Source organism: Acinetobacter sp. A1-4-2 (assembly GCF_040233925.1).
In the GTDB taxonomy this organism is placed as follows: Bacteria; Pseudomonadota; Gammaproteobacteria; order Pseudomonadales; family Moraxellaceae; genus Acinetobacter.
The window spans coordinates 1-230,686 of sequence record NZ_CP157981.1; the positions used below are offsets into that span (position 1 = coordinate 1).

The window sequence follows — 230,686 nt, forward strand, 5'->3', positions numbered from 1 at the left end:
GGGGTTTCACATGCTTTGGACAGACTGTCTAACTCGTTTGCGACAAGAGCTTTCGGGAAATGTCTTTACCATGTGGATTCGCCCTCTGGTTGCTGAAGAGCTGAACGATACTTTAAGGCTCTATGCACCAAATCCGTATTGGACCCGCTATATTCAGGAACATCATCTGGAACTGATTACGATTTTGGCTGAACAGATGTCCGAAGGCCGGGTACGTAAAGTCGAGATTTTGGTGGATTCACGTCCAGGTGCAATCCTGTCAGCCAATGAACAGCCAGCAACCACCACGGCTGCATTGCAATCTGTTCCGGCAGTTGTTTCCAAACCGAAAAAAGAAAAAGATGAAACGGGTAGTAAAAACAGCCGTAAACGTTTACTCAATCCCTTATTTACTTTTTCACTATTCGTTGAAGGCCGTTCCAACCAGATGGCAGCTGAAACCTGCCGTAAAGTGTTAACCCAGTTGGGGGCTTCACAGCATAACCCGCTATTTTTATACGGACCGACCGGTTTGGGTAAAACCCATCTCATGCAAGCTGTCGGTAATGCCCTGTTACAGGCCAAACCCAATGCACGGGTGATGTATATGACGGCGGAAAGTTTTGTACAAGATTTTGTCAGCTCTTTACAGCAAGGCAAAGTGGAAGAGTTTAAAAAGAATTGCCGCTCGCTTGATCTGTTGTTGGTGGATGATATTCATTTGCTGGCCGGTAAAGAAGCCAGTCTGGTGGAGTTTTTTTATACCTTTAACGCGCTATTGGATGAATCAAAACAGATTATTCTGACTTCCGACCGTTATCCCAAAGAATTGACTGAACTGGATGCACGTTTGGTTTCACGTTTTTCCTGGGGCTTATCGGTCGGGGTGGAACCACCGGATATTGAAACCCGAATTGAAATTTTGTTGAAAAAAGCCGAAAGCAGTGGGGTGGAGTTGCCGCGTAACTGTGCCCTGTTTATTGCCCAGCAAGTGGTGGCCAATGTTCGTGAGCTGGAAGGCGCGCTGAACAAAGTGGTGGCGATTTCCCGTTTTAAAGGCACACCGATCGATCTGGATGTGGTACGCGAATCGTTAAAAGATGTGCTGGCCATTCGTGCCCGTACCATCAGTACTGAAAATATCCAGCGGGTGGTGAGTGAATATTTCCGTATTCCTTTAAAGGAAATAGTCGGTCCCAAACGTACCCGGATTTATGCTCGTCCACGTCAGCTGGCCATGGGCTTGGCACGTGAACTGACCGGAGACAGTTTCCCCGAAATTGGCATGGCGTTTGGTGGTCGTGACCACAGTACCGTGATGCATGCCTGTGAAAAAGTCATCAGTCTGCGTGAACAAGATCCGATCTTTAATGAAGACTATAAAAACCTGCAACGGCTGTTGCAAAGCTGATCTGATTTGATCAAATTCTATTCTTGCAATGCGGCATATTCTGCCGCATAGTACACTGCTAAAAAACACATTTATTTATTTTCATCTTCAGTTGTTAGAGGAATGTACCGTGCGTTTGAAAATCGCGAAAGAAAGCTTACTTAATGTTCTGTCACATGTCGTAGGAGCGGTTGAACGTCGCCATACTTTAAACATTCTGTCTAACGTAAAAATTCAAGTAAACAATGAATCCTTGACCATTACCGGTTCTGATCTGGAAGTGGAACTGGTGGCCAGTACCACACTGGCTGAAGGGGCTTGCTTGCAGGCAGGTGAAACCACTGTACCTGCACGTAAACTGATGGATATCTGTAAATCCTTGCCTGCCGCGGCATTGATTGACCTGCAAATTACTGAAGATCGCTGTATTTTAAAATCAGGGAATAGCCGCTTTGTACTGGGTACTTTGCCAGCTGAAGATTATCCATTGTTAAGTACTGAAAATGCCCAAGGTACGCAAGTCACCGTGACTCAGCGTGAGTTAAAACGCCTGTTTGAAAAAACGGCTTTTGCAATGGCTGTGCAGGATGTCCGTTTCTATTTAACCGGTACATTGCTTGAAATTGACCAAAATCAACTGCGTGCTGTAACGACTGATGGTCACCGCCTTGCGCTGTGTGAAACTGTTGCGCAATCTACTGCAACCCAGCCTATTCAGGCGATTGTGCCTCGTAAAGCGGTAGCTGAGTTGCAACGTCTGCTCAGCATTGAAGATGAGCAATTGTCTTTATTGATTGGCCGTGAATTATTAAATGTGACCATTAGTACCCCAAGTCGTGATAAAGAGCAGGGCGATATTACCGTTCGTTTCACCACGAAACTGATTGATGGAAAATTCCCGGATTACCGTCGCGTGATTCCACGTGGTGGCGATAAAAACGTATTGATCGCGCATGACGTATTCAAGCAATCCTTGCAACGTGTAGCCATTCTCAGTAATGAAAAATTACGTGGCGTGTTCCTGAATTTTGGTGCCGATTCTTTGCAGCTGCGTGCCAATAACCCGGAGCAAGATGAAGCGATTGAAGATTTAGCCATTCAGTATGCAGATGCACCGATGGAAATGTCTTTCAATGCCCAATACCTGCTGGATGTGCTGAGTGTGTTAGATGGCGAGGATGTATCGATGACTATGACTGAAGCGAATCAGTCGGTATTGGTGCATGATCCGGCACAACAGGATCAGACCTATGTTGTGATGCCAATGCGTGTTTAATTTACCGATATTGAATCAGATTTAACCATGCATATTACGCGTTTAAATATAGAACGTGTTCGAAACTTAAAGACGGTTGCACTCCAGGAGTTGCAGCCGTTTAATGTCTTTTACGGGCAAAATGGTTCAGGCAAAACCTCGATTTTGGAAGCCATTCATTTGCTGGCGACCGGGCGTTCTTTTCGTACCCATATCCCGAAAAATTATATTCAGAATGAAACCGGCGATGCGATTGTGTTTGCACAATCGGCAACGGAAAAATTTGGCATGCAAAAGCTGCTCTCTGGTGAACAGCTGATTAAGGTCAATGGCGATCATATTGCGACCCAAGGTCAACTGGCCAAAATATTGCCTTTACAGCATATTGATCCGCAAAGTACCGATATTATCGATTATGGGGCCAAACCGCGCCGGCAATTGCTGGATTGGCTGATGTTCCACGTGGAACCGGATTTTTATCATGCCTGGCAGTACTATGCACGTGCCTTAAAGCAACGTAACAGCTTGCTGAAATCGAGCAGAAATCTCGGTTTGCATGATTTGGAACCGTGGAACAAAATGCTGGCAGAATACGGCGAAATGTTGAATTCGCAGCGTAGCAGTATTGTCGAGCAGTGGAAAGTCTATTTTGAGCAGGATTTGCAGCACTTGCTGCCCAATCTTGCGGTGGAACTGGAATATAGTCCAGGCTTTCATACCGAACAGGGCTTGCTGCATGACCTGATTGTGCATCATCAGAAAGATGTTGATCGTCGTTATACCGAATACGGTCCACATCGTGCCGATTTGCGTTTAAAAACAGCCATGGGCGATGCCGATGTGGTACTTTCACGCGGTCAGAAAAAGCTGCTGATTATGGCCTTAAAACTGTCACAGATTGCAATGCTACATGCCTGTAATAAGGAAACTGTGGTATTATTAGATGATCTGACAGCAGAATTAGATTTAACTGCACAACGACGATTAATTGAGCGATTAAGCCAGCTGGGTAGTCAAGTTTTTATTACCACTTTAGAGCATGAATCGGTCAAAAAACATTTACATGATTTGTCTATTTCATATCAATTATTCAAAGTTGAAAATGGTCAAGTTCAGGTTGTTGTGCAATAACTTTTTAAATTTTACCCATCTTTGGATAGACCTATATTTCACTAGGGAGAAACCATGAGTTCAGAAGATCAAGCTGCTTCTCAAACAGAACCAACCCATGAAAAAGCTTATGATTCCTCTAGTATCAAGGTATTACGTGGCCTCGATGCTGTGCGTAAGCGTCCAGGTATGTATATTGGCGATACAGACGATGGCTCAGGCTTGCATCACATGGTGTTTGAGGTGGTCGATAACGCCATTGATGAAGCATTGGCAGGTCACTGTGATGAAATCCTAGTGACCATCCATGAAGATGAGTCAGTCAGCGTATCTGATAATGGTCGTGGTATTCCAACGGATATTCACCCTGAAGAAGGCGTGTCTGCAGCTGAAGTGATTTTAACCATTCTGCATGCTGGCGGTAAGTTTGACGATAATAGCTATAAAGTCTCTGGCGGTCTGCATGGTGTTGGTGTTTCGGTCGTCAATGCCTTATCCAGCAAACTGGAATTGACCATTTACAGAGCCGGTCATATTCATCAACAAGAATATAAACATGGTGATCCCGTCTATCCACTCAAAGTCGTGGGCGATACCGACAAAACCGGGACTACTGTTCGTTTCTGGCCAAGTGCCGAGACCTTTAGTCAAACTATTTTCAATGTTGATATTTTGGCGCGCCGTTTGCGTGAGCTTTCATTCCTGAATGCCGGTGTGCGTATTGTGCTACGTGATGAACGTATCAATGCAGAACATGTGTTTGATTATGAAGGTGGTTTGTCTGAATTCGTAAAATATATCAACCAGGGCAAAACCCATCTGAATGATATCTTTCATTTTACTGTGCAAGCAGACAATGGCATTGGTGTAGAAGTTGCCTTGCAATGGAATGACACGTATCAAGAAAACGTACGCTGTTTTACCAATAACATTCCACAAAAAGATGGTGGTACACATTTAGCCGGTTTCCGTGCTGCTTTAACCCGTGGCTTAAACAGCTATATGGAAAGCGAAAACTTGCTCAAAAAAGAGAAAGTTGCTGTATCGGGTGATGATGCGCGTGAAGGTTTGACCGCGATTGTTTCGGTAAAAGTGCCTGATCCTAAATTCTCTTCACAAACCAAGGAAAAACTGGTTTCAAGTGAAGTGAAACCTGCTGTAGAGCAGGCGATGAACAAGTCATTCTCAGAATACTTGCTGGAAAATCCGCAAGCAGCAAAATCGATTGCCGGCAAAATTATCGACGCGGCACGTGCGCGGGATGCTGCACGTAAAGCGCGTGAAATGACCCGTCGTAAGAGTGCGCTGGATATTGCCGGTTTGCCAGGTAAACTGGCGGACTGTCAGGAAAAAGATCCGGCATTGTCTGAATTGTACCTGGTCGAAGGTGACTCTGCAGGTGGTTCTGCCAAACAGGGCCGTAACCGTAAGATGCAGGCAATTCTGCCACTGAAAGGTAAAATCCTGAACGTAGAACGTGCACGTTTCGACAAGATGATCTCGAGTCAGGAAGTCGGTACGCTGATTACAGCGTTGGGCTGTGGTATTGGTCGTGAAGAGTACAATCCGGATAAATTGCGTTATCACAAAATCATCATCATGACCGATGCTGACGTTGATGGTTCGCACATCCGTACGCTACTGTTGACCTTCTTCTTCCGTCAAATGCCTGAACTGGTAGAACGCGGTTATATCTATATTGCACAGCCACCGTTATATAAACTGAAAAAAGGCAAGCAAGAGCAGTACATTAAAGATAATGATGCGCTTGAGACTTACCTGATTTCTAACGCAATTGATGAGTTGGAACTGCATGTCAGCGCCGATGCACCTGCGATTCGTGGTGAGTCTTTAGCAAAAGTCATTGCTGACTATCAGACTTCACAAAAGAGCTTGCAGCGTTTAACGCTACGTTATCCAGCAAGCTTGCTGGATGGTTTACTGGGCCTAGATGCGTTCAAGTTAGACCATAGTCATGATGAAGACTATGTGAAACAGTGGTCTGAACAGTTGCGTGCTGCTATTGAAGCGTATCAACCAAGTTTACGTCCTGAAATCACGCTTGAAGTGTTTGAGAAAGAACATGCAGACGGTAGCAAAGTGGTGCATTACTGGCCACGTGTAACGGTGTATGTGCACAACTTGCCGCATCATTATTTACTGGATACCGGATTGCTCGGTTCAAGTGAATACAAGCGTTTACTGCAAAATTCGAAGAGCTGGTTTACCTTGCTTGAAGAAGGCGCTTATTTGCAGAAAGGTGATCGCAAGATTCAGGTGTCGACCTTCCATCAGGTTTGGCAGCACATTTTATCTGACTCACGTCGCGGCATGATGATCCAGCGCTATAAAGGTTTGGGTGAGATGAATGCGGAACAGCTGTGGGAAACGACTATGGATCCTGAAAACCGTAACATGCTGCAGGTGACCATTGACGATGCCATTGAGGCAGACCGCATGTTCTCGTGTTTGATGGGCGATGATGTGGAACCGCGTCGTGCCTTTATTGAGGAAAATGCCTTAAATGCGGATATTGACGCTTGATGCATTGATGAGTGAAATTGTAAAAAAGCATCCTTCGGGATGCTTTTTTTATGCTGTTTTTATTTTAATTCGATTGATTTTTAGCCATCTTTGTTTTTATTAAAATGACGTATTCCTCTGTCATAATGATTCCAAATAAAGAGGAAATCATCATGCAATATGACGAGGTGAGCACTATGGACCAAGAACTGGAACAGATCCGCGATATCTGGACTCAGGCCTTTTTTAGCGGAAATTATGAGGTGCTGGCTCAGTATGAACATGAACAGTTCAAAGTGGTCTACGAGCAGGAGGGTCGCGTGGAAAGCAATTTTATCCGTTATGACCGCATTGCGCATGCTGTGAAAAATGGTGTCTGGAAGCCGCAAAAACTCGCAGTTGAGTTTGAAGAATTTGATTATGATGAAGATTTAAAGCATTGCCAGGTCTGGATTGGTTTGCAGAATCATAAACAAATTCGGGAATTATGGGTCAATGAGGGCGCCTGGAAAATCATCGAACTCAGGTTTTTAAAACGCAAAAAAACAGCTCAGGATAGGTCAAAAACTAATTTAAAACTATCCACATAGTGGAAAGCGCTCTGTGGATAAATTTCGGAATAGCCATTTTGGCTCAGTATAAGAGTAAAAATTCACTTATCCACAAGATAAAATAATATTTTATTTTAAATTTAAAACCAGACTTTGAATTTAAATTTATTTAAAGGTAGTTTTTGAATTTAAAACTCGATCATTTTATTTAAAATAGGTTGCCATAGGAGGCTGGCTAAAATGGCTATGAGAATGGTTGTGTAGAAAAATTAAAAAATCGCAGCACACCTTAAATATTGTACTGCGATCATAAAATAAACGTCACTTTAGCTTTACTTAAGAATGGAAAAATGCCTTATTCAAAAGAACTTTCCAGCTCTTCCAGTTCCATCATTAACTCTAACATCTGTTCTTCCGCCGTTTCCAGCTGGCTTTTTAACTGAGTTTGCTCATTCATCAGCTTGAGTAAATCATCTTTACGACTGGCTTCATATATTGCCGCATCACCCAGTAAGACTTCAATTTCAGCCAAACGGGGTTGCAGCTTGCTAATCTGTGCTTCATTTTTTTCAATATTTTTACGAATCGGGCGGCTCAGTTCACGGCGGCGCGCAGTTTCTTTACGTTGAGCTTCTTTATCGAGTTTTGAAATTGCCGGTTTTACTTCTACTTGTGATTTCACGGGTTCAGCAGGTTTCTGACCATTTTTCATGAGGTCAATCCGTGCCTGACGTAACCAATCTGCATAAGCAACCAAATCACCATCAAATTCACGGCATTGACCATTGTGGACTAGCAATAATTCATCACATACGCTGGCAATCAATTGACGCTCATGCGATACCAACACCACAGCACCTTCAAAGTCCTGTAAGGCCATGGTCAGGGCATGACGCATATCAAGGTCCAGATGGTTGGTCGGTTCATCCAGAATCAACACGTTGGGACGTTGCCATACAATTAAAGCCAAAGCTAGGCGCGCACGTTCACCACCAGAGAAGCCTTCACTTGGGGTGTCCATACGTTCGCCACTAAAACCAAAGCTACCGAGGAATGAACGTAAAGTTGCTTCACTGATTTTTTTGTCTGCGATTCGTGACAATTGCAGCATTGGACTGGCACTACCATCCAGGGCATCCATTTGATGCTGGGCAAAATAACCAATATTCAGCAATTCGGAATCTTTACGTGTTCCTTTGAGCAGTTTCAGGTCACCCACCAAAGATTTGATCAGTGTCGATTTACCGGCGCCATTCATCCCGAGTAAACCAATCCGGCTGCTTGGTGTTATTTGCAAATTGACATTGGTTACAATCAGCTTGTTACCATAACCAATATCCGCATGTTCCAGTTGCAGCAAAGGTGAGCTCATTTTAGTCGGTTCACGGAAACTGAAGGTAAATGGTGTATCTACATGTGCAGCAGAAAGTTCCTGCATACGTTCTAGTTGTTTAATCCGGCTCTGTGCCTGTTTGGCTTTGGTGGCTTTGGCTTTAAAGCGGTCAATAAATTTTTGTAAATGTGCCCGTGTTTCAAGCTGCTTTTCATACGCTTGTTGTTGTTGTGCCAGACGTTCACTACGTGTACGTTCAAAGGTAGAATAATTTCCGGTATAGAGCATCAGTTCCTGATTTTCGATATGTAAAATATGATCGGTAACGGCATCAAGAAAATCACGGTCATGCGAAATTAAAATCAGGGTGCCTTCATAGGCTTTTAGCCAGTCTTCCAGCCATAAAATTGCATCCAAATCGAGATGGTTGGTCGGTTCATCCAGTAACAGCAAGTCGGAACGGCTCATCAGGGTGCGGGCCAGATTTAAACGCATGCGCCAGCCACCCGAGAAACTGGAAACATCCAGTTGTGACTGATGTTCAAAGAAGCCCAAACCGGCCATCAATTGTGATGCTTTTGATGGAGCAGAGTAGCCATTAATTTCGTCAAAGCGGCCATATAAATGCGCTAACTCATCGTTATTGAGATCTTCAGGGTGTTCCAGTTTGTGCTGGATGTCCCAATATTCTTCATCTCCAGACAGGACAAAATCGATGGCCTTCATCTCCAGCGCTTTAATTTCCTGAGCCATATGAGCCACCGTCCAGGCAGCAGGACGGGTCAAAGAACCGCCATCCGATTCCATGCCACCCAATAATGCGGCGAACAGGGTCGATTTTCCTGCGCCATTGACACCGGTTAGGCCAATTTTCCATCCTGGATGTAGCTGCATAGACGCTTTTTGAAATAAAACACGCCCACCGCGACGTATAGAAAGTTGATCTAACTGAATCATTGAAATATCTAAATGAGAAGAATAATGTGCGTATTCTAAAGGAAGCCACTCAGAAAAGAAAAAGGCAGTGCATGATTCTTTTTTATAAAAGCATGATTTTAAGTAGATGAATAAAAATGTGACAAATTGTGCAAAAAAACAGCCTTTCGTCAGAAAGGCTTCAGCAGCTCTATTTTTACTATAAAAACAAAATTATAGTAATTTTCTAAGATAAATAAGCGAAAAAAATAAGGCACATCATGAAAAAAAAGACTTTTATTTTATCTACGCTCACACTTTTGAGTTTTTCCGGCTTAGCGCAAGCCAAACAGAATATCTGTGTATTTGATCTGCTCGGTAAAGCAGGTGAGTCTTATAAATTAATTGAAGAATGGGCCTTAACCAGTAAAAACTGGGGAGCTGAGGTCAATCTAATGCCCTATCAAGACGAAGCAAAAATTGAAAAAGATTTTAAGGCTGGTATCTGTGATGCTTTTTACATGACCTCAATGCGTGCCCGCGCCTATAACAAATTTGCCGGTTCAATTGATGCACTTGGTAGCGTTCCAAGTAATCAGATTGCACAAAAAGCCATTGCTTTTGTGCTGGACAAACGTAATAAAAAGCGGCTGACCAGTAGCATTGCCAATGAAAAATATGAGGTGGCAGGAATTGGGCAAATTGGTACTGCCTATCTTTTTGTACGTGATAAATCAATTAATTCTATAGAGAAGGCACAAGGTAAAAAATTTGCCATTCTGCACTATGATCAGGCGCAAAAAATTGTTGTCCAGCGTATTGGTGCAGTGCCGGTGATGGCTGATATTTCTAATTTTGTGAAGAAATTCAACAATGGTGAAGTCGATATGATTGCGGCACCTGCTTATGCCTTTAAGCCGCTAGAAATTTACAAAGGTTTAGGCTCTAGTGGGGCAATGATTAATTTTCCGGTAGTCAATGTGACTGCCGATCTGGTGATTCGCCCGGAGAAATTTCCTGAAGGTTTTGCAGACCAGTCACGGAGCTGGTTCGTAAAACTTTTACCGAAAAGCTTTGCTATGGTGAAACGCCTGGAAGCGGAAATTCCCGCCAGATATAAAGTCAATTTAACTAAGGAAGATCATGATAAATATCAAAAATTATTACGGGATGGACGTTTAGACCTGACCAGGCAAGGAATTTATGAACCGACCATGATGACGGTGCTGAAAAAAGCCCGTTGTACGGTAGAGCGAACCAACTTTGAGTGTTCATTAAGCGGTGAATAAATCCATCATTATTGTATTCATTTGTAAAATAGCGCAAATTTCATAAATTATACCTAAAAATCGCTGTTACATAAGTTTATGATTTTTATTGCTAACTTAAAAAAATGAAAAACGATTGGCATTTTAAGCCTGATTAATTGGAGTAAATGCTCTATTTTTTTAGAATGAACTTGCTTAATATTTGTGGCGTGAACGGATACTCGTCAAACAACAAGATTCTAAAAGGACCGAAATAATGAAAAAAATGATTTTCACATTAACAACATTTGCTGCTGTAGGCTTAGCGAGTACAGCACAAGCTGCTAAAGTCAATGTCTGTGTATTTGATTTACTGGGTAAATCGGGTGAATCTTTTCAAATGGCTCAGGAATGGGCACTGGCTGCCAAAGGATGGGGCGCAGAAATTAATCTTATTCCACGTCAAGACGAAGCGGTTGCTGATAATGATTTTAAAGCCGGTAAATGTGACGGTGTATTTATGACCGCGATGCGTGCTCGTCAATACAATAAATTCGTAGGCTCTATTGATGCTCTCGGTGGTGCACCAAGTAATGCGATTGCTCAGCGTGCCATCACTTTTGCTTTGGATAAACGTAATGCGCCGAAAATGGTCAGTAATTTAGGCGGCAAAAAATATGAAGTGGCGGGTATTTCACCTTTAGGTTCTGCTTTTATTTTTGTACGCGATAAAAAAATTGACTCGATTGAAAAAGCAGCAGGTAAAAAATTTGCGGTATTAGGTTATGACGATGCACAAAAAATTATGGTGCAACGTGTAGGTGCGCAAGCGGTGATCTCTGATGTATCTAACTTTGTCGCAAAATTCAATAATGGACAGGTCGATATGGTAGGTGCACCTGCCTATGCCTATAAACCTTTAGAAATCTACAAAGGTTTAGGTTCTAATGGTGCGATGTTTAATTTCCCTGTACTTCAGGTGACCGCAGATTTTGTCATCCGTCCAGACCAATTCCCGGCAGGCTTTGGTCAAAAATCACGTGATTGGTTTGTGAAAAACTTACCAAAAAGTTTTGCCCTAATTAATCGTCTGGAAGCCAATATTCCGGCCAAGTTTAAATTGAACCTGACTGCAGAAGATAAAACCAAATATCAAAAATTATTGCGTGAAGGCCGTATGGATATGACCAACCGCGGTATTTATGATCCAGGCATGATGGGGGTTTTGAAAAAGGCTCGCTGCTCTGTCGATAAAGCCAATTTTGAATGTTCACTTGGTGGTGAATAGTATTGATTTTTAAAAAGAAAGCCTAGATTAAATCTAGGCTTTTTTGTCATCTGGATTGTGTCATCTTTGCCATTGTGGTGAGTAAAAAAAGGCGTAATCTTAAAAATAACAGTAAAATTTTATCAGCCCAAAAAACAAGTCTTCAAGACTGGCACTGGCTGATGAATAAAAAAAGCAAAAACGATTCAATTCAAGACTGAATAAAATAATGACACAAGGAAGAAAAAAATCATGATGCCATGCTCTAAAACACTGCTGCTTGGTCTGGGTTTGTGTGCTGTCACCAGTATTACTCAAGCCAAACAGGTGATTTGCGTATTTGATTTAGTAGGTAAAAGTGGTGATGTTTTTGCCCTGATGAAAGATTATCAATTGGCAGCCAAAAATTGGGGCGCCGATATTGAATTACGTGTAGGCCAAAATGAAGCAGTCATCGCTGAAGATTTTAAAGCTGGAAAGTGTGACGGGATCAGTGTGACCGGTATGCGCGGTCGTCAGTTTAACCATTTTACCGGTTCACTGGATGCTATTGGTGCGATTCCCGATTTAAAACTGGCAGTAAAAGTGATGCAGGGTTTAGCCAATCCAACTTTTGCCAAACATATGCTGAATAGCAAATATGAAGTGGTGGGTGTGATTCCAGTCGGCGATGCCTTTTTAATGGTTAATGATCGTAATATCAATACCGTGGCGAAAGCTGCAGGCAAAAAAATTGCCGTGCTTGATTATGATGAAGCGCAAAAAATTATGGTTCAGCAAGTGGGTGCACAGGCGATTAGTGCAGATGTCACCAATTTTGGCGCTAAATTTAACAATGGTCAGGTGGATATTATTGGTGCACCTGCTGCCGTATTTAAACCTTTAGAACTGTATAAGGGTTTAGGCAATAAGGGTGCAATTGTGAATTATCCTATTTTACAAGTCACCGGTAATGTGATTATCCGTCCAGATAAATTTCCTGCAGGATATGGGCAAAAGTCACGTGAATGGGTGAAAAGCCAGTTACCTCGTGCCTTCGGGATTTTAGGCAAAATGAAAGCCGATATTCCGCAAAAATACTGGATGCAAATTCCTGAAGCAGATAAAGTGGGCTATCAAAAATTGATGCGCGAGTCGCGGGTCGATTTAACCAAACGCGGCGTTTATGATAAACGTATGATGAAATTACTGTGGCAATTCCGTTGTAAGCAAGATCCAAAGAATTTTGAATGTAGTCTGGAGGATGAAAATTATAAAAAATCTTGAGAAAAATAGTCTGATTTAACTTTAAATCTGTAAATACTGACCATATATTGGGTATGCTATACTTAATATATGGTCTTTTATATTTCAAGACAGCTGAATTGAACAGAGGAATCCCACATGAATGCCCAAGCTCTGGTGTTGACCGACAATGCTGCGAATAAAGTACGCCAATTGCGTGATAGCGAAGGCAACCAAGAATTAATGTTACGCGTTTATGTTACAGGTGGCGGTTGTTCCGGTTTCTCTTATGGCTTTAACTTTGCTGAAAGCATGAATGAAGATGATGCTGAATTTATTAATGGTGATGTGAAAATGCTGGTCGATTCATTGAGCTATCAATATCTTGTCGGTTCAGAAGTGGATTATGTAGAAGGTCTGGAAGGTTCACGTTTTATCGTGCACAACCCCAATGCAACCACCACCTGTGGTTGTGGTTCATCTTTTTCAATTTAATCGAATAATCAAATATAAAAAGCCCTCCAAAAATGGGGGCTTTTTTATTGCAGTTCAGCTTGCTAAATTGCTGTTGCAAGCTATTTAAATTATTAGGCTTGCAGTTTTGCTGCTTCTAGAATATCAAAAATAACCGTAGTCACATCTTGGCTTAAATCGCGATTGTTAAAAATTTCATAAGCACTAATGGTGATATCAGTATCGCTTGGCAGTAAACGTTGTTCTTCTTCAATCAAATCTTGAATAGGCAATAGGGTCTGTTTGACTTGTAAATGCAGAATATCTTTAAATTCTATATTTTCATCTTCAAGTTCAATCAGTTGCTCATTGAAATACGGCAAAAGAATGGAATGGAGATAAGGTTGAATCTCGATAATATCAAAAATTTCAATATCACGAGTCTGTTCAATCGTACTGATGTGATCATTTACTTCAATAAGAATATGGTAGTAACTCACATGCATCTCCAGAGGTTTCTGTTGTCATTTCTGGCTATTACCATAACACGAAATTTGCCTGATTGCCGATATCTTACTATTCATAGACTTATAAAAAGTAAGGTTTTTTTGCATTGTATCTCAAGTTGAGCCTAACGCGCCTGTAACAGGGCAAGATCAGCAGCGGACAAGTGGAAATTTTGCATGTTTTGCTCTTTCATGAGCGGATACATCAGCGCTTGCGGATCCTGATTATGTTTCAAGCCCAATGCATGGCACAAATTCATGTGCCAGCATCAAGCGTAAATCCTCAATCGATTCAAATTCGTAGATATTAATTTGCTTGCCATTAAATGAACCTTTATCAAATAATCGCGGCTGAAAACGCTGATTAAAGCTTTTTACCGAGCTATCAATCCGTTGATTCAGCTGATTCAGTTCATCAACCTGCAGATTAAGTTGCTGAATTTTCTGGTTATAAAGATTGATCTCCTGCTGCAGTACAAAAATGTGCTGTTGTAACTGGTTTTGCTGCTGCATGAGCTGATTACGTTGTGAAGGAGGGATTCCGCCACTTTGATTAATAATAGCAATATATTGATTATGTTGATTTATTTGTATATTGAGTTGGGCTTTTTTCGCATCGAGTAGAGTATTGGTACGGTCTAGTTCATCTTTAAATTGCTGCAGTTGTTGATTTTTATTGACCCACACTTGCTGGTTGTTTTGAATCTGGCCTAATTGCTGCCGACGTTGCACCGATTCGTCTTGACGTTGATCATAAATTAAATGGATGGTGAGCCGGGCATCGGGATCATAAACAAAATAGTCTTTGCCTGTACCCGCTTTCCAGATGTCAGTGGCTTGCTGGCTAATCTGTTTCAGTTCATTTTCAGTAACACCAAAACGTGAATCAACCTCAGCAATACGGTAATGTAAGCGGGTATCGAAAGGATGTTGAATACGATCCAACAGGGTATTGTGGCGGACTTGGGGATGATTTCAGGTTTGATAGGTCATGCCGAACAGAAATATGACCAACAGGCTGAGGAGCACTAAGCGCATAAAAGCTTAAAATCATTATTTTTCTATACTGTATAACAATTAAGCTGAAATAAAAATAAAAAAACCGCGCTTGCGCGCGGTCTTTTTTCTGTTAATTCGACAAATTATTTTTTGTCATCTTTAACTTCGGTGAATTCAGCATCTACAACGCCGTCATCTGCTTTTTGTTGTTGACCCGCATCACCTTGGAATGCATTTGGATCAAAACCTTGTGCACCGCCTTGAGCACCTTGCGCAGCTTCATAAGCGCGTTGAGTGATCGGCATGATGATGTTTTGCAATGCTTCAGTTTTCGCTTTGATGGCTTCGACGTCATTTTCTTTGGTTGCAGCTTCAAGTTCAGAAACCGCAGTTTCAACCGCAGTTTTTTCGTCAGCAGTCACTTGTTCGCCAAGATCTTTTACTGCTTTTTGCGCGCTAGAAACAAGTGCATCTGCTTCGTTACGTGCTTTAGCCAGTTCTTCGAACTTACGGTCTTCTTCCGCATTCGCTTCTGCATCTTTGATCATCGCTTCAATTTCAGCATCGCTCAAACCAGAGTTTGCTTTAATTTGAATTGATTGTTCTTTACCAGTACTCTTGTCTTTTGCAGACACTTTCAAGATACCGTCAGCATTGATATCGAACGATACTTCAATTTGTGGCACGCCACGTGGAGCAGGTGGGATGTCGCCTAATTGGAAGTTACCCAACAATTTGTTTTGCTGCGCCATTTTACGTTCACCTTGGTAAACCGAAATGTCTACAGCAGGCTGGTTGTCTGCAGCAGTTGAGAACACTTGAGATTTCTTCGCAGGAATCGTGGTGTTTTTCTCGATGATTGCAGTTAACACGCCGCCCATAGTCTCAATACCTAGAGTCAATGGAGTTACGTCAAGAAGCAATACGTCAGTTTTGTCACCAGACAATACCGCACCTTGAATTGCAGCACCAATCGCTACCGCTTCGTCAGGGTTTACGTCTTTACGTGGCTCACGACCAAAGAATTCTTGTACTTTTTGTTGTACCAGTGGCATACGAGACTGACCACCAACCAGAATCACATCAGAGATGTCTGAAGTTGAAAGACCGGCATCTTTAAGTGCAATCTTACATGGTTCAATAGTACGAGCGACCAGATCAGCAACCAAACCTTCAAGTTTTGCACGAGTCACGTTGATCACTAAATGTTTAGGACCAGTCGCATCTGCAGTGATGTATGGAAGGTTAATTTCAGTTGCATTAGAAGAAGAAAGCTCGATTTTTGCTTTTTCAGCGGCTTCTTTCAAACGTTGTAATGCAAGAGGATCTTGTTTCAAGTTCACGCTTTGTTCTTTCTTGAATTCTTCAACCAGGAATTCAATTAAAGCGTTATCGAAGTCTTCACCACCTAGGAAAGTATCACCGTTTGTAGATAATACTTCGATTTGCTGGTCGCCATCCAAGTCAGCAATTTCAATGATGGATACGTCGAAAGTACCACCACCCAAGTCATAAACCGCGATTTTACGGTCGCCTTCTTTCTTGTCCATACCGAACGCAAGAGCTGCAGCAGTTGGTTCGTTGATGATACGTTTAACGTCCAAACCGGCAATTTTACCTGCATCTTTAGTGGCTTGACGTTGTGCATCGTTGAAGTAAGCAGGCACAGTAATTACCGCTTCAGTAACTGTTTCACCTAAATAGTCTTCTGCAGTTTTTTTCATCTTTTTCAAGATTTCAGCAGAGATTTGTTGTGGTGCAAGTTTCTTGTCATTCACATCAACCCAAGCATCGCCATTGTCTGCCTGGATAATTTTGTAAGGCACTAAACCGATGTCTTTTTGCACTGCTTGGTCTTGATACTTACGGCCGATCAAACGCTTGATCGCGAATAATGTATTTTTAGGGTTAGTCACTGCCTGACGTTTCGCAGATTGACCAACCAGAATTTCGCCATCTTTATAGGCAATAATAGATGGAGTTGTACGCGCGCCTTCAGCGTTGTCGATGACTTTAACTTTGTCGCCTTCAAGTACGGCAACACAAGAGTTTGTTGTACCTAAGTCAATACCAATGATTTTAGCCATTTGGATGTTTCCTCAAAATTATTTTTTGCAATGTTTTTGCTTGTTATCCGATATGAGAGCCATTCAAAATTTTTCAAGTTGTTTGCATGAAAAAAATAGAAAAACTCTCGAATTTCTATACCTTATTGACCTACGAGGACCATTGCTGGACGCAGTAAACGGCCTGAAAGGGCATAACCTTTTTGTAATACGGTACCGATTTCACCAGCTTTGACGTCAGGTGCAATACCGACGGCCTGATGTAAATCAGCATTGAAACCATTATTCATGTTGACTTCTACAACGTTAAATTTTTCCAGCGTACTGAGTAATGATTTATGTGTCAGTTGAACGCCTTCAAGTAATGGCGATTCAATATCCCCAGCCGCTTGAATGGCACGCTCTAAATTATCGACAGTGTCGAGCAGCTCTTTAGCAAACTTCTCAATCACGGTCTCTTTATGCTTTTCAGCTTCACGTTGAATACGTTCTACGCTTTTTTGTGCTTCATAAACTGCATTGGCTGTACGGGCTTTTTCTAACTTCAAGTCACCTTCAAGCTGTGCAATCTGCTCTTGTAAAGATTCAACGGTAACTTCTGACTGTTCAGGTTCAGCTTGAGATTCTACTGTTTGTTGCTCAGCTTGCTCTTGCCCTAGATCTTGAGCGTCTTGATTCTGCTCAGTTGCCATAGATTTACTCCGTTTGAATGGGTTTTTAAACATGTCAGTCCTTTTGGCCTCAGTGCTAACTGCGTTAATCCTGAACTGCCATGAGTGATAAAATTCATGATTAATACAGAGTTCGGGGCAGACGCTAAAAATTCAAGCGAGATAAGCGATTAAATCTGTTTAATTTGATTAAAATTATTAAAAAGCATTATTTTTCTAAAATAGAACACAAAATGATGGAAAGATGGCGGGTGAATATCTGAATTTAAGCCAGCTACCAGTTTCACTCTTTTGAATAGCCGATCATGATACAAATACACATTATGATCTATAATGGATTGACTAACTGTAACAGCAGTTATAATAAACTGTTCCTAAGTAAAGCATTGATATCCATGTATCTGAGAAGCTTGATCGCATGCAGAGGAATGAACTTCGCAATGATTTTATTAGACTTAAAAACGATTAATATTAAATAAATTATATATTTCACAAAAATGCTTTATATGCTTATTATTTAACCCAGATTCTATCGCTGTAGTTTCTTCTTGGTATTTAGAAATGTGTTTTCTAGGCTTATCCAACCTCTGGATAAGCTTTTTTTTTGCCTAAAGTTAAGTAAATGCAGAATAAATAAAATTTATGTATCTGTTTAGCAAAAGTTTATCAGGATTCTGAGCGGAACCCCCCCTCTAAATTAGGATCTAAATAATAGGCGAAGGAATCATATTTCCAACGTTGAGGATATTACTCCCCTTTATATTGCTAGTCATAACCTGAATCCTAGGCTTGGTTATAATGACAGTCCTACCAAGTATAAGAGTCATTTTAATAAGTGCCATTTTCAGGAAAGGGGATAATGCAGCTAAAAATCGCCTTGCTAATGATAGCAGAAGGCGTCTTTTAGCCATAACATTCATTCTTTTTGTGGGCTGGAGTGGCAAAAACACGCCGAAATATACATGGAAATTGTCAATGACAAGGTATGAAAAGAAGATTAGCGTATGAATGTTTTTACTGTGTATACCGATAATTAGACTGATATAAACGTATGGTCACGCATTGGCTGATCATGTAGAAAATATCAAGATTAAAATAAAAGGAAGGTGCCATGATGGTTGCTTTTAGCCGAACTTTACAGACCATGTTAGAAAAAGGCCAAGGTACAGCGGCACGTACTTTAGATCGATTGCCCAGTTTTGCACAAAAATCTTTAGTTAAAATTTTAAGATATCCCCACCAGTATCCTGAACTTGATCCCTTGGTGCAATGCATGATGGCAGCCCAGTTAAAACGGGGCAGTAGTGGTTTGGTTAGTGAAGATATTATTCATGCCCGTAAAAGCTTTGATTTGCAAATGCAGTCCATCAAAGCCAAGCCTACACCGGTGAAACAGGTGGAAGATCTACGTTTACCTTTACACAGCGGCACCATCTTTGCACGACATTATCATCCTGCACCCACTAAAAAATTGCCCATGGTAGTGTATTTTCATGGTGGCGGCTTTGTTGTAGGCAGTCTGGATTCGCATGATGAGGTCTGCCGTTTACTGGCAGTGCATGCCAAAGTGCAGGTTTTAAGTATTGACTATCCTTTAGCACCTGAAGCGAGTCCGAATCAACTGATTCAAAGCTGTGAAGATGCCTTGGCATGGGTCTATCAAAACAGAAAACAGCTTAAAATCTTAAAAAATAGAATTTCAGTGGCGGGGGATAGCGCTGGAGGGAATATCAGCACGGTAGTTGCACAACGTACAGCTCATAAAGTGTATGCACCGCAAGCGCAATTACTGCTCTATCCGGCAGTTGATTTTAAAAGCCGTCATCCTTCATTTTATGCCTACAATGAAGGACTGGTTTTAACCGGTAAAGATGTGGATTTTGTCACCCATTATTATGCAGATACGCATCAGGTTGAACTCGATGATCCGCTGATTTCACCGACCTATGGTCAGCATGACAAATTACCACCTACCTTTGTGGTGACTGCAGGTCATGATGTATTACATGATGAAGGGGAAATTTATGCACATAAATTACGTCATCGTGGCGTAAAGGTGCATTATCAGGAATATAGCGATCAAGCGCATGGTTTTGTCAATCTCACACCCGTTTCTTATCGTGCTAAAAAGTATTTTATTGAAATCAGTAAAAACTATAGAAAGTTTTGGGATAAACACGCTTAGTTTTTTGAGCTGGGTATTCATTTATAATAAAGGTGTTTCACGTGAAACACCTTTATTTTTTCTCAATTTTAGCTTTAGGTAAGGTAAGGCTGAATTCTGGCACATAAAAGCTGTGTAAATAGCGGGCTTGAGAAAAATCGGGAAAAATGTCCTGGGTGTTTTTCCAGCTCGCCTGTTTTAATTTACTGAGTTTACCGCGAAATTGTAGTGTGAACTGATAGCGTAAACCTTGCCAGGCTTGATCGATCTTGAGCAGCCGTGCAGGTAAATGATGACTATTCACATAAAAAGTCTGACTATGTTTATATTTCTGCAAACACAAACTCATTTCTTGTTGCTCAAAGCAGATATTGCAATACACCACATCATCATGGATGAGCCACTCAAATTGGGCCAGCTGTTTTGGTATTCCCCAAAAATGTTGACCATTTAGCATAGAGGCTTCTGTAGAAACATAAATTTTCGGAATGGAAGACAAACGTCTTTTACTGATTAAAGGATGATCCAAGATCAGCAATTCATCATATGGGCCTACAGGAGAATCATGATAACGAACCAATATGACCTGTACCACGCGTCCAATTGGAGAAGGAGCAATATAAAAATTCCGATGCTGCGCAATAAATTTGGGCGTTAACCAGTAATTCAAAATAAAAGCATCACCCTGTAAATGCCAAGGTGGGTAAAGGGAAAAAGTAGTTGTATTTAATTCTTCGCTCATTGTAATGCTCATTTTATATCAAAAAGAGAAGCTGTTATATTTATATTGAAAGATTAATATATAGACATTCACAATGACAACTTAACGTAGAAGAGTAAAGAAATGTTAAAAAAGGCCTTATTTGCTATTGGTACTGCATGTATGAGTTTGCAGGTGATGGCTGCAAATACCCTGGTAGAAATGAAAACCTCAATGGGAAATATTGAAATAGAGCTATTTAATGATAAAGCGCCTATTTCAGCAAAAAACTTTGAAAGCTATGTAAAAGATAACTTTTATAACGGCACCATTTTTCACCGGGTGATTCCGGGCTTCATGATTCAGGGGGGAGGAATGGATGCCAACATGGTTGAGAAGCAGACCAAAGCGCCTATTCAAAATGAATCCTATAATGGCTTAAAGAACCTACGTGGCACATTGGCCATGGCACGAACCAATATGCCTAATTCAGCAACCAGCCAATTTTTTATTAATACGGTAGACAATGACTTTTTAAACAGAAGTCAGATGAATGCAGGTTATGCCGTGTTTGGTAAGGTTGTGAAAGGCATGGATGTGGTCGATAAAATCACTCAAGTACCGACTGCAAACTTTGGAATGCATCAAAATGTACCAAAACAAGTGGTGAAAATTATCAGCGTGAACATTAAAGCAGCAGAGGTGAAAAATTAAGAAAAAAATAAAGCAGAAATATTTTATTCATATTTTTGCTTTAAAATTATATGTTTATATTTGAATTAGAATAAAAATGAACCAACTTAGTGCATAAAAATACAACACTCAATAAAACAATCAGTTAAAAGCACTTGCATGGGTAAGAAATTGCCCTATAATGAGCTCATCCCGACGCGATACAGCAAACGAACTTAGCTGAACAGGTTAAGTTGTTAAATGTTTATTGCGTTATATTTTCTACTGACGAGGTAGGGAATAGATCATTAAGAGATTATGAAGAACAACTTGTGTGGATTTTTACTGGTTGATTGATCGAAATTATTTTCATTGATTGAATGGTAGAAATTACTCGAAGTTTATTTGAGAAATATTTGTCAGAAAATTGATGAGCCAAGATTGGTAGCCTTTAAGCTACTACTGATTTTAAACTGAAGAGTTTGATCATGGCTCAGATTGAACGCTGGCGGCAGGCTTAACACATGCAAGTCGAGCGGGGAAGTATAGCTTGCTATACAACCTAGCGGCGGACGGGTGAGTAATGCTTAGGAATCTGCCTATTAGTGGGGGACAACATTTCGAAAGGAATGCTAATACCGCATACGCCCTACGGGGGAAAGCAGGGGATCTTCGGACCTTGCGCTAATAGATGAGCCTAAGTCGGATTAGCTAGTTGGTGGGGTAAAGGCCTACCAAGGCGACGATCTGTAGCGGGTCTGAGAGGATGATCCGCCACACTGGGACTGAGACACGGCCCAGACTCCTACGGGAGGCAGCAGTGGGGAATATTGGACAATGGGGGGAACCCTGATCCAGCCATGCCGCGTGTGTGAAGAAGGCCTTTTGGTTGTAAAGCACTTTAAGCGAGGAGGAGGCTACTCTAGTTAATACCTAGGGATAGTGGACGTTACTCGCAGAATAAGCACCGGCTAACTCTGTGCCAGCAGCCGCGGTAATACAGAGGGTGCGAGCGTTAATCGGATTTACTGGGCGTAAAGCGTGCGTAGGCGGCTTTTTAAGTCGGATGTGAAATCCCTGAGCTTAACTTAGGAATTGCATTCGATACTGGGAAGCTAGAGTATGGGAGAGGATGGTAGAATTCCAGGTGTAGCGGTGAAATGCGTAGAGATCTGGAGGAATACCGATGGCGAAGGCAGCCATCTGGCCTAATACTGACGCTGAGGTACGAAAGCATGGGGAGCAAACAGGATTAGATACCCTGGTAGTCCATGCCGTAAACGATGTCTACTAGCCGTTGGGGCCTTTGAGGCTTTAGTGGCGCAGCTAACGCGATAAGTAGACCGCCTGGGGAGTACGGTCGCAAGACTAAAACTCAAATGAATTGACGGGGGCCCGCACAAGCGGTGGAGCATGTGGTTTAATTCGATGCAACGCGAAGAACCTTACCTGGTCTTGACATAGTAAGAACTTTCCAGAGATGGATTGGTGCCTTCGGGAACTTACATACAGGTGCTGCATGGCTGTCGTCAGCTCGTGTCGTGAGATGTTGGGTTAAGTCCCGCAACGAGCGCAACCCTTTTCCTTATTTGCCAGCGGGTTAAGCCGGGAACTTTAAGGATACTGCCAGTGACAAACTGGAGGAAGGCGGGGACGACGTCAAGTCATCATGGCCCTTACGACCAGGGCTACACACGTGCTACAATGGTCGGTACAAAGGGTTGCTACCTAGCGATAGGATGCTAATCTCAAAAAGCCGATCGTAGTCCGGATTGGAGTCTGCAACTCGACTCCATGAAGTCGGAATCGCTAGTAATCGCGGATCAGAATGCCGCGGTGAATACGTTCCCGGGCCTTGTACACACCGCCCGTCACACCATGGGAGTTTGTTGCACCAGAAGTAGGTAGTCTAACCGTAAGGAGGACGCTTACCACGGTGTGGCCGATGACTGGGGTGAAGTCGTAACAAGGTAGCCGTAGGGGAACCTGCGGCTGGATCACCTCCTTAACGAAAGATTGACGATCGGTAAGAATCCACAACAAGTTGTTCTTCATGACGATGTATCTGAGGGTCTGTAGCTCAGTTGGTTAGAGCACACGCTTGATAAGCGTGGGGTCACAAGTTCAAGTCTTGTCAGACCCACCACTACTGACGAAGTACGGAAAATCAGAAACATTGACTTATTGATAAGCTGGGGACTTAGCTTAGTTGGTAGAGCGCCTGCTTTGCACGCAGGAGGTCAGGAGTTCGACTCTCCTAGTCTCCACCATGTATCTTCGGATGCATAATAAGCAAACGGTTAGATAGCTTATAGAGCTTAGTAAGAAAGCGGCGTATAATGCGCGGCATTGTTATTAACCTCTGTGATTTATCACAGTTTCTCGATCTGACGAAGACGAGAAAAATCATTAACAGAATATATTTGAGTTGAAATAAATTGTTCATACTCGTTTTGAAATCGACATTAGCAGTCATTTATGACTGATTGATGAAGATTAAGAAATGAGTTACTAGCGATTAAACTGAATCAAGCGTTTTGGTATATGAATCTAATTGAAGCTGTACAGTGTTTAAGTGCACAAACGCCAACTGTAAGAGAGTGATGAGAGATCATCATAATCTGTTGCTCATCCTACTTGTAGGGATGAACGACTGTTTGGGGTTGTATAGTCAAGTAATTAAGTGCATGTGGTGGATGCCTTGGCAGTCAGAGGCGATGAAAGACGTAATAGCCTGCGATAAGCTCCGGGGAGGCGGCAAATATCCTGTGATCCGGAGATTTCTGAATGGGGAAACCCACTTACCATAAGGTAGGTATCGTAACATGAATACATAGTGTTACGAGGCGAACGAGGGGAAGTGAAACATCTCAGTACCCTTAGGAAAAGAAATCAATTGAGATTCCCTCAGTAGCGGCGAGCGAACGGGGAAAAGCCCATTAAGTCATATAAGCTTTAGTGGAATGCTCTGGGAAGTGCAACCATAGTAGGTGATAGTCCTGTACACGAAAGGGCTTATATGATGATGTCGAGTAGGGCGAGGCACGTGAAACCTTGTCTGAATATGGGGGGACCATCCTCCAAGGCTAAATACTCCTGACTGACCGATAGTGAACCAGTACCGTGAGGGAAAGGCGAAAAGAACCCCTGTGAGGGGAGTGAAATAGATCCTGAAACCGCATGCATACAAGCAGTGGGAGCCGACTTGTTCGGTGACTGCGTACCTTTTGTATAATGGGTCAGCGACTTATATTCAGTAGCGAGGTTAACCGAATAGGGGAGCCGTAGAGAAATCGAGTCTTAATAGGGCGTTTAGTTGCTGGGTATAGACCCGAAACCGGGTGATCTATCCATGAGCAGGTTGAAGGTTAGGTAACACTGACTGGAGGACCGAACCCACTGTCGTTGAAAAGCCAGGGGATGACTTGTGGATAGGGGTGAAAGGCTAATCAAACTCGGTGATAGCTGGTTCTCCCCGAAAGCTATTTAGGTAGCGCCTCGGACGAATACCATTGGGGGTAGAGCACTGTTTCGGCTAGGGGGTCATCCCGACTTACCAAACCGATGCAAACTCCGAATACCAATGAGTACTATCCGGGAGACAGACTGCGGGTGCTAACGTCCGTAGTCAAGAGGAAAACAATCCAGACCGCCAGCTAAGGCCCCAAAATCATAGTTAAGTGGGAAACGATGTGGGAAGGCATAGACAGCTAGGAGGTTGGCTTAGAAGCAGCCACCCTTTAAAGAAAGCGTAATAGCTCACTAGTCGAGTCGGCCTGCGCGGAAGATGTAACGGGGCTAAAACTATGTGCCGAAGCTGCGGATGTATACTTTGTATACGTGGTAGGGGAGCGTTCTGTAAGCCGATGAAGGTGGATTGAGAAGTCTGCTGGAGGTATCAGAAGTGCGAATGCTGACGTGAGTAACGACAAAGCGGGTGAAAAACCCGCTCGCTGAAAGACCAAGGGTTCCAGTCCAACGTTAATCGGGGCTGGGTGAGTCGACCCCTAAGGCGAGGCCGAAAGGCGTAGTCGATGGGAAATTGGTTAATATTCCAATACTTCAGTGTAATGCGATGAGAGGACGGAGAAGGTTAAGTCAGCCTGGCGTTGGTTGTCCAGGTGGAAGGAAGTAGGCATGCATCTTAGGCAAATCCGGGGTGCTCTATGCTGAGATCTGATAGCAAGCTGTACTTGTACAGTGAAGTGGCTGATACCATACTTCCAGGAAAAGTCTCTAAGCTTCAGTTACACTGGAATCGTACCCGAAACCGACACAGGTGGTCAGGTCGAGTAGACCAAAGCGCTTGAGAGAACTCTGCTGAAGGAACTAGGCAAAATGGTACCGTAACTTCGGGAGAAGGTACGCTGCTTTTGGTGATGGAACTTGCTTCCTGAGCTGAGAGCAGCCACAGAAACCAGGCCCCTGCAACTGTTTATTAAAAACATAGCACTCTGCAAACACGAAAGTGGACGTATAGGGTGTGATGCCTGCCCGGTGCTGGAAGGTTAATTGATGGGGTTAGCGTAAGCGAAGCTCTTGATCGAAGCCCCAGTAAACGGCGGCCGTAACTATAACGGTCCTAAGGTAGCGAAATTCCTTGTCGGGTAAGTTCCGACCTGCACGAATGGCATAATGATGGGGGCGCTGTCTCCAGCAGAGGCTCAGTGAAATCGAAATCGCCGTGAAGATGCGGTGTACCCGCGGCTAGACGGAAAGACCCCGTGAACCTTTACTGCAGCTTGACATTGAACTTTGATCTTACTTGTGTAGGATAGGTGGGAGGCTTTGAAGCTGGGACGCTAGTCCTAGTGGAGCCAATCTTGAAATACCACCCTGGTAATATTGAGGTTCTAACTCTGTCCCGTTATCCGGGACGAGGACCATGTCTGGTGGGTAGTTTGACTGGGGCGGTCTCCTCCTAAAGAGTAACGGAGGAGTACGAAGGTGCGCTCAGCGTGGTCGGAAATCACGCGTAGAGTATAAAGGCAAAAGCGCGCTTAACTGCGAGACCCACAAGTCGAGCAGGTACGAAAGTAGGTCTTAGTGATCCGGTGGTTCTGTATGGAAGGGCCATCGCTCAACGGATAAAAGGTACTCTGGGGATAACAGGCTGATACCGCCCAAGAGTTCATATCGACGGCGGTGTTTGGCACCTCGATGTCGGCTCATCTCATCCTGGGGCTGAAGCAGGTCCCAAGGGTATGGCTGTTCGCCATTTAAAGAGGTACGCGAGCTGGGTTTAGAACGTCGTGAGACAGTTCGGTCCCTATCTACCGTGGGCGTTGGAAATTTGAGAGGATCTGCTCCTAGTACGAGAGGACCAGAGTGGACGAACCTCTGGTGTACCGGTTGTGACGCCAGTCGCATCGCCGGGTAGCTATGTTCGGAAGGGATAACCGCTGAAAGCATCTAAGCGGGAAGCCTACCTCAAGATAAGATTTCCCCGAGACTTTATGTCTCCTAAAGAGCCGTTGAAGACTACGACGTTGATAGGTTGGATGTGGAAGCATAGTGATATGTGAAGCTGACCAATACTAATTGCTCGTGAGGCTTGACTATACAACACCCAAACAGTTGTTGTATAAAGCATCAATTAATTCGATATTCAGCAAAACAGCTTGATTTAGTGAACGCTAAAGAACAAAATACGACAGCTCAGATATACCTGTTAATGAATTCTATTTGACCAAGCATTGGCATCTAAATAAGACCAAACGCAAAGTCATAAACAGTTGTGCTGGCGACCATAGCAAGAGTGAACCACCTGATCCCTTCCCGAACTCAGAAGTGAAACCTCTTAGCGCTGATGGTAGTGTGGGATTACCCATGTGAGAGTAAGTCATCGCCAGCTCATTATTCAAAAGCCCCTGCCAAGTGCAGGGGCTTTTTTTTTGCTGGGAATTCTTATTAAAATGAAGAATATTCAAAAAGAACAATTCAATTTTACTTTTATTGATTCAAATTCAAAATTGTCAATTTAAGAATGGTTAAAAACTAAACCCAAGGGTCTAGGATTTTGGTCATTTTTAATACTTTAGTAGAGTGTTTACTCAAAAATGGCTGTGTTCAACTTAGTCAGTTACGAAAGCATGCTGCTATAAATCATTAAAAATAATAAAAAGATTACAGGTCATGTGTTGTGTCGTAGTAATCACAATGAATTAAAACTCACAGGAGGTGGGGATATGACAATGAATACAGTCAATGTAAATGATGTTATTGATAAAGCTGAATTTAAGACCTTTCATTTTAAGGTCGTGTTTTTGTGTTTGGTAATTATTCTGTTTGATGGTTATGATTTAGCAATTAATGGTGTAACTTTACCACTATTAATGAAGGACTGGGGCTTAAGTGCTGTTCAAGCGGGAATGCTGGCCAGTACAGCTCTTGCAGGCATGATGTTTGGCGCGATGCTATTCGGGACTTTGGCGGATAAAATTGGCCGTAAAAAAGTGATCCTGACCTGCGTGGTGTTATTTAGTGGATTTACTTTTGCGGGTGGATTTGCTTCAAATCCAACAGAGTTTGGTGCTTTACGTTTCCTTGCAGGGTTGGGCATTGGCGGGGTATTACCCAACCTTGTCGCTTTAACTTCAGAATATGCTCCGCAGCGTTTAAGAGCAACACTGGTCACCACCATGTTTAGTGGCTATGCGGTAGGCGGTGTAATGGCAGCACTATTTGGTGCTTGGTTTACTCCGAATTTTGGCTGGCAAATCATGTTCTTTATTGCAGGCGTACCATTATTGCTATTACCGCTGATCTGGAAATTCCTGCCTGAATCGTTAACCTTTTTAGTCAAGGCTCAAAAGGATGAACATGCACGAAATATCTTGCAGCGTCTTAGCGCAAATTTAGTCTTGAATGCACAAACTAAATTTGAACTGAGTGAGGGTAAAATTTCTGAACCTGCTTTTGTCAGCAGCTTGTTTAAGCAGGGGCGTGTAGGTAGTACGCTGTTGTTCTGGCTTGCCTTCTTTATGTGTCTGTTAACGCTATATGCCTTGGGCAGCTGGTTGCCAAAGCTGATGATGGCAGCAGGTTACTCAATGAATAACAGCTTGATGTTCCTGCTTGCGATGAATATTGGTGCGGTGATCGGTACAGTTGGTGGCGGTATTCTTGCAGATAAATTCCATTTAAAACCTGTCATTATTACCTTATGTTTATCGGGTGCTGTGGCTTTATCTTTACTTGGCTTTAAATCTCCACAACCTGTGATTTATTTACTGGTTGCAGTTGCTGGTGCATCCGCGATTGGTTCACAAATTTTGCTCTATAGTTATGTCGCACAGTATTATCCGCTAACCGTACGTTCAACCGGTATTGGCTGGGCTTCTGCAGTGGGACGTACTGGTGCGATTATCGGACCAATCCTGATTGGAATGTTGCTGGGTATGGAATTGCCACATCAATTTAACTTTATGGCAGTCGGTTTACCGGTAATTGTTGTGGCACTTGCGGTAGCATTGATTGTTCGTCAAGACAAAGTGGTAAAAGCTGATCCATTAGCGGTGACAAAACTGAACACTCTAAAAGCCCAATGATCGTATTGTGATCAGAATCTTTAAGCGTTAAATATTTCAAAAATATCTAAACCTCTTCAAATGAAGAGGTTTTTTTATGCTATTTCATAAAAGATTAAACCAATCAAAAAAATAATCGAGCTAGAAGGCCTGAAAAGCCCAATTTACTTATAAAAATGATCATAAATTATTCTAATAATAATGTGATATATCAATCAAATAAATGTTATTTCAGTGATCATAGAAGAATATCAATTAGTCTTATTGTGCGTTAAATCCGGCTTGCGTATATTGCGTCGAATTAAATATTCAGCTGAATATTTAAAGAATGTTACGGACAAGTACTCATGGGAGATGAGAACGATGACAATGGAAACTGTAGATATAAATTCTGTAGTCGACAATGCGAAATTTACGCCTTTTCACTTCAATGTAGTTGCTTGGTGTTTACTGGTAATTTTATTTGATGGTTATGATTTGGCAATTAATGGTGTAACTTTACCACTATTAATGAAGGACTGGGGCCTCAGTGCCGTTCAAGCGGGAATGCTTGCCAGTACAGCTCTTGCAGGCATGATGTTTGGTGCGATGATCTTTGGTTCCCTGGCGGACAAGATTGGTCGTAAGAAAGTCATCATGATCTGTATTGTTTTATTCAGTGGTTTGACCTTTGCTGGTGGTTTTGCCTCGAATCCAACTGAATTTGGTATGTTACGCTTCCTTGCCGGTCTGGGTATTGGTGGTGTGATGCCGAACCTGGTGGCACTGACTTCTGAATATGCTCCACAAAAAATGCGCAGCACACTTGTGACCACCATGTTTAGCGGTTATGCGGTTGGTGGTGTGATGGCGGCATTATTAGGTTCATGGTTTACGCCTGATTTTGGTTGGCAAATCATGTTCTTTATTGCAGGTATTCCTTTATTTTTACTGCCTTTAATCTGGAAATTCTTGCCTGAATCTTTAGCGTTTATGGTAAAGCAAAACAAGCAGGCTGAAGCACGTCGTATTGTGCGTCGCTTGTCGCCAAATACCAAGGTTACGGATCAAACCACATTTACTTTGCCACAGGAAAGTGTACCTGAAGCGGCAAACGTAGTGAGCCTGTTCCGTCGTGGCCGTGCAACCAATACCTTATTGTTCTGGGTTGCGTTCTTCACCTGCTTACTGACCATGTATGCCTTGAGCAGCTGGTTACCAAAGCTGATGATGGCGGCAGGTTACTCAATGGATAACAGCCTGATGTTCATGATGGTGATGAATGTCGGTGCAGTTGTCGGTATTGTGGGTGGCGGTATTCTTGCAGACCGTTTCCACTTGAAACCTGTATTGATGGTCCTTGGTATGATGGGCGCAGTTGTGATGAGCTCAATGGGCTTTGCATCTAACCAATTCCTGCTTTACATCTTGGTGTTCCTGGCGGGTGCAGCATCGATTGGTTCGCAAATGTTGCTGTATAGCTATGTTGCGCAATTCTACCCACTTGCAGTACGTTCAACTGGTATTGGCTGGTCGTCTGCGATTGGTCGTATGGGCGCGATTGTAGGTCCAATCTTGATTGGTGGCTTACTGGGCATGAACCTGCCTGCACATTTCAACTTTATTGCAGTCGGTTTACCGGTGCTAATTACTGCGATTGCTGTTGCATTGATCATGCATGACGATGAATCTGAAAAGATTGGTTCAGCTGAACCCGCAGTGTCTAAAGCTTAAAATTTAAGTTTTAAAAAGAAGCCTCCGAAAGGGGGCTTTTCTTTTGAGTGTTTACAGTTTAATTTTATAAAAAAGACAATGTATTTTTATGACAACATCCATTTTAATTAGTATTTTCTCAGTCATCATTTCCTTACTATCTTTATCATTTGCTGTCTATGCATGGAGAAATGCCAATAGACCTTTGCTTACAGCAAGGGTGACAACACATGATGGGGACAATAATGGAATCGCGTTAAATTTGTTAGTCGAAAATACTGGGAATCGACCTGCAAAAGATATTTCTTTTATTGTAAAAAAAGAAGATGTAATAAATGCTTCTTTGAGTCGAGATATACCTCCTGATGCATTAAGATGTTTTTTTAATGATATTTCAGTACCTGTCTTAGCCAATAACAGAGTCATTACGAATGCCTTTTGGCATTTGGGGCATAATAATTCATGGATACCTAATGCTAGATTTCCTATTCTAATTATTTATCAAGATTTAGATGGACGGAAATATAAGGCAAAAATGGATTTATATTTGGCTGATGATGCAGGTTTTGCACAAACTTATTGGAACTAGTAGTTACTTCTGAACATAAAAAGGCGTATCAAAATGCAATTTAATTCTATCTCTCTAATCCCTGAAGATGATGACGAACTGCATCTTCCTGAACTGGTGTATTGGGCATCTCTTGGTGATATTGATCAGATTGAGCAGGCTTTGCAAGAAGGCCTGGACGTCAACTCTGCGGATGAAGAAGGCTATAGCGCCTTACAGGCAGCAGCTGAAAATGATCATTTAGAAGTCGTTAAACTATTGATCAGTAAAGGTGCAGATATTGATCATCGCAGTACCTATACGGCTTTAGAGCTTGCTGAAATGGCAGGCAATAAAGAAGTCGTAGCTTACCTTAAAAGCTTAAAAGGATTATCTTGATAAAAAAGAAGCCCCATCATCCTGATAGGGCTTCTTTATATGGGTTGCCTAGGTATAACTGCTGTCGTACCTCACATCCTGATGCTCAAACTTTATTATTGTTGTTTTCTGTTTGGGAAACGTCCTGTTTCCTTATGAATTTAGAATAAGACATTTATCTTGAGGCAGATAGAGGCCAATAGAACCATTTTATGTACGTTATCTCTTACACAGCTCACCAGATCAAATGAAAGTTTGTTACCAATAAAAAATAGTGATTTTCAATAATGTACTTAGAATAAAACGGGTGAGCGATTTGAATGGCAGAGGATAATAAGGATGAAAATATTCCGACAGCGTATACTGATCACAACTATATTAATCAGTACAGCAAGTTTAACCGCGTGTAATGCACAAACTGATGCTGTAAGTCCGGCATCCAAGTCAGCAGCAGAAACCACATCTTCCAAACCTTCTTCAGGTTCAGTTAATCAAACGTATAAACTCACCAGCGTCGCAGAATTTAATGAACCCTGGGCCATGACAGGGCTGAAGGATGGTCGTTTACTGGTCACTGAAAAAAAGGGAGAGTTACAGTTATTTGACCCCAAAACCAGAGAAAAAATTGAAGTCAAAGGCATTCCTAAGGTGGCCTATGGCGGGCAAGGAGGCTTGGGTGATATAGCCTTGCATCCGGAATTTGAACAGAATCATATTATTTACTTGAGTTATGCTGAAGCAGGACAGGGAGGTTACGGGGCTGTGGTCGCACGTGGTGAATTAGACTTATCAAATGCTCAAAAACCACACGTTAAAAATTTAAAAACCATCTGGAAACAAGTTCCTAAAGTACCAGGACAGGGACATTATGCCCATCGGCTGTTATTCGGTTCTGATGGAAAGTTATGGATTAGCTCGGGTGAACGCCAGAAGTTTGATCCTGCGCAAAATATGCAATCCAATTTAGGCAAAATATTGCGTTTAAATGAAGATGGCACACCTGCCACAGGTAATCCGTTTAGCGATCAGGGCGAAATTGCAAAACAGGTCTGGTCGTTTGGGCATCGTAATCCATTAGGTATAGCATTTGATGCGCAAGGAAAACTTTGGGTGGTGGAAATGGGACCGAAAGGTGGAGATGAACTGAATCTAATTGCCAAAGGTGAAAATTACGGTTATCCGCTGGTTTCAAATGGAGATCATTATGATGGCAGAGATATTCCTGACCATCATACCCGTCCTGAATTTAAAGCACCTGAAATCAGCTGGACACCTGTCATCTCCCCATCCAGCCTGATTTTTTATAACGGTTCCCAATTTCCGGCATGGAAAAATAAGGCCCTGATAGGTGGCTTGTCTTCCAAATCCATTGTGGTAGTAGATACAGCGATGAAGCCTGTGACTGAAGTACAGCGCGTAGATATGAAGCAACGTATCCGTGATTTGCTGCAAGCCACGGATAGTTCAATTTGGGTGCTGGAAGATGGTAGCAATGCCAGACTGCTGAAAATGACTGCGAAATAAGGTGATTAATAGATATCTTTCATAAATCAAAAATATGTTCAATCTTAATTTTTTTAATTCAGCACAGCCTCATTTGATGGATTTCATTTTGATGCCTTTGCGTAGGCAATATCGCTACTTTTGAAAGGTCAAAATGAGGATCTCAAAATATATTTTGAGTCCGCAAGAAAAACCTTTTGTTTCCCATACACGACTTCCTTGTCGTGATGGGAAACGTGTGGCATCCATGCCACACTCATGAATCCAATACCTGCTAAAAAATCAATTTTTTATTTTCGTATTATGAAATACTTATAGTCATTGAAAATGATTTATGAAATAAATTTAATAAAGTTCAAAAGCTCCTGATGGGGCTTTTAGAATAATTGATATTCATGACTGCATTGAATCAGGCTGCGTAATGTTCATCTGTATTAAACGCATTGGTCTGTATCTGGATCAGTTTACGGTTGCCTTGTTTGCCATTCATGCGCCAATCGGCAATCCTGATATTATCCACAATAGTTACATTATCTTTCTGCCATTGTAGTTACCGAGCATTACGGTAGGTACATGGCATCAAAAAAGATCTGCTTATCTTGATCATTCCATTTTATTATTTTATTGAGGATGGCTGGAATAATTCTGAGGGTTATTCTAGTGACTCCTCATTTTTCTATGCTTGTGATTATAGAGTTTGAAGTTTCAATAGCATGTAAACTTTAATCGTCTAAGTTGAAGGTTTCGCTAAATACTCAGCCCGATCAGCATCATGCATAAAGAAAAAAACCCCGACATCCTGTCGAGGTTTTTTATATTCTTTCTAAGGTATAACTCCTGTCGTACCTTGCAGCATCCTGCTGTTATATCACTTATCTTTTTAGTTGTAAGTTTAGAGACTTCCTGTCTCGGTATGAGTTAAATATATCGTGAAAGATAATGTGTGAAAAGTAGATATATTCTTCAACTCTTGTAAGCTTAAACGTACAACGATTTTCTAGGTATCAATTGCTTACGTATTGAATCAGTTTATCCAGTACGCCCTTTAAAGCTTTTTCATCAAACTCATTCGGTTCAAATTCTTCGGTTTTATTACGTGAAAAAATATCGCGAATTTCAATGACCGCATTACTGTCCACTAAGCCAAGTTGCGTTCCGACCTGGCGAATCTGGTCGATGGAACGGGAGCCATTGGTTGCCCCATAGCCAATATAGGCAGCCGGTTTACCTTGCCATTCCTTGCCGACGTAATCGAGGGCATTTTTAAGCGCCGGGCTATAGCCATGATTATATTCAGGACTGATAAAAATAAAGGCATCGCCCGAAGCAACCTTGTCTGCCCAGTCCTGCTGTTTGGGTTGATCATAAATGCCGGTTAGGGGAGGATGGCTGCCGGCAAAAATTGGCAGATTCCATTCTTTTAAATCAACCAATTCTGCCTGAACCGTACTGAAACTGGCCTGATCAATACTGCGCTTGACCCAACGAGCCACTTTAATGGCAGTTCGACCTTCACGCACGCTACCCACGACAATATATATTTTCATGTATAGATCCTAGATTTTTTGAATTGTCATCTTTAACTTATTATGAATATTATTTATTGAATATTAAGGATTTGTATCTTTAACCATTGCTGTAAGCAGAAAATAAAAAAGCTCCCTCGGGAGCTTTTAAACGAAAAAGGCTGAAACCTTACATAATTTTAACGCCTTGCTGACCCGCCGGGGTCACTTTAAAGATTTCTACTTCAAAGGTAATGTTTTTACCGGCAAGCGGGTGATTAAAATCAATTTCAGTAATATCTTCACCGACCGATTTCACCACACCAAACAGACTTTGCTTGGCTTTATCTTCAAATTCAATCATATGACCCACAACAGGAGGCTGTTCGAATTTAACCGTATCAAATTTCTGTACGTTTTCAGCATTCCATGGACCAAAAGCTTCTTCTGGTGGAAGACTCACGGTACGACGGTCCCCGGCACGTAGACCAAACAGAGCTTTTTCAAAGCCCGGCAATAAACTGCCATCACCCATTACCAGGCTGACAGGCGTTTCACGGCTACGGGTGTTGTCAATTTCCACACCATTTTCAATGGCGACCGAAAAATGCAGCTCGACTTTAGAGCCTTCTGCAATTCGGGTTTCTTCATTTGGATTAATAAAATCAGTCATTTTGTTGCGCTTCCGCACGTTGAATACGGTGTTTTTCCAGGAAAAACGTATCGATCAGGAGCAAGATAGTCCCCACGGTAATGGCACTATCGGCAATATTAAAAGCAGGAAAGTGGCTGTTGTTGTAGTAAACGTGAATAAAATCGACCACATAACCCAAGGTGACCCGGTCAATCAGGTTACCGATGGCGCCACCCAGAATCAGGGCAATCGCCATAGGTAAAATCACAATTTTTTTTGGCATACGCATCAGCCAAAATACAAAAATTACAGACACTAATGCTGCCAGTGAAGAAAAGAAATAGCGTTGCCATCCACCGGCATCGGACAGGAAACTAAAGGCTGCGCCATAGTTATGTAGCAATGTCCAGTTTAAAAAGGGCAGTACAGGGACCGGATCTGCATAATTCAGATGCGTCGTTGCAAACCATTTGGTCCATTGATCCAGAATAATTGCCACAATGGATAATCCGACCCACACAAGATTGTGCGGGTAGAACTGGAATAAGCCCTTTTTATTTTGCGGATTAGGCATACTTTCTCTCTTCGCCTTGACCTGTAGGAAGGTTAATAATACAGCGAGAACAAAGGCCTGGATGTTCATGATGTGTATTCACATCAGGCAGTACATGCCAGCAGCGTGCACATTTCTCACCATCGGCTGCAGAGACTTTGACGCGTAAACCTTCCAGATCAGTGGCTTCACCTTGCGCTGCATCAAAGGCATTTACAGTAACTTGAGAGGTGATCAGGACAAAACGTAATTCGTCACCTAACTGATCCAGTACCGTTTTCAATTCAGCATTCGCCCAAAGTTCAACTTTGGCAGACAGGTTAGAACCAATCAGTTTGGCATTACGTGCCGCTTCAATTTGCTTGTTGACTGCAGATTTAACGCTAATTAAAGTCTGCCAGTCAGCTTCTGAAACCAGGTTGGCTGTTGAAGCGACCGGAATGTCATACCACTCGGCAGTGAATACGTATTTCTCGCTTTGACCCGGAATTAAAGGCCAAGCTTCTTGTGCAGTAAAACTCAAGATCGGTGCCATCCAGCGTACAAAGGCTTGGACCAGATGATACAAGGCAGTTTGTGCAGAATGACGCGCTTGTGAATCCGCTTTGGTGGTGTACTGACGGTCTTTGATGATGTCGAGATAGAAACCACCCAAGTCATTGATACAGAAGTTAGTCAAGGCATTGGTGACGATATGGAAGTTCATATCTTCATACGCTTGCTGAATGGTTTTTTGTACGTCTGCAGCACGTTGCAGGATATATTGATCCAGCGCGATCAATTGATCTACAGGCAAAGCATCGGTTGCAGGCTGGAAACCATTCAGGTTGGCCAGCAAGAAACGCAGGGTATTACGAATACGGCGGTAACCATCAGATGCACGGCTAAAGATTTCTTTACCGGCGGTCATTTCATAACGGTAGTCGGCAGATGCGATCCAGAAACGCAGACCGTCAGCACCCATATCTTTAATGATGTCTTGCGGGGTAATGATGTTACCCAACGATTTAGACATCTTGCGGCCTTTTTCATCGACTACGAAGCCGTGAGTCAACAAGCCTTTATACGGTGCGCGTTCGTTAATCGCAATTGAAGTCAACAATGAAGACTGGAACCAGCCACGGTGCTGGTCTGAACCTTCAAGGTACAAATCAGCTGGGTCTTGCAGTTCTTCACGTTCACGTAATACTGCGTAGTGGGTTGTGCCCGAGTCGAACCAAACGTCCAGCGTATCGCGTACTGCATTGTAGTGTTCAGCATCATCACCAATGAAGTCTTTCGCTTCACGGTTGTACCAACCATCAATGCCTTCCTGTTCGATCAGCTTCGCAACTTCTTCGATCAGTTCAGGGGTACGCGGATGCAATTCGTTGGTGTCTTTATGCACAAAGAACGGGATTGGCACGCCCCAAGTACGTTGACGTGAGATACACCAGTCCGGACGGCCTTCGATCATTGCCTGAATCCGGTTTTTACCCCAATCCGGTACAAAGCTGATTTCATTTTCAATCGCGTTCAATGCACCCTGACGTAAACCTTTGGCATCCATGCTGATGAACCATTGTGGCGTAGCACGGAAGATAATCGGGGTTTTATGACGCCAGCAATGTGGATAGCTGTGCTTGATTGGGTGATGCGCCCAAAGTTTGCCCGCTTCACTTAATGCTTCAATGATTTTTGGATTGGCTTTATAGATGTGTTCACCGGCAAAAATAGGTGAAGTTGGCAGGTAAACACCATTACCACCGACCGGATTATCGACTTTTAGGTTGTATAATAGGCCGACTTTATAGTCGTCCACACCGTGGCCTGGCGCGGTATGTACTGCCCCTGTACCACTGGTTGCAATGACGTGTTCACCCAGGATGACCGGTACTTGACGATCAGCGATTAACGGATGTTGCAGTTGCAGGTTTTCAAGTTTTGCACCGGCAAAATCGGCAATCACTTCAACAGTGTTAAAGCCATAACGTTCAGTCGCAGATTCAACCAGATCTTTCGCCAAGATAAAGTTTTGCGGTTGTTTGTCTTCACCACGTGCTTTGACCAATTGATATTCAATTTCAGCATGCAGGGCAACGGCCTGGTTGGCAGGTAATGTCCAAGGTGTTGTGGTCCAGATCACGATATCAGTTGAGTCTTTAACTTCAATGCCTAAACGTGCAGACAGGTCTGCCAAGTCAACCACGCTGAAACCGACGTCAATCGCATCTGATTTCTTGTCTTCATATTCAACTTCAGCTTCAGCCAATGCCGAACCACAGTCCAGACACCAGTTCACCGGTTTTAAACCCGGTTCGATATGGCCTGCTTTGGCAATGGCACCCAGCGAGCGTACGATGTCGGCTTCTTGTTTGAAGTTCATGGTGAGGTAGGGGTTATCCCAGTCACCGAACACGCCCATACGCACGAAGTCTTTTTTCTGTAATTCAACCTGGGTGTAGGCATACTCACGGCAGTGTTTGCGGAAAGTTGCGGCATCGACTTTCACGCCGACTTTGCCGACTTTTTCTTCAACTTTCAGTTCAATGGGCAGACCGTGACAGTCCCAACCCGGAACATAAGGGGCATCATAGCCATCCATCACGCGGCTTTTGATGATGATGTCTTTCAGGACTTTGTTGACGGCATGACCTAAATGGATTTGACCGTTTGCGTACGGAGGGCCGTCATGAAGCACATATTTTTTCTTGCCAATACGCGATGCACGAATCTGCTGATAAATGTTGTCGGCATACCACTCTTCTAACCATTTTGCTTCACGTACTGCCAGATTTGCTTTCATTGCAAATTCAGTACCTGGGAGGTTTAGCGTGGCTTTATAATCCACTGCATTTTCAGGAGTTTGCTTATCGCTCATGCAAGTTGTCTTCCAATTTAATCAGCCTTGGGCTGACGCGTTTTACAATAAAAATCTGGGATTTAAAAGGGAAAATGGGGCGTGTTTTGTCGAAACTCAAGCAGTTTCTCAACATCGTCATCAATTCCGGCTTTTAATGCTTCAAGCGAAGGGTAGTCCTTTTCGCCATGTAAATAGTTCAAGAATGTCACCCGCATTAACAGGCCATACAGATTAGCAGAAACATCAGGAAAATGTACTTCTAATCGCCATTCCGGATGGACTTGTTTGATGGCCGGTCGGGTACCGACATGTCCGGCACCGAACAGGGCGGTAGGTTCATAGCCTGCAATGCCTGATTTTTCAGGATTGTCGGCTTTCACTTTATCTTTTAACGATAGGGTTTCACACATCACCTCTACGCCGTAAATGCCTTTCAAGCACGGTTTATGACGGTTTAGCGCGACATTAATGGTTGGAAAATCAAGGGTTCGTCCAATTTGGTCACCGTATTGTACCCGACCGGTGATGCTATAGGGACGGCCAAGTAATTTGGCAGCAAGGGCTAAATCGCCTGCTTGCAAGGTCTGGCGAATACGGGTCGAACTGACGCGTTCACCATCCAGTGCAACCGTAGTTAAGTTGGTAACCTGAAAACCATAGGCTGTTAAAAATTCACTATTGCCCTGACGGTTTTTGCCAAAGTGGAAGTCATCGCCCAATACCAGGCTGTGGGCATTCAGTTTGAGTTTTAACAGTTCAGCAAAGCTTTCCGCATTGAGACTGCGGAAATGGTTATCAAATTTTGCAACGGCAATGTAGTCCACGCCCAGTTTAGTCAGATATTCCACTTTTTCACGCAGTGAGGTAATACGTGGAGGGGCATCATAACCCTTAAAAAACTCCAGAGGTTGCGGCTCAAAAATCATCACCAGCGTTTTTAAATTTTGTGCGGCTGCCAGCTGTTTTAACTGGCTAATCATTGCCTGATGGCCCAAATGTACACCGTCAAAATTACCAATGGTTACGGCCGTTTTTGGCAATTGAAAATTGGGCGCTAAAGCATTCAGGCGGAGCAGCTTCATGGGCGAATCAATAAGTGAAAAGTTATCAGGGCTATATATTGCCATAATCTTACGCGTTCGTCTTGTTGTTGTGTTTTCATACAAAAAAATATTAAATTTCTTGCAAAAATAGTATTTGAAAAAATCTGCATCCAGAAGATTCATTGCATGGAATGGTTTCAAAATCGTTCATGATAAGAAAAATAAATTTAAATATTCAAGTGAATCGGGGGATCAAATTCTTGTACGGGAACGTGCTTATGATTTTAAATTTGCACTTAATTGGTAATTCTTTTCTAATGTGCACAATTTTAAATTTGCGCATCGATAAGGTTTTGCTATGTCTGATCTGGCTTTAATTATGGCTTTGCCCAGTGAATCTAAAGGTCTGTTTGAACAGGCAGGCATCGAAGTCCATTACAGCGGTATAGGCAAAGTCAATGCGGCATTTAAAGCCTTCGAGGTGATTCACAAGACTGGTTGCAAGACCCTGCTCAATTTGGGTACCGCCGGAAGTTCGCATTTTAATGCGCATGAACTGGTAGAAGTCAGCACCTTTGTGCAACGGGACATGGATGTATCCCCGCTTGGTTTTGCAGTCGGGGTTACGCCTATGGATGAGGATCATCCGGCAGAAATTCATTTGCAGTCCTATTTTCAGCATTTGCCTCAAGGTATCTGCGGAACAGGGGACAGCTTTGAGACAGGCTTGCCTAAAGTGCCATGTCATCTGGTCGATATGGAAGGCTATGCCATGGCCAAAGTCTGTAAAAAACTGGGGGTAAGATTCGTTTCTGTAAAATATATTACCGATGGGGCCAATGAAACTGCGCATCTGGATTGGGAAGAAAATTTATTGTTGGGTGCGAAAAAACTGTCAGAATTATATCAAACGATAAAATAAGATGGGTAACAGTAGTAATTTGGCGACCATAGAAGGCTATGGTCGTATGCCAAAATTATCCTTGAGGATAATTTAACAGTTATGAACGAGGAATGACGCCATATAACATCATATGTACAGTATGTTGAATACAACGTTGTTGCATACTGCGGTTGCGTAAGGTTTTACCCGTGACCATTTCCATTTGGGTGGCAAAATCTGCATAGTTTTGCGTCAATGCCCAAATATTCAAAATCAGCAGTTCAGGATCAATTTCTTTGGCAATTTTCCCCTGTTCCTGCCATACGCTAATCACTTTAGCCTTGCGCTTAAACAGTTTCTTTAAAGGACCTTTTAGAATTGGCAAAATATGGGGTGCACCTTGGATCACTTCCAGCGCAAACAGGCGGGATGCTTTCGGTTGAGTACGTGACACTTCAATTTTTTGCAATAAATAATTGGTAATCGCTTCTTCAGGTTCCAACTCTGATTCCAGCATTTGCAGCGGCGCAAGCCATTTCTGTAGAACGGTGGTCAGTACTTCTACATATAAAGCTTCTTTATTTTCATAATAGTAGAAAATATTCGATTTATGCATTTCAGCAATCTGAGCAATCTCGTCTAAGCTTGCCCCATTAAAACCGTAAAGGGAAAATACATCGAGTGCAGCATTTAGCAGTTGATGTCTTTTTTGTGTACTCTTTTTTTGTTCCATTGGCAAATTTAAAAAAATTAAAGAGGAAAGGCAAATTGTACGGCAAATCGGCAGATTTGTGCATTACTAAAAATTGCATTTTTATCATAATTGATAGTTTATTCTGTAGGTTAGCTATTTAATGAGTTAAAAATCCTATAGAACCTACCGATAGGCAATGATTACATTTTTTATATAAATGATTAAATGGAATTGATTTTTTTTGTAAATGATGCGACTGGTCTTTTGTGTTTAGATTCGGTGCAGTTTTAAAAAAACTAAAGAGTATGTTTAGGCTGGACTAAAAGATGCATAAACCGAGGAAGGATAACGGATCGTTTAGATTCGTTATCGCCGTGTTGCATGCTCAGGTTGCCAATACCGCATTTAATACTTGCTGTTCCAGCTCGGTAAATGAGTAATCTTTTTTACGTGGTCGAGGCAAATCCACTTTAAACTGCTGGGCAATGTGCCCCTTATCTAACAGGATAATCCGGTCGGCCAGTTGTACGGCTTCACTGACATCATGAGTGACTAAAATGGCGGTAAAGCCCTGTTCAGTCCAGAGTTTTTCAATCAGGTTCTGCATTTCCAAACGGGTGAGTGCATCCAGCGCACCTAAAGGCTCATCAAGCAGCAAAATGCGAGGTTTATGCGATAAGGCTCGGGCCAGTGCAGTACGCTGACGCTGACCGCCTGAAAGTTGTGATGGCCAGAGTCCGGCCTTTTCTTTCAAGCCGACTTTTTCCAGTAGTGCAGAAGCATTGGCTTGCTGTTCTTTGGCTAAACCCAATTGTACATTTTGCTCGATGCTACGCCACGGCAACAGTCGTGGGTCCTGGAACATGACCCGAATGTCATCGCTGGTAATGCCTTCACGAATATGACGTGCTGATTTAAACCTGATTTCGCCATAGCTCGGTTGTTCCAGATTGGCAATCAGACGCAGCAGGGTACTTTTACCGCAGCCACTGCGTCCGACAATGGCCAGGAATTCACCCGGTTGAATGTGCAGGTCCAGATCTTCCAGAACTTTCACTTCGCCATAGAATTTGTGCAGCTGTTCGATCAGAATTTCTGCACCCACCACAGCGTTAGGATTGATATCTGTAGGGTCAGGTTGTTGCGATATTGAGCGTTCTTCAGATACATGACGCCCGATGCTTAAATCAGTCATGTCTTATTCCTTATTTTTGATAGCCAGCGTGCCAACGCAGCAGGTATTTTTCTAAAGCGACGGCCAATACATCCGCCAGTTTGCCCAGCAGGGCATACAGTAAAATCCCTACCAAGACCACGTCAGTTTGTAAAAACTCACGCGCATTCATGGTCATATAACCAATACCGGATTGTGCGGAAATGGTTTCGGCCACAATCAGCAGTACCCAGACCAGACCCAGTGCAAAGCGTAAACCGACCAGAATCGAAGGCATCGCACCCGGTAAAATAATTTCTTTGTATAACTGCCAGCGCGTTAAGCCGTAACTTTTACCCATTTCGATCAGCTGCGGATCGACTGAACGAATGCCGTGATAGGTATTGATATAGAGTGGGAAAAATACCCCTACAGCCACAAGAAACAGCTTGGCAGATTCATCAATCCCGAACCATAAAATCACCAAAGGGATTAAGGCTAAAGCCGGAATATTACGGATCATCTGTAACGTGGTATCCAGCAGAGTCGATGCCGTCTTCGAAGAGCCATTGAGCAGGCCGAGTAATAAACCCAAACCACCACCGACCAATAAACCGAGCAGGGCACGTCCGGCACTCACCTTTACGTGTTGCCAAAGTTCACCACTGATCAGCATCTGCCAGAATGCAGCTACGACCGCCGTCGGTGCAGGTAGAATACGGCTTTCCAACAGCCCGGTACTGGAGGCAATTTGCCAGATGACAATCAGTGCAATCGGGAACAACCAGGGCAGCAAACGCTGCCCAAATTGTGTTCCACGTGAAACCTTGGGTTTCTCCAAGGCTCCCGCAGAAATGCTTTTGCTCATTAAGCCGGCTCCTGATGTTTCACTTCCTTCTTGGCCTCATCAGCAACATAGTTATTTGCCACGATTTCACCAAAAGGACCAGTCAAGTTCGGTTGAGCCAGTTTTTTACGGGTTTCTAAAGGCAACAGTGGGAACACCAGTTCGGCAAAACGAATAGACTCTTCCAGATGCGGGTAGCCTGAGAAAATAAAGGTATCAATACCCAAGTCCGCATATTCCTGAATGCGTGCAGCAACCGTTTCAGGGTCACCCACCAGTGCTGTACCTGCACCGCCACGAACCAGGCCTACACCTGCCCAAAGGTTTGGAGATACTTCAAGTTTAGTACGGTCACCGTTGTGCAGTTCAGCCATACGGCGTTGACCGACGGAATCCATCTGCTTGAATTTTTGTTGTGCAGCGACAATGGTGGCATCATCCACATACTGAATCAGCTCTTCAGCAGCAGCCCATGCCTGTTCATTGGTTTCACGCACAATCACATGTAAACGGATACCGTAACTTAAACTACGGCCTTTGGCAGCAGCTTTGGCTCTGACATTTTCAATTTTTTCTTTCACTGCGGCTGGTGGCTCACCCCAAGTCAGGTAAGTATCGACCTGGTCGGTGGCCAATTCCACGGCTGCATCGGAAGAACCACCAAACCAAAGTGGCGGATAAGGCTGCTGTACTGGTGGATAAAGCAGTTTTGCGTCATCGACACTTAAGTATTCACCATGGAAAGTGAAACTTTCACCAGTATGTGAGTGTTTTAAAATTTCACGCCAGATGGTGGTGTATTCAGCCGCAGTTTTATAGCGCGTCGCATGATCTTCATATACGCCGTCACCTTTAAGCTCTTGCTCATCACCACCGGTGACCAGGTTCAGCCGAACGCGACCGCCAGACAAACGGTCAAAAGTTGCTGCCATACGCGCAGCCAGTGCCGGCGTGGTCACGCCTGGACGTAATGCCACCAGGAATTTCAAATTTTTAGTGGCATCAATCAGGCTGGCAGCGGTAATCCACGGATCTTCACATGAACGGCCGGTTGGAATGAGTACGCCTTCATAACCCAGGTTATCTATCGCGACGGCAATCTGTTTCATATAAGCATGATCGACCTGACGGGCGCCTTTGCTCGTGCCTAAATAACGACTGTCACCATGCGTAGGAATAAACCAGAAAATTTTCATTGCATTGATCCTTAGATTATTTGCCTGCCCAAACGGCTTGCTGAATATTGATAGATTTCGGAATGATCTTGAGTTCGCTAAAACGGTTGGCGAGCTCTTGCTGGTCGGCAATCACTTTTTTGCTGAGCAGAGCTGCACCAGACGGGTTAGGACGGCGCTGGATAAAAGTCTGGCTAACCACCGGTTTCAGACCTGTGCTTTGAGCAAAGAGGCTTGCAGTCGCAGCCTTGTGGCGTTGTACCCATTTGTCGGCAACATTAAGCTGCTTGATAATGCCTTTGAGAGCATGAGGATGATTTTTAACCAAATCATTTGAAGCCAGATAGAAGGTGTAATTTGGACTTAAGCCTTTACCTGTGGTCAGTACCTTGGCCTTATCTTCCAGTTGTGCCGCAGCATAGTACGGGTCCCAAATGGCCCAGGCATCAATCGCACCTTTCTGGAAAGCCGCACGGGCATCAGCCGGACTGAGCCAGATCGGTTGAACATCTGTCCATTGCAAACCGGCCTTACGTACTGCCTGCACCAATAGATAATGTGAGCTTGAACCGCGGTGAACCCCAATACGTTTGCCCTTCAACTGGCGGAGCTGGGTAATTTTGGAGTTGCTTGGCACCAAAATGGCAGAAGCCAAAGGTTTTGCCGTTTCATAAGCAAAATAATGCAGTGGCTTGTTGCCTGCCTGAGCATAGACAGGCGGCGTATCGCCGGTTGAACCGATATCTACAGAACCGACGGCTAGGGCCTCTAAAATTTGTGGACCGCCCGGAAATTCATTCCAGCTGATTTTGGCGTTGGGAAATTCCTGTTCAAATAACTTTTGCTGTTGTGCAATCACCAGATTGACAGAAGATTTTTGATAGCCGACACGAAGCTGTTTCACTGAAGGATCAACAGCCCAGGCGGCACCTGAACCCAACATCGCACAAGCAATTAACATGGCATTCATGCCATGACTGGAGGTCTTGAACCATGTGGCTGCTTTGTTGTGTAGCTGATGCTGAGTCATGTTAAATCCCCTAGGTTTTATTTATGATTTACTTTGCCAAAATCGCGGATTGAATATTGAGTTTGTTTGGAATCAGTTTCTGCTGATAAAAGGCATCGGCAACATATTGCTGCTTTTGCACCACCTCATTAGAAATGGGTTGTACCCCAAAGCCCATGCGGGAAATGGACGTTTTCAGGATATCTTTAGACAGTCCTGTTGGTTTTTCCAGCAGCTTGGCGGCTTCGTCCTGATGCTGGGATACCCATTGTGTGGTGGTGTTGAGTTCATTTACGACCGCTTTCAGCACATCTGGATGCTGCTCGGCAAATTTGCGGTCAGCCAGATAAAACTGATGGTTACTGACCAGGTTTTCGCCGTTTGCGATCACACGAGCACCAATCTGCTTTTCTGCAGCCGCAAAGAACGGGTCCCAAATCACCCAGGCATCAACCGCACCACGTTCAAATGCGGCGCGTGCGTCTGAAGGCGGCAAGTACACCACCTGGATGTCATTCAGAGTCAGCTTGTTGGCTTGTAACACTTTTAACAGTAGATAATGAACATTCGAGCCTTTATTGAGTGCAACACGTTTGCCTTTTAAATCCTGGATGCTGTGAATGGCTGAATCTTTTTGCACAATCAAGGCTTCAGCTTTAGGTGCTTCCGGCTGGTTGGCGATATAAACCAGATTTGAATTGGCAGCCTGTGCGAAAATAGGCGGCGCTTCACCTGCTTCACCTAATACAACACTGCCGACATTTAAGCCTTCCAGCAATTGAGGGCCGGCGGGGAATTCTACCCATTTCACATTGACGCCCTGATCTTTCAACGCCGTTTCTAAAGTGCCGCGTTCTTTAATAATCGGTAACAAGCCATATTTTTGGAAGCCGATATTTAACGTGACTGTTTCAGCTTCTTTTTTTCCGCAACCTGACATCATCATTGCGCCAGCAACTACTGAAGAAAGGACCAGTGATTTCGCCCAGAATTTTGCTTGAATGGCGCTCATGTATGTGTGCTCCGCAATAAGGAAGTGTTGAATATTGAACACATACGCTAAAGCCTTTTCTTTTTCGAAAAAAATAAGAAAAGATAAATTTCTAATGAGGAAAAAAGATAAATAAAATAAAGAAAACCTTATGCAGAAATATGATTTATCAGGACAACTCAATATCCAGTTTTATTTAATTAAATTATTGATATTAAGTAACTTAAATTCTAAATCTTAAGCGTGGATAAGGATATGCAAAAATGCCATAAACAAATCATGATAAATTTCGATGGGTTTATCATAAAGATATAAAAAATAAAGATATAAGCGGCATAAAAAAAGCCACTTTAAAGTGACTTTTTAAAGACCAGAGAATTACGTTGATAGTTATACAGGGCCTGACGTGCATTGGGCAGGTCATCCACACTGGCGGGTTCAAAACCATGTTCGACAAACCAGTGCGCGGTACGTGTGGTCAGTACAAACAGTTGCTGAATGCCCAGACTTTTGGCCTTGGCTTCGAGGTAATACAGAATCTGGCTGCCGCGGTTGGACTTGCGATAGGTCGGATCGACCGCCACACAGGCAATCTCCGCCGATTTAATTTCATTGGCTGAGGTGGGAATTGGATATAGGGCGGCGCAGGCTAAAATCATGCCGTCCCGTTCAATCACGGAAAACTGTTCAATTTCACTTTCTAATCTTTCACGTGAGCGATACACCAGAATGCCTTCGGCCTCCAGTGGACGAAGCAGATTCATCAAGCCGCCGACATCCTGAATCGTAGCCGTACGCACATCTTCATAATGGGCATCGGTCATCATGGTGCCCGCACCATCACGGGTAAACAGTTCTTCCAGCAAGGCCCCATCGTAGGTATAAGAAATCAGATGTACACGATGTACCCCTTGCAGGGAGGCATTTTTGGCACCGCGCAATTGCAGAGCAATATCCGGGTTAGAATCCTGATATTGCAAGATCTGCCGATCCAGCTGATGCGGTGCTATTTCACGCTGTAATTGTCCAAACTCGTTGACCAGACCTTGCTGTTTACCCAAAAAAATCAGCTTGTCGGCTTTCAGCAGAATGGCAGTATTGGTGGCCACTTCTTCTGCTACCAGGTTAAACACCTCACCAGTACTGGAATAGCCGGTTGGACCCAGCAACACAATATTGTGATTTTTCAAATGTCTTTGAATGGCGTCAGTATCGACCGTTCGTACTTCACCCGTCAGCTGAAAATCGATGCCGTCCCGAATGCCGTAGGGTTTGGCGGTGACAAAATTGCCTGAGATCACATCAATGCGTGCGCCATACATGGGGGAATTGACCAGTCCCATGGAAAGCAGCGCTTCAATTTGTAAACGGATCGAACCCACTGCATTCATGACGCAGCTTAAAGATTCGCGTGTGGTAATGCGGCGGTGATTGTGAAAAGGGGTTTGAATACCGCTGGCTTTGAGGTTCTGGTTGATTTGCGAACGTGCACCATGTACCAGAATCAGACGAATGCCTAAAGAATGCAGCAGGGCAATGTCATGAATAATATGCTGGAAATTTTCATGTTGCACCGCCTCACCGTCAAACATGATGACAAAGGTTTTGTTGCGGTGGGCATTGATATAGGGTGCAGAATGTCGAAACCAATGCACATATTGCAAATTTGTGCTTTGTGATGTTTCAGATGAATTCGTTTGCATACCTATCTCAAAATTAAAAAATTTCCTTCCTTGATTCTAATCAAAAAATGACGGGGGGGAAGCTAAAAAATAAAAAACACCTGAATCGAATTCAGGTGTTTTTTAGGGAAGATGAAATTTAGGCCGGTTTTAGTTGATGATGCGCACAATACGATCGGTACGTTCATTCACTAACACATAGTCGCCATTGATTTTATACCACTGTTGATAACGGTTGGTATTCGGTAAGCGGCGTGCTTCACGGTCGCTGACTTTATAGCTGGATGAGCTAAATACACGCGGGAAGTTTTGGCCCGCACGCCAGTCACGGCTTGGGTTTACTCTTTTATTGTCATAACGATTCTGGTTATAGCGATTATTGTGATCCCAACGGTGGTCCTGTTGTGATGCTGTATGATTGTAGTATTGATGATCATCATAACGATGGTCTGGTGCTGCCATCGCTGAAGTTGCCATCAATGCAGATAAAGAAAGCGCAATTGTAGTCAGAATTTTTTTCATTACTTTCACCCTGGATCACTTAGGAAGATGTTTTCGATGATTCAAAATTAGAGGAAAAGTCGAGATAAACGATGTTGGAATCTTAGTTGAATTGTGAAATTGATGGAGAAAAAAAGAAGATTGTAAAAGACTGAAAGTTATACAGATAAAGGGATAGGCTTGACCATAAAAGTGCAAAAATAAAAAAGCCCAAACTGGAGTTTGGGCATGGAGCATTTAAAACGGCGTTTAGAATCCTTGAATGCGTACAATATTATTGCTGTCTGTATCCACTAAAATATAGTCATTATTGATTTTGTACCATTGCTGGTTACGCGACGGTTTGGGCAAGTCATGGTTTTTATAGTCGACCTTGTAGCCATCGCCACGATAATGCTGTGGCATCACATAGCCCGGTTGCCATTTATGCTGTTGTAGACGCTTGAATCCGCGTTCTTCACGCATACGGCGTTTGTCTTGCATGTCATCATCATCTTCACGAAAATCGCGACCGCGACTAAATTTTGGCTGATCGGATTGATCCCAGCCACGATAATTATTGTTTTTTTCATGAGGTCCGGCAAGGCTGACACTACTTGCCATCAATGCACTGAAAGAAATTGCCAAAACAGTCAAAATCTTTTTCATGTTGAACCCTCATAAAAAAAGTATTAATTTCACTGATGTTAATGTACAAAATAATTGCAGAGAAACTGTGAAGATCAATCATGCATTTCTTAAAAAATGCAGAGATAATAAGGATATTATGGGAAAATATCTCATCATTTAAAAATCTTTAGCAATTTTATAGCGCTATTAAATATTAAAAAACTTTTGCTTGAGGAAAACTTTGTATCAAAGTTTTGAGATCACGTTGACTGATTTAACAATGTTCTAAGCAACGGGCTGAACAGCGGGTTGGGTTCGACAGTTCTATATGGTTTTCTTTTAGTTCCATTGTTGCACCAAGCCTTGTAGTGAGCTGACAGCCTCAGCAATGGCTTCTGCCTGTTTGACATCATCCAGACCGATGATCAAAGTATTTGAAAGCTGTAGTTTTTCAATACAACGAATCGTTTCAATTTTACGTTTTTGATCTGCCATGTTGAAATTTCTCATACTGAATGTTTTTGAATGCTGTTCAGCATAGCGGCATTCTTTTAATTTATAAAAACGAATATTTTTGTAAAAATTATCTAAAAATACGATTTAAGCCTTAAATAGCGAAAGTACAGTTCTGAGTTTTTAAAAATTTAAGTCTGCAATAAAAAAGGGAGCATATAGAGCTCCCATTTTTATTTTTAGAGATTAGTCTTGTGCATCAATGCTTTGACCATTCAAATGCAGGCTGTCGTCCCCCATTAAATACAGGTAAGCCGGCATAATGCTTTCCGGTGTCGCCAGGGTTTTTGGATCTTCCTCAGGATAAGCCTTGGCACGCATGGCGGTACGGGTGGCACCCGGATTGATGCAGTTAAAACGCACATTCGGATAGACATTTTCTTTGGCAAAAATCTGGTTCACTGCTTCAATGGCAATTTTGGATACCGAATAGGCGCCCCAACGTTCCCGCGCTTCACGTCCGACACCGGAACTGGCAAATACCACCGAAGCATGCTCGGACTTTGCTAGTAAGGGCAGTAGTTCCTGGGTCAAAATAAAGGGAGCGCGCAGATTCACCGCCATCACATCATCCCAGACATCTACCGGGTAATGCACCAGTTCGGTACGCTCTCCCAGAATCCCGGCATTGTGCAAAATGCCGTCCAGGCGACCGAACTGTTGCGTTAAAGTATCGACCAGTAACTCATAGTCACGAGGAGAGGCACTGGAGAGCTGCAAAGGCAGAATAGCCGGTTGTGGCGCACCCAGGCTTTCAATTTCATCATAGATGACTTCAAGCTTGTTTAGGGTACGTCCATGCAGCACTACAGTGGCACCATGCAGGGCATAGCTTATTGCAGCCGCACGGCCAATACCATCGCCCGCACCTGTAATCAGGATAATGCGATCTTTTAACAGATCGGGGCGAGGCTGATATTCTGAATATTTCATTGCATACCTCCTCGTTTATATTGTTATGTCGTTATGAAATGAGTGAATGATGATCTTGTTTTACGCCGACTAGTTGATTAATCACTTGATGTAATTCTGCAACTGTCTTCACTATACAATCCGCCTGCCATGCTGTTAAGTTATCTTTGTGTTGCAATGGTAAATAGCCATAGCCTGCCAGAATGGTGTACATATTGGCATTGCGGCCCGCATCAATGTCACGCGGATGGTCACCCACATAAATACAATCTTCAGGTCGTACCTGAATTTGCTTGGCCGCCAGATACATCGGTTCCGGATCGGGCTTGGTGTTGCTGACATCTTCCGGGCAAACCAGAACCGCACAGCGTTCGGTCAGATTGAGTGCCTGAAGCAGGGACTCACTGAGCCAGCGTGGCTTGTTGGTGACAATGCCCCAGGGAATATCCTGATTTTCCAGTTGTTCCAGCAAGGGATACATGCCTTCGAACAGATCGGTCTCTACCGCAATATCTTCACCATACAAGTCCAAAAAGCGCTGGCGATGGGCGAGGAATACCGGATCTTCCACTTCCAGTTCCGGATAGACCAGTTTCACCATGGCCCGGGCACCTTCAGAGACCTGTGTACGAATTAAATCCGCCGCCACGATGTCACAGGGTTTGTCGCGGCACATGTCCTGAATAATGCGAATGAAGTCAGCCGCAGTGTCAATTAAGGTGCCATCCAGGTCAAACAGTACAGCTTTCATCAGGCACCTTCTTTTACCGTATAAACCATATAGTTCACATCGACATTTTGTGCCAGCCAGTAACGTTTTGTTAGCGGGTTGTAATGCAGGCCGGTCATGTCTTTCAGTTTCAGATTTGCTGCACGGATATCATGCGCCAGCTCAGAAGGCTTAATAAACTTGCTGTAATCATGGGTGCCTTTGGCCAGCATACGCAGAACGTATTCCGCGCCAATAATGGCAAATAGATAAGACTTTGGATTACGGTTAATGGTCGAGAAGAACACATGGCCTCCCGGTTTGACCAGGGTTTGGCAGGCCTGAATAATTGATGCCGGATTTGGAACATGCTCCAGCATTTCCATACAGGTCACGACATCATATTGTCCGGCCTGTTCCTGGGCCAACTGTTCTACCGGAACCTGGCGATATTGAATATTCTGTACGCCTTCCTGTTCGGCATGAATGCGGGCTACATTTAATGGCGCTTCACCCATGTCGATACCTAAAACATTGGCTCCACGACGCGCCATGCTTTCCGACAGAATACCGCCACCACAACCGACATCGAGCACTTTTTTACCGCTGAGACCGCCAGCATGCTCATCAATCCAGTTTAAACGCAGCGGATTGATCATATGCAAGGGGCGGAACTCAGAATGCTGATCCCACCATATGGCAGCGAATGCTTCAAATTTGGCAATTTCTTGTGGATCAACATTCAATTGCGACATCGGTATCACCTCAATCAAGTCATTATAATTTAAAAAAGTTACAGAAGCTTAGTGTAGCGTTAATTCTAAAAAAAGCGATAAATGCCGTAAAAAAGTTCACAGAATGAAAACGAATTCGGCATAATTGATTTATAGTGATCGCATAAATTAGACATAATGATTTAGAGGACAATAAGGTCAATGAAAAAATTTCTTTTAGGTAGCGTAGCGACAGCTATTTTTGCCTTATCCGGTACTGCAATGGCAGCAAACTTTGTTGCAGGTAAAGATTACACTGTAGTGGCCAATCCGGGTAAGGTTGAAGTTCCTGGAAAAATTGAAGTGCGTGAATTCTTCTGGTATGGCTGCCCACATTGCTATCGCTTAGAGCCGCATATGCAGACCTGGCTGAAAAAATTACCTAAAGATGTGCGTTTCGTGCGTACTCCGGCGGCAATGAATCCTGTCTGGGAGCAGGGCGCGCGTGGCTATTATGTGTCTGAAGCATTAGGCGTTCGTAAGAAAACTCACTTGCCTTTATTCCATGCCATTCATGCAGGTGGCCAGCAGATTTTTGATCAAAAATCCCAAGCCAAGTTCTTTGTAAAATATGGCGTGCCTGAAGCCAAATTCAACAGCATGTTTAATTCATTTGTTATTACTTCAAAAATAGCGCAAGCCAAACAGTTGGCACAGCAATATCAACTCAGTGGTGTGCCTGCGGTTGTGGTCAATGGTAAATATGTGGTGCAAGGTGAAGATGGCAAAGTCACTCAAGTGATCAGCTATCTGGTAGAAAAAGAGCGTAAAGCCAAATAAGTAATAGGTTCTAAAAAAACCGCCATCATGGCGGTTTTTTTACATCTGGTCGTTATTCAATTATGAAGAGACCGAATCTTTGGAAGGGTCCCAGTTGGAGATGCCACGGAAAATCAAATGCACTTGAGTCATGGTTTGCAGCTTAAACTGTTTTTGTTGTTCTAGACGCTCTTCAGCCTGATAGTGACGGTTGATATCCATCCAGGTCATGGCCCAGGTAAAAGATAAGTTAATTAAAATATTAGAAAATACTTGTAGGTCTTGGGTATTACCAATGTGCTGCATGGCCTCAATTTGACCCAAATCATTAGCCAGGTCTTCAATTAAAAAATTAATTTCCCGGGCAATGGCTTGGCGAATGACTTCTGATCCACCCCAGCGTTCGGCAATCATAAATACCCACGGTTCAGGATGATGTTCAACTGCCTGAAAAAACAGGTCCAGGCTGATTTGGGTTTCGGTATCTGGCTGATAGATATAGGCTTGTCCCAGCTGATGAAAAATACCTTTTAAATGCAGGGCAACCTGATCAACCAGTTCCAGTCCCAGCTCATTCATGTCCTGAAAATGACGGTAGAATGCCGTTGGTACCAAACCGACATGGCGTGCAATTTCACGCAAACTGATGCTACTGAAAGAGCGTCCAGACGTGCTTAAAGCCAGCGCGGCATCTAAAAGTGCCTGGCGGCTCTGCTGTTTACGCTCATCCCGTATCGACATGCGACTACCCTAAAAAAATGCTGAATGAAGTCTATCAAAAAAAAACAAATTAAACGACGAATGTCAGTGAACGGATGTTGACTGAATTAAAAAATGATTATAGTGTACATGTGTTCACTATAAGAACACCTGTTCACTCAAATAAATAGCCAGCAATAAAAGAGGAACGTCATATGAGTCATGTTATGCAATATCAGCCGCAATGGATTCGAGAAGATTTCGTCGATTTTATTGCTGAAAAAATCAATCCAGTTTGGGCATGGAAAAAAGTCAAAGCCAGTATTGTCGATGTACAGATGCTGAGTTCAGACTTTTATCAGATCGAGTTGCAGCCGAATCATAATTTTCGTGCTAACGCTTTTCATGCCGGACAAAGTATTTTAGTGACTGTGGTGATTGCAGGTGTGCGTGAGCAACGCAGTTATTCGATTGTCAAAATCACTGCAAACGGTCATGTGGTGATTGCAGTGAAACGTCAGGGCAAAGTTTCCAATGCTTTAACCCATTTGGCCATAGGCAGCGTAGTTGAAATCTCTCAAGTTCAGGGTGATTTCACATTAAGTTCATATCAGCAACCTATTCTGTTGTTAGCTTCAGGCAGTGGTATCACTGCAATTTATTCTTTATTGCAACAGGCCATCCGTCAACAAGTCAGTCAGATTGACCTGATCTATTTCGCGCGTGATGATGCGTTCCATAGCGAATTGCAGCAATTGGCCGAGCAGCATCCGCAGTTTCAATATCATCATTTTAATACTCTGGTACAGAAGCAACATTTAACCGTGGAACTGCTTGAAAGTACCGTGCCAGATTTTCAGCAACGTCAAAGTTATGCCTGCGGTGCCAAGGGCATGATGCAAAGCCTGAACCAGATTTATCAAGATTTGGATATCTCTAAGCAATTGAAACAGGAATATTTTCAGGTCGTTGTAGATGAAAATGCAGTAGTACAACCGGTAATTTTCTTACGCGCTCAACAAGAGTTTGAAGCCAAGACCAATTTGCTGGAAAGTGCCGAACAGGCGGGCTTAAGACCCGCACATGGTTGCCGTATGGGCATTTGTAATACCTGTACTTGCACCAAAGTCAGCGGCTCAACCAAAAACCTGCTGACTGGTGAAATCGACCACGATAGCAATACCCAGATTAAATTGTGTATTAGCCAGGCCGTGAGTCCGGTGGTGATTAACCTTTAAAAACAAAAAATGCTTTGATAGCGCTGCTCAGTGATTGATTGCAATTTTTATAGCAGTGTTTGATTCTCACTCAGGAGAAAAACAATGAATATGTCAGTAAAGTTTCAAGAAAACAGTAAATCAAAATATTTAACTGCTGAACAAATTGCCGAATTTGGTGAAAAGGTCGATACCATTCGCCGCGAAATTATGGACAGCATTGGTGAAAAAGATGCCGAATACATTTATAAAATCCGCGATTTTGTCCGTTATAGCGAAATTGCCTCACGCAGCATGTTGATGTTTGGCGGCTGGATTCCACCAGTCTGGTTATTGGGTACAGGCTTGTTGGGTATTTCCAAAATCGTGGAAAATATGGAACTGGGCCATAATGTGATGCATGGTCAGTTCGACTGGCTGAATGATCCGAATTTAAATGGTGCCAATTATGACTGGGATACCATGGCGACCGGGGATGACTGGAAATATACGCATAATTATATCCACCACACCTATACCAATATTGTCGGTAAAGACCATGATGTGGGCTATGGCCTGATTCGGGTCAGTGAAGCACAAAAATGGGAACCGCGCTTTTTATTCAATATTCCTTTAACTATTCAGCTGATGGTGTTTTTTGAATGGTATGTCGGTGTACAGAATTTACATCTGGAAGATGCGATTGCCTATAAAACCAAAACTTGGAAACAAGTGTGGAAAGAGTCGGCAAAATTCCGTAAAAAAGCCACCCGTCAGATTGCCAAAGATTATGTCTTTTTTCCTCTGATCGCAGGTCCGAATGCACTGCCGGTATTTGCCGGGAATGCAGTGGCGAATGTTATTCGTAGCCTCTGGGCATCCGCAGTGATTTTTAATGGACATTTCACTGAAGATGCCGAAACCTTTGAACCGGACAATACGGCCACTGAAACGCGTGCCGAATGGTATTTACGTCAAATTCGCGGATCGAGTAATTTTAGCGGCACAGAATGGCTGCATATTTTGAGTGGTAATTTGAGTCATCAAATTGAACACCATTTATTCCCTGATATGCCGGCGAATCGCTATGCCGAAGCTGCACCGAAAATCCGTGCCTTATGCGCTGAATATGGCATTCATTATAATGAAGCCAGTTTCATGAAACAGTTTGGGAGCGTCTGGGTACGTTTGGCTAAATGTTCATTGCCAAATTCATGGACTTCAACCCTTGAACAATCCAAACAGAAATTAAAAGGCTTATTGAGCTTTTAAACTTCAATAACAAGCTTAAGGATATGCAGGGTGGGTAGTGAATTTCATGCAAGCTTAAATGGATGCGTCCGGGCTTGATGGTTTTTGCCAATAGAGAATCTCTTGGCAAAACCTGAGAGCATGCTTCTGTTATACTAGGCCGCAATGAATTTTAGCCGAAATTAAGGACTCATTATGCGTATCGACCAACGTACATTAGATCAATTACGTGACGTAAAAATTACCCGTAACTATACACGTTATGCGGAAGGTTCAGTGTTGATTGAATTTGGTCATACAAAAGTTCTTTGTACCGCAAGTATTGATAATTCAGTACCACGTTTTTTAAAAGGTAAGGGACAGGGTTGGGTGACTGCGGAATACGGCATGTTGCCACGTTCTACCCATACCCGTAGTGACCGTGAAGCAGCGCGTGGTAAACAAAGTGGTCGTACTCAGGAAATCCAGCGTCTGATTGGTCGTAGCCTGCGTGCCATGGTCGATTTAAAAAAACTGGGTGAAAATACCATTACCATCGACTGTGATGTGATTCAGGCTGATGGTGGTACACGTACAGCATCTATTACTGGTGCAGCAGTGGCTTTAGTGGATGCCATGAATGTATTGCTGGAAACCAAAAAAATTAAACACGATCCGCTGAAAGGTCTGGTGGCTGCGATTTCTGTCGGCATGTATCAAGACAAAGCCTTGCTCGATTTGTGTTATGAAGAAGATTCAAACTGCCAAACTGATTTAAACGTAGTGATGACTCAAGCAGGCGAGTTTATCGAGCTGCAGGGGACTGCTGAAGACAAGCCATTTACCCGTGCACAATGTAACGAAATGCTTGAATTGGCAGAAAAAGGCATCCAAGAACTCATTAAAAAACAGCAAGAAGCTTTAGGCTGGTAAGTTGTTAATTTAACAATCTAAACAATAAAAAACGCACCCATCGGTGCGTTTTTTATTGACTCAATTTTTATTAAGTTGAGTCGGGGCGATCAAGCATTAAAACGCATGGATAAATCCACTGCTTTCACATCTTTAGTTAACACACCCATTGAAATATAGTCCACACCTGAGCTTGCCACTTCACGTAAGTTTGCGATGGTAATGTTACCCGATGCTTCCAGCTTGCAACGACCGGCAACATGCTTCACCGCATCAATCATTTGCTGCTGGCTGAAGTTATCCAGCATCACGATATCCGCTTTTGCTTCTAAAGCCTGGTTTAGTTCATCCCAGGTTTCCACTTCAACTTCCACCGGTTTACCCGGTGCAATGTTATGTGCCTTGCTAATCGCCTGTGCAATACCGCCCGCTGCCATAATATGATTTTCTTTAATTAAGAAAGCATCAAATAAACCGAGGCGATGGTTCTGACCGCCACCAATCGCCACGGCATATTTTTGTGCAATACGTAAGCCTGGCAAGGTTTTACGGGTATCTAATAATTTGGTATTTAAGCCTTCCAGTTCTTTAACATATAAAGCGGTTTTGGTCGCAACTGCAGAAAGTGTTTGCACAAAGTTGAGGGCAGGGCGTTCCACTGTCAGCAGGCTACGTGCAGAACCGGCCAGTTTTAAAAAGGCTTCATTGGCTTGTACGCGGTCGCCATCATTTTTTAGCCAGGTCACCTGTACCTTTGGATCATAAGCCTGAATCAGTGCATTGACCCAAGGCTGACCGGCCAGCACCATGTCTTCACGGCTAATGATGGTTGCTGTAGCCTGTTCATCTTCAGGGGTTAATAATGCAGTGATATCACCTTCGCCAATATCTTCTTGTAATGCTTGTTGAATGTTGATTTGGATCGATTGTTCAAGCAAGGATTGAGATATGCTCATAAGGATTCCCGTATCTTTTTTAACCCATGAAAATTGCGCGTTATTTTAGCACTGTTCATTTAAAAGAAATGTTTTTTTCCAGCGATTTTAGCTGCGGAATTTGAGATTTTAAGTTTAAAGTTTTAGGATTGCGCTAAAATCATCAGCTTATGCGAACAGGACTCAGGATTGGACTATGCAACAGGCCCCCTTTTTTCAGGTCATCGACGGTCAGTTAATCGGTGCCAGGCAAGTACCTTCCCCCAATTATAATCAACGTCCCGAACATACCGAAATTCAATTACTTGTAGTACATAACATCAGTCTGCCGCCGTCACAGTTTGGTGGGGGATATATTGAACAGTTTTTTCAGAACCAGCTGGACTGGTCAGAGCATCCTTATTTTCAAAGTATTGAAGGCATGCAGGTTTCTGCACATCTGCTGATTTTGCGCAGTGGGGAAGTGCTGCAATTTGTCAATTTCAACGACCGTGCCTGGCATGCCGGACGTTCGACTTATCTGGGCAAAAAAGAATGTAATGACTATTCTATTGGCATTGAACTGGAAGGCAGTGATGATTTGCCTTTTGATGAGGTGCAATATGCAGTGCTGGCACAAGTGACGGCTGCATTGCAAGCGGCTTATCCAAAAATTTTACAACATTTGGCCGGTCACTCCGATATTGCACCTGGACGTAAAACCGATCCGGGCCCATTTTTTGACTGGGTCAAATTCAGAACTTTATTGCAGCAGCATAAAATCCATCAATAATGAATGGGCTTTATGATTAAACAACGAAACTCCATGTGGAGTTTCATTACAATAGCGACTTAATTTTTTCACTGGGTGGTTACGATGGCGCTTTGGCGATCGACCTTTATAGTTAGTACAATGACCATGTTGTCTCGGGTGCTGGGCTTAGTCCGAGATGTGGTGTTGCTGAATGTGTTTGGTGCGGGTAAAGATTTCGATACCTTTGTGGTGGCCTTTCGTATTCCGAACTTTTTCAGGCGCTTATTTGCCGAAGGTGCATTTTCACAGGCTTTTATCCCGGTTTTAACCGAATATAAAACCACGCGCACTCATGCAGAAGTGCAAATCCTGATTAGTCGGGTCTTTGGCTGTCTAGCCACCTTTATGACCACCCTGACCTTTATTGCCATGGTGGCAGCACCTGCGGTGTTATATATCTATGCACCCGGTTTCCATGACGACCCGGAAAAATTTGCCTTGGCGACAGACATGTTCCGTCTGACCATTCCTTATCTGCTGTTTATGTCTTTAACGGCTTTTGCCAGCAGTATCCTGAACAGTTACGGTTCTTTTTCAACCCCGGCATTTTCGCCAGTACTCTTGAATATCACCATGATTGCAGGCGCCTGGTGGCTAACGCCCTATATGGCCGAACCGATTATGGCACTCGGCTGGGCTGTGGTGATTGCCGGTATTTTACAGCTGGTGATTCAGATTCCAGAGCTGTGGCGTAAAAAATTATTAATTCCGCCTAAAGTAGATTTCAAACATGAAGGTGTAGAACGCATCATGAAATTGATGCTTCCTGCACTGTTTGGTGTTTCGGTCACCCAGATTAATCTATTGCTCAACACCATTTGGGCATCGTTCATGCAGGATGGCTCGGTATCGTGGTTATACAGTGCCGAGCGGATGACGGAATTGCCTTTGGGGTTGATCGGTGTGGCGATTGGTACCGTGATTTTACCTTCACTGTCTGCACGTCATGCCGAACAGGATCAGGTTAAGTTCCGTGGCATGATTGACTGGGCTGCCAAAGTAATCATGCTGGTCGGTATCCCTGCCAGCATCGCCTTATTTATGCTGTCTACTCCAATTATTCAGGCCTTGTTCCAGCGTGGGCAATTTACCTTGCAAGATACTGAAATGACTGCGCTGGCCCTGCAATGTATGAGTGCTGGGGTAATCTCCTTCATGCTGATTAAAGTCTTTGCCCCGGGCTTTTATGCCCAGCAAGATACCCGCACACCTGTGCGTGTTGGCTTGATGGCCGTGGCAGCCAATGCCATTTTAAACGTGGTGTTTATTGGTTTCTTTAAACTGATTGATTGGCATGCAGAGCATATGGCTTTGGCCCTGGCTTCTTCAGGTTCGGCCTTGGTCAATGCCGGCATGCTGTATTTTTATCTGCATAAACGCAATATTTTCCGCTTTGCTGGACACTGGAAAAAGCTGTTCCTGCAATATGCAGTGGCGAATGCCGCGATGATTGCTGCACTGTGGTATGGATTGAGTTGGTACAATGGAGATGTATCACAATGGATGCGTATACTGGAAGTGATCGGTTTATGTATCGCTGGTGTGGTGGCTTATGCGATTGGTTTATTGGTCACCGGCTTTAGACCACGTCATTTAAGACCTTAATTTTTATCTTAAAACTCTACACGGCGAGATAAGTTAGATAAAAAGATATTTAATTTTTGATTCGGTTCTTTTGCTAGGTAGATAATAGAAAGCTGAATAAAAAAAATCGGATATGAAAAAAGAGCCTGAATAGGCTCTTTTTTTTGATCAAGTGAGATATTTTTAAGTGGAGTTCATTCAACTAAACTCTTCCCCTGGAGAGGAAGCCGACGATTGCTAAAATAACGGCAACCACGAGTAAAATAACCGCAAAATCTTTAGATAATCCTGCAACGCCAGCAAAACCTAGTAGACTTGCAATCAGTGCAATTACTGCAAAAATAATCGCCCAACGGAACATAAGCTTTCTCCATGTGTTGTTATTTTCAAAGTAGATTCAGTATAGGGGCGGAAAATTTCCAGCAGTGTTATGCTTGTGTTTAAAAAATGTTCAGTTTGACGGCAAATCGATGATTTAAAGTAATAATCACGTTTATGGACTGTAATCATGCACAGGTTATAATATGCTTCATTTGCTAATTTTTGCCTTGCTATGACCGAATCCTTACGTCCACAATTTTGGAAAGAATACGCTTTAACTGAACTTAATCCTGCCGAATGGGAAGCATTATGTGATGGTTGCGGTCTCTGCTGTTTAATCAAATTAGAAGATGAAGAACTGCAAGAAGTCGCTTATACCAAGGTGGCTTGCAAACTTTTAGACTGCAAAACTGCACGTTGTAGTAATTATGAGCAGCGACTTGACCATGTGCCGGATTGTATTCAACTCACACCAGAAAAATTAGCCACTATTCATTGGCTGCCGCCGAGCTGTGCTTATCGCCGTTTAAAAGAAGGCAAGAGTCTACCTGCCTGGCATTATTTAAATACAGGAACACGTGACAGTGTGATCAAGGCGCGCAAATCGGCAGCAGGCCGTTGTATTTCCGAAACAGAAGTCAATGAAGACGATCTTGAGGAATATATTGTGCGCTGGGTTCGTTAATTTCCTGTTCATCATCATATAATTTTAGTTGAAAGTATTTGGAAATCTCATCCTCACCCCGACCTGACACAGCGATTTTTTTGTAAATCAGCTCATTTGAAATGCGCGATATTAAAATTACATAGTAGACTTGTTTTAAGTACAGTAAAGAAATAACAAGATGTCCGAGAGCCATATTCCACTCCCTGAACGACTTCGTCCGCGTGATTTGTCCGAAATTATCGGGCAAGATCATTTATTGGGAGCAGGTGCCCCCTTACGTCAAATAATTGATCAGGGCCATTTACCTTCCATCATTTTTTGGGGGCCACCAGGCGTTGGAAAAACCACCATTGCTTTGCTTTTGGCTCAAGCCGTGGATCGGCCCTTTATCAGTTTATCGGCGCTCAATACTGGAGTAAAAGAACTGCGTGAAGTGATTGCCGAAAGTGGCGATTTATTGACCCCGGTCGTGTTTATTGATGAAATTCACCGTTTTAACAAGTCACAGCAAGATGCCTTATTGAATGCAGTGGAAAAAGGCAAAATTACCTTAATTGGAGCGACCACAGAAAATCCCTCTTTTGAAGTGAACAATGCCTTGTTATCGCGTTGTCAGGTGTATACCTTAAATGCGCTGGATGATGAGTCAATTCGAACTTTATTGAATAATGCCATACAGCAGGATGCCTTTTTAAAAGAGCGTTATATCCAAATTGAAGAATACGAAGCATTACTGCAATTTGCGGCTGGAGATGCACGTAAGGCGCTTAATCTTCTAGATTTAATTGCCAGTACTTTTGAACCGGAACTGGAAAATATCATCACCAATGCCATTGTGGTCAAGGTGGCGCAGCAGAATATTGCCCGTTATGACAAATCGGGTGAGCAGCACTATGACCTGGTCTCTGCCTTTATTAAATCCATCCGCGGCAGTGATCCGGATGCAGCGCTGTACTGGATGGCGCGCATGCTAAAAGGTGGAGAAGATCCGGTGTTTATTGCCCGTCGTATGCTGATTGCCGCTTCGGAAGATATTGGCAATTCCAATCCGAATGCCTTGCTTCTGGCAGGCGAATGTTTCCGTTCGGTACAGGCTGTGGGCATGCCGGAGTGTCGTATTATTCTCGGTCAATGTGCAGTGTATTTGGCGACCAGTGCCAAAAGTAACAGCACTTATCTTGCTATTAATAAGGCACTCGACCTGGCTGAAAAAACTGCAAACTTGCCTGTGCCGCTACATTTACGCAATGCACCAACCAAGCTCATGAAAGAGCAGGGCTATGGTGTGAATTATCTCTATCCGCATAATTATCCAGAGCATTTCGTTCTGCAAGAGTATATGCCACCTGAATTAAAAGGCACCAAGCTATACGAATCTGCACGGAACAAGCGCGAAGTGGAAGGAGAAAAACTGCAACAGCGTCGCTGGATGCAACAGCAACAACAGCAATAACAGTCAAGATGATTCCAGGCGCTGAGGCATTTTCTTTCATGCTAAGTTTTTTCAGATGAAAAAACGTAAAAAAAAGCCCAATCCATAGGACGGATTGGGCTGAAAATAGGATGTCTTAGGGGAGATACATCCTAGAGGGTAAACTAAAAATCTTGGTCGGTCAGCAGGAGCTTATAAAGTCATTGACTTCAACCTCTTGCTGCCCGGTATATAAGAGATATTAATTAAAAAAACCAATATTGTAAAAACGATCATTTTTATTAATTAAATCTGTTTTTTCGATTTTTAGAGATATAAAAAACCGGGCTAAACAGCCCGGTTTTTGAAATTCGATGAACGAATTAGATATCAGAAAGGTCGATACCTAAACGTGCAGCAACTTCTTCATAAGCTTCAACAACACCGCCTAAACCTTGACGGAAACGGTCTTTGTCGAGTTTTTTCTTGGTGTCTTTGTCCCATAGACGGCAACCGTCTGGAGAGAATTCATCACCCAGTACGATACGGTCGTGGAATACACCGAATTCAAGTTTGAAGTCTACAAGTAACATGTTACCTGCATCGAACAAGCCTTTAAGCACTTCGTTCACTTTGTAAGTGAGTTCTTTCATCTGTGCCAACTGTTCAGCAGTTGCCCAACCTAAAGCAATCGCTTGAGATTCGTTCACCATTGGATCGCCAAGCGCATCATCTTTGAAGAACAATTCGAAAGTAGGTGGAACCAGTTCTTTACCTTCTTCTACGCCTAAACGACGGCATAAAGAACCGGCAGCATAGTTACGGATTACACATTCAACTGGAACCATTTTCAATTTTTTCACTAAAACTTCCGTTGGAGAAAGAAGTTTTTCAAAGTGAGTTTCAATGCCAGCAGCAGCCAATTTTTCCATGATGAAGGCGTTAAAACGGTTGTTCACCTTGCCTTTACGATCCAGCTGTTCGATTTTTTCGCCGTTGAATGCAGAAGCATCGTCACGGAAAACTAGGATAAGGTGATCTGCACTATCTGTTTCATAAACAGATTTCGCTTTACCAGTATAGAGCAAGGTTTGTTTCAACATGGGGGAACCTTTTTCAAAAAAAAATGCCTAGTACGACTAGGCTGGCCAATTTTGGTAAATCTGGGTTAACAGTTCTGCAGCTTTTTCTTGGTCTGCAAAGCTGTTATCGGCATTGAATACAGCTAAGTTGTTACTTGTGCCTACAGAGGTCAGTCTTAATACATAAATTTGCTGATCAATCTTAATGGTTACTTCGTAACGATTTTTACTTTGACCAACAATGCTATGGTTGAGGCTACTGAGGGTGGCAAGTGTGTACTGCCAGATTGTAGCAGAATTTCCGTCTATTTTGAGCAGTGGATTTTGGTTTCCATCACGAACCAGCTGTGGACGACCGATATTTGTGCTGTCTTGTTGAGCATCGGCAGCGCTATTGCTTTGCGCCTTGTCGGGACGGGGTAGCACAAAGCGGTTACCGTGCTTGTTTTCAAGCTTGGGTGCATGCTCAATCGCCAGCGGGTCAATGGTTGGGGCTGGATACAATGGCGTTGCCGGTCGAACCATTGAACCTTCCGGATATTTCACAGGTTCAAGGGTTGTTGTATTTTTATAGTCCAGTGAACCATTGCTGATTCCCATGGAACTACAACCCGCTAAACTGAATGCCGAAAGTGCAAGGGTTAAACCGAAACGTAATTGCATAGTGTTGTGCTCTTTATTTAATGACACCCGCAGCGCTGAGTGCTTCACGCAACGGGGTACGATATTGTTCTGCAAGAGGAGTTAATGGTAAGCGAATACCGGTACCAATTAAGCCCATTTCATGGAGTGCCCATTTCACAGGAATTGGGTTAGATTCACAAAATAAAATATTGTGTAAATTTGCAACTTTATTATTTAAAGCTTCAGCACCTTCTGCATCACCTGCGAGTGCTGCAGCACAGATCAGGCTCATTTCCTTCGGTGCGACATTGGCAGTGACAGAAATGTTGCCTTTAGCGCCAAGTCCCATTAATTGGTATGCAGTCGCATCATCGCCAGAATAAACCGTCATGTCTTTGCCGGCTAATCCTTCGATGAGTTCTTTCCCACGCGCTACATCCCCAGTGGCATCTTTAATACCGACAATTTGCGGAATATCGGCCAGACGGATCACGGTTTCGTTAAGCATGTCCACGCCGGTACGTCCTGGGACGTTATACAGAATTTGAGGCAAATCAACAGCTTCAGCAATCGCTTTGTAGTGCTGATATAAACCTTCCTGTGTAGGCTTGTTGTAATAAGGCGTAACCAGTAATGCGGCATCTGCACCGAGCTCTTTTGCTTCTCTGGTGAGCTCAATGGCTTCATGAGTCGAGTTTGCACCGGTACCGGCAATAATAGGAATGCGTTTGTTGGCTACACGGATGATTTCTTTAATCACGCGGGTATGTTCAGCCATGCTTAGAGTCGATGCTTCACCTGTGGTCCCTACAGCCACAATACTGTTGGTGCCTTGTTCTATATGCCACTCAACCAGCTTTTCTAGACCCTTCCAATCTACGCTGCCATCTTCAAACATCGGGGTGACGATTGCGACAATTGAACCTTGAATGATCTGTGCTTGCTGAGTCATTTTAAAAAATTATCCTATTTGGCCATCCAACTGGGGTAGAAAAACAGAGATGTGGATGGTTACGTATTTTGATTTATAGCAAATTCAAGCCAATTGAATAATGCTTATGCAAATTATGAACGAACAAGCGGTGAAGAACAATATGCTTTAGTCAAACCATCTAAAAACTTTATGAAAAGCAAGTGAAAAACAGCACAAATATAACCAGGGTAATTTTTTTAAAAGGATGTGTCCTGAAATTCTAATCTGTTTTTAATCCTTTAAGATCAATTTTTTGACTGTGAAAATACTTACTTTTATTTTAAAAAACTGCGCTGGGCCCAATCAACTCAATAATTCCGGGTAAAAACATCAGAATTTAAGATTTAATAAGAATCAGTATAGACTTTAAAGCTATATGAACCAGACAGTTAATTTATCAAAATGATCATTAAAAACTAGAAGAATAATTAATAAAAACTATTACTCAATTTTAACTTTTTTCGCACAGGATGATTTTTAGAATCGAATTTATCAAGATCATGTGAATTTTTCTTGTACGGATTAAGCGGATTAAGTGTTTTTGCGACTATGTGTATTTGGTACTGAAAAACTTTAAATATCCAGTATTTTTGTTAATAAACTGTAAATTATTCAACTTATTGGTAGTTAATTATGCTGCCAGTCTCATAGATGATTGCGACTTTATTATGAACAACGCTGATTGAAACAAGGATATTCCAATGGAAAAATCAGATAACAAGCACGCGGTCATCACAGTAGCGATCTGTTTTCTGATCGCGGTGATCGAGGGCCTGGATATTCAGGCCGCAGGTATTGCAGCCGCGGGTATTCGTGAGCATTTTGGTCTTGACAGCTCGCAATTGGGTGTGTTTTTTAGTGCAGGGATTTTAGGCTTACTGCCTGGTGCACTGGTCGGCGGTCGATTTGCAGATCGTATTGGTCGTAAGAAAGTCCTGATCTGGTCGACAGCAGTGTTTGCCGCATTTACTTTATGTACAGTTTGGGTAAACAGCTTTAACACGTTGCTGGCTGTGCGTTTCCTGGCGGGTGCCGGTCTGGGTGGTGCCATGCCAATTCTGATCACGCTGGCTTCTGAAGCTGTATCGCCAAAAAACCGTGGTCGTGCCGTGGGCCTGATGTACTGTGGTATGCCGGTCGGTGCTGCGATTCTGTCGTTAATTGCCGCAACTGAATTCGGTGCCAACTGGAAGAATGTATTCTACCTGGGCGGTTTATTACCGATTTTCGTGATTCCACTGATGATGCTGTTCCTGCCTGAGTCGAAAGAATACCTGAAAGCACAGAACAAAACTGCAGCTGAACTTGCCGCTGCTCCACAAGGTTCATTCAAGGATCTGTTTAACTCGAATAACCTGTTACGTACCCTGTGCATCTGGGTCAGCTACTTCTTCACGCTGATGGTGGTTTACATCATGCTGAGCTGGTTACCATCATTGTTTATGGAGCTGGGCTTCACCCGCAAAGACGGTTCAACTGCACAGTTCTACTTTATGGTTACTGCAACGATTGGTACTGTAATTTTGGGTATGTTGACCGACCGCTGGAAAAAAGCCTACGTGATTGTGTTGATGTACGGTGGTATTTTGGCAGGCCTATTGGCATTGAACGGTGCAAGCTCGCTGAGCCAGATGTATATGGCTGCAGCATTGGCAGGTGCCTTCGTGATTGGCTGTCAGGGCGTACTGTATGCTTTCGGTAGTATCGTGTATCCGACCGAAGTACGTGGTACTGGTGTAGGTGTTGCTTCTGCAGTAGGCCGTATCGGTGCAATGCTTGGCCCTGTGATTGCAGGTCAGTTACTGACTGCAGGCTTTGGTGCAGCAGGCGTTATTACCGCAGCGATTCCATGTATCATTATCTCTGCAGTATGTATGCTGATCCTGGTGAACCGCACCAAGGTGTAATACTGAAAAGATTAAAAAAAGCCTGCAAATGCAGGCTTTTTTAATGCTCAGAATTTAAAAAATCATCATGGTATTGATAGGGGGAATTTTCTGTTTTTGCTTATCATTTGCGATGCAATCAAAGCGATTTCCTAATTTATTAGGCATTGCAAAATAATACAGATATGGAACTGATTGCAAGATTAATCCGAATGAACAGTCATTCTATTTTTATCGCTAGCGCTAAAAATCCTCTACTATTTTGCGCTATGCTTGGGCGTAAATTGATATTTCAAGGGATGAAAATAATGCAGAATGCGGCTTTGATTGTGGTGGATGTGCAACGAGGATTTACGCCGGGAGGCAATTTGGCTGTGGCCAATGCTGATCAGATTATTCCGAACATCAACCAGTTGGGGCTGCATTTTGACAATATTGTGATTACCCAGGATTGGCATCCAGAAAATCACATTTCCTTTGCCGAGAATCATTCTGGTAAAACACCTTTTGAGATGATTCAGCTGGATTATGGCTCGCAAGTCCTGTGGCCAAGCCATTGTGTGCAAGGCACTGCTGATGCAGAACTTCATCCAGATCTGCATTTACCGACTGCCCAACTGGTCATCCGCAAGGGCGCGCATGCCCATATCGACAGCTATTCAGCTTTTCTGGAAGCAGATCAAAAAACCACAACCGGTTTGGCTGGCTATTTAAAAGAACGTGGCATTGATACGGTTTTTATTGTCGGCATTGCCACAGATTTTTGTGTGGCTTGGACCGCAATAGATGCCTGTAAACTGGGCTTTAAAAGCTATGTGATTTCCGATGCCACCAAAGGTATCGATTTACACGGGTCATTACAGCATGCCTGGCAAGATATGCTCGCGGCAGGGGTCAAGCGTATTTTGATGAAGGATATTGTTCAACGCCATATCTCCTAAAAAACAGGATCAAGCTGAAAAAGTTGCTGTTTTGCTGAATAGATATGGTACAACCTGCTCTCCAGATCAGAACAGCATAAATATTGGATGTATTGTATGTCTGCTTTTTTGCGCTTTACCCAATGTATTCAGAAAACCTTTGCCCTGTGGGTAGTGCTATTTGCCGCTATTGCTTTAATTTTCCCGGAAGCCTTTGTCTGGCTTAAAGCCTATATTACCTGGATGCTCGGAATTATCATGTTCGGTATGGGCATGATCATGACCGTGGATGATTTTAAAGGGGTAGTGCAAAGTCCCAAAGCTGTGGGGATTGGTGTGGTCGCACAATTTGTGGTGATGCCGGGACTGGCTTATGGCTTATGCCAGCTGTTTCAGTTGCCCCCTGAAATTGCCATCGGGGTAATTCTGGTCGGCTGTTGCCCGGGCGGCACAGCATCCAACGTGATTACCTATATGGCCAAAGGCAATACTGCGTTATCGGTTGCCTGTACTTCGGTTTCGACTCTTTTAGCACCTGTATTAACTCCGGCAATTTTTTATCTTCTGGCCAGCCAGTGGATTGAGATTAATGCCTTGTCGATGCTGGGTTCGATTCTGCAAGTGGTATTGTTTCCGATTATTCTGGGTTTAACGATTCGGGCGGTACTGAAGTCAAAAGTGGACTCTTATATTCAGGTGATGCCCTTGATTTCAGTGCTGGCGATTGTGGCCATTGTGGCAGCAATTATTGCAGGAAGTAAGACACAAATTTTACAATCTGGTTTATTGATTCTAGGGGTTGTGGCTTTGCACAATGGTCTGGGCTATCTGCTGGGTTTCTGGGCAAGCCGTTTGTTTAAATTACCTTATGCAGACTGTAAAGCCGTTGCGGTAGAAGTCGGCATGCAAAACTCGGGTTTAGGCGTGGCTTTAGCAGCAGTGCATTTTGCTGCCTCACCACTAACTGCGATGCCGAGTGCCATTTTTAGTTTATGGCATAATATTTCAGGTCCAGCATTAGCGAGTTATTGGGCAAGCAGGACAGATAAAATAGAAGAATGATCAAGAACTCTCTGTTGAGCACAGTTGTACTTCAGCACAGAATCCTAGAGATAAAAAAACCGAGCAGTTCAGCTCGGTTTTTTATCTCTTAAGTTTAAGAGGCCTTGGATTGTTTGGCTTTTAAAATTTCGGTTCTAAAGGTTTGTGCCAGTTCCGCCACTTCGCTGTCCATCCCGTTCATCATAAAGGCATGACGGGTCAGTACATTGGTTGGATTCGGCAGGCTAACCAGCTGGTAACAATCCGAGATCTGCTTTAGAAACTCATTGGGTAAGTGAATAGCACTTTCCTTGGCAGTCAATTGTTGTACCAGACGTTCTGCTGCCTGGACAGGGCTGAGCTGCATGGCCTCAACGTGGCTGGAAATGGCACTGCGGGTCTGCAACACAAAACGTTTTTCTTCACGATAACGTTTGTACAGCACATCGGACAAGAGCTGGAACACGGTACTGATCATCACCAGGCAAGGCACTGCATTTGGTGTTTCTACCGTCATGCTAATGGTTGCGCCATGTTCATCAAATTTATGCACCGTGGTGATGTCTGAACTGTTTAACTTGTAGTGTTGCACACAGAGTTCAGTGGCTTTATTCAGGAAAATCTGGCATAGATTGAAATAGGGGATGGAAACGGTTTTATTGACCGAATCCATCAGCTGTTTAGGGTCATAAAACTGGATATTTAAGGCAATACACTTGTCATCCAGTACCACAGGTTTCGATTCTTTGATTTTAGCTTTGGCCTGAGCATTGTTCTGTGCCTGGGCAATCGCGACTGCGGCATTGTGCTGTTCTTGTTCCAAAGCCTGAGTCAGGGTTTGGATTTCATGTTTGAGGCGTGATTCATTATTGATACGTGCCAGATATTCGGTACGGCTTGGGCGGGCAATGGCACGGTAGGCCAACCATAACAAGCCATGAATCAGCAGCGATAATAAAATCGCCAGCCATTGGGTACGTAAAATTTCTCCAATACTGGGTTGAATGAGGGTAATTTCAATACTGCCCACTTTCTTTTCATTTTGCAGTGCTTCACGAACAAACACTTCACCTTGGCGTGTTTTGGTTAAACCACCTGTTGCCAGTACCTGATTGTTCGCATCCAAAATACGGATAGAAGCCACACTCGGGTTGGTGGCATAACGGTCGGCCAGTAAAGCCAATGACACCGTATTGACCGGTTCCAGCTCGGACAGGCTGTCTGTGACCAGTTGTGAGGTCATCAGCTGTCCCTGACTGGCGCGGTTAGCATTCAGCTGATGCGTCGTCGCAAGTACCAGTAAAAAGGTGTGAAAAGCAAAACTTACAATCAGTAGGCTAGCAAATAGCCCTTGTCTAGGCGCATTCAACGTAAACTTCCAAGGCATTTATGTTCAAATTCGATTATGATTCTAGCAATAGTTGTAGCTCAGATCCGAGTCAATTCATGCGAGAAATCATTCTTATATCATTTTTGGGACCCGACCAGCCTAATCAATTTACACGATTAATGCAGGTATTGTCCGTACATTCGTTACAAATTTTGGACGTTGGACAAGCCGTCATCCACAACCAACTGACTTTAGGTATTGTTGTTTCGTCAGATGACCAAACTGCTACAGCATTAGCCATGAAGGAGATTCTGATTCTAGCACATGATATTGGCTTAACAGTGCGCTTTAAACCAATCTCTACATCAGAATATGATCAATGGGTGAGTGAAGGTGGGCAGACCCGTTATATCGTGACGGCACTGGCACCTGAATTGACCGCCTCACATTTGCAGGCCGTGACCCAGATCGTCTCTAACCAGGGTTTTAATATTGAAACCGTGACCCGTTTGTCGGGCCGCCCAGAGCGCAATGGCACAGTTGAAGGACCAAAACGCTCTTGCGTACAATTTGGCCTCAAAGGACAAATGCTCGATGCCACTGCCATGCGTGCCGCCTGCTTGCGTTTATCCAGTGAACTGAGTGTTGATGTTGCGGTTCAGGAAGATAATGCTTACCGTCGTAATCGCCGTCTGGTCTGCTTCGATATGGACTCGACCCTGATTGAACAGGAAGTGATTGATGAGTTGGCCATTGAAGCCGGTGTTGGTGAACAAGTGGCTGAAATCACTGAACGTGCCATGCAAGGTGAACTGGACTTCCAGCAAAGTTTCCGCGCCCGTGTCGCTTTGCTCAAAGGTATGGATGCCTCTGTTTTACCCAAAATTGCTGAACGTCTGACCGTGACTGAAGGGGCAGAGCGCCTGATTTCAACCTTGAAAGCGTTGGGCTATAGAACTGCAATTCTTTCCGGTGGTTTCCAGTATTTTGCCGAATATCTGCAAGAAAAATTGGGGATTGATGAAGTCCATGCCAATATTCTGGATGTAGAAGATGGCGTGGTCACAGGTGAAGTCAAGGGTCATATTGTGGATGGCGCTCGCAAAGCCTTGTTGCTACGTGAATTGGCAGACAAAATGGATATTTCACTGGAGCAGGCCATTGCCGTGGGCGATGGTGCCAATGACTTGCCAATGTTGTCGATTGCCGGTTTAGGGGTGGCTTTCCGCGCCAAACCTCTGGTTCGCCAGAATGCCAATCAGGCGATTTCAAGTGTGGGTCTGGATGGGGTGTTATATCTTCTAGGTGTACATGATAAAGACCTGAGTCGTGCCTAATGGTTCAGTCTAACGGTGGATGTTATTGACAAAACGCGACATTGATGTCGCGTTTTTTTGTGGTCAAAATAGTGAAATTACGATGAACGGTTGGCTTAAATTGCCGATCAAAACACCAATCTATCCATTGATAGAAAATATTTTTTTAATGCTTTTAATGCATTATTTTTTTTTGTAATGACACGGCAAGTCCGAGCCCATCTTATTTCCAGAAAAAGTTAAAAATAAAAAAATGTAATGACAAAATAATATTGCGACAAGGTATGTCGCTTGTTGAAAATACAAGACTTTTTTTCTTCAAAAAACTCCGCATAATGCTTGCATAGAAATTGATATAAACATATTTCAGCATTTATTCACGTTATCGGGATTTGATTTAGACCCATTAGACCCATATAAAAAGTGTCAACATCCTTTATAGGACGGAGGTTTTTATGGTTACAGCGAATTTAGCAACCATCATAGGCTTAAGCTTGATTGCTGCTGCTTTGATAGCTGTTTTCTTCTCGCCTTATCGTCGTTTGTTAAGCTTTATGTTTGCAGGTATGCTGTTTTGGGGCTTGATTGAAGTCATTCGCTTTAGTACTCAACTGGCGTTTGATTTACCGATAGGATACAGCTACCTGACAGCGTTAATGTCAGTCATGGGGATTTTAACCCTGCTGTTAATCCGCGAAGATCGTCGTGCAGAACGCGCTTTAGCCAAACGTCGCTATATTGAACATACACCAGTCTATGATGATGAGCAGCAACACTACTCAAGCCGTTAATTTGAAAAACTTATAATCAATAAAAAAAGATGTGCTGCGGCACATCTTTTTTTATTGATTATTGTTATACAAAGCCTTACTTCAAAAAACCCAACTTATGGTAGGATAAGTCGTCAATTTTCCAACAATTACAATAGGCTTAAATGTCATGAAACTATCTTCGATTCCTGTCGTAAAATTACCACTGGTCGATGTAAGCACGGATCCGCTTGATTTGTTAGTTGCGGGCTTAGCTTTGCGTATGAAACAGTTGGCGCGTACCAGTCCAAAATTTATTGAACTGGTTCATGAACGTCAATTCCGTATCCAAATTGGCACTGATCTGGGCTTTGCACGTCAAATTATTGTAAATAATGGGCAAATTGACACAGTAGCAGGCGATGCAGAAAAAGCGGACTTCATTTTGCAGTTCGCAGACAGTGAACAAGGTGTAAAGACTTTAATGAAAGGTGATCCAAGCGCTTTCATGACTGGTATGCAAAATGGCACGATTAAAATGGAAGGCGATTTTGGCCTTTTGGTCTGGTTTAATAAAGTTGCCAAACTGATTCCACCAAAATTACCAAAACCGGTACAAGAAAAAGTGAAACTGGTACGTTCATTCATTCGTGAAAAGACTGGTAAATAAGATTTTATGCTTTTCGTTCTTGTCCTTTTAAAAAGGTGAAAAGCGCTGCTTTGCAATAGGAAAGGATTAAAATAATAAAAGCCCTCAATCGAGGGCTTTTTTGTGATGGCAATATTGTCGCCTTATTCAACTTCCAGATTAAACGTCACCGGGCCATCATTGACCAGATGCACTTTCATATCGGCGGCAAAAATACCCGTTTGCACATTTTCAAATTGAGATTTTGCATAGTCGACCAAGGCTTCATATAAAGCTTTTGCCTCACCCGGTGGCATGGCTGGACCAAAGTCCGGACGTAAACCTTTTTGCGTTTGTGCCATCAAGGTAAATTGCGAAACCAATAATACTCCACCACCGGCCTGAGCCACATTCCAGCCCATTTTGCCCTGTTCATCATCAAAAAAACGGTATTTCAAGATTTTGTCGATCAGCTTTTTGCCTTTTTCCAGATTGTCTTCTTTAGCTAATCCCAGAAAAACCAAAATGCCTTTTTCAATTTCACCGGTGATTTGACCATCGACCACGACTTTGGCTTCTAAAACCCGTTGCAATAATGCACGCATAACTTAACCAATTTAAATCTTCAATTTATCCGCAGCATTGTAGCAAACAGGCAGAAATTTAAGCTTTAAAATACACACAATATCTCAACAGGATCATCATGTTTGGTTAAAGATATTTGCTCTATCTTTGCATGAATAAACCCAAGCAGACTTTAACGAAACTGGATATAAAGATACAAATGTGAGAGTCATGACCCACAAGGCCGCTCACAGGAAATGAAATATGACTCTACGGCTGAATAAGAGTGAGGTTTAGCCCTTACTCTATTGCCTTGACGGGTCCAGCTGTACGCAAAACTAGCAATATCAAGATAAAAAGTGTGTTTTAATGCAGTTAGCACAGCGAAATTTCATTAGATATGGCCCCAATCATTCAATCTTTGCTTGATACCGACTTGTACAAATTCACCATGTTACAGGTGGTATTGCATAAATTTCCTCAAACGCACAGTGTTTATCATTTTCGTTGCCGTAATTTAGAGGATACCGTTTATCCGCTGACGGATATTCTGGGCGATTTGAATCAGCAACTCGACTATTTATGCCAGCTTAAGTTTAAAGAAGATGAGCTGCTTTATCTGCGCAGTTTGCGTTTTATCAAAAGTGACTTCGTCGATTATCTGGAACTGTTCCAGCTGAAACGTCGTTTTATTAAAGCCAGCATTGATGAGCAAGGCCGTCTGGACATCTGGATTGAAGGTCCGATGGTTCAGGCCATGATGTTTGAAATTTTTGTTCTGGCCATTGTCAATGAACTGTATTTCATGCGTATTCGCAGTGATGAAGTTTTGGCAGAAGGTGAACGCCGTTTGCAAGCCAAAGTCGAACTGTTAAAGCATTATGAAAAAGAACTGAAGCCTCATGAACCACCTTTCTTGGTGTCTGACTTTGGTACGCGTCGTCGTTATAGCTTTGTATGGCAAAAGCATGTGATTGAAGTATTTAACCAAGCCTCACCGAATATTTTCCGTGGCACCAGCAATGTGTTGATTGCGAAAGAATTGGGAATTACTCCGATCGGAACCATGGCGCATGAGTTTTTACAGGCTTTTCAGGCTCTGGATGTGCGTTTACGCGATTTTCAGAAAGCGGCACTGGAAACCTGGGTGCAGGAATATCGTGGTGATTTAGGGATTGCCCTGACCGATGTGGTAGGAATGGATGCGTTCTTGCGTGACTTCGATCTGTATTTTGCCAAACTGTTTGACGGTTTGCGTCATGACAGTGGGGATCCCTATGCATGGGGTGATAAAGCCTATGCGCACTATAAGAAATTAAAAATTGACAGCAAAACCAAGATGCTGACCTTTAGTGATGGGCTGAATCTGGAAAAAGCCTGGGGCTTGCATCAATACTTTAAAGACCGTTTTCAGGTCAGCTTCGGTATTGGCACCAATTTAACCAATGACTTGGGACAAACCCCACTCAATATTGTGTTAAAACTGGTGGAATGCAATGGTCAATCGGTAGCAAAAATTTCCGACAGTCCAGGAAAAACCATGACCGATAACGATACCTTCCTGGCCTATTTACGTCAGGTATTTAATCTCAGCGCAACAGAATAATCATGATGGCTATAGCTGATTTTTTGCTAAATGAATGCAAAAAATCAGCATAATAGTGAAAATGACTTATGCTAAGATCGTCCATGTTGATCTAAATAAAACACGAAAAAAGTATGACTGTATCTGCATTTAATTTTGCTCTGCTGATAGAAGCAGAAGAGCTGGTTCCGTTTTTAGGCAATGAAAAATTACGCATTGTCGATTTAAGCCGTCGTTCTGTTTATGATCAATTGCATATTCCGCATGCCATTCATGTGCAACCGAAGCAGCTGGTACGCCAAGAAGAGCAGGCTTCAGGTTTGTTGCCTGATGTAGAGGGCTTAAAAGCCCTGATTGAATATCTGAATATTTCTCCTGAACATCATGTGGTGGCTTATGATGATGAAGGTGGGGCTTGGGCAGGGCGCATGATCTGGAACCTGCATTGTCTGGGTTTTGAAAATACCAGCTTGTTGAATGGTGGCATTCATGCCTGGCTGGCAGCCGGTTTGCCGACTTCTTCAGAAGTGGAAAAATTAGTTCCCGTAGTGCCTCTGGTGGACATTAACCAGACCAATATTGAAAAGTACCGTATTGAATATGCAGAGCTGTTAGAAAAAGTACAAAACAATAGCATTCAATTGTGGGATTGCCGCACCGAAGATGAATATACCGGTCTTCGACTTGCAGCGCGACGCGGCGGTCACATTCCAAATGCCCGACATTTTGAATGGAGTACTGCCCTAAATCGTGAAAATCATTTAAAATTGCATCCTTTACAACGCACTCAACAGCGCTTGGAACAACTGGGTTTCAATTTAAAACAACCTGTGGTGGTCTATTGTCAGTCACATCATCGTTCGGGTTTGGCCTATATTCTGGGCCGATTGCTCGGTTGGAAGATACAGGCTTATGATGGTGCGTGGAGTGAATGGGGCAACCGCCTCGACAGTCCGATTATTACCGGAGAGTTACCATCTTGAGCTTCGCATCACGTTTAAAAAAACAAATTTTTATTCAAGCACAACGTGTTGTGCCACAACACCAATTATCACGTGTCGTGGGTAAACTGGCTGCCAGTGAACATCCGATTATCAAAAATACCGTGATTCAGGCTTTTAAAGCCCAATATGGGATTGATATGTCGATTGCTGAAAAAAGCAATGCATTGAAATTTAAATCATTTAACGAATTTTTTACCCGCTCTTTAAAAGAGGGGGTACGCCAAATCGATACCGATCCGCATAGTATTGTGTCGCCTGCCGACGGTGCCATTTCACAATTGGGTAAAATTGAAGAAGGCGATATTTTTCAGGCCAAAGGGCAAAGCTTTTCGGTGGAAAAACTGATTGCCGATCCGCAATTGGCCGAACCGTTTAAAAATGGTCATTTTGCTACAGTGTATTTATCACCTAAAGATTATCACCGTGTGCATATGCCTTTTGCCGGGACTTTGACTGAAACCTTGTATGTTCCAGGGGAATTGTTCTCGGTCAACCAAACCACTGCGGAAAATATTCCGGGTCTGTTTGCGCGTAATGAACGGATGGTGTGTTTGTTTGATACTGAGCTGGGGCGTATGGCGGTGGTTTTAGTCGGTGCGATGATTGTTGCAGGTATTGAAACTGTGGCAACGGGTAAGGTGAAACCGACAGGGCATTTGGAATTGAACCAACACAACCTGTTTCTGGAAAAAGGAGCAGAGCTGGGCCGTTTCTATTTGGGTTCAACTGCTGTGGTGCTATTTGAAAAAGATAAAATGCAATGGGACCCGATGTTTAAGGCCAATTCTGTTGTAGTAATGGGCGAGGCTTTGGGGCATACGGTTTAAATGCTTTTAGCCTCCCTTTTTTAAAGGTGAGCATCCTCGAAATATATTTCGAGTGCGTAAGGGAGGGATTATTTTACCTCTTGAATTATATCAATCCCCCTCAGTCCCCCTTTGTTAAGGGGGATGTTTCATCAAGGAAAGGATTTAGGACGGTCAAAATAAAAAAGCGCCTCAAATAAGGCGCTTTTTAATGTCTAAAAATTAGCGTTTCACCACAATCGAATCAATACCACTGCGTTGCAAGGTTTGCTGTGCAATCATCGCAGCTTCCTGAGAATCATAGGGCCCAGAAATTACCCGATACCAAGTTTGACCGCCTTCAACCGATTTCACTACATCTGCAGACAGACCATTCAGGATAATTTCGGCACGGCGTGCATCGGCACTATCTGGATCGGGATAGCTACGCACCTGCAAAATATAACTTGGCTGGTGGGCAACAGGTGCTTCAGAACTTTCCAGACCTGGCTCGGCTGTTTCAGCCGGAGCAGCCGTTTCTGTTTCTGGAGCTTCAACAATCACTACAGTTTCTGAATTTTTAGTTTCAGGAACTGCCTGATCTGGAATGGGTGTCACTTGCTGTTGTGGCAATAAATCGTAGAAACGATAGTCCTTGTTGGTATCTTCCTGATAATGTTCAGAACTGATCTGATTTTTCGGTTTAACCGGTGCCCACGGTTTCCACAGCATCAAAGCTACGGCAAAACTCAACACAATTAAAATAACCACCAGCGTTCCCAGCCATGCAGGAATCAATGGCTTTTTCGGCTTATTCGGTCGCTCAGAGACACCGCGCTGCGTTTTTCCAAACACGTGGGATTCCTCGTGTATTATTTTTAATTTAAATCTATTTAAAATAAGGTGTTATTTTTAGATAACACCTTATTTACCCTATTGTCTATAAATCATTAACTAAGTTTAGATGATCACAAACATGACTTTTGCTGCGAATAACAACATTGCTGCACAAGGGAATTAATTATTACATCGCCACTTCAAGCATAGCTTTCGGTCTTGCGGCGATGCAAAACCTTGTTGTGCTTACATCGCCTCAGGAGCAGATACACCTAATAATTCTAAACCATTACGTAAAACCTGTTGTACGTTTACTGAAAGTAATAAACGGGCTTGTGTAAGTTCAGCATCATTATTGAGTACTTTATGCTCATTATACCAACCGTGGAATAATGCTGCCAATTCTTTCAGATAGTTACCTACTTGATGCGGTTCATAACTGTTGGCTGCGCGAATCACGATCTCAGGGTAGGCTGCAAGTTTGGCCAGAATTTCTGTTTCTGCATCCAGCGCAAGTTTCGCCGCAAATTGACGTGCATTCGCAGCATCAAAGTTCACACCTGTTGTAACCGCTTTTTCTAGCATACGGCAGATACGGGCATGTGCATACTGAATGTAATACACGGCATTGTCTTTACTTTGAGAAACAGCAAGGTCCAAGTCGAAATCGATGTGCTGTTCAGACTTACGCATCACATAGTAGAAACGCGCTGCATCGTTGCCGACTTCTTTGCGCAGGTCACGTAAAGTCACGAACTGACCTGAACGGGATGACATTTGCACCATCTCGCCACCACGCCACAAGCTCACGAACTGAACCAAAAGCACGGTCAATTTTTTCGAGTCATAACCCATGGCATCAATGGCTGCTTTAACACGCGCAATATAACCGTGGTGGTCTGAACCCCAGATATCGACGATATCGGTATAGCCACGTTGTAATTTATTCAGGTGGTAAGCAATGTCAGAGGCAAAGTAAGTGGTTTGACCATTACGGCGTTTCACTACGCGGTCTTTTTCATCGCCAAATTCGGTCGATTTAAACCAGATATTGCCATCTTGTTCATAAAGATAGCCACGTTGATCCAGTGTTTGTAGTGCTTCTTCAATTTTTTCAGTTAAAGATGCTTCACTGAACCATTGGTTGAAGGTTACACCAAATTCGCCCAAGTCATCTTTAATGTCATCAAGAATCGCTTTGAGCGCCGCTTGATGGAAGATGCGGTAGCCTTCACCAATCAATGCTTGAGAATTGTGAATCAAGCCATCGATGTGTTTTTCTTTATCGCCCGATAACACCACTTTGTTGCCGTCAGCATCCAGTTCTTCAGCGTATTGAATATCTTCAGGTACATCTTTATATACGTCTGCAACCGGACGTACATAAGCAGTGCCGTCTTGGTCAATAATGCTTTGCGCGATTTCTTTAACGTAGTCGCCTTGGTAGGCATTTTTAGGGAAGACTAAGGTTTGACCCGTAAGCTCTAAATAACGCAGGTATGTAGAGGTCGCCAGAATGTCCATTTGACGGCCAGCATCATTGACATAATATTCACGGTCAACTTTGGCACCGGTTGCTTCCAGCAGATTGGCAACGGTCATGCCATAGGCTGCACCCCGACCATGACCAACGTGCAGGCTTGAAGTCGGGTTTGCTGAAACAAATTCGACTTGAACGCGTTTTTCACCATTGGCTTGAGTACGACCAAATTGATCTTTTTGTGCTTGAATCTGGTCTAAAACAGCAAAGCGCTGGTCGGCATTTAAAAAGAAGTTGATAAAGCCGGGACCCGCAATTTCTGCTTTGCTGATGTCTGCTACTTCAGGCAATGCAGCAAGAATTTTTTCTGCAAGATCACGAGGCTTCATACCCGCAGCTTTAGAACCAATCATGGCAATATTCGAAGCGAAGTCACCGTAGCTTCGGTCTTTGGTTCGCGTTAAATGACCGCTGTTATTCCAGTCGGATGGAAGTACACCTTCAGCTTGAAGAGATTGCACTGCATGATCGAGAGCTGCTTGGATTGCCGTATTCATAATCAGTCGAAAAATAAATGTCGCAGAAAAACAGCAAATATAGCAAATTTCGTGGTCTTTAGGTGAATGCATTTGTATTGAATGAATCTTGTCCGACAACTAACGCAGAATTGAAGCAGGAAAATTCTGCAAAAGATTCAAAAAAGCAGGATTTTCTAGGCTTTTGCTTTTCCCATTGTGCTAACCCTGTTGCCTTTGGTGCGTAAATTAACAGACAAACGGGTTGATCTTTATGCTCCCAATTCACCGAAGTGAATCAGTTCTTAGTCCAGACCAGTTGCTTTGATGAATAGGCTTTATTGATTTTGAACAGGTCTTTAAAGCAATACATCCACCAAGGCACGGATCATCCCCAGCACCAAACCGATAAATGCACCGACTACGACCCCATTGACCCGGATCATGTGCAAATCGCCACCGACTTCATTTTCAATTTTGTCGATCATTTCGCGAGAATCCCATTCATGAATGCGTTCGCTAATAAAACGGATCACTTTTTCACTGTATTGATCACTCAAATTGACGGCAAGCCCACTCATTCGTTCATTCAGCAATTGACGTACTGCCGGATTGGAAATGATATTTTCCCCGACCTGTTGAATCGCAACTCGCAGATTTTGTGCAATGCCTGAATCGGGTTTGAGCAAGTCTGCTTTAATCGCATCACAGAGGATCACTACGGCACCACTGATAAAATTTAGTACCTGAGGACTATCTAGCAGGGCATCTTTGATACTGTTTAGACGATAGCTGGCCTCACTTTCACTGTCTGCCAGTTCCAGCATCAGCTGCTGACCCATCTGTTCAATTTTTTGCCGCCAGGGATGCTGTGGATCGGCCAGCATGGATTCCACTCGTTCAATCAGTGAATCAATGGTGCGTTGCTGCACATCAATCCCAATCCAGCTGGCACCTTTGGCCAGCTTCCACACGCCCAGTTCTTTGAACAGCCGACGGGTAAGTTCATGGGCTTGTTCTGGATGAGAAATCATCCATTCGTGTGCCAAATCGAGTCCACGTTGCAATACATCCTGATGGAAGTCATTTTCTAGTACCGCGCGCAGCATTTCACTGGCCAGGGTGTTAACCTGGGTGTTACGCACCCATTGCACACTGTTGTTTTGAATAAAGTTTCCAATCTGTTCCTGACCAACAAATTCGAAAATCTTCGGTACGGTTTGCTGAATGACCTGAGTGACTTGAGTATTATTTTCCGGTTTTGCCAGCCATTGTCCGACCGCAAGACTCAGATCGGTACTTTGCAGGCTTCTTTCCACCACTTGTGGAGATAAAAAGTTTTCCTGTACAAAACGTCCCATCGATTCGGCAATCCTGGCCTTATTGCGCGGAATGATTTCAGTGTGGTCGAGCAGAAACTTGGGAATTGGCATTTTCCCAAAAGGATTGCGGAACAATACGGTAATGGCATACCAGTCGGCCAGTCCGCCGACCACACCCGCTTCGGCAGAAAGCATGAAAATATGAACCAGCCAGGCATATTCAGGAATCAGCTTGGCAACCAGCATCAGCACTAACCAGATCACGATAGCACTGATGAGGGCAATGGTGGCAAAGCGTTTACTGCGTTGCAAACTTGGTGTGGTGATTGCTTCCGCTGTGGTCATGCAGGATTCCTGTCGGTTACTAAACTGTTGTTATTTTGCTGTTTTCGGCATTGCTGGTGCTAGAATTTGGCCGTTAGAACCCAAGCCATACTTTTGTCCTAGATATTTTAAAATCAAATAGGCATCAAAGGCATCATCGGGTGCTTTTTTCTGATCTTTATAACATTCAATGGTATAGGAAACTTGTACCGGGTCAATAGTCACCACGCGCGGCATATCATAAAACGGGTCAGGCCAGAAGCCAGGATAGCGGCGGTAATAACCATAGGGATAGTACATCGGGGTGGAGTAGACCACGGCCTGACGTGGGGGCTGGTTACGGTTACTCGGATCATCCAGTACTTTAAAATAGCGGAAGCCATTTTGTACCGTGGTCTGGGCGGCTTTCACCAGAGTAATTTCTTCGGCAGTCCCAAAATTCATGTTAGGACGGGCCTGAAAACTGATGCGATAGCTTTGTGCATTCAGGGGCGTATTGCTGAATTGCCCCAGTTGGTCAAAAGTCAGCGGTTTTGAAGGTGTGGTTGCACAGCCTGACAGCGCTATGGCCACGACCATACTCAAACCTATAATGCTGTTCTTCATGTTAAACCTCCATACGATTTACTGTGCGCGGGGAGGAGACACAATAAATGTTTAGAAACGACTATTCGGTTGGGTTAAAAATTCGAGCTCTTCCGCAGTTGAGCTACGTGCCAGGATGGCATTGCGGTGCGGATAGCGCCCGAAACGGTCAATAATGGCTTTATGCTGTTTTTCATAATCCAGATTCAGGGGATTATTTAAGCGTTGAAATAATTTTAACGCGAATTCGTGGATCAGTTTCGATTCACTGTGCATAAAGGGCATATATAAAAACGTACGTTGTTCTGGACTTAATTGTTTATCCAAATCCAGGCTAATGGCTTCTTGCGCCAGAGCCAAGGCTAAGGGGTCCTGGGCAAAGGCCTGAGCTTGATCCCGAAACAGGTTACGTGAGAATTGATCCAGAATAATAATTTCAGCCAGGCGGCCTTCAGCCGTTTTACGCCATGACCACAGTTCGGCTTGTGCCGCCTTTTGGTGAATGTCATAAAACTTTTGCTTGATCAGTGCATCAAAATCATCACTTTTTGCAAACCACAGCGGCTGGGTTTCCGGATTAAACCAAAAGTCCAAAACATCTGGATAATTCATAATATTTACAAATCCTTAGCACTTATTATTCAATACAAACACAAAATTCAGATGTCTTATACAGTATCTTTGTGATAAAAATTTGCCAGAAATAAAATTGACATTTTGATTGAAAACTATACAGGGTGTAATGTAGCAGCCAAAAATCACGTTATACTGATATAAACTGATGATTTTATTTTAGTAGTTTTATTTAGTAGTTATCTTCCGATAAGCGAGATTGTTAATGAGTCAACCCGAATCGACCTCTCAAGTTATGGTACCAACTTGGGTGGATTCTTCGCTGTTTAAGGGCATGTTGCGCGGTATTGAACGTGAAAGCCTGCGTATGCAAAGCAATGGCTTTTTATCCCAGGCAACACATCCTCAGGCACTTGGTTCTGCATTAACACATCCGCATATCACCACTGACTATTCCGAAGCCTTGATGGAATTTATTACTCCTCCACAAGACAGTATTGAAAAAGCACTCGATTATCTGGCCGATATTCATGCCGTTACACACCGTCATCTGGAAAATGGGGAAAAACTCTGGCCCTTGTCGATGCCCTGCATGCTGGATGATGACGAAAAAAGCATTCGTTTAGCCCAATATGGTAGTTCTAATATTGGACGATTCAAGACTTTATATCGCCGTGGTTTAGGGGTGCGTTATGGTCGCCGTATGCAAACCATTTCCGGGGTGCATTATAATTTATCTTTTCCAGATCAACTGTTTGAAGCACTGCAACAGCATGAAAGCAATGAAGATCTAAAAAGTCTCAATTTGCAGGATTATCGCAGTCACCGTTACTTTGGCTTGATCCGTAATTTCATTCGTCTAACGCCCTTGGTGATGTTCCTGTTGGGGGCTAGCCCTTCGGTCTGCCAGTGCTTTATGACCGGACGTGACCATCATCTGTTGCCTTTGTTAAAAGGTACCCTGTTCTTGCCTTATGCAACAGCACTGCGGATGGGCAATTTTGGCTATCAGAATTCTGCCCAGAAGCAATTGGGTATTCACTACAACAACCTGTCGGGTTATCTGGAGGGTTTGCAAAAAGCCGTGAAAACGCCTTATGCACCTTTTAGCCGTTTGGGGCTCAATGATGAACACGGTGAACCGATTCAAATTAATGATCATGTGTTGCAAATTGAAAATGAATACTACAGCTTAATCCGTCCGAAGCAGGTGCCTCAAGCAGGAGAAACACCATCCCAGGCACTGCAAAATCGCGGAGTCGGTTATGTGGAACTGCGTGCAGTCGATGTCAATCCATACAGTCCGATCGGAATTGATGAAAACACGGCAGCATTTCTGGAAGTCTTGGCACTGCATTGCCTGCTACAAGAGAGCCCCGATTTGCTCGATCCGGAACAGGAACAGATTGAGCGTAATCAGGCCGAAGTGGTCAATCGTGGCCGTGCACCGAATGCCGCTATTCTGGATGCGGCTGGGAAACATCCGATTGAGGATTGGGCACGTGCGCAGGTCATCAAAATGCAGCCTTGGGCTGATTTACTGGATGCGACTTATGACACCCAAATGTATTCAGCAGCCCTGGTGGTCATGCTCAATCGTATTGATGAAGTAGATGAAACCCTGTCTGCCCAGGTTATAGCCGATACTTTAGAATATGGTGGGACATGGGGTTTTGGTAGTATGATGGCGCTGCAACATGCAGCAACTTATGAACAGCACCCTTTAAGCCCGGATACGCTGGCTTATTTTGATGGTTTGGCGGGGCAGTCATTGCAACAGCAACAGCAACTGGAACAAGATACGAGCATCAGTTTTGAGCAATATCTTGCCGATTATCGATAAAAATTAAGAGGATTTGCCATGCAATGGAGTTATCGCTTCGTGAGTGGTTTTTTATTTTTAGCTAGTGTCGCGGGGATGGCATTTGCGTTGTATTTAGAGCATGGACAAGGGCTTGAGCCTTGTCCACTCTGCGTTTTTCAGCGTATAGGGCTAATTGGGCTGGGGATCATTTCCCTGATCGCTTTCCTGCATAACCCCATTTCAAATGTGTTTAAGCGTTTTTATGCTTTGTTGGGTACGCTTAGTATCCTCTGGTCCGCAGGGGTGGCTGCACGTCATGTCTGGCTGCAAAATTTGCCACCCGATCAGGTGCCGAGCTGTGGTCCAGGTTTAGATTATTGGTTGGATACTTTGCCGTTAAAGTCGGTATTTGAACAGGTGCTGAAAGGTTCGGGTGAATGTGCCAAGGTTGACTGGACTCTGTTTGGACTATCGCTTCCGGTATGGTCATTGGCCTTCTTTGCCGTACTTGCCTTGATCAGCCTGTGGCAACTATTGCGTCACTATCCAGGGATGACCAATAAAACAGCCAAGAAAAAATAAAGAGGTATATAAAAAAGCCAACCGAATGTTGTAATGCTGATCAGTTAAGGAGTTTAGAAATAAACTCCTTAACTTTTTAGTGATTCATGGCGGAGTCTTACCATTTTAAATCAAACCCTTGCAGCTCATTGGTTACTTTGGTTTCGCCCAAAGTAACCAAAGGCATTTGTCATCCGCAAAACTCGTCAGCCACTATCAACTCGTAAATTTATCGCAGAAACAATCATTTTTTAATGTAGTCCGGCCTCAAACAGTTGTGGATGACTTTCCCACATATCAAATACAGTCATGAATTTAAAAAAGAAAATACCAGTCAATTTCTTAACTGACTGGCATTAAACCGAACGTTGGCTTTTTTATTTTTTTACTTAAGTCAATGCAATACCTGATAAATCTTCCAGCTGCATGCGGTATTCATGCACTTCTTCTTTGACCTGTTCATTTTGCGGCGGATAGAACCATTTCACAATCTGTTCCGCCACACTGGAATGATAGTTAATTTCAAAATGACTTAAGCCATAAAAGATCGCTTTATGGGATTCTGGTACTTTCAGTTGAAAGCGCGGATTTGGATGTTCACCCAAAGCACTGTCTACACTGACCAGATAGTCCCCCAGCACCTTTAAGGTTCGATTCTTTTTGTTTTCATATTCAATGGTGCCGGCAACCAGGTAAGTATTAATATGTTTCGGCAGGGGAGCCGGTTTACGGTTGTCATCCATGCCGCCAATCCGGGCATGATTATGTTCCCAGTCATCATCGCGAACACTGCCATAGCGCAAATCCAGAATGCCATTGCTGCGGATATTGACAATATGTTGGATGATTTTCACAAAGGGAAAATGCCCGAGTTTGTCTTGCAGGATAAACCCGAAACGTTCCAAGACTGCACCATGATGCGGAGAACCCAGGCAGACCAGGTTCTCGGTCAGATGTATCCATTGATACATGTTCTGTTTGCCGTAAAACAGGGCACTGCGTAAGACCAGGCCGCCCATGCTGTGGCCAATTAAATCAATGCTGGTAATGCGCGGATTGCGACGAATCAAATCTTCTAGGGTATGGGAAAGACTACGGCCATTGGCCGAGATACGACGTCCGCTATTGTAGTTCAGGTACAGCATGGTGTTATTGTCACGTTGCGCCAACAATTTTTCGCCTATACCGCCATATTGCGTGTTGCTCCAGTCCAGATGGTTCATGCACAAGCCATGTACAAAAATGACCACGCGACCGGATAAATCCCCTTTTTGCAGTCCACCATAGTGGTCATACAGCACCATCGGCAGTGCCATCGGGTTCTGATATTTTAATAAATAATCACCCAGCACCCCGTTGAGTACCCCGACCAGAAAATGCAGCGTTGGTGTTAGCGGCTTGTCATGTAATTTTGGATATTTTTCAATAATTTGACGTAAACCTGGTGCCAAAAGATACGATCCGTAATTAAGCAGGGTATCGTAGGACAACTGATACAGTTTTTCGATATAAGGAATTTTTTGCAATTTTTTCGAGCGTTGTTCACTCATGCCAAACAGGCTAATTAAAATTTCACGTTGAATCGCCTGGATCAGCTCCTGCATGACGTCGTTTAGACGAGTCGTCACCAATTGTGCGAGACCTTCCAATACATCAGCTTGACTGGGCGGTGTACGGTCCCATCTACAATAGGTTTCATGTAATGGGGTTAAACTCGGCATTTGATCCTGTCCTTTCTGTGACCATGTTTCCCATACTCTTTATTTTTTCTTGGGATCACGGTATAAACTCTTAGCTTTTCATTTTATATCGTTCATCTGGAACAGCTTTTACAATAACGATGATTGAGCTTCAGTATTAATTTTTTTGTCTGACAATTTCGGTTATATCTAGATAAAAACAGATGGGTAGCTAAAACTCAGGTATAAAATAAATCTAGTTTAAATTTGGCAATGATGCAATAAAAAACTATGAACATCATTTATTTACATGGATTTCAAAGCAGTGCTTTATCCATAAAAGGCCAGCAAATTAAAGACTACTGTCAGCAGCAGGGCAATGTTCAGGTGCATCTGCCGGATCTCAACATGCCGCCCGAGCAGACAATGGCGCATCTAGCTGCCATGATTGAGAATCTTGACCAGGTCGTGCTGGTGGGGAGCAGTCTAGGCGGCTTTTATGCGACACAGCTGGTCGCAAAGTATGGCGTGCCGGCTGTTTTAATTAATCCTGCTATGCGACCATGGCAACTATTTCGTGACTTATTTGGCAGTGATCAGATTCCCTATGTGGTGAATGCTGAATGGACGCTGGATCATACCCATCTGGATCAGCTTGAGCAGATGGCGGTGCCATTTGTGCAAGATGCGGACAAAATTTTAGTGTTATTACAACAAGGGGACGAAGTTTTGGATTATCGTGAAGCACAGCGCTATTATAGCAATGCTTCACATCAGTCCATGCTGATTACCGAAGCAAATGGCAACCATGCGATGGAAAATTTCGCAGACAAAATACCGATGGCCTTACAGTTTTTATCGGATTGTATAAATTAAGGAAACAGTACAACGTGTCTCAATATACGGCTCAATCACTTGAAGTTTTATCTGGTTTAGATCCGGTACGCCGTCGTCCGGGTATGTATACCGATACCACTCGTCCAAACCATTTGGCGCAGGAAGTTATTGATAACGCTGTGGATGAGGCACTTGCCGGACATGCCAATAAAATTACTGTCACAGTGTATAAAGACGGTTCGCTGTCGGTTGAAGACAATGGCCGGGGGATGCCGGTGGATATCCATCCGGAATATGGCCAGAGCGGGATTGAAATTATTCTGACCAAGCTGCATGCCGGGGGTAAATTCAGTACCGATAACTACCAGTTTTCCGGTGGTTTGCATGGAGTAGGGATTTCCGTGGTCAATGCCCTATCTGACCGGGTGGAAGTGGAAGTTCAGCGTCAGGGCAACCTGTATAAAATGGCCTTTGAACATGGTGAACCAGTTGCGCCGCTGGAAGTGCTGCAAGGCAAGGCACCGAAACGTGCGACCGGTACCACAGTACATTTCTGGCCGGAAGCCAAATATTTTGATTCGCCCAAGTTTGCCCTCAAGGCTTTAAAACATAATTTAAAAGCCAAAGCCGTTTTAGCGGCAGGTTTGGAAATCAATTATGTAGACCAGATCAATGATGAAAAGATCAGCTGGCAGTTCGAAAATGGTCTGGTTGACTACTTAATGGATGAGCTGGAAGATCGTGAAATCATTCCGAGTCCAGCTTTTGTGGCTAGTGGTGAGGCTGAACGTGCCAGTGCCGAATTTGCGATTTGCTGGAATGCTGAAGGTGGCGAACAAATTCAGGAAAGCTATGTCAACCTGATTCCAACTGCGCAGGGCGGTACCCATGTCAATGGTCTGCGTTCAGGGGTCACCGATGCCATGCGTGAGTTCTGTGAACTGCGTAACCTGTTGCCGCGTAATTTAAAATTGTCTGCCGAAGATGTCTGGGATGGGGTGAACTACATTCTGTCGTTAAAATTTCAGGAACCACAATTTTCCGGTCAAACCAAAGAGCGCCTGTCGAGCCGTGAAGCCTCAGGCATTGTGCTGAATATCGCCAAAGATGCTTTTGCACTGTGGCTCAACCAGAATTCAGACATTGCCATGCAGCTGGCCGAATTGGCGATTGCCAAGGCGGGTCGCCGTTTAAAAGCGGCAAAAAAAGTTGAACGTAAGAAGATTGTTTCCGGACCTGCACTCCCGGGTAAATTGGCCGACTGTGTAGGACATACCCTGGAAGAATCGGAACTGTTTATTGTGGAAGGGGATTCTGCGGGTGGTTCTGCCAAGCAGGCACGTGACAAGAATTTCCAGGCAATCATGCCAATTCGCGGGAAAATCTTAAATACTTGGGAAGTCTCTTCTGATGAAGTTCTGGGTTCTCAGGAGGTGCATGATATTGCCATTGCGATTGGAGTCGATCCGGGCAGTGATGACCTGTCCGAACTTCGCTACGGTAAAATCTGTATTCTGGCCGATGCCGATTCAGATGGTCTGCATATCGCGACCCTGCTCTGTGCCTTGTTTGTGAAACACTTCCCAACCATGGTGGAGGAAGGGCATTTGTTTGTGGCCATGCCGCCCTTATTCCGTATTGATGATGGTAAGGATGTGCACTATGCGCTGGATGAAGACGAGCTGGAAAGCATTCTGAAAAAATGCAAAAGCAAGAATCCGCAAATCACCCGATTCAAAGGTCTGGGTGAAATGAATGCCAGTCAGTTAAGGGAAACCACGATGGATCCGAATACCCGTCGTCTGGTACAGCTAGATCTGGATGATGCACATTTTACCGCCGGTCTGCTGGATAAATTACTTGCAAAAAAACGCTCATCGGACCGTAAACACTGGTTAGAACAGAAAGGTAATCTTGCTGATCTGGTGGTTTAAGTTCGAGTTATTGCCAAATTAAAAAATCCTGCATCTGCGGGCTTTTTTATAGGTTTAAATTGAGTTGCATTAACACCAGATCACGCCATTTCCCAAATTTTTGTCCAACTTCTGGCATATAACCTGTCTGCTTAAAACCTAATTTTTCATGTAACACAATTGATGCTTGATTTTCATGATCAATCGCAGCAACCATCACATGAATATAATTTTGCCGTGCATGTTCAATCAGTTTCAGCATTAAGGCTTTTCCCAAACCTTGTCCGATAAAGTCCGGATGAATAAAGACCGAATGTTCCACTGTATGTTTAAACCCGCTAATTTGGCGGAAAGAAGAATAATCGGCATAGCCGGCGATGTGTTTAGTCTCTGAATGTTCAGCGACAAACAAAGGAAATAGTTGTTCAGTAAGGCTTTTAAACCAGTTCTGAAAATCCTCAATAGACTTTGGTGTGCTATTCCAGGTCGCAGTACCATTTAAAATTTCAGCATTATAAATTTTCAGGATGTGTTCTAGATCTTGTACTTGAGCGGGACGAATCAGAAAACCCATGAGCATATGCCGAACGACTAAATAGACTATGGATTTTAGAAATAAACCTGATTTTCAGCAATAAAAAAAGCAAGACCGAAGCCTTGCTTTTTTAACGTTCAAAACGTGGTGCTTAGAAGTGGTATTTGACCAAAGCACTGACGTCGTTTTGATCAACGCCTTGAATACCAAATTTGTTGTTCCAAACTGAGTGTTCGATACCCACATATAATTTGGTTTTAGGTGAAATATGCTTACCTACATTCCATTTGTACTGGCTGGTCCAGTTCAGCTCGCTTGCTTGAGCGCCTTTTTCAGCTGTTGACCAATCCAGGAAGGCATCTACCAGGAAATCTTCAGAACCCAATTTAAACGGAACTGCATAAGTGATCGTCATTTGATAATCATCTTTAGTTTTGTCGTTATCCGCTTTATAGAAGTTCACATTGGCATACTGGGTGTATGGAATATCTAAAGCGAAACCAATACCGTACAAGAAGTTATTAAACTCTTGGTTTTGGTCATATCCTGCATTGTGTTCCCAAGTTGTCGCAATAAGGACATCTTTAATTGGACCAAAAGAAAGATCTTTTCCAGATACTTCGCCTAAGCTTAAACGTGGCGCTAACTCGAAATATGTATTTTGTTCATCATTGCCATCCAATTGATGGTCAACAAAGAAAAATACATCCGAGTATTTAAGTTTAGCTGCATATTCTGCAGTCACGGTCGTACGGTCTTCAGTACCCACTTCATAGTTTTCACCATAAAGACCAGTTACGCTGAAGTCTTGCCATACCACTGGCGAAGCCTGTGTAAGCGCAGCTGTTGAAGCCAATGCACATGTAGCAAAAAATTGTGTAAGTTTCATTAAAAATATCTCCCCCGAGAAGCAAGCAAAGCATACAGATTCTTTAGCAAAAATAAAGCCAAAATTGATCAATGGTTAAAAAAATAGTCTGCTTTTCTCAGAGTGCTCCTGATTAAAATCAAGACACCACTTTGATACCTAAAAATACATGTTGATAAAAAAAGTAAGGCAGTTTGAAGAAGGCATTTTATCCGCAAAGAAATAATATGATATTTATCAAATTATTTAGAGGGAAAGTCAAATTCCTTATACGTTATAGGGTATTTAAAAAAAATATCAAAATACTACTTGCATAAGCTTCACCTAGACCCTTATATTCAAAGCATAAGGACACGAATCTGCAGAGTTAAAAGTGTTCATCATTCAATGTGGAGGAACTCGTTCCAAACTAGGTTGAAGATGCACAGCGCTGTTGTTAACAGCAAGGTGAAACGTGCCAAGATAAGAAGTTTTGCACAAAAAAAGATTTGATGAATAAAGAGGATGAAATTATATGAACATTGAAATTCGTACCGATAAAAACATCCAAAATAGTGATCGTTTAATTACTTATGTTCGTGCAGAACTGAATGCTGAATTCCAACGTTATAGCGAACGTATTACCCATTTCTCGGTTCATTTTAGCGATGAAAATGGTCCAAAAGGTGGTGCAGATGATATTCACTGCATGATCGAAGCACGCCCGGCAGGTTTGAAACCGGTAGTGGTGAACCATCATGGTCATAATATCGATACTGCCATACATGGAGCCATTGACCGCTTAAAACGCAGTTTGGAACATCTATTTGAGAAAATAGATGACCCTCGTGCCGCAGTGCCGGTACTTGCTGAAACTGCAGAAGCCAGTGATGTGGACGATGTAAATGATTAAGCAACATCTTGCTTAAAGAAAAAAGCTCTTCGGAGCTTTTTTTATGGGCGTTTTAATACGCTATTTGGGACAGGGCAACAGAAATAAAAAATATACTCCTTATACATTTAGCTAAAACAAATGACAGTTTATTCGGCATAATAGTTAAAAAATGATTGAAGAGTATTTTCTCCATGTTAACAGCACAACAACAAGTCTTTGTACAGGCAATAGAAGAGCTGGATCTTGCTCAGGTACAACGTCTTTTGGCAGAAGGTCTCGATCCGAATTTTATTGATCTGGAAAAAGGTCCGGCCATTTCTGTCTGGTCCGATGGTTTGTTCAAATGGTGGGAGCATATTTGCGAAGCTTATGAAGCCGGTTCACCTTTATCTGAACAAGAAAAACAGCAGAATCTGGCAGTTCATCTTGAAATTTTAGAGGCGCTTATTCAAGCCAAAGTCAATTTACATTTATGGGATGCCGAAGAACTGTATGGTCCATTATGGGATGCTGCCAGCTCCGCCTGCGTGCCTGCAGTGCAACGTTTACTGGATGAAAAAGTAGATCCTAATACCAAAGATGAAGATGGTCAGACCATATTATCCTCGATTAGTGATTTATTCTTTGATTGTGACTTTGACGAAATCAACTGGTCAGAAGCATTGGCCGAAGAAAAGCAAACTTTAGAGTTGCTCCGTAGTTATGGGGCTAAAATGACTAAAGAATTAACATAATTAGTGAGACAACCATGTCAGTCGTAAAAACAGTAAGTTTCATTTTTGCAGCGGGTTTCAGTATCAATGCGATGGCTGCCGATTTTTCTTTTGACCGTCCAGGTGCGGGAATCGGCACTGGCATTACGCCCGTCGGTCAGCTGGCATGGGAACAAGGCTTACCTAGCCTCAGCTATTCAGAAAGTAGAGATGAAACCGGAATTAAAGTTAAAAACACCACTTTAAATGCCGACATGTTGTTACGTACCGGTTTAGCTCAAGATCTTGAATTGCAGTTGGGCTGGCAAGGTCCATCCTGGTCAAAAACCAAAGCAGCGGGTCAGTCTGTTGAAGAAGACGGTTTGGGCGATGTCAGCATTGGGGTGAAAAAGGCTATTAATCTGGATGATGAAAAGCTTTCTATGGCCATTTTAGCTGAAGCGATTCTTGCGACCGGCAATGATGCGTTTAGCAATCAAGATGATATCTACAGTCTGACTTCGGCTGTGGCGTATAATTATAGTGATGTAATTCGTACTTCCATCACCATGCGTTATGAAGCACAAAACAGCAATTGGGCTGTGACTGCAATCCCGAACATTGAATATAAAATTACCGATAAATTGTCCGGTTTTTCTGAACTGGTCTATCGTAAAGCTGAAAGTCAAGACTATGAATATGCACTGGGTTCAGGACTCATTTATGCACTGAATGAGCGTGTGCAAATGGATGCCAGTATTGGTGTGGACTTAAATGGTCGAGATAAAAGCTATCAATCAGGTTTGGGTGTTGCATTCCTATTTTAATTAAAAAAAATAAACTGATATGAAAAAGCATCTTCAAGACATGAGTTTGTGGTTTCGGTTCGCTATATGCGGATTGATCGGTAGTGTGATTGTATTGTGCTCCATGACACTGCAGGCGCAAGAGCAATTGCTTGCACCCGAGGATGCTTTTTCTTTTAGTGTTGAATCCAGTAGCACACATGAAGCCCAACTCAACTGGACGATTCCAGATCGCTATTATTTATATCAGCATAAATTTGAAGTCCGGCAAGGGACGCAAAAGCTGGCTTTAAAATTGCCGCCAGCAACCGATTTGCATGATGAAAATTATGGCCATACCCAGGTCTATTTTCACAAGGTCCAATTCACGGTTCCCACCGAAGCCTCAAAAACCTATCAGGTGACGTGGCAGGGCTGTGCCCAGGACCGGATTTGCTATCCACCGCAAACCATTGAGTTTCAGACCGATATTGACGGTTTGGTGCTGTTACAAAATCAGGCCAGAGCAAGCAAGCGTCTGCTGGATCTTTCAACATCTTCAAACAGTTCTGTAACTGGTCAAAACACTTTGAGTGCTGAACAGAATAGCATTCAACCGACAGCAAAGCCCGTCATACGCGATACTGCAAAAGATCAAATGTGGTCGGAAACACTGGCTGAAAGCTCTTTGCTGTATGGCTTATTGCTGTTTTTCGGTTTAGGCATCTTGTTGGCCTTTACGCCATGTTCATTACCGATGCTGCCGATTTTAACTTCGCTGATTGTCCGCGACAGTAAAGGGCTGAAAGCCTGGATGATTGCTCTGGTGTTTGTCTGCAGTATGGCCATGGTCTATGCGGTTTTAGGCTTAATTGCTTCATCTGCTGGTTTGAATTTTCAGCGCTGGTTACAGCAGCCTTCCACCCTGATTGCTTTTAGTGCGTTATTTGTTTTATTTGCACTAAATTTATTCGGTTTATTTGAAATTAAATTGCCCCAAGCTTTGGTCAACCGCCTCGATCAGGCCCAGTCGCTACAAAAAGGTGGCAGCCTGATTGGGGCAGGTGTCATGGGGATGATCTCGGCACTGCTGGTTGGACCCTGCATGACCGCACCTCTAGCCGGGGCACTGTTATTTATTTCCCAGAACCAAAGCCAGTGGCAGGGAGCACTCTTGCTGTTCACCTTGGGTTTTGGCATGGGAACGCCCTTGCTTCTGGCCAGTGTACTGGGTTCCAGGGTGTTGCCTAAAGCAGGGTTGTGGATGCACCAGATTAAGGTGCTGTTTGCCTTTATCATGCTAGCCTTGGCCCTATATTTTATTCGTCCGCTTATTTCTGAGGCCTGGCTGCAATGGGCAGGCTTAGGTTTAGGCATTGCTTTTATTGCGTATATCCTTTTTCGCATTCGGCAACAGACCCCGCTGAGGGCTTTATATGTACTGGTATTACTCGTGGTGATGCCTTATCTGGCTTATACTCAATATCAACACAGCCAGCGGTTTTTTATCGGGCAAAGCACGACCCAGGCCACTTGGCATGTGGCAAAAACAGCGAATGAATTTCAACAGCTCTTAAGTAGTGTGCCCTCCAATCAGCCGATTATTATTGATGTGTATGCAGACTGGTGTGTGGCCTGTCAGCCCATTGAACATCAGGTGCTAAAATCGGCTCAAGTCCAACAAGCACTTGCGCCGTATTTTCTGATTAAACTGGATTTGAGTAACTATGATGCAACGCATCAGGCCTTATTGAATCAATGGGATATTTTAGGGCCGCCCACCTATTTATTCTTGGATGCTAAGCAGCAGGAAATTCGTGGTTTACGTCTAACCGGTGCTTTTAGCGAGGCTGAATTACTGAAACAGCTCGATTTGTTTCAACAGCATATAGGACCATAATGTGATGTATCAGCTCTATATAGCCAATAAAAATTATTCCAGCTGGTCAATGCGCCCGTGGCTGGTGTTACAGGCTTTTCAGTTGCCTTTTCAGGAATTCATGATTCGGTTTCCCGCAGAACGCAACACGGGCACATTCAAGCAGGATGTATTGGCCATTAACCCCAATGGGAAAGTCCCGGTATTGATCGATCATGACTTGATGCTGTGGGATTCGCTGGCGATTTGTGAATATCTGGCCGAACGGAACCCCAATCAGCATTTGTGGCCACAAGATGTCAAGCAGCGTGCACATGCACGTTGTATTGTGGCGGAAATGCATAGCGGATTTCCCGGTTTGCGCAATGCCTGCGGCATGAATATCCGGGCCCATTTAGCCGATGTGGGTAAGCGTTTATGGCAGGACAATGCCGAGCTTAGGCAAGATGTGGCACGGATCGAACAGATCTGGTCAGAACGTCCAGAGGTGAACGGTTTTTTATGTGGTGAATTTTCAATTGCCGATGCATTTTATGCCCCGGTGGTGACGCGGCTTATGACCTATGCCTTACCGGTCAGTGAGTCGACACAGCAGTATATGCACACCATGCTGCAACATCCGGCCATGAAACTGTGGATGGAAGGCGCGTTGCAAGAACAAGCTTGGGTGAATTATTTAGAGTCGTATCAACAGCAGCCACTTTAGCAGGGCTTGGGCTCAGTAAACAACTCTGCCTGATAACACTTGACCTGATTGCGTCCGCAGCCTTTGGCTGCATACAGTGCCTTGTCTGCCTGGCTGAGCAATTGTTGCGAATTGAGTGAGGGACTGGATAGCGCAATGCCAAAACTTGCGGTGATCGGAATAGTTTCTCCCGAATCACTGCATAAATGAAGCTGTTGAATGGCCTGACGACACCGTTCAGCAATAATTTGTGCCTGTTGCAAAGAAGAATGATTTAAAATCAGAAGAAATTCTTCTCCGCCAAAACGGCCCAACATATCCCTATCTCGAATGATTTGGGAGAGTGCTTGACTGACCTGAATCAGGGTTTCATCGCCTTTATCATGCCCGTATTGGTCATTAATGCGCTTGAAATGATCCAGATCAATTAACACCAGTGCATAAGATTCATTGGGCTTGCGTTCCAGTTTTTCCAGACAATTGTTGATGCTGCGCCGGTTAAGAGTATTGGTCAGTGGGTCAACCTGACTTAAATGCTGAATCAGTTTTTCTCGATGCCGCCACTGGCTAAGTAAAATTTCAAATAAAATCAAACAAGTAATAAGAATTGGCACAATGAAATACATCATTGTCAGCACCCAAAACATATTCTGATAGGGTTGGGTGTGAAGATTAAACAACGGACCGTAGCTGATTTGACCTTGCAAGCCTAAATACCCGCAAACCAGTAAAAATAATGTGGCCGGGATGAGCGCGCAATAAACGATTTTACGCTTAAACAGCACCAGGCCCACCGTGAGCAGAGACATGTAAGTGATCATGGTGGCCGGACTGAGTACGCCGATCACATAACCATCACGACATAAAGACATGACCAAAATCCCCACGGATACATAGGGTAGGCATTGCTGTACCCAGGCTTTTTTACGCCATGCTGAACATGGGTAAATCAGCGCAATAAAGACCGTTAAAATCAGGATATTCATTTCCAGCTGTAGTTTGAGCAAGGGTAAATTTACCCAAGGCCAGACTTCAGGAGATAAAAGCACAAAAACTTTCCAGATAATCCAGATCATATGCACTGAACTTCCTAAAATCAGCATCAAAATGCATTTATTCAGGACACTCCAGTTCATTACACCCCCATCTTCTAACAGGTATTTCACAATTTTTTCTTTGAATGAGAAGGCATGATTTGGTGAAAAGATTGGCTTCATTCGATAGATATAATCCTTGGTTGTTTAAATCATAAATTAATGTGAAATAAGTAGATTTATTTTTAATAATTCACAACATAGCACGTTTTTTTAGTAATGGTAATGGTTGTTTTTTGTACTTTTTGGTCTAAAAAGTACTTTTAGCTGAATTATTGTTGTATTAAATATGGAACGTTGTGTTGTATATAAATGTATTATTCTATTTTTAGTGGTCGATTAAAATGCCTACATTGAATAAATAAAGATGAAGGTAACAGCCATGAAAGTTTTACATATCGATTCCAGTATTTTAGGTGATGCTTCTGTTTCACGCCAATTGAGTCAGGCGATTGTCACTCAGTTGCAAGCCAAGCATGCAGATGCGACCGTAGAATATCTGGATTTGGCACAACAGCCCATTCCACATTTAACCGCTGAAATTTTGATGGGGCAAGATGCTGAACAGGCAGCCTTAGGCGAAAAAATTATTCAGCAATATCTGGATGCCGACGTGGTTGTGGTGGGTGCAGCAATGTATAACTTTGGCTTGCCGTCTACGCTAAAAGCCTGGATTGACCGGATCAGTGTGGCCGGTAAAACCTTTAAATATACTGAAAATGGTCCTGTTGGTTTGGCTGGCGAGAAAAAAGCCTATATCGCCAGCAGTCGTGGCGGCGTGTATGGTGAAAATAGCCCGGCAGATTTTCAGGAAGGTTTTTTGAAAACTGTATTTAATTTCACCGGTGTGAACGATGTCGAAATTATTCGTGCAGAAGGCGTCAATATGGGTGCAGAGTCAAAAGATCAGGCAATTGCCAGCGCTTTAGCTCAGGTGCAAAGCCTGTAATGTGAAATCATCCTATCCATGATTCCTCTTGGGTCAGCTTCGGCTGACCTTTTTTATGGAATATGCTTCATCGCTGATTAAATTTAGCTTTGATCCAATCCATGGGCAAATTCAGCCAGATCGGCCAGTGCCTGTTTGGCTTCATCAAACCACGCATGGAACATCTGAAAATTGTGCCACATGCCGGTATAAAGTTTAAAAGTCACTTGAACATTGGCCTGTTCTGCTTTTTCTTTAAAGCGCTGTGCATCATCTAGCAGAATTTCTTTCGATCCTACTTGTACCAGTGTAGGAGGTAATCCGGTTAAATCTGCAAACAGGGGAGAAATTGAGGGATGTGATTTATCCATCGATTTAGGGACGTAATAATCAATTCCGGTTTCTAAGGTTTCAATGGACAATAAGGCATCGTGTTTCTGGTTATAGCGTAAGGATTCGCTGGTGAGGGTTAAATCTAAAAAGGGTGACAACAGCATCAGACCGCTGACCTGAGGTAGCTGTTCATCACGAATTTTAAGTGCCAAGGCCAAAGCCAGATTGGCACCACAGGAATCCCCAGACAAAATAATATCCTTGGCTTGTATGCCTTGGTCGAGCAAAATATTGTAAACATCAAACAGCGCATCCAGAGCTTCAGGAAAAGGCTGTTCAGGCGCGAGAGGATAATCTACGTGCAGCGCTTGCATTTGAGTCCGTGCCACCATGTCGGATACAAATGCCCGATGGGTATTTAAGGATCCTAAAAAGAATGCACCGCCGTGAATATGTAAAATAAGCTGTGTGGCCTCATTGTGCGGTTTGATTTCTTCAGCACGTAAACCGGCAAGACGGATTGGGCGAATACTGACATTTTTATTCTGCGGAAATAGACGGCACATTTGTTCAATGACAAAGCGTGCTGAATTTGGAGGTAAGTTAAACTGGCTCGGCAGACGGATGGTGGTTTTTAAAAAACTTTCTGTAATTAATTGTTTCCATAACGGATTTATCTTCATGTTTTTTCCATCTTGTTATATCTTTTGGGGGATAACTGGTTGTTTACCAATTCAAGTTACAAGATTACACTAAACGGTCACACGGAAGAATTGCAAATATGTTGTGACTTTTTAATACTAAGGCCGTCTACACTAGACTAGGAAACGAAAAAAAATGAAAAGAATTGCTCTTGCATTAGGATTGCTCGGATTAACAGCTTTGGCAAATGCTGCTGATCCTTTAAATGGAACAGTTTGGAAAACGATTGACGATAAAACAAAACAACCCAAAGCAATCGTAAAATTTACTGAACAAAAAAATGGCACATTGTCTGCGAGTATTCAAAAAGTTTTGACACCAGGCGAAGAACAGGCATGTAAAAAATGTGAAGGTCCATATCATAATAAATCTTTAAAAGGTTTAAAGATTGTTCACGGTCTTAAAAATGTCGGTGGTACAAGTTATGAAGAGGGTACTATCCTTGACCCTTCTTCAGGCAAAACCTACAAACTCAAAGGTGAACTGGCAAATGGCGGTAAAACGCTCGAATTACGCGGTTTTATTGGCGTATCTGTTTTAGGCCGTAACCAAACCTGGATTCGCGCGAACTAAGTCTACCGAGCCAAATGGATTAAACGAAAAAGCCTGAAATTGTCAGGCTTTTTTAATATGGATGGTGCAGGCTGCTTACTTTAATGCCCGATAGGCTTCTTCATCAAAGCCGACGATATAACCAGAAGCAGTTTCAAGCACAGGACGTTTGATTAAGCTGTTATGGCGGGTGAGCGCTTCAATGAGATTTTCTTCACTGCTTAAAGCCGTTTGTTGTTCCGCTTCGCTCAGTTTGCGCCAAGTGGTGCCTTTTTTATTCAGGATGACTTCCTGACCTTTGTTATCCAGCCATATTTTTACCGTTTCAGCAGCAATGCCTTGTTTCTTGTAATCGTGAAACTCATAGGCAAGACCGAGTTGATTAAGCAGGTCAAAGGCTTTTTTCATTGAATTACAGTTTTTGATACCATAAATCTTCAGCATAGGTGAATTATTCCATTTTCTATTCTTCAATAGCGTAACGAAAATCCTTCAGAAGCTCTAGAGTGAATTAAATGATTAAAATTAAAAAATTCAGCTGTCATTAAACTGACATTTAGATTTGTAATTATAAAGCTATAAATAAGAACCATATGATTATTCTAAATATATAGAAAAAAAATATAGAAATAGAAAAGAAAAAATAAAGATAACGAATAGAGAAAACCCGCATTCAATCATCCTGATTATGCGGGTCTCATTTCAACGTCCATTGTCACATCCTTGCAAAATAAGCTACCGAAGTGCTTTATTCTGTTTCATCCTACGGCGTCCTATCCCTTTTCAGTCATCCTGACTTGTCCCTGTGCCGTGCGACAATAATGCACTTAAAAGATCTATATAAAAAGCAACAAATTCGACATCTTTTGTAATCTATATGCCTGTATTGAGTGAACAATGGTTCACTCAATACGCATTATGGACTATATTTTATAATCAATAATCACTGGTGCATGGTCGCTAAACCAGGTTTCCTTATACACCCAGGCATTGACAGTGCGGGCTTTCCAGTCTGGTGAGCAGGCTTGGTAGTCAATGCGCCACCCGACGTTTTTAGCACGTGCCTGTCCGCGATTAGACCACCATGAATAAAGTTCGGCTTCCTTGCGCACTTCACGGAAAGTATCGACATAACCCAGATCATCATAAATATGATCGAGCCAGGCGCGTTCATGTGGTAGGCAGCCTGAAGATTTCTGGTTGCCCGACCAGTTTTTAATATCAATGCGTTTATGCACAATGTTGTAGTCACCACAGACAATGACTGATTTATCTTCATCCCGCCATTGTTTTAAGATGTCTTGATACTGATCCAAAAAGTGATCTTTACGGGCCTGAGCTTCTTCGCCAGATGAGCCTGAAGGCAAATACAGCGAACAGATGTATACAGGCTTGTCTAAACCGAGATCAAATTCGGCAGTGATAAAACGCCCTTGAGAGTCGGCCAGTTCAAAGCCTAAACCATCTTTTACGGAGACAAAAGGTAGGCGACTATAAATGGCGGTACCGGCATAGCCTGCACGTTCTGCCGGGAACAGGTGCGTGTACCAGCCTTCAGGTCTAAATTTTTCAGTCCACTGCGCATGGGTGATCCGACTTTCCTGCATACAAATGACATCGGCATCTGACTGTTCCAGCCATTCCAGCAAGCCTTTGGTCACTGCTGAACGCAAGCCATTTACGTTAATTGAAACGACTCTTAGAATTTTTTGATCACTTGGATAGCTACTCTTTGGTATCATGCGCAAGTCTTACCTCTATTTCTGAATTTTGGAGCACCTCATGACGTCGCAAGCGACTTTTAACCCTCAAGCTTTTATCGAACTTGCATTATCACGTGGTGTGCTTAAATTTGGTGAGTTTACTTTAAAATCGGGTCGTGTGAGTCCTTATTTTTTTAATGCAGGTTTGCTCAATGATGGCGAGGCGTTAACGCTACTGGCTTCAGGCTATGCAGACAAATTAACGGCATGTGACAATGTCGAAGTGATTTTTGGCCCGGCTTATAAGGGGATTCCATTTGTTGCTGCGACTGCCGTGGCATTGTCACAAAATCATGGTGTAAGTGTACCTTGGGGCTTTAACCGTAAAGAAGCCAAGGATCACGGTGAAGGCGGGGTGCTGGTTGGCGCATCGGTTGAAGGCAAAAAAGTCTGGATTATTGATGATGTCATTACTGCAGGTACAGCCATTCGTGAAGTGGTCACCATTCTTAAAAATGCTGGTGCGCAAATTGCCGGAGTATTGGTGGCTTTAGACCGTCAGGAAAAAGGACAGGGCGAATTGTCTGCCATTCAGGAAGTTCAAAAAGAACTGGAAATTCCAGTTCATGCCTTGATTACCATGAAAGATTTGATGGATTTCTTGGAAGCTAAAGGCGAAAAAGACGCTTTAGCGAAAATGGAAGCCTATCGTGTGAAATACGGCATCTGATCGGTCAATGGTTAAAAAGGGAAGCCATGTGCCACTGCTGTCCCACAAATATCACAAGAAGAACCTCAATTGAGGTTCTTCTTGTTTTCGCCATTTTTTATCAGGCACAAAGAGTGACCTTAAAAGTTTCCTTTCAAATAAATTGACCTGAATAATTCGCAGTAAACGCTGAACACTCCATTCTTCTTGTGCCATGTGTTTAGCGAAGTTCACCAGCAAATAGGCGATTAATGCAATCCATATTTGCGTTTGTATCGCATTGCGGCTTCGACCTAGAAATGACTTCAGTTTTAAATTCTGCTTGATGGCTTTAAAGAATAACTCAATCTTCCAGCGGTCTTTATAAATTGCAGCAATGGTGGATGCTGCCAGATGAAAGTTGTTGCTCAGAAATTCGAATGTTCTTTTCTTATCTGTATCATAAAACTCTATACGTTTTAATAATTTAGGTGCGCCTCTTTTCTTGGCATGTGCACTGCTCAATTCAATACATTCATCCGCAATAATCCCTTTAGTCGCTAATACGCTGCGGCTTGATTTAACTTGATAAACTGTCTTTGGGCGTAGCCGAGTTACGAAGCTGACTTTATGATGTGTCAACTGAGCAAACCATTGATAATCAACATATCCTTTATCAAAGACGATAATGCTGCCAGCAGGAAATTTAAATGCTCTGCCTTGCACCATATCATTTTCAATACCATCCCCAAGCGCTACAAATTCAGAAATGGTATTGCTGTGATTTAAGCCAACACTGAGTTTAATACTGGCTTTGGATTCATGCACTTTTGCCCATTCGCACAATGACAGTGAAAGATCAATATGACTGGCATCTAGTGAATACAGCGGATTCTTGAATCTAAATTTATGTGCAGTTTTAGAGTTTTCACAGTGCTGAAGCAGCTGCGTGAACAATTGCTGATACAGGCTGGCGGGCTGTTCTTCATTGAGTCTTGCTAAGGTGCTTCGCGCAATTCTTTTCGCGCCAAGATGATAGAGCTTTTCCTGCTGGGATTCGAGATTGGATTGAATGTCTCTTAAGCTTTGCCGACAAGAAAGTTGGGACATCAATATGGCAACAAACTGATCCCAGCGGGTGGCTGATCTTAATTTTTGCCCAGAGTGGGACAGTAGTGAGCCATGTGCTTCCTTTTTTGTCATTCTTAAGAAAATGAGAGATGACTTAAAAAAATCGACTAAAAAAGTACTCAGGCCTTAAACAAAGCTCTCGCCATATTCATCTTTTGTTTGTTTTTAGGCTGAAAGAAGACGCCAATACATGCTATTGAAGTTGAGCACCGTTTTAATCTATAACCCTCTAAACCGGTATTTATTCAGGGCTAAGACTAGAAGATTTAAGAGAGACTTGCCCCTTTTGCTCAGGCTCCGTATACGGATAGCTCTTAAAATTTTGCGACAAAGAAAACCCGATTTTTCAGAGTAAAATTCCACTTTAAATTTATTCTGTATAAAAATATCTAATAAATTCATGATTAGTTAATAAATTATACAAAATGCATATTGTAAGTTAGTAAAAATAGATTATTTTTCATTTTATTTTATAAGGTACTGTGATTTTATACCCTAAAGGTATAAAATTTTTATAGATAAAAATGCTAAATTAAACAGTATTTTATTTTTAATCATAAATATAAAAAGACTATAAATTAAATTATAACTTATTTTTTGAGAATAAAAGTGTAAAAAATGGAGGATTTTTCCAAAATAAATTACTGTAAACTTTGTCACATTTTTACACATTTTCAGAAATAAAATGGTATTTTTTGTGATAGATCATTTAACCATTAAAATGATTTAATCGGCTTGCATAATAACAATAGATAAATATAAAAGGGATTTTCATTTAAACTTTGGCTCTCTAATTCTTTTTATAAAAAAAGAGGCTCACAGAAGCGAAAAAGAATTAGAGAGTTAATATTACTTGAGAGTGAGTAGAAAACCTTAATACCAGATATTGAATTGATAAAAATGTAACCTAAAACTAAAGAAGCTAAAATACAATGCGTCTTTAAAATAATTTTAATGGTCTTAATATATTAAAAAGGTGAGATTATGGCAAAAAAGTACAATAAATTTTTATCTGGATCTGCAGATTTTAATTTAGAAAATTCTCTGTATCACTGGATTACTCAAGTACATGCTCAATATATACAAAATGTTGATCATGCATTAAAGAAATATGGTTTAGATAATTCGCGCCGTCGTATCTTGCTGGCATTACAATCCAAAAATAAGGCTAGCGTATCTGATCTGTCGGAAATGTTGATTTCTAAAATGTCAACCACCACCAAAGTGGTCTATCGCTTAAAAGAAGAAGGATTAGTAAATACTTATTGTTGTGAAGATGATGCTCGAATTACGCGAGTATTATTAACAGATAAAGGACAACAAATGATTCAAAAAATTAATGATCTCAGCCTGGTCGTATTAGAACAATCTTTTGATGGCTTAACACCGCTACAAATTGAAAAAATGCTGGATAACCTGAAACATATTTTTAAAAATCTTGCCCCTTAAAATAAATTAAAGTGCATAGCTATTTAAATAAAATGTTCATGATTTTTTATTGTGAGAATAAAGAGGATTTGTTTTATATTAGAAATAAGTTAATGGTCATAATTTTAATAAAAATTATGAAAGATTATGTTTTTTTAAGGCTAATAAGGTAATTTTTTTGTTAAATAAAAATTAAACTGGTTGGGGTGAATATGATTGATGAAAATTTTATTTTTAAATATTTTGATTTAAATTATCTGTACTTTATTATTTAAGCAGTTTTAATTTTGTATGGTTGAAATAATTTAAAAAAGGGTAAATAGGATATAATATTATATTCTGCATAATTATTTATCCTTTATGAAATCATAATTAAATTGGTTCTTCACATTTCTTACACTCCAATATTATTCCTAGTTTCTCTTTTCGACCTTGTTCAGTTATCACCCACGGGCGGTTTTGCCAAGGCGGATTATGTCGAACATGCTGGGTATGGCCACAGGCAAGGTCTGCAACCCAATGGTTTTCTTCATCTAAATGAAATCCAATAATCGCTTGTTGCATGAGGTGCTCCTTGCCGCTTTCAAATGATTCGATACAAGCTTTATTAAAATTGAGAAAAAAGAAAGATTAAACTCCGCTATACTTTTCTCAAGTTAAAAATACATGAGCAGATCGATATGCGCGTACTTGTTGTGATGGATCCCATCGAAAATGTAAACCTGAAAAAAGATTCCTCTATGGCCATGCTGTGGGCTGCCAGCCGTCGTGGACATGAGTTGGGTTATGCATTACAGCAAGATTTATATATCGATCAAGGTAAAGCCTTCGGTTTAATTTCACCACTAAAAGTGTTTGAAGACTATAACCATTATTATGAATTGGGTGAAAAGAAAAAAGAATCGATTGCAGCTTATGACGTGGTGTTGATGCGTAAAGACCCACCTTTCGACATGAACTTTGTTTATACCACGTATATTCTAGAACAGGCCGAGCGTGAAGGGGCGTGGATTATTAACAAGCCGCAAAGCCTGCGTGACTGCAACGAAAAATTGTTCGCCACCCAGTTCCCTGAACTTCAAGTCCCGACTCTGGTGACCTCAAATGAAGGGCTGATCCGCGAGTTTTTGAAAGAACAGGTGGATGTGATTGTAAAACCACTGGATGGGATGGGGGGTACAGGCATTTTCCGCTTGTATCAAGATGGCATCAATATTGGATCGACTATTGAAATGCTGACCAATAACGGTACTCGGCCGATTATGGCGCAGCGTTATATTCCGGAAATTGTTGAGGGCGATAAGCGCATCCTGATGGTAAATGGTGAGCCTATACCTTACTGTTTAGCCCGTATTCCGCAAAATGGTGAAGTGCGCGGCAATCTGGCAGCCGGTGGTCTAGGTCAAGCCCGTCCCTTAACTGAAAATGATAAAGCGATTGCGGCAAAAGTAGGCCCTTATCTCAGAGAAAAAGGCCTGATTTTTGTGGGATTAGATGTAATTGGCAATTATGTGACAGAAATCAATGTTACCAGTCCAACCTGTATTCGTGAGATTGATGCACAGTTTGGCACATCTATTGCCGACGATTTATTTGCTGTTCTGGAAACAGGTTTAAAAGTAAAAGCATAAGTCTGATATTTATAAAAAAGAGTTCCTAAAATAGGAGCTCTTTTTTATTCTGTTTGATCCGTTCCTTTTCTTGCTTTTTATTTGGGGATACAAAGGGACTGGAATTTATGCATTGTTCAAAAGACAGGTCATAAAATTGCTTAAAAAATATATATTTTGCTCGATTATCAATAAAACTAGTTTAAACTTTAAAATCTGAAGAAAAAAACAATGAAACGCATGTTGAAAAAAAGTAAATAACCTTTCACGGTTATGCGTTTGTGATTACAATTGTTAGCTTAAAATCAAATTTCGTTATTCCTATTTTAGAATTGAAGAATTAGACTGTGACCGAAGCAACGCAAACAAAGCCGAAACATGTGATGATGATGGCTGCCGGAACCGGTGGGCATGTTTTTCCAGCACTTGCTGTTGCCAAAGAATTACAGCAGCAGGGAATTCAAGTGTCCTGGTTGGCAACGCCGACAGGCATGGAAAACCGCTTATTAAAAAATCACAATATTCCAATTTACCAGATTGATATTCAGGGTGTACGTGGTAATGGTGCTGTGCGTAAGTTATTGGCACCGTTTAAAATTTTAAAAGCTACTTTAAGCGCCATGCGCTATATGAAACAGCTGAAAGTCGATGCCGTAGCCGGTTTTGGCGGTTATGTGGCTGGTCCCGGTGGTTTGGCTGCCCGTGCCTTGGGCATTCCCGTGATTATTCACGAGCAAAACGCCATTGCAGGTTTTACCAATACCCAGTTATCACGTATTGCCAAAAAAGTGTGTCAGGCATTTCCCGGTACTTTTGCTGAAAGTGCAAAAATTGTGACCACAGGCAATCCGGTCCGTAAAGAAATTACTGAAATTTTAAGTCCATCCTGGCGTTACCAGGAACGTGAAAAAGCTGGTTTGCCGCTACGTGTACTGATTGTCGGTGGCTCACTTGGTGCGCAGGCATTGAATGAGCGTGTACCGGAAGCGTTAAAGCAGCTAAACGTACCATTGAATGTGTATCATCAATGTGGTCAAAACCATGCCGAGACAACCCGTGCCCGTTATGCTGATAAGCCGGTATCGTTGCAGGTTGAAGTCCAGCCCTTTATTGAAGATATGGCTAAAGCTTATGCTGATGCCGATCTGATTATTTGCCGGGCCGGTGCTTTAACCGTGACAGAAATTACAACGGCAGGTGTGGCAGCTGTTTTTGTGCCGCTACCAAGTGCGGTCGATGATCACCAAACGGCGAATGCCAAATTTTTAGCCAAAACTGGGGCGGCAAAAATTTGCCCGCAAGCCACTTTAACCCCGGACAGTTTAAAAGAACTTTTAGTCCCGTTGATGAATCGCCAATTGTTGTCTGAAATGGCAGTCAAGGCACGTCAACAGGCTCAACCAGATGCAACCCAACACGTGGTTCGTTTAATTCAAGAATTGTAAAATTAGAGTAATATATGTCTCCATCTACTCCTGCTGATCAAGCAAAAAAGTTAATCAAAGTGCCTGAAATGCGCCGTATCAAACACATTCATTTTGTCGGAATCGGTGGTGCAGGGATGTGTGGCATTGCAGAAGTATTGAAAAACCAGGGCTATCGAGTATCTGGTTCTGATATTAAGGCCTCAAAAACTACGGCTCAGCTCGAAGAAAACGGTATCAAGGTTTATATCGGTCATGCGGCTGACAATATTAAAGATGCCAATGTACTGGTGGTTTCAACTGCGATTGATCCGGAAAATCCGGAAATCAAGGCAGCGATTGAGAGTCGTATTCCAGTGGTTCGCCGTGCAGAGATGCTTGGTGAGCTGATGCGTTACCGTCACGGTATTGCTGTTGCTGGTACGCATGGTAAAACCACCACGACAAGTTTGGTGACTTGTATGCTGGCAGAAGAAAATCTTGATCCAACCTATGTGATTGGTGGTTTGCTGAACCGTACCGGTGTCAATGCGGCACTGGGTGCCAGCCGTTATATCGTGGCTGAAGCGGATGAGTCAGATGCATCATTCCTGCACTTGCAGCCTATGGCCACCATTGTGACCAACATTGATGCGGATCATATGGATACCTATGGCGGCAGCTTTGATGTGCTGAAAGATACCTTTGTCCAGTTCCTTCAAAAACTGCCATTCTACGGCCTGGCTGTGGTGTGTGGTGATGATGCCAACATCCGTGAAATCATGCCACGTATTGGTCGTCCAGTGTTGACTTATGGCTTTAATGAAGACAATGACATCCGTGCTGTCGATGTCGATCAGGACGGTATGCGTACTCACTTTACCGTGCTGCGTAAAAATCGTGAACCGCTTCGTGTGACGGTGAACCAGCCTGGTTTGCATAATGTGCTTAATGCCTTGGCAGCAATAGGTATCGCTACGGATGAAGGCGTTTCTGATGGCGCGATCTGCCGTGCATTAGAAGGCTTTAGCGGTGTAGGTCGTCGCTTCCAGGTTCAAGGTGAATTTGAGATTGAAGGTGGCAATGTGAAACTGGTGGATGACTATGGTCACCATCCTAAAGAAGTCGAAGCTACCATTAAGGCTGCGCGTCAAAGTCATCCAGACCGCCGCCTGGTGATGATGTTCCAGCCGCATCGCTTTACCCGTACCCGCGACTGCTTTGATGACTTCGTCGATGTATTGTCACAAGTTGACCAATTGTTATTGCTGGAAGTGTATCCTGCAGGCGAGAAGCCGATTGTCGGGGCAGATAGTCGCAGTCTGGCGCGCAGTATCCGTTTGCGCGGTGAGGTTGAACCGATTTTGATTGATCCTGTAGATGGCAATTTACAAAATGTGATGCAAAAAGTGTTGCAGCCAAATGACTTGTTATTAACGCAAGGCGCAGGTAATGTGGGTGCGATCTCGGTTGAGCTTGCACAAAATAAATTGTATTTAAAATAATCACTTTCTGTGTTTTTGAGTGTGATCTTTCAGTTATAAAGTTTAAGGATATAAACGTGGCAAATGCTTCAAAATTCGGCAAAGTTGCCGTATTGCTTGGTGGTAAATCAGCTGAGCGCGAGGTTTCTCTAGATAGTGGTAAAGCTGTGCTTGAAGCATTGGTGCGTTCGGGCGTGAATGCCGAAGCTTTTGACCCGCAAGAGCGTAGTGTAACTGAACTGGTGAACTATGACCGTGCTTTTATTGTCTTGCATGGTCGCGGTGGTGAAGACGGTCAAATCCAAGGTACATTGGAATGGTTGAATATTCCTTATACCGGTACCGGTGTGCAAGGTTCTGCAATTGGTATGGACAAGGTGAAGACCAAGCAGGTCTGGCAAGGTTCGGAACTGCCAACGGCCCCCTATCGCATTGTGACCAAAGATTCTGATCTGGATGCCATTGTGGACAGCATTGGTCTGCCGTTTATTATCAAACCGGTACATGAAGGTTCAAGTATTGGTATGAGTAAAGTTGAACGTAAGGAAGACTTTGCCGATGCGATTGCCAAAGCTACTGAACACGACGCCGTGGTGATGGCAGAAAAATGGATTACCGGCCGTGAATTTACCATTGTGATTTTAAATGGCCAGGCTTTGCCGATTATTCGCCTGGAACCGCCAAAAGATGTGGCATTCTATGACTATGAAGCCAAGTACAACCGTAATGACGTGCAGTACGGCATTCCGTGTGGTTTAACCGAAGAAGAAGAAAAACGTCTACAAGCTTTGTGTTTACGTGCTTTCCAGGCCGTAGGTGCAAGTGGTTGGGGCCGTATTGATGCCATGCAGGATGAACAGGGCAACTTCTGGTTACTGGAAGTGAATACTGTTCCGGGCATGACCAGTCATTCTCTAGTACCAAAGGCGGCAAAAGCTGTAGGCTATAGTTTTGATGAGTTATGTGTGGCGATTTTAGAACAGACTTTAACGGCTGCGGCTCACTAGATTATGGCTCAACTCCCTGCTTCAATGCGTCGTAAACGAGCAGCAATTACCTCTATTCATGAGAAGCCACCTACACCCAAGGAAAAGCTTGCGAATTTGGGTGGCTGGTTGTTGCTGCTGGTTGCACTTGCCGTATTGGCAGTGGGGATCTATGGTCTGTATGGTGTCATGACGGATGCCCAGGTGGCTAAACTGAGTGTAGTGGGTACCCGCTCAGAGGCTGAAAATCGCCAGGTCATGACCCATGTTGCACCCAAGGTGACAGAAAATTATTTTACCTCTGATCTGGAACAAATCCGTGATCAGGCTTTAGCGTTGTCTTGGGTAGATCGCGTGGTAGTCTCACGTGCATGGCCAAATTCAATTCGTGTGCGCATTATGCCGCGTCATGCCATTGCCCGTTGGGGAACCGGACGGCTATTGAGTGACAGTGGTGATATTTTTGCAGAAGTGGTGCCGCAGAATAACCAGAAATTACCTTTACTGCATGGTCCCGCTTCTCAGTCAAAAATGATGATGCGTCGCTACAATGAAATTAACCAGTTGTTCCTGCCGGTCAACATTCGTTTAAAAGAATTATATTTAACAGAACGTATGACCTGGTTCATGCAGTTTGATTCGGGTTTGCGCATTATTGTCGATCAGGATCAGACCATGGGTAAACTTCAACGCTTGAGTCATCTGGCACAAAGTGATCTAAAACCCGTTTGGGCTAAAATTTCGTCAGTAGACTTGCGTTATAGAAACGGATTGGCCATACAATGGAAGAATGCAGCACCCCCGAATATTGTAAATGGTCATTTTGTTGTAACGATTGATGACACAAGCATTGCAGATACAAGAACGGTAAAGCCATAATTGAGCGGCTTTATATAAAATAGAGGCTTAAGGCCATAAATTAACTAAACACGTAATGGTAGTAGTAGATAATGAATGAAGCTGTTCCCTCGGTTGTTGCGATTGACATTGGGACACACAAAGTTTCAGTTTTGATTGGTAAGGTACATGCGCCAGACAATATCCAAGTGATTGGGATGGCAACCGCTCGTAACCGAGGCATGAATAAAGGAAAAATTGTAAGTCTCGATAAGGTCATCACTGCAATTAAAAATGCCGTACAAGAAGCAGAAGATATGGCTGAATGCCGGGTGCATTCTGCTTGGGTTTCCATTCCAAGTGCAGAATTAAAAAGCTTTTATGCCTCAGGCCGTACTCCGATTGAAAATAGCGACCACACAATTACAACAAGCGAAGTGGTTCGCGCACTCGAGTTGGCCAAAGCCAGTCATTTGACTTCAGACCATTATCTGGTGAGTGCGGTACCTTTAGGTTTTGAACTGGATGATTCTGCTGAATGGGTGCAAAATCCGATTCGCATGTCTGCACATAGCATGATCGGGCATTACCAGCTGATGATGTTACCGATCAGCACCATGCAAAATCTGGATCGTGCCCTTAAAGGGGCCAATATTGGCGTGGAGAAAATGGTGGTTTCCTGTTTGGCGACTGCTGAAGCCAGTTTGCTGAAAGATGAAAAAGAATATGGGGTATGTTTGGTCGATATCGGTGCCGGTACCACCAATATTGCCGTTTATCTGGATGGTCGCCTGGCATTGACGCATACCTTGCAGCGTGGGGGAGAGCATGTCACCCGTGATATTGCTGCGGTATTGCAAACCACCACTGAAGAAGCTGAACGGCTGAAATTGTTGTATGGCTGTGTTGACCTGAAAGTGGTTAAACCTGACCATATGATTCAATTTCAGGGCATTGATGGTCCACAGACCATTAGCCGTATTGAATTGGCAGAAATCATTATTGCGCGTTATGAAGAGATTCTGACCCAGGTTCATCAAGAATTAAAGCAGAATGGGGCCATTCATGGTCTGTATCATGGTGTGGTTCTGACGGGTGATGCCAGTCAAATTGAAGGTATGGTGAATTTGGCACGTCATATGTTGGGGGTGTCAGCGCATTTAGGCAATCCACCAGTACAAGTACATGCTGATGAACAGAATCAGGCGGCTTTGCGCCGTTCACAGTATGCCACTGCTGCCGGCTTGTTGATGTTTAGCCAAAGTGATACGCAAGATACCATTGTAGAAGCGACAGATCCTGAAAAACTGACTCTATTTAAGCGGGTCGGTCGGGCATGGTCAGCGTTAAACAATCAGTTAAAATCGATATTTTAAGTGAAATTTATTGGGAATATTGTAAGGAAGTTGTTCGTCTAACGGCTTGCACTTGACAAGCGTGTGGTTGGACAGCATCCTAAACTCAATTTTTATTAAGATCAAGGCAGTATACGGGCTTAAGTGACTGCCAATTACGAATTAGGAAATCCAAAGGTCATGGCCTCATTTGAATTTTTAGAAGATGATCAAAACGATAGCAACGGTCAAGCCCGTTTCACTGTATTTGGTGTTGGTGGTGCTGGTGGTAATGCCGTGCAACACATGCTTGAATCCGACATTCAAGGGGTAAAATTTGTTTGTGCCAATACCGACAAACAAGCTTTAGACCGTATGAATGCGCAATTCAAAATCCAGTTAGGTGAACAAAGCACGCGTGGTCTGGGTGCCGGTGCAAATCCTCAAGTGGGCCAAACCGCTGCTGAAGAAAGCCGTGAGCTGATTCGCCAGCATCTGGAGGGTACCGACATGGTATTTGTCACTGCCGGTATGGGTGGTGGTACAGGTACGGGTGCTGCGCCAGTTGTTGCTGAAATTGCCAAAGAAATGGGCATTTTAACTGTGGGTGTGGTGACGACTCCGTTTAACTTTGAAGGTAAGCGTCGTCAACAGTCGGCAGAAAAAGGCATTGAAGCTCTGGAAGCACATGTCGATTCATTAATTATTATTCCTAACCAGCGTTTGCTTAAAGTCTTCCGTGACATTTCCATGAAAGATGCTTATAAAAAAGCAGATGATGTATTGCTGAATGCAGTGCGCAGTATATTTGATCTGGTGGTTCGTCCAGGGCATATCAACCTTGACTTCGCCGATTTGAAAACGGCCATGAGCACTCGCGGTTATGCGATGATGGGTGTGGGTTCAGGTCGTGGTGAAACACGTGCCCGTCAGGCGGCTGAACAGGCTATTCGCAGCCCACTACTGGATAACGTGACTATTATGAATGCCAAAGGCATTTTAATTAATGTCACCGGTGGTGATGATGTGACCTTCGGTGAAATTGAAGAAATTACCGATGTCGTCAACCAGATTGTTGATCTGGATGAAGGTCAGGTGTTCTACGGTACGGTCTTTGATCCGGATGCGCGTGATGAAATCAGTGTCACTGTAATTGCAACTGGCTTAACCCGTAATTCAGCGGACTCTGCGGATACGGTAAAACGTCCATCAGTACAGTCTGCAACACGTCCAGTCAATCATACGGCTCAGGCTGTCGTTGAAGATGATGATGTGCCAGCCATTCAACGTCAGCAAAATGAGGCAGGAACGGCACCTGCTCCAGCAGTCGGTTCAGCCCGTCCAACGCCAATGAGTATTCAGGATTACTTGAAAAATCAGCAACGTAAATAAGGGTAAATTTATGCAGAATGCATAAATTCAACAGAAAAGGTAGTCGCAAGACTACCTTTTTATTTTTTATCAATGGCTAAATATGCTAACGTATAGCGGTTTGATGAGCAGATGATAGAAAAACATGTTGAAACAACGTACCCTACAGCGTGTCGTGAAAGCGAGTGGTATTGGTCTTCATAGTGGGCAAAAAGTCTTAATTAACTTTGTGCCGCACCATGTGGATGGGGGTATTGTATTTCGACGTATCGATTTAGATCCGCAGGTGGACATTCCAGCAGATGCCATGCTGATTCAAGAAGCATTCATGTGTTCAAACCTGGTTCAGGAAAATGCCAAAGTCGGGACCATTGAGCATGTCATGAGTGCCATTGCAGGACTGGGGATTGATAACCTGATTATTGAAGTTTCGGCTTCAGAAGTTCCGATTATGGACGGCAGTGCTGGTCCATTTATTTACCTGCTGATGCAAGGCGGATTACAAGAACAGGATGCGCCGAAAAAATTTATAAAAATTTTAAAACATGTTGAAGCATTCATTGATGATAAGCGTGCAGTATTTCATCCGCATGACGGCTTCCAGCTCAACTTTACCATTGATTTTGATCATCCTGCATTTAAAAAAGAATACCAGTCCGCAACCATCGACTTTTCTACCGAAACTTTTGTCTATGAAGTCAGTGGAGCACGTACTTTTGGTTTTATGAAAGATCTGGATTATCTAAAAGCCAATAATCTGGCCTTGGGGGCGAGTCTGGACAATGCCATTGGCGTGGATGAAACCGGTGTAGTCAATGAAGAAGGGCTTCGCTTCTCAGATGAATTTGTCCGTCACAAAATTCTGGATGCAGTCGGGGATTTATATCTCTTAGGCCACCAGATTATTGCCAAATTTGATGGGTATAAGTCCGGACATGCCTTAAATAATCAATTATTACGCAATGTTAAAAGTGATCCAAGTAATTACGAAATTGTAACATTTGATGACATTAATCAATGCCCAATTTCTTATGTAAGTGTGACATAAGTTATTGTCTTTTAATGCACACGTTATAATATAACAAAATGAATTGTTAAGCAGTTCACATGTTTTTTTTCTTAATGCAAAGATATGCCTAGATTGGTTACTTTTTATTTCTTGCCAAACGTAGCATAGCTTGGCTAAGCTTAGGGTCGCTTACAAAGTCGGCAGCACCACGCAGTAAGTCTTGAGTATCTGGACTAAGGGATCGGGACAGAGATTGGGGTTTTAAAGGGGGTTGCGTCTGAATTCTTAATCGTACTTGCAATTTTTGTAAGTCTTTAAATTCAGGTAATTGTAACAATTGTGAGATATATTGCTTTTGAAGATAGGCAAGCTGGCTAATCATGGCTTGATTTGCACCCGTAATCGTCAAAATGCCATATTGATAACAAACAACTTGCCATTGCTCCGGTTGGGGCAATATTGGTTGAATGAGTTTTGTAAGTTTCTGCCATGCAGCAACTTGTGTAGAGAGAAACGTAAAGTTTCCTGTTTTTAAGTGTTTTCTTGTTTGTTGAAAGATGTTAACTGGTTCCGACATACATTGTTCCTACATACTTGTGTCTTAATCTTACGCACTTCTTTTAGTGGATATCAAGGAAGAGATCACGCAAGGACATTGACTAAGAACAGTTAAAAGAGGTTTTTTATGCATACGCGACGTATTTTATTAGCGTTTTCATTGGCAGCTTCTGCCGCATCTGTGGCTTTTGCAGATTTAGTTGAATTAAATCCTAACTCTAATAATGTATCGGAAGATCGCATTGAACAATTGACTCGTACTTTGGCTCAAGGGTCTTATGCAGAGTCAAATGATATTGATCTTCCTGCTGAAACCAGAATGAATGTTCAATTGCGTGAAAAAACAATTGAATTAAACAATGAATCATTGGCTAAAAAATATGGTTCAAAGAATTCACAAACTTATTCTGGCAACGCTTACTCCTGGTTAGTATCTCATCCTCTTCCAGCCATGAAACGTGTGAGCTCAGACTTTGGTGGCCGTACCATGGGTGGCCGCGCTGAAAATCACTCTGGTCTGGATTTGTCCGCACCAAGCGGTACGCCTATTTATGCGACTGGCCCAGGTGTAGTGACCAAATCGGGTTGGGGTACAGGTTATGGCCAATACGTGGAAATTAATCACGGTAATGGCTATTTAACCCGTTATGCGCATGCATCGCGTTTAATTGCTCGTGTTGGTGATCGTGTAGAAGCAGGAGAGCAAATTGCTAATGTAGGTTGTACAGGTCGTTGTACCGGTCCACATTTGCATTATGAAGTAGTGAAAGATGGACAACGCAAAAATCCATCTACTTATTTAGCAATGTTGCCATAAGACAGATGTACATATTCGTTAAAGAGTAACTCTAGGGCATTTAGAGCTTTCGAATATAATAGTATCATTCAAGAGAATAGTTATTGTATAAAAAACCGCCTTTATTGGCGGTTTTTTGTTTTATTGCGTAAAGAATGGTCAAAGAGTATTTATTATCTAAATAATAGTGGTATTCCGTATTCAGTTGTGGCGATAACTGATGCCCTCTAAAGTGTGATACATATAGAAACTATAAATAAGCTTAAGGAATAGGTGAAATATGGCGTTTTATGGTGATACCGACGCGCAAGAAACCCAAGAATGGCAAGATGCATTTGACTCGGTTTTACAGCATATGGGTACAGAGCGTGCTGCATTTTTGTTAGAAAAACTCTATCAGCGCGCGATTGCCAAGCATGTTCCTATTCAGCGTCTAAATACTCCTTATCTTAATACCATTTCAGTTGAAGAAACCCCGGCCATGCCAGGTGACCAGGATATGGAACGCCGTATCCGTGCCCTGATTCGCTGGAATGCCTTGGCAATGGTGTTACGTGCCAATAAAACCGGTGACGACCTGGGGGGTCACCTGGCCAGTTTTGCATCTTCTGCAACCTTGTACGATGTTGGTTTTAACCACTTCTTCCGTGCCAATAGCGACCACTTTGGTGGTGACATGATCTACTATCAAGGTCACTGTGCCCCTGGTATTTATGCGCGTTCATTTCTGGAAGGTCGTTTGACTGAAGATCAGCTCAACAATTTCCGCCGTGAAGTGGGTGGCAATGGTTTACCGAGTTATCCGCATCCTTACTTGATGCCGGATTATTGGCAGTTCCCGACCGTATCGATGGGTCTGGGTCCGATCATGTCGATCTATCAGGCGCATATTCAAAAATACCTGATGAACCGTAGCCTGATTAAAGAAGAAGACCGTAAAGTCTGGGCTTACCTTGGCGATGGTGAGATGGATGAGCCAGAAAGTACTGGTGCGATTTCACTTGCTGGCCGTGAAAAGTTAGACAACCTGGTATGGGTGGTGAACTGTAACTTACAACGTCTGGACGGTCCTGTTCGCGGTAACGGTAAAATCATTCAGGAACTTGAATCTTTATTCCGTGGTGCAGGCTGGCGCGTAATTAAAGTCGTGTGGGGTCGTCATTGGGATCCATTACTTGCCAAAGACGAATCTGGTGCTTTAAAAGCCGTGATGGAAGAAGCGGTGGATGGTGATTATCAGCGTTATCAGGTGAAAGGTGGTGCATATACCCGTGCTCACTTCTTTGGTAAATACCCAGAAGCTGAAGAACTTGTTAAAGGTCTAAGTGATGAAGACATCGATAACTTAAACCGTGGCGGTCATGACCCTTACAAAGTCTACGCTGCCTATGCCGAAGCAATGAAGTCTACAGGTCAGCCAACCGTAATTTTAGCGAAGACCGTCAAAGGCTATGGTCTGTCCGAAGAAATTGAAGCGGTCAATAAAACGCATCAAATCAAGAAAATGCAGCTTGAATCACTCAAGTATGTACGCAACCGTTTCAATCTGCCATTTACCGATGAACAGCTTGAAGAAGTTCCATTTTACCGTCCAAGTGAAAACTCGCCTGAAATTAAATATATGAAGGCGCGTCGTGAAGCTTTGGGAGGGTATTTACCCGCTCGTCGTAAAGAAAGTGAATCATTGCCAATCCCTGACTTGTCTGTCTTTGATGCCGTATTAAAAGGTTCAAATGGCAAACAACAATCAACCACGATGGTCATGGTGCGTTTAATCTCGGCGTTGTTGAAAGAAAAAGCAATTAAAGACCGCGTGGTTCCGATCGTACCGGATGAAGCGCGTACCTTTGGTTTAGAAGGCATGTTCCGTCAGCTCGGTATTTATGCTGCACATGGTCAGAAATATACTCCCGAAGACCAAGAACAGCTGATGAACTATCGTGAAGCCAAAGATGGTCACATGTTACAGGAAGGAATTAACGAGGCCGGTGCGATGAGTGCATGGGCAGCCTTGGCAACCAGTTATTCAACCAATAACCTGCCGATGATTCCAATGTACATGTACTACTCGATGTTCGGTTTCCAGCGTATTGGTGACATTGCCTGGGCAGCCGGTGATGCACAGGCACAAGGTTTCTTGCTGGGTGCAACCGCGGGCCGTACTACATTGAACGGTGAAGGTTTGCAGCATCAGGATGGTCATTCGCACATTCTGGCCAACACCATTCCAAACTGTGTGTCTTATGACCCATGTTTCGGTTATGAACTTGCGGTGATCGTACACGATGGTTTGCAACGTATGTATGTCAATCAGGAACGTGTGTTCTATTACCTGACCGTCATGAACGAAAACTATGAGCATCCGGAAATGCCGCAAGGTGTGGAAGAAGGTATCAAGCGCGGTATGTATCTGTTTGAACAAGATGAAAAAGCGACTGTTCAACTGATGGGTTCCGGTGTGATTCTTCGTGAAGTGATTAAAGCGGCGAAAATCTTGCGTGATGAATACCAGATTCACTCGAACGTGTGGAGTGTGACTAGCTTCAACGAACTGGCACGTGATGGTATGGCTTGTGAGGAATACAACCGCCTGCATCCATTGGCTGAAGAAGCGAAGGAATCTTGGGTGTCTCAACAGTTGCGTGAAACTGACGGTATTGTGGTTTCTGCAACCGATCATATGCGTGCTTATAGCGAACAGATCCGTGCCTATCTTCCAGACAACCGTCCATTCGTAGCCTTGGGCACCGATGGTTACGGTCGTTCCGATACCCGTGGCAATTTACGTAGTTACTTCGGTGTCGATGCCGCGCACATTGTCGTGGCAACCTTGAAGAAACTGGCTGATGAAGGTGAAGTTGATGCGCGTTTGGTGAAAGATGCCATCTCCAGTTTTGAACTTGATACTGATCGTCCAGTCGCTTGGGCACCTCAAGCACACCCTGAAATTCAGGCGGTTGCGGACTATAAAGAACAATCAGGTGAGGAGAACTAAGCATGCAAATCAAAACACCTGATATTGGGGTAGATAAAGCCACCGTTGCTGAAATTTTAGTGAAAGTGGGTGATAGCGTCGAGGTAGATGACAGCCTGGTTTTGCTTGAATCGGATAAAGCCTCTGTTGAAGTGCCAAGTACTTCGGCAGGGATGGTGAAAAGTATTACGGTTGCAGCGGGCGATGTGGTTTCAGAAGGTTCGGTCCTGATTGAACTGGAAGCTGAAGACGGTTCAACCAGTGCGACTGAAGTCCAGGAAGCAGATGCTTCACAGAAGACTTCGGAAAATACTCCGACCTCGCTACCTGATCAGGAAATTAAGCAGGAACGGTCATTTCATCAACCAGCAGCTTCTGCACCGAAGGCTCCGACTGGCAGCTCTTCAATTGTTGAAGTGCAAGTACCTGACATTGGGGTAGAAAAAGCCCTGGTCGGTGAAATTTTGATCCAGGTAGGTGATGAAATCGCTGTCGATCAAAGCATTGTGGTGGTGGAATCTGATAAAGCCACTGTAGAAGTGCCAAGTACTGTTTCAGGTACGGTTGAGAGCGTTGAAGTTCGGGCAGGCGACACAGTCAAAGAAGGTGTGGTTCTGCTCAAAGTGAAAACAGCATCTTCAGCTGTTGAAGCAGCACCAAGTACAGCTTCTACAGAAACATCTTCTGTGAATGCGCCAAAAACAGAAACATCAGTTCAGGCACCTGTAGCCTCTGCACCAAGCGGAGACGTTGAAATTGCTGTGCCTGATCTGGGTGTAGATAAAGCTGTAGTGGCGGAAATTTTAGTTCAAGTCGGTGACACGGTTGAGGCGGATCAAAGCATTATTGTGGTTGAATCTGATAAAGCGACCGTTGAAGTACCAAGCTCATCGGCAGGGGTAATTAAAGCCATTCACGTACAAATGGGGCAAAATGTCTCACAAGGCATGGCTCTGGTAACCATCGAAGTGGAAGGACAGGCAGTTGTAGCTCAGCCAGCTAAAGTTGAAGCTACTCCTGCAGCCAAAGCAGCACCTGCTCCGGCAGCAGTGCCACAAGCGGCTACATCTGTAGAACAAGCACCCGTTCAATCGGCTGATAAGCTGAGCAAAGAGCAGAATGCTGCCAATGCCAAAGTCTATGCCGGTCCTGCGGTGCGTAAGCTGGCGCGTGAGTTGGGCGTGGTCTTGGCTGATGTGAAAGCATCTGGTCCACATGCACGCTTGATGAAAGAAGATGTTTTTGCTTATGTAAAAACACGCTTAACTGCATCTCAAGCTGCACCGTTAGCACAGACTGTAGCACAAGTTCCTGGTTTGCCTGCATTGCCAGACTTCTCGGCATTTGGTGGTGGTGAAGTGAAAGCCATGACCCGTCTGCAACAGGTATCTGTGCCGCAATTGTCATTGAATAACTACATTCCACAGGTGACCCAGTTTGACCTGGCAGATATTACCGAACTTGAAGCATGGCGTGGTGAACTCAAAGCTAAGTTTAAACAAGACGGTATTAGCCTGACGATTCTGGCTTTTATTGCCAAAGCAGTCGCTCATCTGTTGAAGGAAGAGCCGTATTTTGCAGGCCATTTGGCAGACGATCAAAAATCGGTATTGCTGCGTAATGAAATCCATATGGGGATTGCCGTGGCAACACCGGATGGTTTGACTGTACCGGTACTGCGTAATCCAGATCAAAAATCAATCAAGCAAATTGCAGTTGAACTGGGTGAGCTGAGCAAGAAAGCACGTGACAAGAAATTGTCACCGAAAGATTTGCAAGGTGCGAACTTTACGATTACCAGCCTGGGTTCAATTGGCGGTACCGCATTTACCCCATTGGTGAACTGGCCTCAGGTGGCGATTTTAGGTATTTCACCAGCCACCATGCAACCGGTCTGGAATGGTACAAGTTTTGATCCTAAGCTGATGCTTCCATTGTCATTGTCTTATGACCACCGGGTGATTAATGGCGCAGATGCAGCACGCTTTACCCATAAGCTGACCAAATTGTTGGCGGATATCCGTAGTCTGTTGCTCTAATTTCAGTTTAGGCTACACAAAACCCTGCTTCGGCAGGGTTTTGTTATGAAAGCTTTGGTGTTGAGACATACACAGACTCATTCTTATGATAGGGATAAGACGCTGAACACAGCCGTTTAAAATGATCTTTAATGCAATTTTTGTCATGAGTAGCAATGTTTAGCATTATCCTGAAATGATATTTTTAAAGTCATTTGAAAATTTTTATCTTTCAGCTTAAAATGCATGCACTTCATTGGGGAGTAGCCGCTTTTTACGCAATGTAAAAAGGTGATGGTCAACATAATTGTTCCACAGAACATGGTCATCATAGCAAAGAACCAAATGATCTTTTGATCATGATTTTCTTTTTGTTGGCAAGACCTTTGATTTACCACTCTGCTCAATTTGGCTAGCAGGAGGGGTGAGTCACAGGTTTTATTATGCTAGCCAGAGAAATACATCATGCTTTCAGCCTTCCTGATTTCTTTAGCTGTTGTTGCCTTGTCTGAAATGGGTGACAAAACTCAATTGCTGGCTTTACTGCTGGCCGCGCGTTTCCGTAAACCTGTACCAATTCTGATTGCAATTTTTCTGGCGACCGTGGTCAACCATGGTGTTTCCGCTGTACTGGGTCAATGGATTACCACTGTTCTGAGCCCGACCGTATTGTTATGGATTGTTTCTCTTGGATTTATTGGGATGGCGGCCTGGATGCTGATTCCAGATGAACTGGATGATGAAACTGAAAGTATTAATAAATGGCAAAAATATGGCGTCTTTAGTGCCACGTTTGTTTTATTCTTTCTGGCAGAAATTGGTGATAAAACCCAGATTGCTACCGTGGCCCTTGCCGCGCGCTTTGACAGTGTTGGCTGGGTAACATTGGGAACTACACTGGGCATTATGCTGGTCAATGCTCCTGCGGTCTTTATTGGTAACAAACTGGCAGAAAAACTACCGATTTCACTGATTCATAAAATTGGTGCAGTTGTGTTTTTAGTGATAGGTGTGGCGGCACTGGTACAACATTATTTCTTTTAAATTTGAATAGCATTAAAAAAATCCTGGCATTTTTGTCGGGATTTTTTATTGAGAAATACCGCACAATTTACTGATAAATCTACCAGTATTCAGATGTTATTTTGTTGTAAATTTCCATGAATCCCTATATGTTGAGAGGAATTAAAAATTTAGTTTAAAAACGATATTTTGGGGAATGGGTATGGCGTTTGATCGCACCACATCACAGGTACTATTTGATAATGGTACGCATAAATGTATTAGTTTTACCAGTTTAGTGAAAGGTGAAGGTGTACAGGCAAACCAGTTTCTAATCTTGGATCATGAACGTGCTGCAGTGCTTGATCCAGGGGGCGACTTGACCTATGTTCCATTGACTATGGAGCTGAACAAATATACCCGTCTAACCAATCTTGATTATGTCATGGCCTCCCATCAGGACCCCGACATTATTACTTCTATGCCACGCTGGCTGGTCTATACCGAGGCCAAAATAGTAGCATCAAAATTATGGGCACGTTTCTTGCCACATTTGAGCTCGGCTTTCATGAGCGACCGGATGAAAGGGAACTGGCTGGATCGTCTGGTTGAGCTGCCTGACCATGGTCAGGTGATTCCGTTGGGTGAATCGAGCATTGTTGCCGTTCCGGCACATTTTCTGCATTCGGTCGGTAATTTCCAGTTTTATGATCCGATTGCCAAAATTCTGTTTTCTGGTGATATGGGCGCATCCATGGTAGATGATGTCTCTAAACCGCTGGAAAATTTTGCTGCGCATATTCCGAAGATGAAAGGCTTTCATCAACGCTATATGTGTTGCAATAAAGTGATCCGTCTGTGGGTACAAATGGTTCGTAGCATGGATGTGGAAATGATTGTGCCACAGCATGGCACGCCATTTATTGGCAAAGAGCAGATCCATCAATTTTTGGACTGGATTGAAACCTTGGAATGCGGCACCGACCTGATGGACGAAAGCGTATTTACCTGTCCTGAATAGTTCAAGAAAATACAAAATTTTTCTTGAGTCAAAAAACAACATTTTTTATATTTTCTATCCCAAAAAACTTTTTTGATGACGAGAATTTATAAGAAATGTTGTCTCAAGTTCCTGCACAGGATGCATGTTTAAGCTGTGGCGCATGTTGCGCCTATTTTCGGGTTTCATTTTATTGGGCAGAGGGAATTCCAATGCCCGAAAATTATACTGAACCTGTCACAGCAGTCTATTCATGCATGGCAGGAACCAATCAAAAAAATCCACGCTGTATCGCGCTAGAAGGCAGCATAGGTGAACAGGTCAGTTGTGGCATGTACCAGCTGCGCAGTTCCTCGTGTAAAGAAGTGCAAATTGCCGATGAACAATGTAACAAGGCCCGTATGGCCCACAATATGATTCCCTTTATCCAGATTAGGGTAGAGGATGCCGAGAATGATGATAGTTTTGAACGTGTCAGCTAGATCGTGATTCGTCATCTCAGAATAAAAAAGCAGGGCCCTGGCTCTGCTTTTTTATTTAAAAACACACGGTTTTGATGGGTAAAGCCACGATTAGAGCCTTTTGCACTGGTTAGCGGGGCTTGCGGTGTCTAGGTGATATAGCGCGATGTTTTTTGTTGTCCAGTCTGAATGAAATACGGATCAGGAAATTCAGCCCGAATTGCGGTATTTAAATTCAAAAACCCAATAATATTCAGTAATCTAAATTTATTTTACATTGCTGCCTGAAATAAGCATGAATAAAATTGTTTTTTTTGTTTATAATAGCGCACGGAAATTACCAGTGAGACTGTTATGTTGACCATCGTTCAAGAAGCTTTAACCTTCGATGATGTCTTATTACTCCCTGCCTACTCAACTGTTCTCCCAAAAGATGTCTCCTTAAAGACACGCCTTACTCGTGGCATTAACCTGAATATTCCTCTTGTGTCAGCAGCTATGGATACGGTGACTGAATCCCGTATGGCAATTGCAATGGCGCAAAATGGCGGTATTGGTATCTTGCACAAAAACATGGACATTGCTGCGCAAGCTGCAGAAGTACGCCGTGTGAAAAAATTTGAAGCGGGTATGGTGAAAGATCCTATCACCGTAACGCCAGAAACCACGGTTCGTGAACTGATCGCAATCACTCAAGCCAACAACATCAGCGGTGTGCCTGTGGTTAAAGATGGCAAGGTTGTCGGTATTGTGACGGGTCGTGATACACGTTTCGAAACCAATCTGGAACAACCTGTCAGCAATATCATGACCGGTCAGGACCGTCTGGTGACTGTTCGTGAAAACGAATCAAAAGAAAATATCCAGGCACTTCTACAAAAAAATCGCATTGAAAAAGTACTGGTGGTAGGTGATAACAACGAACTGAAAGGTTTGATTACGGTTACTGATTTCCGTAAAGCGGAACTTTATCCAAACAGCTGTAAAGATGACCTCGGTCGTCTACGTGTCGGTGCGGCAGTCGGTACTGGCGCAGAAACACCAAGCCGTGTTGAAGCACTGGTTGAAGCAGGTGTAGATGCCATTGTTGTCGATACAGCCCATGGTCACTCTGCAGGCGTGATTGAACGTGTTCGCTGGGTAAAAGCCAACTATCCGCAAGTTCAGGTGATTGGCGGTAACATTGCCACTGGTGATGCTGCACTTGCGCTTCTTGATGCCGGTGCGGATGCGGTAAAAGTCGGTATCGGTCCTGGTTCGATCTGTACTACACGTATTGTTGCCGGTATTGGTATGCCACAAATTTCTGCGATTGACAGCGTTGCCAATGCATTGAAAGACCAGATTCCTTTGATTGCAGATGGCGGTATCCGCTTCTCTGGCGATATGGCGAAGGCAATTGGCGCGGGTGCAAGCACCATCATGGTGGGCTCATTGATGGCCGGTACTGAAGAAGCACCGGGTGAAGTAGAATTCTTCCAGGGCCGTTATTACAAAGCTTACCGTGGTATGGGTTCATTGGGCGCAATGGCGGGTGCAACAGGTTCTGCTGACCGTTATTTCCAGGATGCTAAAGCCGGTCAGGAAAAACTTGTACCAGAAGGTATTGAAGGTCGCGTACCTTACAAAGGCCCTATGGGTAACATCGTTCATCAAATGATGGGTGGCTTGCGTTCTTCTATGGGTTATACCGGTTCTGCAACCGTGAATGATCTTCGTCAAAATGCCAAGTTTGTGAAAATTACAGCAGCAGGTATGTCTGAATCACACGTACATGATGTGACCATTACCAAAGAAGCACCGAACTACCGTGTTGGTTGATTTTTAGTAATCAACCTCATGAAAAAGCCGTCATTTATATGACGGCTTTTTTGATTTTGGTGTAAAGTATTTGCATGAAAATGGGATGATCAATCTCCCCATAAATGTATAAGAAGTGAGTAGAGAAAGAGAATGAGTTATTTTGGTACAGATGGAATTCGTGGAAAGTTTGGGGAGCTTCCAATTACACCTGAATTTGCCCTGAAGTTGGGTTTTGCTGCAGGTAAAGTTTTAAAACAGTTCAGTAATAAGAAAAAACCGATTGTTGTGTTGGGTAAAGATACGCGTTTATCAGGCTATATTTTAGAATCTGCATTACAGGCAGGTCTCAATGCGGCGGGTGTATATGTGCATTTGCTTGGTCCTTTACCTACCCCTGCGATTGCCCATTTAACCCGTGCTTTACACGCCAGCTTAGGGATTGTGATCTCAGCTTCACACAATCCTTATTTTGATAATGGAATCAAATTCTTCTCTAGCGAAGGTAAAAAACTGCCGGATGAATTACAGGATGCGATCAATAAAGAGCTCGAAAACGAACTCAAAATTGAAGATACCGCAAACCTGGGTAAAAGTGTGCGTGTAAAAGATGCCAATGGCCGTTACATTGAATTCTGTAAATCGACTTTCCCTTACCATTTTGACCTCAATAACCTGAAAATTGTGGTGGACTGCGCCAATGGTGCTGCCTATAACGTGGGACCATCTGTGTTTAAGGAACTGGGTGCCAAAGTCGTAGCACTTTATAATGAACCGGATGGCCTAAACATCAATCAGGACTGTGGTTCGACCCATCCGGAAAACCTGCAAAAAGCCGTGCTTGAACATCAGGCAGATTTGGGTATTGCCTTTGATGGCGATGCAGACCGTGTGATTATGGTGGATAAACATGGTGAGCAAATCACTGGCGATCATATTTTATATATTCTGGCAACACAGGGCTCGAAAAAGCCGGCAGGCATTGTCGGTACGGTCATGAGCAATATGGCACTTGAATTGGCTTTGGAAAAAGCCCAGGTTCCATTTGTCCGTGCCAGCGTGGGTGACCGTTATGTGCTACAAGCCCTGGATGAAAATGGCTGGGCTATTGGTGGTGAACCATCAGGACATATTCTGACGCTGGATAAAAGTACCACAGGCGATGCGATTATAGCTGCCTTGCAGGTATTGACTGTCATGGTCGAACAGAAGAAAGCCTTACATGAACTGGTTGAAGGTTTCCATTTATTGCCAAATGTCTTGGTAAATGTACGTTTGCAACAAATGTTTGACCCGTATGCTGTGCCTGCATTGGTGGCTGAATTTGATCGGGCTGCAGCACAATTAAAAGGCCGTGGTCGTTTACTGATTCGTAAGTCAGGAACGGAACCGGTCATTCGGGTGATGGTTGAAGGGGATGATCTGCAAGAAGTCACGGCTTTGGCCAATCAGCTTGCAGACAGTGTACGTTCTAACGCAGTATAAGGGAACAATATGAGTGATCTGATTAAAGACTTGAGCGAACTGCGCTTAAGTTACCAGAAAGGGGAATTACACGAAACTCATGTGGCTGAAAATCCGCATGAGCAATTCTTGAATTGGTTTAACCATGCTTTAGAAGCACAACTGCATGAACCCTATGCCATGTCGCTAGCAACTGCGAGTGCACAAGGCCGTCCGCATGTGCGTACCCTATTATTACGTGGTGCGACTGAAGCAGGTTATGATTTTTATACCAATTACGACAGTCAAAAAGGCCTGGATTTGGCAGACAATCCCTATGCCGAACTGTTGTTTTATTGGCCTGAGCAAGAACGCCAAATTCGTGTTGGTGGCCGCGTTGAAAAAATCTCTTTAGAGGAATCAACAGATTATTATCATAAACGCCCGCGAGACAGCCAGATTGCAGCGCATATCAGTACGCCACAAAGTGGTGTGATTGCCAGTCGTGAGGAACTGCAGACTCGTTTTCAGATTTTGCAAGATCAGGTGGCGGAAAAAGCAGAATTGGCAAAACCTGAATTCTGGGGCGGCTATCGCTTGCAACCGGATTATTATGAATTTTGGCAAGGTCGTCCTAACCGTTTACATGACCGCTTGTGTTATGAAAGAATCGACGGTAAGTGGAACTTACAACGACTCATGCCTTAATGCCAAAAACACTGATTCAGCAAAGATCATTTATTACACGCCCTGAAAACTTTCAGGGCGTGTCGCCGTTTATTGCGCAAATTTTAGCGCGCCGCGGTGTGCAATCGGAACAAGAACTTGAACTGAAATTGAAGCATCTTTTAGCGCCGACCATGAAAGGTTTGGATGCTGCCATTCAGTTGATGGATCAGGCCATTGATCAGCAAAAGAAAATTGTCATTGTGGGAGATTATGATGCCGATGGTGCCACCAGTACGGCATTGATGATTTTAGCTTTGCGGGATATGGGTGCGAATGTCGCGTATCTGGTGCCGGATCGTTTTAAATATGGTTATGGACTGACGCCTGCAATTGCCGACCTGGCTTTTGCCAATTTCACGCCTGACCTTTTGATTACGGTGGATAATGGTATTTCCAGTCATGCCGGGGTGGAGCAGGCGCAGGCACATGGCATGCAGGTGATTATTACCGACCATCACTTAACTACCAAAGAAACGCCTAAAGCAGAAGCCGTGGTCAATCCGAACCAGTTGGGCTGTGAATTCCCCAGCAAGGCTTTGGCTGGTGTCGGGGTGGCGTTTTACCTGCTCGCCAATTTGTCCAGTTATCGCAGCCAATTAGGAAAATCGACCTCAAAAGTGGCCCAATATCTTGATCTGGTAGCTTTAGGCACGTATGCCGATGTGGCCAGCCTGGATTATAACAACCGTATTTTGGTCGATGCCGGGGTCAAGCGCATACGGCAAAATCAGTGTCGTGCGGGAATTAGCGCATTGCTGGATATTGCCGGACGTGATCCAGCTTCTTTAAAGGCTCAAGATTTGGGTTTTGTATTAGGTCCACGTATCAATGCGGCTGGACGCATGGAAACCATGGACATAGGGATTGAATGTCTGCTGGCTGCCGATCTGCAAACCGCTTATCCCTTGGCACAACAATTAAATCAATTGAACACTGAGCGCCGACAGGTCGAGAGCCAGATGAAACAGGAGGCTTTGTCTGAGCTTACTCAGCTTGAGCTGGATCAAGAGCATTTACCAGCTGCGCTCATTCTGTTTGAGCCACATTGGCATCAGGGCGTGATTGGGATTGTGGCCGGCCGTTTAAAAGAACAGTTTCACCGCCCTAGTATTGTTTTTGCCTCCGATGAAGATGGTATACATATTAAAGGCTCTGCCCGTTCTATAGAGGGCGTACATATACGCGATGCGATTGAAATGATTGCCGAGCAGCATCCCCATTTGGTCAGTCATTTTGGCGGACATGCCGCCGCTGCGGGTTTGACCATTCAGAAACAGCATTTTGATGAATTTAAGCAGGCCTTTGAGGCTTTAATCTCGACTATGGATGAATCACTTTTTCAGGCCACTTTATGGACTGATGGTGAATTACCGACAGAAAATTTTCACATTGAAACCGTAGATTTTCTGCAAAATTTAACCCCGTGGGGACAAAAGTTTCCATCGCCGATTTTTGAAGGGGTCTTTAATGTTCTGGATTATCGCTGGCTAAAAGAAATGCATTTAAAGCTGCGCCTGGCTTTGCAAGATGGTCAAATTGTGGAAGCCATCGCCTTTAATGCACGTAACAAGTTTGAATTTGATGCCATGCAAGACAATGTACGATTAGTCTATGAAATTGATAAAAATGAATTTAATGGCAATGTCAGTTTACAGCTGCGCGTGATCCATCTGGAACAATAAAAAAACCGCTCAATTGAGCGGTTTTTGTTTTTAATCTTAAAGCTTAAAAGCGGAAAGTACCATTGATTCCAAAAGAGTCCGCACCATCAGTTGTCGTGTAATTCATACCGGTAGCAATGACTGGAGTAAAGAATTTCTGCCCACGAATACTGAAAATGGTATCTGAATCTTCAATAGTTGAGTCAGCGAAGGAAATACCAACACTAAGTGTAGGATCGAGGTAAAGGTCTGCACCTAGACGATATGCAGTTTCATCTCCAAAATATGTTGCTCCCTCAAAATTGGTAAAATGATTGCCAATTTGAGTGACGTATTTTGCGCGCAAAGTCACAGCAGTCTCATCTGCTACAGAGGCTAGATTGGTAAAAGTGTCTATGAAACCATTTTTTGAAACATATACCGGATCAATGTTTTCTTTAGAAATACCTGCAGCTAACAGTAAGCCGTTAACTGGTAGGTAACCTGCTTCAATTGCATAACCTGTATTGTCATCAGATGCTTTAACAAATTCACTTTCAACAGTCACTTCAGCACGATTTAAGCTTCCAGAAACATAAAACTGTGAGTTAGGAATAAAAAATTCACCGTTTACCCCAACAGTATCAATTTCTAAGTCTGCAAAATCATCATCAGTACTGGCATTGGCATAGCCAAGACCAATATTACTTGCCTTATCTAAAAAAGCTGCTTCAGCGAGAGGAGCATTTCTAACTTGAACCCCATTTAAATAATATTTCCCACCAATTGCATAAGTATCAATGTCGTTACTGTCATCAATGTCGGTATTTTCATAGCTCCCATTAATTTCAGCTTGGTAAGCGTGAGCAGTTCCCAGACCAGCAAGAAGTGCTGTAGCAAGAGCAAGTTTTTTAAGCATTTAGATTTTTCTCTTTGTTATAAAAGTATGACTGTTTCATGAACAATTGTAACAAAGTGTACAGTTTATATTTGCCCCGTCAATGTGCAAAAACTATCTAAATGCTTTATTACAGAGCAAAAAAATGGCCCATCCGAAGATGGGCCACTTGATGAAAAGGAGTTAAGGCACGCTTAGAAGCGGTATTTAGCAGCTACACCAAATGAGTTGTAGTCGTTGTTGCCGACTTCACCGAAACCAACTCGACCTTCAAGGCTGACTTGTTGGTTAAAGAATTTACGCGCATTAATGCCAAATTCATTTTGATCAGTTAAGTCGTTGTTGTAGTAATCTGCACCAACACTTAATGATTTATCAATGAAGTAATCGGCAGCAAGATTGAACTCGTCTAGATCACCAAATGATGCACCTGCTTCAAGGTTGATATCTTTACCATTACTCAGCTGGGTCACGTATTTGGCACGAAGTGTAGGATCTACACCATCGTCATTGTCGTTGTCATATCCTTTTACACCAGCGGCAATCAATAAGCCTGGTGCTGGAAGATAACCGACTTCAGCTGAATAATAAGTGGTATCGAAGTCATATTTTTGACCCAATACATCACGGTATTCAGTGTTGTTACGGCTTACATCACCACCCAGATAGAAATCTGAGTTTGGAACATAAACTTCAGCACCCACACCATAAGTGTTGTCATCTACATCGCCACGATCGGCAAATGTGGCGTGTGCATTGACGTTGCTGGCACGGTCAAGGAATGCCGCTTCTGCAAGTGGCGCATTACGAGTTTGTACGGGGTTAAAGTAATAAGTACCATCTACACCGAAGGCACTACCTGAACTGCCGTTGTCTGGATCAATATAAGCTGCTGCTGCACCGACTTCGGCCTGGTAGGCATTGGCTGTACCTGTGACTGCTAGAGCAGAAAGAAGTGCTGAAGCAATGGCTAATTTTTTCATGGATACTACCCCTCAAATTTCGGTTAAAAATAATACATTTTTTGTTACAACTTTTAGTCTAGAGCAAAACAAAAACAGGTCAATCCACCCAAGGTTACAGAAATGTTTCTAAGGTAATATTATGTAATTTATATTTATTAAATATTTGAAAATTATCAAAATATTAAAATGTTTTGTTTTATTAAAATTGTGGAGTTTTTATGGATTTAGATGTTTTTTACATAAAAAACCCAGTATTTTTTAACATAAAAATGATTTGAATCTTAAAAGCACCCTCTAGAGTAAGTGCTTTTTTATCCGCTATTTTTATGCAGTATTTGCTCAATTGTTATTGAATTAAAGTGCTTTAAAACTCCCTGTATGCTCTGTGTTATAATTGACGGCTATTTAAGCCTAATATTCTGATTGAGAGTAATTCACGTGGAAATTAATCCTTATCTAAACCAATTAAAAGACTTAAACGACCGTGGTCTGACATTACGGGGGTATCTTTGACTACGATCTGAAAAAGGAACGTTTAGAAGAGGTTCTGCGTGAACTGGAAGATCCTGCGATCTGGAATGACCAAAGCCGTGCCCAAGCCATGGCCAAAGAAAAAGGCGAGCTTGAGAATGTACTGAATGTACTGGATGGTTTAACTACTCAGCTTGAAGATGCCCAAGCCATGCTTGACCTTGCTGTAGAAGCGGACGAAGAAGCCATGCTTGAGGATGTTCAGGCTGAACTTGATGTTGCAGAAGCTGAACTAGCAAAACTTGAATTCCGCCGTATGTTCAGTAATCCGATGGATCCGAATCCATGTTATGTCGAGATTCAGGCCGGTTCGGGTGGTACGGAAGCACAGGACTGGGCTTCAATGCTGCTTCGTATGTACTTGCGCTGGATTGAACGTCATGGCTTTAAAGCTGAAGTGATGGAAGAATCTGACGGTGATGTGGCCGGCATTAAATCGGCGACCATTCGTGTGGAAGGCGAGTATGCCTATGGCTGGTTGCGTACTGAATCCGGTGTGCACCGTTTAGTGCGTAAATCGCCATTTGACTCAGGTAACCGTCGTCATACTTCATTCTCTGCCGTGTTTGTATCGCCAGAAGTGGATGACAACATTGAAATTGATATTAACCCGGCAGACGTGCGTACCGATACTTATCGTGCATCCGGTGCCGGTGGTCAGCACATTAATAAAACCGACTCTGCGGTACGTTTAACCCATGCACCAACCGGTATTGTAGTGGCCTGTCAGAACCAGCGTTCACAACATGCCAACCGTGACCACGCCTGGAAACAGTTACGTGCCAAACTCTATGAATTAGAGATGAGCAAACGTAATGAAGCGGCGCAGGCGCTGGAAGATACCAAATCTGATATCGGCTGGGGCAGCCAGATTCGTTCATACGTACTAGATGACTCGCGTATTAAAGACTTGCGTACCAGTGTAGAAACCTCGAATACTGGTGCAGTACTGGATGGTGATCTGGATAAATTTATTGAAGCCAGCCTGAAACAGGGTCTATAAGTTTATTGCGTGGAAAAGCAGAGGCGGGTCCTCTGCTTTTTTAGCTTTAACATTTGTCGATCAGCAGGATGAATGCCCCCTGACCAGACAATGCTAGAATGATCTGGATTTGGATAAAATGACAGCAATTTACAAAATGACTCATAATATCGATAATTTTCGATATTAATATCGCATAAATTCGATATAATGATTTTTGCGAAAGTGCTGATCATGAACATGAGTGAAATGAGATGGACACAGAAGCGATTTATAAAGCCTTAGCCAACCCGATTCGACGTCAGATTCTGCAATGTTTAAAAGAACCTGAACGTTTCATTTCCACTGAAGAATGTGGCAATGATTTTAGTCGTGGTGTATGTGCAGGGCAGATGGAAAAGATCGCGGATATTTCCCAATCGACCATGTCTAATCACTTATCGGTGTTGCAACAGGCAGGACTGATTCAGGTGACCAAATATGGCCAATGGTCTTATTTCTCTCGTAATGAAGCACTGATTCAGGAATTTTTACAACATTTACAGCATGCGCTTTAGACTTCAATCAGTCCAGGCCAGCTGTAAGAGGATGGCTTGATGACAGATTTTTCTACCCCAATTCAATTTGGTGAACTCAAACTTAAAAACCGTGTGGTGATGGCCCCCCTGACACGTAGCCGTGCTACCGCAGACCGTGTTCCGACAGCCATGATGGCGGAGTACTATGCACAGCGTGCTAGCGCAGGTTTAATCATCTCCGAAGCGACAGTGATTTCAGAAGAAGCCAACGGTTATGAAAAAACCCCGGGTCTGTTTACCGATGAGCAGGTAGAAGGCTGGAAACTGGTTACCAATGCGGTGCATGGTAAAGGCGGTTTGATCGTAGCGCAGTTGTGGCATGTGGGACGTGTCTCCCATCCTGACCTGTTAAAAGGTGAAACACCAGTTTCAGCCAGTAATGTGAAGCAAGCTGGCTATGTCAGCCTGCTGCGTCCGAAACGTGAATATGTGGTGCCACGTGCCCTGGAAATCTCGGAAATCCATGCCATTACCGAACAATATAAACAGGCCGCAATTAAAGCCAAAGCGGCCGGTTTTGACGGGGTAGAACTGCATGCCGCCAACGGTTATTTAATAGACCAGTTCCTGCAAAGCAAAACCAATCTGCGTGAAGATGAATATGGCGGTTCTGCTGAAAACCGTGCCCGCTTCTTATTAGAAGTTGTAGATGCACTGATTGAAGTGTGGGGCGCAGGTCGTGTCGGTGTACATCTGGCACCGCGTGGCGATGAGCACGATATGGGGGATGCCAATCCTAAAGAAACCTTTGGTTATGTCATGCAAGAATTGGGTAAACGTCAAATTGCCTTTTTCTTTACCCGTGAATATCTGGCCGATGACAGCATCAGTCTGGACATGAAAGCACGTTCTAACGGTGTGCCGTATATTGCAAATATGCGTTTAAGCCGTGAAGATGCGCTTGAGCTGCTGGCATCGGGTAAAGCGGAAGCAGTGTCTTTTGGTAAGGCTTATATTGCCAATCCAGACCTGTTTGAGCGTTTGGTGGAAGATGAACCACTGAATGAATTGAAACTGGAAAACATGATTGGAACCGATGTGGCAGAAGGCTATACCGACTATCCATTCCTGAATAAACAGCTTGCTGAAAGTTAAGCAGCTACTTCCATAAAATAGTATAAATGATGTCACAGAGCAGAATTCATTAACATGTGAAGGCTGCTCTGTTATATTTTGCCGATTGAATATGATTTGAGGCAACTTGTTTGGCTACTCCTTTTTGGTACAACGCGGCACTTACTCTAATTAAGCCATTGTATAAATGGCAGATTAAAAAACGTGCGCTGACTACGGAGCAATTGCAACAAGAATGTCTTGAGCGCTTTGGTCCATTTCAACAGCCGAAAAACCTGCATTCGATCTGGTTTCATGTGGTATCGGTTGGAGAAACCAACGCAGCCCAGCCTTTAATTGAACATTATCTCAAACTCGGCCATCCGGTACTGGTCACCAATACCACCAAGACGGGTCAGGCTCGGGCCAAGTCACTATTTCTAAAAGCACCTTATGAACATTTGTTTCAGGCCGTGTATTTACCTGCCGATCAGAAAAAATTAGTCCAGGCGTTTTATCAAAAATATCAGCCGAAGGTCTTAGTTTTGGTGGAAACTGAAATCTGGCCGAATTTAATCGATCAGGCGCAGCAATTTAAGGTGCCATGTTTACTGATTAATGCCCGACTTTCGGAAAAATCGGCCAAAGGCTACAGTAAGGTTCAAGGGCTGACCCAAGGCATGCTGAATGGGCTGAATCGCTTGCTGGCTCAAGACCAGGCGACTTTAGATCGTTACCGTAATTTAGGTATGGCAGTAAATAAAAGTCAGGTATTGGGTAGTATTAAATTTGATATTCATGCACCGGACAGTTTTATTCAACAGGCGCAGCAATTGCAGCAGGACTGGAATTTATCGGCACGGAAAATAATCACCCTTGCCAGTACCCATGCGCCTGAAGAACAAAAACTGTTAACGGCTTTCAAGCCTTATCTGGCACAACATCCAGAACTGCTGGTCATTGTGGTGCCACGTCATCCGGAACGCTTTGATGAAGTGTTTCAGCTTGCGCAAAACCTGAATCTAACAACCAGCCGTCGCAGTGCAGGGGAAGCTATTCAGTCAGATACTCAAGTCTATTTAGCCGATTCGATGGGGGAAATGTGGCTGTGGTATGCACTTAGCCAAGCCTGCTTTGTTGGCGGTTCGTTGAATGAACCGGGTGGCGGACATAATATTCTGGAGCCGATTGCCTTAAATGTGCCGACGGGTTTGGGTAAAAATTATTTTAACTTCCAGACCATTGTGGATGAATTTGTTGCTGTAGACGGTGTGAAAATCGTGGAAGATGCAGAGCAGGCCGCGCAGGTTTTAATTGAATTGTTAAATGATCGCGTAGCTGCAGAGCAACTGAATCAACATGCACAGAAAATTATGTTGCAGAACAAGGGTTCTTTAGCCAAACATATTGCGGTGATTGATCAGTATCTTTAAATAGCCCTATGTTGTGTATCGTTACGCTGAAACTTATTTCGCGGAGGCGGCAGGGATGCCGCCGTTAGGCTATGGTAAAGGGACTTACCATTAGCCTAACAAAGAGTTTTGCCTACTTTTGCTCTATCAAAAGTAGGAATATGCCTACGCAAAGTAAAATAAAGTCATGAGATGATACGTGGCTGTGCACGCGTCTTGCTTTTAATAGTTGAAATTTATAGCTTATGAATATTGTCCTCCTTGACCCACGCCAAACTGAATCTGAATACTGGTCCATTACCAGCAAACGTCAGTTAGAGCATCTACAGCAACATCTAGAGATTACTGTAGGTGATACGCTCAAGGTGGGTATTCGTGAGGGAAAACGCTATCTCACCGAAATTGTAGAAGTGACCGAACACGCTATAAAATTAAAACCGATCAAAGAAGAAAGTGTACCTGTTAAACTTCCCGTGACTTTAATTGTCGCCATGCCACGTCCGAAAGTGCTGCGCCGCCTGATTATGGATAGCGTGACCTTGGGGGTGGAAAAAATGATTTTGCTGCATAGCTATCGCGTAGATAAAAGCTATTGGCAGACTCCATTTCTACAGCAGCTGGATCATTATGTCACACTGGGCCTGGAACAGGCAGGGGATACGGTTGCACCGCAAATTGAAATTCATAAACGCTTTAAACCTTTTGTTGAAGATGTGTTGCCCGGTTTAATTACGGCAGAATGTCCTGCTTATGTGGCCCATCCTTATGTAGAGCAACCTATGCCTGTTGCGATTGATCATCCCTGTACCATTGTGATTGGCCCAGAGGGCGGTTTTATCCCTTATGAAATTGATTTACTCATAAAAAACGGCTGCCAGGCAGTCAGCCTGGGCAACCGTATTATTCGGACCGAAACGGTAATTCCTTACGTATTGGGCCGCTTATTTAGCACGTGCTGATTCAGCGAGTTCTGTCGTATCATTGCCACGATAGATTTTGACTTCCTGTACCGGATAAGGAATCGAAATTTCATGTTCAGCAAAGGCTTTAATCACGCGTTCCTGAACTTCGCTGATTGAACCTGCAGTGGTGGTTTCTGTAGTATCGACCCACCAACGTACATTCAGGTTAATCGAGAAGTCTGCAAGTGCATTGACGTTTACTGCAAATCCAGGCTGGCTCAAAATGGTCGGGTCTTTATCTAAAATGCTTAAGATAATGCTCTTGGCTTTTTGTACATCATCTTCATAACCAATTCCCACTACAAATTCACAACGACGGCGTTGATAGGCCGTGTTTACAATCACGGCACTGGTATACACCGTCGCATTGGGAATCACGATGCGGCGACCATCGGGAGAACGTAAGTAGGTTGCACGAATCTGGATATCCTCAACCGTTCCTTCCATACCCGAAACAATAATGTCATCGCCAATTTTGAACGGTTCGCCCAGCAGGATTAAGATGCCAGAGAGCAGGTTCTGGAAAATGTCCTTGAACGCGAAACCGATGGCAACCGAACCAATTCCCAGAGCACTCATCAGCTGACCTGGGGTAAAACCTGGAATGGCAATCACCATGGCAATTAAAAATCCGATAAAGATAATGGCTGAGCTGCCGACACGGTTCAGCACCAGTACCAGGTTTTGTTTGGTATAACTGCGGTCAGTGAGTGCTTTACGGACAAAGAGCTTAAACAGTTTTGACAGCAACCAGAAAATGCTAAAGACCACCAACGCGATACATAAATAAGGCAGGCGTTCCCAAAAGGCATCAACAAATTTGTCGATGGTGGAATAGGCATCATTGTATTTTGCCGTATGTTCAATGACAGTTTGCGCTGTCTTTTCTGTTGCTTCTTGCAAAAGTTGAGAGGTGTCTTGAGTTACCTCATTCAAGGCGTTTTGTTTTTCAGCCACAAGTTTTCCGGATGATGATCATTGCCGGACATTTTGCCTGAAACTGAACAAAAATTTAACCGACAATATTTAGCATTCATTGACGTTTTGTCAAAAATTGTCAGCCAACTTCAGAAATATTGTGTGCCTTTTTGGATGACTTGTGGGGGAACTTCCAGCTCACCTGTACCAAACTGATAAGATATCATGCTGCCTGAAGCCAGAAAGCTCAGAACTGCGAGGATGATCATCAACCAGGCCAATATTTTTTCCCAGACCAGTGTTTCACGCGGCAGTCCATATTTATTGCTGCCTTTAGTCCCTGAACCCAAAAGCAAATACAGCCCCATAAAAATATTCACCAGTGGCAGCAGAAACAGCAGGGTCAGCCAGCCACTACGGTTCAGATCATGCAAACGGCGTATGCTAATCACGATCAGAAAATAGATATACAGCACCAGAATGGCTACGAAACCGAGTCCGGCGATTCCTGTCAGGGTATTGACGAACTGATTGTCCATCGACAGGGTATGAAAGTTAAAGATACCCATCGTCAGGCTAAGAGCAATGGTGGCAAAGAAAGCAATCAGATGCACAAACCCATACCAGCCAATTGAACTCAGACGACCAAAACGACCTTCTGGAGAGAGTGGATTATCTGACCTGGCCGGTTGGACGCGTGAAAAAAAAGAGGAGTCGTCGTGCGGGTTCATACGCATTTTCCAAATAAAATTCAGAGAAGAAAAATATTGTATTTTGTAAAGTTAACAGTACGTTCTATGCTTAAATTATAAGATTAAAAGAACAGGTCAGATACTCATAAAACCATATTTTTTTGTTGAATATGATGAGAAGTCTGTGTTTTAAATTGTATAAATAAACTACGACCAAAGCATGATTGAAGCGGTTGAAAAATAATCGCCATACTGTAAATACGCAGTCAATAAATAAAGCAATAACGCGGCATAACATCTCGTGATGAGATGAATAAGATCAAGGAAGTAAGCAATGAAAGAAATCTATCCTGTACCAGAAGAATTTAAAAAAACCGCTCGTACCAATGAGTCTGAATATTTTGAGCGTTATCAGAAATCCATCGAGCAGCCTGATGAATATTGGGCTGAACAGGCCAGCAAGCTGGACTGGATCAAACCGTTTACCCAAGTCAAAAATACCAGTTTTGACAAGGACAATTTTAAGATTGAATGGTTCGCTGATGGCCAGCTGAACCTCAGTGCCAACTGTCTGGACCGGCATCTTAAAGAACATCCTTATAAACCGGCCATTATCTGGGAGGGTGATCACCCATCCCGTCACAAGATTATTTCCTTTAACGAACTTTATGATGAGACCTGCCGTTTTGCCAATGTCCTGAAAAAGAACGGGATTAAAAAAGGCGACCGGGTGGTGCTGTATATGCCGATGGTTTCGGAAGCCGCAATTGCGATGCTGGCCTGCGCACGGATTGGCGCGGTACATTGTGTGGTATTTGGCGGCTTTTCTCCTGATTCACTGGCCAGCCGGATTGAAGACAGTCAGGCCAAAATGGTGATTACTGCCGATTCCGGCATGCGCGGCGGTAAGCCGATTCTGCTTAAAGCTAATGTTGATGAAGCCTTGAAAATTGCCGGGACTGAATCGGTTGAACATGTGATTGTGGTACACCGTACTGGCAACCCGATTGAAATGCAGCCAGGACGTGATTTGTGGTATCACATGGAAATCATGTCGGTGAATGAAATTTGCCCGCCTGAACCAATGAATGCCGAAGATCCGCTATTCATTCTGTATACCTCGGGTTCGACCGGCAAGCCTAAAGGAGTGTTGCATACCACTGGTGGCTACCTGACTTATGTGAATTCCACTTTCCGCGAAGTGTTCGATATCAAGCAGGATGATGTGTTTTGGTGTACTGCGGATGTGGGCTGGATTACCGGGCATTCCTATGTGATCTATGGCCCACTTTCCAATGGCACCACCACGGTGATGTTTGAAGGCGTACCTCAATATCCAACCTGGGCGCGTACCGGTCATATTGTCGATAAGCACAATGTTTCCATCCTCTATACCGCACCCACGGCGATTCGCGCCATGATGCGCGAAGGCGATGCCTTTGTTCGGGAAAGTGACCGCAGCAGCTTGCGCCTGATCGGTTCGGTAGGTGAGCCGATTAACCCGGAAGCCTGGAACTGGTATTACACCGTGGTCGGTGAAAGCCGCTGTCCAATTGTCGATACCTGGTGGCAAACCGAGACTGGCGGAATCCTGATTTCACCTTTGCCGGGTGCAACGGATTTAAAACCGGGTTCTGCGACCCGACCATTGTTTGGTATCCAGCCTGCCATTGTGGATGCAGAAGGCAAGGAACTTGAAGGTGAAGCCGAAGGCAACCTGATCATCAAGGATTCCTGGCCGGGTCAGATGCGTACCATCTGGGGTGATCCTGAACGTTTTATTGAAGCCTATTTCTCGACTTATCCGGGGACGTATTTCACTGGAGATGGTGCCCGCCGTGACAAGGATGGCTATTACTGGATTACCGGACGTGTCGATGACGTACTGAATGTTTCTGGCCACCGTTTGGGTACGGCAGAAGTGGAAAGTGCCTTGGTGGCGCATGAGCATGTGGCTGAAGCGGCGGTGGTCGGTATGCCACATGATATTAAGGGACAGGGTATTTGTGCATTCGTCACTTTACAGGCAAATTTTGAGGAATCCGAAGAGCTGCGTAATGAACTGATTAACTGGGTACGTAAGGTTTTGGGACCCGTAGCTACACCGGATGCCTTGTATTGGGCACCGGCTTTACCGAAGACTCGTTCCGGTAAAATCATGCGCCGTATATTAAGAAAAATTGCCGCCAATGAACTGGATACTTTAGGAGATACTTCAACCCTGGCTGACCCACAGGTGGTGAACAATCTGATTGCAAGGGTCTATCCTGACAAATAAGTCATTTATAAAAATACCGCCTTATTTTCAGGCGGTATTTTTATTTTATGTATAAGCACAGCAGGCATTCAGATAAAGCAGCAAAACATCATCTGCTAAGCTAAAAATATAGCAATAATCAGATCATATTATGAATGTTTCATCCCCACTTTTAACTTTAAATCCCTTACACATCGCTCAACAACTTGCGGAACAGTTTGCAACCACTGCTGCTGAACGTGATAAACAGGGTGGTAACCCAAAACAGGAGCGTGATTTAATCCGTCAAAGTGGTTTACTGGGACTTGCCATTCCAACCCAATATGGTGGACAGGGTGCGGGCTGGAAAACGGTTTTTCAAACTATTCAAACGATTGCCCAGGTCGACAGTTCACTGGCACATGTTTATGGTTTTCATCATTTACTGATTGCGACGGTGCAACTGTTTTCACAGCCTGAACAGTATGGCAAATGGTTTGAGCAAACCGCACAAGAAAACCTGTTTTGGGGCAATACTTTAAATCCATTAGACCGACGAACCATTGCAACCCAAGTGTCTGAAAATGAATATCTATTTCATGGCGACAAAAGCTTCTGTTCAGGTTCGATCGATTCTGACATCTTGCTCTGCTCAGCTTATAATGATGAAGGTAAATTGCTGATCGGCGTGATTCCTACTGCGCGCGAAGGGGTGAGTTTTTTAGGTGACTGGAACAATATGGGACAACGCCAGACTGACAGCGGTACCAGTCATTTTGAGCAGGTTAAAATTAAAAAAGATGAGTTATTGCTCAATCCGGGACCCCTGAGTACGCTGTATTCGAGTTTACGTCCACTGATTGCCCAATTGATTTTTGTGCATTTATTTTTAGGCGTAGCAGAAGGGGCTTTTGTAACTGCCAGACAAACCGTGCAAAACCAAAAAGCCTGGTCCAAATCTTTGGCTGAAAATGCCGTGAATGACCCGTTTACGCAAAAACACTTTGCCGAATTTTATGTACAGCTGGAAGGCGTACGTTTACTGGCAGCTAAAGCGGTTCAGAGCTTACAGACGGCATGGGATCTAGGCAGTGACCTCACTGCTGAACAGCGCGGTGAAGTGTCCATTGCCATTGCGACTGCCAAAATTGCTGCGACCAATACTTCGCTATATATCACACAAAATATTTTTCAGGTGATGGGTGCGCGTGCCACCACAGCCCAATTAAATCTGGACCGTTTCTGGCGCAATGTGCGTACCCAAACTTTGCATGACCCGGTGGATTATAAATATCAAGAAATTGGGGAGTGGGTGTTAACGGCTAAAGTTCCTGATCCGAGTTTTTATTCATAATGAAATAAGAAAATGCCATTTTATGAAATGGAGCCTTTTTACTTCTAGATTTAAAAATGAATTAAGAGCGTGGAACGTGAAAAATCACTTAAAAAAGCCTAATTTGTGAAGATTAGGCTTTTTAATGAGACCTAAATTAATGATTTATAAAAAATAAATTTTAATTTCGTATAACGTGTACTATGTTAATTTTAGAAAAACTAAAATTTAGTGAGTTTTTTTGTGAGTAATAATGCATTAACGTGGTTGGGGCTCTTACTTGGATTCCTACTCTATCCAATAATTATGTTCTTTCTGCTCGCTCAAAGACACAGTGGTTTAAACTATATTAATGATTTATCTAGTTTTAATAAAATAGTTGTTTTCATATCTTGTGCTTTAATATTTCTTATACCAACTTGGAATGAAAGATGTCTTCTAGACAGTGAAGGGAAAAGCCCACATTGGTATCAAAGATATTTTGTGCCTTTGATATATTTCATAATTGGAACCATTTTTACAGGAATGTTCTTCATTTTAATTATTAGATAGCTTTTCCAAATGACCTCTATAGCTAAATTAATTTTTATGATACATTCTTATAATTATAAGATATTGATATAATTAACTTTATTAAAGATATTCTTCGTAACATGCAAAATCAGTTTAGCTATATCTAACATAATGGTCGTTATACGAAACGATTTTTAAAATATTATTGTTTGTCAAACACTTAAATCCATAAATCCATAAATCCATAAATCCATAAATCCATAAATCCATAAATCCATAAATCCATAAATCCATAAATCAATAAACCCCAAACCCAAGAGATCAAAAAACACACGTTTTAACAACTCGTGTATTTTTTAGCCGGATATGTAATGTTCTGTCAATTAAATTGATCAATAAAAATTCAATTTTATAATTTTTGGTGGGTTATTAATTCTTCCGGGACAAAAAGAATGCCCATATTTTATGGATGAAAAATGTCCGTTTTTGTACGCTGTGGCGCACATCAATTTAAGGATTTTGCGGATGGGCGCAGCCGAGTTTTTTTCCTATGATGAATTCATACAGGAACAGGATGTTCCGGAACAGAAAACAACAATAAAACGTTCATACACCAGGATCGTGAAGCAAGACAGGAGTCATGCTTAACTAACCCATACGGAAAAGCCCGACAGGATGTCGGGCTTTTTTTATGTCATTTTATTCAGCCACAATTACTTTGCTGCCTGTTCTACGGCAGGTGGTGAACTTACAGGCTGTTGACTCGCAGAAGCGGGACTTATCTTTTTATTGATGGGCCGATGATCCATCATTGTCCCGATGGGCGATACGCGCCAAATCATATTGCCGACATCATCGGCGACCAATATTGCCCCCGAACGATCAACTGCTACCCCAACAGGCCGTCCAAGTGCCTCACCTTGATCATTTAAAAAACCGCTTAATACATCTTGGGGCATACCCGAAGGTTGGCCATTTTGAAAGGGTACAAAAATGACTTTATAGCCGCTATGCGGTTTACGGTTCCATGAGCCATGCTGACCAATCAGCGCACCACTGCGATATTGCGGCATCAATTGAGATTTATAAAATGTCAGGCCTAAGGAAGCCGTATGGTTACCCAGAGCATAATCCGGTTTAATCGCACGTGCGACCAGTTCTGGGTTTTGAGGTTTCACCCGCGTGTCTACATGTTGACCATAATAACTATAGGGCCAGCCATAAAAAGCACCATCCTTGACTGAGGTCAGGTAATCGGGCACCAGGTCATTGCCAATTTCATCGCGCTCATTCACCACCGTCCATAACATACCACTCTGTGGTTGCCAGTCCATACCATTGGGGTTACGCAGCCCTGTGGCAAAGGGCCGTGTTTTGCCACTGGCAATATCAAATTCCATAATTAATGCCCGGCCAGTTTCCTGGTCCAGGCCATTTTCTGCCACGTTACTGTTTGAACCTACGGTAATATAGAGTTTGCTGTCCGCAGAATTGGCAATCACGTTTTTGGTCCAATGATGATTGAGCGGGCCACCGGGTAAATCCAGGACTTTGCTGCCGCTTGTGGTAATTTGAGTTGCACCTTTTTGATAAGGAAAGCGTATTAAGGCATCCGTATTGGCTACGTAAAGCGTATTGCCGACCAGCGCCATGCCAAACGGAGAGTTCATATTTTGTAGAAATATGGTTTTTTGATCAGCCACACCATCGCCATTACGATCACGCAGAAGGCTAATACGGTTGGCACTCTGATGCGATGAACCGGCACGTTTCATCAGCAGTTTCATGATTTTGCCCCTAAAGCCTTTACTGTCATCCGGTTTGGGCGGTGCATCGGTCTCAGCCACCAGCACATCACCATTTGGCAACACATACAGCCAGCGCGGATGATCAAGTTCTTTGGCAAAGGCTTGTACTTTCAAACCCGCAGCAGGAGTGGGCATAGTATCGGCAGGCCAGCCTTTGGCAGGAGCAATATTCACCGTAGGAAACAGACGGGATTGGGGTTCAGGCAGATGTGGGTATGGACCATAACTGTCTGAAATTGGAGACCTGGATGGCGAGGCACATCCGGTTAATGCCAGTACAATGGCAGCGCCCGCAAGGGGCAGTAATAATTGAGCAGACATCTTTATTTCCAGCTTATTTTTTGCCGCTATCGCCTTACTTTAAAATTTCGTTCAGGCAGTCACCATGCTGTTCTTGTTTTTTCTGGTTGCCGATTGGTTATTGCGTTCGGTTTGAGCGAAGGTAACTCTGCTGCATAAGCAAAAAAATCCCTCAAGCCGAGTCTTGAGGGAAGATTGGAGATGCTTTTGATTCTTCTTTTTTAGCTCATCAACTGTCGCTTAGTCATTCAGCTTAAGCGGACTTGGCGGTCACAACGGATAGCTGTTGCGCTTCCAGTTCACGAACCAATGGCAATACTTTTTGTCCGAAATATTCCACTTCTTCAATAAAATGCAAGAAACCAGACAGGATCAAGTCCACACCGACTGCTTTCAGTTCAACAATACGTTCTGCAATTTGCTGCGGCGTGCCAATCAAATTGGTTTTAAAGCCATCGTTATACTGCACCAAATCTTCAAAAGTCGATTTTGCCCAGTTGCCTTCACCCTCTGCGGTTGCAGCACCCGCTTCACGGGTGGCATCTCCAAAAGATTTCACTGCCTGGACATTGGCTTTGGCCACAATTTCCTGAAGAACAGCTTGGGCTTCTTGTTCAGTATCACGGACAATGATGAAGGCATTGACTCCAATTTTCACGGCATGGTTATTGGCTTTGGCTTTTTCACGGATATCATCAATCTGCTTTTTCAGCTCTTCCACTGTGTTGCCGTTGGTGAAATACCAGTCCGATACCCGCGATGCCATATCACGCGCTGCACGTGAGCTACCGCCCTGAAAAATTTCAATATGCGGTTTTTGTAGCGGTTTTGGACTGAGGGTGTAATCTTTGAATTGATAGTATTGACCATCAAAACTGAAATGATTCTGCGTCCAGATACCTTTAAGGCTACGGATAAATTCTTCTGAACGTGCATAACGCTGGTCATGTTCAGGCCATTCTTCACCAATGGCATCAAATTCGCCGCGGAACCAGCCACTGACCACGTTAATGGCAATACGCCCATTGGTCAGGTGGTCAATGGTTGCCAATTGCTTTGCAGCCAGTGCCGGTTTCCACGGACCTGGCAAAATTGCAGCAATCACTTTGAGTTTTTCAGTTTTGGCCAGAATGCCATGGCTGAAGCTGACCGATTCGTGCTGGTTTTCTGCGTTATAACCGGCAGTAAAACGGATTTGGGTTAAGGCATAGTCAAAGCCGCTTTTTTCCGCAGCTTGCGCCAGACGGACGTTATAGTCATAACTCCAGTCCGTACGCTGTTCAATATTGCTGACCACCAAACCGCCGCTGACGTTTGGTACCCAATAAGCAAATGTAATGTTTTTATCTTGTACTGACATTCTGTCTACCCTCAGGATGTAATTTTTTTAGCGCTCTTAAGCTACCTGTGACTTTGGTGCTTTTTTGCTGTGCAGGCGTGCTTCGGCAGCATCAAGGCTTGGCACTGCAGCAGAAGGAAGGACTTCTTCTTGTTCAATTTGCTTGTTGATACCCAGATTCTGGTTGGCTAGCTGAGATTTCTCTTTGACCACTTCAGCACGCTGGCCTTTGGCAGGAGCCCATTCAAGAATTGGCAATGCACGTGCTACTGCGAGGGTAATGCGGTCACGCAGCAGTTCACTGTGAATGGTATATTCAGGGGTAAAGTCACGGTCTGTTGCATAGACACCAATCGGTAAGGTTTGTGCCTGGAAGAAGCTGAACAATGGACGCAATTGATGTTCAAGCACCAAGGCATGACGCTCACTACCGCCAGAAGCTGCAAGGAGTACCGGCACATCGACCAGTGCAGTTTGTTCTACAAAGTCAAAGAAGTGTTTGAAAAGACCTGTGAACGAGGCACGGTAAACCGGTGTACCGACAATGAGAGCATCCGCTGCTTCAACAGCTGCCAAGTCATCTTGCACACGTTGCGGTAACTGGTTACGGTAAATGGCACCGCCAAGTAAAGAACCGATTTCGCTAAATTTAATAAAATGTACATTGATTGGGGTTGCTTCACCGAGTTCATCAATAATAGCTTGTACCAGTGCCTCGGTTTTAGAAGGATTGTTTAAGCCGCCTGATACAGCAACAATATTCAACGGTTTTTGTGCATTTAAAATAGACATTTGGGGATAACCTAAAACATAAAATCTTGGAATAGCTTTATTAATCAACAGCAGGCATATTCTGTAAAATAAGCAAATCAAGAAAAGTTATCTTATTTTGAGATATAAAGGAAAAAGTCACCAAAATGTGCTTTTATATGATTTAGTACGTTGATTTATATATTTATATTGCTTATTGATAAGTATTTTAAATTGGCCGATAAAATTTATATCAAAATATGATTAGGTTTGATGATTTTGCGAAAAACCTTGAAAAAAGGGGATTTTTGAGAAAATAATCTCATATCAGATGAAAAAAGTTATTCATTGCATATCCTTAATAGTACTAGTGTGGTTAGAATAGCTCTTAATGTGCACAAGATCTTTCATGCTGCTTATGAATATTTTAATCGTTGATGATCATCCACTGTTTCGTCATGCCTTGATTCAAGCCGTTCGTTACAGCTTGCCGCAAGCGCAAATTCAGGAAACAGCTGCAGTAAATGAGTTTTATGAACGCTTAGATAATGGGCCAGAACCAGATTTGGTTTTACTGGATCTCAATTTGCCGGGAGCTTCGGGCTTTTCGGCTTTGGTGCATGTTCGTGCACAATACCCGTCCATTCCGATTATTGTGGTGTCTGCACATGAAGAAGTGTCAATTATTCAACGTGCCATAGCCCATGGTGCAATGGGTTATATTCCGAAATCTGCGCATCCAAGCCATATTGGTGAAGCGATCCGTCAGGTACTGGAAGGAGAAATCTGGTTACCGCCAAATTTACCGGCCAACATGAATTTTGACCCGCGTGCAGCAGATGAAACTGCACTGGCAGAACGTATTCAGTCACTTACACCGCAACAATTCCGTGTATTGATGATGGTGGCGGAAGGTTTGCTGAATAAACAGATTGCTTATGAGCTGGACGTTTCCGAAGCGACCATCAAGGCCCATGTCACTGCCATTTTCCGCAAACTGAATGTGCAAAACCGTACTCAGGCAGTATTGGCCATCAGTGCCCTGAATATTGAAGAAAAGAAAATGTAATCTGCTGAATATAGCATTCAACGAAAAAGGCACTTGATCAAGTGCCTTTTTTTGTAATCAGTGCTTTAGATCAGGCGACGCAGCTTTGTCTGGGAGTACTGTCTGTGCAAAATAAAGGATTCAGTGCACATTGCAGATCATCAATTTGCTCTTGAGAGACATAGGCTTTCTCTTTCAGATATTCAGCCACACTGTCATCGCGCAAACTTAAAAATGCGGCATCATAAACGCCCAAATCGACAAACAACGCTGCGGTTTCCAGACTGTTGAAGCGGTCTAAATACACATCACTGCCATACAGCAGGAAAATATGATCTTCATCGGCATGAGCATTAATCCCTAAGTGCTTTGCCAGTTCCAGTGGTGGGGTTTTAATAAACAGCAGATCAGAGAGTTCATCAAACTGGGTGGTATCGAGCAGATTCTGATCGGTTTTGACTTTACCCAGCCATGCCTTAAACACCAGCACCGCACCACCACGCAATAGCATGCTCCAAATTTGGTGACGTACTGTATCTGTCAAGTCTCTAGCTTCGGCTGCTAAAGACTGAATCAGCTTGTCTTCCTGTTCAGCGAGGCGATCAAATAAACCCAAACCTTGCGGTTTATAGGCTGCCGGGCTAAAGACATCAAAATTCAACTCATCGAAGACCTGTAAGGCAAGCGGGACAGCACTTTGATACAAGGTATTCAGGGCTTGAATATGAGTGTCCTTTAAGTGGCTGGGTTTAAATAGTTCGGTCCATTGAATTTCGGGTAACAGGGCATTGGCCCCATATTGACGATAAAATTGTTGCGATTGATCTATGCCATAACTTCCGGCTTCAGAAATGTTCATCTTAAACTCCTGTATTTTCTATGATGATCAGTTTCGTGGGCCGTGTTTTGAGGCAGTCTGATAGACAGATTAAACTGACCATTGATTACTCTCATATATGAGCTTGGCTGACCGCAAACGAAATACGACTAAAGTTATATAATGGATTTTTACTGTAAAAATATTTTTAATAATAATAACTTGAAAAATTGTAACTAATTATACAAATGTATATTTAAATTTTGATCATCTTTGCCATAGGAAATATGACATTGAATTTTTTGGTCAATAAATCGGCAGCCAAAATAAAGAAATTGAGCAGTTTTGCCTAAAATGAAAAATAAATTGCCAGTGAGGTTAATAGAGGGTGTTTTTATGTAATGAAAACGCCCATTTCACATACATGAAATGGGCGTTTGATTTGCAGTGATTTCTGAATAAAACGCTTAAGAACCGGAAATTTTTAAGCCTGATAACCAGGAACGCAGCGATGCCGGTTTTAACGGTTTTTTCAGCAGCACAATATTGAGATCTTTCAAATGCTGTGGCAGTTCTGGGTCGGAATCTGCAGTAATCAATGCTACAGGAACCTGTTCCTGACGGTTGGCCAAAATGAAATCCAGACCAATTTTATTGTTGTTCAGGTGCTGATCGACCAGCCAGACCTGAATATTTTCTTGCTGGATGAGCTCTAGGGCCTGTTCAGGTTCAGTGGCTTTAAAGACCTGATAACCCCATTTGGTCAGTAAGGTCGTCATCCCTTCCAGAATGGTTTCATCATTGTCCAGGCATAGAATCTTGTAGGCCTTGCTTTTCAGCGGGGTGGCCTGTACTGGTGCTGCCACGACTTTAGGCGCATCTACGATTGGCACTTCAATCATAAAACACGAGCCCTTGCCATATTCAGAATAGACATGTACCGGATAATCCAGCAAGCTGGTCATGCGCTGCACAATCGCCAGGCCGAGTCCAAGACCCTGCTCGCCCCAAGGCGAAGTATGGCCACAGCGTTCAAATTCCTGAAACAGTTTAATGCGCTGTTCTTCGGCAATCCCGGGGCCGGTATCCCAAACCCCAATCCGGATATGGCGTGGTTTTTCGCTAGAGCGAAGTACACCAACTACCACCTTGCCTTTAGCGGTATAGCGCAGGGCATTGCTGACAAAGTTTTGAATAATCCGGCGAATCCACTGTGGATCGGTGTCGATCCAGAACTGTGCATCATGCACGCTGAATTTAATGCCACGTTGTGCGGCAATAGATTTAAATTGCAGTTCCAGATCACTTAACAGGTCATGTAAGGGATAAGGCTGACGTTTCGGCTGGATGGTACCGCCTTCGAGACGGGCAATGTCCAGCAGGGCAGACAGCATGCTTTCCGCACCATGCAAGGCACGGTCCAGCTGTTGCAGGGTTTTGCGGTCTTCATCTGACTGTACGCTTTGTTCTAAAGCGGTACTGAACAGGCGTGCTGCATGCATTGGCTGCAACAGGTCGTGACTGGCCGCTGCAATGAAACGGCTCTTGGACATATTGGCACGGTCAGCCTGTTCGCGGGCCAGTTGCTGCTCGGAAAGTGCATCGGCCAGCTGTTGGGTCCGGTCTTGTACCCGCGCTTCAAGTACGGCCTCATTTTCACGGAAAGCGGTAATATCGGCAAAGGTGGTGACGAAGCCGCCGCCTTCAATGGGATTACCTCGCATCTGGATGACGCGGCCATCTTTACGAATCCGTTCAAATTCATGCGCGCTGCCCATGGCCATCCAGTGAATCCGTTTGCGCACGTGTTCTTCGACCGAACCCGGCCCGCATTCACCGCGCTCGGCGTTATAACGGATCAGGTCGGCAATCGGACAGCCGACATAGACAATATCTTTAGGATAATCAAAAAGTTTAAGGTATTGATTGTTCCAGGCCACCAGACACATGTTTTCATCGACTACGCTTACCCCCTGGGTCATATGGTCAATCATGGTCATGATCAGGTTCTGGTTAAAGCGTTGCCATTGTGAGGCCTGATCCAGAATATTGGCGACCTGACCGAGTGCCAGACCATTATTCACCATCGCGGTGGTGAGCAGGGTACGCGCCGAAGCAGCACCAATGGTTCCGGCCAGATACTGTTCGGTAAAACGCCACCACATGCCATTGGCATTGCTATTTTCATTCAGGATCACGTTGTTTTGAGCACAGAACTGCTGAAAGGCATGGGTAGCTGGTCCTTCACCGGTAATCCGTTTGGCCAAGGTAATTAAATCACCTACTTTCAGGCGGGCAACATCCTGGTGAGAGTAATTGATTTCACTTGAGGCATTGTGGGTCGGTAAAGGTTTGGTTTCATAATAGAAGAAACTTTCCGCCTGAATTTGCTCGGCAATACTGGGACGGAAAATTCGTGACACCCACACATACAGCACGATATTCAGACCCAATGCCCAGGTCACGCCATGGGTGAGGGGAGCAAAAGACTGAAAACCAAACAGCGCTTCGGGGCGTAACCAGTCCATGCCTAAAGGCCCTGCAAGCAGGAACTGCTGGCTAAAATGGCTGTATTCAGCAGGCAGGCTGCGCAGTACGGTAGGCAACAGCAAGGTATAGGCCCATATGACAAAACCGGCAATCAGACCTGCATATACGCCCTGTTTACTGCCACCACGCCAGTACAGACCACCAATCAAGGCTGGAGCAAATTGGGCCACGGCACTGAAGGCCAGCAAGCCAAATACTGAAAGCTGGTCGATGTCATTAAAGAAATGGAAAAACAGGAAACCAAGCAACATGACCGCTAAAATACACACCCGGCGGGTAAATTTCAGCACCAGAGGCAGACGTTTGTCATGACGCGAAAGTATGCCGGTACGCCACAAGGCAGGCATAATCAGGTCATTACTGAGCATAATAGACAAGGCAACTGAAGAGACCAGCAGCATTCCCGTAGAAGCAGAAAACCCCCCCAGGAAAGCCAAAAGTGTCAACCATTCCTGATCATAACTGAGCGGCAAGGACAGTACAGCGACATCAGGAATCGCAAGAAAATGCGGTGCAGCATGCAGCGCCCAGCTGGCAATCGGAATAATCGCCAGTGTGGTCAGAATCAGATAAGTGGCAAACCAGCGACGTGCGCCCCGAATATGTTTTTCATCCCGCAGTTCAACCACCGCGACATGGAACTGTCGTGGTAAGCAGATAATCGCCAAGGCTGCGAGTAAGGTTTGCACCCAGAACGTTTCGGGAACACCAAACAGCTGAACCTGTTTAAAGGTTTCTGCGACATCCGTGGAAATTTGCCCCAGGTTTTCGGGGGCATCAAAGACAAAGAACAGGGCCACACACAGCAGGGCAAACAGTTTGACAAAAGACTCAAATGCCACGGCTAGCATTAAACCGCCATGCTGTTCGGTATTGGCAATTTGTCGGGTACCGAACAGCATGGCCAGAATGGCTAAAATTCCAGTCAAAAACAGCACACTATTGGTGGTGCTTTGTATGCCGGTATTCTGTTGCAACACTACAGCAGCACTCAAGGCAATCGCTCTGAGCTGCAAGGCTAAATAGGGAATAATTGCGATGACTGCCAGAATGGTGACCAGGGATGCCAGAGGGCCGCTTTTGCCATAACGTGCAGCCACAAAATCTGCAATGGAAGAAATGGCATGATGCTGGCGCACACGTCCCAAACGGCGCCAGATATCATAACCCACACCGACAAAAATCAGGGGACCAAGGTAAATGGGCAGGAAGATAATGCCTTCACGAACCGCAGCCCCGGTTGCACCGTAAAATGTCCAGGATGAGCAATATACCCCTAAGGTTAGACTAAAGAGAAACATGCGACCGCGGGTACTTAGGCGACTGGCGTGTTTTTCACCAAAAAATGCACAGATAAAGAGTAACGCGATATAAAGGGCGAGCACGCCGATAATGAGCCAACTATTCATATTGCCTACAGCATAAATTTATGTCGTAATAATAACCTATCTAGTAATCTTGCCGCTTTAATTGATCAAAATTTAACACCAAAGTAGTAATTACAAGAACCTAATAAGATTGTTAAGTTAGATAACGAAATAATTCGAATTAAAAAAATCACCTATGGCTGGGTGCACACAGGAGCATGATTATGGATGAGGCACATGTAGAACGTATTCTACAGAATCCCAAATTTAAAGAAATGGTCAGCAGAAAAAGCAGATTAAGTTGGACATTAACAATCATCATGTTGATTGTGTATGTAGGCTTTATGCTTTTAGTTGGTTATAACAAAGAATTCTTAATGAGTTCGGTTGGCGGCGGCGTTACCACTTTGGGTATGCCACTCGGCTTGAGCATTATTGTATTGTCTTTCATTTTATGTGGTGTTTATTCGTATATTGCAAACAATAAACTGGATGCATTAAATGAAGAAGCGATGCGAGAAGTTGCAGCAATTGCGAATGAGAAAGGACAGTAATTAGATGAAATGGAATTCATTGAAAGCGAAAGCAGTTGCTGCTTCTACGCTACTGATGTCAGGTATGGCAATGGCTAGTCCAGATTTGGGTGCTGCTGAACAGCAAGCAACCAACTGGCATGCAATTATTATGTTCGCGATTTTCGTGGGCTTCACCTTGCTGATTACCAAATGGGCAGCAAGACAAACCACCAGTACTGCAGATTTCTATACTGCGGGTGGCGGTATCTCAGGTTTCCAGAATGGTCTGGCGATTGCCGGTGACTATATGTCAGCAGCATCATTCCTGGGTATTTCCGCAATGGTATTTAGTTCAGGCTTTGACGGTTTGCTTTACTCACTAGGTTTCATGGTGGGCTGGCCAATCGTATTGTTCCTGGTCGCAGAGCGTTTACGTAACCTGGGTAAATTCAACTTGTCTGACGTGGTTTCATTCCGTCTGGAAGAAAAACCGGTACGTACTTTGGCAGCTCTTAGCTCTTTGGTTGTTGTTGCCTTTTATCTGATTGCTCAGATGGTAGGTGCAGGTCAGCTGATCAAATTACTATTCGGTCTGAACTACAATATTGCTGTCGTGATTGTGGGCCTTTTGATGATGGCTTACGTAATCTTTGGCGGTATGTTGGCAACCACTTGGGTACAGATCATCAAAGCGGTGATGTTACTTTCAGGTGCAACTTTCATGGCTTTCATGGTAATGAAAGGCGTGGGCTTCAGCTTCACCAACATGTTTGAACAATCGATTCAGGTATTCTCTAAAGTACATGAAATCAGCCTTGCAGAAGCAGGCAATATCATGGGCCCTGGTAAACTGGCAGCGAACCCGATTGATGCGATTTCTTTGGGTCTGGCATTGATGTTTGGTACTGCTGGTCTTCCACATATCCTGATGCGTTTCTTTACCGTAAAAGATGCTAAAGAAGCACGTAAATCAGTGGTTGTGGCTACAGGTTTCATCGGTTACTTCTATCTTTTAACTTTCATCATTGGTTTCGGTGCGATCCTTTACGTATCAAACAACCCGCAATTCATTGATGTGGCGAAAATGGCTGTAACTGGCAAGTTAGAACTTGTTGGTGGTAACAACATGGCTGCGGTTCACTTGGCTGATGCTGTTGGCGGTGACTTGTTCATGGGCTTCATTTCAGCAGTAGCATTCGCAACGATTCTTGCGGTGGTAGCTGGTTTGACATTGTCTGGTGCTTCAGCAATTTCACACGATTTGTATGCAAACGTATTCAAGAAAGGCCAAACTACACCTGAATCTGAACTACGTATGTCTAAAATTGCAACTTTAGGTCTTGCGATCTTTGCGATGATTTTAGGTATCCTGTTCGAGAAACAAAACGTTGCGTTCATGGTGGGTCTGGCATTCTCGGTTGCTGCATGTGCGAACTTCCCGGTACTGGTACTGTCAATGTTCTGGAAAGGCTTGACCACTCGTGGTGCAGTAGCTGGCGGTGTTGCAGGTCTTGTTGCTGCAGTAACTCTAATTGTACTGTCTAAAGCGGTTTGGGTAGATACTTTGGGTGTTTCTGAGACACCAATCAACCCATTCAATGGTCCAGCAATCTTTGCAATGCCATTATCGTTCCTATGCTGCTGGTTATTCTCTGTGACTGACAGTTCGGCACGTGCGCATGCAGAACGCAAAGCTTTCGATGCACAGTATGTACGTTCACAAACAGGTATTGGTATCTCTGGTGCATCAGATCACTAAGATACAGTTACTTTAAAAAAAGCCCCATCAGGGGCTTTTTTTATGACTTTAGCAAATGGAACACAACGTGATTGCAAGGCTGGGTTTCGGTTCTCAATCCTATTGTTAGCATGGATGAGTCTCTCTTTTATCAAACATAAATCTGGCAAAGAAGAGGGCGACTTTTATCATTTTTCTACAAATGTTTCACTTGCAGCTTCAAGCATTCATGCTAAGTTGAGTAAAAGAAACATAAAAAATTCAGGCATAAAAAAGCAATATTCTGGAGCAGTACATGCAGGCGATTATGGATGTGTGGAAGGTATTTCGCGTATTGCCTTCAGCTTGGCTACTTTTATTACAATTTATTATTTTAATTCTGTCGGTTGCCGTCAATTACAGCACGCCTTACCGTACGCTTAGCTGGCTACTGGGGGTGCTGGTTTTACTGGTGATTGCCAAAGTCATTCGGCAAACACCGATGTTTACCATTTTGGGCTTAAGTTTTGTCAGTGGTGCCGTGATTTTTTCTTCCCTGATTATATTAGGTATAAAAAATCCATGGCTACAAGTCATTGCCCATGGTTTTGAAGCCGCAGCTTACTTTAGCGCGGCCTATGGTTTGTTGCGTTATATGTTTGAAGACCGCTATTTAACCCGAGATGAACTGTTTGCTGCAGGTGCGGTATTTACGTTGCTGGCCTGGGCATTTGCTTTTTTATATAATGTTTGCCAGCTGCTGGTGCCGGGCAGCTTTCAGAATCCCAATGTTGCAGGTTTACAAAGCTGGCTTGATTTATTGTTTTTGAGTTTTAGTTTGCAGTCTGCAACCGGTTTGTCAGATTTAATGCCCCTAAGTGCCCCCGCACGGGTACTGGCACTACTGCAAATGTTTTCCGGGGTTATGTATCTGGCCCTTATTGTTTCACGCTTGATTGCCTTGCAATATATTGCCCATTTACCCAAGCATTCTAAAGACAAAGAGCCATAAAAAAGGACGCATCAAGCGTCCTTTTTAAATTCTTTATCTAATTAAAAATTAGAAACGGAATTTAGCGTTAACGCCTACAGTTTGCGTATCAAGCGCAAGCTGTTCAGCATTCGCATTTACGTAAGAAGCGCCCACTGCAACGGCAGGAGTGATGAAGTAATTTACGTTTGCACCCCAAGCTGAGTCTGGTGTACCAGCAAAGCTAGATTCAGCATAAGAAGCACCAACGCTTAACTTAGGCGTAACGAAAAGAGTTGTACCTAGGTTATAAGCAGTGTCGTCACCGTAAACTAAACCAGATTCAAAACCGATTGCCATGTTGGTTCCGTCAATCGCACCAACATATTTGGTACGTGCAGTAATTGCATCTTGATCTTCACCGATCGTAGCAGTTTCACCAACTGATTTAACAACGCCATTAGCCATAACATTGAATGCATCAAGAGCAGTTTGATCAGCAACGCTCGTATAACCTACTGCAACCAAGAAATTAGGCGCAGCAAATGCACCAAGTTCTAAGGCATAACGGTCGCCTTGATCATCAGTGGCGTTGTTATTTTTGCTGTCTAAAATTGTGTGGCTATAAGAAGCGCTAGCATATACAGGTACAACTTGAGTTGGCACATAAGCTTCAGCTTTAATGCCATAGTTATGAGCGATAACGTCGATATCGTCTGAACCTAACTCGCCGTAATTATAAGCAACAGATACGTTAGATGCTTGGTTTAAGAAAGCTGCTTCAGCCAATGGGCCTTTAGAAGAGTCAACATCTTTAAGGTAATAAGTACCTTGTAAACTACCGGTGAAATCTTTGTCATTTGCTGTGGTGTCGATGTATTCAGACTGACCTTGTACTTCTACTTGATATGCTTGAGCACCGGTCATGGCTAATAATAAAGCAGTGGCTAAACCGAGTTTTTTCATATTAATTTCCAGTTCTATTTTCTATTGCAGGTGAATTAAACTACTTTCATTGTATTGTAACAAAACATTAAGTCAATGAACTAAAAGAACATTATTTTGTTGTTTTTTTGTTATACATAATGTAATTGGTTGAAAAAAGTACGATTAAACTGTGTCAGGTCAACTTGAAAAATTTGTTTTTAGAACAAATGAATATGAACATTTTTAAAACTTATTTTTTCAGAAATATGCAAAAAATAAGGACTTTGTGTAATGTTAAATTGGATTAAATTTAAAAATTAATTGTAAAATCCAATTGAAATATATTTTATTGCATGATCTGTATGGCATTTTAAGGCTATTCATTTGATTCTAATAATAAAATTCACCTAAAATGGGATAGTGTTGGTTGAAAAATGCACAAATTGTAATTTATTTAGTGCAAATATCGTGCTGTTGTGATGAATTTTAAATCTTACCGTTTTGATAGGCTTTACTTTTATAACGGTTTTTACGATAATATATCTATCAATTCATACTACATTGCAATAATGTGATGATGATCTGATTCTCCATAAACAAGTTTTTGTTTTATATGCCCAACTTTCCCCAAGGTTGGGTTTTTTTTATGTCAGAAAAATATTGCAGTTGGCTGCGAAATAAGAACAGGCAATAAAAATGGAAGCATAATCATATTAATAGCAAAACTTATTTTTAGTCATTAAAGAGTGAATCCTTAAGTAGAAACCCTAGGATTAACTTTTATTGCACCAATATGGTGCTTAATTTGGAGTAGGGGATTAGATTTTTCTTGAAATTAAAGTATAAAAAACCCCAATTTTCAAAGAAAACTGGGGTTTTTCGCCAAAATCTTCGGAAAAATTAAAAAATCTGCTGAGAATATATTTAATTTGCCCTAATGCAGTGCATTATGCACTTATTTGTGGCATGTGTAAATATTTTCTTATCATGCAAGTAGCAATATTTAGATAAGCAGGTAATTTAAACAATATAAATTGGGGGCTTCCTAGAAATAGTCCTGCATTATTTTGTCGAGATCTTTAAGGGAAACAGGATTTTCTATTTAAGCGGCTTGCTTAACTGCAATTTATAGATATGCAAAATTTTTAATTGCACTCAATGAAAAGCAGTTTGCTACTATTGGGGTAAAGAATAAAAATTGAGTTGAAACCCTACAGATATGCACTGGATCTTAAAGCTTTATTAAAGAATTTAGATTTTTTTTAACTTTTATTTGAAAAAATATTATAAGTGGTTGATAGAATGCAGATATTTAAAAATATTGATTAATTTTTAACTCTTTTTAGATCAAAATCGTGTAATATATTTATATATAATTTGAGTATGATCACAGGTCATTTGGTGTGTATGGTGAGTAATTAATTTATGTATAAATTACGCTCGGAACATATCAGCCGGCGACTGTTTTGGTCGATGATCATTATCGCACTGTCTCTTTTGTTTTTATCTGTTCCCTTAATTGTCAGTAGTTATCATAGCTATCAGAAAGCAGATCGTGCCTTAACTGAAATTTCTGCGCTTCGTGCTGTAGCTGATTTAGCCAATAAAATTTCCCGTGAACGGGCACCTGCTAATAAGGTGATGTCGAGTAGTGTCGATGAACTCGAAGAAAATATAAAAGAATTAGAAGCTTACCGGAAAGAAGTAGATCTGCAGATTGAGCAGACAAGTGCAATTTTAGCTACGGCAGGTTTTTCTGTTCAGGCTCAAGCCTTATCTTCTCATGTAAAAGGGGCTTTGGCTCAAGGTCGTCATGCGGTCGATGTTTATAGTGCCTTGCCGCGATCTGAACGGAGTGCAAGACAGCTGGATCAGGCGATTCAGCAAATGTTTAAGGCATGGGATAGTTGTAAAGCAATTATAGAAAATGTATTGGTACATTCTGAAGCTAAAGGAACTTCAGTCTCAGACTACTATACGCTGATTTTAATTTTGGCTGATTTACGTGATCAGGCTGGTCGAACTGCCTCTAATATTATGGCAGCAGTGACTTTTAATGAAAAAATCCCCGAAGATAACTTGGCGCGGTCATTGCAGACGCAACATCAGGCCCATTATTTATGGGCTTTAGTGAATACCATACAGCCTGAGCAGGATAAAACCCCAGAATATCTAGCTTTACATCAGCAGGTAAAAGCACAGTTTTTAGATCAAGGTATTCCAATAGTTACTCGCCTGATGAATGAAAGTATCCATAATCAGGCCTATTCATTGACCGGTACGCAACTCACAGAAGCAATCGTTGATAAATTCCTGACAGTAGTCAATCTGCAAAGCTATATTCTGGATTACAGTGTTACGGTGGCTCAAACCCAGAAGAAACAAGCCCAGCAAAAACTGATTTTAACCTTACTGGTGGCGCTGATCTGTTTAGTCGCAGTTTCTTTTACTATGATCTATGCGCGCAATCATGTTTTTATACCGTTGCTTAAAGCCAGAAATACCATTCTTCGACTGGCACAGCATCAGGTTATAGAGAGTAAACAGACACCATTATCTGCTAAGCGAATCACCTTATTAGACGCCCTTACAGAATTAAAGCGGGTACTACAGCAGCGTGACGCACTGGAATTTCAGCTTAGAAATATTGCCAATACGGATAATTTGACGGGTGTATCTAACCGTTTGGCTTTAGAGGAATATATCCGTTATCTGGAGAATAAGCCGAATCAGTTCAAGCACACCGGCTTAATCATTATTGATATCGATGACTTTAAGCATGTGAATGATACTTTTGGGCATATTGTCGGTGATGAAGTCATTAAACTGATTGCAGAAAAATTGCAATTGAATGTAAGAGCTTCGGATTTAATTGTTCGTTATGGTGGTGATGAATTTTTGGTTTTAATCGAGCACATTAATTTTCCGGAGGCTTGGGCTATTGCCAATAAAATTCTTCAGGAGATTGGCAGATCTGAACTGTATATTGCTGAACTGAACCAGAATATTCGTGTTTCTGTCAGTGCTGGAGTAGTGGTAGGGGGAGCATCGTGGATGTCATTACTGGAAAAAGCCGATAAGTCTTTATTTCAGGCTAAGCAAAATGGCAAAAATGCAGTGGCTGGGTGATGTAAGTTATTAAGTTCTGATATATAAAGATTTTATTGCCACAATAAAGTTTTTAAGAATGGATCAATTTGAACGTTTAGAAGATATTTTTAAAAATAATAATAAAGGAATGGCTGTAGCAATTACAGGACAGTGGGGGATAGGTAAAACTTTCTTTTGGAATAAATTCATAAATGAAAGAGCTAAAACAGAAGAAGAACGAAAATATTTACCTTTTTCCATAACACAGAAATACCCAAATTTATTCAATAAGAAATATGCATATATCTCCTTATTTGGGGTTGAGTCTGTAGCTGATCTAAAGACAGCTATTTGTACTAACTTGAGTTCGAATCATTTTAATGAATCTAGTTCAAAAAATATTGAAACTCCGATACTCTTGAAAAAATTTATTAGTCAATTTAGAGATATTAAAGTATCTCATTATGGAATAAGTGCATCTGCACGATTAATTGAATCCCTTCTTTTTGCTCAAGTTAGTAATGCCATTATTTGCTTTGATGACTTTGAACGGATGTCTAATAAGCTCGATATCAAAGATGTCATGGGCTTGGCGAACCAACTTAAACTTGAAAGAAATTGTCAGGTAATTTTGATTTTAGATGAGTCAAAAACAGAAGAAAAAAACAAAGAAAAATATGCTGAATACAAAGAAAAGTTGATAGATGAAACAATCAAAATTACATCTGTTGAGCCTTTGATTCGTGCGCGAGCGAAAGAGGAGAATATTGATGAGCCATTAATAAATCTGATGGTGAAATTTGCTAATGAATTGGCAATCCATAATTTTAGATTTTTTCAAAAAGTTATTAAATTATATGAACAATTTTTAGAACAATTACCAAGCGAAGTTGCTGACTTAACTAAAGAAATAATTTTGATTCGGATTTTACAAGGATATTTTATTGAGGATTTTGGACTTACATGTGGGTTAAGTTGGAATGATTTTACTTTTAAAATGGCTGTTAGAAGAGAAATAGCTAAAAATAATGAGGCAAATCAAAGTGAAAAAGAAAATATAAAATTATCCAAGCTTAGGAACATTTCATCTTCATTTGAGAGAGATGATTTATGGATGATTGAGTTTAAAAAATGGTTTGAGCAAAAAGATAGTGTTAATTTTTCAGGTTTACGTGAGTTAGTTCAATCGGAGTTAATTTATGAAAAAAACCAAACAATTAAAAATAAAGTATGGGATATTTTTGAAAGAAGATTCAACTTTAAAGTTGAGGAAAGTGATTTTGAATATCTTGCTGGTATAGGCCGTGATTTCATTAATAATGAAAGTTTAAATAATGTAGCCGCTGCATATGAATTTATAAAAAAGTATGTGGAAGACGAGCGAAAAGCTGAACAGTTTAAACAAGATGTTTTAAAAGTAATTGATTCAGATATTGGTAAAGCTATTTCACGTAAAAAAGAAGAGTTAAGACTATGGGAATACCCGAATAATATTTTTTATGAATATATCGACAAGTTAGTTGAAGAATATCATTCAGAAAAAAGTTTAAAAGAGATCATTTCATATTATTTACAGTATGGAAGTTTTAAAAGTGAAGATGACAGAAAAGAGTTAAAGAAATTTTCATTCAATGAATGGTTTCAATATTTAACTATTGATATTTATAATGAAAAATTTATTTTGGAAAAGGATAAAACATTAATAGCCTGTCTAAAATTGCTAAGTAATATTTCAATGAAATCAATAGTTGTTGAGGTGCTTAATAAAATTGGTGAAGAGTCCGAATTTAAGAAAAGGTTTATGCAAGATATTATAGAAAATCATTTAGATTAATTTCCCCTAACCCCTCTTTAATAAAGAGGTGGGCTCCCTCCTTTGAAAAGGAGGGATGGGGAGGATTTAATAGATCACTTCAACAACGGCTTCAAGAACTTCGCTGTATGTGAAACCTTAGATTTAACCACCTGTTCAGGCGTACCTTCAGCAATAATCATCCCGCCACCAGCACCACCTTCAGGACCCAGGTCAATCACCCAGTCCGCAGTTTTAATCACATCCAGATTATGCTCAATCACCACAATGGTATTACCCTTGTTGCGTAGCTCATGCAGAATGTCGAGCAGCTTGGCAATATCGTGGAAATGCAGACCTGTGGTTGGCTCATCCAGTACATACAGGGTTTTACCAGTATCCCGTTTTGCCAGTTCACGCGCGAGTTTGACCCGCTGCGCTTCACCGCCGGAAAGGGTCGTCGCAGACTGACCCAAGCGGATATAACCCAGACCCACCTGATTCAAGGTTTCCAGACGACGGTGAATCACCGGAATGGCCTCAAAGAAATGCATGGCATCTTCAACGGTCATTTCCAGTACGTCGGAAATGTTTTTGCCTTTATAGCCGACTTCCAAAGTTTCGCGGTTATAACGCTTGCCATGACAGGCATCGCAAGGCACATACATATCCGGTAAGAAATGCATAGCTACTTTAATCATGCCATCACCTTCACAGGCTTCACAGCGGCCGCCTTTCACGTTAAACGAGAAACGTCCTGCGGCATAACCACGGGCCTTGGCTTCCGGGGTTTGGGCAAACAGTTCACGAATTGGGGTGAACAGACCAGTATAGGTTGCCGGGTTAGAACGTGGGGTACGTCCAATCGGGCTTTGGTCAATGTCTACGACTTTATCAAGGAATTGCAGACCATCAATCGAGTCAAATTTTTCTGCGGTTAACGTGGTTGCACCGTTCAATTGTGTTGCGGCCAGTGGTAACAGGGTACGGTTAATTAACGTTGATTTACCCGAACCCGATACACCAGTGACACAAGTCATCACGCCCAAAGGAATGGTTAAATCGACATTTTGCAAGTTATGACCGGCCGCGCCCATCAGCTTGATTTGCTGTTCCGGTTTTGGCGGCTGAGTTCTGACTTTCGGTACTTCAATTTTTAACTTGCCGGACAGGTACTGACCCGTTAGCGAATTTTCATTGGCTGCCAATTCTTCATAGGTGCCTTCGGCAATGATATGGCCGCCATGCACACCCGCACCCGGACCAATATCAATAATATGGTCGGCGGCACGAATCGCATCTTCATCATGTTCAACCACCAGGACAGTATTGCCTAAGTCGCGTAAGCGCACCAGGGTTTCCAGCAGACGGTCATTATCGCGTTGATGCAAGCCGATGGATGGTTCATCCAGCACATACATCACGCCCATCAGGCCGGCACCAATTTGAGAAGCCAGACGGATACGCTGTGCTTCACCGCCAGACAAGGTTTCGGCAGAACGGGACAAACTTAGGTAATTCAAACCGACAGAGACCAGGAAGTGCAGACGTTCACGGATTTCCTTGAAAATCTTGTCGGCAATTTCGCCTTTAGCCCCTTCAAGATTTAAATCCTGATAATAGCTTTCGGCATCACCAATCGACATTTTGGTGATCTGGGCAATGGTCTTGTCTTTGACCCGGACATTGCGGGAAATTTCATTCAGACGTGAACCACCACAGGCATCACAGGCGGCATTAGACAAATACTGGGCTAAATCATCACGTACATAGTTCGATTCCGTTTCACGGTAACGACGTTCCAGATGCGGCAAAATGCCTTCAAAAGGTTGCACCCGGTTATGTTTACGACCGCGTTCATCGACATAACTTAAATCGACTTTTTCTTTGCCAGTCCCGTACAGGAATTTCTTTTTGGTCTCAGCATCCAGCTCATTCCACGGCGTATCTAGCGAAAAGCCAAAATGGGCGGCGACTTTTTCAATCATGCTGTAGTAATAAGGACGCTGTCTGTCCCAGCCACGGATGGCACCCTGGCTAATCGAAATTTCAGTATTGGGAATCAGCTTTTCTGCACTGAAATGACTGCGAGTTCCCAGACCATCACAGACCGGGCAGGCACCGAAAGGGTTGTTGAATGAAAACAACCGTGGCTCAAGTTCCGCTACGGCACGGTCACATTCAGGGCAGGAGTGCTTGGCCGAGAATACCCGTTCAGGTTGCTCGCCTTTCATCCATGCCAAAATGGCAATATCGCCACCTAAACGCAGCGCAGTTTCGAATGATTCGGCGATGCGATTGCCCAAGTCGTCACGCACTTTAAAGCGGTCGACCACGACTTCAATGGTGTGCTTTTTCTTTTTGTCCAGTTCGGGCGGTGTATCAATTTCAATGATTTCACCATCGACACGGGCACGGACAAAGCCCTGACTTTGCAGCTGTTCAAACAGGTTGCTGTATTCACCTTTACGCTCACGCACCACCGGCGCAAGCAACATCAAGGCTGTGCCCTCTTCCAGACTTTTAACTGCATCGACCATTTCTGATACGGTTTGTGCCACCATCGGCAAGTCATGTTCAGGGCAATAGGGTGTGCCGACACGAGCATATAGCAGACGTAAATAGTCGTAAATTTCCGTGATTGTTCCCACAGTTGAACGCGGGTTATGGCTGGTCGATTTCTGCTCGATAGCAATGGCCGGACTTAAACCTTCAATCGAGTCGACTTCCGGTTTTTCCATTTGCGAAAGGAACTGGCGTGCATAAGCAGACAGTGATTCCACATAACGGCGCTGACCTTCGGCATATAAGGTATCGAAGGCGAGGGATGACTTACCTGAACCCGAAAGTCCCGTAATCACCACAAACTTGTCGCGTGGAATATCGAGAGACACATTTTTCAGGTTATGGGTACGTGCACCTCGAATACGGATGTGACTTTGGCTCATGCAATGATCCTAGAAAATTCATCAAAAACCTATATATGATAGCGCATGAAAAATGTTCAAGCTGTATTAAAAAGAATTTAAACGACATTTTGTGTCGGACTGGTCAAGGATTGAAACTCAAAGCATGGAAATGGTCTTTCTCTGTACCTGCAAGTCATAGATTTAGATATTGAAATTCAGTATTTCAACCGATTCACCGTTAAAATGCAAAATATCGTCTGAAAAATAAAAAACGGAAATCTCATGATTATTACAAAAGTTCTGATTGCCCTGATTGCGGTGTTGCATCTCTATATTTTAATTTTGGAAATGTTTTTGTGGGATAAGCCTCTGGGCATGAAAGCCTTTGGCAATACTGCGGAAAAGGCAAAACTCACCAAGGTACTGGCACAAAATCAGGGTCTGTATAATGGTTTTTTAGCCGCAGGCCTGATCTGGTCACTACTTGCGCCTGCAAGCTATGCACCTGTACTGGCAAATTTCTTTTTGGCTTGTGTGCTGGTTGCTGGGATTTATGGCGGTATTACCGCAAGTAAAAAGATTATTTATATTCAGGCATTGCCTGCACTGCTGGCTTTGATTGTGCTGAACTTAGTTTAAGTAAGCGATATTTTGCAGCGTAAACTAAGCAGCTTAATCAATTGATCAGTTCGGATGGGTCGGGATGCTGGCTTTATTTTTGAAATGTATTTTAGTGCAGCGGTTGTACTTATTATTTTCCTTCTGTCCAAGAATAAAGCGTTTTATATCGCCGATCTGGTGCCACTCTTTCCGACTTTTGCCCTGATTGCCCATGTGATTGTGTCGCAACAGTAGTGTGCAGAAGCTTTGCGTAAAATGGCATTATTGGGTTTATGGTCTTTAATTCCCTATGCCATTTATCTGCTGATGATTTATATGCTGGCAAGCAAAATGTTGATGTGGTCCTGTTTAAGCATAGCAACCCTTTGCTGGATTGTGGCTGCGGCAGGGCTGATTTATGGCTGGCAGATGTTTCAGCAGTAATGATTTAATAAACAAAAATTAAAGCATCAAAAATATTTGCTATCGCGGAAGAGCCATTCGCAACTGTTCGAGGCATGAGGTGTATACACCGCAAGATTTAATAAGTAATGTTTCTGCGAAAAATTTTATATTTTTCGGTAATCGACGAGTTTTGCGAATGGCAAATGCCTTTGGTTACTTTGGGCGAAACCAAAGTAACGAATGAGCTGTTTCAATTTATGTTACAGCTGTAAGACTCCGCCGAAAAGAAATAGGTATTTTGGATTAATCATCCACACCTAACCACTGACGTTGATCATAAGCACTATCCCAGAACAGCCATTCCAGTTTGGCAGCCGTGGTATAGGCATGATGCATTTTCTCTAAAGTATCTGCATCACAACGAGCAGCTACGCTATCAACCGTCGCAATTACGTTACGAACTGCCTGATTAAACTCTTCACCGGCATAGGTATCAATCCAGGCCTGATAAGGATTATTGGGAATGGAATGCCGAACAATTGCTTTGCCCACTTCGGCATAAATCCAGAAACAGGGCAGTAAAGAAGCCAGAACCACAGGATAGCTTTCTGACCAGGCCGTGGCGGTTAAAAAAGAAGTATAATGATGACAAGCCAGAGTCAGTGGCGTAGTTCTAAATTCTTCTTGGCTAATGTCAAATTCCTGCATAAAGTCAGCATGCAGACTGCGCTCTACCACAATGGCAATCTTGGCAGCATCTGAAAATTGCATGACATCCTCCGCTGTAAATGCTTTTGCAGCACAGACCGCCAGTGCACGGCCATAAGCCAGTAAATAATGCGCATCCTGAATGACATAATGACTAAAAATGTCTTTGCTCAAAGTTCCTTGTGCAAGTTCTTGGTTAAATGGCAGGGCTAAAGTTTTTTCGTATAAAGCCGAGTTACGTTGCCAGAGCTGTTGGGAAAATTGCATGTGCTGTTCCTGAAAATATAAAAGAAAAACTTACCCATACAGGCGACTATACAAGCTTTTTAAGGCTCAGATAGAACGTAGAAAAAATAGTGTATTTGTACTCAAAAAAAATCATACCAAGAACTTTGGATTAAAGTAAAAAAAGCCGTCATAATTGAAGCGATCAAATTTCAAGTGCTCTCTTTTAGGTTCTGCCCAATGCACTTGATATAAATTATTTGTCTATAGGTCGATTTATCATAATGAAACATTTTGGTTTCTCCATTATTTTTACCATCGTGTGTCTGGCTATATCTGCATACTGGGGCTTTACGCATGGCCCGGAAGCAGGTTTAAAGACCATGTTCACGGCATTGACCATTACTGCCATTCTCGCAGTCATGGAAGTGTCACTTTCTTTCGATAATGCGGTGGTGAACGCCTCTGTGCTCAGAGGCTGGGATCATTTCTGGAAAATGATTTTCTTGACGGTTGGTATCATCATTGCTGTATTTGGTATGCGTCTGGTGTTCCCGATTGTGATTGTTGCCGTAACTGCTGACATGGGCATGCTCGAAGTCGTGAAAATGGCCCTGAATGATCCGATCAGTTATTCCGAAAAGCTGATGGCCCATCATGCGGAAATTGCAGCCTTTGGTGGCTCATTCCTGTTACTGGTGTTCCTTAATTTCTTTCTGGACAGCGAAAAAGATACCCACTGGTTCAGATGGCTGGAAGCGCGTTTATCCAATCTGGCCAATGTACCGGCAATGTCCGTCTTCCTTGCTTTAATTGGCTTGCTGATCATGGCAGCCAATGTAGAAGAGGCCACACGTTTAGTGGTGACCATGGCCGGGATTTGGGGAATTGTGATTTACATTGGGGTTCAAGTATTGAGCCACTTGTTAGGCGGTGAACCTGAAATTGATGAAGATGGCAATGCAGTGGCACATGATGCCAGTGGTGCCTCTACAGGCGTTATTAAAGCCGGTTTAGGTGGTTTTATTTACCTGGAAGTGCTGGATGCATCGTTCAGTTTTGATGGTGTAATCGGTGCTTTTGCCATTACTTCAGATGTGGTGATCATCATGCTCGGTCTGGCGATTGGTGCCATGTTTGTGCGTTCAATGACCATTTATCTGGTGGAAAAAGGCACCTTGGATGCTTATATCTATCTTGAACACGGCGCGCATTATGCTATTGGAGCTTTAGCCTTCATTATGCTGGCCAGTGGTACCGGTGTGCATGTGCCGGAAGTAGTCACCGGTTTAATTGGTGTAGCGTTTATTGTCTGGGCAGTCATTGCTTCCATTCAATATAGCAAACGTCAAGAACGAATCCATTAATGGTTTTTTAAGAAAACCGAGTACAATAGGGATGCATGAAAATGCGTCCTTTTTTATGGTGGTTCATTCCTGAAAAATCAGCATTTATAATATGAATGTTGTAGGATAATCCATCGAAATGAAATTTATAGACCCAAGCCAATTAATATGATGAATGCTTTAGAACGCCGTTCAACCTTTGCCTTAAGCAGTATTTTTGCACTGCGTATGTTGGGCTTGTTCATGATTATTCCTGTGTTTTCGGTGGCAGGGCAGTCATATCAAGGGGCAACACCTGCACTGATTGGTTTAGCTGTTGGGGTCTATGGTTTAACCCAGGCCATTTTACAAATACCATTTAGTTTGCTGGCCGACCGCTTTAGTCGTAAGCCTTTGATCATTATTGGTCTGTTGCTGTTTGCCCTTGGTGGTGCGGTCGCGGCGATGTCCGAGACCATTTATGGCGTAATCATTGGCCGTGCCATTGCCGGTGGTGGTGCTGTTTCAGCGGTGGTGATGGCACTTTTGGCCGATGTGACCCGTGAAGAACAGCGCAGTAAAGCCATGGCAGTCATGGGCATGAGTATTGGCGTATCCTTTATGGTGGCCTTCAGTCTGGGGCCTTGGCTGACCAGCCTGGTAGGAATTTCTGGCCTGTTCTGGGTGACGACCGTTATGGGTTTGGCTGCCATTTCGATGCTGTTATTTGTTCCTAAGGTTACCCGTCATCATAAAAATTACCAGCAAGGTTATGTTGCACAGTTGAAACAGGTATTGAAAATGGGCGATTTAAACCGTCTGCATGTTTCAATTTTTGCCTTGCACCTGTTGCTGACTGCAATGTTTGTCTATATGCCATCGCAACTGATTCAGTTTGCTGGTATTCCCTTATCCAGTCATGGTCTGGTGTATTTGCCACTGCTCATTATTAGCCTGTTTTTTGCCTTTCCGAGCATTATTCTGGCGGAAAAATATCGCAAAATGCGCGGCATTTTTCTGACGGCAATTGGCGGAATCGTATTGGGCTTGCTGGTACTGATTTTTGGTTATGAATCCAAATATGTTTTATTGGCAGGTTTGGGGTTATTCTTTATTGCCTTTAACGTCATGGAAGCCTTATTGCCTTCATGGTTATCCAAATCTGCACCAATCCAGTCCAAAGCGACAGCCATGGGCGTAAATTCCAGCAGCCAGTTTTTAGGGGCATTTTTTGGTGGCATGATTGGCGGTCAACTCTTGTTACTCAATAATACCTCATTGGGCTGGAGCATTCTGGTGGCTATTGCGGTGGTCTGGTTATTGATCAGCTTTGGTTTGGCCCAGCCGCGTTATCTTTCTTCATTGGTACTGCCCTTGCCCGAGACCAAACAAACGGATGAGTGGACTTCTCAACTTTTGGCAATTCGTGGTATTGAAGAGGTTGTGGTGATGTCCGACCAGCAATTTGCTTATGTTAAAATTGATAAACAGCTGATAGATGAAGCTGCGCGACAAGATTTAACGCAGTTGTTGGGTAAAGAGGTAGCCATTTAAGCATAACTCTTATAAAGTAAAATATAGAAATGAATAGGAAGTGTACGTCTGATGCGTGGTGTTAATAAAGTTATATTAGTTGGAACTTTAGGTAAAGATCCTGAAACCAAAACTTTTCCAAATGGTGGTTCTCTGACTCAGTTTTCAATTGCAACCAGCGATTCGTGGACTGATAAAAATACCGGTGAGCGTAAAGAACAAACTGAATGGCATCGTATTGTGTTGCATAACCGCTTAGGTGAAATTGCACAGCAATATCTACGTAAGGGTTCAAAAGTTTATATTGAAGGTTCATTGCGTACGCGTCAGTGGACAGACCAAAGTGGTCAGGAACGCTACACCACAGAAATTCGTGGTGAACAGATGCAAATGCTGGACAGTAATCGTCAGCAAGGTGAACAAGCTGCGAGTGGCGATAACTCGGGTTATAACCAGCCACGTTTCAACAATAATCAAGGCGGCTATAACAACAATAATAACAACCAAGGTGGTTATGGCAATCAGGGGGGGTATAACAACAACCAGAACAATCAGGGTAATAGTTATGGCAATAACAACCCGGGTGGTTTTGCGCCAAAACAACAGCCTGCACCAGCAGCAGCTGCACCGGCAGATTTAGATGATGATTTACCGTTTTGAGATGTACTATTAGAACGGCAAGTCATCATCCAAACCCTCCTATTGTGGAGGGTTTTTTAATGGACTATTGATTAGTAATTTTTATTTCTTGGCAGAAGCCCACATGGTAATGACGGCACGGAATACAACCTCCTGAGCTGTATCTTTGACTTCAACTTGTACCTGATAATCGCTACCAGTATTCCACCGAAAATTGGCTTGCACCGGTGTGGCAACCGCAACTAAATCGGTATTGGCTTTTTTCAGGTATTCCACCTGCATGCCTTTGGGAATCCAACGATGAGTAGCCGGTACAGTGGCATCGGTCATGGTTCCTCCGGCAAGCTCTGCCATATTACACATGGCAATGGCATGTACGGTGCCCAGATGATTCAGCACAGCGCGGTGCTTTTTCATTTTGATTTCGCAGTATTCCGGTTCCAGCCTTTCAAATAGGGGAGAGATACTGCTGAAATAAGGCGCTTTTAAGCACAACATTTTTGAAAATGTCCATTTGCCCGCAGGTTTGTTTGCTAAAGCTTTCCATACTTTTAATGCTTGGCTCATCCGAGATGTCCCTGTTTTAGTTTGCAGAGTATTATTCTAATGCAGAATATTATTCTGTTATTTGGCACAAATGACTGCTTTTTAATAAAAAATGGTCTATGATTTTGCCTGGTCTCATCATGTATCGAAGCATATGGATATGCAGCAAGCCGATTTACTACACCGCATTTATCCCGGATGCCGTGCCGAACTAAAACGCATTTTGCTGCAAGACGCCTTAGAATGCTTTGTTGAATTTGGTATTGAAGCCACCAGTATTGAAATGATCCGTGAGCGTGCGGATAGCAGTGTAGGGGCGATTTATCATCACTTTAAAAACAAGGAAGGCATCGTGGGCGCACTCTTTAGTGCAGCCTTGCAAGATCAGATGCAGCAGCGCACAGTAGCATTACAGCAAGCCCGAGGCGTGCAACAGGGTGTGACGGTCATCATTGGTCGATATATTGACTGGGTGGTGCAGAACCCCGACTTTGCCCGCTTCCTGTTTATGGCGCGTAGAGGGTTAGGGACAGAGCAGAATGCAGCAGTTGCAGTACAAAACCAGCAACGTAATCAGGCGGTATTTGTCTGGTTACAACAGCAGGCCGATGAAGAGATTGCGCAACTTGCAAAGATTCCAAGAGAATTGCTGTTATCTTTAATGCTAGGTGCAACTGAAAGTTATTGTCGGGCCTGGCTATCACACAAAGTCAGCACTTCTCCAACCCTATATAAACAGGCATTGATTGATGCAGCTTGGCAATCTATCGCGCAGTTTCCCGCTTATCCTTAAATCGATCCAAACGATAAAAAAGTAAAGCAGGATAGAATTAATTAATCTAAAAATCCGATAATTTTTATAAAAAAGTACGGTTTTACCTATTTTATAATCTTTCGTATTCTAGCTTCACCAGATAAGCAATCCCGGAAACGAGCTAGAGGAATATCTCATGAGTTTAATTAATACTGAAGTGAAGCCATTCAACGCAACAGCATATAAAAATGGTGAATTCATTCAAGTCTCTGAACAGGACATGATCGGAAAATGGTCAGTAGTATTTTTCTATCCTGCAGATTTCACTTTCGTTTGTCCAACAGAATTAGGCGATTTAGCCGATAACTATGCTGAATTCCAGAAAATGGGCGTAGAAATCTATTCAGTATCGACAGATACCCATTTCACTCACAAAGCCTGGCACGACTCTTCTGATGAAATCAAGAAAATCCAGTACAGCATGGTGGGTGACCCAACCTGGACCTTGGCGAAAAACTTCGAAGTGTTAATTGAAGCGGAAGGCCTGGCAGACCGTGGGACTTTCGTCATTGATCCTGAAGGTAAAATCCAGATTATCGAAATCAATGCTGGCGGTATTGGCCGTGATGCGCAAGAACTTCTACGTAAGGTGAAGGCTGCACAATATGTCTATGCTCACCCAGGTGAAGTTTGCCCGGCAAAATGGAAAGAAGGCGATGCAACCCTTGCACCTTCAATTGACCTGATCGGTAAAATCTAATCTCAAGTTAAAATACTCTCCTAAAAATCCAGGACTTCTGTTCTGGATTTTTTTATGCAGTTTCCCAGTAAAAGAACAAGATAGATCATCCTGGCTATAGGACAATGATGATATTGATCTGAATGGAATGCTTTTTTGTATTAAATTTGAGGGAAAAAAATCCATTATCCCATTCTTGGGACGCTGTATATTGCGCTGTGGCTAGGCTGGAATCTTTAAAAAATCTAAGATAAGTGCATATTGTTTCCTAGAGATAGGAGTTTGAAATGAAAAAAATTATTGGCGTTTACCGCAATCAGAACATGCGCTGGGTCGGTGACGGTTTTCCAGTGAAAAACCTGTTTTCCTATGATCGCCTAGGGCAGGCAATCAGTCCATTTTTACTTTTAGATTATGCAGCACCCTACCATTTTAGCCCAACGACGCAGCAGCATGGGGTCGGCTCACATCCACATCGCGGCTTTGAAACCGTGACGATCGCCTATCAGGGTGAAGTGACGCATAAAGACTCGGCCGGTGGTGGTGGAACCATTCAAAGCGGTGATGTGCAATGGATGACGGCAGGAGCAGGTCTGGTACATGAAGAATTTCATTCAGCCGAATTTGCCCAAAAGGGTGGTCTGTTTGAAATGGTGCAGCTTTGGGTCAACCTGCCTGCAGCAGACAAAATGACCGCACCGAAATATCAGGCCATTACAGCAAAAGACATTCCAGTCATTAAGTTTGAACAGGATGCCGGGTATATCCGGGTGATTGCCGGAAACTATGCCGGGCATACAGGTCCTGCTTCAACCCATAGTCCGGTCAATGTCTGGGATGGTGAATTAAAAGCTGAGCAGGTTCAGCATCTGCATATGCCTGTCGATCATAATGTGCTGCTGGTGTTGCTGTCTGGTGAAATGCAGCTGAATGGAACGCAGCACGTACAGGACAGCTCGATTGTGATGTTTGCTCAAGATGGCGAAATTGATATTCGAGTTGAAGCACTGCAAGACAGCAAATTTTTGCTGCTGACCGGTCAACCGTTAAATGAGCCAATTCAAGGCTATGGACCCTTTGTGATGAATAGCAAAGATGAAATCATTCAAGCATTTAATGATTTTAACAGCGGTAAGTTTGGTGAAATTCCGGTTACAGCTTAAGTCGCTATTCACTGGATTGATTCAAAAAGAAACAGCCCCTAAAAATTGAGGGGCTTTTTTGCGAACTGAATTTTTTGTTGTCGGTATATTTGTATAGTTGTGGCTGATGAAAACGTGATGGAGTTATCAGGTTTTAACTTTTTCTATCATAATAATATTGGAGGGTTTTGTAAAACGTTAGTTAAAAAATTGGTTAATATATATTACTTTTTTTAAAGGTTTTTTGTTTTTTATGTTTTAAAAATAAGATAATTTATTAAATTTATTTCAAGGTTTTTTCTATATAAATAAATGTAATTTTTGACTTTATATGCATCATGATGAGTTTTGTTAAAAACATACATTCTGGAATATTTTAATACCGCCTTTTAAGCCGGCTTGGTTCATAATTTCAATAATCTTATGTGTAACTGACGGATAATAATTTTGGATATTGCAGTTATTGGCAGTGGCATGGCTGGGCTAGCTACCGCAAGAATTCTTAAAGATGCAGGACATAGCGTTACTATTTTTGAAGCCTTGGCAGGTCGTGGTATGGATAGCCATAGCATTGAATTCGAGGGCGGCCTGATTGATGCTCCCCTGCGTGTCATGAACCCGCATTTGTGGAAAAACACCCTCAGTCTGGCGGCCTATCTGGGTATCCAGACCTTTCCTGTACGTACCTATATGGCATGCAGCTGGTTATTTGAAGACCGTACAGAAACCTGGCTGACCACCTCACGCAGCCGTATTGGTAATTTTCCGATTATTAATAACCGTAAAGGCATTCAGCAATATGGCTGGCGCATGGTGAAAGGCATGCTGCAGTTGAAGACGGCGATTGCGAAATTCTTCAGATCGAAGCACCAGGACATCACCCTGGCTGAATTCATTAATCATAATGATATAGAAGAAGTGTTCTGGCATGGTGCTGTAATGCCGGTATTGTATACCATTTGTACTTGTAACCCGAAAACCATTGGCGACTGGCCTGCCAAACCCTTGCTGGTTTTCTTGCGCCAATTGACCGATGGCGATGCCTTGCTGCGTCTACAGGGTGGGACACCGGCCCTGGTCGACAAGCTGATTGAAGGCATTGAAATTCGTGGTGGTTCTGCCATTACCCATATTCAACAGCAGCAAGAAAGGGTATTGATTGAAAATGAACAAGGCGAACAGCAGCTGTTTGATCGTGTGATTGTCGCCACACCGACCAATAAAATTGAAACATTCCTGGATAACCAACAATTTGCTGATGATATTGCGCTGTTAAAGAAATTTAAATTTGAGCAGGGCCAGCTGGTGATTCATACCGATCAATCGGTAATGCCACCAAAACGCAAAGATTGGGCTGTACTCAGCTACATGATGGACCGTAAATTTACCCGTCAGCAATTTACCGTCTGGCTGAATTCGGTTGAGCCAACCTTGGTCGGTAAATCGCCAGTATTCCAAACCTGGCAGCCGGTGACAGAGATTGATCCGAAAAAAATCATCTCCTCAGTGAGCTTAACCCGTGCTGTAGTAGATTCACAAACAGTAGCTTTAAATAAAGAACTGCAAGCCCGTCATCATGATTTAAACCGCAAAGTGTTCTATTGCGGTTCATGGTCTTGTGATGGATTGCCTGTACTGGAATCTGCCGTGACTTCAGCCATGCATATTGCAGAGATTTTAGGTGCACCATTGCCGTTTGCCGGATTAAAACCTAAAGTTGAGGTTGCTCCACAACTCGGCTACTAAGATATGAAATGGCTTCAAGCGATTCGGCAGAAACTTCCTCAACATAAATACGCAATCAATGCGAAACAGTTAGGAGATGATGCCGTACTCGCCTGGAGCAATCTGGGCTATTGGGATAATGCAACATCGTCCTATCCAGAAGCTTGCCGTCAATTGGCAGATCAATTGGCGCAAGCGGTAGCTTTAACTTCCAATGACCATCTCCTGGATTTAGGCTGCGGGCAGGGGGCAAGTTTACTGTACTGGCAACAGCACTATCGGGTTCAGCATATTGAAGCCGTGGAACTGCAAGCCAGTTGTGTCATGCAAATTCAAAAACATTTTCCGCACATTACGGCCATTTACCCGCAATCCTTTTTAAATTTAAAACAGATTCCTTTTCAACAGCGCTTTGATGTGGTGCTGTGCATTGATGCTGCTTACCATTCCAATTTAAATTCATTTCTCGATTCAGTGGACAGTGTTTTAAATTCAAAAGGCCGACTGGGTTTTCATTATTTAATCTTGTCCGAGCAATGGTTGAATTTAAATGCACTACAAAAGCAAAAATATAAGTGGCTGCTCAAGGCTGCAGATGTGAATCTGGAGCATTTGATGACCGCATCTGGATTAGAACAGACCTTGCAGCAACATGGTTTTAGCGATATTGAAATTCGCGATTTGTCCAAAGCCGTTTTATACGGATTTGCAAACTACTTTCAACATTTGCAGCAATTGCCACAGCAGGGTACAGGGCTAGATGCCTTTAAAATTCGCATGACTGCAAAACTCTGTCAGCAGCTGTATCAGGATGGGTTGGTCAATTATGTACAGATCAGTGCAACAAAGAATGCCTGAGACTGGGATAAAGTTCTAATTTTTAAAAGCAAAGTACAAAAACAACAAAGCCTCACTAAAAAGCGAGGCTAAGTATAAAAAATGGTGCCGGCACACGGATTCGAACTGTGGACCTACTGATTACAAGTCAGTTGCTCTACCAACTGAGCTATGCCGGCAACGTGCAGAGAATAATAGCGAATTTAGTTGAAAACGCAAGCCAAAAAATGAGCGGTTGAAAGAGATGACTTGGTCTTGATCGGTTCAATTTTTCCCGGTCATCTCGTCAATTGAATAATTGGTTCTCAATTTAAAAGACTATTTACTCCTTAAAATCTGATCCAGGTCTTGAGCACATTCTTCTAAGGTTAAAGCCATATCGATTTGCATTTGTGGTTTAAGTTCGCTGGCCAGTTTGCGCCATTGTTCGATCAGTCGCAGGGCTTTTTGAATTTTATGTTTATTCATATCCTTGGCAATCGTTGGAGTATAACCACCACGTTTAGCATTCTTGATTTGTTTGACATAATTATTGCTGGTATTCATATCTACTCCCGAATAGCAGTTTTTCTATGTGTTCAATGTGCTGTTACAGGTCGACTTAAGGCTCTGTTATATGATTGTTATCATGGAAATATTGCATTTATATGATCTTATTTCAATAGGTTCATTTACCTTCTGAACTTGCGAAATAATAGCGTGCAGTAATTGTGCCATTTAGGTGGCATGTGAATGAAAGATCGGACTTTACAGGCTTTTGGTAATCAATGTGAAGCTGATTTCATCGCGGTTGTTGCAGATCAATCATCTAGAGATATTACATTTACAATGATGGAAATTGAAACATGGCTGGAGTTGGAAGATTAAATTTAAGGCGTAGATTAATGCTGATGTAGCGCAACTGATTAATGGCAATGCACAGGATAGATAAACATGACTGAACAAGATAATTCACAACCAGATCAGCAAAAACAGCCTGTTCCTTTAATTCAATATCCTGATCAGCAGAAACACCCTAATCTACCCAACCCACAACCGGACCAACCCGACCAGCATATCGGGACAGCCAATCCGCAAAAAAATCCGGACGAACAGCCTGAAAATCCAATCAGACAACAAAAATAAAGGATTTTCTGTAGGTCTTGAATGAGGCATTCCGTTCTTATCATTTCATTGGTAGGGATAAGTAACTTTTTTCTGGCAAAGTGCTCTGATGAGGATTGTTTATCAATAGGCTAAAGGAAAATATATAAGATGACAAAACGGACCAAAATGATCAGTACTGTCGTGGTACTTATGTTTATCGCCATTGCTGCATTGCTGCATTGCTGTATTTTCAGTCCAACAAGGAACAGGAATTTGGTGGCTTTGAGGAGGGGACAGAGCAATACTATGGCTATCGCTATGCACAAGACAATCTTAAATCTGTAGATCAATGTGATGATGATAAAGATGATCCGTCCATGAATTTCAACGAGGAATTTTTTCAGGGATGCCAGAAATATTTTGAAGATAAATAATGTTTCAAAAGCAGAGAATATAAAAACCTCAATCTTGACGATTTTTCCCAGTTTATTTTCATGGTTTTAGAACTGCTGGGTATTTTTGCTGAATAGTATACGATAAAAAAAGGCCTAAACCATTATAGTTTAAGCCTTTCATCACTGCTTTGGATTGCAGTTCTTTCGAATTTGGCGAAAGAGGGATTCATATTTTCAATTTAAGTATTTAATATATATTGTTTTATTTTTATTTATCTGCTCTTTATCCCCCAATTGTCCCCCAGGCTGTCTTAGGGTAGGTAATTGTTACATAGCAAATCTACAACAGGTAGATCTGCTTCAGCCCAATCTAAGCTTTTTAATTCATTAGTTGAGAGCCAGAGAATTTTTCTATGGTCAGATAAAGTAATTTGCTTATTATCGATTAAACCTTCAAAAAAGGTGATATGAACACTAAAATCGGGATAGTGATGATAAACATCCAATAAAAAACTCAAAGAATGTATGGAGGTGTTAAGTTCTTCTTTTATTTCTCGGATCAAACATTCTTCTAAAGATTCATTAGGCTCGACTTTGCCTCCAGGAAATTCAAACTTGAATGCTAAGTAATCAAATTTATTGTCTTTACGTTGGGCGCATAAAAATTTATTATCGTCTTTTACAACGGCAGCTACAACTTCAATATATTTCAACTTAAACCTCAGTTCACGAGTGTTTTTCGACCGATATGATAATTTCATTTAGATCAAAAGAATTACGAGATAATGCAATCAATGAGTTTCTGGGAATGCAACACTACCCTCCGAAATCATTAGCAATCTTAAAAACAATTTTAACATCATTCAGCGTTGCTACAAGTTTGAAAGATCTGCCATTTTTTTTAGTGAGTAAGGTAATTTACACTAAAGAAAACCATATCTTACTTAATATTGATAATTTTGTTTTACATTTTAGTATTGCCCATGAGAAGCCTCCAAAGACTCAAAGTGGTACAATCAATTGGGATGTGATTTCTCGTTTGCAATTAATCAATATAGGGGAAAAAAATGCTGATTAATGGTTTTCAGCCGAATTGGATTCAATCCCCTGGCAAAGTAATTAATCAATTTATTCTTTTATCCAATATTGACCTTAAATCAATTAGCAAGGATGACTTAGATTTATTGGAAAAAATTAAAACAGAAAAAGAAAAAATTAATATAAAAAATATTGATACTTTATCTAAAATTTTTGGTGGATCAGATGAGTTTTGGTTGAATTTACAATATCAATATGATGAACATGTTGAGCGGTTTTCACATAAAAAAATTGACCCAAATTTTAATGAATTTAAAAATATTATAAGTGAGTTAAAGTCTGAGAAGTGGCTACCATTGACTGATTTAAATTATTTGGATCAGATCAATTTAAAAGCTTTTTATGGAATTAGTGAGTTTCAGGCTTTAGAAAGCAAGACTATAGTATCCAATGTTTTGGGTTCTAAACTTAAAACTATTGGAAAATATTCAGTTTCTGATTTGAATTTAGCAACTTACATTAGGAAAGTTGAGCTTGAGGCGAGAAAACAGTTCGGTCTTAGTAATTTAAGTTGGAACAAAGATAAACTTTTATTAAAACTAGGTGAAATAAAAGAACTCACTAAAAGTCGTAATATATTGGATACTCTTCCCGAGCTAATTAATTTATTAAATCAATGCGGTGTGGCTTTAGTTTTTGCCCCAACACTTTCGAAAACACCTATTTGTGGATTGGCCAAATTTTTAGAAAATGGAAAGGCTATTATAGCATTAACACCTAAATACAATAGGGACTATGTATTTTGGCAAACACTATTTCATGAAATTGGTCATTTAATATTGCATGAAAATGAAATGATATTTTGTGATGAAGATGATATACAAGAAGGGAAAGCATCTATTGAGATAGAAGCAGATCATTTCATGTTTAATACGTTACTTTATCCAATTAATCATGAAGACTTAGAAAACTATGTTGATTTAAGACTAATAAGAAGAAGTAAATTAGAAGGCTGGAAGGAAATATGTAAAAAAGCTAGAGAGCTTAATATCTCTGCTAGCCTCTTAACAGGTATATTAAAAAAAATGGCACTGATCCCTTACTCTTACTATTCGGATAGGCATCAGAATATTTTATGATTAACCTGTATATGAAACATATTTATCAGGCGATTTTTGCCAATTACAGATAGCATCTTCGAATTCTTGATAGCCGACACCTAAGTGATCTGCCAATTGAATTGAAAGTTGATCTAGATCATGGTTGGAAAGTTGTCCAAAAAGCCTTTTAGCTCCAGCTTTGGGTCCTGTTGATCCTGCTATATGACAAGAATTAGCTTGTATAGGAGCTAGCTGAGTCTTGTAAATTAATGATAGATAATCAAACATACCTAATCTTGCGAATCTGTAAAATTTTAATTCTTTAGATAAGCGTTTGAATTGTTCCTTAGGTTGTTCATTTTGATTTGGCTGAAATAGCTGTTGGTGTCCACCGCTATTATTTACAATATCGATGTAGGTATCTATAACATCTCTTAATTGAGAGAATGACTCATATTTTCTGTGATTACCAAATTTTAGTTTCATGCCTGACGAGTTATAGCGAGACACCCAGTCGTCTACTAACGTTGGGTTATTACTGACATTAGCCCAGGTTAGACGAGGTGACTGACCTAAATTGTTATAAAAACTTTTAGTTAGACTCCAATTGGAATGGTAATTTTCTCCAAAATGAGTTGTTAAAAATGCCAACCAAAATGCTTCATCTAAGTTATTATTCTTGTAGTATAAAATCGCGCGAAGGGGATCGAATAGTGAGCAATTCGGATCTGTACGTTTTATATCTATTTGTCTAGATTGAATTAATTGAAAATAGTAAACACGATTGATACTATCCACTAATTGTCGACTTAAAACATCTATTTCGATCGGGAATGCAGCAGCTGGTATAGGGGTTATATTTTGACTAAAGTCATTAATTTGTATAGCAATTGCATTAGCCATTACATCTTTTTGATTAAAATTCATTTAAATAGCCTTACTTAACAAGTTTTGGATTCGCTTATTGATAAATGCTTTAATAGGGAGACTCGAGCATTTAGTCTCTAGAGCCTGTAAGCCTGAGATATTGGTTTCTTCAAATTTAATAAAAAAATAGGCAAATAGAATAATAGCCATTTCTTTAAATATTGGATCTGTTAAAAGATCTAACTGGCTAACATCACAATTTTTATTAACCCTAAGATCATATTCAATTTCTAATAATTTTTTTAAACTATCTTCTAACACTATAGGATTGATTGGTGTCATTGAAGCGTGATATTGCCAACCTTCTTTAGTCAAATAGTGATGTATTTGAGGTAAAGAATCATCGTAAATATGGAGACTACCAACTATATGAGTGTACTCTCCTAATTCGAGGTTAGGATACGTTGATATTAATCTAGCAAGCATCAGCTCTTGAAAAAGAGTAAAGCTAAAAATATCGTGTACTAATCCCAAAGCAGCATCATTTGAACGCATGTAGCAAGTTAAATGTAATTTATTATCTCTTATAAAAAATTGTAGGGTGCAGGTACATGGGATATCTCTAGTGTCGTTTCCCGTTAGATCAGTCTTAGAATAGAGAGCTATAACCGCACGGCGACTTGAATATGAGTTTTCTAGTAATTTTACAATATGTTCAAATTGGCTTGGTTGACCAAATATTCTTGGACCATAAGCACCAGGAACAGGATCTGTGGTTTCTTCATTGAAATTAATACGATCTCTGTAGTCTTTGATGTAATACTCAATAAAATCGATTGAGTCTGAGTTTGATAAATACCAAAGAAACTCTCCTACACAGCTAATTACTCTGCTTCTTACCTCAGATAAACTAACCCGAGATCTTGGATTCAATAGAGTCAGTACGCAATTGCGGACTTCCTGATTAGCTCCCCTCGTAGGAGTGACTTTTTCTCCGTGTTCTAAGATATATTGATAAGTTTTATGTAGTAAATCATCTATAGATTCTTCTTTAATATGCATATTTCATCATTAAAATAGTTCAATTTGCGACCTATTATAAGTTTTGTTTTTATACATATCTAACTGTATTTTTAGTTTTTTTCCACAAGCTATAATTGTTTTTCTATCTGCTAAGGATGCACCAAGTATTAATGCTAATTGTCTTTTTTCGATTGTAATATCATAGTGCGGATAGGATGCAGAACGATGAAACCAGCATTTTTTAACGCCGATATTAGCTGCAAAACTATGTAATTCTTCTAGATTATCAGCCATAAGATGGCACCAATATTTTCCTTTATAAGGGACATTGGAGTTGTCGACATAAATAGGCATGGGTGTCTCCGAAAAATTTTGTCGATTCTATATATATTTAGTTTGAGTTCCAACTCTACTTATAATATTTTATTGAGAATAATAAGTGTTTATCATATTTATCAAAGCTATGCCTTAAAAATTTTAAGATATAAAAAAGGGTTCATGCAGAACCCTTAGATGGGAATAAAAAAGACTATAGGTTAAACATTGCCTGTGTATTCCTTCCACACATACGTAATGCCATTGCCTTTATAACGATAAAAACTAAGTGGTTCATGTACACGTTCAATCAGTTGTAACCATGTCTTTTGAACGATACCTTGTCCATCATAGCAATGGGTGTGTTTGGGCTCTGGAAAAATACCTTGAAGTTGATAATCTGAGCAAGTTAACTCCCATTGTTCTTTGAGCAAAGGTAAATAATCGATTTCATCGCCGAGGATGTAAATGAATGCTTGTGCTGTTAGCTTATGATCCAGCCCTTTGACGATCCGCCATTGAATATCACAAAGAATACCACTGAGCTGTTTAGCTCCATGTAGCCACTGGAAGTATTTCTTCAGTACCTTTATCGATTCTTTCTCTGCTTCTTCCTGTGTCTGGTAATGAGGTGGGTCAGTCTGCGTAATCAATGGTAACTCTAAAAAAATGCAATTGGCTTGGTCTTGTGTTTGCATAACGCGTCTGAAGACTGTTTTCTGTTCATTACGAAGTTTTTGCACTTGTGCTTCATATTTATTCGCTTGGAGCTTTGCTTTAGCGACGTATAACTGACCACGAAAAAAATCAAAGTTATTTTCAAATATATAGTTTGGAACGGGCTGTGGTGAGGTCACTACACCAATATTTTGCAGTGAAAATTGATGAAAGGCCTTTAAGTGAGGATGGGGTTCAAAACCTTCAAATAGATCAATGAAATGAGCAAATAGCGGTGCTTGCTGTAGGCCCCAAACAAATAGTGGGTTCATAGCAGGGTATGGGCATGCTGCTGTTGGTTTAGGATGGACTTTAATTTTAGCCTGTTCTAACTGCTTGGTGAAATTTATCAGTCCGAGTGCGATTTGACTAAATAGAATATCCCCAAAAGCAGGACGAACCATTGTAACGTTTGAGGTAAAACCACCATTTCCACTCGGATAAACATTCGGTGGTGTTTGAGTATGATTTATAAATAAAGGCTGTGCGTTTGGTGCAAATACTGGGTTCATGTTAAAAATCTCTGTAATAGGGTTAAATAGATCAATAATTTTTGGTTAGGTTCGGACGACCCATTTGCTCACGCAGATGAGGCAAAATGCCCGTATTAATTGTTTTGACGCGTTCTAAGCTGCTATGTAAGACGTACTGTTCAAACTTAGCGAAATAGTGAATAACTTTCGCAATGTTGTCGTACTTGGTTTGATCATCACGGTTGATGACGCCTAGGGCATCGTATTTGTACTTTTGACGATTTTTCTTGGTATTGCAGTTGAAGTAGCAATGCTTGCCACCAATCTGAAGGTCCCACATCTCACCAATCATTTGAGCTAAGCTAATGTCTTGACGATGCTTACTACCACAAAAAAAGAAAAATCCATGAATGTGTAAAGCCTGATCTATGCCATATTCAAGCTTCCAAACGTAGCCTTTTAAATGCAGAGACTTATTGCGACGCAGTTTCTGTAAAATCGTATGAAAATGCGTTACGATTTCTTTATGCGTTAGGTGTTTCTTATCTGCTGGTAGATACAGGTCAACACGAATACCCAGTAAACGTGAGTATAGTTTGCGAACCATATCGACGTATTTCAGTACATTCTTTTCACGCCTTCTTGCCATCTTCCGACGATCATTCACTTGCTGGACAAATTTTGGATCTTCTAAGCCATCAAAAATCCCTTTAACAAAGCGATTGGTATACAAAGCAATCGAATCTTTGCGTTCGATAACTTTCCCTTTGGCATCTGCTATCATCATTACATCATTGGGAAATTTAATTAAATCGAAAAGATAATCTTGATCATTCGGTAGCACTTGGTTAAAAGTTGCTGTTACTAGATCAAATTCTGCACACTTTAAATGCATTGGTGTCTTTAACTTTTTTGTCGCTAATAAAAAACTTCGAATTAATTCCAGTAATTCGGGATAAATCAATTCCCAGTGATCTGAAACTAAGTCATTTTGTTTTGATTTAATCCAGCGATAGAGGTAAGTCGCATGATATTTCTTAATTTGATTACATATAAGGATTGCATTTAGACAAGCAACAATTTGCGGGTCTAGCTGTTGTTTAACGAGCAGGTTGGTGGTCAGTAAGTTTCGTACTTCAGCACTTTTGTCCGCATCATTTGAGTAAGCATGGTCTTGCTCAACACCTGTACTGACTTCATCATAAGGTTCTGATGATAGTTCTTCGATTTCATATTCAACCTCAGTTGATGGCTCCAGCTCTTCTGGAGGAGATACAGTCTGTATGGGTTCAAGTCTATCTCCCACTTCAAAGAAGCTAGGTAGAAAATGATCTATTTGTTTAATCGTCATAGATATAGTTCCAATCTGTAAAAAAATACAAATTGCTGCCATCTAACCTATAGTATGTATAGAATCTGAATATGATCTCTAATCTATAAGATATTGAATTCAATACGTTGTGTGTACAAACTGAATGGTTTGTACTAATTGAACTGATATCGAATCTATTATTTATGTTCTGTATAAATATATAGATCAGTAGATTATATAAATAACCATATTAATCATGTATATATGTTAATAGTGTATATGTTAATCATATAGAATACAGACTAAAAAATTAGAGGCAGCAACGGTTAACAAGGGCACTTGAGATCAAGCCCCTATCTGACATATCGATGAATTTCTGTTCTGCGTGAGTGAAAAGATAAGCACTTCAGGCTTATGCTTTTTTCCCCAATAACCATTGATGAACTTCGTGTTGGAACCATCCTACTGAGGAGACTCCGATTTTTATTGGCGTGGGGAAATCTTTGTCATACCTTCGACTTCGCGGATTGAGTTTTTCATAGACTGAACTACGAGATATTCCGCATGTTTCAATGACTTCTGGCAAGCGTAGGATTTTTATTGATTCATTTTTAAGATCACTAGTCATGATCGAACTCCATAGAATGCATTGGTTTTGGTTCGACTGGATTGTGATTTATGGTGAATATATTCTTAAGTGAAAAAATAATATATTTTATAAGTATCTGAAAATTATATTAAAACTGTAGGTGTAACTTGGACGTAGATTATTGTGCAGTACGATTTAAGCGAAAACTAGAAATTATTAACTTTATCAATCAGATACAGAGTTCAGAAGAATTTAAAGAATTTTATGATTGGTTTGATCTATTTTACGAACTTGAAATTGTAGAGTTGGTCAATGATTTTGAGTTTGAGCTATCCAATAAGCCACAGATTTCGCAAAATTATATAATTGAGAATTGGATTGAAAATTATATTTTTGATCGTATTCAGTATGGCAAGCATAAGGTAAATAGGGGGCTTGAAACATTAGTGATGGATCACTTAGGCAGTGGAGCCTTTTATAACAAAGTCGAAAAACTTCGATTGAAGTTTAAGCAATATTTGCTTGATCATCAGCAATTAAAAAATGCTTATTTAAAATTAACAAAGCATATTGATATACGTTGTTTGGTTAAATATCCCGCCAATCCTGAAAACTTATTTCTAACGTGGTTTAGCATCGTAAATTATTTTGCAAAGATTGCGCGATTAAATCAGAATTTAGATAGTGACAAACACTGGAAATCACCACATTTTGAAGAACAAATATATAATTATTTGAATGATTATGAGTACTTAGCCAAGAATAACGGATATAGATTAGGGCATAAGACAATCGACGATATGACTTTGTTTAATGATGAGTATCGAAGCGAAAAATATCTAAGCTTGCACTTAGCTGAAAATTGTAATGTTCCTGTAGCTCATGTTTTGATCGAATATTTGGAATTTTTAAAATTTGATTTAAATAGTAGACTATTGACTAAAAATGCAAGTACTGAGCAAAAATCATATTTAGATCAATTGGATAAAACTATTCAAACCCTTTATTCGCAAAATAAACAGAACGCACCCAAAGGTGCGGGAATAGACAGGTTACTTTGCTGCACCGTTTATAATTTAATGGTTCAGCGTGGACAGATAGATAAAAATACTGATATTTATGAGTCAATCAAAATGCTGCTTGATTATTTGGCAGAAATTCTACGAAGATCACAAGTTGGACTTGATTATGATGGTTCACTGTCGAACAAGTCTCACCTTAAGTTAGTTGTTTATGAAACTGAATATTTTGATGAAGATGAACTTTTTATGATTTTGGGTTTATACAATTCACGAGATATGCCATTTTTAAAAATATTTAGGCCAAGTGAGGAAAGCAATAATAAGCGTATTCAACCAACGTGTTTTGAACAAGATGACCCAAAGCTCGAACGCATGGTTAAAGTGAGGGTGAATCGGAATATCGAATTATTTACGATAAAAGCAACCAACCTCTATCAACTGATTAAAGACGAAAAAGATAAGCTATTCAGTTTTGAAAATTTGTATGTTTTTGAGTAAAAAACGTTATTTTTCTAAGGTAAAGACTCATCTTTACACTCGTAAAAACTGCCAAAATTACGATTTTTTACGCTAAATTGGCCACACTGCTGACTAGAATCGGTCAGCAGTTTCGCCCAGTATAACATCAAATTTCGCGTTACCAAACGCGTCAGAATTTGGTGCTTTGAATGTCTAAAAATTATAGGTATAGGTCAAACCACTGTTGGTAGTGATGGTCACCTCACGCACATTTTCAGCAGCGCAACCGAGATAGACTTGAGCCACGGAGCCATAGCGCATATTTTGATAATCATAAAAGCCTTTGGTTCTACAATTACCACGATTGATTGATACGTTGGTCAAACTGGTTGGATCATTATTCAGAGAGATGATATTGAGCTTATCTACATAGCCTGTCATGGAATATTGCGATTCATCACGATGGACACGGACTTCGAATTCTTCCTGTAAGGGTGGTTCCTGTGACAATTCCGTCATTTGCTCAGCATCAGCACCATTTTCTAAAAATGATTTATCAACGACAAAATCATCTTCGGATTGATTGCTCGTCTCAGACTGATCGGAAGTGTTATTCGCGGTAGAGGCCGTATTTTGATCTGCTATTGCTTTGGGTTCTACTGTGGCTTGAGATTCTTTGGCTGGACTACATGCGGTTAAGCCCAGTAACAGTAAACTGGATATAAGAATCGGGTGGATCAGTTTCATGGCTGAATTCCTAAAAAATTGCTTATTTCATCTATGAATAAAGTCGTCGTTCGTTCTGAGTGGTTATTTACATTTATCTTTGTGAACCGATTGCACCAAACGTGGTTCAGTTTTGTCTGTATCCAGACGTAGGCAAATGGCTTTCTTTGTTTTGATTGAGCTGGAAATCAGTTCTTCACCCTGAATTGGGTTGGCTCCACCTGCGTTATAAACTTGATAGCGTTTGCCAGTGGTAGTTTTAAAACTAAAGGCATCGCCTGATTCACTAAAGCCTTCGATCTTTTTGACGATGACGGTTACTTTATTAGATTGTGCAAACAGTGAAGTGCAGATCAGACTAAGGCCACAGGCCAAGATGAGTTCTTTCATTTTGTTATTCCTCTAGCTTAGTTCTTAAAAATGGTCACAGGCCAAACCACGGCTTTACCGAGATTGTAGGCATAGCTGTAATGTGCGGTACTGCTGCAATTCTTGAAATACACTGAGCAAATCAGTGCGATCAGCACATAGCCGATAATTAAATAGTTTTTCATATGTTTCCCCAGATACTTGAATTTATGACTGGCATTGCTGAACAGCGTTTGCCATGACCACGTTAAAATCTTCAGGTGGCTGCATGCTTTCTCGAACCGTGACATCCGCCATTTGTTGCATAAATTCAGGTGAGTAATGCGCTTCGACTTTGTCGTAAATACAGCTACAAGTAGATCGGTCTAAACCACCTGCCTGACAACCTGCTTTAAAGTCACGTTTGACTTTGCTGTCACAGGCAGTCAGCAGGGTGCTACTGAAGGCAATGGTGATTACTCCAAACCAAGTTTGATATTTCATTTCTGTTCCAAATCATTGTTATCTATTGTTCTAAAGTCATACGGATGGTTTTATTTATGCCAGCCTGCCAGATAAATCAGCAGCCATAGTCCGCCAAGCACAAAAACAAAGGGGCCTAGCATCGCCACCACGACGACAATTAAAATCAGCTGTGCGATCAATTTCATAATGTTGTTCCAGCACAAAGCAGCCCCTGAATGAAAAACTCAGTGGTTGAACAGTGCGGTGAAATGAATCAGTGCACAGAGGTTAAATAAAATGTAGGAATCGGGATGAAATGCCTAAGTCGAGAACTAGGTATAAATGAGGCGAGTGCAGGGGAAGCACACAAATTGAATAGCGTCATAGATGACTCCTGTATGTATAGAAGTTCTACCGAATCACTGTCAATTGATTATGGTGGCAGAACGAAAAGGGGTTGACAGACTGGACATACAGAACCAGCACGCGCGAACGCGTCCCCCTCCCGTTCTACCGCAAAGGGGGACGAGAAGGTTTTACGCACGTAGAGAATACTCAGAAGAATAAACCCTGATGCGCTGTATGAAACGGTCTGTCAAAACCGACTGGCAATGTAGGCCAGCCCTTGCATCATAATCGCTGATAAAAATCAGGTCAATTGATCGCTGTATCAAGTCATTAAAATTGATCTAAAAAAGCGTCGATTAAAAACACATTCTAAAAAAATACAGATACATATCATCTGAATGAGAAGCATGTGGCTCCTTCAAAACAGCCCTATGCAATAACCCGATTCACGTTTTGCCTGCTTTCCCCCAAAGCAGGCTTTTTTTATTTCACTCATTTTTTATTACAGGAATTAGTTAGATGAGTTTGTCATGTCCTTATTGCCAGTCCCGAGACACGGTACTGCTGGAATCTCCACAACATTTAGTCATCAACAGCAATTCACCTTCAGCGCAAAACAATGTGATGTCACCTCTGGCACTCGCGACCTTGGGCATCAGTGTTTCGAAAAGTTTAAACGTCCCCCCAATTGCAGGCGCCCTCGTCGGGGTGCTGATCGGTGGCATTTGGATGCTGATAGCGGAAGATGAAGTTCAAAGTAACTCCCATCCTGTTTATAGCCGACATTATTACTGCAATGACTGTGACCGCGATTTTAGTCCGAGCATCCGTAACTAATTTTTAAATGAATTTATCCAATTAACTTTTACAGCAATTTAACTTTTTATAGGAATTACAATCATGGCACATCAACTTGAACAAATGGCCTATGTCGGTGAAACTCCTTGGCATGGCTTAGGCAACCCACTCACGCAAAACCAACCGATTGAAGTCTGGGCACAACAAGCAGGTATGGACTGGCGCATTGAATCTTCAGATGTCAGCTATATGGCTAAAAATGATCGTGGACAAAGCATCATCATGCCCTATGAGGAACAACGTGTTTTATATCGTTCTGATACCCATGCACCGTTGTCTGTAGTCAGCCAACGTTATCAAGAAGTGCAACCTAAACAAATCTTAGAGTTTTACCGAGATTTAACAGAACAATCAGGCTTCGAACTGGAAACGGCTGGTGTACTGAAGGGTGGGAAGAAATTCTGGGCATTAGCCAAAACTGGACAGACCTCAGCTTTAAAAGGCAAAGATGTCAGTAATGGCTACATCCTCTTAGCCACAGCATGTGACGGGACACTGGCAACCACAGCACAATTCACCAGTATTCGTGTGGTCTGTAACAACACTTTAGCGATTGCCTTAAAGGGACAAAACTCAAGTGCAGGTGTAGTCAAAGTCCCGCACAGCACTAAGTTTGATGCCCAGAAGATCAAACAGCAATTGGGGATTTCAGTCCGTGCGTGGGATGAACACATGTATGAAATGAAGCAACTCAGTCAACGTAAAGTCACACAGACTGAAGCGGCAGCGTATTTTGATGCCGTGTTTAATAACACCAGCCTGAGTCCAATGGAGCAGGACGAAGGCATTATTCAGTTCTACCGCAATGTCGCCACTCAAGCTAACTCAGCCACGAAAGCTGAAAACAAAACTGAACCGAATGGACGTGCCATGTCTAAAGTCATGACCATGTTTAATGGGCATGGTCGTGGGGCAGAACTCAGCTCAGCCAAAGACACGGCTTATGGCTTACTTTGCAGTATCACTGAGTTTGCCGATCACGAACGTCGTGCCATGAGTCAAGATCACCGTCTAGATTCTGCATGGTTTGGTGCTGGAGCAGGGCTTAAGCAACGTGGATTAGAACAAGCTTTACGCATGTTGGCCTAATTTCAAAGCATCCATTGATTAGCCTAAGCTGACTCATCGCCATATCACCATACTTAAACGCTCAACCTTACAAATGACTTAACTACTTTATTCAAAGCTGTGTCTACGGACACGGCTTTTTTTATGCCCAAAATTTAACAATGACAGGAAATCGCTATGAACTCAGCCGTAATTCATCCAAACAACGCAACACTGAATATTCATGCCAATCGCCCAAAACTGTTTACTGCAAAACGCTTCGTAGAGACTAAAAATATGACTCAGGCCGAATGGCTGGAAGTCAGACGCAAGGGCATTGGTAGCAGTGACTGTGCCGCAGCCTGTGGTCTGAATCCTTATATGTCGATGCTAGAGTTATGGATGATCAAAACAGGTCGAATCCAACAGTCGATAGAAGATGAAAGTGAAGGCCATGCACCCTTGTATTGGGGGAAAAGGCTGGAGCCCTTAGTTGCGGAATACTACAGCATGCATACCAACTATAAAGTCCGTCGGGTCAATGCGGTGTTACAACATCCTGATCCAGACAAGCATTTTATGTTAGCCAACTTGGATTACTCAGTTGTTGGAGATGCCGATGTACAAATACTGGAGTGTAAAACCGCAGGGGAGTATGGGGCCAAACTGTGGAGAGACGGTGTACCTTTATACGTACTCTGTCAGGTACAACATCAATTGGCTGTGACAGGCAAAAAGGCAGCACATATCTGTGTCTTAATTTGTGGACATGAAACACGTATCTTTAAAGTCACCCGTTCAGAATCGGTGATTCAACACATCATCAATGCAGAGCGTTACTTCTGGGATTGTGTAGAAAAGGACATACCTCCTGAAGCGGATGCCAGTGAATCGGCAGCCAAAGCATTGCAACTTTTATATCCAGAACATGTACCACTCAGTACGACTGACCTGTCTGAAGATGAGCAAGCAAATCAGCAGTTTGAGCAACTGCTTCAAGCTCGTAACCAAGTTGAAAAGCATCAAGAGCAATTTGACCTACTTAAACATCAGCTACAAGCCAAGATGCAAGAGGCTGAACGTGCCACTTTTAAAACGGGTTCGGTGACATGGAAAAAGCCCAAAGACTCAATCAGTTTAGACACGAAGGCTTTGCTGCAGTCACACCCTGAATATCTCAATCAATTTCCACAAGCCAAGCAAGGCACACGGCGTTTTCAGATTTATGCCAATGCTGGATAAGTCTATTTTTATTTATACAAGCATCACACGAAATACCAACAAGCAAATTCATATCAGCCCATGCCCATAGCATGGGTTTTTTTATACCTATTCAATTTACAGAAAAAGAGGAAATCAACATGATCAAAGGTTTAGCCATTACACCACCCATACTCGGCAGAATCAGTATCGGCAAGATGGTCGAGAAAAATGGTAAACGCGTCCCTGAAAAGGATGATCAATTTACCTTGACCTCTCAAATTCAAAATAAAGAGGGCTGGGTGAAACATCCACTGGATGAGCAGCTTAGAGCTAAAGCACCCAATCAAAAACTCAGAAGTATTCCCGTACGGATGATCTTTAATGATCCTGATCTGAATTTACGTGCTGAGTACACTCTATTTGACCGACAAACAGGCCGTCCTGTCTGTGTGGGTAACGGTGAAACTTGCCAACGATTGACTAATCAAGGGGTAGAACAACATCCCTGTCCATCACCTGATCTCTGTCCATTGGCACAAGGCGGGTTATGTAAGCCTTATGGTCGTCTGTATGTCAATTTAGATGAGTCGGATGAGCTGGGTACATTCATTTTTAGAACCACTGGTTTTAACAGTATCAGGACTTTAGCCGCACGACTCAGTTATTACCACGCAGCATCCAATGGTTTACTGTCATGTCTACCGCTACAACTGACACTGAGAGGGAAAAGTACCACACAAAGTTATCGTACCCCTGTGTATTACGTGGATTTAACACTGCGAGATGGAATTCATTTACAAGAGGCGATTCAAATGGCAAAAGAAATTGACCAACAGAGTATTGCTGCAGGGTTTAACCAAAGCGCTTTAGATCAAATGGCTCGGCAGAGTTATGCCAATGCCCAATTCGAGGTGGGCGGGGAGGAAGGAATGAATATTGTTGAAGAGTTTTATCAAAGTGAGGAACGACGCCAGAGTGTAGTTCAGAACGAGTCTTTTAATATCCAACAGGAGTTAAAAGGATCTGTAACAACTTTTATTTAAAATGTTATAGAGGAGAGTCCAATCCCTCCTCTAACACTTAAAATGAATTTAATTAATAGTTCTTAACTTTTTTCGACTTGCAAGCAAATGAACATCTTTAGCATTATTAGTGCGACATAATTTTTTTAGGACATTCTGTTGTGTTTCCGGAGTCCAAAAAATCTTTAAATTTTCACGAGCTCGAGTTATAGCAGTGTAGAAAATACTATGTGTTATTTCATCTTCATTCGCATCAGTAATAACAATTTTTACAGAATCATATTCAAGCCCTTGTGCTTTGTGAATTGAAACAGCGTAAGCTACTTGAAATGGAATAATGGCATTTAATGAGTCATCATCGTCATCACTATTGTCAGAATGGTATACTGAGAAACGTACAATAGAGCCCCTGAGCCACTCAAGATCGGTTCCATAGACATCGAATTCAGTTAATGGCCTATCTAATTCAATATCAAATTGAATCCCTCCAGCAATTTCTGAAATGTCAATAATTTTTCCTTTTAAGTTATTATAAATGACAGGTCTAAATCTTTCAGTTTCAGAAAACAAAATAGGATCTCCAACTTTATAAGTTGTTACTCCCCAAGTAATTGATTTTCCTGAGTTACTGCTTTGAAGAAAACGATTAATATTATTTATTCCATATAGTCCATCATAATTAAGGCATAGAATAATTTCATCATTAAATTTTTTTTCAAATAAATTATTATCTAAGATTGTTGTATATTGATTGCGAACCATTAATTCAGAAATATCATCTTCAATATTTCTTACTTTACCCCAAAAATTCAATAAATTTAGATTAGATGTTCTATAAGGTGTAATTAATTCAAACACAGATTTTTTATGTATAAAAGACCTAATAGTACTAAACCAATTTCCAAATTGTATTGATTCAATTTGATATACATCGCCAACTAATATTAATAATTTAAAAGAAGTTTTATTTAAAACATCTAATATATCTGTGTTGCTTACAGTGCTGCACTCATCAATAATAAGTAAATCATATTCTGTAGATGAATTTTGCTTACTGATATGGCTTTTAATAGTACGAAATTCGGAATTTTGAGCACTTATTTTACGTTTTAGATTATCTATAGCTGGATTTGTGTGTGCTAGAAATAATTTTTTCTTATCATTAAAGTAATGAGCTATATGATTAACCATAGTTGACTTGCCAGTACCAGCAGCACCATAAATTATGGCTACTTTAGAGTCGCTAAATAATTGTTTTAATGCATCGACTTTTACAGGATCATCAATTGACATTGGTAAGGAGTTCATCCAAAGATCAACCGCTTGGGTATAACCAGCGATACATTCTACAGAGAATTCTTGAAGTTTTTTTACAATAGTATAGGTGTCATTCTCATATTGATTTATAAAAATATGACCTTTATCAGAAACTAACTTTCTATTTTCTCTATGCTTAGAGTAAAGTTGATTATTGAATTTTAAAATTAAATCTTCAATAGGACTAAAATTTTGTATTTCATTTAAGGGAGTATAGAGTATACCTTTTTGTTCAATATTGTTTTTTATACGTCTTACCAAGAACTCTTCATGACATTCACTAGAATCTATACTTTCTATTAAATCTATTAATTTAGGATTATGGCCTCTTAATGATGTACAAAAAGGCATTTGCTCGAAAGGAATACAGCTATAAGAGAGATTTAGGTTAGATAACAATGGACACCCACGGGAATCATATTGTGATTTTATTATCTGATTGTTCATTTTTAGCATTAAATATCTTAGAGTTTTATACCCAGAAGATTTATTTAAACATAAAGTTCTAACTCTATCTAAAATTTTAAAAATTTGACTGTTATTAAGGTCATTTACTACTGCTTGTATTTTTATCTGGTTATATATATTATCATTTGTTTCTATTAAATCTAATAATGTTCCTGATCTTTCAGTTAGCCAAGCCATTAAAAATTTATATTCATTAGATTTGGTGTTAATTTGGAGTCTTGATCCTAGAATCTTTGCATAGTTATTGAATTCACATTGTCTAATTGATATTTCCCAATTTCGGATAATTATAATTGGCATGTTATATCCTAACACTTTAATTGATTCATTTTGAAGTGTTAAATTACAAGAATATTCTTTAGAAATATCTATATTTGTAAATGCGATTATTCGATCATATTTATTAACTTTATTAAAAGCACGATAAAATGTTACTTCATAATAGATGAAACCATTAATATAGAAAGGGCGAGTCTTATGAATATAGTATTTGCCTATTCTATAATTTTTAGATTCTCTTTGATTAAAGTAGTTAATTTTTTCTGAAATTTTTTCATAATATTCACGAAGAGATGGATCTAAGTTTATAGGGAATAGCTCTAAATTTTTAAGTATCGAAATATTAAAATTTTGGTTTAATAAATTTCTTATTCTATAAAGATATTCATAATACTTTAACATTAATCTTTCTGAGGAATCACCATCTAGTGTATAGTGCGAAGCACTTATTTGAAGTAATTTATGAAATTTACCAAGAAAATTAAATTTAGATTGACTTTTAACGAAAAATAAACCTGATTCAATTAATGGATAACTAAATTCAGTGTGTAGTGAATTAGATTGTAATGCTACTGCAATACCTTCAACTAAATTTCGAAGTTGAGAAAGGATGTTCTGGGAAAGTATTTTTCTCTGATCTTTTAATGCTTCAATATTTTGACAAATTACTGTATCAGCATTTTGTATTTGTATTAGAACTGTTGACAAGACTCTAACCTCTTAATTTTTAATGTATAAAAATAAAAAAATCTGAATAAAGTTAAGTAAGAGAGTTCTTAGATCTCTTTGAAAAGTAGTAAATTTATTAAAATATATAGTAATTTTTGACAATTAACATCATGTTTGAAGAAACCATAATTTTTGTATTGGGCATTTAATGCTTAGAATTTGTTTTGTTGCACAGATACCTAATTTTTTACTTTTATCTGTTGATGAGCCTTAAATTCAAGTTGATAGGCTCAAACAGCCTTATTCCCTCAATCCATCAATAAAATCAGACCATTCCTGCATCATTTTTGTTCTATATTCTAAATGTTGTGCGTGGTTATAAGCTTGAGAAACAGCATTACCCACAGTGTGAGCTAACTGTATTTCGATTGCGTCATGCATATAACCTTGCTCATGTAATGTTGTTGAAGCAAGTCCACGAAAGCCATGCCCCGTCATTTTACCTGTGTAACCCATGGTGCGAATCGCACTTAAAAGAGCATTGTTGCTTAGTGGTTTAGCTGTACTGTGATTATAAAATACAAATTGCTTGTTGCCAGTTAGTGGTTTTAGTTCTTCGATGAGTACGATAGCTTGTCTAGATAAAGGAACAATATGGGGTAGAGCCATTTTCATTTTATAAGCCGGGATGCGCCATAACTTATTTTCAAAATCAATTTCATCCCATTCCATGTTAATGAGCTCAGCTGTTCTCACAAAAGTTAAAGTCATGAACTGCAAAGCTGTCTTAACGAGAATATTACCGTGATAATGATCCATACGTTCTAAGAAAGGAGGAAATTCAGAAATATCTAAGCGAGCCATATGCTTCACTTTACGAGGCTTTAGAGCTTCCTGAAGGTGGGGAGTAGGATCGTTCTCGATTAGACCTTTACGAATTGCAAAACGGAAAATACGCCCAGCTAAAGGTATGGAGCGTTTAGCCATCTCTTGGGCACCACGAGCTTCAATTTGTTTAGCGCAAGCAAGAACATCTTTACCCTTAATTTGATCAATAGGCATATGTCCTAATGCTGGAAAAAGATCTTTTTCAAATACAGACAAGTCGCGTAAATATGTGCCTTCTTTAATAACAGGCTTTCGATCCTCCATCCATTCCATAGCTAGGGATTTGAAAAGAGTACTATCATTTATTTGTTGTAAGCGTTCATTCTTTATAGCATTAGGGTCAATATTATTATAAAGCTGAATACGTGCTTCATCACGTGCACGGCGAGCTTGAGCAAGTGTGATCTCTGGATAGCTACCAATTGTTAGGGTGCTTTCACGCCCATTAAACCTATATTTTAAACGCCAGAACTTTCCACCTGAAGGTGTAACCTCCAGATATAGTCCTTTTTCGTCAGAATAGCGCTTTTTTTTATCAAGTGGCTTTATTTTTCTAACTTGAGCATCAGTAAGCATTTTTAATGGTATCCGTGCAAATTGGGGGACGAAAAATAACTTAAAAAGTCTGTCCCCCAATTATCCCCCACGATATGGGGGATTGCAATGGATGTGCTGGGATTTCACAAAACAATAAAAAAGGCTTAAACCATTACAGTTTAAGCCTTTTTGGATCTTATGGGACTGCATAAGAATTGAATTTGGCGGTGAAAGAGGGATTCGAACCCTCGATACGCTATTAACGTATACACACTTTCCAGGCGTGCTCCTTCAGCCACTCGGACACTTCACCATTGCGCCGCGATGATAGCGAAAAAAAGCCCTTCTGCCAAGTTGAAACAATTGATTTAGAGCAAAAGTTTTTGCTCAATGATATGATTGCGAAAAAATAGTGTTCAAAACGAAGACGAAATATGCAAAGTACTGCACAAAAAGCCGCATTGCCCGCGATTACTCTGGCAGCATTAGGGGTTGTGTTTGGAGATATTGGAACTAGTCCACTCTATGCGCTGAAAGAATCATTCCATACAGTACATGGCTTGGGGATTAACCCTGAAAATGTATTGGGTATTTTGTCGATTATTTTTTGGACCATGACACTGGTCATTACCATTAAATATGTCGCTATTGTTATGCGTGCAGATAACAATGGTGAAGGCGGAATTATGGCGCTGTTGGCCCTAAATTTGCGTAATACAAATTTTAGTGATCAAAAAAAGTTACTGTTAATTGCGATTGGCTTTATTGGTGCTTCCCTGTTTTTTGGGGATGGCATCATTACCCCCGCAATTTCAGTGTTATCTGCAGTTGAAGGGCTTTCTATCGCTACAAATGTTTTAGACCCTTATATTATACCAATCGCCATTACGATTGTGACCATATTGTTCATCATGCAAAAGTATGGAACAGCCTTTGTGGGGAAGTTTTTTGGTCCAATAACTTTATTATGGTTTTTAGCACTGGGATTCTTGGGAATCTCTAGCATTATTCAGACTCCTGTAGTTTTGGGGATGTTTAGTCCACATTGGGCTTTCCAGTTTATTGTCACTCATCCCTTAATGACCTTCTTTATTATGGGCGCGGTCGTACTGACCGTGACAGGCGGGGAAGCCTTGTATGCCGATATGGGCCATTTTGGTCCTGTTCCTATTCGTTTGGCCTGGTTTTTTGTGGTGTTACCTTGTTTGTTAATTAACTATGCAGGTCAGGGGGCATTATTACTTCGCGATCCAAGTGCGATTCAAAATCCATTCTATTTATTGGTGCCTGAATGGGCTCTATACCCCATGATTTTCTTGGCAACGATGGCCGCGGTCATTGCCTCTCAAGCTGTTATTTCAGGGGTGTTCTCTTTAGCACGTCAAGCCATTCAATTGGGTTATTTACCACGACTGACCATTAAGCACACATCAGACTCAGAACAGGGACAAATCTATGTGCCTTTACTGAACTGGGTTTTGCTGGCCTCTATTATTGTACTGATCTTGATTTTCCAAACCAGTTCACGCTTATCTCATGCTTATGGTCTGGCTGTGACCATGACCATGTTATGTGACACCTTACTGATTGCTGTGTTTATTCGTTACACATGGAAATGGAACCTACCGAAACTGATGCTGCTGATTACTCCATTCTTGGTATTGGACTTGGTATTGGTAAGCGCAACCTCACTCAAAGTATTCTCTGGGGGATGGGTTCCACTGTTGATAGGTGGAATTGCTTTCCTTCTATTAATGACATGGAAAGAAGGGCGTGAACTGACCTTCACGAAGCTCCAGCAAGATACCTTACCTTTAGATATATTCGTGCAAAGTATCGATGAGCAAGCCAATTGGGTAGAAGGGGAAGCTATATTTCTCACGGGTACTCCCACCGTGGTGCCGCACGCCATGTTGCATAATATGAAGCACAATAAGGTCTTGCATCAGAAAAATATTATTTTGACGGTTAAAATTCAAGATGTCCCTTACGTCGCTGATCAGGATCGCTTCCAAGTAGAAATGATGAATCGGCATTTTTATCGGGTTGAACTGTTTTACGGTTTTAAAGATGAGATGAATATTCCGCAGGCACTCGAAGCAGTCTACCAATCGATTGAACTCGAATATAATTTGATGCAAATCAGCTTCTTTGTTTCGCGTGAACGAATTATTAGTACAGTGGGTGACGGTATGGCTTCTTGGCGTGAAAAGCTGTTTATTTCGATGCAGCGCAATACCAGTCCGGTGAGTGACTTTTATCGGATTCCTCCCAATCGTGTGGTTGAATTAGGTAGTCAAATCGAAATCTAAGTTTCAGATTGTGCAGACAATAAAAAACCAAGGTGGAAAATCCTTGGTTTTTTATTTGGAGGATGAAAGCCTGAAAAAGAGCGTGATTAGTTCTCTGTTACCTCTGTCATTGGTACTTCAGGAGAGACCTTTACCGGAGCATCGCTTACAGCAGCTTCTGGTGCTGCTTGTACTGCATCATCTGGTTGTGTCGCTTCAGGGGTGGCTGCAAAGGCTTCCTGGGTTGCAGTGGTCTCAACATGATTTGCTGGTGTGGCAGCCGCAGATTCATTGCTTAGTTCTGCTTGAGGCATATTTGCTGCATTGACTTGTGCATCAGCAGCAGATTGATTGACCGGCGCAGTTGCAATCTGTTGATCTGAACCTTGTTCCGCCTGTTGCGCAGCTAATTCGCTATTCGGTTGTATCTGATTTACATGGTCAGATACAGCCTGAGCTGTTTGCTCAATAGCGGATTCATTTGCTTGTGCGCTAGATGAATCAACTTGTGCTGCTGTATTTATCTCTGACATCTCTGAGCTTTGTGCCACAGTTGCATCTGAAGCTGAGCTGGCTTGTGCTGCGGTTTCAGAACCCGCTGCATTCGACTTGGTAGCAACTTGACCTGCATCTACAATGCGGATTTGACCGCTAGCCACTAATTCTTCAATCGAACCTGCCTGACCATTTACTGCAGTGCTTACTTTGACTTTAGATAGACTTTCTAAGGTATCGCCCGGTTGAATGGCTGGTTCTGCGAATGCCGTTGCACTCATCATTCCTGTAACCAGACTTAAACCTAAAAGCTTAAAATGCATAAAATACTCCGTAGCAATCATTATTCAGATTTTTTGCGTATTTTTACCTTGTCATAAGCAGCATCGGTTTTTCAATCAAACATACGTAAAGCTCTTAAGACTGGTTAGAAAAGCTTTAGAAAATGAGACAGACTGTTACAACAACTGTGCTTTTGTTGAACAGTTTTAGGCTAATTGTTAAGCAAATAAAATTTGTTACATATACTTCATTTTCACTGCTTGTTAAGCTCGTGAAAAATGAGGGTTGGTCTCAAAATGGCAGTCAAGAAAGGTAAAACGGGTCAATCTGTAATGCAAATTTTAAAGCGGAATAGTTTAAAAATTATCTTGGGCGTAGTTGCAACCAGTAGTTTTGCAATTGCCTTTGGACAAGAAAGAATTCAACAGCTGATTTCATTGCCATCAGCCTCCAACTCGGCCTGTCTGGATCAGTTTTACCGCGATATTCCGCCGTATCTGGCCAAAAAAAGCCTGACTAAAAATGCCTTTCCGCTGTGCTTTAATGGCTTTAACGTGATGTATTCGGGGGTGTCGAAAACACCTTTATGGGTGGCAGAAGCCCTGACGCCACAACGCTTGAGCCATAAAATTCCACGTGAAGACAACTTCCGTGAAGAAACACGTCTAAAGACAGAATATCGAGCGACCTTGGCAGACTATAAAGCTTCGGGCTATGACCGCGGACACATGGCACCCAATGCCGATATGCCGAATAAAGATGCGCAGTTTGATAGCTTCTCATTGGCCAATATGGTGCCGCAAGCTCCGAAGAATAATCAGCAGGTTTGGCGAGAGCTGGAAGAAGCGACTCGCGCGATCGTGACTAAGCAGAAACAGGATGTCTATATTGTAACGGGACCGGTGTATTCAGCTAAAAAATTGAAGACAATTGGTAATGGGGTGATTGTTCCAACAGCGACCTATAAAGCCATCTATATCCCAAAAACAGGGGCAGCAGGGGTGTACTATGCCGACAATACCCTGAAAAATACTGCACCCAAAGTGCAGGTGATCAGTATCTGTGCTCTGGAAGATCTGACAGGAATTAATATTTTTCCCCAGTTAACCGAAGACCAGAAGCGCAATACTTACAATTTGCCACTAAAGGCAAGTGCAGTGAAAGCAACTCAGAAAATTGCCTATTCACATTGGGATGCGGAAAGCCAATGTGCCGAAGAAGTCAGTGCAGATCAGCTTAACGCTTTGCAGAAAAAGTTTAAATCTTCCTCCGCAAGTTCAGCAAATTTAACCCCTGCACAAGAGAATAACGGCAGTGCAGCAACGAACGGTTCAAATACTCAAGATGCGATTATTAAACAGTTGATTGAAGGGCTTTTGCAGTACATTTTACAGTTGTTGAAATAAGTCTTTTTTAGGTAGGATGAAAGTCGTCATCCTACCTTTTTAATAACAACAAAGATCAGTGAGAATACAATGTTCAAGCCTTTTGAAAATGGTACCGAATCGCATGCCATTCACGACCTCACCTTAGAAAATCAAGAAGACTGTATCAGTATTTATGGCAATTTACAGCTGACCAAAGATCAGGCCGGGCTTCAGGCAGCGAAAGCCTTGCAGGCTTTTGTCAATGCTGTGGTCAGTGCTTTGGAAAATGAAGCTCATCTTCCGGAAAAAATTGACCGTCAGAATGAACAGGAAATTGAAAATCCATTTTTATAAGCAGCGCTTATGTTTCACATGGAACATAAAAAAAGCTCACGTCGGTGAGCCTTTTTATTCTTCAGGATATTTGATATTAATCGGGAAATTGCTGGTTGATTAATCATAACATGCTGAATAGATATGACATTAACCTGATGATTTGAACGCAAATTTATGCATATTGTTGTTGTCGCCATTGCTGCGGTGTCATGCCTGTCCACTTTTTAAAAGCACGCTGGAAGGCACTTTGTTCGGAATAACTCAGCAATAAGGCAATTTCTTGCAGGCTCAGATGCTGATTTTTTAAATATTGCTCTGCCAATAAATGCCGTACTTCTTGCATGCGTTGTTGATAGGTGGTGCCTTGTTGTTGTAAATGACGTTGCAATTGGCGTACCGACATATTTAACTGTTTAGCAATGGATTCGATTTGATACAGGTTCTTTTGCAACCCGGTGAGAATGGCCTGTTGCAGTCGATGATCGAGCTGGGTGGAATTGGGAAGCTTATCCAGCAAGGCGTGAGCCTGTTGCAGCAGTAAATGCTGTAAGGTTTGGTCACCCTGATGAAAAGGTTTGGCAAGTTCCTGAAGCGGGACAATAATTTGCGAGACTGGTTGGGAAAACCGGACTTTGCAACGGAAATATTGCTCATATAACGTGATATTTTTAGGGGCTGGGTGGACAAAATGAACTTCATACACGTGAATATCATCAAACTCCATGAAATGTTTCAGAAATTGCACCATCAAGGCGATGGCCGTTTCATGAGTGAGTTGGGTAGTCAAATGCAAGGGAATATCGCCCCAGCCAATTGCCAGATAATTGTCCTGTATATTGACCTGCAAGCTGCTGCCATCATAGACTAGACGATGAAAATCATGATAACGGTATAAAGCTTCGCCCAAGGTGTTACACGACAGGGCTATATAGGCAATAATCCCGAGATGTTTAGGCTGTACGTATTCGGCAATATCCAGACCGAGCGCCGCAATCTGGATCTGCTGTTCGATATCCGTCAGCAAATCACGCCAAAGACAGAAATCAAATCGTTCCAGGTTTTGAACTTGTTCAAGTTTTTCAGAAATCGCTAAGCCTTTGGCCTGACTATAGGCATAAAGTAAATGCCCAAGTCCACCATATACAGAGCCTGTGTAATTTTTAAATTGTTGCATATTGCTCTTTTTATTGTCGTTATTTGTCAATAAACTCATATTTTATGGTCAATATTTAACACATTCTACTGTCTATATTCAATATAGGATAGGGAGAAATGCTGATGTTGAAAGGTTTTATTGTTGGGTTAGTGGTCGCCAACGGCTTTGAATGGATCGCACACAAATATATTTTGCATGGCACACATCGCAGTGGAAAGCCGCGTTATAGTCCGGTGCCAGACAGCATGAAATCACATTGGGAGCATCATCGTGAAGTCAGAAAAACGGCATTTTATGACCATGGTTATGTCGAAGGTCTTGCCAATTGGCGCACTAAAAATGAAATTATTTCACTGGCTGTGGTTGCGGGCGTTTTTGGCACACTATTTTATCCGGTCTCCAAAGGCATGGCACTGTCTACGGTATATAGTGCCTGTAATTATTATTATATTCACCGCCGTGCCCATTTAGAGCCAGAGTGGGCCATGAAAAAAATTCCCTGGCATTATGATCATCATATGAATTCCAATCAGGATGCCAACTGGTGCGTGACCAAACCCTGGTTTGATTACATTTTGGGAACTCGGGTGATTTCAGCACCAGAATTGCAGGAGAAAAATCTTCTAGGAATTCTGCTGCCCGACATAGTTTCAAATCTGTTGAACGGTATAACCGAGCGTTATTTTCCAGCGAAATGGGTGGAAAAACAGGGTAATTAGTTATTTTTTTAGAATGAAGTGTAAGTTTTATCGATCAGGAAGATATTGCGCGATAAAATAGCTAGAAGTCACGACTGCCGAGATCTTGTCGTAATTTGTCAATATTTTCGGTATTAATAGTCAATGTTTTTATTATTATTTGTTATATATTTGTTTTCGCAATCAGGCTGGCCCAGTTAAGTTGACGAGTCACTGTATATGTCATTTTACTGTTTTTCTTTTCAAGAAACCGCGCTGTAGTTTTCTTGGTTTATAGGGAGTCTTCAAGACTCCCTTTTTTTATCTGCACTTTTTATGCGGGTCTGATTTCAGAGCTGGTCTATAAATAAAAAAGAGTGGAAAGGACCACTCTTTTTTAGATTAACTCGTGTCACTTCTTAGAGACGCATTTCAATCCCTTGTGCAGCCAGATACTGTTTGGCTTCCTGAATGGTGTATTGACCAAAGTGGAAAATAGAAGCTGCAAGTACTGCATCTGCACCACCCTTGAGAATACCATCAGCCAAATGCTGCAAGTTACCCACGCCACCAGAAGCAATAGTTGGAATGGTGACACGGTCATTGATGTTACGCATTAAGGCCAGGTCATAACCGGCTTTGGTACCATCGGCATCCATAGAGGTAATTAACAGTTCACCTGCGCCATAATCAGCCATTTTGACTGCCCATTCAATCGCATCAATGCCGGTCGGTTTACGGCCACCATGGGTGAAAATTTCCCATTTATTGTCGCCGGTTTTCTTGGCATCAATCGCAACTACAATACATTGGGCACCAAAGCGTTGCGACGCTTCCTGAACAAATTCCGGGTTAAATACCGCAGCCGAGTTAATGCTAACTTTATCGGCACCGGCATTCAGCAACAGGCGGATATCTTCCACCTTGCGTACACCACCACCTACAGTTAAGGGAACAAACACGCTTTCTGCCATGCGTTCAACGGTACGGTAAGTGGTATCGCGACCACTTGAGGTGGCAGTAATGTCCAGGAAGGTAATTTCATCGGCACCTTGTTCATTATAACGGCGTGCTACTTCGACCGGATCGCCTGCATCACGAATATCAAGGAACTGTACGCCTTTCACCACTCGACCATTATCTACGTCAAGGCAAGGAATAATACGTTTAGCAAGCATAATTTTTTCCAAAAATAACAGCCGATTATGAAACTTCGCCACGAAGGTGCTACACCTTGGTAGTTGTAGCAGGTATTCTATCAAAATTATGTAAGTTTTTTTGCAGGTTTTCTATGTCGGTTTATACCACTTTGACTTTACAGGAAGTTCAGGCGTTTGCAGCACCTTATGGATTAGAGGTGCTGGAGCTGATTCCGATTCAAGGCGGGATTCAGAATACCAACTATTTTTTAGTCTGTGAAAATGCAAAGCAGTATGTGCTGACCGTATTTGAAGAGATGGATGAGCAGGGTGCAGCAGAACTGGTTCCGGTACTGGAGCATTTAGGTCAGCAAGGTTTAGCCGTGCCTGTACCGTTAAATTATGCAGGGCAGGCTATTCATCCTTTAAAAAGTAAGCCTGCGCAGATTGCACCACGCATGATGGGCAAGCATCCCATGCCAGCAACTTTGGAACAGGCACAGGCCATTGCTGTGGCTCAGGCGAAAATCCATGTGGCTCTACAGGATTTTCCGCTGGAACGAGCTGCATATCGTAACCACAATTACTGGCTGCAAGTGGCGAAAGAATTAAAACCGACTCTAAATCCTGCCGATTCTATTCTGCTCAGTGAAGTGCTGGGGCTTTATGACGCACTCACTGCCGTCTATCCAAACCGTCCCAAAGGCTTTATTCATTCCGATTTGTTCCGTGACAATACCTTGTTTGAAGGCAATGAATTGAAAGGAATCCTGGATTTTTACGAGTTAAACAAAGATGAATTCCTGTTTGATATTGCCATTACTTTAAATGACTTCTGTACCGAATATCCTGAAATTCATTTAAATGAAGCGAAAGCCCAAGCCTTTTTAGAAGCCTATGAAACGGTGCGCCCCCTAACTCAGGATGAAAAATCCTGTCTGGAAATTTATCTGGCCATGGCGGCAGCACGGTTTTGGCTGATGCGTTTACAAGTCGCACAAAAAAATGCACAGCAAGGACGTACAGGAGATGATATTCTTCAGAAAAATCCTTTGGAAATGCGTAATATGCTGGTAGAACGACTAAAATTTGTGACGGCTTGATATAGGATATAAAAATGCGTGATCAGGGGCGATTGGTCGAATGGTTTGATGAAAAAGGCTATGGTTTTATTCAGCCCAATGATGCCTCGAAAGATCGCGTGTTTTTACATATCAAGGATTTTGCCCGTCAAGGGCCCCGTCCGATTGTGGGTTGTGCGCTTGAATATACGGTCTTGCTGGATGGAGATGGACGTTATCGTGCCCAGCAGGTGACTTATCTTAAAGCGTCACAAACCAAAAAAAATGTGAGCAAGCCAAAGCTTTCCAAGCAACCGGCACAAAAATTAAAACCGATGCAAATTGCCTGTATCGGTTATATTTTGGCTCTGGCCGTGTTTACCATAGCGGGTTTATTAAGTGGCATGGTGCTGCTATTTATTAGCATCATTAATGCCATCACTTACTGGATGTACGCTCAAGATAAAGAAGCTGCCTTGCAAGGTAATCGCCGCGTACCCGAGCAAACCCTGCATCTGCTATCTTTTCTGGGCGGCTGGCCTACGGCATGGCTGGCTCAGGAAAAGCTGCGCCATAAAACACAAAAACAACCCTTTAGAAAGATTTATTTTTGTACTATAGCCTTGAACATACTTTTGATTTTATGGCTGATTTCTCCTTTTAATGTGTTGAAATTTTAAAAGGGGGGAACGATTACTTAAAAGGTATAATAATGAATTATTCTATCGATCAAGATCCCAACCGTACCCTGACTTTAGTTCTTTATATTCTGTATATCATTGCCATTTTCACCGGTGGTTTGCTTGCCGTAATTGCACTTGTGATTAACTACATTAAACGCAATGATGTACGGGGTTCCATTTTTGAAAGCCATTTTAGCTGGCAAATCCGGACCGTCTGGTGGTATCTGTTTTGGAACCTGATTGCCTTTATTCCTTTTATTTTCCTGTTTTTTACCGGTGAAAACATGGATGTATTTACTGGGGTTGCCTTAGGCGCAAGTGCATTTTATTTGCTGGTGATTGGCATTTCCTGGATCTGGATTGTCTATCGTGCTATTCGCGGTATTATCTGTCTGAATGACAATCAGCCTATGTATCAATAACAACAGATCTAAAAAATGAAGGTGGCAATAGCCACTTTTTTATGCGCTATAATGAATCATCTGTTTAAACAGATGCATTAATTTAATTCTTTTGTAAAAAATCAGTTTACCTTTTTAATTTTTATAGCATACTTTTTTAGTTAATTTACTTTACTTTTTTAATATTTAAAATTTACTTTTTTATTTTAATAGATTTACTTTTTTAATATTTATAGTTTACATTTTTAATAAAATAACTTTACATTAATGTACAGTTATTTATATAAATTTAATTTCTTTTTTTATTTTAATTTAGACTGGTTTTAGGCTTAAGAATAAAATCGACCGCGACGGCGGCGTAGTCCTAAAGCATGAATTGCGCGCACCAAAACTGCATACGAAACTGCGTAGCCAAAACGTTGCTCAAATAATATTACAAGGTCGCTAATATTCTTAAATTTTTTATTTTTTACAAATACTTGAAATTCATCCCAGTCTTTAATGTGACTCGGTGCACCGCGGTTTTTTGCCGGTTTTGGCAGTAAGTCTCCGGTTTCTTCTTCCAGCTTGATCCATGCATCCAGCGTCACACGAGAAATGTTGAATTCTTTGCATACTGCAACTTTGTAATCAGTTTTTTTATACATTTGAATGGCTGCTTTTCGAGTTTCTAAACTGTACTTTGGCATTTACTCGTACCAGGATTAAATATTTATTTTTTATTATATGGCATAGTCGTTGCAAATGAACAAATAACTCAAATAAATAATGTTCAGGTGACAGCTATGGAGAAAACACAAGTCTCTTTCAAAAAAATGTCGTTATGGCAAGTCGTCATCCTTGGTGTGGCCTATATGACCCCAATGGTGGTGTTTGATACTTTTGGTATTGTGTCTGGAATCACCGATGGCCGGGTACCCTTGGCTTATATTTTTGCTTTGGTGGCGATGTTGCTGACTGCATTTAGCTATGCACGCTTTAGCCGGCAAACTGAAAAACCCGGTTCTGCCTATACCTACACCGCAGAATCTTGTGGAGCCAAAGCTGGCTTCTTTGTGGGCTGGTGTTCCTTGCTCGACTACATCTTGCTGCCTTTAGTGAATGCCCTGTTGGCCGGGATTTATCTGGAAGCGGTTATTCCCAGCGTACCTTACTGGATGTGGGTCACGCTGTTTGCAGGCCTGGTCACACTCATTAACTGTTTCCGGATTAATTTTCTTGCCAATCTCAGTCTGGTCTTTGTGATCGCACCTTTATTGCTGATGGTGCTATTCATCTATCTGGTGATTCGCGGTGTAGGTGAGGGACAAGGTTATGAGCATGTGTTGACTCTTGCACCGTTATTTAATGGTGACAGCTCCATCCTGCCCTTGATTGCAGGGGCATCCATCCTGTGCTTTTCATTCCTGGGCTTTGATGCGGTGACCACCATGTCGCATGAAACTCAAGATCCGAAACGAACCATTCCACGTGCGGTGATGCTCACTACACTGGCAGGCGGCATCATTTTCCTGACGGCATCCTGGTTTATTCAACTCTATTTTCCAAGCAATGTCCGTTTTAACAATCCGGATGAAGCCTTGCCTGAAATCGTACTTTATGTCGGTGGAGCACTGTTCCAGTCGGTATTTCTGTGTGCACAAATTATGAATACCTTCGCTTCAGGTCTGGCAACCCATGCCAGTGCATCCCGTCTGATTCATATTATGGGTAAAGATGGTATTTTTCATAGAGAAACTTTTGGGCAAGTTCACAGCAAATTAGGTACACCGCTTTATGCAGTACTGTTGGTTGGTTTGATTTCCCTGACAGCCATTGCCCTTGACCTGGCAACTGTGGTGAGCATGATTAGCTTCGGGGCTTTGATTGCCTTTACCGCAGTCAATTTTTCAGTTTTCGTCAAATTTTATGTCCGTGACCAGCAACGCCACGGGATGAAAAATATCTTTTTAAACCTGATTTTACCGTTTATTTCGGTCGGCGTGATCATGTGTTTATGGTTCAACCTAGAGCGTTCAGCACTGTTGTTTGGTTGTGGCTGGCTGTCTGTCGGGATTGTGATCTTCCTGTACAAAAAACTGAAAAAGCAAAACATTGTGATTGGCAACGCCTACTAAAAAATTGCCGCAAATTTTGAAATGAATTGAAGATGGGAAGAGTGAACATGAATATACAAAAGCCAGTATTTTTAAATGACGTAGAGTTTAAAGCCAGCATAAACCAGCAAAGTGGCAAGGAATGGAACTGGATTAATCCAAAGCATGGTGCATTTGGGCATCCTGCGAATTACTATGAAAGTTCACTGGAACAATGGCACCAGTTTGATGCCTTGAGTGCCGATATTGAATGTGATGTGGTGGTGATTGGTGGTGGCTTGCTGGGTGCTTCGACGGCCTTACATCTGTCTGAGCAGGGCGTGGAGACGGTTCTGGTCGAGAAAAACCGGATTGGCAGTGCGGCTTCTGGAAGAAATGGCGGGCAATTGACCCCAGGCTTGGCACGTTGGGAAGCGGCAGAAATGATTGAACATTTCAGTCATGAAGATGCTAAAAAACTCTGGCACTTTACCTCAACCGAAGCGATGTCCTTAATTGATTCGATTGCAGACCAATACAATCTAGACTTGCAGCGTAAACGTGGACATATCACCGCTGCCGTACATGAAGGGCATCTGGTCGGTTTAACTCAAGGTGCCGATGCACGCAAGTTTTTGGGTGAGGCCCATACTCAAGTGGTGGGCAAGCATGAGCTGAAAGAACACATTGCCTCTGACAATTATTGTGGTGGTTTGCTGGATGCTTTGGGTGGACATATTCATCCCTTGGCTTTAAACCGCGGTCTCATTTATGGTTTCTGTAAAAATGGCGGCAAAGTCTATGAGCAAACCGAAGTCACTGTAGTAGAAGAACGGGAAGATGGTATTTATGTGACCACCACCAGTGGCGTGATCAAAGCCCGTAAAAGTGTGGTGATGGGGGTACATCATGCCTCCTTTAAGTTGCTGCAAAAGAATAATCAGACCACGATTCCGTTCTATACCTATGTCTGTACCACAGCTCCATTAGAAGTTGATTTAAAAGAATTATTACCAACAGATGCACCTGTCTATGATACGCAATTCCAGATCGACTATTATCGTGGCGTATCGCAAAACCGCTTGCTGTTTGGTGGGGAGGGGACAGGTTCATGCTGGAATCCTGAAAAAACCCATCAGTATTTATTGGGCCGGATTCAACATGTGTTTCCGCAATTAAAAAGTGTCGAGCTGGATTTTGTCTGGAGTGGAACCACTGACCTGACCATGAATGGCGCGGCAGATAGCCGTAAGTTTGGCAACAAATTTCCGATCTATGCCGTACAGGGCTGGAGCGGTCATGGCGTGGCGCAAACGGTACGTATCGGTAAGGCGATTGCTGATGATTTCTGTGGCAAAGCGGATGACTTTAATATGCTGACCCGTATTCATCATCAGGACATTCTGTTTGGTCGTGCACTGGCATCTGTGGTCATTCCGGTAGCAAAAAGCGCCTATGGACTGGGTGCGTTGATTAATCCGGGGAAGATGGTGTCGTTTTAAATATCTTTCCTTCCACAAAAACCGATAATGATTCTTCCTCTCCCTGTGGGAGAGGATTGAGGAGAGAGCAACATGTTTAGTGAAAAATTCGAATTTCTCATGGTCTTGAAATTAATCTCTCCTAACCGCTCCTGGAAGATGAGGAATTTTCTTTAGAGAAATATTCAGCAGAAAGAGATCTTTTAAGGATTCACTTCTTTATTTTTCTTCAAAAACTTCGGTTTCCATTCACTGACAATGACCCCTAAAACCACCAACACCCCACCAAGGATGGGCAGTAAGGGCAAACGCTCCCCCGCAATACGACCAATTAAAGCTGCCCAAACTGGCTCACCTGAATAGATAATGGCAGCCTGCGCAGGGTCGACTGCACGTTGTGCCCAGTTCATCACCAGTTGAATGGCGGCACTGGCAAAACCTAAGCCAGTTAAAATGATCACCAGCGGCCAGGAAAAAACTGGATTCCAGCTTTCACCAGCCAAAGGCATCATGCAAAAAGCAAAAATCGAGGCAAAGCCGAGTTGAATCACGGTGACACGGCGGACATTCACTTTACCGGCAAAAAATCCGATCAGAATAATTTCCATCGCAATAGCGATTGAACCCAAGAGGGTAATGATCTGACCAAAGCTCAGCTGGATTGCACCAAACCCATTTCCGGTTAAAAAGACCAGACCTAAAAAGGCCAGCACTGTCCCACACCAGGTCATGAATTGTGGGGTTTTACGGAAAAATAGCCATAAAAGAATCGGCACCAGAGGTACATACAGCGCGGTTAAAAAAGCCGATTCACTGCTGCTGATGCTTTGCAGTCCAATGGTTTGCGTGCCATAACCCAGCGCAATCACCAGACCAATGACAGCCCCTGCGGCAATTTCTTTCAGTTGGATTGCAGTTAAATCCTTCCAGGAAAACAGGCTGACAAACAGCATGGCAGCGGCAAAACGGCAGCCGACGAAAAACATCGGACTGGCAAATTTTAAACCGTATTGCACGGTAATAAATGAGCCACCCCAAATCAGGGTAATTAAAATTAAGGCAAGTTGCGGTGCTTTGGCTTTCAGGCAAGAGGGAAAATAGGACATGCTTACACAGGAAGTAATTTTTAAAAATATCAGAAATAAAAAAGAGGTCCGAAGACCTCTTAGAGATGCATCACGGAATTAAAGTGATTGTTCATCTAACAATAATTGAGCTTCACGAAGGTTCAGTGTGCCTTCGTAAATGGCGCGACCGGTAATGGCACCTAAAATGCCCGGTTGACCTTTTAAGTTACGGACATCATCCAGATTGGTCACACCACCAGAGGCAATCACTGGTAAGCCTGAATAAGTCGCCAAGTTAACAGTTTGCTCGATGTTTACACCCTGCATCATACCGTCACGTGCAATGTCGGTATAGACAATGCTTGATACGCCAGCATCAGCAAAACGTTTTGCAAGGTCAGTCGCTTTTACGTCTGTGACATTTGCCCAGCCATCGGTTGCCACCATGCCATTCATGGCATCGATACCGACAATGATATGACCGGCAAATTTCTTGCATGCTTCTTCCACAAACTCAGGATTTTGAACTGCTTTAGTCCCAATAATCACAAAAGACACACCGGCATCCAGGTAATGTTCAATGGTTTCCAGTGAACGGATACCACCGCCAATTTGAATTGGAAGTTCCGGTTGTGCTTTGGCAATCGCTTCCACTACAGGTTTATGAATCGGCGTACCTGCGAAAGCGCCGTTTAAATCCACCAAATGCAAGCGACGTGCGCCTTCATTGACCCAATGCTGTGCAGTTGAAACCGGATCGTCAGAGAATACAGTATCGTCTTCCATACGGCCTTGCTTTAAACGGACACATTTGCCATCTTTCAGGTCAATTGCAGGGATGATCAGCATGCTTTCGCTCCTTGCCCAATCTTATTGAATTCATTGTGTTCCATCTTAGCAAAGTATTGCTAAATCTCTAAGCACCAGTTGCAGCTTTTATTTTGTTGGGGCGAATGCGTAACTTTAATGTGGTATTGGGAATATGTTTCGGGATTAAGCCTAAGCGTAATAATTCTTCAAACACTAAAACCGGGGCATAGGCATCGGCAGCCGCATAGTCAATCTGCTGTGGAGTCAGCATTTTACGTGCCCAGTTCGAGGTACTGGTTTTTTTACTTTTGGGAAAGTTCACCTGAAATAGAAGTGCCATGGCATTTTTCAGTCCCATTGGATTGGTAAAGCCAAAAGCAGAAAAGCATTTCGACAGTTCAATCACACTGTTCAGTTCAATGCCTTTTTTACGGAATAGATGGGCATCATTTTTTAAGCCAAAGCCGATTTTAATCTGGTCACGGCTGGCAAAAATCGGCTTTAAAAATTCCCAAATTTCATCATTCATTCGGAACAGATAGGCTTTGTCTAAGGTCGCCAATTGAATCAAATGTGGCCCCGTGGAAACTTCACCGACTCTAAATGTGGGCTTGGATTCAGAATCGAAACCAAGTACTGCACAGTGTGTTAATTCTGCTTCCAAAGCATGACATTGTTCCAAGCTGTTAATTACCTGAATCTGTTGCATCGGAAGGTTTTTAAATGAAGGAAAGGCCTGAATTTGTTCTTTGCTGGGCAGGGTTTGAAGTAGGGGCTCTTCCATAATCATCAATAGCTAACTGGTCTGAAATCAGCTTAATGGTTTTTCCGAGTTTAGGCAAAATTAAAGCCTGCAATATGCAGGCTTTAGTCATCTATAGAGGAAACTATTAGTGGTTTTGCTCTGCTTGCTGCTGTATTTCTATTTGTGCCGCTTGTGCACGTTGCACATAATCTTGATAGGCAGGGACTGCAATTGCAGTAAGAATACCAAGTGGAAAAATCAGTACATAGAACCAAGCTAAAACTTTCTCCCATGTTTTTGTGGTACGGGGTAAACCAAACTGGTTTTCATGTTCATCCCCTTTGGCAAAGGTTAAATACAGGGCTAAACCCAAATTGATCAATGGGATCAGCATCAGCAAGGATAGCCATCCGCTGTGATTGCGGTCATGCAGGCGACGAATCGCGAAAATAAAAGAGAAGTAAATCATCGAGATATAGACAATGCTTAACAGCAACATGGGCAAAATTTGCATACTTTGGCCGGGTTCTGGTGCAAAACCAGGAAGTAGGATTGCGCCAAGAATGCCCAGTGTCATCACAGCCAACAATAGCAATCCGTTCCAGCCGAGATAAGATAAGCGCCCAAAACGTCCGGCAGCATTCAAGGCGGAGTCATTTGAAATGGAGTTCATTATTATTTTCCTATATTTTTTAAATGAATAAGTTAAATATTTGGTCAAATCATAAGCATTTTTTAGCAAGAAACAAAGAAAAAATCCCAAATAAATAAAAAACCCAGTCGAAGCTGGGCTGTTGATGGATCAAGTAGAAATCAGATATCCCATTCCACAAAGTTTTTCAGTAACTGCAAACCGGCAGTATGACTCTTTTCCGGATGGAACTGGGTCGCGAACAGGTTTTCTTTATGCAGCGCCGTACAGAACTCTAAACCATAGTCACAGGTGGCTGCCACAATTCTCTTGTCTTCAGGTTCAACATAGAAACTATGCACGAAATAGAAACGCGCATCCTGTTCAATGTCTTTCCACATTGGATGGCTTGGGTCTGCCTGATGCACCTGGTTCCAGCCCATGTGTGGCACTTTTAAACCGGCCATATCCGGGAAACGCTTTACTGCACCGGCAAAAATACCCAGCGCATCTGAACCGCCATTTTCTTCCGAGTGTTGCATTAAGGCTTGCATGCCGACACAGATCGCCAGCACAGGCTTATTGAATACGGCATGGCGTACCACTTCATCAATACCTGCTTCATGCATGCCTTGCATACAGTCACGCATGGCACCTACACCCGGAAAGACGATTTTATCGGCTTGGGCAATCAGTTTGGGATCATTGGTAACATCTACAGTTGCGCCGACATGTTCCAGTGCTTTGGCTGCAGAGTGTAAATTTCCCATACCGTAGTCAAGAAGGGCAATACGGGTCATTACAAAGTACCTTTGGTTGAAGCAACAGTATTTTCTGCACGTGGGTCGACTTCACAGGCCATACGGAGTGCGCGGGCAAATGCTTTAAATACGCTTTCAATCTGGTGATGGCTGTTTTTGCCTTTCAGGTTGTCAATGTGCAGGGTCATTAAGGCGTGATTCACAAAACCTTGAAAAAATTCAGAGAATAGATCAACATCAAAGCTGCCAATACGTGCGCGAGTGAATGGAATATCCATCCACAAGCCCGGACGACCGGATAAATCAACCACAACACGGCTTAAAGATTCATCCAGTGGGGCATAGAAGTGACCATAACGACGTAGGCCTTTTTTATCACCCAAAGCTTGGGCAAATGCCTGACCGAGTGTGATACCACAGTCTTCTACGGTGTGATGGTCATCAATTTCCAGGTCACCATCACAATGAATATCAATGTCAAATAAGCCGTGTCGCTTGATTTGATCAATCATATGATCTAAAAATGGAACACCTGTATTGAGAGTGCCTTGACCTGTACCATCAAGATTCACACGAACTCGGATTTTGGTTTCGTTAGTGTTTCTTACCACTTCACTGATACGTTGCGTCATAGACACGTTCCTCAAAAACGATGATGTAAAATGTTTTTTCGCGATGACGAAATTATCGCATATTAGATTGCTCAGGAGGGTTAATCAATGCCTATTACCGTACATGCTTATACTTCACTAGAAAATGACGAAGTGCGCAGCCAGCTTGAGCGACTGTATGACACCAGCCCGGAATTTGGGGATGGGCAGGATGCCATTGAACAACTAGAGCAAAACTTGGCTCAGTATACCTTAGTTTACACAGCAGAATTTAATACTAAACTGATTGGGGCAATTTGGTGTACCGGGCAGGGGGAAAGCCGGACGCTGGAAAATATTGTGGTCCATCCAGCTAACCGTGGACGCGGGGTCGCAGAACGTCTGGTCAGTGAAGTGTGCCGAATGGAAGAAGAAAAAGGCGTGAAGAGGTTTGAACCGGGCTGTGGAGCTATTCATCGCTGTCTGGCACATCTGGAAAAAATTTAAGCCTGAATAAAAATAAAAAAGCAGCCATAGTGCTGTTTTTTTATGCCTGAAAATAATGCTGGCTTAGATGATCCATTGAGTTTTAAATAAAAAATAGGCAAATAAACATCAATTTGCCTTAAAAGTAAGCACTTGCTTGAAAAAGCTAAAAACCTGCTTGACTGAAAAACACTTAAACTGTTTAATACGCGACATCGGCGTGATAGCTCAGTAGGTAGAGCAACGGATTGAAAATCCGTGTGTCCCCAGTTCGATCCTGGGTCTCGCCACCATATTTAAAATCTATTTCAAGATTTCAATCCCTGATCCCATCAGGGATTTTTTTTTGGGTAAAAAATATTCGATTAAATAAAAATGTCATGAATTATATTGACTATTGATAACAGATACGGCTTAATACACCGCATCGGCGTGATAGCTCAGTAGGTAGAGCAACGGATTGAAAATCCGTGTGTCCCCAGTTCGATCCTGGGTCTCGCCACCATATTCAAAAAACCTCAAACACTGTTTGAGGTTTTTTTTCGCCTCTGGGTTGGTCATAGAGAATTATAATTGCATGCAAAGTGCATTAAAACACCAAGAAAAATTGCATACCCATAATAGATTTAAGAAAGTGAAAAAGACCGTTTATCCGAGTCAAGGTGAGCCAAAACGGATTTTCAGGTAGGCTATAACGTATACAGTTGCAGTGAAAAACATTTTTATTGCATGGTGTAAAACTGCATTGTCCTGAAATTACATTGCGAGGCAAGCTGATGAAATTTATAAAAATATATCCTTTGCTTCTGATATTGGGCTGTCCATGGAGCATGATGGTTCACGCGGATGACGCGGTGACCTTACCCACCCTGCACGTACTGGCCGAGCCAGAGTTACGTACAGAAACCGGAATTGTGCCGTATCAGAATGATGAAAAAAATCTCCGTGCTTTACAGCATCAAGTTATTCGTAATTCACGTGAAGCACAAAACTTTATGATCGACAGCCATGTGGTTGCCAATCTGGAAATTCAGCCCTTACAAGCACAACCCGACCTCAATTCTTTATCGCCCTTTCTACAACAGTATGTATTGAGTATTGCTCAGGGTTTACAGTCGAGTGATCCTACGCAAGGCTTGTATATTATGTTGCAACCCTTTGGTATAAACCGTAGCAACAGTATGCAGCATATTGATCGTAGCAATAGCAACAGTATGCAGCCCATCGATCGTGATATGCATATACAGCTCGACCTGAAAAATGTCAGCATTGGTACGATTGAGCATTCTATAAATAATTTTTCTGTACCTGAGCTAGCGACACCGAAAAAGTAATCATTTTTCTTGTTTGACATTGTCATTGCTCGCGGTTTTTTGCTTATGGCATCAAAGTAAAACAACTGGAGACTAAGCAATAAAAAGCTACACGCTCCCCATATGCATTTTTTATCGCTATTCCTCACGCCCTGTGAAGCTGACCGAAGCGGAGATCACTTTAATTTTTCTTTTGAAAAAATCCTTAGCTTTGCCAGCTAAGCCTATATTTGCCGCCGCGAGAAAGTGGCAAATGCCTGCGCGGTTGAAAATAGGGGCTGTTTTCAGCCTGTGAGCTAGTCATGTTCTTCAGAGATCATTACTCCGTTATATGCTCAGCCAGTCGGGAACCACCGGGTCAGTTTTAATCCTGCCCAGAGCTGGAAATTGGCTCCATACGATGTTAAATATTATCAATTGAATGATCAGCGGGTGCTCATTGCCCAGACCAGTTTTAGAATTGATCAGGTCATTGATTAAATTTATAAATATTATGAGCACCGTTAAATGAAAGATCTGTTTTCTGATGACAGCTTGCGTTATAAACAGGCCCGTCCAGCTTATTCTGCAGAAATTGTCCAGGAAATTTTAAAGCATGTACCTGAACGAACTTTTGCCTGGGATTGTGGTGCCGGTTCGGGGCAGTTTACCCAGCTTCTGGCACCGTATTTCGAGCATGTGGTGGCAACTGATATTAGCGCAGCACAATTACAGCAGGCCCCTTATTTTGAAAATGTCAGCTATCAGCTACAGGCGGCAGAGCAGACCACGATTCCAGAGCACTCCGTCGATTTAGTGACGGTGGCACAAGCCATTCACTGGTTTGACTTTGAGGCATTTTATAAAGAAGTGAAACGGGTGCTTAAAGCTCAAGGGGTGCTGGCCGTTATTGGCTATGGCTTGATTCAGGTTCAGGATGCGGCAATCAATGCCTTGGTTCAGCAGCTGTATGCTGAAACCTTAAAAGATGATTGGGATCGTGAACGCCGTTATATTGATGAGCTGTATCAAACTATTCCGTTTCCTTTTTATGAGCAGGCGGTTCCAGAGCTGCGCCTGGAATATCAATGGACTCCGCAGCAGCTGATCAGTTATTTAAACACCTGGTCGGCGCTCAAGCATTATCATGACCACAACACGGATGACCCACTGCAGCCGATTTCAGAGGCTTTGCAAGCGGGACCAGAATACTTAGATGTAACATTTCCTGTACTTCTGCGCGTCGGAATGCGAGAAAAATAACGATTATGACGGAATTTTTATGTCAGCAGGGCAGCCTAAGTAGGAGAAGATAAAAATCTGATTTATAGAAACATGGTCCAGCACAGCGCTTTTTTATAGGTGCAGGTCTGATGTTTTTTAGTAGGTGAAATGAACCGGTTTTTTAACGAAAGTTAGAATGTCCTGCAAGACCACTGGTCCGGGGCAAGTGGCTGAAAGGCGCATAAACTATACAATTATAGCTGTCCACGGTTGTTTATTTACTTCAATTCATTGTTGAGTAGAACTGCCATGAAGCTGCTAAAAAATTTATCCTGTGCAATTGTCATGCTTGCCGCAAGCTTTTCTATTTCCTCTGCTTTTGCCGATATAACGGATACTACCGGATTAATTCCCTTAACAGACTCCAAGTTAAGTGCTGAAACCACGCGAGTTATTGAATATCATGAAGATCCTCAAAGAGAGCGAGTTTTGCAGCATAGAATTATGCAGATCCAGATGGATACGCAAAACTTTGTGGTTGATCCCACTATGTTGATGACCATTGATCTGGTTCCTGAAGCACCTATGCCAGACATCAACAGCTTGCCATGGGTATTGCAGCAATATGTTCTTGCCATTGCCCGCGGTTTGCAGTCACCTGATCCACGAGAAGGTCTGTATATTATTCTTGCGCCTTTTGGGATAGACCGTAGAGCAGTCAATGTACAAATCGCTAGAGAGCAACTTTCCTTGGGTATTCTGGAAAATACCTCACAAAATGACATCATCAGACAGCTGCAACAACAGCGAACCAATACACCGAATAATGCTATTCGCTAGTTGGGCAGTATGTGGATCACCATCTTTTTCACGCTAACTAAAAAAGGATGCTCATGAATGGCATCCTTTTTTACGGTTAAAATGCGCGATGTAGATTAAGCCGCAGATTTTTTAAACCAAGAGAAGAAGCCTTTTTTCTCAGCTTTTACTTCAGTTTTAGCAGCATCTGCTTTTTCAGCAACGCTTTCTTTTACTTCAGCTGTTTTTGCTACAGTTGGATCTTTTGCTTCAGTAGCTTGAGCAACAGTGGCATCTTTCACTTCAGCTGTTTTTTCTGCTACAGCGTCTTTAGTCGCTACAGTGTTAGCAACAGCAGCTTCTTTTACTTGTGCAGTTTTAGCAACAGTTGCATCTTTCGCTGCTACCGCTTTTTCTACTACAGCATCTTTAGCTTTTACGGTTTTATGAGCAGCAGTTTTTGTTGCAGCAACAGCTTTTTCATTTGCAGCTACAGTTTTAGCTACTGCTGCATTTTTAGCTGCTACAGTTTTGTGTGCAGCAGTTTTGGTTTTAACTTCCGCTTTTTCTTTTGTTGTGGCAGCTGCTGCTTTAACAGTGCTTGCGGTCTGAATGGTGTCTGCTTTTACTTGTGCTTTTAATGCAGCAACCTTGGCAGCTGGCGTAGTTTCTACAGCGGTAGCAGCCATAGCAGAGGTTGTACCTGCAACTAAAGCAATGGCGATGGTAGTTTTAATCATATTCATGGGAATTACTCAATCGTGAGAATTAAGAGGTTTTTTGTACTGGTTATATTAACGCTAGGGAGATTCATTTTTTAAAATGGAACACGGTAGCTGGGCTTAATTGTGTGAATATTCAACCAAAATTACAGATGGATAACATGATGTTGCAGGTGAGTTACATTGCTTTTAAGTTTTTAGTTTGGTCCGGGTTAAATTAAAGAGAAATGGATATTTTTGATGAGCACATGATTTGTTTTTCTTGAGTTTTGCCCGGCAAAGCGAACATGCTGTTGAATATCTGCATTTCATCTTTTTTAAACATGACAGTTTTGCAATAAGACTGTCATTTGTTATTCAAATTCGGTTGCTAGATTAAAACTGTTGCAAAGGTCACACTATAAAATCTAGGCAGGTGAGTCATGAAAACCCTACACGTTTTTGATGATATTCAGCATGTATACAGTGAATTTGTTGAAAATAAAAAATATCCGAAACTGGAAAGCCTGAACAATTGGGGTAAAAACCGTTTTTTCTTCAATCAATACTTTAAAATGATTGAAGATTGGCATCATACCGAGCAGATTGTGATTCAGTTCAATCAGCAGTATTACAGTCTGGACACCGGTAGCGCCCCTGACTTTATGGACAAAGAAAAATATATGGAATGGTTGCGCGAACAACTGCTGCATTAAAAAATATTTATCTCGCTTTTAAAGTTTTCCAAAAACTGTCCGTATCGGGCAGTTTTTTTGCTTTCCTATAGGGGTTTTAGTTTGCCTGAATGGCATGGTCATTGGCTTATTTCAATCTGCTGTGGAACGGGCTATGCTAAAAACATAGATCATCAACTGATTGATTTCAGTCCGACCACCGATGCTTTGGAGAGCAGTCTTTTATGCAACAGCTTATTTGTTATAAAGAACTTCCTGTCTGGACACAGCAGAGTATCCCGCAAGGGTTTAAAAATCAGCACAATACCAAAGCTGGTACTTGGGCAAAACTAACCGTATTTAAGGGTGAGCTGCATTTTGCCATGCTGGAGGAATCGGGAGCCGTAAAGTCCGAGCATGTCTTTAGCCCAGAGCAGCAGCCTCCGTTTATTGAACCGCAGGCGTGGCATAAAATTGTTTCTGCCACTGATGACATTGAATGTCAGCTCCAGTTTTACTGTCTGCCACAGGATTACTTCACTAAAAAATATCAGCTTTCACCCACGCACTCTGAAATTCTGGCTGCTACGCCATATTTGCAAGGTGGCCGTGCCCTCGATGTTGGCTGCGGGCAGGGGCGTAATACGCTGTATTTAAGTCAGCATGGTTTTGAGGTGGATGCCTGGGATGTCAATGAAAACAGCCTGCAAACCTTAAGGCAGATTATTCAGGCTGAGCAGATTGACAATATTCAGGTGCAACAGCGTGATTTAAATGCAGATCAAAGCATTACAGGCCGTTATGACTTTATTTGCTGTACAGTGGTGATGATGTTTCTAGAAGCTCAAACGGTGAAACCTCTGATTGCGCAGATGCAGCAGGCGACTAATGTGAATGGTTTTAACCTGATTGTCTGTGCGATGGATACGGACGACCTTCCAGCACAGCCTGACTTTCCATTTGCCTTTAAGCAAGGGGAATTAAGTGCTTTGTACGAAGGCTGGAACATTGTCAAATACAATGAAAATGTCGGTGAGTTGCATCGGGTAGATGCACAGGGGAACCGTATTAAACAGCATTTTGCGACGTTGTTGGCGCAGCGTGTTTCACAATAATTTTTGAAAATTTATTGATTTCACAATAGAAATTCCCTCTCCTTTTTAAGGAGAGGGCTAGGGTGAGGATTTTATTAAAAACGCCCCCTCATTCTAACCTTCTCCCAAAGGGAGAAGGAACGTTCAGTATGTATTTCAATACCTACTAAAGTTTGCTTTTAGATAAGTAGAATTTTAAATATTGTAAGTTTAATATGGCTATTTTATTGAATTTTATAATATTTAGAGGGTGTTGTGGATATAACTGAAAGTTTGAAAGGCATAATTAAAGATAGTCCTACAGCTCCATTCTTATTTATTGGTTCTGGTTTTTCTAGAAGGTATTTAGGTTTAGAGGATTGGAAAGGGTTATTAAGTAAATTTGGGGCAAAATTACCGACAGGATTTATTCGTTATGTAAGTGAAAGTAATGGTGATTTGGCTTTAGCAGCTGAAAAAATGGCTGAACCCTATTCTGACTATTGGTGGTCATTACCAACTTCCGAGGAAATAGCAAATCGCCCTGAATGGCATACACATATATCTTCACCACTTAGACATGATATTTGTGAATATTTAAATGCTGTAATTTTGGATGAGAAGAAGCATCAAGAAGAATTAAATATACTTACTTCTAAAAAGACAATTATTGATGGGATTATTACAACAAATTGGGATTTGCTTTTAGAAAATATATTCATCGATGATAAATATAAAGTTTATATTGGTCAAAGCGATTTATTATTTTCAAACCCTCAAAAAATTGCCGAAATTTATAAAATTCATGGATGTTGTTCAGACCCTAAGTCACTAGTTTTAACTAAATCTGATTATGAAGATTTTCACAAGAAGAACCCTTACTTAGCAGCAAAACTTTTATCAATTTTTTTAGAGCATCCAATTTTATTTATAGGCTATTCTTTACATGATGAAAATATAAAATCCATCTTATGTTCAATTTCTGCAATGATGACTAATGATGAGCATAAGCAAAAACTTGCGAAAAATTTGATCTTTATAAATCGTTCACATGGCGATGAAGATTCAATTTCTAATACGCATTTTTCATTTGAAGAAGGAAAAAGTATCCCTATTACTCAAATTAAAACAAATGACTGAATAGCCACCAAAATTCTAGACACACATAACCATCTTTTGATGGGCCTTTTCATAATCTAATGGAGAACGCTGACCATTGGAACCATGTCTGCGTTTTGAATTGTAGAACATCTCAATATATTCAAAAATATCCGATCTGGCTTCAGTTCTTGATGCATAGATTTTCTTCTTAATTCGTTCCCGCTTTAATAGCTGAAAGAAGCTTTCTGCAACAGCATTGTCATGGCAATTCCCTCTACGACTCATACTACTTTCAAGATTATGATGCTTGAGAAATGTCTGCCATTCATGGCTGGTGTATTGGCTGCCTTGGTCAGAATGGATTAGGACTTTGTTCTTTGGGTTTCTTCGCCATAAAGCCATCAATAATGCATCTAAAACCAGGTCTGTCGTGATTCTGGATTTCATCGACCAGCCAACAACAAGACGTGAAAACAGGTCAATCACAACTGCGAGATATAGCCACCCTTCATGAGTACGGATATAGGTAATATCTGTCACCCATATTTGGTTGGGATAAGTTGGATTAAATTGGCGGTCTAAAGTGTTTGCGGCAACGATAGCTGGATTACCAGCGTGAGCTCTAGGTTTACGATAGCCACGCTGTGATTTGAGACCATTCGCCTTCATGAGCCGATGTACTCGATTAATCCCGCAACTTTCACCAACATCTTTTAAATCACAGTGAATCTTGCGATAGCCGTAGATACCACCAGATTCCAGCCAGAACTGTTTAATCAATCCTGAAAGCTGTTGCCGTTTCCTCGCAGTTTTACTGGTGGGTTGCTTTAACCATGCGTAATAACCACTGTGATGAACATCCAGAGCTGAACATAAACGACGGACAGGCCATATGTGCTGATTGTCCTGAATAAAGGCGTACCTCATTTGGACTGGCTTGCGAAGTACACCGCGGCCTTTTTTAATATGTCTCTTTCTTCAGTGACCCTTTGCAGCTCTTTTTTTAACTTTGCCAATTCTGCACTTGGATCAGTAGATTCTGTTGTCTTGGGTTGCTGTGGATCATAACGTTTAATCCAGGCATATAAACTATGTGTGGTGGTTCCTAAACGTGCAGCAACTTCGGTCACACTATGACCTTTCTCAGTGACTTGTTTTACTGCTTCAATTTTGAATTCTTCAGGATATCGTTTACTGCTCATAAGCACCTCGTTAATTAGCCATTTTATCTAACTAAAAGGTGTCTACAAAATCGGTGGCTATTCAGACTTTGGGAAAATTTACTTAGCATTACAGGGTAAAGAAAGAAAAATTCCTGCTCATATTCTTAGAACTTTTAGGGAGCAATTCTATGAAATTGTTCAGGGGGAAGCGCCAGATAAAAAATTATATTGTGCTACGAATATTGAAGAAATTATGCAGGGAACCAACAAAATTGAGTTTGTTGCAGGTTTTGGTGTTGCTCAAAAAGGATATAGTGAAGTTGGGTTAAAAGGTGTGAATTTCAAAATGATTCTATCTGATGCAATATATGGAGATATTGAGTTTGATAGAGCGCAAATTTTAAATAATATACTCTCAGATATTTGCAAATCGGCAGTTTATGTACCGATTCAAAGCTTCATCAGAGCTGACCCTAATTATAAGCCTTTAAAAAATGCTCCTGATAATTTTAAAAACTTATTTAGTTTTAATGAGAAGTCATTTGTTTTAAAAATTGCCAAATCGTATAGAAATTCTTATAAGAATAAGGGATTAGCCGGATTAGATATACTTGAGTTGATTAAAAATACGCAGTTTAGTGATTCAGTTCGTGCAGATTATTTAGGGCAATATATTGTTGATAACAATTCAAAAGAAAATTTAAGAATTTTGGCAGATTATCTAAAAGAAAAATTTGAAGAAAGTTGGAATAATTCTAACTATAAGCGCTTAGTGTGTATTTATGATTGTTTAGTCAATAGATAAAAAGAAAACCCCGCTTAGTGCGGGGTTTTCTTTTTATCTAAGTATTTAAGAATTAAACACGTTCGATAATAGTCGCGATACCTTGACCCAAACCGATACACATCGTCGCAAGACCGATTTGTGTATCTTGCTGTTCCATAACGTTCAGCAATGTCGTGGTAATACGAGCACCAGAACAGCCCAATGGGTGACCCAGCGCAATTGCACCACCGTTCAAGTTTACACGGTCTTGCTGGTCATAAATGCCTAAGCCTTTAAGAACTGACAAACCTTGAGCAGCAAACGCTTCGTTTAATTCAATAGTTTGAATGTCAGCAATCGACAAGCCCGCACGTTTAAGCGCTTTCTGAGTTGCTGGAACTGGACCGTAACCCATGATCGCAGCGTCACAGCCTGCAACTGCCATAGAACGGATCACAGCACGTGGCTTAAGACCAAGCGCTTGCGCACGTTCAGCAGACATCAACAACATTGCAGATGCACCATCAGACAATGCTGAAGATGTTGCAGCAGTTACTGTACCGCCTTTCGGGTCAAATGCTGGACGTAAAGCCTGGAACGCTTCAAGGTTGGCATCTGGACGAATCACTTCATCGATGTCGCACAGGATTTTGAAACCGTTCTGGTCGTGACCTTCAACACCAATAATTTCGTTTTTGAAACGACCTTCTTGCGTTGCAGCCCAAGCGCGGCGGTGAGATTCCACACCAAACGCATCCTGTTCTTCACGAGTGATACCATTCATGCGACCTAACATTTCAGCAGTTAAGCCCATCATGTTAGATGCCTTGGCATAGTGCTTAGACGCTTCAGGGTTGATGTCGATGCCGTGCATCATGCCAACGTGGCCCATATGCTCTACACCACCAATGATGAAGATATCACCCTGATTGGTTGCAATTTGCGCCGCAGCAGCATGGATTGCCTGCATAGATGAACCACAAAGACGGTTAATCGTTTGACCTGCAACAGTTTTAGGCAAGTCAGCCAATAAACCAATGTTACGGGCAATGTTCATACCTTGTTCAAGCGTCTGGTTGACACAACCCCAGATCAGGTCTTCAACTTCGTTGACATCAAACTGGTTACGGGCAACCAAAGCACGAACCAATTCAGCAGACAAGCTGTCAGCACGTACATTGCGGAACATACCGTTTTTGGATTTACCCATTGCTGAACGTACACCATCAACGATGACAACGTCACGCGGATTTAAAGTAGCCATTCACGTTGCTCCTTAACCGTAGAATTTTTTGTTGTTAGCAGCCATGTCGCGCAACATTTGTGGCGCTTCATAAGCCTTACCTAAGTGAGCGTATTTGTCGCAAAGTGCAACGTATTCAGCAACACCTGTTTGGTCGATGTAACGGCATGGACCACCGCGGAATGGAGGGAAACCGACACCCATGATCATCGCCATATCTGCTTCAGAAGCAGTTGCTACAATGTTGTCTTCCAGGCAACGAACAGTTTCGTTACAGAAAGTCAGCATCATGCGGTCAATGATTTCCTGAGCATCGAATTCGCGTTTTTCCGCAGTTGCCACAGAAGCAACCAGCTCATAAGCAGTTGGATCAACCACTTTGGCTTTTTTGCCTTTACGGTCTAATTCATATTTGTAGAAACCAACGTCGTTCTTTTGACCCAAACGTTTTGCTTCGTACATGGTTTGAATCGAACCTTTAAAGTCCGGTTTCATACGGTCAGGGAAGCCTTCAGCCATCACTTCTGCACCGTGAACGCCTGTGTCGATACCGACAACGTCCATCAGGTAAGCAGGACCCATAGGCCAGCCGAATTTTTCCATTACTTTATCGATTTGCTGGAAGTCTGCACCATCTTTAAGAAGAAGGTCGAACGCACCGAAGTAAGGGAATAATACACGGTTCACAAGGAAGCCCGGGCAGTCGTTCACCACGATTGGGGTTTTACCCATTTTCTGAGCTAACACAACAGTCGTTGCAATCGCTTCAGCAGAAGTTTTCTCACCACGGATCACTTCAACCAGTGGCATCATGTGTACCGGGTTAAAAAAGTGCATACCGACGAAGTTTTCAGGACGTTGCAGGTTTTCAGCCAGACGGGTGATTGAAATGGTTGAAGTGTTAGAAGCAATGATCGTGTTTTCACGAACGTTCTTCTCGGTTTCAGCCAGTACGATACCCTTCACTTTAGGGTTTTCTGTTACCGCTTCAATCACGATATCCACTTCTTTAAACTCTTCGTAGCTTAAAGTCGGGCGGATGCGAGCAAGGGTTTCACCCATTTGTGCAGGTTTCATTTTCTTGCGTTCAACTTGTTTTGTTAACAAGCCATTCGCTTCTTTCATACCCAATGCAAGTTGTGGATTACCAATGTCTTTCATGATGATTGGTGTGCCTTTGCTTGCCGCTTGGTAAGCAATACCACCACCCATGATACCCGCACCAAGTACAGCTGCCTGGTTTACAGGATGAGCACCTTTTTCATATTTCTTAGAAGTTTTCTTCACCACCTGGTCGTTGATGAATAGACCGATCAACGCGCCAGCTTGTGGAGTTACCGCAGCTTTAGCAAAACCTTCAGCTTCTACTTTTAATGCTTCGTTACGTGGAAGGCTTGCACCTGCCTGTAAAGAATCAAGAAGAAGTTTAGGCGCAGGGTATTGCGCAGGGTTTGCTTTTGCAAGTACCGCACCTTTCGCCGTATTGAACGCCATCATTTGTTCAAGCGGGTTCAATTTAATAGGGTCTAATTTTTCCTGGCGTTTTGCTTTCCAGTCTACACGGCCAGTAAGTGCTTGTTTAACCAGGTCAATCGCAGCGTCAGTAAGTTTGTCCGCAGCCACAACCGCATCTACAGCACCGTCTTTAAGTGCAGCAGCAGGTTTTTTAGGCGCAGCTATTGCCATCCATTCAACCGCATTGTCGATACCAATAACACGGCTTAAACGAACAGTACCACCGAAACCAGGGTAGATGCCCAGTTTGATTTCTGGAAGGCCGACTTGAGCCGCTTCTGACATCACACGGTAGTCACAGACCAAGCACATTTCAAAGCCGCCGCCCAATGCCATACCATTGATTGCAGCAACTTTAGGAATCTCTAGATCTTCAAATGCATTGAAGATGTCGTGAACAGGCAAAGCCCAATCCACAATCGCTTGTTCGCCTTGAGCGAAGTTTTCACCAAATTCAGTGATGTCTGCGCCAACGATAAATGTTGATTTACCTGAAGTAACAACTAAACCTTTAATCGTGCTATCTGCTTTTACAGCTTCAATGGCAGCTTTAAAATCTTCAATTGTTGCACGGTTAAATTTGTTGACCGACTCACCTTGTAAGTCAAAGCGGAATTCTGCAATTCCGTCCGAAAGCATTTGGACGGTAATGGCATTGCCAGCGTGGATCATGCCTGATCTCCTTTATTTTGGAGGACTTCTAAGTTGATGTTGTGAAGCATGTACGCCTTTTTTCCTGCGTACATTTATGCTTCGCCAATCTTACGATAACTATATCCAAAAAGAACATAACAAGTTGTATCAAGCCGTGACGCTAGGGTCATCAATTTTTTTCAACAAATCCTGAGGCTTGGCAACCCTATTTTTACTGTAGCTGTTAAAAATGTAATGAACTTTTTGTTTAGATTAAGGTTTTCTAATAATGTCGTGCTTATTTATAGCGGGTACAAGTGTGCTATTTCAAGTTTTTTATGGCCTTGTTTTGGTCAAAATAGTCAATCGATCCCAATTTTCAGCGCAGCGTAGGGAGCTTGAAACTGAAGTAAAAGTGACATATTTGCAGTCAAATACCTGTTTGAGTATTTGACTACAAGCATGAGGATAATAAGGATTATTCGGGCTGAATGATCAATTGCCCATCTGCATAGCTTAAAGTGAGCTGTGTTTTTTCCGGATAATTTAAAAAATACACGGCCAGAATCGGTTCCAGTTCAGTGCGCATTTTGCGCGCCAAATGGCGTGCACCAAAACGGATGTCATGATCTTTATAAAAGTGTGCTTTGGCGGCTTCGGTCAAAACCACCTGACGTTTTTGATGTTGCAGGCGCTGATTCAGTTTTTGCAGTTCAATGTCCACCAGTTTCGGCAGGGCATCATCCTGTACCACTTGGTAATGTAAAGTACGATCAATGCGGTTGAGAAATTCTGGATCGAATTTCTTAAACATAACTTTTTCAATAATGGTTTTGGTTGGTATTTTTTTCAGGCAGATATCCTGCATTTTTTTCGGTAAGAAACTCAGTTTATCCAGATATTGCTGTGCTGCCTGTGCACCAACATTACTGGTCATAAAGATCATGCAGTTACGAAAGTCAATGGTTTTAGTGCCTGAAGTGAGGGTCAGCTTGCCAGTATCCAGCACATTCATTAAACCGCGAATCACCTCGGTCGAGGCTTTTTCCAGTTCATCAAACAGCACAATCCCGGGGCGGGTATGACTGCCTGCAATCGCGGTTTCATCAAACAGGCTATGACCTTCTTTGGAGCCGACATAACCTGGAGGTGCACCGGTAATGGCTGCCGCATAGTGTTCTTGTGCCAGAGTGTTCATATCGATGCGGCAAAAGGCATCAGGACGGCCGTAAATGGCTTCGGCAATCAGGCGTACCGTTTCAGTTTTACCGACACCGGTCGGGCCGAGCATCAAGGTCACGGACAAAGGACGCTCGGGACTGGAAAAATCGGCTTTGACCACGTGCAGCATTTTTTCGATTTCTTGCAGGGCAGCATCCTGACCAATAATGCGCTGTTTCAAGAGCTGCATGACTTCAAGTGGTTCAAAATGAAAACGCGGCTTGCCAATCAATTTATCTTTTTCAGATGTGCTATGCGTTGCAGTGTCGGGTTTGACGATATGCATGGCGTGATTGGGAGTCGTCATTCAGTTTGATCCAAATTGTTCAGATGGCTTGAGCATAGCAAAATAAGTACGATTTACTTATAGCTTTTAGCAATCAGGTGATTGCTGGAACTTTGTATGATCGTGATAAAAACAGGCGATTCGCTTGAAAATGGCATGAAAACCATCACATCATGTAGCAAAGTTTATGCAATTTAAATCAGGCTGAATGTGAACGAAAACGCACGAGAACATATTGAAAAGATTCTGGCCCATATGACCACTTTACCGGGCGTGTACCGTATGTTGGGTCAGGATGGCGAATTGCTGTATGTCGGCAAGGCCAAAAATCTGAAAAACCGTGTGTCCAGCTATTTTGTCAAAACCATCGAACATCCGAAAACGCAGGCTTTGGTTGCGCGTATTTATGATATCGAAACGCTGGTAGTTCGCTCGGAAACCGAAGCTTTATTGCTGGAACAGAACCTGATCAAGTTGCATCGTCCACCGTATAACATCATGCTGCGCGACGACAAATCCTATGTCTATATTTTTGTTTCCAGTGACAAGCCTTATCCACGTATTGCGGCCGGTCGCGGCAAGGGCAAACATCAGCTCGGCAAGTTTTTTGGACCGTATCCGAGTGCCTATAATGCCCGGGATACCCTGGTGGTGCTGCAAAAACTGTTTAATGTACGGCAGTGTGAAAACAGCTATTTCTCCCAGCGTAAACGTCCGTGTTTGCAGTACCAGATTAAACGCTGTAGCGCGCCCTGCGTCGGTTTAATTAGCCCTGAAGAATATAAAAATGATGTAGACAACTCGATTCGCTTTTTACAGGGTGATACCAAAGAATTGAATCAGGAATTGATTCAGAAAATGGAAGAAGCCGCTGAAAAGCTCGAATTTGAAAAAGCTGTATTTTATCGTGATCGTATGGCACTGCTTCGTGATGTGCAATCGCAACAGGCGATTTATAAACTCAAAGGTGAAGCCGATATCTTGGCGATTGCCTATCATGCCGGGGTGACCTGCGTGCAGATCATGCATGTACGTAATGGCAAAATGCTGGGGGGTAAAAGCTATTTCCCGGATATGCTGGGTGATGATCTGGGCCAAATGCTCTCCGACTTCATGGCGAACTTCTATTTTCAGGTGGCGGATGAAGTACCTGCTGAGTTGATTATCAATGTCGAGCTTCCGGACCGCAAAGAGCTGGAACAGGCCTTGCAACAGGAATTCGGCAAGAAAGTCCAGATCAAGCACAATGTCCGGGAAACCCGGGCCGAATGGCTGGAATTGGCCAATATGAATGTGCAGCACGCCATTAAAGGCCAGCTGGCCAATCATTTTGAACTGAATGAGCGTTTTCATCAGCTGGAACAGGTGGTGGGACGTCCGATTGACCGGATTGAATGTTTTGATATCTCGCATACCATGGGTGAAGCCACGATTGCTTCCTGTGTGGTGTTTGATTCGGGCGGTGCACGAAAACGCGATTACCGCCAGTTTGCCATTGATGATATTACCGGCGGTGATGACTATGCGGCCATGCGTCAGGCACTGACCCGCCGTTATAAAAAAGCCATGCTGCCGGATTTACTGTTGATTGACGGCGGTAAAGGTCAATTGCATATGGCTATGGAAGTGATGCAGGAGTTGGGGCTGGATGCCTTTATGGTCGGGGTCTCCAAAGGCGAGGGGCGTAAACCTGGTCTGGAAACCTTGCATTTTACCGATGGTACAAAAATCCAGTTGCCAGAAGACCATAAAGCACTGCATCTGATTCAACAGGTACGCGATGAAGCACACCGTTTTGCCATTACCAAACATCGGGCCAAACGCGACAAGAAACGTGGCTCGTCGGTACTGGAAGTGATTCCCGGACTGGGGCCGAAACGCCGCCGTGATCTGCTCACCCATTTTGGCGGTATACAGGGGGTACTGAAAGCATCGGAAAATGACTTGAAGCTGGTGCCCGGGCTGGGCGATGTGATGGCTCGTACCATTTATAAGGTATTGCATGAATAAATTTGGACAGATTGGCCAAAGTGCTCACTGACGCAGCAGTCATTGATCATTCACAACAGTCCAAAATAAGTGAAAGATAGAGCCAATAAAAAAATCCAAGGGACGAAGGATGTCACTGCGCCAATTATTCACTGCGATTGAACAGAATGAATGGGTCGATATTCCGCAAGGCTGGTTACAGGGGCGCACCATTTATGGTGGACTGGTGGCCGGGATGATGATGCACAAAGCCTTACTCGTGGTTGCAGATGCAGAAAAACAGCTGTTAAGTACCAGTGTAACCTTTGTTGGTCCAGTCCAGCTGGCACCAGTTCGATTGAGTGCTGAAATTTTGCGTCAAGGCAAGTCCGTGACCACGGTTGAAGTGCGGCTCTGGCAGGACGATGCTGTGCAAAGTATTTTGATTGCCAGTTTTGGCATGCATCGCCAGTCGACTATTTCCGTGCAACAGGAACGACTGGCCCCTGAATTTCCACTGCCTGAACAGTTGAAAATTGCCGAGCATCATCCTTTAGCACCAGAATGTTTTGGACAGATGGATCTGGTCTGGGTAGATGGGCAGTATCCATGCACTGGCAGTGTGAAACCTGACTTTAGTGGCTGGATGCGTTTTAATCCGGATCGGCATGACAACCGGGAAATGAGCATCGCCGACTTGATGGTGGCCTTCGATATGTGGCCTCCTGGCGTCTTGCCGATGTTTAACACATTCGCACCTGCCAGTTCGCTGACCTGGCATGTGACCTATCTGCACCCTTTAAACAGTCATCTGCATGATTGGTTTAAATATAAAGTATTTACCGATTATGCTGCTGAAGGTTATTCGACCGAGTATGCTCATCTTTGGGATGCAGCAAACAGACTGATTGCGATTTCCAGACAGACAGTTACCGTGTTTGCCTAGTGACACTTTATAGCAATTCGTATAAAGTGACTCTCACTAACGATGAATCAATCCTCAAAATATGTGTGGTTTTTCATTGTACATAAAGGGGAAAAATTGGCGGTGTCTATGACTGCAGGTCGCATCCTGAATATTCCAAATATCTTGACTTTGGCGCGTATCGCTTTAATACCTGTTTTCTTGCTGGTGGCCTATTGGCCGCCTGCAGTGGGTGTTTCGGGTCATGATACAAATATGACTCGTCACGTTGTTTTAACAGCCATTTTTGTTATTGCTGCTGTTACGGACTGGTTCGATGGCTATTTGGCACGCTCACTCAATCAAACTTCTGCATTCGGCCGTTTTTTGGACCCTGTAGCGGATAAGCTG

At 42.4% G+C, this 230,686-nt stretch carries 204 protein-coding genes, 6 tRNA genes, 3 rRNA genes, 3 pseudogenes and 1 riboswitch (1 of these 217 cut by a window edge); of the genes and pseudogenes, 125 read left to right on the forward strand and 91 right to left on the reverse strand.

Going from position 1 to position 230,686, the window contains the following annotated elements:
- The first annotated feature begins 10 nt into the window (after positions 1–10).
- The 5 genes from dnaA (at position 11) to ABJ384_RS00025 (ending at position 6,847) form a co-directional block, all read left to right on the forward strand.
- The gene (gene dnaA, locus ABJ384_RS00005) at positions 11–1,390 is read left to right on the forward strand and encodes a chromosomal replication initiator protein DnaA (RefSeq protein WP_086197589.1); all 1,380 of its coding nucleotides are present in this window, start codon (positions 11–13) and stop codon (positions 1,388–1,390) included.
- 109 nt (positions 1,391–1,499) lie between these two features.
- The gene (gene dnaN, locus ABJ384_RS00010; RefSeq protein ID WP_180043243.1) at positions 1,500–2,645 is read left to right on the forward strand and encodes a DNA polymerase III subunit beta; all 1,146 of its coding nucleotides are present in this window, start codon (positions 1,500–1,502) and stop codon (positions 2,643–2,645) included.
- 27 nt (positions 2,646–2,672) lie between these two features.
- Positions 2,673–3,755 carry a DNA replication/repair protein RecF gene (gene recF, locus ABJ384_RS00015; RefSeq protein ID WP_180043242.1) on the forward strand — a complete coding sequence of 361 codons (1,083 nt, stop codon included), beginning with the start codon at positions 2,673–2,675 and terminating at the stop codon, positions 3,753–3,755.
- A gap of 54 nt (positions 3,756–3,809) precedes the next feature.
- Positions 3,810–6,278 (forward strand): DNA topoisomerase (ATP-hydrolyzing) subunit B, encoded by a 2,469-nt coding sequence (gene gyrB, locus ABJ384_RS00020; protein ID WP_349928156.1) that lies wholly within the window; start codon positions 3,810–3,812, stop codon positions 6,276–6,278.
- Positions 6,279–6,454: 176 nt separating this feature from the next.
- Positions 6,455–6,847: a hypothetical protein gene (locus ABJ384_RS00025; protein WP_349929759.1), complete on the forward strand. Its 393-nt coding sequence runs from the start codon at positions 6,455–6,457 to the stop codon at positions 6,845–6,847.
- A 316-nt stretch (positions 6,848–7,163) separates the two neighbouring features.
- Here the strand turns inward: ABJ384_RS00025 and ABJ384_RS00030 are convergent, their stop codons facing one another.
- Positions 7,164–9,098: an ATP-binding cassette domain-containing protein gene (locus ABJ384_RS00030; RefSeq protein ID WP_166171654.1), complete on the reverse strand. Its 1,935-nt coding sequence runs from the start codon at positions 9,096–9,098 to the stop codon at positions 7,164–7,166.
- Between the two features lie 239 nt (positions 9,099–9,337).
- Between ABJ384_RS00030 and ABJ384_RS00035 the strand changes: the two genes are divergently transcribed.
- From ABJ384_RS00035 to erpA, 4 genes are all read left to right on the forward strand, one after another.
- A complete protein-coding gene (locus ABJ384_RS00035; protein ID WP_349928158.1) occupies positions 9,338–10,345 on the forward strand; it encodes a putative solute-binding protein in 1,008 nt (335 codons plus the stop codon).
- A gap of 235 nt (positions 10,346–10,580) precedes the next feature.
- Entirely contained in the window at positions 10,581–11,591 is a 1,011-nt protein-coding gene (locus tag ABJ384_RS00040) for a putative solute-binding protein (RefSeq protein WP_349928159.1), read from the forward strand.
- Positions 11,592–11,825: 234 nt separating this feature from the next.
- The gene (locus tag ABJ384_RS00045; RefSeq protein ID WP_349929760.1) at positions 11,826–12,836 is read left to right on the forward strand and encodes a putative solute-binding protein; all 1,011 of its coding nucleotides are present in this window, start codon (positions 11,826–11,828) and stop codon (positions 12,834–12,836) included.
- 117 nt (positions 12,837–12,953) lie between these two features.
- On the forward strand, positions 12,954–13,289 hold the full coding sequence (gene erpA / locus ABJ384_RS00050; RefSeq protein WP_086198910.1) for an iron-sulfur cluster insertion protein ErpA: 336 nt from the start codon (positions 12,954–12,956) through the stop codon (positions 13,287–13,289).
- 92 nt (positions 13,290–13,381) lie between these two features.
- Here erpA and ABJ384_RS00055 read toward each other — a convergent pair whose 3' ends face one another.
- The 4 genes and pseudogenes from ABJ384_RS00055 to grpE all read right to left on the reverse strand — a co-directional run bounded on the left by ABJ384_RS00055 (position 13,382) and on the right by grpE (position 17,510).
- Complete coding sequence (locus ABJ384_RS00055) at positions 13,382–13,759, reverse strand: hypothetical protein (RefSeq protein ID WP_166171694.1); 378 nt, start codon at positions 13,757–13,759, stop codon at positions 13,382–13,384.
- Between the two features lie 119 nt (positions 13,760–13,878).
- Positions 13,879–14,791: pseudogene (locus tag ABJ384_RS00060) on the reverse strand (matrixin family metalloprotease).
- Between the two features lie 104 nt (positions 14,792–14,895).
- Entirely contained in the window at positions 14,896–16,839 is a 1,944-nt protein-coding gene (gene dnaK, locus ABJ384_RS00065; RefSeq protein ID WP_180082403.1) for a molecular chaperone DnaK, read from the reverse strand.
- 122 nt (positions 16,840–16,961) lie between these two features.
- Positions 16,962–17,510: a nucleotide exchange factor GrpE gene (gene grpE / locus ABJ384_RS00070; RefSeq protein WP_086197579.1), complete on the reverse strand. Its 549-nt coding sequence runs from the start codon at positions 17,508–17,510 to the stop codon at positions 16,962–16,964.
- Between the two features lie 1,093 nt (positions 17,511–18,603).
- Here grpE and ABJ384_RS00075 point away from each other — a divergent pair.
- Positions 18,604–19,674, forward strand: coding sequence for an alpha/beta hydrolase (locus ABJ384_RS00075; protein WP_349929761.1), 1,071 nt, complete (start codon positions 18,604–18,606; stop codon positions 19,672–19,674).
- Positions 19,675–19,726: 52 nt separating this feature from the next.
- On the opposite strand, the gene ABJ384_RS00080 is transcribed toward ABJ384_RS00075, so the two are convergent.
- On the reverse strand, positions 19,727–20,395 hold the full coding sequence (locus tag ABJ384_RS00080) for an acetoacetate decarboxylase family protein (protein ID WP_349928162.1): 669 nt from the start codon (positions 20,393–20,395) through the stop codon (positions 19,727–19,729).
- Between the two features lie 102 nt (positions 20,396–20,497).
- Here ABJ384_RS00080 and ABJ384_RS00085 point away from each other — a divergent pair, with 102 nt between their 5' ends.
- The 11 genes from ABJ384_RS00085 (at position 20,498) to ABJ384_RS00135 (ending at position 32,695) form a co-directional block, all read left to right on the forward strand.
- Positions 20,498–21,067, forward strand: coding sequence for a peptidylprolyl isomerase (locus ABJ384_RS00085; protein ID WP_180082407.1), 570 nt, complete (start codon positions 20,498–20,500; stop codon positions 21,065–21,067).
- A 428-nt stretch (positions 21,068–21,495) separates the two neighbouring features.
- Positions 21,496–23,033 (forward strand): 16S ribosomal RNA (locus ABJ384_RS00090).
- Between the two features lie 61 nt (positions 23,034–23,094).
- Positions 23,095–23,171, forward strand: a tRNA-Ile gene (locus ABJ384_RS00095).
- 48 nt (positions 23,172–23,219) lie between these two features.
- Positions 23,220–23,295, forward strand: a tRNA-Ala gene (locus tag ABJ384_RS00100).
- Positions 23,296–23,694: 399 nt separating this feature from the next.
- Positions 23,695–26,587 (forward strand): 23S ribosomal RNA (locus ABJ384_RS00105).
- A gap of 177 nt (positions 26,588–26,764) precedes the next feature.
- Positions 26,765–26,879, forward strand: a 5S ribosomal RNA gene (rrf, locus tag ABJ384_RS00110).
- Together the 16S, 23S and 5S rRNA genes with 2 tRNA genes alongside form the textbook arrangement of a ribosomal RNA operon.
- Positions 26,880–27,213: 334 nt before the next feature.
- The gene (locus tag ABJ384_RS00115) at positions 27,214–28,575 is read left to right on the forward strand and encodes an MFS transporter (RefSeq protein ID WP_349928164.1); all 1,362 of its coding nucleotides are present in this window, start codon (positions 27,214–27,216) and stop codon (positions 28,573–28,575) included.
- Positions 28,576–28,917: 342 nt separating this feature from the next.
- Entirely contained in the window at positions 28,918–30,267 is a 1,350-nt protein-coding gene (locus ABJ384_RS00120) for an aromatic acid/H+ symport family MFS transporter (protein WP_166170489.1), read from the forward strand.
- A gap of 88 nt (positions 30,268–30,355) precedes the next feature.
- Positions 30,356–30,835: a hypothetical protein gene (locus ABJ384_RS00125; RefSeq protein WP_349928166.1), complete on the forward strand. Its 480-nt coding sequence runs from the start codon at positions 30,356–30,358 to the stop codon at positions 30,833–30,835.
- A gap of 33 nt (positions 30,836–30,868) precedes the next feature.
- Positions 30,869–31,192: an ankyrin repeat domain-containing protein gene (locus tag ABJ384_RS00130; protein WP_349928168.1), complete on the forward strand. Its 324-nt coding sequence runs from the start codon at positions 30,869–30,871 to the stop codon at positions 31,190–31,192.
- Positions 31,193–31,510: 318 nt separating this feature from the next.
- Positions 31,511–32,695: a PQQ-dependent sugar dehydrogenase gene (locus ABJ384_RS00135; protein WP_349928170.1), complete on the forward strand. Its 1,185-nt coding sequence runs from the start codon at positions 31,511–31,513 to the stop codon at positions 32,693–32,695.
- Between the two features lie 983 nt (positions 32,696–33,678).
- On the opposite strand, the gene ABJ384_RS00140 is transcribed toward ABJ384_RS00135, so the two are convergent.
- The 5 genes from ABJ384_RS00140 to ribF form a co-directional block, all read right to left on the reverse strand.
- Positions 33,679–34,221 (reverse strand): NAD(P)H-dependent oxidoreductase, encoded by a 543-nt coding sequence (locus ABJ384_RS00140; protein WP_349928171.1) that lies wholly within the window; start codon positions 34,219–34,221, stop codon positions 33,679–33,681.
- Between the two features lie 148 nt (positions 34,222–34,369).
- Positions 34,370–34,852 (reverse strand): peptidylprolyl isomerase, encoded by a 483-nt coding sequence (locus tag ABJ384_RS00145; protein ID WP_166170501.1) that lies wholly within the window; start codon positions 34,850–34,852, stop codon positions 34,370–34,372.
- Positions 34,845–35,387, reverse strand: coding sequence for a signal peptidase II (lspA, locus tag ABJ384_RS00150; protein ID WP_349928173.1), 543 nt, complete (start codon positions 35,385–35,387; stop codon positions 34,845–34,847). The genes ABJ384_RS00145 and lspA overlap by 8 nt, the downstream gene beginning before the upstream one ends.
- Positions 35,380–38,226 (reverse strand): isoleucine--tRNA ligase, encoded by a 2,847-nt coding sequence (gene ileS / locus ABJ384_RS00155; protein ID WP_349928175.1) that lies wholly within the window; start codon positions 38,224–38,226, stop codon positions 35,380–35,382. Before ileS ends, lspA begins: the two co-directional genes overlap by 8 nt.
- A 62-nt stretch (positions 38,227–38,288) precedes the next feature.
- Complete coding sequence (gene ribF / locus ABJ384_RS00160; RefSeq protein ID WP_349928177.1) at positions 38,289–39,290, reverse strand: riboflavin biosynthesis protein RibF; 1,002 nt, start codon at positions 39,288–39,290, stop codon at positions 38,289–38,291.
- A 319-nt stretch (positions 39,291–39,609) separates the two neighbouring features.
- On the opposite strand from ribF, the gene ABJ384_RS00165 reads away from it, so the two are divergent.
- On the forward strand, positions 39,610–40,173 hold the full coding sequence (locus tag ABJ384_RS00165) for a 5'-methylthioadenosine/S-adenosylhomocysteine nucleosidase (protein ID WP_166170507.1): 564 nt from the start codon (positions 39,610–39,612) through the stop codon (positions 40,171–40,173).
- Between the two features lie 79 nt (positions 40,174–40,252).
- Here the strand turns inward: ABJ384_RS00165 and ABJ384_RS00170 are convergent, their stop codons facing one another.
- From ABJ384_RS00170 to ubiG, 13 genes are all read right to left on the reverse strand, one after another.
- Entirely contained in the window at positions 40,253–40,867 is a 615-nt protein-coding gene (locus tag ABJ384_RS00170) for a TetR/AcrR family transcriptional regulator (protein ID WP_086196602.1), read from the reverse strand.
- A 346-nt stretch (positions 40,868–41,213) separates the two neighbouring features.
- Positions 41,214–42,023 carry an ATP-binding cassette domain-containing protein gene (locus ABJ384_RS00175; protein ID WP_349928179.1) on the reverse strand — a complete coding sequence of 270 codons (810 nt, stop codon included), beginning with the start codon at positions 42,021–42,023 and terminating at the stop codon, positions 41,214–41,216.
- A 10-nt stretch (positions 42,024–42,033) separates the two neighbouring features.
- Complete coding sequence (gene ssuC / locus ABJ384_RS00180) at positions 42,034–42,849, reverse strand: aliphatic sulfonate ABC transporter permease SsuC (RefSeq protein WP_349928181.1); 816 nt, start codon at positions 42,847–42,849, stop codon at positions 42,034–42,036.
- Positions 42,849–44,024, reverse strand: a complete 1,176-nt coding sequence (ssuD, locus tag ABJ384_RS00185) for an FMNH2-dependent alkanesulfonate monooxygenase (protein ID WP_349928182.1) — start codon at positions 44,022–44,024, stop codon at positions 42,849–42,851. The genes ssuC and ssuD overlap by 1 nt, the downstream gene beginning before the upstream one ends.
- Positions 44,025–44,040: 16 nt before the next feature.
- Positions 44,041–45,033 carry a sulfonate ABC transporter substrate-binding protein gene (locus tag ABJ384_RS00190; RefSeq protein WP_349928184.1) on the reverse strand — a complete coding sequence of 331 codons (993 nt, stop codon included), beginning with the start codon at positions 45,031–45,033 and terminating at the stop codon, positions 44,041–44,043.
- A 28-nt stretch (positions 45,034–45,061) separates the two neighbouring features.
- A complete protein-coding gene (locus ABJ384_RS00195) occupies positions 45,062–46,024 on the reverse strand; it encodes a sulfonate ABC transporter substrate-binding protein (RefSeq protein WP_349928186.1) in 963 nt (320 codons plus the stop codon).
- Positions 46,025–46,353: 329 nt separating this feature from the next.
- Positions 46,354–47,706 carry an amino-acid N-acetyltransferase gene (gene argA, locus ABJ384_RS00200; protein WP_349928187.1) on the reverse strand — a complete coding sequence of 451 codons (1,353 nt, stop codon included), beginning with the start codon at positions 47,704–47,706 and terminating at the stop codon, positions 46,354–46,356.
- Positions 47,707–47,835: 129 nt separating this feature from the next.
- A complete protein-coding gene (locus ABJ384_RS00205; RefSeq protein WP_349928189.1) occupies positions 47,836–48,207 on the reverse strand; it encodes an RcnB family protein in 372 nt (123 codons plus the stop codon).
- A gap of 228 nt (positions 48,208–48,435) precedes the next feature.
- Positions 48,436–48,834 carry an RcnB family protein gene (locus ABJ384_RS00210; RefSeq protein ID WP_086196594.1) on the reverse strand — a complete coding sequence of 133 codons (399 nt, stop codon included), beginning with the start codon at positions 48,832–48,834 and terminating at the stop codon, positions 48,436–48,438.
- Between the two features lie 300 nt (positions 48,835–49,134).
- Positions 49,135–49,290 (reverse strand): hypothetical protein, encoded by a 156-nt coding sequence (locus ABJ384_RS00215; protein WP_349928190.1) that lies wholly within the window; start codon positions 49,288–49,290, stop codon positions 49,135–49,137.
- Between the two features lie 204 nt (positions 49,291–49,494).
- Positions 49,495–50,241 (reverse strand): YciK family oxidoreductase, encoded by a 747-nt coding sequence (locus ABJ384_RS00220; RefSeq protein WP_349928192.1) that lies wholly within the window; start codon positions 50,239–50,241, stop codon positions 49,495–49,497.
- A 31-nt stretch (positions 50,242–50,272) separates the two neighbouring features.
- On the reverse strand, positions 50,273–50,974 hold the full coding sequence (locus tag ABJ384_RS00225) for an HAD-IA family hydrolase (protein ID WP_300046796.1): 702 nt from the start codon (positions 50,972–50,974) through the stop codon (positions 50,273–50,275).
- Entirely contained in the window at positions 50,971–51,684 is a 714-nt protein-coding gene (ubiG, locus tag ABJ384_RS00230; RefSeq protein ID WP_349928194.1) for a bifunctional 2-polyprenyl-6-hydroxyphenol methylase/3-demethylubiquinol 3-O-methyltransferase UbiG, read from the reverse strand. Before ubiG ends, ABJ384_RS00225 begins: the two co-directional genes overlap by 4 nt.
- Positions 51,685–51,864: 180 nt before the next feature.
- Here ubiG and ABJ384_RS00235 point away from each other — a divergent pair, with 180 nt between their 5' ends.
- The gene (locus tag ABJ384_RS00235; protein ID WP_349928196.1) at positions 51,865–52,482 is read left to right on the forward strand and encodes a thiol:disulfide interchange protein DsbA/DsbL; all 618 of its coding nucleotides are present in this window, start codon (positions 51,865–51,867) and stop codon (positions 52,480–52,482) included.
- Positions 52,483–52,542: 60 nt separating this feature from the next.
- On the opposite strand, the gene ABJ384_RS00240 is transcribed toward ABJ384_RS00235, so the two are convergent.
- The gene (locus tag ABJ384_RS00240) at positions 52,543–53,202 is read right to left on the reverse strand and encodes a TetR family transcriptional regulator (protein WP_349928198.1); all 660 of its coding nucleotides are present in this window, start codon (positions 53,200–53,202) and stop codon (positions 52,543–52,545) included.
- Between the two features lie 173 nt (positions 53,203–53,375).
- Here ABJ384_RS00240 and ABJ384_RS00245 point away from each other — a divergent pair, with 173 nt between their 5' ends.
- From ABJ384_RS00245 to rph, 3 genes are all read left to right on the forward strand, one after another.
- Entirely contained in the window at positions 53,376–54,398 is a 1,023-nt protein-coding gene (locus ABJ384_RS00245) for a ferredoxin reductase (protein ID WP_349928200.1), read from the forward strand.
- Positions 54,399–54,488: 90 nt separating this feature from the next.
- Positions 54,489–55,628 carry an acyl-CoA desaturase gene (locus ABJ384_RS00250; protein ID WP_349929682.1) on the forward strand — a complete coding sequence of 380 codons (1,140 nt, stop codon included), beginning with the start codon at positions 54,489–54,491 and terminating at the stop codon, positions 55,626–55,628.
- A 174-nt stretch (positions 55,629–55,802) separates the two neighbouring features.
- The gene (gene rph / locus ABJ384_RS00255; RefSeq protein ID WP_166170535.1) at positions 55,803–56,519 is read left to right on the forward strand and encodes a ribonuclease PH; all 717 of its coding nucleotides are present in this window, start codon (positions 55,803–55,805) and stop codon (positions 56,517–56,519) included.
- 89 nt (positions 56,520–56,608) lie between these two features.
- Here rph and nadC read toward each other — a convergent pair whose 3' ends face one another.
- The gene (gene nadC / locus ABJ384_RS00260) at positions 56,609–57,454 is read right to left on the reverse strand and encodes a carboxylating nicotinate-nucleotide diphosphorylase (protein ID WP_180043145.1); all 846 of its coding nucleotides are present in this window, start codon (positions 57,452–57,454) and stop codon (positions 56,609–56,611) included.
- A gap of 175 nt (positions 57,455–57,629) precedes the next feature.
- Between nadC and ampD the strand changes: the two genes are divergently transcribed.
- Both ampD and murJ read left to right on the forward strand, forming a co-directional pair.
- On the forward strand, positions 57,630–58,205 hold the full coding sequence (gene ampD, locus ABJ384_RS00265) for a 1,6-anhydro-N-acetylmuramyl-L-alanine amidase AmpD (RefSeq protein WP_349928202.1): 576 nt from the start codon (positions 57,630–57,632) through the stop codon (positions 58,203–58,205).
- Positions 58,206–58,280: 75 nt separating this feature from the next.
- Positions 58,281–59,831, forward strand: a complete 1,551-nt coding sequence (gene murJ / locus ABJ384_RS00270; protein ID WP_349928204.1) for a murein biosynthesis integral membrane protein MurJ — start codon at positions 58,281–58,283, stop codon at positions 59,829–59,831.
- Positions 59,832–60,012: 181 nt separating this feature from the next.
- Here murJ and ABJ384_RS00275 read toward each other — a convergent pair whose 3' ends face one another.
- A complete protein-coding gene (locus tag ABJ384_RS00275) occupies positions 60,013–60,171 on the reverse strand; it encodes a DUF1328 domain-containing protein (protein ID WP_086176419.1) in 159 nt (52 codons plus the stop codon).
- Between the two features lie 192 nt (positions 60,172–60,363).
- Here ABJ384_RS00275 and ABJ384_RS00280 point away from each other — a divergent pair, with 192 nt between their 5' ends.
- Both ABJ384_RS00280 and ABJ384_RS00285 read left to right on the forward strand, forming a co-directional pair.
- The gene (locus tag ABJ384_RS00280; protein WP_086196582.1) at positions 60,364–60,816 is read left to right on the forward strand and encodes a YcgN family cysteine cluster protein; all 453 of its coding nucleotides are present in this window, start codon (positions 60,364–60,366) and stop codon (positions 60,814–60,816) included.
- 160 nt (positions 60,817–60,976) lie between these two features.
- Positions 60,977–62,251, forward strand: coding sequence for a replication-associated recombination protein A (locus ABJ384_RS00285; protein WP_349928207.1), 1,275 nt, complete (start codon positions 60,977–60,979; stop codon positions 62,249–62,251).
- Between the two features lie 341 nt (positions 62,252–62,592).
- Here ABJ384_RS00285 and purC read toward each other — a convergent pair whose 3' ends face one another.
- The 3 genes from purC to dapA are packed head-to-tail and all read right to left on the reverse strand — an operon-like array spanning position 62,593 to position 64,867.
- A complete protein-coding gene (purC, locus tag ABJ384_RS00290) occupies positions 62,593–63,312 on the reverse strand; it encodes a phosphoribosylaminoimidazolesuccinocarboxamide synthase (protein WP_086196580.1) in 720 nt (239 codons plus the stop codon).
- Positions 63,313–63,348: 36 nt separating this feature from the next.
- A complete protein-coding gene (locus tag ABJ384_RS00295) occupies positions 63,349–63,954 on the reverse strand; it encodes a lipoprotein-34 precursor (NlpB) (RefSeq protein ID WP_086196579.1) in 606 nt (201 codons plus the stop codon).
- 13 nt (positions 63,955–63,967) lie between these two features.
- A complete protein-coding gene (dapA, locus tag ABJ384_RS00300) occupies positions 63,968–64,867 on the reverse strand; it encodes a 4-hydroxy-tetrahydrodipicolinate synthase (RefSeq protein WP_086196578.1) in 900 nt (299 codons plus the stop codon).
- A 722-nt stretch (positions 64,868–65,589) separates the two neighbouring features.
- Here dapA and mhpT point away from each other — a divergent pair.
- The 3 genes from mhpT to ABJ384_RS00315 all read left to right on the forward strand — a co-directional run bounded on the left by mhpT (position 65,590) and on the right by ABJ384_RS00315 (position 68,756).
- Positions 65,590–66,795 carry a 3-(3-hydroxy-phenyl)propionate transporter MhpT gene (gene mhpT / locus ABJ384_RS00305; RefSeq protein WP_086196577.1) on the forward strand — a complete coding sequence of 402 codons (1,206 nt, stop codon included), beginning with the start codon at positions 65,590–65,592 and terminating at the stop codon, positions 66,793–66,795.
- Between the two features lie 284 nt (positions 66,796–67,079).
- Positions 67,080–67,715: a bifunctional nicotinamidase/pyrazinamidase gene (gene pncA, locus ABJ384_RS00310; protein WP_180043173.1), complete on the forward strand. Its 636-nt coding sequence runs from the start codon at positions 67,080–67,082 to the stop codon at positions 67,713–67,715.
- Positions 67,716–67,811: 96 nt separating this feature from the next.
- Positions 67,812–68,756 (forward strand): bile acid:sodium symporter family protein, encoded by a 945-nt coding sequence (locus tag ABJ384_RS00315; protein ID WP_349928210.1) that lies wholly within the window; start codon positions 67,812–67,814, stop codon positions 68,754–68,756.
- A 94-nt stretch (positions 68,757–68,850) separates the two neighbouring features.
- On the opposite strand, the gene ABJ384_RS00320 is transcribed toward ABJ384_RS00315, so the two are convergent.
- Positions 68,851–70,104, reverse strand: a complete 1,254-nt coding sequence (locus ABJ384_RS00320; RefSeq protein ID WP_349929683.1) for a hypothetical protein — start codon at positions 70,102–70,104, stop codon at positions 68,851–68,853.
- A 77-nt stretch (positions 70,105–70,181) separates the two neighbouring features.
- Between ABJ384_RS00320 and serB the strand changes: the two genes are divergently transcribed.
- The 3 genes from serB (at position 70,182) to ABJ384_RS00335 (ending at position 72,800) form a co-directional block, all read left to right on the forward strand.
- Complete coding sequence (serB, locus tag ABJ384_RS00325) at positions 70,182–71,402, forward strand: phosphoserine phosphatase SerB (protein ID WP_180043153.1); 1,221 nt, start codon at positions 70,182–70,184, stop codon at positions 71,400–71,402.
- Positions 71,403–71,836: 434 nt separating this feature from the next.
- The gene (gene aciT, locus ABJ384_RS00330; RefSeq protein ID WP_349928212.1) at positions 71,837–72,172 is read left to right on the forward strand and encodes a ciprofloxacin tolerance protein AciT; all 336 of its coding nucleotides are present in this window, start codon (positions 71,837–71,839) and stop codon (positions 72,170–72,172) included.
- Positions 72,173–72,320: 148 nt separating this feature from the next.
- Positions 72,321–72,800, forward strand: a complete 480-nt coding sequence (locus ABJ384_RS00335) for an SCP2 sterol-binding domain-containing protein (RefSeq protein WP_180043154.1) — start codon at positions 72,321–72,323, stop codon at positions 72,798–72,800.
- Positions 72,801–72,922: 122 nt separating this feature from the next.
- Here the strand turns inward: ABJ384_RS00335 and dtd are convergent, their stop codons facing one another.
- Positions 72,923–73,363, reverse strand: coding sequence for a D-aminoacyl-tRNA deacylase (gene dtd, locus ABJ384_RS00340; RefSeq protein WP_349928215.1), 441 nt, complete (start codon positions 73,361–73,363; stop codon positions 72,923–72,925).
- 359 nt (positions 73,364–73,722) lie between these two features.
- On the opposite strand from dtd, the gene pncB reads away from it, so the two are divergent.
- The 3 genes from pncB to asd all read left to right on the forward strand — a co-directional run bounded on the left by pncB (position 73,723) and on the right by asd (position 76,738).
- Positions 73,723–74,928: a nicotinate phosphoribosyltransferase gene (gene pncB, locus ABJ384_RS00345; RefSeq protein ID WP_180043157.1), complete on the forward strand. Its 1,206-nt coding sequence runs from the start codon at positions 73,723–73,725 to the stop codon at positions 74,926–74,928.
- 113 nt (positions 74,929–75,041) lie between these two features.
- Positions 75,042–75,890, forward strand: coding sequence for a rhodanese-like domain-containing protein (locus ABJ384_RS00350; RefSeq protein ID WP_180043158.1), 849 nt, complete (start codon positions 75,042–75,044; stop codon positions 75,888–75,890).
- A complete protein-coding gene (asd, locus tag ABJ384_RS00355; protein ID WP_349928217.1) occupies positions 75,887–76,738 on the forward strand; it encodes an archaetidylserine decarboxylase in 852 nt (283 codons plus the stop codon). Before ABJ384_RS00350 ends, asd begins: the two co-directional genes overlap by 4 nt.
- Before the next feature lie 201 nt (positions 76,739–76,939).
- On the opposite strand, the gene ABJ384_RS00360 is transcribed toward asd, so the two are convergent.
- The 5 genes from ABJ384_RS00360 to ABJ384_RS00380 form a co-directional block, all read right to left on the reverse strand.
- On the reverse strand, positions 76,940–77,551 hold the full coding sequence (locus ABJ384_RS00360) for an SPOR domain-containing protein (RefSeq protein ID WP_180043160.1): 612 nt from the start codon (positions 77,549–77,551) through the stop codon (positions 76,940–76,942).
- A gap of 228 nt (positions 77,552–77,779) precedes the next feature.
- On the reverse strand, positions 77,780–79,570 hold the full coding sequence (gene argS / locus ABJ384_RS00365; protein WP_180043161.1) for an arginine--tRNA ligase: 1,791 nt from the start codon (positions 79,568–79,570) through the stop codon (positions 77,780–77,782).
- A gap of 317 nt (positions 79,571–79,887) precedes the next feature.
- Positions 79,888–81,195 carry a DUF445 domain-containing protein gene (locus ABJ384_RS00370; protein WP_180043162.1) on the reverse strand — a complete coding sequence of 436 codons (1,308 nt, stop codon included), beginning with the start codon at positions 81,193–81,195 and terminating at the stop codon, positions 79,888–79,890.
- A gap of 30 nt (positions 81,196–81,225) precedes the next feature.
- On the reverse strand, positions 81,226–81,780 hold the full coding sequence (locus ABJ384_RS00375; protein WP_180043163.1) for a hypothetical protein: 555 nt from the start codon (positions 81,778–81,780) through the stop codon (positions 81,226–81,228).
- A 51-nt stretch (positions 81,781–81,831) separates the two neighbouring features.
- A complete protein-coding gene (locus tag ABJ384_RS00380; protein ID WP_180043164.1) occupies positions 81,832–82,371 on the reverse strand; it encodes a DUF924 family protein in 540 nt (179 codons plus the stop codon).
- 226 nt (positions 82,372–82,597) lie between these two features.
- On the opposite strand from ABJ384_RS00380, the gene gshA reads away from it, so the two are divergent.
- Both gshA and ABJ384_RS00390 read left to right on the forward strand, forming a co-directional pair.
- Entirely contained in the window at positions 82,598–84,175 is a 1,578-nt protein-coding gene (gene gshA / locus ABJ384_RS00385) for a glutamate--cysteine ligase (RefSeq protein ID WP_180043165.1), read from the forward strand.
- An 18-nt stretch (positions 84,176–84,193) separates the two neighbouring features.
- Complete coding sequence (locus ABJ384_RS00390; protein ID WP_349928221.1) at positions 84,194–84,718, forward strand: disulfide bond formation protein B; 525 nt, start codon at positions 84,194–84,196, stop codon at positions 84,716–84,718.
- A 368-nt stretch (positions 84,719–85,086) separates the two neighbouring features.
- Here ABJ384_RS00390 and ABJ384_RS00395 read toward each other — a convergent pair whose 3' ends face one another.
- On the reverse strand, positions 85,087–86,418 hold the full coding sequence (locus tag ABJ384_RS00395) for a hypothetical protein (protein ID WP_349928223.1): 1,332 nt from the start codon (positions 86,416–86,418) through the stop codon (positions 85,087–85,089).
- Between the two features lie 249 nt (positions 86,419–86,667).
- Between ABJ384_RS00395 and ABJ384_RS00400 the strand changes: the two genes are divergently transcribed.
- The gene (locus ABJ384_RS00400) at positions 86,668–87,252 is read left to right on the forward strand and encodes a YqiA/YcfP family alpha/beta fold hydrolase (RefSeq protein ID WP_349928224.1); all 585 of its coding nucleotides are present in this window, start codon (positions 86,668–86,670) and stop codon (positions 87,250–87,252) included.
- 14 nt (positions 87,253–87,266) lie between these two features.
- Positions 87,267–89,147 (forward strand): DNA topoisomerase IV subunit B, encoded by a 1,881-nt coding sequence (parE, locus tag ABJ384_RS00405; RefSeq protein WP_200223368.1) that lies wholly within the window; start codon positions 87,267–87,269, stop codon positions 89,145–89,147.
- A gap of 46 nt (positions 89,148–89,193) precedes the next feature.
- On the opposite strand, the gene ABJ384_RS00410 is transcribed toward parE, so the two are convergent.
- A complete protein-coding gene (locus ABJ384_RS00410) occupies positions 89,194–89,700 on the reverse strand; it encodes a GNAT family N-acetyltransferase (RefSeq protein WP_200223367.1) in 507 nt (168 codons plus the stop codon).
- A 112-nt stretch (positions 89,701–89,812) separates the two neighbouring features.
- Complete coding sequence (locus tag ABJ384_RS00415; RefSeq protein WP_200223366.1) at positions 89,813–90,550, reverse strand: outer membrane protein OmpK; 738 nt, start codon at positions 90,548–90,550, stop codon at positions 89,813–89,815.
- Positions 90,551–91,043: 493 nt separating this feature from the next.
- On the opposite strand from ABJ384_RS00415, the gene ABJ384_RS00420 reads away from it, so the two are divergent.
- The 5 genes from ABJ384_RS00420 to ABJ384_RS00440 all read left to right on the forward strand — a co-directional run bounded on the left by ABJ384_RS00420 (position 91,044) and on the right by ABJ384_RS00440 (position 95,465).
- Positions 91,044–91,421: an HPF/RaiA family ribosome-associated protein gene (locus tag ABJ384_RS00420; RefSeq protein WP_086196557.1), complete on the forward strand. Its 378-nt coding sequence runs from the start codon at positions 91,044–91,046 to the stop codon at positions 91,419–91,421.
- 173 nt (positions 91,422–91,594) lie between these two features.
- Positions 91,595–92,137 (forward strand): ankyrin repeat domain-containing protein, encoded by a 543-nt coding sequence (locus ABJ384_RS00425; protein ID WP_180082690.1) that lies wholly within the window; start codon positions 91,595–91,597, stop codon positions 92,135–92,137.
- Between the two features lie 14 nt (positions 92,138–92,151).
- On the forward strand, positions 92,152–92,922 hold the full coding sequence (locus ABJ384_RS00430) for a transporter (protein ID WP_180082688.1): 771 nt from the start codon (positions 92,152–92,154) through the stop codon (positions 92,920–92,922).
- A 103-nt stretch (positions 92,923–93,025) separates the two neighbouring features.
- A complete protein-coding gene (gene dsbD / locus ABJ384_RS00435) occupies positions 93,026–94,780 on the forward strand; it encodes a protein-disulfide reductase DsbD (protein ID WP_349928228.1) in 1,755 nt (584 codons plus the stop codon).
- A gap of 4 nt (positions 94,781–94,784) precedes the next feature.
- Complete coding sequence (locus ABJ384_RS00440) at positions 94,785–95,465, forward strand: glutathione S-transferase family protein (RefSeq protein WP_180082683.1); 681 nt, start codon at positions 94,785–94,787, stop codon at positions 95,463–95,465.
- Here ABJ384_RS00440 and ABJ384_RS00445 read toward each other — a convergent pair.
- On the reverse strand, positions 95,462–96,661 hold the full coding sequence (locus ABJ384_RS00445; RefSeq protein ID WP_180082681.1) for a GGDEF domain-containing protein: 1,200 nt from the start codon (positions 96,659–96,661) through the stop codon (positions 95,462–95,464). The genes ABJ384_RS00440 and ABJ384_RS00445 overlap by 4 nt on opposite strands.
- Positions 96,662–96,920: 259 nt before the next feature.
- Between ABJ384_RS00445 and ABJ384_RS00450 the strand changes: the two genes are divergently transcribed.
- Positions 96,921–97,487 carry an NAD(P)H-dependent oxidoreductase gene (locus ABJ384_RS00450; RefSeq protein WP_086196551.1) on the forward strand — a complete coding sequence of 189 codons (567 nt, stop codon included), beginning with the start codon at positions 96,921–96,923 and terminating at the stop codon, positions 97,485–97,487.
- A gap of 83 nt (positions 97,488–97,570) precedes the next feature.
- Here the strand turns inward: ABJ384_RS00450 and ABJ384_RS00455 are convergent, their stop codons facing one another.
- Positions 97,571–98,482: an alpha/beta hydrolase gene (locus ABJ384_RS00455; RefSeq protein WP_349928231.1), complete on the reverse strand. Its 912-nt coding sequence runs from the start codon at positions 98,480–98,482 to the stop codon at positions 97,571–97,573.
- A 154-nt stretch (positions 98,483–98,636) separates the two neighbouring features.
- On the opposite strand from ABJ384_RS00455, the gene ABJ384_RS00460 reads away from it, so the two are divergent.
- Positions 98,637–99,074, forward strand: a complete 438-nt coding sequence (locus ABJ384_RS00460) for a DUF2147 domain-containing protein (protein WP_180082839.1) — start codon at positions 98,637–98,639, stop codon at positions 99,072–99,074.
- 75 nt (positions 99,075–99,149) lie between these two features.
- On the opposite strand, the gene ABJ384_RS00465 is transcribed toward ABJ384_RS00460, so the two are convergent.
- Together ABJ384_RS00465 and ABJ384_RS00470 are read right to left on the reverse strand one after the other, a co-directional pair.
- Entirely contained in the window at positions 99,150–99,497 is a 348-nt protein-coding gene (locus tag ABJ384_RS00465; RefSeq protein WP_180082840.1) for a Spx/MgsR family RNA polymerase-binding regulatory protein, read from the reverse strand.
- Between the two features lie 479 nt (positions 99,498–99,976).
- Entirely contained in the window at positions 99,977–100,795 is an 819-nt protein-coding gene (locus tag ABJ384_RS00470) for an exodeoxyribonuclease III (RefSeq protein WP_180082844.1), read from the reverse strand.
- Positions 100,796–100,835: 40 nt separating this feature from the next.
- Between ABJ384_RS00470 and pyrE the strand changes: the two genes are divergently transcribed.
- A complete protein-coding gene (gene pyrE, locus ABJ384_RS00475) occupies positions 100,836–101,486 on the forward strand; it encodes an orotate phosphoribosyltransferase (protein ID WP_086196546.1) in 651 nt (216 codons plus the stop codon).
- Positions 101,487–101,537: 51 nt separating this feature from the next.
- On the opposite strand, the pseudogene ABJ384_RS00480 reads toward pyrE, so the two are convergent.
- Positions 101,538–102,611: pseudogene (locus ABJ384_RS00480) on the reverse strand (IS4 family transposase); the annotation flags it as partial.
- 948 nt (positions 102,612–103,559) lie between these two features.
- Here ABJ384_RS00480 and ABJ384_RS00485 point away from each other — a divergent pair.
- Positions 103,560–104,024, forward strand: a complete 465-nt coding sequence (locus tag ABJ384_RS00485) for a MarR family winged helix-turn-helix transcriptional regulator (RefSeq protein WP_086196545.1) — start codon at positions 103,560–103,562, stop codon at positions 104,022–104,024.
- 351 nt (positions 104,025–104,375) lie between these two features.
- Here ABJ384_RS00485 and ABJ384_RS00490 read toward each other — a convergent pair whose 3' ends face one another.
- Positions 104,376–104,567: a DUF3565 domain-containing protein gene (locus ABJ384_RS00490; protein ID WP_349928234.1), complete on the reverse strand. Its 192-nt coding sequence runs from the start codon at positions 104,565–104,567 to the stop codon at positions 104,376–104,378.
- 116 nt (positions 104,568–104,683) lie between these two features.
- On the opposite strand from ABJ384_RS00490, the gene gshB reads away from it, so the two are divergent.
- From gshB to lpxC, 8 genes are all read left to right on the forward strand, one after another.
- A complete protein-coding gene (gene gshB, locus ABJ384_RS00495) occupies positions 104,684–105,634 on the forward strand; it encodes a glutathione synthase (RefSeq protein WP_166170600.1) in 951 nt (316 codons plus the stop codon).
- 326 nt (positions 105,635–105,960) lie between these two features.
- Positions 105,961–107,058 (forward strand): undecaprenyldiphospho-muramoylpentapeptide beta-N-acetylglucosaminyltransferase, encoded by a 1,098-nt coding sequence (gene murG / locus ABJ384_RS00500; protein ID WP_349928236.1) that lies wholly within the window; start codon positions 105,961–105,963, stop codon positions 107,056–107,058.
- 14 nt (positions 107,059–107,072) lie between these two features.
- Entirely contained in the window at positions 107,073–108,521 is a 1,449-nt protein-coding gene (gene murC, locus ABJ384_RS00505) for a UDP-N-acetylmuramate--L-alanine ligase (protein ID WP_086196541.1), read from the forward strand.
- Between the two features lie 56 nt (positions 108,522–108,577).
- On the forward strand, positions 108,578–109,507 hold the full coding sequence (locus tag ABJ384_RS00510; protein ID WP_086196540.1) for a D-alanine--D-alanine ligase: 930 nt from the start codon (positions 108,578–108,580) through the stop codon (positions 109,505–109,507).
- A gap of 3 nt (positions 109,508–109,510) precedes the next feature.
- Positions 109,511–110,365: a cell division protein FtsQ/DivIB gene (locus ABJ384_RS00515; RefSeq protein ID WP_349928239.1), complete on the forward strand. Its 855-nt coding sequence runs from the start codon at positions 109,511–109,513 to the stop codon at positions 110,363–110,365.
- Positions 110,366–110,436: 71 nt separating this feature from the next.
- Positions 110,437–111,699 (forward strand): cell division protein FtsA, encoded by a 1,263-nt coding sequence (gene ftsA / locus ABJ384_RS00520; protein WP_166170610.1) that lies wholly within the window; start codon positions 110,437–110,439, stop codon positions 111,697–111,699.
- Positions 111,700–111,858: 159 nt separating this feature from the next.
- Complete coding sequence (gene ftsZ, locus ABJ384_RS00525; protein WP_086196537.1) at positions 111,859–113,049, forward strand: cell division protein FtsZ; 1,191 nt, start codon at positions 111,859–111,861, stop codon at positions 113,047–113,049.
- A 124-nt stretch (positions 113,050–113,173) separates the two neighbouring features.
- Entirely contained in the window at positions 113,174–114,076 is a 903-nt protein-coding gene (gene lpxC, locus ABJ384_RS00530) for a UDP-3-O-acyl-N-acetylglucosamine deacetylase (RefSeq protein WP_166170614.1), read from the forward strand.
- 97 nt (positions 114,077–114,173) lie between these two features.
- Here the strand turns inward: lpxC and ABJ384_RS00535 are convergent, their stop codons facing one another.
- Entirely contained in the window at positions 114,174–114,614 is a 441-nt protein-coding gene (locus tag ABJ384_RS00535) for a DUF721 domain-containing protein (protein ID WP_349928241.1), read from the reverse strand.
- 108 nt (positions 114,615–114,722) lie between these two features.
- On the opposite strand from ABJ384_RS00535, the gene ABJ384_RS00540 reads away from it, so the two are divergent.
- The 10 genes from ABJ384_RS00540 (at position 114,723) to recJ (ending at position 128,500) form a co-directional block, all read left to right on the forward strand.
- The gene (locus tag ABJ384_RS00540) at positions 114,723–115,412 is read left to right on the forward strand and encodes a M23 family metallopeptidase (protein ID WP_349928243.1); all 690 of its coding nucleotides are present in this window, start codon (positions 114,723–114,725) and stop codon (positions 115,410–115,412) included.
- Between the two features lie 259 nt (positions 115,413–115,671).
- Entirely contained in the window at positions 115,672–118,386 is a 2,715-nt protein-coding gene (gene aceE, locus ABJ384_RS00545; protein ID WP_349928245.1) for a pyruvate dehydrogenase (acetyl-transferring), homodimeric type, read from the forward strand.
- Positions 118,387–118,388: 2 nt separating this feature from the next.
- Positions 118,389–120,404: a 2-oxo acid dehydrogenase subunit E2 gene (locus ABJ384_RS00550; protein ID WP_349928247.1), complete on the forward strand. Its 2,016-nt coding sequence runs from the start codon at positions 118,389–118,391 to the stop codon at positions 120,402–120,404.
- A 225-nt stretch (positions 120,405–120,629) separates the two neighbouring features.
- Positions 120,630–120,774, forward strand: a riboswitch (yybP-ykoY riboswitch).
- Positions 120,775–120,848: 74 nt separating this feature from the next.
- On the forward strand, positions 120,849–121,427 hold the full coding sequence (locus ABJ384_RS00555; protein ID WP_086196531.1) for a TMEM165/GDT1 family protein: 579 nt from the start codon (positions 120,849–120,851) through the stop codon (positions 121,425–121,427).
- Between the two features lie 181 nt (positions 121,428–121,608).
- Complete coding sequence (locus tag ABJ384_RS00560) at positions 121,609–122,406, forward strand: MBL fold metallo-hydrolase (protein WP_086196618.1); 798 nt, start codon at positions 121,609–121,611, stop codon at positions 122,404–122,406.
- A 95-nt stretch (positions 122,407–122,501) separates the two neighbouring features.
- Entirely contained in the window at positions 122,502–122,867 is a 366-nt protein-coding gene (locus tag ABJ384_RS00565; RefSeq protein ID WP_166170621.1) for a YkgJ family cysteine cluster protein, read from the forward strand.
- A 333-nt stretch (positions 122,868–123,200) separates the two neighbouring features.
- Positions 123,201–124,667 (forward strand): IMP dehydrogenase, encoded by a 1,467-nt coding sequence (guaB, locus tag ABJ384_RS00570; RefSeq protein ID WP_086196529.1) that lies wholly within the window; start codon positions 123,201–123,203, stop codon positions 124,665–124,667.
- A 132-nt stretch (positions 124,668–124,799) separates the two neighbouring features.
- Entirely contained in the window at positions 124,800–126,131 is a 1,332-nt protein-coding gene (glmM, locus tag ABJ384_RS00575) for a phosphoglucosamine mutase (RefSeq protein WP_349928250.1), read from the forward strand.
- Positions 126,132–126,140: 9 nt separating this feature from the next.
- The gene (pdxH, locus tag ABJ384_RS00580; RefSeq protein ID WP_349928252.1) at positions 126,141–126,797 is read left to right on the forward strand and encodes a pyridoxamine 5'-phosphate oxidase; all 657 of its coding nucleotides are present in this window, start codon (positions 126,141–126,143) and stop codon (positions 126,795–126,797) included.
- On the forward strand, positions 126,797–128,500 hold the full coding sequence (gene recJ, locus ABJ384_RS00585) for a single-stranded-DNA-specific exonuclease RecJ (RefSeq protein WP_349929684.1): 1,704 nt from the start codon (positions 126,797–126,799) through the stop codon (positions 128,498–128,500). The genes pdxH and recJ overlap by 1 nt, the downstream gene beginning before the upstream one ends.
- Positions 128,501–128,543: 43 nt before the next feature.
- Here recJ and ABJ384_RS00590 read toward each other — a convergent pair whose 3' ends face one another.
- Positions 128,544–129,377 carry a putative porin gene (locus tag ABJ384_RS00590; protein ID WP_349928254.1) on the reverse strand — a complete coding sequence of 278 codons (834 nt, stop codon included), beginning with the start codon at positions 129,375–129,377 and terminating at the stop codon, positions 128,544–128,546.
- A gap of 173 nt (positions 129,378–129,550) precedes the next feature.
- A complete protein-coding gene (locus ABJ384_RS00595; protein WP_086196524.1) occupies positions 129,551–130,339 on the reverse strand; it encodes a putative porin in 789 nt (262 codons plus the stop codon).
- A 420-nt stretch (positions 130,340–130,759) separates the two neighbouring features.
- On the opposite strand from ABJ384_RS00595, the gene prfB reads away from it, so the two are divergent.
- From prfB to ABJ384_RS00620, 5 genes are all read left to right on the forward strand, one after another.
- Positions 130,760–131,855 (forward strand): peptide chain release factor 2 gene (gene prfB / locus ABJ384_RS00600; protein WP_349928255.1). Its coding sequence is split into 2 segments (ribosomal slippage): positions 130,760–130,831 and positions 130,833–131,855, totalling 1,095 coding nucleotides; the frame shifts between segments, so codons are not numbered across the junction.
- A 233-nt stretch (positions 131,856–132,088) separates the two neighbouring features.
- Positions 132,089–132,391, forward strand: a complete 303-nt coding sequence (locus tag ABJ384_RS00605; protein WP_166170633.1) for a metalloregulator ArsR/SmtB family transcription factor — start codon at positions 132,089–132,091, stop codon at positions 132,389–132,391.
- A 39-nt stretch (positions 132,392–132,430) separates the two neighbouring features.
- A complete protein-coding gene (locus tag ABJ384_RS00610; RefSeq protein WP_349928257.1) occupies positions 132,431–133,507 on the forward strand; it encodes an alkene reductase in 1,077 nt (358 codons plus the stop codon).
- A gap of 110 nt (positions 133,508–133,617) precedes the next feature.
- The gene (locus ABJ384_RS00615; protein ID WP_349928259.1) at positions 133,618–134,898 is read left to right on the forward strand and encodes a 3-deoxy-D-manno-octulosonic acid transferase; all 1,281 of its coding nucleotides are present in this window, start codon (positions 133,618–133,620) and stop codon (positions 134,896–134,898) included.
- Between the two features lie 224 nt (positions 134,899–135,122).
- On the forward strand, positions 135,123–135,836 hold the full coding sequence (locus ABJ384_RS00620) for a 16S rRNA (uracil(1498)-N(3))-methyltransferase (RefSeq protein WP_349928261.1): 714 nt from the start codon (positions 135,123–135,125) through the stop codon (positions 135,834–135,836).
- Here the strand turns inward: ABJ384_RS00620 and ABJ384_RS00625 are convergent.
- Both ABJ384_RS00625 and ABJ384_RS00630 read right to left on the reverse strand, forming a co-directional pair.
- A complete protein-coding gene (locus tag ABJ384_RS00625; RefSeq protein WP_166170641.1) occupies positions 135,819–136,796 on the reverse strand; it encodes a mechanosensitive ion channel family protein in 978 nt (325 codons plus the stop codon). The genes ABJ384_RS00620 and ABJ384_RS00625 overlap by 18 nt on opposite strands.
- Before the next feature lie 110 nt (positions 136,797–136,906).
- The gene (locus ABJ384_RS00630; RefSeq protein WP_349928263.1) at positions 136,907–137,488 is read right to left on the reverse strand and encodes a DUF805 domain-containing protein; all 582 of its coding nucleotides are present in this window, start codon (positions 137,486–137,488) and stop codon (positions 136,907–136,909) included.
- Positions 137,489–137,783: 295 nt separating this feature from the next.
- Between ABJ384_RS00630 and acs the strand changes: the two genes are divergently transcribed.
- The gene (gene acs / locus ABJ384_RS00635; protein WP_349928264.1) at positions 137,784–139,727 is read left to right on the forward strand and encodes an acetate--CoA ligase; all 1,944 of its coding nucleotides are present in this window, start codon (positions 137,784–137,786) and stop codon (positions 139,725–139,727) included.
- 130 nt (positions 139,728–139,857) lie between these two features.
- On the forward strand, positions 139,858–141,039 hold the full coding sequence (locus ABJ384_RS00640; RefSeq protein WP_349928266.1) for an acyl-CoA dehydrogenase family protein: 1,182 nt from the start codon (positions 139,858–139,860) through the stop codon (positions 141,037–141,039).
- Between the two features lie 1,205 nt (positions 141,040–142,244).
- Here ABJ384_RS00640 and ABJ384_RS00645 read toward each other — a convergent pair.
- From ABJ384_RS00645 to msuE, 3 genes are all read right to left on the reverse strand, one after another.
- A complete protein-coding gene (locus tag ABJ384_RS00645) occupies positions 142,245–143,660 on the reverse strand; it encodes a sorbosone dehydrogenase family protein (protein WP_349928268.1) in 1,416 nt (471 codons plus the stop codon).
- 232 nt (positions 143,661–143,892) lie between these two features.
- On the reverse strand, positions 143,893–144,999 hold the full coding sequence (gene sfnG / locus ABJ384_RS00650) for a dimethylsulfone monooxygenase SfnG (protein ID WP_349928270.1): 1,107 nt from the start codon (positions 144,997–144,999) through the stop codon (positions 143,893–143,895).
- A gap of 36 nt (positions 145,000–145,035) precedes the next feature.
- Positions 145,036–145,770, reverse strand: coding sequence for an FMN reductase (gene msuE / locus ABJ384_RS00655; protein ID WP_349928272.1), 735 nt, complete (start codon positions 145,768–145,770; stop codon positions 145,036–145,038).
- Positions 145,771–146,146: 376 nt separating this feature from the next.
- Between msuE and ABJ384_RS00660 the strand changes: the two genes are divergently transcribed.
- The gene (locus ABJ384_RS00660) at positions 146,147–146,797 is read left to right on the forward strand and encodes a response regulator transcription factor (protein WP_086196617.1); all 651 of its coding nucleotides are present in this window, start codon (positions 146,147–146,149) and stop codon (positions 146,795–146,797) included.
- A 70-nt stretch (positions 146,798–146,867) separates the two neighbouring features.
- Here ABJ384_RS00660 and ABJ384_RS00665 read toward each other — a convergent pair whose 3' ends face one another.
- Positions 146,868–147,635, reverse strand: coding sequence for a hypothetical protein (locus ABJ384_RS00665; protein ID WP_349928274.1), 768 nt, complete (start codon positions 147,633–147,635; stop codon positions 146,868–146,870).
- 425 nt (positions 147,636–148,060) lie between these two features.
- Positions 148,061–151,552, reverse strand: coding sequence for a PAS domain-containing hybrid sensor histidine kinase/response regulator (locus ABJ384_RS00670; protein WP_349928276.1), 3,492 nt, complete (start codon positions 151,550–151,552; stop codon positions 148,061–148,063).
- 182 nt (positions 151,553–151,734) lie between these two features.
- On the opposite strand from ABJ384_RS00670, the gene ABJ384_RS00675 reads away from it, so the two are divergent.
- The 3 genes from ABJ384_RS00675 to ABJ384_RS00685 all read left to right on the forward strand — a co-directional run bounded on the left by ABJ384_RS00675 (position 151,735) and on the right by ABJ384_RS00685 (position 154,754).
- Positions 151,735–152,064, forward strand: coding sequence for a DUF485 domain-containing protein (locus ABJ384_RS00675; RefSeq protein ID WP_086196508.1), 330 nt, complete (start codon positions 151,735–151,737; stop codon positions 152,062–152,064).
- A 4-nt stretch (positions 152,065–152,068) separates the two neighbouring features.
- The gene (locus tag ABJ384_RS00680) at positions 152,069–153,784 is read left to right on the forward strand and encodes a cation acetate symporter (protein WP_086196507.1); all 1,716 of its coding nucleotides are present in this window, start codon (positions 152,069–152,071) and stop codon (positions 153,782–153,784) included.
- Between the two features lie 274 nt (positions 153,785–154,058).
- Entirely contained in the window at positions 154,059–154,754 is a 696-nt protein-coding gene (locus ABJ384_RS00685; protein ID WP_349928278.1) for an ion channel, read from the forward strand.
- A 48-nt stretch (positions 154,755–154,802) separates the two neighbouring features.
- Here ABJ384_RS00685 and omp33-36 read toward each other — a convergent pair whose 3' ends face one another.
- Positions 154,803–155,678, reverse strand: coding sequence for a porin Omp33-36 (gene omp33-36, locus ABJ384_RS00690; RefSeq protein ID WP_349928280.1), 876 nt, complete (start codon positions 155,676–155,678; stop codon positions 154,803–154,805).
- Between the two features lie 1,386 nt (positions 155,679–157,064).
- Here omp33-36 and ABJ384_RS00695 point away from each other — a divergent pair.
- A complete protein-coding gene (locus ABJ384_RS00695) occupies positions 157,065–158,768 on the forward strand; it encodes a GGDEF domain-containing protein (RefSeq protein ID WP_349928282.1) in 1,704 nt (567 codons plus the stop codon).
- Positions 158,769–158,826: 58 nt separating this feature from the next.
- Entirely contained in the window at positions 158,827–160,563 is a 1,737-nt protein-coding gene (locus ABJ384_RS00700) for a P-loop NTPase fold protein (RefSeq protein WP_349928284.1), read from the forward strand.
- 74 nt (positions 160,564–160,637) lie between these two features.
- Here ABJ384_RS00700 and uvrA read toward each other — a convergent pair whose 3' ends face one another.
- Positions 160,638–163,469 carry an excinuclease ABC subunit UvrA gene (uvrA, locus tag ABJ384_RS00705; protein ID WP_349928286.1) on the reverse strand — a complete coding sequence of 944 codons (2,832 nt, stop codon included), beginning with the start codon at positions 163,467–163,469 and terminating at the stop codon, positions 160,638–160,640.
- A gap of 246 nt (positions 163,470–163,715) precedes the next feature.
- On the opposite strand from uvrA, the gene ABJ384_RS00710 reads away from it, so the two are divergent.
- The gene (locus tag ABJ384_RS00710) at positions 163,716–164,069 is read left to right on the forward strand and encodes a DUF1304 domain-containing protein (protein WP_349929685.1); all 354 of its coding nucleotides are present in this window, start codon (positions 163,716–163,718) and stop codon (positions 164,067–164,069) included.
- A gap of 64 nt (positions 164,070–164,133) precedes the next feature.
- A pseudogene (locus tag ABJ384_RS00715) lies at positions 164,134–164,474 on the forward strand (GlpM family protein).
- Between the two features lie 264 nt (positions 164,475–164,738).
- Here the strand turns inward: ABJ384_RS00715 and tenA are convergent.
- A complete protein-coding gene (tenA, locus tag ABJ384_RS00720; RefSeq protein ID WP_349928288.1) occupies positions 164,739–165,410 on the reverse strand; it encodes a thiaminase II in 672 nt (223 codons plus the stop codon).
- Positions 165,411–165,649: 239 nt separating this feature from the next.
- Between tenA and ABJ384_RS00725 the strand changes: the two genes are divergently transcribed.
- The 3 genes from ABJ384_RS00725 (at position 165,650) to ssb (ending at position 168,886) form a co-directional block, all read left to right on the forward strand.
- Positions 165,650–166,735, forward strand: coding sequence for a DUF475 domain-containing protein (locus ABJ384_RS00725; protein ID WP_349929686.1), 1,086 nt, complete (start codon positions 165,650–165,652; stop codon positions 166,733–166,735).
- A 147-nt stretch (positions 166,736–166,882) separates the two neighbouring features.
- Entirely contained in the window at positions 166,883–168,247 is a 1,365-nt protein-coding gene (locus ABJ384_RS00730; RefSeq protein WP_349928289.1) for an MFS transporter, read from the forward strand.
- Between the two features lie 51 nt (positions 168,248–168,298).
- Positions 168,299–168,886: a single-stranded DNA-binding protein gene (gene ssb / locus ABJ384_RS00735; protein WP_180041926.1), complete on the forward strand. Its 588-nt coding sequence runs from the start codon at positions 168,299–168,301 to the stop codon at positions 168,884–168,886.
- 81 nt (positions 168,887–168,967) lie between these two features.
- On the opposite strand, the gene ABJ384_RS00740 is transcribed toward ssb, so the two are convergent.
- Positions 168,968–169,432: a hotdog fold domain-containing protein gene (locus ABJ384_RS00740; RefSeq protein WP_349928292.1), complete on the reverse strand. Its 465-nt coding sequence runs from the start codon at positions 169,430–169,432 to the stop codon at positions 168,968–168,970.
- A gap of 139 nt (positions 169,433–169,571) precedes the next feature.
- On the opposite strand from ABJ384_RS00740, the gene ABJ384_RS00745 reads away from it, so the two are divergent.
- From ABJ384_RS00745 to ABJ384_RS00765, 5 genes are all read left to right on the forward strand, one after another.
- The gene (locus tag ABJ384_RS00745; protein ID WP_349929687.1) at positions 169,572–170,204 is read left to right on the forward strand and encodes a TetR/AcrR family transcriptional regulator; all 633 of its coding nucleotides are present in this window, start codon (positions 169,572–169,574) and stop codon (positions 170,202–170,204) included.
- Between the two features lie 157 nt (positions 170,205–170,361).
- Positions 170,362–170,925 carry an alkyl hydroperoxide reductase subunit C gene (gene ahpC / locus ABJ384_RS00750; RefSeq protein WP_349928294.1) on the forward strand — a complete coding sequence of 188 codons (564 nt, stop codon included), beginning with the start codon at positions 170,362–170,364 and terminating at the stop codon, positions 170,923–170,925.
- Positions 170,926–171,191: 266 nt separating this feature from the next.
- Positions 171,192–172,067 carry a pirin family protein gene (locus tag ABJ384_RS00755; protein ID WP_349928296.1) on the forward strand — a complete coding sequence of 292 codons (876 nt, stop codon included), beginning with the start codon at positions 171,192–171,194 and terminating at the stop codon, positions 172,065–172,067.
- 426 nt (positions 172,068–172,493) lie between these two features.
- Positions 172,494–173,792 (forward strand): FAD-dependent oxidoreductase, encoded by a 1,299-nt coding sequence (locus tag ABJ384_RS00760; RefSeq protein ID WP_349928298.1) that lies wholly within the window; start codon positions 172,494–172,496, stop codon positions 173,790–173,792.
- A 3-nt stretch (positions 173,793–173,795) separates the two neighbouring features.
- Positions 173,796–174,629: a methyltransferase domain-containing protein gene (locus ABJ384_RS00765; protein WP_349928299.1), complete on the forward strand. Its 834-nt coding sequence runs from the start codon at positions 173,796–173,798 to the stop codon at positions 174,627–174,629.
- A gap of 82 nt (positions 174,630–174,711) precedes the next feature.
- On the opposite strand, the gene ABJ384_RS00770 is transcribed toward ABJ384_RS00765, so the two are convergent.
- Both ABJ384_RS00770 and ABJ384_RS00775 read right to left on the reverse strand, forming a co-directional pair.
- Positions 174,712–174,787, reverse strand: a tRNA-Thr gene (locus tag ABJ384_RS00770).
- A 139-nt stretch (positions 174,788–174,926) separates the two neighbouring features.
- On the reverse strand, positions 174,927–175,154 hold the full coding sequence (locus tag ABJ384_RS00775) for a hypothetical protein (RefSeq protein ID WP_086196493.1): 228 nt from the start codon (positions 175,152–175,154) through the stop codon (positions 174,927–174,929).
- A 186-nt stretch (positions 175,155–175,340) separates the two neighbouring features.
- On the opposite strand from ABJ384_RS00775, the gene ABJ384_RS00780 reads away from it, so the two are divergent.
- The 3 genes from ABJ384_RS00780 to ABJ384_RS00790 all read left to right on the forward strand — a co-directional run bounded on the left by ABJ384_RS00780 (position 175,341) and on the right by ABJ384_RS00790 (position 176,128).
- Positions 175,341–175,475 carry a hypothetical protein gene (locus ABJ384_RS00780; protein ID WP_257230586.1) on the forward strand — a complete coding sequence of 45 codons (135 nt, stop codon included), beginning with the start codon at positions 175,341–175,343 and terminating at the stop codon, positions 175,473–175,475.
- Positions 175,476–175,541: 66 nt separating this feature from the next.
- Entirely contained in the window at positions 175,542–175,733 is a 192-nt protein-coding gene (locus ABJ384_RS00785; protein WP_349928302.1) for a hypothetical protein, read from the forward strand.
- 200 nt (positions 175,734–175,933) lie between these two features.
- Positions 175,934–176,128 carry a hypothetical protein gene (locus ABJ384_RS00790; protein ID WP_349928303.1) on the forward strand — a complete coding sequence of 65 codons (195 nt, stop codon included), beginning with the start codon at positions 175,934–175,936 and terminating at the stop codon, positions 176,126–176,128.
- Positions 176,129–176,400: 272 nt separating this feature from the next.
- On the opposite strand, the gene ABJ384_RS00795 is transcribed toward ABJ384_RS00790, so the two are convergent.
- Entirely contained in the window at positions 176,401–176,802 is a 402-nt protein-coding gene (locus tag ABJ384_RS00795) for a (deoxy)nucleoside triphosphate pyrophosphohydrolase (protein ID WP_178905170.1), read from the reverse strand.
- A gap of 95 nt (positions 176,803–176,897) precedes the next feature.
- Here ABJ384_RS00795 and ABJ384_RS00800 point away from each other — a divergent pair, with 95 nt between their 5' ends.
- The gene (locus ABJ384_RS00800; RefSeq protein ID WP_349928305.1) at positions 176,898–177,167 is read left to right on the forward strand and encodes a hypothetical protein; all 270 of its coding nucleotides are present in this window, start codon (positions 176,898–176,900) and stop codon (positions 177,165–177,167) included.
- Positions 177,157–178,266 (forward strand): ImmA/IrrE family metallo-endopeptidase, encoded by a 1,110-nt coding sequence (locus ABJ384_RS00805; RefSeq protein WP_349928307.1) that lies wholly within the window; start codon positions 177,157–177,159, stop codon positions 178,264–178,266. The genes ABJ384_RS00800 and ABJ384_RS00805 overlap by 11 nt, the downstream gene beginning before the upstream one ends.
- Here ABJ384_RS00805 and ABJ384_RS00810 read toward each other — a convergent pair whose 3' ends face one another.
- The 6 genes from ABJ384_RS00810 to ABJ384_RS00835 form a co-directional block, all read right to left on the reverse strand.
- Positions 178,267–179,154: a hypothetical protein gene (locus ABJ384_RS00810; RefSeq protein WP_349928309.1), complete on the reverse strand. Its 888-nt coding sequence runs from the start codon at positions 179,152–179,154 to the stop codon at positions 178,267–178,269.
- Positions 179,155–180,156 (reverse strand): thymidylate synthase, encoded by a 1,002-nt coding sequence (locus tag ABJ384_RS00815; RefSeq protein WP_349928310.1) that lies wholly within the window; start codon positions 180,154–180,156, stop codon positions 179,155–179,157.
- Between the two features lie 9 nt (positions 180,157–180,165).
- Positions 180,166–180,471, reverse strand: a complete 306-nt coding sequence (locus tag ABJ384_RS00820; RefSeq protein ID WP_130144409.1) for a DUF4031 domain-containing protein — start codon at positions 180,469–180,471, stop codon at positions 180,166–180,168.
- Positions 180,472–180,653: 182 nt separating this feature from the next.
- Positions 180,654–181,661 carry a hypothetical protein gene (locus tag ABJ384_RS00825; RefSeq protein WP_349928312.1) on the reverse strand — a complete coding sequence of 336 codons (1,008 nt, stop codon included), beginning with the start codon at positions 181,659–181,661 and terminating at the stop codon, positions 180,654–180,656.
- A gap of 31 nt (positions 181,662–181,692) precedes the next feature.
- On the reverse strand, positions 181,693–182,973 hold the full coding sequence (locus ABJ384_RS00830; RefSeq protein ID WP_349928313.1) for an inovirus-type Gp2 protein: 1,281 nt from the start codon (positions 182,971–182,973) through the stop codon (positions 181,693–181,695).
- A 373-nt stretch (positions 182,974–183,346) separates the two neighbouring features.
- Positions 183,347–183,562 carry an AlpA family phage regulatory protein gene (locus tag ABJ384_RS00835; RefSeq protein WP_349928315.1) on the reverse strand — a complete coding sequence of 72 codons (216 nt, stop codon included), beginning with the start codon at positions 183,560–183,562 and terminating at the stop codon, positions 183,347–183,349.
- Between the two features lie 128 nt (positions 183,563–183,690).
- Between ABJ384_RS00835 and ABJ384_RS00840 the strand changes: the two genes are divergently transcribed.
- Positions 183,691–185,043: a hypothetical protein gene (locus ABJ384_RS00840; RefSeq protein WP_349928317.1), complete on the forward strand. Its 1,353-nt coding sequence runs from the start codon at positions 183,691–183,693 to the stop codon at positions 185,041–185,043.
- 174 nt (positions 185,044–185,217) lie between these two features.
- On the opposite strand, the gene ABJ384_RS00845 is transcribed toward ABJ384_RS00840, so the two are convergent.
- The 4 genes from ABJ384_RS00845 to ABJ384_RS00860 form a co-directional block, all read right to left on the reverse strand.
- Positions 185,218–185,751, reverse strand: coding sequence for a hypothetical protein (locus tag ABJ384_RS00845; protein WP_349928319.1), 534 nt, complete (start codon positions 185,749–185,751; stop codon positions 185,218–185,220).
- A 63-nt stretch (positions 185,752–185,814) separates the two neighbouring features.
- Entirely contained in the window at positions 185,815–186,120 is a 306-nt protein-coding gene (locus tag ABJ384_RS00850) for a hypothetical protein (RefSeq protein WP_349928321.1), read from the reverse strand.
- Positions 186,121–186,137: 17 nt separating this feature from the next.
- Entirely contained in the window at positions 186,138–186,284 is a 147-nt protein-coding gene (locus ABJ384_RS00855) for a hypothetical protein (protein WP_004984451.1), read from the reverse strand.
- Positions 186,285–186,306: 22 nt separating this feature from the next.
- A complete protein-coding gene (locus ABJ384_RS00860; RefSeq protein WP_349928323.1) occupies positions 186,307–186,582 on the reverse strand; it encodes a hypothetical protein in 276 nt (91 codons plus the stop codon).
- 828 nt (positions 186,583–187,410) lie between these two features.
- On the opposite strand from ABJ384_RS00860, the gene ABJ384_RS00865 reads away from it, so the two are divergent.
- The 4 genes from ABJ384_RS00865 to ABJ384_RS00880 all read left to right on the forward strand — a co-directional run bounded on the left by ABJ384_RS00865 (position 187,411) and on the right by ABJ384_RS00880 (position 191,042).
- Complete coding sequence (locus tag ABJ384_RS00865) at positions 187,411–187,728, forward strand: hypothetical protein (protein WP_349928325.1); 318 nt, start codon at positions 187,411–187,413, stop codon at positions 187,726–187,728.
- A gap of 63 nt (positions 187,729–187,791) precedes the next feature.
- On the forward strand, positions 187,792–188,838 hold the full coding sequence (locus tag ABJ384_RS00870; RefSeq protein WP_349928327.1) for a DUF932 domain-containing protein: 1,047 nt from the start codon (positions 187,792–187,794) through the stop codon (positions 188,836–188,838).
- Between the two features lie 156 nt (positions 188,839–188,994).
- Positions 188,995–190,038, forward strand: coding sequence for a lambda-exonuclease family protein (locus ABJ384_RS00875; protein WP_349928329.1), 1,044 nt, complete (start codon positions 188,995–188,997; stop codon positions 190,036–190,038).
- Positions 190,039–190,157: 119 nt separating this feature from the next.
- Positions 190,158–191,042, forward strand: coding sequence for a hydrolase or metal-binding protein (locus ABJ384_RS00880; RefSeq protein WP_349928331.1), 885 nt, complete (start codon positions 190,158–190,160; stop codon positions 191,040–191,042).
- Between the two features lie 48 nt (positions 191,043–191,090).
- Here the strand turns inward: ABJ384_RS00880 and ABJ384_RS00885 are convergent, their stop codons facing one another.
- From ABJ384_RS00885 to ABJ384_RS00895, 3 genes are all read right to left on the reverse strand, one after another.
- Positions 191,091–193,793, reverse strand: coding sequence for an ATP-dependent RecD-like DNA helicase (locus ABJ384_RS00885; protein ID WP_349928333.1), 2,703 nt, complete (start codon positions 193,791–193,793; stop codon positions 191,091–191,093).
- A gap of 261 nt (positions 193,794–194,054) precedes the next feature.
- Positions 194,055–195,218: an integrase arm-type DNA-binding domain-containing protein gene (locus ABJ384_RS00890; RefSeq protein ID WP_349928335.1), complete on the reverse strand. Its 1,164-nt coding sequence runs from the start codon at positions 195,216–195,218 to the stop codon at positions 194,055–194,057.
- Between the two features lie 183 nt (positions 195,219–195,401).
- Positions 195,402–195,492, reverse strand: a tRNA-Ser gene (locus tag ABJ384_RS00895).
- 121 nt (positions 195,493–195,613) lie between these two features.
- Between ABJ384_RS00895 and ABJ384_RS00900 the strand changes: the two genes are divergently transcribed.
- Complete coding sequence (locus ABJ384_RS00900) at positions 195,614–197,491, forward strand: potassium transporter Kup (RefSeq protein ID WP_349928337.1); 1,878 nt, start codon at positions 195,614–195,616, stop codon at positions 197,489–197,491.
- 86 nt (positions 197,492–197,577) lie between these two features.
- Here the strand turns inward: ABJ384_RS00900 and ABJ384_RS00905 are convergent, their stop codons facing one another.
- Positions 197,578–198,288, reverse strand: coding sequence for a hypothetical protein (locus tag ABJ384_RS00905; protein ID WP_349928339.1), 711 nt, complete (start codon positions 198,286–198,288; stop codon positions 197,578–197,580).
- Positions 198,289–198,543: 255 nt separating this feature from the next.
- Here ABJ384_RS00905 and ABJ384_RS00910 point away from each other — a divergent pair, with 255 nt between their 5' ends.
- Both ABJ384_RS00910 and ABJ384_RS00915 read left to right on the forward strand, forming a co-directional pair.
- Positions 198,544–199,653: a DNA/RNA non-specific endonuclease gene (locus tag ABJ384_RS00910; protein WP_349928341.1), complete on the forward strand. Its 1,110-nt coding sequence runs from the start codon at positions 198,544–198,546 to the stop codon at positions 199,651–199,653.
- A 69-nt stretch (positions 199,654–199,722) separates the two neighbouring features.
- Positions 199,723–199,968: a hypothetical protein gene (locus ABJ384_RS00915; RefSeq protein WP_349928343.1), complete on the forward strand. Its 246-nt coding sequence runs from the start codon at positions 199,723–199,725 to the stop codon at positions 199,966–199,968.
- A 154-nt stretch (positions 199,969–200,122) separates the two neighbouring features.
- Here ABJ384_RS00915 and ABJ384_RS00920 read toward each other — a convergent pair whose 3' ends face one another.
- Positions 200,123–201,124 (reverse strand): AraC family transcriptional regulator, encoded by a 1,002-nt coding sequence (locus tag ABJ384_RS00920; RefSeq protein ID WP_349929688.1) that lies wholly within the window; start codon positions 201,122–201,124, stop codon positions 200,123–200,125.
- A gap of 104 nt (positions 201,125–201,228) precedes the next feature.
- Here ABJ384_RS00920 and ABJ384_RS00925 point away from each other — a divergent pair, with 104 nt between their 5' ends.
- Positions 201,229–201,825 (forward strand): hypothetical protein, encoded by a 597-nt coding sequence (locus ABJ384_RS00925; protein ID WP_349928345.1) that lies wholly within the window; start codon positions 201,229–201,231, stop codon positions 201,823–201,825.
- A 377-nt stretch (positions 201,826–202,202) separates the two neighbouring features.
- Here the strand turns inward: ABJ384_RS00925 and hisF are convergent, their stop codons facing one another.
- The gene (gene hisF, locus ABJ384_RS00930) at positions 202,203–202,964 is read right to left on the reverse strand and encodes an imidazole glycerol phosphate synthase subunit HisF (protein WP_320159621.1); all 762 of its coding nucleotides are present in this window, start codon (positions 202,962–202,964) and stop codon (positions 202,203–202,205) included.
- Between the two features lie 110 nt (positions 202,965–203,074).
- Here hisF and ABJ384_RS00935 point away from each other — a divergent pair, with 110 nt between their 5' ends.
- From ABJ384_RS00935 to ABJ384_RS00945, 3 genes are read left to right on the forward strand one after another with little or no spacing between them, the layout of a single operon-like run.
- On the forward strand, positions 203,075–204,025 hold the full coding sequence (locus ABJ384_RS00935; protein ID WP_349928346.1) for a homoserine kinase: 951 nt from the start codon (positions 203,075–203,077) through the stop codon (positions 204,023–204,025).
- A gap of 14 nt (positions 204,026–204,039) precedes the next feature.
- Positions 204,040–204,663 carry a DUF1294 domain-containing protein gene (locus ABJ384_RS00940; protein WP_086197727.1) on the forward strand — a complete coding sequence of 208 codons (624 nt, stop codon included), beginning with the start codon at positions 204,040–204,042 and terminating at the stop codon, positions 204,661–204,663.
- Positions 204,664–204,695: 32 nt separating this feature from the next.
- Positions 204,696–205,088 (forward strand): hypothetical protein, encoded by a 393-nt coding sequence (locus tag ABJ384_RS00945; RefSeq protein ID WP_349928348.1) that lies wholly within the window; start codon positions 204,696–204,698, stop codon positions 205,086–205,088.
- A 308-nt stretch (positions 205,089–205,396) separates the two neighbouring features.
- Here ABJ384_RS00945 and ABJ384_RS00950 read toward each other — a convergent pair whose 3' ends face one another.
- Positions 205,397–205,756: a helix-turn-helix domain-containing protein gene (locus ABJ384_RS00950; RefSeq protein WP_349928350.1), complete on the reverse strand. Its 360-nt coding sequence runs from the start codon at positions 205,754–205,756 to the stop codon at positions 205,397–205,399.
- A gap of 96 nt (positions 205,757–205,852) precedes the next feature.
- Between ABJ384_RS00950 and ABJ384_RS00955 the strand changes: the two genes are divergently transcribed.
- Together ABJ384_RS00955 and ABJ384_RS00960 are read left to right on the forward strand one after the other, a co-directional pair.
- Positions 205,853–207,184, forward strand: coding sequence for an APC family permease (locus ABJ384_RS00955; protein ID WP_349928352.1), 1,332 nt, complete (start codon positions 205,853–205,855; stop codon positions 207,182–207,184).
- A 47-nt stretch (positions 207,185–207,231) separates the two neighbouring features.
- Positions 207,232–208,644, forward strand: a complete 1,413-nt coding sequence (locus tag ABJ384_RS00960; RefSeq protein WP_349928353.1) for an FAD-dependent oxidoreductase — start codon at positions 207,232–207,234, stop codon at positions 208,642–208,644.
- A gap of 182 nt (positions 208,645–208,826) precedes the next feature.
- Here ABJ384_RS00960 and ABJ384_RS00965 read toward each other — a convergent pair whose 3' ends face one another.
- From ABJ384_RS00965 to hisB, 6 genes are all read right to left on the reverse strand, one after another.
- On the reverse strand, positions 208,827–209,747 hold the full coding sequence (locus tag ABJ384_RS00965; protein WP_349929689.1) for a DMT family transporter: 921 nt from the start codon (positions 209,745–209,747) through the stop codon (positions 208,827–208,829).
- 60 nt (positions 209,748–209,807) lie between these two features.
- Positions 209,808–210,539 (reverse strand): 1-(5-phosphoribosyl)-5-[(5-phosphoribosylamino)methylideneamino]imidazole-4-carboxamide isomerase, encoded by a 732-nt coding sequence (gene hisA / locus ABJ384_RS00970; RefSeq protein ID WP_349928355.1) that lies wholly within the window; start codon positions 210,537–210,539, stop codon positions 209,808–209,810.
- A 67-nt stretch (positions 210,540–210,606) separates the two neighbouring features.
- On the reverse strand, positions 210,607–211,284 hold the full coding sequence (locus tag ABJ384_RS00975; RefSeq protein ID WP_349928357.1) for a 3'-5' exonuclease: 678 nt from the start codon (positions 211,282–211,284) through the stop codon (positions 210,607–210,609).
- Between the two features lie 106 nt (positions 211,285–211,390).
- Positions 211,391–211,918, reverse strand: coding sequence for a DUF805 domain-containing protein (locus ABJ384_RS00980; protein ID WP_349928359.1), 528 nt, complete (start codon positions 211,916–211,918; stop codon positions 211,391–211,393).
- Between the two features lie 140 nt (positions 211,919–212,058).
- Positions 212,059–212,676 (reverse strand): imidazole glycerol phosphate synthase subunit HisH, encoded by a 618-nt coding sequence (gene hisH, locus ABJ384_RS00985; protein ID WP_349928361.1) that lies wholly within the window; start codon positions 212,674–212,676, stop codon positions 212,059–212,061.
- Positions 212,676–213,269: an imidazoleglycerol-phosphate dehydratase HisB gene (hisB, locus tag ABJ384_RS00990; RefSeq protein ID WP_086197720.1), complete on the reverse strand. Its 594-nt coding sequence runs from the start codon at positions 213,267–213,269 to the stop codon at positions 212,676–212,678. Before hisB ends, hisH begins: the two co-directional genes overlap by 1 nt.
- A gap of 87 nt (positions 213,270–213,356) precedes the next feature.
- Here hisB and ABJ384_RS00995 point away from each other — a divergent pair, with 87 nt between their 5' ends.
- From ABJ384_RS00995 to ABJ384_RS01020, 6 genes are all read left to right on the forward strand, one after another.
- Positions 213,357–213,734, forward strand: coding sequence for a GNAT family N-acetyltransferase (locus ABJ384_RS00995; protein ID WP_166170689.1), 378 nt, complete (start codon positions 213,357–213,359; stop codon positions 213,732–213,734).
- Positions 213,735–213,930: 196 nt separating this feature from the next.
- Positions 213,931–214,006 (forward strand) — tRNA-Phe (locus ABJ384_RS01000).
- Positions 214,007–214,142: 136 nt separating this feature from the next.
- Positions 214,143–214,218 (forward strand) — tRNA-Phe (locus ABJ384_RS01005).
- A gap of 325 nt (positions 214,219–214,543) precedes the next feature.
- Entirely contained in the window at positions 214,544–215,047 is a 504-nt protein-coding gene (locus ABJ384_RS01010) for a hypothetical protein (RefSeq protein ID WP_349928363.1), read from the forward strand.
- A 486-nt stretch (positions 215,048–215,533) separates the two neighbouring features.
- Entirely contained in the window at positions 215,534–216,268 is a 735-nt protein-coding gene (locus tag ABJ384_RS01015) for a class I SAM-dependent methyltransferase (RefSeq protein ID WP_349928365.1), read from the forward strand.
- 270 nt (positions 216,269–216,538) lie between these two features.
- Complete coding sequence (locus ABJ384_RS01020) at positions 216,539–217,069, forward strand: hypothetical protein (RefSeq protein WP_349928367.1); 531 nt, start codon at positions 216,539–216,541, stop codon at positions 217,067–217,069.
- A 95-nt stretch (positions 217,070–217,164) separates the two neighbouring features.
- On the opposite strand, the gene ABJ384_RS01025 is transcribed toward ABJ384_RS01020, so the two are convergent.
- Entirely contained in the window at positions 217,165–217,773 is a 609-nt protein-coding gene (locus ABJ384_RS01025; protein ID WP_349928369.1) for a hypothetical protein, read from the reverse strand.
- A 398-nt stretch (positions 217,774–218,171) separates the two neighbouring features.
- On the opposite strand from ABJ384_RS01025, the gene ABJ384_RS01030 reads away from it, so the two are divergent.
- The 3 genes from ABJ384_RS01030 (at position 218,172) to ABJ384_RS01040 (ending at position 220,615) form a co-directional block, all read left to right on the forward strand.
- Positions 218,172–218,444, forward strand: coding sequence for a hypothetical protein (locus ABJ384_RS01030; protein WP_300043423.1), 273 nt, complete (start codon positions 218,172–218,174; stop codon positions 218,442–218,444).
- Positions 218,445–218,647: 203 nt separating this feature from the next.
- Complete coding sequence (tehB, locus tag ABJ384_RS01035; protein ID WP_349928371.1) at positions 218,648–219,517, forward strand: SAM-dependent methyltransferase TehB; 870 nt, start codon at positions 218,648–218,650, stop codon at positions 219,515–219,517.
- Positions 219,518–219,751: 234 nt separating this feature from the next.
- Positions 219,752–220,615, forward strand: a complete 864-nt coding sequence (locus ABJ384_RS01040) for an SIR2 family protein (protein WP_349928373.1) — start codon at positions 219,752–219,754, stop codon at positions 220,613–220,615.
- Positions 220,616–220,630: 15 nt separating this feature from the next.
- Here the strand turns inward: ABJ384_RS01040 and ABJ384_RS01045 are convergent.
- A protein-coding gene (locus tag ABJ384_RS01045; protein ID WP_349927412.1) for an IS3 family transposase occupies positions 220,631–221,778 on the reverse strand; the annotation gives its coding sequence in 2 pieces (ribosomal slippage) (positions 220,631–221,532 and positions 221,532–221,778; 1,149 coding nt in all).
- Positions 221,779–221,992: 214 nt separating this feature from the next.
- Here ABJ384_RS01045 and ABJ384_RS01050 point away from each other — a divergent pair.
- On the forward strand, positions 221,993–222,544 hold the full coding sequence (locus ABJ384_RS01050) for a hypothetical protein (protein WP_349928375.1): 552 nt from the start codon (positions 221,993–221,995) through the stop codon (positions 222,542–222,544).
- A gap of 52 nt (positions 222,545–222,596) precedes the next feature.
- On the opposite strand, the gene fadA is transcribed toward ABJ384_RS01050, so the two are convergent.
- From fadA to ABJ384_RS01065, 3 genes are all read right to left on the reverse strand, one after another.
- Positions 222,597–223,769 carry an acetyl-CoA C-acyltransferase FadA gene (gene fadA, locus ABJ384_RS01055; protein ID WP_166170684.1) on the reverse strand — a complete coding sequence of 391 codons (1,173 nt, stop codon included), beginning with the start codon at positions 223,767–223,769 and terminating at the stop codon, positions 222,597–222,599.
- Positions 223,770–223,781: 12 nt separating this feature from the next.
- Complete coding sequence (gene fadB, locus ABJ384_RS01060; protein ID WP_180041998.1) at positions 223,782–225,935, reverse strand: fatty acid oxidation complex subunit alpha FadB; 2,154 nt, start codon at positions 225,933–225,935, stop codon at positions 223,782–223,784.
- A 439-nt stretch (positions 225,936–226,374) separates the two neighbouring features.
- On the reverse strand, positions 226,375–227,424 hold the full coding sequence (locus ABJ384_RS01065) for an AAA family ATPase (RefSeq protein WP_349928378.1): 1,050 nt from the start codon (positions 227,422–227,424) through the stop codon (positions 226,375–226,377).
- A 189-nt stretch (positions 227,425–227,613) separates the two neighbouring features.
- On the opposite strand from ABJ384_RS01065, the gene uvrC reads away from it, so the two are divergent.
- The 3 genes from uvrC to pgsA all read left to right on the forward strand — a co-directional run.
- A complete protein-coding gene (gene uvrC, locus ABJ384_RS01070; RefSeq protein ID WP_180042002.1) occupies positions 227,614–229,413 on the forward strand; it encodes an excinuclease ABC subunit UvrC in 1,800 nt (599 codons plus the stop codon).
- A 109-nt stretch (positions 229,414–229,522) separates the two neighbouring features.
- The gene (locus tag ABJ384_RS01075; protein WP_349928380.1) at positions 229,523–230,317 is read left to right on the forward strand and encodes a thioesterase family protein; all 795 of its coding nucleotides are present in this window, start codon (positions 229,523–229,525) and stop codon (positions 230,315–230,317) included.
- Between the two features lie 108 nt (positions 230,318–230,425).
- On the forward strand, positions 230,426–230,686 hold the beginning of the coding sequence (gene pgsA, locus ABJ384_RS01080; protein WP_349928382.1) for a CDP-diacylglycerol--glycerol-3-phosphate 3-phosphatidyltransferase. Its footprint extends 327 nt past the window's final position; 261 of the gene's 588 nt are visible here — the first part of the coding sequence; it begins with the start codon at positions 230,426–230,428; its stop codon lies beyond the right edge, outside the window.

What these genes read in the sequence shown, in the direction of transcription:
- dnaA (WP_086197589.1), top strand. Translation starts at nt 11, where the DNA reads ATGCTTTGGACAGACTGTCTAACTCGTTTGCGACAAGAGCTTTCGGGA.
- recF (WP_180043242.1), top strand. Translation starts at nt 2,673, where the DNA reads ATGCATATTACGCGTTTAAATATAGAACGTGTTCGAAACTTAAAGACG.
- gyrB (WP_349928156.1), top strand. Translation starts at nt 3,810, where the DNA reads ATGAGTTCAGAAGATCAAGCTGCTTCTCAAACAGAACCAACCCATGAA.
- ABJ384_RS00025 (WP_349929759.1), top strand. Translation starts at nt 6,455, where the DNA reads ATGGACCAAGAACTGGAACAGATCCGCGATATCTGGACTCAGGCCTTT.
- ABJ384_RS00030 (WP_166171654.1), bottom strand. Translation starts at nt 9,098, where the DNA reads ATGATTCAGTTAGATCAACTTTCTATACGTCGCGGTGGGCGTGTTTTA.
- ABJ384_RS00035 (WP_349928158.1), top strand. Translation starts at nt 9,338, where the DNA reads ATGAAAAAAAAGACTTTTATTTTATCTACGCTCACACTTTTGAGTTTT.
- ABJ384_RS00040 (WP_349928159.1), top strand. Translation starts at nt 10,581, where the DNA reads ATGAAAAAAATGATTTTCACATTAACAACATTTGCTGCTGTAGGCTTA.
- ABJ384_RS00045 (WP_349929760.1), top strand. Translation starts at nt 11,826, where the DNA reads ATGCCATGCTCTAAAACACTGCTGCTTGGTCTGGGTTTGTGTGCTGTC.
- erpA (WP_086198910.1), top strand. Translation starts at nt 12,954, where the DNA reads ATGAATGCCCAAGCTCTGGTGTTGACCGACAATGCTGCGAATAAAGTA.
- dnaK (WP_180082403.1), bottom strand. Translation starts at nt 16,839, where the DNA reads ATGGCTAAAATCATTGGTATTGACTTAGGTACAACAAACTCTTGTGTT.
- grpE (WP_086197579.1), bottom strand. Translation starts at nt 17,510, where the DNA reads ATGGCAACTGAGCAGAATCAAGACGCTCAAGATCTAGGGCAAGAGCAA.
- ABJ384_RS00075 (WP_349929761.1), top strand. Translation starts at nt 18,604, where the DNA reads ATGGTTGCTTTTAGCCGAACTTTACAGACCATGTTAGAAAAAGGCCAA.
- ABJ384_RS00080 (WP_349928162.1), bottom strand. Translation starts at nt 20,395, where the DNA reads ATGAGCGAAGAATTAAATACAACTACTTTTTCCCTTTACCCACCTTGG.
- ABJ384_RS00085 (WP_180082407.1), top strand. Translation starts at nt 20,498, where the DNA reads ATGTTAAAAAAGGCCTTATTTGCTATTGGTACTGCATGTATGAGTTTG.
- ABJ384_RS00115 (WP_349928164.1), top strand. Translation starts at nt 27,214, where the DNA reads ATGACAATGAATACAGTCAATGTAAATGATGTTATTGATAAAGCTGAA.
- ABJ384_RS00120 (WP_166170489.1), top strand. Translation starts at nt 28,918, where the DNA reads ATGACAATGGAAACTGTAGATATAAATTCTGTAGTCGACAATGCGAAA.
- ABJ384_RS00125 (WP_349928166.1), top strand. Translation starts at nt 30,356, where the DNA reads ATGACAACATCCATTTTAATTAGTATTTTCTCAGTCATCATTTCCTTA.
- ABJ384_RS00130 (WP_349928168.1), top strand. Translation starts at nt 30,869, where the DNA reads ATGCAATTTAATTCTATCTCTCTAATCCCTGAAGATGATGACGAACTG.
- ABJ384_RS00135 (WP_349928170.1), top strand. Translation starts at nt 31,511, where the DNA reads ATGAAAATATTCCGACAGCGTATACTGATCACAACTATATTAATCAGT.
- ABJ384_RS00140 (WP_349928171.1), bottom strand. Translation starts at nt 34,221, where the DNA reads ATGAAAATATATATTGTCGTGGGTAGCGTGCGTGAAGGTCGAACTGCC.
- ABJ384_RS00145 (WP_166170501.1), bottom strand. Translation starts at nt 34,852, where the DNA reads ATGACTGATTTTATTAATCCAAATGAAGAAACCCGAATTGCAGAAGGC.
- lspA (WP_349928173.1), bottom strand. Translation starts at nt 35,387, where the DNA reads ATGCCTAATCCGCAAAATAAAAAGGGCTTATTCCAGTTCTACCCGCAC.
- ileS (WP_349928175.1), bottom strand. Translation starts at nt 38,226, where the DNA reads ATGAGCGATAAGCAAACTCCTGAAAATGCAGTGGATTATAAAGCCACG.
- ribF (WP_349928177.1), bottom strand. Translation starts at nt 39,290, where the DNA reads ATGAAGCTGCTCCGCCTGAATGCTTTAGCGCCCAATTTTCAATTGCCA.
- ABJ384_RS00165 (WP_166170507.1), top strand. Translation starts at nt 39,610, where the DNA reads ATGTCTGATCTGGCTTTAATTATGGCTTTGCCCAGTGAATCTAAAGGT.
- ABJ384_RS00170 (WP_086196602.1), bottom strand. Translation starts at nt 40,867, where the DNA reads ATGGAACAAAAAAAGAGTACACAAAAAAGACATCAACTGCTAAATGCT.
- ABJ384_RS00175 (WP_349928179.1), bottom strand. Translation starts at nt 42,023, where the DNA reads ATGACTGATTTAAGCATCGGGCGTCATGTATCTGAAGAACGCTCAATA.
- ssuC (WP_349928181.1), bottom strand. Translation starts at nt 42,849, where the DNA reads ATGAGCAAAAGCATTTCTGCGGGAGCCTTGGAGAAACCCAAGGTTTCA.
- ssuD (WP_349928182.1), bottom strand. Translation starts at nt 44,024, where the DNA reads ATGAAAATTTTCTGGTTTATTCCTACGCATGGTGACAGTCGTTATTTA.
- ABJ384_RS00190 (WP_349928184.1), bottom strand. Translation starts at nt 45,033, where the DNA reads ATGACTCAGCATCAGCTACACAACAAAGCAGCCACATGGTTCAAGACC.
- ABJ384_RS00195 (WP_349928186.1), bottom strand. Translation starts at nt 46,024, where the DNA reads ATGAGCGCCATTCAAGCAAAATTCTGGGCGAAATCACTGGTCCTTTCT.
- argA (WP_349928187.1), bottom strand. Translation starts at nt 47,706, where the DNA reads ATGCAAACGAATTCATCTGAAACATCACAAAGCACAAATTTGCAATAT.
- ABJ384_RS00205 (WP_349928189.1), bottom strand. Translation starts at nt 48,207, where the DNA reads ATGAAAAAAATTCTGACTACAATTGCGCTTTCTTTATCTGCATTGATG.
- ABJ384_RS00210 (WP_086196594.1), bottom strand. Translation starts at nt 48,834, where the DNA reads ATGAAAAAGATTTTGACTGTTTTGGCAATTTCTTTCAGTGCATTGATG.
- ABJ384_RS00215 (WP_349928190.1), bottom strand. Translation starts at nt 49,290, where the DNA reads ATGGCAGATCAAAAACGTAAAATTGAAACGATTCGTTGTATTGAAAAA.
- ABJ384_RS00220 (WP_349928192.1), bottom strand. Translation starts at nt 50,241, where the DNA reads ATGAAATATTCAGAATATCAGCCTCGCCCCGATCTGTTAAAAGATCGC.
- ubiG (WP_349928194.1), bottom strand. Translation starts at nt 51,684, where the DNA reads ATGTCGCAATTGAATGTTGATCCACAAGAAATTGCCAAATTTGAAGCA.
- ABJ384_RS00235 (WP_349928196.1), top strand. Translation starts at nt 51,865, where the DNA reads ATGAAAAAATTTCTTTTAGGTAGCGTAGCGACAGCTATTTTTGCCTTA.
- ABJ384_RS00240 (WP_349928198.1), bottom strand. Translation starts at nt 53,202, where the DNA reads ATGTCGATACGGGATGAGCGTAAACAGCAGAGCCGCCAGGCACTTTTA.
- ABJ384_RS00245 (WP_349928200.1), top strand. Translation starts at nt 53,376, where the DNA reads ATGAGTCATGTTATGCAATATCAGCCGCAATGGATTCGAGAAGATTTC.
- ABJ384_RS00250 (WP_349929682.1), top strand. Translation starts at nt 54,489, where the DNA reads ATGTCAGTAAAGTTTCAAGAAAACAGTAAATCAAAATATTTAACTGCT.
- rph (WP_166170535.1), top strand. Translation starts at nt 55,803, where the DNA reads ATGCGTATCGACCAACGTACATTAGATCAATTACGTGACGTAAAAATT.
- nadC (WP_180043145.1), bottom strand. Translation starts at nt 57,454, where the DNA reads ATGAGCATATCTCAATCCTTGCTTGAACAATCGATCCAAATCAACATT.
- ampD (WP_349928202.1), top strand. Translation starts at nt 57,630, where the DNA reads ATGCAACAGGCCCCCTTTTTTCAGGTCATCGACGGTCAGTTAATCGGT.
- ABJ384_RS00275 (WP_086176419.1), bottom strand. Translation starts at nt 60,171, where the DNA reads ATGTTCCGTTGGGCGATTATTTTTGCAGTAATTGCACTGATTGCAAGT.
- ABJ384_RS00280 (WP_086196582.1), top strand. Translation starts at nt 60,364, where the DNA reads ATGACCGAATCCTTACGTCCACAATTTTGGAAAGAATACGCTTTAACT.
- ABJ384_RS00285 (WP_349928207.1), top strand. Translation starts at nt 60,977, where the DNA reads ATGTCCGAGAGCCATATTCCACTCCCTGAACGACTTCGTCCGCGTGAT.
- purC (WP_086196580.1), bottom strand. Translation starts at nt 63,312, where the DNA reads ATGTTGAAACAAACCTTGCTCTATACTGGTAAAGCGAAATCTGTTTAT.
- ABJ384_RS00295 (WP_086196579.1), bottom strand. Translation starts at nt 63,954, where the DNA reads ATGCAATTACGTTTCGGTTTAACCCTTGCACTTTCGGCATTCAGTTTA.
- dapA (WP_086196578.1), bottom strand. Translation starts at nt 64,867, where the DNA reads ATGACTCAGCAAGCACAGATCATTCAAGGTTCAATTGTCGCAATCGTC.
- mhpT (WP_086196577.1), top strand. Translation starts at nt 65,590, where the DNA reads ATGGAAAAATCAGATAACAAGCACGCGGTCATCACAGTAGCGATCTGT.
- ABJ384_RS00315 (WP_349928210.1), top strand. Translation starts at nt 67,812, where the DNA reads ATGTCTGCTTTTTTGCGCTTTACCCAATGTATTCAGAAAACCTTTGCC.
- serB (WP_180043153.1), top strand. Translation starts at nt 70,182, where the DNA reads ATGCGAGAAATCATTCTTATATCATTTTTGGGACCCGACCAGCCTAAT.
- aciT (WP_349928212.1), top strand. Translation starts at nt 71,837, where the DNA reads ATGGTTACAGCGAATTTAGCAACCATCATAGGCTTAAGCTTGATTGCT.
- ABJ384_RS00335 (WP_180043154.1), top strand. Translation starts at nt 72,321, where the DNA reads ATGAAACTATCTTCGATTCCTGTCGTAAAATTACCACTGGTCGATGTA.
- dtd (WP_349928215.1), bottom strand. Translation starts at nt 73,363, where the DNA reads ATGCGTGCATTATTGCAACGGGTTTTAGAAGCCAAAGTCGTGGTCGAT.
- pncB (WP_180043157.1), top strand. Translation starts at nt 73,723, where the DNA reads ATGGCCCCAATCATTCAATCTTTGCTTGATACCGACTTGTACAAATTC.
- ABJ384_RS00350 (WP_180043158.1), top strand. Translation starts at nt 75,042, where the DNA reads ATGACTGTATCTGCATTTAATTTTGCTCTGCTGATAGAAGCAGAAGAG.
- argS (WP_180043161.1), bottom strand. Translation starts at nt 79,570, where the DNA reads ATGAATACGGCAATCCAAGCAGCTCTCGATCATGCAGTGCAATCTCTT.
- ABJ384_RS00370 (WP_180043162.1), bottom strand. Translation starts at nt 81,195, where the DNA reads ATGACCACAGCGGAAGCAATCACCACACCAAGTTTGCAACGCAGTAAA.
- ABJ384_RS00375 (WP_180043163.1), bottom strand. Translation starts at nt 81,780, where the DNA reads ATGAAGAACAGCATTATAGGTTTGAGTATGGTCGTGGCCATAGCGCTG.
- ABJ384_RS00380 (WP_180043164.1), bottom strand. Translation starts at nt 82,371, where the DNA reads ATGAATTATCCAGATGTTTTGGACTTTTGGTTTAATCCGGAAACCCAG.
- gshA (WP_180043165.1), top strand. Translation starts at nt 82,598, where the DNA reads ATGAGTCAACCCGAATCGACCTCTCAAGTTATGGTACCAACTTGGGTG.
- ABJ384_RS00390 (WP_349928221.1), top strand. Translation starts at nt 84,194, where the DNA reads ATGCAATGGAGTTATCGCTTCGTGAGTGGTTTTTTATTTTTAGCTAGT.
- ABJ384_RS00395 (WP_349928223.1), bottom strand. Translation starts at nt 86,418, where the DNA reads ATGCCGAGTTTAACCCCATTACATGAAACCTATTGTAGATGGGACCGT.
- ABJ384_RS00400 (WP_349928224.1), top strand. Translation starts at nt 86,668, where the DNA reads ATGAACATCATTTATTTACATGGATTTCAAAGCAGTGCTTTATCCATA.
- ABJ384_RS00410 (WP_200223367.1), bottom strand. Translation starts at nt 89,700, where the DNA reads ATGGGTTTTCTGATTCGTCCCGCTCAAGTACAAGATCTAGAACACATC.
- ABJ384_RS00415 (WP_200223366.1), bottom strand. Translation starts at nt 90,550, where the DNA reads ATGAAACTTACACAATTTTTTGCTACATGTGCATTGGCTTCAACAGCT.
- ABJ384_RS00420 (WP_086196557.1), top strand. Translation starts at nt 91,044, where the DNA reads ATGAACATTGAAATTCGTACCGATAAAAACATCCAAAATAGTGATCGT.
- ABJ384_RS00425 (WP_180082690.1), top strand. Translation starts at nt 91,595, where the DNA reads ATGTTAACAGCACAACAACAAGTCTTTGTACAGGCAATAGAAGAGCTG.
- ABJ384_RS00430 (WP_180082688.1), top strand. Translation starts at nt 92,152, where the DNA reads ATGTCAGTCGTAAAAACAGTAAGTTTCATTTTTGCAGCGGGTTTCAGT.
- dsbD (WP_349928228.1), top strand. Translation starts at nt 93,026, where the DNA reads ATGACACTGCAGGCGCAAGAGCAATTGCTTGCACCCGAGGATGCTTTT.
- ABJ384_RS00440 (WP_180082683.1), top strand. Translation starts at nt 94,785, where the DNA reads ATGTATCAGCTCTATATAGCCAATAAAAATTATTCCAGCTGGTCAATG.
- ABJ384_RS00445 (WP_180082681.1), bottom strand. Translation starts at nt 96,661, where the DNA reads ATGAAGCCAATCTTTTCACCAAATCATGCCTTCTCATTCAAAGAAAAA.
- ABJ384_RS00450 (WP_086196551.1), top strand. Translation starts at nt 96,921, where the DNA reads ATGAAAGTTTTACATATCGATTCCAGTATTTTAGGTGATGCTTCTGTT.
- ABJ384_RS00455 (WP_349928231.1), bottom strand. Translation starts at nt 98,482, where the DNA reads ATGAAGATAAATCCGTTATGGAAACAATTAATTACAGAAAGTTTTTTA.
- ABJ384_RS00460 (WP_180082839.1), top strand. Translation starts at nt 98,637, where the DNA reads ATGAAAAGAATTGCTCTTGCATTAGGATTGCTCGGATTAACAGCTTTG.
- ABJ384_RS00465 (WP_180082840.1), bottom strand. Translation starts at nt 99,497, where the DNA reads ATGCTGAAGATTTATGGTATCAAAAACTGTAATTCAATGAAAAAAGCC.
- ABJ384_RS00470 (WP_180082844.1), bottom strand. Translation starts at nt 100,795, where the DNA reads ATGATACCAAAGAGTAGCTATCCAAGTGATCAAAAAATTCTAAGAGTC.
- pyrE (WP_086196546.1), top strand. Translation starts at nt 100,836, where the DNA reads ATGACGTCGCAAGCGACTTTTAACCCTCAAGCTTTTATCGAACTTGCA.
- ABJ384_RS00485 (WP_086196545.1), top strand. Translation starts at nt 103,560, where the DNA reads ATGGCAAAAAAGTACAATAAATTTTTATCTGGATCTGCAGATTTTAAT.
- ABJ384_RS00490 (WP_349928234.1), bottom strand. Translation starts at nt 104,567, where the DNA reads ATGCAACAAGCGATTATTGGATTTCATTTAGATGAAGAAAACCATTGG.
- gshB (WP_166170600.1), top strand. Translation starts at nt 104,684, where the DNA reads ATGCGCGTACTTGTTGTGATGGATCCCATCGAAAATGTAAACCTGAAA.
- murC (WP_086196541.1), top strand. Translation starts at nt 107,073, where the DNA reads ATGTCTCCATCTACTCCTGCTGATCAAGCAAAAAAGTTAATCAAAGTG.
- ABJ384_RS00515 (WP_349928239.1), top strand. Translation starts at nt 109,511, where the DNA reads ATGGCTCAACTCCCTGCTTCAATGCGTCGTAAACGAGCAGCAATTACC.
- ftsA (WP_166170610.1), top strand. Translation starts at nt 110,437, where the DNA reads ATGAATGAAGCTGTTCCCTCGGTTGTTGCGATTGACATTGGGACACAC.
- ftsZ (WP_086196537.1), top strand. Translation starts at nt 111,859, where the DNA reads ATGGCCTCATTTGAATTTTTAGAAGATGATCAAAACGATAGCAACGGT.
- lpxC (WP_166170614.1), top strand. Translation starts at nt 113,174, where the DNA reads ATGTTGAAACAACGTACCCTACAGCGTGTCGTGAAAGCGAGTGGTATT.
- ABJ384_RS00535 (WP_349928241.1), bottom strand. Translation starts at nt 114,614, where the DNA reads ATGTCGGAACCAGTTAACATCTTTCAACAAACAAGAAAACACTTAAAA.
- ABJ384_RS00540 (WP_349928243.1), top strand. Translation starts at nt 114,723, where the DNA reads ATGCATACGCGACGTATTTTATTAGCGTTTTCATTGGCAGCTTCTGCC.
- aceE (WP_349928245.1), top strand. Translation starts at nt 115,672, where the DNA reads ATGGCGTTTTATGGTGATACCGACGCGCAAGAAACCCAAGAATGGCAA.
- ABJ384_RS00550 (WP_349928247.1), top strand. Translation starts at nt 118,389, where the DNA reads ATGCAAATCAAAACACCTGATATTGGGGTAGATAAAGCCACCGTTGCT.
- ABJ384_RS00555 (WP_086196531.1), top strand. Translation starts at nt 120,849, where the DNA reads ATGCTTTCAGCCTTCCTGATTTCTTTAGCTGTTGTTGCCTTGTCTGAA.
- ABJ384_RS00560 (WP_086196618.1), top strand. Translation starts at nt 121,609, where the DNA reads ATGGCGTTTGATCGCACCACATCACAGGTACTATTTGATAATGGTACG.
- ABJ384_RS00565 (WP_166170621.1), top strand. Translation starts at nt 122,502, where the DNA reads ATGTTGTCTCAAGTTCCTGCACAGGATGCATGTTTAAGCTGTGGCGCA.
- guaB (WP_086196529.1), top strand. Translation starts at nt 123,201, where the DNA reads ATGTTGACCATCGTTCAAGAAGCTTTAACCTTCGATGATGTCTTATTA.
- glmM (WP_349928250.1), top strand. Translation starts at nt 124,800, where the DNA reads ATGAGTTATTTTGGTACAGATGGAATTCGTGGAAAGTTTGGGGAGCTT.
- pdxH (WP_349928252.1), top strand. Translation starts at nt 126,141, where the DNA reads ATGAGTGATCTGATTAAAGACTTGAGCGAACTGCGCTTAAGTTACCAG.
- recJ (WP_349929684.1), top strand. Translation starts at nt 126,797, where the DNA reads ATGCCAAAAACACTGATTCAGCAAAGATCATTTATTACACGCCCTGAA.
- ABJ384_RS00590 (WP_349928254.1), bottom strand. Translation starts at nt 129,377, where the DNA reads ATGCTTAAAAAACTTGCTCTTGCTACAGCACTTCTTGCTGGTCTGGGA.
- ABJ384_RS00595 (WP_086196524.1), bottom strand. Translation starts at nt 130,339, where the DNA reads ATGAAAAAATTAGCCATTGCTTCAGCACTTCTTTCTGCTCTAGCAGTC.
- ABJ384_RS00605 (WP_166170633.1), top strand. Translation starts at nt 132,089, where the DNA reads ATGGACACAGAAGCGATTTATAAAGCCTTAGCCAACCCGATTCGACGT.
- ABJ384_RS00610 (WP_349928257.1), top strand. Translation starts at nt 132,431, where the DNA reads ATGACAGATTTTTCTACCCCAATTCAATTTGGTGAACTCAAACTTAAA.
- ABJ384_RS00620 (WP_349928261.1), top strand. Translation starts at nt 135,123, where the DNA reads ATGAATATTGTCCTCCTTGACCCACGCCAAACTGAATCTGAATACTGG.
- ABJ384_RS00630 (WP_349928263.1), bottom strand. Translation starts at nt 137,488, where the DNA reads ATGAACCCGCACGACGACTCCTCTTTTTTTTCACGCGTCCAACCGGCC.
- acs (WP_349928264.1), top strand. Translation starts at nt 137,784, where the DNA reads ATGAAAGAAATCTATCCTGTACCAGAAGAATTTAAAAAAACCGCTCGT.
- ABJ384_RS00640 (WP_349928266.1), top strand. Translation starts at nt 139,858, where the DNA reads ATGAATGTTTCATCCCCACTTTTAACTTTAAATCCCTTACACATCGCT.
- ABJ384_RS00645 (WP_349928268.1), bottom strand. Translation starts at nt 143,660, where the DNA reads ATGTCTGCTCAATTATTACTGCCCCTTGCGGGCGCTGCCATTGTACTG.
- sfnG (WP_349928270.1), bottom strand. Translation starts at nt 144,999, where the DNA reads ATGTCAGTACAAGATAAAAACATTACATTTGCTTATTGGGTACCAAAC.
- msuE (WP_349928272.1), bottom strand. Translation starts at nt 145,770, where the DNA reads ATGTCTATTTTAAATGCACAAAAACCGTTGAATATTGTTGCTGTATCA.
- ABJ384_RS00660 (WP_086196617.1), top strand. Translation starts at nt 146,147, where the DNA reads ATGAATATTTTAATCGTTGATGATCATCCACTGTTTCGTCATGCCTTG.
- ABJ384_RS00665 (WP_349928274.1), bottom strand. Translation starts at nt 147,635, where the DNA reads ATGAACATTTCTGAAGCCGGAAGTTATGGCATAGATCAATCGCAACAA.
- ABJ384_RS00670 (WP_349928276.1), bottom strand. Translation starts at nt 151,552, where the DNA reads ATGAATAGTTGGCTCATTATCGGCGTGCTCGCCCTTTATATCGCGTTA.
- ABJ384_RS00675 (WP_086196508.1), top strand. Translation starts at nt 151,735, where the DNA reads ATGGATGAGGCACATGTAGAACGTATTCTACAGAATCCCAAATTTAAA.
- ABJ384_RS00680 (WP_086196507.1), top strand. Translation starts at nt 152,069, where the DNA reads ATGAAATGGAATTCATTGAAAGCGAAAGCAGTTGCTGCTTCTACGCTA.
- ABJ384_RS00685 (WP_349928278.1), top strand. Translation starts at nt 154,059, where the DNA reads ATGCAGGCGATTATGGATGTGTGGAAGGTATTTCGCGTATTGCCTTCA.
- omp33-36 (WP_349928280.1), bottom strand. Translation starts at nt 155,678, where the DNA reads ATGAAAAAACTCGGTTTAGCCACTGCTTTATTATTAGCCATGACCGGT.
- ABJ384_RS00695 (WP_349928282.1), top strand. Translation starts at nt 157,065, where the DNA reads ATGTATAAATTACGCTCGGAACATATCAGCCGGCGACTGTTTTGGTCG.
- ABJ384_RS00700 (WP_349928284.1), top strand. Translation starts at nt 158,827, where the DNA reads ATGGATCAATTTGAACGTTTAGAAGATATTTTTAAAAATAATAATAAA.
- uvrA (WP_349928286.1), bottom strand. Translation starts at nt 163,469, where the DNA reads ATGAGCCAAAGTCACATCCGTATTCGAGGTGCACGTACCCATAACCTG.
- tenA (WP_349928288.1), bottom strand. Translation starts at nt 165,410, where the DNA reads ATGCAATTTTCCCAACAGCTCTGGCAACGTAACTCGGCTTTATACGAA.
- ABJ384_RS00730 (WP_349928289.1), top strand. Translation starts at nt 166,883, where the DNA reads ATGATGAATGCTTTAGAACGCCGTTCAACCTTTGCCTTAAGCAGTATT.
- ssb (WP_180041926.1), top strand. Translation starts at nt 168,299, where the DNA reads ATGCGTGGTGTTAATAAAGTTATATTAGTTGGAACTTTAGGTAAAGAT.
- ABJ384_RS00740 (WP_349928292.1), bottom strand. Translation starts at nt 169,432, where the DNA reads ATGAGCCAAGCATTAAAAGTATGGAAAGCTTTAGCAAACAAACCTGCG.
- ABJ384_RS00745 (WP_349929687.1), top strand. Translation starts at nt 169,572, where the DNA reads ATGCAGCAAGCCGATTTACTACACCGCATTTATCCCGGATGCCGTGCC.
- ahpC (WP_349928294.1), top strand. Translation starts at nt 170,362, where the DNA reads ATGAGTTTAATTAATACTGAAGTGAAGCCATTCAACGCAACAGCATAT.
- ABJ384_RS00755 (WP_349928296.1), top strand. Translation starts at nt 171,192, where the DNA reads ATGAAAAAAATTATTGGCGTTTACCGCAATCAGAACATGCGCTGGGTC.
- ABJ384_RS00765 (WP_349928299.1), top strand. Translation starts at nt 173,796, where the DNA reads ATGAAATGGCTTCAAGCGATTCGGCAGAAACTTCCTCAACATAAATAC.
- ABJ384_RS00775 (WP_086196493.1), bottom strand. Translation starts at nt 175,154, where the DNA reads ATGAATACCAGCAATAATTATGTCAAACAAATCAAGAATGCTAAACGT.
- ABJ384_RS00780 (WP_257230586.1), top strand. Translation starts at nt 175,341, where the DNA reads ATGAAAGATCGGACTTTACAGGCTTTTGGTAATCAATGTGAAGCTGAT.
- ABJ384_RS00785 (WP_349928302.1), top strand. Translation starts at nt 175,542, where the DNA reads ATGACTGAACAAGATAATTCACAACCAGATCAGCAAAAACAGCCTGTT.
- ABJ384_RS00800 (WP_349928305.1), top strand. Translation starts at nt 176,898, where the DNA reads ATGCAACACTACCCTCCGAAATCATTAGCAATCTTAAAAACAATTTTA.
- ABJ384_RS00805 (WP_349928307.1), top strand. Translation starts at nt 177,157, where the DNA reads ATGCTGATTAATGGTTTTCAGCCGAATTGGATTCAATCCCCTGGCAAA.
- ABJ384_RS00810 (WP_349928309.1), bottom strand. Translation starts at nt 179,154, where the DNA reads ATGAATTTTAATCAAAAAGATGTAATGGCTAATGCAATTGCTATACAA.
- ABJ384_RS00815 (WP_349928310.1), bottom strand. Translation starts at nt 180,156, where the DNA reads ATGCATATTAAAGAAGAATCTATAGATGATTTACTACATAAAACTTAT.
- ABJ384_RS00820 (WP_130144409.1), bottom strand. Translation starts at nt 180,471, where the DNA reads ATGCCTATTTATGTCGACAACTCCAATGTCCCTTATAAAGGAAAATAT.
- ABJ384_RS00825 (WP_349928312.1), bottom strand. Translation starts at nt 181,661, where the DNA reads ATGAACCCAGTATTTGCACCAAACGCACAGCCTTTATTTATAAATCAT.
- ABJ384_RS00830 (WP_349928313.1), bottom strand. Translation starts at nt 182,973, where the DNA reads ATGACGATTAAACAAATAGATCATTTTCTACCTAGCTTCTTTGAAGTG.
- ABJ384_RS00835 (WP_349928315.1), bottom strand. Translation starts at nt 183,562, where the DNA reads ATGACTAGTGATCTTAAAAATGAATCAATAAAAATCCTACGCTTGCCA.
- ABJ384_RS00845 (WP_349928319.1), bottom strand. Translation starts at nt 185,751, where the DNA reads ATGAAACTGATCCACCCGATTCTTATATCCAGTTTACTGTTACTGGGC.
- ABJ384_RS00850 (WP_349928321.1), bottom strand. Translation starts at nt 186,120, where the DNA reads ATGAAAGAACTCATCTTGGCCTGTGGCCTTAGTCTGATCTGCACTTCA.
- ABJ384_RS00855 (WP_004984451.1), bottom strand. Translation starts at nt 186,284, where the DNA reads ATGAAAAACTATTTAATTATCGGCTATGTGCTGATCGCACTGATTTGC.
- ABJ384_RS00860 (WP_349928323.1), bottom strand. Translation starts at nt 186,582, where the DNA reads ATGAAATATCAAACTTGGTTTGGAGTAATCACCATTGCCTTCAGTAGC.
- ABJ384_RS00865 (WP_349928325.1), top strand. Translation starts at nt 187,411, where the DNA reads ATGAGTTTGTCATGTCCTTATTGCCAGTCCCGAGACACGGTACTGCTG.
- ABJ384_RS00870 (WP_349928327.1), top strand. Translation starts at nt 187,792, where the DNA reads ATGGCACATCAACTTGAACAAATGGCCTATGTCGGTGAAACTCCTTGG.
- ABJ384_RS00875 (WP_349928329.1), top strand. Translation starts at nt 188,995, where the DNA reads ATGAACTCAGCCGTAATTCATCCAAACAACGCAACACTGAATATTCAT.
- ABJ384_RS00880 (WP_349928331.1), top strand. Translation starts at nt 190,158, where the DNA reads ATGATCAAAGGTTTAGCCATTACACCACCCATACTCGGCAGAATCAGT.
- ABJ384_RS00890 (WP_349928335.1), bottom strand. Translation starts at nt 195,218, where the DNA reads ATGCTTACTGATGCTCAAGTTAGAAAAATAAAGCCACTTGATAAAAAA.
- ABJ384_RS00900 (WP_349928337.1), top strand. Translation starts at nt 195,614, where the DNA reads ATGCAAAGTACTGCACAAAAAGCCGCATTGCCCGCGATTACTCTGGCA.
- ABJ384_RS00905 (WP_349928339.1), bottom strand. Translation starts at nt 198,288, where the DNA reads ATGCATTTTAAGCTTTTAGGTTTAAGTCTGGTTACAGGAATGATGAGT.
- ABJ384_RS00910 (WP_349928341.1), top strand. Translation starts at nt 198,544, where the DNA reads ATGGCAGTCAAGAAAGGTAAAACGGGTCAATCTGTAATGCAAATTTTA.
- ABJ384_RS00915 (WP_349928343.1), top strand. Translation starts at nt 199,723, where the DNA reads ATGTTCAAGCCTTTTGAAAATGGTACCGAATCGCATGCCATTCACGAC.
- ABJ384_RS00920 (WP_349929688.1), bottom strand. Translation starts at nt 201,124, where the DNA reads ATGCAACAATTTAAAAATTACACAGGCTCTGTATATGGTGGACTTGGG.
- ABJ384_RS00925 (WP_349928345.1), top strand. Translation starts at nt 201,229, where the DNA reads ATGTTGAAAGGTTTTATTGTTGGGTTAGTGGTCGCCAACGGCTTTGAA.
- ABJ384_RS00935 (WP_349928346.1), top strand. Translation starts at nt 203,075, where the DNA reads ATGTCGGTTTATACCACTTTGACTTTACAGGAAGTTCAGGCGTTTGCA.
- ABJ384_RS00940 (WP_086197727.1), top strand. Translation starts at nt 204,040, where the DNA reads ATGCGTGATCAGGGGCGATTGGTCGAATGGTTTGATGAAAAAGGCTAT.
- ABJ384_RS00945 (WP_349928348.1), top strand. Translation starts at nt 204,696, where the DNA reads ATGAATTATTCTATCGATCAAGATCCCAACCGTACCCTGACTTTAGTT.
- ABJ384_RS00950 (WP_349928350.1), bottom strand. Translation starts at nt 205,756, where the DNA reads ATGCCAAAGTACAGTTTAGAAACTCGAAAAGCAGCCATTCAAATGTAT.
- ABJ384_RS00955 (WP_349928352.1), top strand. Translation starts at nt 205,853, where the DNA reads ATGGAGAAAACACAAGTCTCTTTCAAAAAAATGTCGTTATGGCAAGTC.
- ABJ384_RS00960 (WP_349928353.1), top strand. Translation starts at nt 207,232, where the DNA reads ATGAATATACAAAAGCCAGTATTTTTAAATGACGTAGAGTTTAAAGCC.
- hisA (WP_349928355.1), bottom strand. Translation starts at nt 210,539, where the DNA reads ATGCTGATCATCCCTGCAATTGACCTGAAAGATGGCAAATGTGTCCGT.
- ABJ384_RS00975 (WP_349928357.1), bottom strand. Translation starts at nt 211,284, where the DNA reads ATGGAAGAGCCCCTACTTCAAACCCTGCCCAGCAAAGAACAAATTCAG.
- ABJ384_RS00980 (WP_349928359.1), bottom strand. Translation starts at nt 211,918, where the DNA reads ATGAACTCCATTTCAAATGACTCCGCCTTGAATGCTGCCGGACGTTTT.
- hisH (WP_349928361.1), bottom strand. Translation starts at nt 212,676, where the DNA reads ATGACCCGTATTGCCCTTCTTGACTACGGTATGGGAAATTTACACTCT.
- hisB (WP_086197720.1), bottom strand. Translation starts at nt 213,269, where the DNA reads ATGACGCAACGTATCAGTGAAGTGGTAAGAAACACTAACGAAACCAAA.
- ABJ384_RS00995 (WP_166170689.1), top strand. Translation starts at nt 213,357, where the DNA reads ATGCCTATTACCGTACATGCTTATACTTCACTAGAAAATGACGAAGTG.
- ABJ384_RS01010 (WP_349928363.1), top strand. Translation starts at nt 214,544, where the DNA reads ATGATGGTTCACGCGGATGACGCGGTGACCTTACCCACCCTGCACGTA.
- ABJ384_RS01015 (WP_349928365.1), top strand. Translation starts at nt 215,534, where the DNA reads ATGAAAGATCTGTTTTCTGATGACAGCTTGCGTTATAAACAGGCCCGT.
- ABJ384_RS01020 (WP_349928367.1), top strand. Translation starts at nt 216,539, where the DNA reads ATGAAGCTGCTAAAAAATTTATCCTGTGCAATTGTCATGCTTGCCGCA.
- ABJ384_RS01025 (WP_349928369.1), bottom strand. Translation starts at nt 217,773, where the DNA reads ATGAATATGATTAAAACTACCATCGCCATTGCTTTAGTTGCAGGTACA.
- ABJ384_RS01030 (WP_300043423.1), top strand. Translation starts at nt 218,172, where the DNA reads ATGAAAACCCTACACGTTTTTGATGATATTCAGCATGTATACAGTGAA.
- tehB (WP_349928371.1), top strand. Translation starts at nt 218,648, where the DNA reads ATGCAACAGCTTATTTGTTATAAAGAACTTCCTGTCTGGACACAGCAG.
- ABJ384_RS01050 (WP_349928375.1), top strand. Translation starts at nt 221,993, where the DNA reads ATGCAGGGAACCAACAAAATTGAGTTTGTTGCAGGTTTTGGTGTTGCT.
- fadA (WP_166170684.1), bottom strand. Translation starts at nt 223,769, where the DNA reads ATGGCTACTTTAAATCCGCGTGACGTTGTCATCGTTGATGGTGTACGT.
- fadB (WP_180041998.1), bottom strand. Translation starts at nt 225,935, where the DNA reads ATGATCCACGCTGGCAATGCCATTACCGTCCAAATGCTTTCGGACGGA.
- ABJ384_RS01065 (WP_349928378.1), bottom strand. Translation starts at nt 227,424, where the DNA reads ATGACGACTCCCAATCACGCCATGCATATCGTCAAACCCGACACTGCA.
- ABJ384_RS01075 (WP_349928380.1), top strand. Translation starts at nt 229,523, where the DNA reads ATGTCACTGCGCCAATTATTCACTGCGATTGAACAGAATGAATGGGTC.